The 230,686-nt window shown below is 62.8% G+C and carries 187 protein-coding genes, 1 tRNA gene, 2 pseudogenes and 3 CRISPR repeat arrays (1 of these 193 cut by a window edge); of the genes and pseudogenes, 91 read left to right on the forward strand and 99 right to left on the reverse strand.

Features of this window, described 5'->3' with window-relative positions; genetic code table 11:
• Nucleotides 1-499: 499 nt before the first annotated feature.
• The 3 genes from EB812_RS01235 to mtnA are packed head-to-tail and all read right to left on the reverse strand — an operon-like array spanning nt 500 to nt 4,053.
• Complete coding sequence (locus tag EB812_RS01235; protein ID WP_130957740.1) at nt 500-937, reverse strand: C-GCAxxG-C-C family (seleno)protein; 438 nt, start codon at nt 935-937, stop codon at nt 500-502.
• Entirely contained in the window at nt 934-2,958 is a 2,025-nt protein-coding gene (locus EB812_RS01240; RefSeq protein WP_130957741.1) for a TIGR04326 family surface carbohydrate biosynthesis protein, read from the reverse strand. Before EB812_RS01240 ends, EB812_RS01235 begins: the two co-directional genes overlap by 4 nt.
• A 9-nt stretch (nt 2,959-2,967) precedes the next feature.
• A complete protein-coding gene (mtnA, locus tag EB812_RS01245; RefSeq protein WP_118230835.1) occupies nt 2,968-4,053 on the reverse strand; it encodes an S-methyl-5-thioribose-1-phosphate isomerase in 1,086 nt (361 codons plus the stop codon).
• Between the two features lie 218 nt (nt 4,054-4,271).
• On the opposite strand from mtnA, the gene EB812_RS01250 reads away from it, so the two are divergent.
• The 5 genes from EB812_RS01250 (at nt 4,272) to EB812_RS01270 (ending at nt 10,269) form a co-directional block, all read left to right on the forward strand.
• Entirely contained in the window at nt 4,272-5,453 is a 1,182-nt protein-coding gene (locus EB812_RS01250; RefSeq protein ID WP_118230834.1) for an aminotransferase class I/II-fold pyridoxal phosphate-dependent enzyme, read from the forward strand.
• A 46-nt stretch (nt 5,454-5,499) separates the two neighbouring features.
• Nucleotides 5,500-6,828: a homoserine dehydrogenase gene (locus EB812_RS01255; RefSeq protein WP_118230833.1), complete on the forward strand. Its 1,329-nt coding sequence runs from the start codon at nt 5,500-5,502 to the stop codon at nt 6,826-6,828.
• Nucleotides 6,829-6,849: 21 nt separating this feature from the next.
• The gene (locus EB812_RS01260; protein ID WP_118230832.1) at nt 6,850-7,266 is read left to right on the forward strand and encodes a secondary thiamine-phosphate synthase enzyme YjbQ; all 417 of its coding nucleotides are present in this window, start codon (nt 6,850-6,852) and stop codon (nt 7,264-7,266) included.
• 6 nt (nt 7,267-7,272) lie between these two features.
• A complete protein-coding gene (locus EB812_RS01265) occupies nt 7,273-8,961 on the forward strand; it encodes a cation:proton antiporter (RefSeq protein WP_118230831.1) in 1,689 nt (562 codons plus the stop codon).
• A gap of 102 nt (nt 8,962-9,063) precedes the next feature.
• Nucleotides 9,064-10,269, forward strand: coding sequence for a DNA polymerase IV (locus tag EB812_RS01270; protein WP_118230830.1), 1,206 nt, complete (start codon nt 9,064-9,066; stop codon nt 10,267-10,269).
• A 1,154-nt stretch (nt 10,270-11,423) separates the two neighbouring features.
• On the opposite strand, the gene EB812_RS01275 is transcribed toward EB812_RS01270, so the two are convergent.
• Nucleotides 11,424-12,197, reverse strand: a complete 774-nt coding sequence (locus EB812_RS01275; RefSeq protein ID WP_118230844.1) for a TlyA family RNA methyltransferase — start codon at nt 12,195-12,197, stop codon at nt 11,424-11,426.
• 181 nt (nt 12,198-12,378) lie between these two features.
• Between EB812_RS01275 and rpmE the strand changes: the two genes are divergently transcribed.
• The 3 genes from rpmE to prfA all read left to right on the forward strand — a co-directional run bounded on the left by rpmE (nt 12,379) and on the right by prfA (nt 14,754).
• Nucleotides 12,379-12,591 (forward strand): 50S ribosomal protein L31, encoded by a 213-nt coding sequence (gene rpmE / locus EB812_RS01280; protein WP_118230843.1) that lies wholly within the window; start codon nt 12,379-12,381, stop codon nt 12,589-12,591.
• Between the two features lie 157 nt (nt 12,592-12,748).
• Nucleotides 12,749-13,663 (forward strand): DUF1385 domain-containing protein, encoded by a 915-nt coding sequence (locus tag EB812_RS01285; RefSeq protein WP_118230845.1) that lies wholly within the window; start codon nt 12,749-12,751, stop codon nt 13,661-13,663.
• Between the two features lie 20 nt (nt 13,664-13,683).
• Nucleotides 13,684-14,754, forward strand: a complete 1,071-nt coding sequence (gene prfA / locus EB812_RS01290) for a peptide chain release factor 1 (RefSeq protein ID WP_118230842.1) — start codon at nt 13,684-13,686, stop codon at nt 14,752-14,754.
• A 181-nt stretch (nt 14,755-14,935) separates the two neighbouring features.
• Here the strand turns inward: prfA and EB812_RS01295 are convergent, their stop codons facing one another.
• Nucleotides 14,936-15,991: a sulfite exporter TauE/SafE family protein gene (locus EB812_RS01295; RefSeq protein ID WP_118230841.1), complete on the reverse strand. Its 1,056-nt coding sequence runs from the start codon at nt 15,989-15,991 to the stop codon at nt 14,936-14,938.
• Between the two features lie 171 nt (nt 15,992-16,162).
• A complete protein-coding gene (locus EB812_RS01300; protein WP_118230840.1) occupies nt 16,163-16,585 on the reverse strand; it encodes a hypothetical protein in 423 nt (140 codons plus the stop codon).
• Nucleotides 16,586-16,835: 250 nt separating this feature from the next.
• Between EB812_RS01300 and EB812_RS01305 the strand changes: the two genes are divergently transcribed.
• Both EB812_RS01305 and EB812_RS01310 read left to right on the forward strand, forming a co-directional pair.
• Entirely contained in the window at nt 16,836-18,290 is a 1,455-nt protein-coding gene (locus EB812_RS01305) for a sensor histidine kinase (protein WP_118230839.1), read from the forward strand.
• The gene (locus tag EB812_RS01310) at nt 18,287-19,828 is read left to right on the forward strand and encodes a sigma-54-dependent transcriptional regulator (protein WP_118230838.1); all 1,542 of its coding nucleotides are present in this window, start codon (nt 18,287-18,289) and stop codon (nt 19,826-19,828) included. The genes EB812_RS01305 and EB812_RS01310 overlap by 4 nt, the downstream gene beginning before the upstream one ends.
• 449 nt (nt 19,829-20,277) lie before the next feature.
• A CRISPR array of direct repeats spans nt 20,278-27,243; the repeat unit is 31 nt; unit sequence GTTTCAATCCACGCCCCCGTGAAGGGGCGAC.
• Nucleotides 27,244-27,327: 84 nt separating this feature from the next.
• Nucleotides 27,328-29,251: direct repeats of the CRISPR family, unit length 31 nt; unit sequence GTTTCAATCCACGCCCCCGTGAAGGGGCGAC.
• Between the two features lie 79 nt (nt 29,252-29,330).
• Nucleotides 29,331-37,588: a CRISPR direct-repeat array (repeat unit 31 nt; unit sequence GTTTCAATCCACGCCCCCGTGAAGGGGCGAC).
• 767 nt (nt 37,589-38,355) lie between these two features.
• Here EB812_RS01310 and cas2 read toward each other — a convergent pair.
• From cas2 to EB812_RS01350, 8 genes are all read right to left on the reverse strand, one after another.
• Entirely contained in the window at nt 38,356-38,649 is a 294-nt protein-coding gene (gene cas2 / locus EB812_RS01315; RefSeq protein WP_118230349.1) for a CRISPR-associated endonuclease Cas2, read from the reverse strand.
• 3 nt (nt 38,650-38,652) lie between these two features.
• Nucleotides 38,653-39,684, reverse strand: coding sequence for a type I-C CRISPR-associated endonuclease Cas1c (gene cas1c, locus EB812_RS01320; RefSeq protein ID WP_118230348.1), 1,032 nt, complete (start codon nt 39,682-39,684; stop codon nt 38,653-38,655).
• Complete coding sequence (cas4, locus tag EB812_RS01325) at nt 39,681-40,310, reverse strand: CRISPR-associated protein Cas4 (protein ID WP_118230347.1); 630 nt, start codon at nt 40,308-40,310, stop codon at nt 39,681-39,683. Before cas4 ends, cas1c begins: the two co-directional genes overlap by 4 nt.
• A 14-nt stretch (nt 40,311-40,324) precedes the next feature.
• A complete protein-coding gene (cas7c, locus tag EB812_RS01330) occupies nt 40,325-41,203 on the reverse strand; it encodes a type I-C CRISPR-associated protein Cas7/Csd2 (protein WP_118230346.1) in 879 nt (292 codons plus the stop codon).
• Nucleotides 41,204-41,206: 3 nt separating this feature from the next.
• A complete protein-coding gene (gene cas8c, locus EB812_RS01335) occupies nt 41,207-42,952 on the reverse strand; it encodes a type I-C CRISPR-associated protein Cas8c/Csd1 (RefSeq protein ID WP_118230345.1) in 1,746 nt (581 codons plus the stop codon).
• Nucleotides 42,949-43,593, reverse strand: coding sequence for a type I-C CRISPR-associated protein Cas5c (gene cas5c, locus EB812_RS01340; protein ID WP_118230344.1), 645 nt, complete (start codon nt 43,591-43,593; stop codon nt 42,949-42,951). The genes cas8c and cas5c overlap by 4 nt, the downstream gene beginning before the upstream one ends.
• A 30-nt stretch (nt 43,594-43,623) precedes the next feature.
• Complete coding sequence (gene cas3, locus EB812_RS01345) at nt 43,624-45,831, reverse strand: CRISPR-associated helicase Cas3' (RefSeq protein ID WP_118230343.1); 2,208 nt, start codon at nt 45,829-45,831, stop codon at nt 43,624-43,626.
• A 182-nt stretch (nt 45,832-46,013) separates the two neighbouring features.
• Nucleotides 46,014-46,682, reverse strand: a complete 669-nt coding sequence (locus tag EB812_RS01350) for a tetratricopeptide repeat protein (RefSeq protein WP_207287299.1) — start codon at nt 46,680-46,682, stop codon at nt 46,014-46,016.
• 249 nt (nt 46,683-46,931) lie between these two features.
• On the opposite strand from EB812_RS01350, the gene EB812_RS01355 reads away from it, so the two are divergent.
• The 23 genes from EB812_RS01355 (at nt 46,932) to EB812_RS01465 (ending at nt 67,750) form a co-directional block, all read left to right on the forward strand.
• Nucleotides 46,932-47,444 carry a hypothetical protein gene (locus EB812_RS01355; RefSeq protein WP_118230341.1) on the forward strand — a complete coding sequence of 171 codons (513 nt, stop codon included), beginning with the start codon at nt 46,932-46,934 and terminating at the stop codon, nt 47,442-47,444.
• A gap of 62 nt (nt 47,445-47,506) precedes the next feature.
• Complete coding sequence (locus EB812_RS01360; protein ID WP_118230352.1) at nt 47,507-47,785, forward strand: GIY-YIG nuclease family protein; 279 nt, start codon at nt 47,507-47,509, stop codon at nt 47,783-47,785.
• The gene (locus tag EB812_RS01365; RefSeq protein ID WP_118230340.1) at nt 47,779-48,417 is read left to right on the forward strand and encodes a LysE family translocator; all 639 of its coding nucleotides are present in this window, start codon (nt 47,779-47,781) and stop codon (nt 48,415-48,417) included. The genes EB812_RS01360 and EB812_RS01365 overlap by 7 nt, the downstream gene beginning before the upstream one ends.
• A 60-nt stretch (nt 48,418-48,477) precedes the next feature.
• Complete coding sequence (locus tag EB812_RS01370; RefSeq protein ID WP_130957742.1) at nt 48,478-49,038, forward strand: YceD family protein; 561 nt, start codon at nt 48,478-48,480, stop codon at nt 49,036-49,038.
• 107 nt (nt 49,039-49,145) lie between these two features.
• Entirely contained in the window at nt 49,146-49,328 is a 183-nt protein-coding gene (gene rpmF, locus EB812_RS01375; RefSeq protein WP_118230338.1) for a 50S ribosomal protein L32, read from the forward strand.
• Nucleotides 49,328-50,362, forward strand: a complete 1,035-nt coding sequence (plsX, locus tag EB812_RS01380) for a phosphate acyltransferase PlsX (RefSeq protein ID WP_118230337.1) — start codon at nt 49,328-49,330, stop codon at nt 50,360-50,362. Before rpmF ends, plsX begins: the two co-directional genes overlap by 1 nt.
• A gap of 15 nt (nt 50,363-50,377) precedes the next feature.
• Entirely contained in the window at nt 50,378-51,364 is a 987-nt protein-coding gene (locus tag EB812_RS01385) for a beta-ketoacyl-ACP synthase III (RefSeq protein ID WP_118230336.1), read from the forward strand.
• Between the two features lie 226 nt (nt 51,365-51,590).
• Nucleotides 51,591-52,355: a 3-oxoacyl-[acyl-carrier-protein] reductase gene (gene fabG / locus EB812_RS01390; RefSeq protein ID WP_130957743.1), complete on the forward strand. Its 765-nt coding sequence runs from the start codon at nt 51,591-51,593 to the stop codon at nt 52,353-52,355.
• 81 nt (nt 52,356-52,436) lie between these two features.
• Nucleotides 52,437-52,670, forward strand: a complete 234-nt coding sequence (gene acpP / locus EB812_RS01395) for an acyl carrier protein (protein WP_118230334.1) — start codon at nt 52,437-52,439, stop codon at nt 52,668-52,670.
• A gap of 243 nt (nt 52,671-52,913) precedes the next feature.
• On the forward strand, nt 52,914-54,161 hold the full coding sequence (gene fabF, locus EB812_RS01400) for a beta-ketoacyl-ACP synthase II (protein ID WP_118230333.1): 1,248 nt from the start codon (nt 52,914-52,916) through the stop codon (nt 54,159-54,161).
• A gap of 69 nt (nt 54,162-54,230) precedes the next feature.
• Nucleotides 54,231-55,469 carry a serine hydroxymethyltransferase gene (glyA, locus tag EB812_RS01405; RefSeq protein WP_118230332.1) on the forward strand — a complete coding sequence of 413 codons (1,239 nt, stop codon included), beginning with the start codon at nt 54,231-54,233 and terminating at the stop codon, nt 55,467-55,469.
• Between the two features lie 116 nt (nt 55,470-55,585).
• Nucleotides 55,586-56,077, forward strand: coding sequence for a deoxycytidylate deaminase (locus EB812_RS01410; RefSeq protein ID WP_118230331.1), 492 nt, complete (start codon nt 55,586-55,588; stop codon nt 56,075-56,077).
• On the forward strand, nt 56,070-57,218 hold the full coding sequence (gene ribD / locus EB812_RS01415) for a bifunctional diaminohydroxyphosphoribosylaminopyrimidine deaminase/5-amino-6-(5-phosphoribosylamino)uracil reductase RibD (protein ID WP_118230330.1): 1,149 nt from the start codon (nt 56,070-56,072) through the stop codon (nt 57,216-57,218). Before EB812_RS01410 ends, ribD begins: the two co-directional genes overlap by 8 nt.
• Nucleotides 57,219-57,379: 161 nt before the next feature.
• Nucleotides 57,380-58,084 (forward strand): riboflavin synthase, encoded by a 705-nt coding sequence (locus tag EB812_RS01420; protein WP_130957744.1) that lies wholly within the window; start codon nt 57,380-57,382, stop codon nt 58,082-58,084.
• 80 nt (nt 58,085-58,164) lie between these two features.
• Nucleotides 58,165-58,632 carry a 6,7-dimethyl-8-ribityllumazine synthase gene (gene ribH / locus EB812_RS01425; protein WP_165450861.1) on the forward strand — a complete coding sequence of 156 codons (468 nt, stop codon included), beginning with the start codon at nt 58,165-58,167 and terminating at the stop codon, nt 58,630-58,632.
• Nucleotides 58,633-58,635: 3 nt separating this feature from the next.
• A complete protein-coding gene (gene nusB / locus EB812_RS01430) occupies nt 58,636-59,121 on the forward strand; it encodes a transcription antitermination factor NusB (RefSeq protein WP_118230328.1) in 486 nt (161 codons plus the stop codon).
• A 14-nt stretch (nt 59,122-59,135) separates the two neighbouring features.
• Entirely contained in the window at nt 59,136-61,649 is a 2,514-nt protein-coding gene (leuS, locus tag EB812_RS01435; RefSeq protein WP_118230327.1) for a leucine--tRNA ligase, read from the forward strand.
• A gap of 768 nt (nt 61,650-62,417) precedes the next feature.
• Nucleotides 62,418-64,373: an NADH-quinone oxidoreductase subunit 5 family protein gene (locus EB812_RS01440; protein ID WP_118230326.1), complete on the forward strand. Its 1,956-nt coding sequence runs from the start codon at nt 62,418-62,420 to the stop codon at nt 64,371-64,373.
• Nucleotides 64,373-65,224 (forward strand): NADH-quinone oxidoreductase subunit H, encoded by an 852-nt coding sequence (locus EB812_RS01445; RefSeq protein WP_118230325.1) that lies wholly within the window; start codon nt 64,373-64,375, stop codon nt 65,222-65,224. The genes EB812_RS01440 and EB812_RS01445 overlap by 1 nt, the downstream gene beginning before the upstream one ends.
• Nucleotides 65,225-65,236: 12 nt before the next feature.
• Nucleotides 65,237-65,785 carry an NADH-quinone oxidoreductase subunit B family protein gene (locus tag EB812_RS01450; RefSeq protein WP_118230324.1) on the forward strand — a complete coding sequence of 183 codons (549 nt, stop codon included), beginning with the start codon at nt 65,237-65,239 and terminating at the stop codon, nt 65,783-65,785.
• 18 nt (nt 65,786-65,803) lie between these two features.
• On the forward strand, nt 65,804-66,280 hold the full coding sequence (locus tag EB812_RS01455; protein ID WP_118230323.1) for an NADH-quinone oxidoreductase subunit C: 477 nt from the start codon (nt 65,804-65,806) through the stop codon (nt 66,278-66,280).
• A complete protein-coding gene (locus EB812_RS01460; protein WP_130957745.1) occupies nt 66,277-67,359 on the forward strand; it encodes a hydrogenase large subunit in 1,083 nt (360 codons plus the stop codon). The genes EB812_RS01455 and EB812_RS01460 overlap by 4 nt, the downstream gene beginning before the upstream one ends.
• A gap of 4 nt (nt 67,360-67,363) precedes the next feature.
• On the forward strand, nt 67,364-67,750 hold the full coding sequence (locus EB812_RS01465; protein WP_118230321.1) for a 4Fe-4S binding protein: 387 nt from the start codon (nt 67,364-67,366) through the stop codon (nt 67,748-67,750).
• A 474-nt stretch (nt 67,751-68,224) separates the two neighbouring features.
• On the opposite strand, the gene rplQ is transcribed toward EB812_RS01465, so the two are convergent.
• From rplQ to rpsJ, 29 genes are all read right to left on the reverse strand, one after another.
• Nucleotides 68,225-68,650: a 50S ribosomal protein L17 gene (gene rplQ / locus EB812_RS01470; RefSeq protein ID WP_118230320.1), complete on the reverse strand. Its 426-nt coding sequence runs from the start codon at nt 68,648-68,650 to the stop codon at nt 68,225-68,227.
• Nucleotides 68,640-69,683 carry a DNA-directed RNA polymerase subunit alpha gene (locus EB812_RS01475; protein WP_130957746.1) on the reverse strand — a complete coding sequence of 348 codons (1,044 nt, stop codon included), beginning with the start codon at nt 69,681-69,683 and terminating at the stop codon, nt 68,640-68,642. Before EB812_RS01475 ends, rplQ begins: the two co-directional genes overlap by 11 nt.
• Before the next feature lie 12 nt (nt 69,684-69,695).
• Nucleotides 69,696-70,322, reverse strand: a complete 627-nt coding sequence (gene rpsD / locus EB812_RS01480) for a 30S ribosomal protein S4 (protein ID WP_118230318.1) — start codon at nt 70,320-70,322, stop codon at nt 69,696-69,698.
• Between the two features lie 45 nt (nt 70,323-70,367).
• The gene (gene rpsK, locus EB812_RS01485; RefSeq protein ID WP_092154033.1) at nt 70,368-70,757 is read right to left on the reverse strand and encodes a 30S ribosomal protein S11; all 390 of its coding nucleotides are present in this window, start codon (nt 70,755-70,757) and stop codon (nt 70,368-70,370) included.
• A 127-nt stretch (nt 70,758-70,884) separates the two neighbouring features.
• Complete coding sequence (rpsM, locus tag EB812_RS01490) at nt 70,885-71,253, reverse strand: 30S ribosomal protein S13 (protein ID WP_118230317.1); 369 nt, start codon at nt 71,251-71,253, stop codon at nt 70,885-70,887.
• Between the two features lie 15 nt (nt 71,254-71,268).
• Nucleotides 71,269-71,382, reverse strand: a complete 114-nt coding sequence (gene rpmJ / locus EB812_RS01495) for a 50S ribosomal protein L36 (protein WP_005027799.1) — start codon at nt 71,380-71,382, stop codon at nt 71,269-71,271.
• 146 nt (nt 71,383-71,528) lie between these two features.
• Nucleotides 71,529-72,320 (reverse strand): type I methionyl aminopeptidase, encoded by a 792-nt coding sequence (gene map, locus EB812_RS01500; protein WP_118230316.1) that lies wholly within the window; start codon nt 72,318-72,320, stop codon nt 71,529-71,531.
• Nucleotides 72,321-72,337: 17 nt separating this feature from the next.
• Nucleotides 72,338-73,651, reverse strand: a complete 1,314-nt coding sequence (gene secY, locus EB812_RS01505) for a preprotein translocase subunit SecY (protein ID WP_118230315.1) — start codon at nt 73,649-73,651, stop codon at nt 72,338-72,340.
• 138 nt (nt 73,652-73,789) lie between these two features.
• Nucleotides 73,790-74,251 (reverse strand): 50S ribosomal protein L15, encoded by a 462-nt coding sequence (rplO, locus tag EB812_RS01510; RefSeq protein ID WP_118230314.1) that lies wholly within the window; start codon nt 74,249-74,251, stop codon nt 73,790-73,792.
• A 19-nt stretch (nt 74,252-74,270) separates the two neighbouring features.
• On the reverse strand, nt 74,271-74,450 hold the full coding sequence (gene rpmD, locus EB812_RS01515; protein WP_092154043.1) for a 50S ribosomal protein L30: 180 nt from the start codon (nt 74,448-74,450) through the stop codon (nt 74,271-74,273).
• A 2-nt stretch (nt 74,451-74,452) separates the two neighbouring features.
• Complete coding sequence (gene rpsE, locus EB812_RS01520; RefSeq protein ID WP_118230313.1) at nt 74,453-74,965, reverse strand: 30S ribosomal protein S5; 513 nt, start codon at nt 74,963-74,965, stop codon at nt 74,453-74,455.
• Nucleotide 74,966: 1 nt separating this feature from the next.
• Nucleotides 74,967-75,326, reverse strand: coding sequence for a 50S ribosomal protein L18 (rplR, locus tag EB812_RS01525; protein WP_118230312.1), 360 nt, complete (start codon nt 75,324-75,326; stop codon nt 74,967-74,969).
• Between the two features lie 10 nt (nt 75,327-75,336).
• The gene (rplF, locus tag EB812_RS01530) at nt 75,337-75,876 is read right to left on the reverse strand and encodes a 50S ribosomal protein L6 (RefSeq protein WP_118230311.1); all 540 of its coding nucleotides are present in this window, start codon (nt 75,874-75,876) and stop codon (nt 75,337-75,339) included.
• A 10-nt stretch (nt 75,877-75,886) separates the two neighbouring features.
• Entirely contained in the window at nt 75,887-76,267 is a 381-nt protein-coding gene (rpsH, locus tag EB812_RS01535; protein ID WP_118230310.1) for a 30S ribosomal protein S8, read from the reverse strand.
• A gap of 110 nt (nt 76,268-76,377) precedes the next feature.
• Nucleotides 76,378-76,563 (reverse strand): type Z 30S ribosomal protein S14, encoded by a 186-nt coding sequence (locus EB812_RS01540; RefSeq protein WP_118230309.1) that lies wholly within the window; start codon nt 76,561-76,563, stop codon nt 76,378-76,380.
• A 10-nt stretch (nt 76,564-76,573) separates the two neighbouring features.
• Entirely contained in the window at nt 76,574-77,113 is a 540-nt protein-coding gene (rplE, locus tag EB812_RS01545) for a 50S ribosomal protein L5 (protein WP_130957747.1), read from the reverse strand.
• 9 nt (nt 77,114-77,122) lie between these two features.
• Nucleotides 77,123-77,455, reverse strand: a complete 333-nt coding sequence (rplX, locus tag EB812_RS01550) for a 50S ribosomal protein L24 (protein ID WP_118230307.1) — start codon at nt 77,453-77,455, stop codon at nt 77,123-77,125.
• A gap of 9 nt (nt 77,456-77,464) precedes the next feature.
• Nucleotides 77,465-77,833, reverse strand: a complete 369-nt coding sequence (gene rplN / locus EB812_RS01555) for a 50S ribosomal protein L14 (RefSeq protein ID WP_118230306.1) — start codon at nt 77,831-77,833, stop codon at nt 77,465-77,467.
• A gap of 9 nt (nt 77,834-77,842) precedes the next feature.
• A complete protein-coding gene (gene rpsQ, locus EB812_RS01560; protein WP_118230305.1) occupies nt 77,843-78,106 on the reverse strand; it encodes a 30S ribosomal protein S17 in 264 nt (87 codons plus the stop codon).
• Between the two features lies 1 nt (nt 78,107).
• On the reverse strand, nt 78,108-78,335 hold the full coding sequence (rpmC, locus tag EB812_RS01565; protein ID WP_118230304.1) for a 50S ribosomal protein L29: 228 nt from the start codon (nt 78,333-78,335) through the stop codon (nt 78,108-78,110).
• Between the two features lies 1 nt (nt 78,336).
• The gene (gene rplP, locus EB812_RS01570) at nt 78,337-78,750 is read right to left on the reverse strand and encodes a 50S ribosomal protein L16 (protein ID WP_118230303.1); all 414 of its coding nucleotides are present in this window, start codon (nt 78,748-78,750) and stop codon (nt 78,337-78,339) included.
• Between the two features lie 2 nt (nt 78,751-78,752).
• Nucleotides 78,753-79,391, reverse strand: a complete 639-nt coding sequence (gene rpsC / locus EB812_RS01575; protein WP_118230302.1) for a 30S ribosomal protein S3 — start codon at nt 79,389-79,391, stop codon at nt 78,753-78,755.
• Nucleotides 79,392-79,394: 3 nt separating this feature from the next.
• Nucleotides 79,395-79,733 carry a 50S ribosomal protein L22 gene (rplV, locus tag EB812_RS01580; RefSeq protein WP_092154068.1) on the reverse strand — a complete coding sequence of 113 codons (339 nt, stop codon included), beginning with the start codon at nt 79,731-79,733 and terminating at the stop codon, nt 79,395-79,397.
• A gap of 9 nt (nt 79,734-79,742) precedes the next feature.
• Nucleotides 79,743-80,027 carry a 30S ribosomal protein S19 gene (gene rpsS, locus EB812_RS01585; RefSeq protein ID WP_092154070.1) on the reverse strand — a complete coding sequence of 95 codons (285 nt, stop codon included), beginning with the start codon at nt 80,025-80,027 and terminating at the stop codon, nt 79,743-79,745.
• Between the two features lie 9 nt (nt 80,028-80,036).
• Nucleotides 80,037-80,885, reverse strand: coding sequence for a 50S ribosomal protein L2 (rplB, locus tag EB812_RS01590; protein WP_118230301.1), 849 nt, complete (start codon nt 80,883-80,885; stop codon nt 80,037-80,039).
• Nucleotides 80,886-80,887: 2 nt separating this feature from the next.
• A complete protein-coding gene (rplW, locus tag EB812_RS01595) occupies nt 80,888-81,178 on the reverse strand; it encodes a 50S ribosomal protein L23 (protein WP_092154074.1) in 291 nt (96 codons plus the stop codon).
• Between the two features lie 2 nt (nt 81,179-81,180).
• Nucleotides 81,181-81,813: a 50S ribosomal protein L4 gene (gene rplD, locus EB812_RS01600; protein WP_118230300.1), complete on the reverse strand. Its 633-nt coding sequence runs from the start codon at nt 81,811-81,813 to the stop codon at nt 81,181-81,183.
• Between the two features lie 11 nt (nt 81,814-81,824).
• Nucleotides 81,825-82,454, reverse strand: a complete 630-nt coding sequence (rplC, locus tag EB812_RS01605; RefSeq protein ID WP_118230299.1) for a 50S ribosomal protein L3 — start codon at nt 82,452-82,454, stop codon at nt 81,825-81,827.
• 12 nt (nt 82,455-82,466) lie between these two features.
• Nucleotides 82,467-82,784, reverse strand: coding sequence for a 30S ribosomal protein S10 (gene rpsJ / locus EB812_RS01610; protein ID WP_006008400.1), 318 nt, complete (start codon nt 82,782-82,784; stop codon nt 82,467-82,469).
• 742 nt (nt 82,785-83,526) lie between these two features.
• Between rpsJ and EB812_RS01615 the strand changes: the two genes are divergently transcribed.
• Entirely contained in the window at nt 83,527-84,888 is a 1,362-nt protein-coding gene (locus tag EB812_RS01615; protein ID WP_130957748.1) for a response regulator, read from the forward strand.
• 21 nt (nt 84,889-84,909) lie between these two features.
• On the opposite strand, the gene bioF is transcribed toward EB812_RS01615, so the two are convergent.
• Both bioF and EB812_RS01625 read right to left on the reverse strand, forming a co-directional pair.
• Nucleotides 84,910-86,064, reverse strand: a complete 1,155-nt coding sequence (bioF, locus tag EB812_RS01620) for an 8-amino-7-oxononanoate synthase (protein WP_130957749.1) — start codon at nt 86,062-86,064, stop codon at nt 84,910-84,912.
• Nucleotides 86,065-86,072: 8 nt separating this feature from the next.
• Nucleotides 86,073-86,771 carry a 6-carboxyhexanoate--CoA ligase gene (locus EB812_RS01625; RefSeq protein WP_165450862.1) on the reverse strand — a complete coding sequence of 233 codons (699 nt, stop codon included), beginning with the start codon at nt 86,769-86,771 and terminating at the stop codon, nt 86,073-86,075.
• Between the two features lie 314 nt (nt 86,772-87,085).
• On the opposite strand from EB812_RS01625, the gene rfbF reads away from it, so the two are divergent.
• The 5 genes from rfbF to EB812_RS01650 are packed head-to-tail and all read left to right on the forward strand — an operon-like array spanning nt 87,086 to nt 91,975.
• A complete protein-coding gene (rfbF, locus tag EB812_RS01630; RefSeq protein ID WP_118230295.1) occupies nt 87,086-87,850 on the forward strand; it encodes a glucose-1-phosphate cytidylyltransferase in 765 nt (254 codons plus the stop codon).
• A 19-nt stretch (nt 87,851-87,869) separates the two neighbouring features.
• Entirely contained in the window at nt 87,870-88,985 is a 1,116-nt protein-coding gene (gene rfbG, locus EB812_RS01635) for a CDP-glucose 4,6-dehydratase (protein ID WP_130957750.1), read from the forward strand.
• Between the two features lies 1 nt (nt 88,986).
• A complete protein-coding gene (locus EB812_RS01640) occupies nt 88,987-89,496 on the forward strand; it encodes a dTDP-4-dehydrorhamnose 3,5-epimerase (RefSeq protein ID WP_242621155.1) in 510 nt (169 codons plus the stop codon).
• A complete protein-coding gene (locus tag EB812_RS01645) occupies nt 89,493-90,473 on the forward strand; it encodes a prenyltransferase (protein WP_118230293.1) in 981 nt (326 codons plus the stop codon). Before EB812_RS01640 ends, EB812_RS01645 begins: the two co-directional genes overlap by 4 nt.
• A gap of 23 nt (nt 90,474-90,496) precedes the next feature.
• Nucleotides 90,497-91,975: an ATP-binding cassette domain-containing protein gene (locus tag EB812_RS01650; protein ID WP_118230292.1), complete on the forward strand. Its 1,479-nt coding sequence runs from the start codon at nt 90,497-90,499 to the stop codon at nt 91,973-91,975.
• A 413-nt stretch (nt 91,976-92,388) separates the two neighbouring features.
• Here EB812_RS01650 and EB812_RS01655 read toward each other — a convergent pair whose 3' ends face one another.
• On the reverse strand, nt 92,389-93,654 hold the full coding sequence (locus tag EB812_RS01655; protein WP_130957751.1) for an O-acetylhomoserine aminocarboxypropyltransferase/cysteine synthase family protein: 1,266 nt from the start codon (nt 93,652-93,654) through the stop codon (nt 92,389-92,391).
• 555 nt (nt 93,655-94,209) lie between these two features.
• Between EB812_RS01655 and EB812_RS01660 the strand changes: the two genes are divergently transcribed.
• The 3 genes from EB812_RS01660 (at nt 94,210) to EB812_RS01670 (ending at nt 97,444) form a co-directional block, all read left to right on the forward strand.
• A complete protein-coding gene (locus EB812_RS01660) occupies nt 94,210-95,157 on the forward strand; it encodes a hydrogenase small subunit (protein ID WP_118230290.1) in 948 nt (315 codons plus the stop codon).
• A 10-nt stretch (nt 95,158-95,167) separates the two neighbouring features.
• Nucleotides 95,168-96,847, forward strand: coding sequence for a nickel-dependent hydrogenase large subunit (locus EB812_RS01665; protein ID WP_118230289.1), 1,680 nt, complete (start codon nt 95,168-95,170; stop codon nt 96,845-96,847).
• 99 nt (nt 96,848-96,946) lie between these two features.
• Complete coding sequence (locus tag EB812_RS01670) at nt 96,947-97,444, forward strand: HyaD/HybD family hydrogenase maturation endopeptidase (protein WP_118230288.1); 498 nt, start codon at nt 96,947-96,949, stop codon at nt 97,442-97,444.
• Between the two features lie 374 nt (nt 97,445-97,818).
• Here the strand turns inward: EB812_RS01670 and thiF are convergent, their stop codons facing one another.
• Nucleotides 97,819-98,424, reverse strand: a complete 606-nt coding sequence (gene thiF, locus EB812_RS01675) for a sulfur carrier protein ThiS adenylyltransferase ThiF (RefSeq protein ID WP_118230287.1) — start codon at nt 98,422-98,424, stop codon at nt 97,819-97,821.
• Between the two features lie 9 nt (nt 98,425-98,433).
• Nucleotides 98,434-100,191 (reverse strand): methyl-accepting chemotaxis protein, encoded by a 1,758-nt coding sequence (locus tag EB812_RS01680; RefSeq protein ID WP_118230286.1) that lies wholly within the window; start codon nt 100,189-100,191, stop codon nt 98,434-98,436.
• A 456-nt stretch (nt 100,192-100,647) separates the two neighbouring features.
• Between EB812_RS01680 and EB812_RS01685 the strand changes: the two genes are divergently transcribed.
• Together EB812_RS01685 and EB812_RS01690 are read left to right on the forward strand one after the other, a co-directional pair.
• Nucleotides 100,648-102,693: a cache domain-containing protein gene (locus tag EB812_RS01685; RefSeq protein ID WP_118229580.1), complete on the forward strand. Its 2,046-nt coding sequence runs from the start codon at nt 100,648-100,650 to the stop codon at nt 102,691-102,693.
• Between the two features lie 355 nt (nt 102,694-103,048).
• The gene (locus EB812_RS01690; RefSeq protein WP_130957752.1) at nt 103,049-104,482 is read left to right on the forward strand and encodes a diguanylate cyclase; all 1,434 of its coding nucleotides are present in this window, start codon (nt 103,049-103,051) and stop codon (nt 104,480-104,482) included.
• Nucleotides 104,483-104,768: 286 nt separating this feature from the next.
• Here the strand turns inward: EB812_RS01690 and EB812_RS01695 are convergent, their stop codons facing one another.
• Nucleotides 104,769-109,277 carry a translocation/assembly module TamB domain-containing protein gene (locus EB812_RS01695; RefSeq protein ID WP_130957753.1) on the reverse strand — a complete coding sequence of 1,503 codons (4,509 nt, stop codon included), beginning with the start codon at nt 109,275-109,277 and terminating at the stop codon, nt 104,769-104,771.
• Nucleotides 109,277-111,262 carry an autotransporter assembly complex protein TamA gene (locus tag EB812_RS01700; RefSeq protein ID WP_242621156.1) on the reverse strand — a complete coding sequence of 662 codons (1,986 nt, stop codon included), beginning with the start codon at nt 111,260-111,262 and terminating at the stop codon, nt 109,277-109,279. The genes EB812_RS01695 and EB812_RS01700 overlap by 1 nt, the downstream gene beginning before the upstream one ends.
• A 268-nt stretch (nt 111,263-111,530) precedes the next feature.
• On the opposite strand from EB812_RS01700, the gene EB812_RS01705 reads away from it, so the two are divergent.
• From EB812_RS01705 to clpB, 12 genes are all read left to right on the forward strand, one after another.
• The gene (locus EB812_RS01705; protein WP_118229584.1) at nt 111,531-111,878 is read left to right on the forward strand and encodes a DsrE family protein; all 348 of its coding nucleotides are present in this window, start codon (nt 111,531-111,533) and stop codon (nt 111,876-111,878) included.
• Between the two features lie 117 nt (nt 111,879-111,995).
• The gene (gene thiM / locus EB812_RS01710) at nt 111,996-112,829 is read left to right on the forward strand and encodes a hydroxyethylthiazole kinase (protein WP_118229585.1); all 834 of its coding nucleotides are present in this window, start codon (nt 111,996-111,998) and stop codon (nt 112,827-112,829) included.
• 207 nt (nt 112,830-113,036) lie between these two features.
• Nucleotides 113,037-114,041, forward strand: a complete 1,005-nt coding sequence (locus EB812_RS01715; RefSeq protein WP_130957755.1) for a hypothetical protein — start codon at nt 113,037-113,039, stop codon at nt 114,039-114,041.
• Between the two features lie 189 nt (nt 114,042-114,230).
• Nucleotides 114,231-114,767 (forward strand): RsbRD N-terminal domain-containing protein, encoded by a 537-nt coding sequence (locus tag EB812_RS01720; RefSeq protein WP_118229587.1) that lies wholly within the window; start codon nt 114,231-114,233, stop codon nt 114,765-114,767.
• A gap of 277 nt (nt 114,768-115,044) precedes the next feature.
• Nucleotides 115,045-116,064, forward strand: coding sequence for a sulfate reduction electron transfer complex DsrMKJOP subunit DsrM (dsrM, locus tag EB812_RS01725; protein WP_118229588.1), 1,020 nt, complete (start codon nt 115,045-115,047; stop codon nt 116,062-116,064).
• A 12-nt stretch (nt 116,065-116,076) separates the two neighbouring features.
• Nucleotides 116,077-117,723, forward strand: coding sequence for a sulfate reduction electron transfer complex DsrMKJOP subunit DsrK (dsrK, locus tag EB812_RS01730; protein WP_118229589.1), 1,647 nt, complete (start codon nt 116,077-116,079; stop codon nt 117,721-117,723).
• Nucleotides 117,724-118,104 (forward strand): sulfate reduction electron transfer complex DsrMKJOP subunit DsrJ, encoded by a 381-nt coding sequence (gene dsrJ / locus EB812_RS01735; protein ID WP_118229590.1) that lies wholly within the window; start codon nt 117,724-117,726, stop codon nt 118,102-118,104. It begins immediately after the preceding gene.
• Nucleotides 118,104-118,895: a sulfate reduction electron transfer complex DsrMKJOP subunit DsrO gene (gene dsrO, locus EB812_RS01740; RefSeq protein WP_118229591.1), complete on the forward strand. Its 792-nt coding sequence runs from the start codon at nt 118,104-118,106 to the stop codon at nt 118,893-118,895. The genes dsrJ and dsrO overlap by 1 nt, the downstream gene beginning before the upstream one ends.
• 12 nt (nt 118,896-118,907) lie before the next feature.
• Nucleotides 118,908-120,080, forward strand: a complete 1,173-nt coding sequence (dsrP, locus tag EB812_RS01745; protein ID WP_118229592.1) for a sulfate reduction electron transfer complex DsrMKJOP subunit DsrP — start codon at nt 118,908-118,910, stop codon at nt 120,078-120,080.
• 262 nt (nt 120,081-120,342) lie between these two features.
• Nucleotides 120,343-121,293: a DnaJ C-terminal domain-containing protein gene (locus EB812_RS01750; protein WP_118229593.1), complete on the forward strand. Its 951-nt coding sequence runs from the start codon at nt 120,343-120,345 to the stop codon at nt 121,291-121,293.
• A 22-nt stretch (nt 121,294-121,315) separates the two neighbouring features.
• Entirely contained in the window at nt 121,316-121,630 is a 315-nt protein-coding gene (locus tag EB812_RS01755; RefSeq protein WP_118229594.1) for a chaperone modulator CbpM, read from the forward strand.
• Between the two features lie 84 nt (nt 121,631-121,714).
• On the forward strand, nt 121,715-124,315 hold the full coding sequence (gene clpB, locus EB812_RS01760; RefSeq protein WP_118229595.1) for an ATP-dependent chaperone ClpB: 2,601 nt from the start codon (nt 121,715-121,717) through the stop codon (nt 124,313-124,315).
• A 481-nt stretch (nt 124,316-124,796) separates the two neighbouring features.
• Here clpB and EB812_RS01765 read toward each other — a convergent pair whose 3' ends face one another.
• Complete coding sequence (locus tag EB812_RS01765; protein WP_118229596.1) at nt 124,797-125,183, reverse strand: cytochrome c3 family protein; 387 nt, start codon at nt 125,181-125,183, stop codon at nt 124,797-124,799.
• Between the two features lie 290 nt (nt 125,184-125,473).
• Between EB812_RS01765 and EB812_RS01770 the strand changes: the two genes are divergently transcribed.
• The gene (locus tag EB812_RS01770) at nt 125,474-126,268 is read left to right on the forward strand and encodes a DUF169 domain-containing protein (protein ID WP_118229597.1); all 795 of its coding nucleotides are present in this window, start codon (nt 125,474-125,476) and stop codon (nt 126,266-126,268) included.
• Nucleotides 126,269-126,384: 116 nt separating this feature from the next.
• On the opposite strand, the gene cobJ is transcribed toward EB812_RS01770, so the two are convergent.
• From cobJ to EB812_RS01805, 7 genes are all read right to left on the reverse strand, one after another.
• Nucleotides 126,385-127,176, reverse strand: a complete 792-nt coding sequence (gene cobJ, locus EB812_RS01775) for a precorrin-3B C(17)-methyltransferase (protein ID WP_118229598.1) — start codon at nt 127,174-127,176, stop codon at nt 126,385-126,387.
• Nucleotides 127,173-128,456, reverse strand: coding sequence for a cobalamin biosynthesis protein (locus EB812_RS01780; protein WP_242621157.1), 1,284 nt, complete (start codon nt 128,454-128,456; stop codon nt 127,173-127,175). Before EB812_RS01780 ends, cobJ begins: the two co-directional genes overlap by 4 nt.
• Nucleotides 128,457-128,505: 49 nt before the next feature.
• Nucleotides 128,506-129,216, reverse strand: coding sequence for an ABC transporter ATP-binding protein (locus EB812_RS01785; protein ID WP_118229599.1), 711 nt, complete (start codon nt 129,214-129,216; stop codon nt 128,506-128,508).
• 2 nt (nt 129,217-129,218) lie between these two features.
• Nucleotides 129,219-129,989, reverse strand: a complete 771-nt coding sequence (locus tag EB812_RS01790; protein WP_118229600.1) for an ABC transporter ATP-binding protein — start codon at nt 129,987-129,989, stop codon at nt 129,219-129,221.
• Nucleotides 129,986-130,972 (reverse strand): branched-chain amino acid ABC transporter permease, encoded by a 987-nt coding sequence (locus EB812_RS01795; RefSeq protein ID WP_118229601.1) that lies wholly within the window; start codon nt 130,970-130,972, stop codon nt 129,986-129,988. The genes EB812_RS01790 and EB812_RS01795 overlap by 4 nt, the downstream gene beginning before the upstream one ends.
• Nucleotides 130,969-131,874: a branched-chain amino acid ABC transporter permease gene (locus EB812_RS01800; protein WP_118229602.1), complete on the reverse strand. Its 906-nt coding sequence runs from the start codon at nt 131,872-131,874 to the stop codon at nt 130,969-130,971. Before EB812_RS01800 ends, EB812_RS01795 begins: the two co-directional genes overlap by 4 nt.
• Nucleotides 131,875-132,018: 144 nt before the next feature.
• A complete protein-coding gene (locus EB812_RS01805) occupies nt 132,019-133,140 on the reverse strand; it encodes a branched-chain amino acid ABC transporter substrate-binding protein (protein ID WP_118229603.1) in 1,122 nt (373 codons plus the stop codon).
• Between the two features lie 459 nt (nt 133,141-133,599).
• Between EB812_RS01805 and EB812_RS01810 the strand changes: the two genes are divergently transcribed.
• The 4 genes from EB812_RS01810 (at nt 133,600) to glgP (ending at nt 142,790) form a co-directional block, all read left to right on the forward strand.
• The gene (locus EB812_RS01810; RefSeq protein ID WP_130957756.1) at nt 133,600-135,816 is read left to right on the forward strand and encodes an amylo-alpha-1,6-glucosidase; all 2,217 of its coding nucleotides are present in this window, start codon (nt 133,600-133,602) and stop codon (nt 135,814-135,816) included.
• A gap of 10 nt (nt 135,817-135,826) precedes the next feature.
• Entirely contained in the window at nt 135,827-137,152 is a 1,326-nt protein-coding gene (locus tag EB812_RS01815; protein WP_118229605.1) for a glycosyltransferase family 4 protein, read from the forward strand.
• Nucleotides 137,152-138,456 (forward strand): glycoside hydrolase family 57 protein, encoded by a 1,305-nt coding sequence (locus EB812_RS01820; RefSeq protein WP_130957757.1) that lies wholly within the window; start codon nt 137,152-137,154, stop codon nt 138,454-138,456. The genes EB812_RS01815 and EB812_RS01820 overlap by 1 nt, the downstream gene beginning before the upstream one ends.
• Nucleotides 138,457-138,533: 77 nt before the next feature.
• A complete protein-coding gene (gene glgP / locus EB812_RS01825; protein ID WP_130957758.1) occupies nt 138,534-142,790 on the forward strand; it encodes an alpha-glucan family phosphorylase in 4,257 nt (1,418 codons plus the stop codon).
• A gap of 262 nt (nt 142,791-143,052) precedes the next feature.
• On the opposite strand, the gene EB812_RS01830 is transcribed toward glgP, so the two are convergent.
• From EB812_RS01830 to EB812_RS01855, 6 genes are all read right to left on the reverse strand, one after another.
• The gene (locus EB812_RS01830; RefSeq protein WP_118229608.1) at nt 143,053-143,850 is read right to left on the reverse strand and encodes an FCD domain-containing protein; all 798 of its coding nucleotides are present in this window, start codon (nt 143,848-143,850) and stop codon (nt 143,053-143,055) included.
• A 306-nt stretch (nt 143,851-144,156) separates the two neighbouring features.
• Entirely contained in the window at nt 144,157-145,536 is a 1,380-nt protein-coding gene (locus EB812_RS01835) for a sigma-54-dependent transcriptional regulator (RefSeq protein ID WP_118229609.1), read from the reverse strand.
• Nucleotides 145,536-147,035 carry a sensor histidine kinase gene (locus EB812_RS01840; protein WP_118229610.1) on the reverse strand — a complete coding sequence of 500 codons (1,500 nt, stop codon included), beginning with the start codon at nt 147,033-147,035 and terminating at the stop codon, nt 145,536-145,538. The genes EB812_RS01835 and EB812_RS01840 overlap by 1 nt, the downstream gene beginning before the upstream one ends.
• Nucleotides 147,036-147,272: 237 nt before the next feature.
• Complete coding sequence (locus tag EB812_RS01845; protein WP_118229611.1) at nt 147,273-148,613, reverse strand: glucose-6-phosphate isomerase; 1,341 nt, start codon at nt 148,611-148,613, stop codon at nt 147,273-147,275.
• Between the two features lie 50 nt (nt 148,614-148,663).
• Entirely contained in the window at nt 148,664-149,011 is a 348-nt protein-coding gene (locus EB812_RS01850; protein ID WP_242621158.1) for a hypothetical protein, read from the reverse strand.
• Nucleotides 149,008-149,520 carry a YchJ family protein gene (locus EB812_RS01855; RefSeq protein WP_118229613.1) on the reverse strand — a complete coding sequence of 171 codons (513 nt, stop codon included), beginning with the start codon at nt 149,518-149,520 and terminating at the stop codon, nt 149,008-149,010. The genes EB812_RS01850 and EB812_RS01855 overlap by 4 nt, the downstream gene beginning before the upstream one ends.
• 193 nt (nt 149,521-149,713) lie before the next feature.
• On the opposite strand from EB812_RS01855, the gene EB812_RS01860 reads away from it, so the two are divergent.
• Entirely contained in the window at nt 149,714-151,321 is a 1,608-nt protein-coding gene (locus tag EB812_RS01860) for an NADP-dependent glyceraldehyde-3-phosphate dehydrogenase (protein WP_118229614.1), read from the forward strand.
• Nucleotides 151,322-151,506: 185 nt separating this feature from the next.
• On the opposite strand, the gene EB812_RS01865 is transcribed toward EB812_RS01860, so the two are convergent.
• The 5 genes from EB812_RS01865 to EB812_RS01885 are packed head-to-tail and all read right to left on the reverse strand — an operon-like array spanning nt 151,507 to nt 155,661.
• Nucleotides 151,507-152,331, reverse strand: a complete 825-nt coding sequence (locus EB812_RS01865) for a DUF4198 domain-containing protein (RefSeq protein WP_118229615.1) — start codon at nt 152,329-152,331, stop codon at nt 151,507-151,509.
• Nucleotides 152,332-152,380: 49 nt separating this feature from the next.
• On the reverse strand, nt 152,381-152,698 hold the full coding sequence (locus EB812_RS01870) for a hypothetical protein (RefSeq protein WP_118229616.1): 318 nt from the start codon (nt 152,696-152,698) through the stop codon (nt 152,381-152,383).
• 19 nt (nt 152,699-152,717) lie between these two features.
• A complete protein-coding gene (feoB, locus tag EB812_RS01875) occupies nt 152,718-155,201 on the reverse strand; it encodes a ferrous iron transport protein B (RefSeq protein WP_118229617.1) in 2,484 nt (827 codons plus the stop codon).
• Nucleotides 155,198-155,422, reverse strand: coding sequence for a FeoA family protein (locus EB812_RS01880; protein WP_118229618.1), 225 nt, complete (start codon nt 155,420-155,422; stop codon nt 155,198-155,200). Before EB812_RS01880 ends, feoB (EB812_RS01875) begins: the two co-directional genes overlap by 4 nt.
• Before the next feature lie 14 nt (nt 155,423-155,436).
• On the reverse strand, nt 155,437-155,661 hold the full coding sequence (locus EB812_RS01885) for a FeoA family protein (protein WP_118229619.1): 225 nt from the start codon (nt 155,659-155,661) through the stop codon (nt 155,437-155,439).
• 340 nt (nt 155,662-156,001) lie between these two features.
• On the opposite strand from EB812_RS01885, the gene gdhA reads away from it, so the two are divergent.
• Nucleotides 156,002-157,351 (forward strand): NADP-specific glutamate dehydrogenase, encoded by a 1,350-nt coding sequence (gene gdhA, locus EB812_RS01890; protein WP_118229620.1) that lies wholly within the window; start codon nt 156,002-156,004, stop codon nt 157,349-157,351.
• A gap of 314 nt (nt 157,352-157,665) precedes the next feature.
• On the opposite strand, the gene EB812_RS01895 is transcribed toward gdhA, so the two are convergent.
• From EB812_RS01895 to wecB, 5 genes are all read right to left on the reverse strand, one after another.
• Nucleotides 157,666-159,765, reverse strand: coding sequence for a methyl-accepting chemotaxis protein (locus tag EB812_RS01895; RefSeq protein WP_118229621.1), 2,100 nt, complete (start codon nt 159,763-159,765; stop codon nt 157,666-157,668).
• A 647-nt stretch (nt 159,766-160,412) separates the two neighbouring features.
• Nucleotides 160,413-161,459, reverse strand: a complete 1,047-nt coding sequence (locus EB812_RS01900; RefSeq protein ID WP_118229622.1) for a DUF4434 domain-containing protein — start codon at nt 161,457-161,459, stop codon at nt 160,413-160,415.
• Between the two features lie 11 nt (nt 161,460-161,470).
• Complete coding sequence (locus tag EB812_RS01905) at nt 161,471-164,434, reverse strand: tetratricopeptide repeat protein (RefSeq protein ID WP_118229623.1); 2,964 nt, start codon at nt 164,432-164,434, stop codon at nt 161,471-161,473.
• Nucleotides 164,435-164,621: 187 nt separating this feature from the next.
• A complete protein-coding gene (locus tag EB812_RS01910) occupies nt 164,622-166,952 on the reverse strand; it encodes a glycosyl transferase family protein (protein ID WP_118229624.1) in 2,331 nt (776 codons plus the stop codon).
• Nucleotides 166,952-168,130: a non-hydrolyzing UDP-N-acetylglucosamine 2-epimerase gene (gene wecB, locus EB812_RS01915; RefSeq protein ID WP_118229625.1), complete on the reverse strand. Its 1,179-nt coding sequence runs from the start codon at nt 168,128-168,130 to the stop codon at nt 166,952-166,954. Before wecB ends, EB812_RS01910 begins: the two co-directional genes overlap by 1 nt.
• A 507-nt stretch (nt 168,131-168,637) precedes the next feature.
• Here wecB and EB812_RS01920 point away from each other — a divergent pair.
• Nucleotides 168,638-170,401 (forward strand): DEAD/DEAH box helicase, encoded by a 1,764-nt coding sequence (locus EB812_RS01920; RefSeq protein WP_118229626.1) that lies wholly within the window; start codon nt 168,638-168,640, stop codon nt 170,399-170,401.
• 576 nt (nt 170,402-170,977) lie between these two features.
• On the forward strand, nt 170,978-172,459 hold the full coding sequence (locus EB812_RS01925) for an aldehyde dehydrogenase family protein (protein ID WP_118229627.1): 1,482 nt from the start codon (nt 170,978-170,980) through the stop codon (nt 172,457-172,459).
• Between the two features lie 149 nt (nt 172,460-172,608).
• On the opposite strand, the gene EB812_RS01930 is transcribed toward EB812_RS01925, so the two are convergent.
• From EB812_RS01930 to EB812_RS01945, 4 genes are all read right to left on the reverse strand, one after another.
• Complete coding sequence (locus tag EB812_RS01930; RefSeq protein ID WP_130957759.1) at nt 172,609-173,226, reverse strand: nitroreductase family protein; 618 nt, start codon at nt 173,224-173,226, stop codon at nt 172,609-172,611.
• A 64-nt stretch (nt 173,227-173,290) separates the two neighbouring features.
• Nucleotides 173,291-176,032 (reverse strand): magnesium-translocating P-type ATPase, encoded by a 2,742-nt coding sequence (gene mgtA / locus EB812_RS01935; RefSeq protein WP_130957760.1) that lies wholly within the window; start codon nt 176,030-176,032, stop codon nt 173,291-173,293.
• Nucleotides 176,033-176,542: 510 nt separating this feature from the next.
• Nucleotides 176,543-179,119 carry a preprotein translocase subunit SecA gene (gene secA / locus EB812_RS01940; protein WP_118229630.1) on the reverse strand — a complete coding sequence of 859 codons (2,577 nt, stop codon included), beginning with the start codon at nt 179,117-179,119 and terminating at the stop codon, nt 176,543-176,545.
• A gap of 158 nt (nt 179,120-179,277) precedes the next feature.
• Nucleotides 179,278-179,895 carry a hypothetical protein gene (locus EB812_RS01945; protein ID WP_118229631.1) on the reverse strand — a complete coding sequence of 206 codons (618 nt, stop codon included), beginning with the start codon at nt 179,893-179,895 and terminating at the stop codon, nt 179,278-179,280.
• A gap of 394 nt (nt 179,896-180,289) precedes the next feature.
• On the opposite strand from EB812_RS01945, the gene EB812_RS01950 reads away from it, so the two are divergent.
• The 11 genes and pseudogenes from EB812_RS01950 to EB812_RS11790 all read left to right on the forward strand — a co-directional run.
• Complete coding sequence (locus EB812_RS01950) at nt 180,290-180,709, forward strand: ATP synthase F0 subunit B (RefSeq protein ID WP_118229632.1); 420 nt, start codon at nt 180,290-180,292, stop codon at nt 180,707-180,709.
• Between the two features lie 70 nt (nt 180,710-180,779).
• Complete coding sequence (locus EB812_RS01955) at nt 180,780-181,361, forward strand: ATP synthase F0 subunit B (RefSeq protein ID WP_118229633.1); 582 nt, start codon at nt 180,780-180,782, stop codon at nt 181,359-181,361.
• Entirely contained in the window at nt 181,358-181,909 is a 552-nt protein-coding gene (atpH, locus tag EB812_RS01960) for an ATP synthase F1 subunit delta (protein WP_118229634.1), read from the forward strand. The genes EB812_RS01955 and atpH overlap by 4 nt, the downstream gene beginning before the upstream one ends.
• A gap of 3 nt (nt 181,910-181,912) precedes the next feature.
• A complete protein-coding gene (gene atpA / locus EB812_RS01965) occupies nt 181,913-183,421 on the forward strand; it encodes a F0F1 ATP synthase subunit alpha (protein ID WP_118229635.1) in 1,509 nt (502 codons plus the stop codon).
• A 25-nt stretch (nt 183,422-183,446) separates the two neighbouring features.
• The gene (locus EB812_RS01970) at nt 183,447-184,331 is read left to right on the forward strand and encodes a F0F1 ATP synthase subunit gamma (RefSeq protein WP_118229636.1); all 885 of its coding nucleotides are present in this window, start codon (nt 183,447-183,449) and stop codon (nt 184,329-184,331) included.
• Between the two features lie 10 nt (nt 184,332-184,341).
• Nucleotides 184,342-185,763: a F0F1 ATP synthase subunit beta gene (gene atpD, locus EB812_RS01975; protein WP_118229637.1), complete on the forward strand. Its 1,422-nt coding sequence runs from the start codon at nt 184,342-184,344 to the stop codon at nt 185,761-185,763.
• Between the two features lie 75 nt (nt 185,764-185,838).
• On the forward strand, nt 185,839-186,240 hold the full coding sequence (locus tag EB812_RS01980) for a F0F1 ATP synthase subunit epsilon (protein WP_118229638.1): 402 nt from the start codon (nt 185,839-185,841) through the stop codon (nt 186,238-186,240).
• Nucleotides 186,241-186,467: 227 nt separating this feature from the next.
• Nucleotides 186,468-186,878, forward strand: coding sequence for a transposase (locus EB812_RS01985; RefSeq protein ID WP_165450863.1), 411 nt, complete (start codon nt 186,468-186,470; stop codon nt 186,876-186,878).
• 1,161 nt (nt 186,879-188,039) lie between these two features.
• On the forward strand, nt 188,040-188,333 hold the full coding sequence (locus EB812_RS01990; RefSeq protein ID WP_118229640.1) for a CopG family ribbon-helix-helix protein: 294 nt from the start codon (nt 188,040-188,042) through the stop codon (nt 188,331-188,333).
• Nucleotides 188,321-188,629 (forward strand): type II toxin-antitoxin system RelE/ParE family toxin, encoded by a 309-nt coding sequence (locus EB812_RS01995; protein WP_118229641.1) that lies wholly within the window; start codon nt 188,321-188,323, stop codon nt 188,627-188,629. The genes EB812_RS01990 and EB812_RS01995 overlap by 13 nt, the downstream gene beginning before the upstream one ends.
• 494 nt (nt 188,630-189,123) lie before the next feature.
• Nucleotides 189,124-189,288: pseudogene (locus EB812_RS11790) on the forward strand (integrase core domain-containing protein); the annotation flags it as partial.
• A 139-nt stretch (nt 189,289-189,427) separates the two neighbouring features.
• On the opposite strand, the gene EB812_RS02005 reads toward EB812_RS11790, so the two are convergent.
• The 5 genes from EB812_RS02005 to rplU all read right to left on the reverse strand — a co-directional run bounded on the left by EB812_RS02005 (nt 189,428) and on the right by rplU (nt 192,982).
• A tRNA-Ser gene (locus tag EB812_RS02005) sits at nt 189,428-189,521 on the reverse strand.
• An 89-nt stretch (nt 189,522-189,610) separates the two neighbouring features.
• On the reverse strand, nt 189,611-190,825 hold the full coding sequence (proB, locus tag EB812_RS02010; RefSeq protein WP_118229642.1) for a glutamate 5-kinase: 1,215 nt from the start codon (nt 190,823-190,825) through the stop codon (nt 189,611-189,613).
• A gap of 52 nt (nt 190,826-190,877) precedes the next feature.
• Nucleotides 190,878-191,978, reverse strand: coding sequence for a GTPase ObgE (obgE, locus tag EB812_RS02015; RefSeq protein WP_118229643.1), 1,101 nt, complete (start codon nt 191,976-191,978; stop codon nt 190,878-190,880).
• 306 nt (nt 191,979-192,284) lie between these two features.
• Nucleotides 192,285-192,554 (reverse strand): 50S ribosomal protein L27, encoded by a 270-nt coding sequence (gene rpmA, locus EB812_RS02020; protein ID WP_118229644.1) that lies wholly within the window; start codon nt 192,552-192,554, stop codon nt 192,285-192,287.
• Between the two features lie 119 nt (nt 192,555-192,673).
• On the reverse strand, nt 192,674-192,982 hold the full coding sequence (gene rplU, locus EB812_RS02025) for a 50S ribosomal protein L21 (RefSeq protein ID WP_118229645.1): 309 nt from the start codon (nt 192,980-192,982) through the stop codon (nt 192,674-192,676).
• A gap of 267 nt (nt 192,983-193,249) precedes the next feature.
• On the opposite strand from rplU, the gene EB812_RS02030 reads away from it, so the two are divergent.
• The 7 genes from EB812_RS02030 to EB812_RS02060 are packed head-to-tail and all read left to right on the forward strand — an operon-like array spanning nt 193,250 to nt 198,370.
• Nucleotides 193,250-194,404 carry an MFS transporter gene (locus tag EB812_RS02030; protein ID WP_118229646.1) on the forward strand — a complete coding sequence of 385 codons (1,155 nt, stop codon included), beginning with the start codon at nt 193,250-193,252 and terminating at the stop codon, nt 194,402-194,404.
• Nucleotides 194,401-194,889: a methylated-DNA--[protein]-cysteine S-methyltransferase gene (locus tag EB812_RS02035; protein ID WP_118229647.1), complete on the forward strand. Its 489-nt coding sequence runs from the start codon at nt 194,401-194,403 to the stop codon at nt 194,887-194,889. The genes EB812_RS02030 and EB812_RS02035 overlap by 4 nt, the downstream gene beginning before the upstream one ends.
• A gap of 53 nt (nt 194,890-194,942) precedes the next feature.
• On the forward strand, nt 194,943-195,617 hold the full coding sequence (locus EB812_RS02040; RefSeq protein ID WP_118229648.1) for a site-2 protease family protein: 675 nt from the start codon (nt 194,943-194,945) through the stop codon (nt 195,615-195,617).
• A gap of 16 nt (nt 195,618-195,633) precedes the next feature.
• Nucleotides 195,634-196,620, forward strand: a complete 987-nt coding sequence (gene trpS, locus EB812_RS02045) for a tryptophan--tRNA ligase (RefSeq protein ID WP_118229649.1) — start codon at nt 195,634-195,636, stop codon at nt 196,618-196,620.
• 1 nt (nt 196,621) lies between these two features.
• Nucleotides 196,622-197,059: a Holliday junction resolvase RuvX gene (gene ruvX / locus EB812_RS02050; protein ID WP_165450864.1), complete on the forward strand. Its 438-nt coding sequence runs from the start codon at nt 196,622-196,624 to the stop codon at nt 197,057-197,059.
• Nucleotides 197,056-198,093: an endolytic transglycosylase MltG gene (mltG, locus tag EB812_RS02055; protein WP_118229651.1), complete on the forward strand. Its 1,038-nt coding sequence runs from the start codon at nt 197,056-197,058 to the stop codon at nt 198,091-198,093. Before ruvX ends, mltG begins: the two co-directional genes overlap by 4 nt.
• A 40-nt stretch (nt 198,094-198,133) precedes the next feature.
• Nucleotides 198,134-198,370, forward strand: coding sequence for a hypothetical protein (locus tag EB812_RS02060; protein WP_118229652.1), 237 nt, complete (start codon nt 198,134-198,136; stop codon nt 198,368-198,370).
• A gap of 411 nt (nt 198,371-198,781) precedes the next feature.
• Here the strand turns inward: EB812_RS02060 and EB812_RS02065 are convergent, their stop codons facing one another.
• From EB812_RS02065 to EB812_RS02075, 3 genes are all read right to left on the reverse strand, one after another.
• Nucleotides 198,782-199,069, reverse strand: a complete 288-nt coding sequence (locus EB812_RS02065) for a hypothetical protein (protein WP_118229653.1) — start codon at nt 199,067-199,069, stop codon at nt 198,782-198,784.
• A 518-nt stretch (nt 199,070-199,587) separates the two neighbouring features.
• Complete coding sequence (gene cydB, locus EB812_RS02070) at nt 199,588-200,616, reverse strand: cytochrome d ubiquinol oxidase subunit II (RefSeq protein ID WP_118229655.1); 1,029 nt, start codon at nt 200,614-200,616, stop codon at nt 199,588-199,590.
• Between the two features lie 2 nt (nt 200,617-200,618).
• Complete coding sequence (locus EB812_RS02075) at nt 200,619-201,935, reverse strand: cytochrome ubiquinol oxidase subunit I (RefSeq protein WP_118229656.1); 1,317 nt, start codon at nt 201,933-201,935, stop codon at nt 200,619-200,621.
• 215 nt (nt 201,936-202,150) lie between these two features.
• On the opposite strand from EB812_RS02075, the gene htpG reads away from it, so the two are divergent.
• The 4 genes and pseudogenes from htpG to EB812_RS11795 form a co-directional block, all read left to right on the forward strand.
• Nucleotides 202,151-204,118, forward strand: coding sequence for a molecular chaperone HtpG (gene htpG / locus EB812_RS02080; RefSeq protein ID WP_118229657.1), 1,968 nt, complete (start codon nt 202,151-202,153; stop codon nt 204,116-204,118).
• Between the two features lie 391 nt (nt 204,119-204,509).
• Nucleotides 204,510-205,565, forward strand: coding sequence for an NAD(P)-dependent alcohol dehydrogenase (locus EB812_RS02085; RefSeq protein WP_130957761.1), 1,056 nt, complete (start codon nt 204,510-204,512; stop codon nt 205,563-205,565).
• A gap of 315 nt (nt 205,566-205,880) precedes the next feature.
• Nucleotides 205,881-208,169, forward strand: a complete 2,289-nt coding sequence (gene feoB / locus EB812_RS02090; RefSeq protein ID WP_130957762.1) for a ferrous iron transport protein B — start codon at nt 205,881-205,883, stop codon at nt 208,167-208,169.
• Between the two features lie 629 nt (nt 208,170-208,798).
• Nucleotides 208,799-209,461, forward strand: a pseudogene (locus tag EB812_RS11795) (GGDEF domain-containing protein); the annotation flags it as partial.
• Here EB812_RS11795 and EB812_RS11620 read toward each other — a convergent pair.
• The 8 genes from EB812_RS11620 to EB812_RS02130 all read right to left on the reverse strand — a co-directional run bounded on the left by EB812_RS11620 (nt 209,431) and on the right by EB812_RS02130 (nt 222,346).
• On the reverse strand, nt 209,431-209,616 hold the full coding sequence (locus EB812_RS11620) for a FeoA family protein (protein ID WP_165450874.1): 186 nt from the start codon (nt 209,614-209,616) through the stop codon (nt 209,431-209,433). The pseudogene EB812_RS11795 and the gene EB812_RS11620 sit on opposite strands and share 31 nt — an antisense overlap.
• A 378-nt stretch (nt 209,617-209,994) precedes the next feature.
• Nucleotides 209,995-210,258, reverse strand: a complete 264-nt coding sequence (locus EB812_RS02100) for a hypothetical protein (protein ID WP_118229661.1) — start codon at nt 210,256-210,258, stop codon at nt 209,995-209,997.
• 117 nt (nt 210,259-210,375) lie between these two features.
• Complete coding sequence (gene mobA / locus EB812_RS02105) at nt 210,376-210,996, reverse strand: molybdenum cofactor guanylyltransferase (RefSeq protein ID WP_130957764.1); 621 nt, start codon at nt 210,994-210,996, stop codon at nt 210,376-210,378.
• Between the two features lie 108 nt (nt 210,997-211,104).
• Nucleotides 211,105-211,329 carry a SlyX family protein gene (locus EB812_RS02110; protein WP_118229663.1) on the reverse strand — a complete coding sequence of 75 codons (225 nt, stop codon included), beginning with the start codon at nt 211,327-211,329 and terminating at the stop codon, nt 211,105-211,107.
• A 1-nt stretch (nt 211,330) separates the two neighbouring features.
• Nucleotides 211,331-211,705 (reverse strand): EF-hand domain-containing protein, encoded by a 375-nt coding sequence (locus EB812_RS02115; RefSeq protein WP_130957765.1) that lies wholly within the window; start codon nt 211,703-211,705, stop codon nt 211,331-211,333.
• Nucleotides 211,706-211,753: 48 nt separating this feature from the next.
• Nucleotides 211,754-212,143, reverse strand: coding sequence for a hypothetical protein (locus EB812_RS02120; RefSeq protein ID WP_118229665.1), 390 nt, complete (start codon nt 212,141-212,143; stop codon nt 211,754-211,756).
• Nucleotides 212,144-212,298: 155 nt separating this feature from the next.
• Entirely contained in the window at nt 212,299-213,828 is a 1,530-nt protein-coding gene (locus EB812_RS02125) for an outer membrane homotrimeric porin (RefSeq protein ID WP_130957766.1), read from the reverse strand.
• Nucleotides 213,829-214,063: 235 nt separating this feature from the next.
• Entirely contained in the window at nt 214,064-222,346 is an 8,283-nt protein-coding gene (locus EB812_RS02130) for a beta strand repeat-containing protein (RefSeq protein WP_130957767.1), read from the reverse strand.
• Between the two features lie 416 nt (nt 222,347-222,762).
• Here EB812_RS02130 and EB812_RS02135 point away from each other — a divergent pair, with 416 nt between their 5' ends.
• Nucleotides 222,763-223,278 carry a YceI family protein gene (locus EB812_RS02135; RefSeq protein ID WP_118230280.1) on the forward strand — a complete coding sequence of 172 codons (516 nt, stop codon included), beginning with the start codon at nt 222,763-222,765 and terminating at the stop codon, nt 223,276-223,278.
• 234 nt (nt 223,279-223,512) lie between these two features.
• Nucleotides 223,513-224,901, forward strand: coding sequence for a GNAT family N-acetyltransferase (locus EB812_RS02140; RefSeq protein WP_242621159.1), 1,389 nt, complete (start codon nt 223,513-223,515; stop codon nt 224,899-224,901).
• A 238-nt stretch (nt 224,902-225,139) separates the two neighbouring features.
• On the opposite strand, the gene EB812_RS02145 is transcribed toward EB812_RS02140, so the two are convergent.
• The 5 genes from EB812_RS02145 to queA all read right to left on the reverse strand — a co-directional run bounded on the left by EB812_RS02145 (nt 225,140) and on the right by queA (nt 228,996).
• A complete protein-coding gene (locus EB812_RS02145) occupies nt 225,140-225,682 on the reverse strand; it encodes a 2-oxoacid:acceptor oxidoreductase family protein (protein ID WP_118230279.1) in 543 nt (180 codons plus the stop codon).
• A complete protein-coding gene (locus EB812_RS02150; protein WP_118230278.1) occupies nt 225,675-226,478 on the reverse strand; it encodes a thiamine pyrophosphate-dependent enzyme in 804 nt (267 codons plus the stop codon). The genes EB812_RS02145 and EB812_RS02150 overlap by 8 nt, the downstream gene beginning before the upstream one ends.
• Nucleotides 226,478-227,581 carry a 3-methyl-2-oxobutanoate dehydrogenase subunit VorB gene (gene vorB, locus EB812_RS02155; protein WP_118230277.1) on the reverse strand — a complete coding sequence of 368 codons (1,104 nt, stop codon included), beginning with the start codon at nt 227,579-227,581 and terminating at the stop codon, nt 226,478-226,480. Before vorB ends, EB812_RS02150 begins: the two co-directional genes overlap by 1 nt.
• Complete coding sequence (locus tag EB812_RS02160; RefSeq protein WP_118230276.1) at nt 227,578-227,802, reverse strand: 4Fe-4S dicluster domain-containing protein; 225 nt, start codon at nt 227,800-227,802, stop codon at nt 227,578-227,580. Before EB812_RS02160 ends, vorB begins: the two co-directional genes overlap by 4 nt.
• Nucleotides 227,803-227,898: 96 nt before the next feature.
• On the reverse strand, nt 227,899-228,996 hold the full coding sequence (queA, locus tag EB812_RS02165; RefSeq protein ID WP_118230275.1) for a tRNA preQ1(34) S-adenosylmethionine ribosyltransferase-isomerase QueA: 1,098 nt from the start codon (nt 228,994-228,996) through the stop codon (nt 227,899-227,901).
• 216 nt (nt 228,997-229,212) lie between these two features.
• Between queA and EB812_RS02170 the strand changes: the two genes are divergently transcribed.
• Nucleotides 229,213-229,824: a hypothetical protein gene (locus EB812_RS02170; RefSeq protein WP_118230274.1), complete on the forward strand. Its 612-nt coding sequence runs from the start codon at nt 229,213-229,215 to the stop codon at nt 229,822-229,824.
• A protein-coding gene (gene coaBC / locus EB812_RS02175; RefSeq protein WP_242621160.1) for a bifunctional phosphopantothenoylcysteine decarboxylase/phosphopantothenate--cysteine ligase CoaBC crosses the window boundary here: on the forward strand, nt 229,821-230,686 show its 5' portion. 376 nt of this gene lie beyond the right edge of the window; only the first 866 of its 1,242 coding nucleotides appear in the window; it begins with the start codon at nt 229,821-229,823; the stop codon falls past the right edge of the window. Before EB812_RS02170 ends, coaBC begins: the two co-directional genes overlap by 4 nt.

The raw sequence follows: 230,686 nt of genomic DNA on the forward strand, positions 1-230,686 counted from the left end.
AAGTCCGTGAGCAGCAAGTCCGTGAGCAGCAAAAACCCGCCGTTGACGCCGTCGGCGCAAAAAAGGCTGTTTTTGTCCAAACGGTACGACAATCCCCTGTCTCGCCCTGCGGCTGCCTCTACGCCAGAACCCGCCGCCCTGCCGTTGCATCCTCGCCGTTGCATCCTCTCTGGCGCGCCTTTGCTATGAAGCGCCGCGCCCCCAGCTGTTGCGCGAAGCCACCTTGGACCGCCGAGCTTGCGAGGCGGGGGCTGGTGTCGTAAGGATTGGGGGAAAATAAGATTTTTTTGATGCCGACAAGGAAACGGCGGATTTTTGCGCGCAGCGGACTCAAAAGTCCGTGAGCAGCAAAAACCCGCCGTTGACGCCGTCGGCGCAAAAAAGGCTGTTTTTGTCCAAACGGTACGACAATCCCCTGTCTCGCCCTGCGGCTGCCTCTACGCCAGAACCCGCCGCCCTGCCGTTGCATCCTCGCCGTGTTGCATCCTCTCTGGCGCGCCTACTCCTCAGGCGGCAAGCCCGTAAGCGCGCGCACATAGTTATTCAGAAAACAAATGGCGTCCACGCTGAGAATCTCGCACAAATGGGGCGGATCCTTCTTGTGGAAGCCGCCGGGCCGCAGATCACTGCAGCCCAGACTGCCAAAACGCGCGGCAAACTCGCGGGCATAAGCGGCACAAATATCCACGGTTTCGTCCTCGCTCAGCCCCAGCCGCGCCCCGTACAGCCCAAGAAACAGCAGACCGCCTTCCACCAACCCGCACTGGGCGCCAATGCCCCCGGCCCCGTGGCAGCCCACCACGGCCTGATACAACTGTGGGTGCACCTCCTGCCCCGTCAGGCTTTCCATGCAGCGCAGGGTAGTACGCGCGCAGTTCATATCCCTGTCCCAGTAATAGTGGCGCACCAGGGCGGCCACGCGGTCGTGTACGGTCATGACGTCCTCACCAGGTTCAGAAGGTGTCGCCAACGCGGCAGAGCCAGATCCAGATCAAGATAGCCGGGAGGCAGGGCCAGCGGGGCCGCTGCGGCCAGGGCGGCCTTCACGTCCTCCAGAGTGCCCGTGCGGGGCAGGCCCGGCACATCCTGCAAGGGGCAGAGGTCAAAATCATTGGCCGGCAGCATGACCATGACCGGCAGCCCCTTGAGGGCCGCCTCCAGGGCCACGGTAGTGGAGTTGCTGGCCCAGACCAGCACGCCCGGCGCAAGCTGCGGTCCGATGGGGCCTTCCAGCACCCGCACCTCGCCCGCGCGACCGCCCAGCAGGATTTGCAGACGCTCGCTCACGGGCAGGTACGGGTGGGGCTTGACGCAGACTTCCCAACCCTCCAGCAGCCCGCCCAGCAGGGAGCGGGCCAGCAGCCGCAGGTGCGCGTCTGTTTCATCGGCAAAAAAACCCGTCACGGCCAGCAGTCGCCGGGGGGACGGCGGGGACAACGGCGCGGACAACGGGGGCACGCCATCCGCAAAAGAAGACGCAAAAGACGGCGCAGAGGCAGCAGCGGGAGAGCCGCCTGGCGCGGATGCGTCTGCAGGGGCATTCCCGTCAACGGTTCTGGCAAGATAAAGATAGCGCAAGGCTTCCACCAGGTCCAGCCTGTCGGCGGGCAAGCCCGCCTCCTGCCACTGCGCCAGGGCAGAGCCGCCATTGGCGCGCACCTGATCGGGCTGCAGAACGGCCAGGGGCGGCGCAAAGGTGCGAGGATCGTCAAAATAGCGGAAGTCTGTGGGCCGGATGGTGGAATGCTGGGCCCCCACCACCGGGCCGTTGCCCGCCCGGTGCGTGGCCGCTGTGAGCATACGCTCCCATGGGCAGTTTTCCAGAGGAAAGAGCGTCCAGCGCTGGGGCCCGGCGGCCGCGGCGTAACACTCGCAGGCGCGCAGCTGCAGGCAGCGCTCCAGGCCGCGCCAGCCCCGGAAGGATTCAGCCCAGTACGGCCCCAGGTATTCCCAGAAATTCAGCTGCGACCCCGGCAGCCGGAAGGCCGGACGCGCGGCCCGCTCCAGACGCAGGCTGGAAAAGCAGATGCGCATGTAGCGCCAAATGGCAACGGCCAGATCGCGGGGCCGCAGCAGCTCCTCCAGATAGTGGAAGCTGCAGCCGTCCGCGCCGTTCTGCCGAAAACGGTCGCGCAGAGCCAGACATTGGTCCAGGCTGAGCTGCGGCGCGGGAAAACGGATGAACAGCCAGCGCACAAAATGCCTGCCCTCGGCTTGGGCGGTGGCGTTGAGGGCGTCGTGCAGGCTCTCCCAATAGCGGGAGCGGAAGCGTCCCTGCCGGGCCGCGTCCATATCCACGTTGGGGAAGTAAGTAGCGATGGTGGCGGTTTGTCCGGTTGTGGGCGACAGCGGGCAGGCAGGCAAGCGCCGCCGCACGGTCCACCACCAGTGGGCGTAGCGGGCCAGGGCGCGCACAGGCGCCGGGCAGGCCGCGTAACAGCGCTGCAGCAGGCTTTGCCGCACCGGAAGGGCGGCGTCCGTATCCGGCCCCACGGCGGCAAAGGTGCGGCCTCCGGCACGACAAAAGGCTTCCAGTACGCGGCGTAGGCGCGCATCGCCGCCGTTCAGACGCAGGGACGTGACGCCCTTGGCGTCCATAAAGCGTTCCAGAGCGCGCAGTTTGTAAACTTCGTAGAGACCCGGCGTCATCTTGGGATGGCGTTCGTAAAGCAGGGAGCACCACCACAGGGACAGAGACGCTCCACCGGTAAGGCGATCCTGCAGTTCGCGCCCTCCTGCGTCCAGCCGACCCAGCTCATAGGCCCAAGCCGCGTGTTCCGCGCGGATGTCCGCAAGCTCCCGCCGCAGCAAGGCAGGCAGAGAGTACTCACCCTCCGGGGCCTCCCAACCCTCCCAATGGAGCACCAGGCGTTCCGGCCCGCAGTCCGTGCAGCAATCCCGTCCGCAGGGCTGCGGACGGGGCACCGCCACCGCCGCCACTACCAGTTCCAGTTCCATAGCCGCACCTCAATGGTCCGTTGCGGGGGCTGCGTCGCAGGCCCGACCCGCGTCGGCGTCGTTGCAGGCCGCCCAGATGGAAAGGCCGTAGGGCGGGCGCAGCACGCCTTTTTCTGTGATGATGCCCGTAATAAACGCGGCCGGGGTCACGTCAAAGGCAAAATTGTATACGGGTACGCCCTCTGGACACAGGCGGGTCGGGCCCATCTGGGTCACTTCCTCGGCCGGACGCTCTTCAATGGGGATGGCCGCGCCCGTAGGCGTGGCCGGATCAATGGTGGAAAGAGGCGCGGCCACATAAAAAGGGACGCCGAAGTGCCGGGCCAGCAGAGCCACACCCAGGGTGCCGATCTTGTTGGCCGTATCGCCGTTGGCGGCAATGCGGTCCGCGCCCACCACCACGCGCTGCACCAGCCCCTTGCTCATGAGCAGGGCGCAGGCATTGTCACAGGCCACAGTCACGGGGATGTCGTCCTTGTGCAGCTCCCAGGCGGTAAGCCGCGCGCCCTGCAGAAAAGGCCGTGTTTCGTCGGCGATGACCCGGATGCGCTTGCCGGACTCCACAGCGGCGCGCACCACGCCCAGAGCCGTGCCGTAGCCCGCTGTGGCCAGCGCCCCGGCATTGCAGTGGGTCAGCACGGTGTCGCCGTCCTCCAGCAGAGCCGCGCCGTGGTGGCCCAGGGCCCGACAGGCGGCCACGTCCTCTTCCTGCATGCGCCTGGCCTCTTCCATAAAGGCCGCCAGCAGGGCTTCCCGTCCCGTTTCCGGCCCCAGCCGCCGCCACAGGGCGCGCAGGCGCTCCACAGCCCAGCGCAGATTCACGGCCGTGGGTCTGGCCTGGGCCAGGGCTTCCAGGGCCGCGTCCAGCCGGGCGGGCCAGTCTGCGCCAGGCGGCAGGCCGTGCAGGGCCAGCACGCAGCCCCAGGCCGCGGTAACGCCGATGGCCGGCGCACCGCGCACCACCATACGGCGCAGAGCTTCGGCTACTTCCTGAGGCGTACGGCAGAGAACGTAGTCCTCCGCTGTCGGCAGCAGACGCTGGTCCAGCAGGCACAGTGCCGGAATGGCGGGGTCAAAGCGGATATGTTCTTCCATACCGTCCTCCTGGCGTAGCCCAGACTACACCAAGCGGCTTCCAAAGGCAAAAGCGCCTTTACAAAACGGCGGGCCGCTGGCTATGCTGCCTGTGCCGGAAACGCGGCCGATTGCGGGGCCGCGGCCCGGGCTGACGCGCTGCCCCGGACGGGCTTCCGCATGGTGCGGAGGTCACGCCGCGGGCGTCTGACGCGCCGAACCATTCAGGAGCCAGTGACATGGAAGATTTCTCGCGGATTCGCCGTCTGCCCCCCTATGTGTTTGCGCTGGTGGGCGACCTCAAAATGCGGCTGCGGCGGCAGAACATTGATATTGTGGACTTCAGCATGGGAAATCCGGATATTCCCACGCCGCCCCACATTGTGGAAAAACTTGTCGAGGCCGCCCAAAAGCCGGTAAACCACCGTTATTCCCTTTCCCGCGGCATTCCCAATCTGCGTAAGGCCATCTGCGACCGTTACGCCCGCAATTACGGCGTGCAGCTGGACCCGGACAGTGAAGCCATTGTCACCTTGGGCTGTAAAGAAGGTCTTGCCCACCTTTCTCTGGCCATGCTGGAACCGGGCGACGTGGTGCTGGCTCCCGACCCCACCTACCCCATCCACAAATACGCCTCGGTCATCGCCGGGGCGGACGTGCGCAGCGTGCCCATCGGCCACGGCCGCGATTTTTTTGAGGATCTGGAAACAGCCACCCGCCAGGCCTGGCCCAAGCCCAAGGTGCTCTTTCTCTGCTACCCGCATAACCCCACCACAGAAGTGACCGACCTGGAATTTTTCCAGAAGATTGCGGATTTTGCCAAAGAGAACAATATTTGGGTGGTGCACGATCTGGCCTACGCCGACCTGGTCTTTGACGGCTACAAGGCCCCCAGCTTTTTGCAGGCCAAGGGAGCCAAGGACGTGGGCGTGGAGTTTTACTCCATGTCCAAAAGCTATTCCATGCCCGGCTGGCGCGTGGGCTTCTGCGTGGGCAACCAGCACCTGATCCACTCTCTGGCGCGCATCAAGAGCTACCTTGACTACGGCATGTTCCAGCCCATCCAGATCGCCGCCACCGTAGCCCTCAACGGCCCGCAGGACTGCGTGCAGCACATCTGCGACGTGTACAAAGAACGGCGCGACTGGCTCATTGACGGGCTGAACCGCATCGGCTGGCAGACGCCTTCGCCGCGGGCCACCATGTTTGTCTGGGCGCACATCCCCGAACCCTTCCGCAAACTGGGCTCAGTGGAATTTTCCAAGCTGCTGTTACAGGAGGCCCATGTGGCCGTTTCACCGGGCCTGGGTTTCGGCTCCTACGGCGACGAATACGTACGCTTTGCCCTTATCGAAAACGACCAGCGTACCCGACAGGCCATGAGCAGCATGCGGCGTCTGCTTTCCGGCGTGGGCGACTAGCCCCAACCCTTTGGGCCGGACGTCCGGCGGCGGCAACGGAGCAACTATGACCAAGAACAGTGACAAACCCCTGGTGGCGGCACTGGCCGGCTACGGCACCGTGGGCGGCGGCCTGGTACGGCTGCTGCAGGAAAATGCGGAGATCATCCGCCACCGCACGGGGCGCGACATCATCCTCAAAAAAGTGCTGGTACGCGACGCCGCCAAGGCGCGCAGCGTGCCCCTGCCGCCGGACGCCGTCCTTACCACCGACCCGCGCGAACTCACGGACGACCCGGAAATCGACGTGCTGGTGGAGCTTATGGGCGGCATCGACCACGCCCGCGCCCTTATTGACCGCGCCTTGGACCAAGGTAAGCACATCGTCACGGCCAACAAAGCCCTGCTGGCCGAAGAAGGCCTGGCCCTTTTTCAGAAAGCCGACCGCAAAAAGCGCGTGCTGCGCTATGAGGCCAGCGTGGCAGGGGCCATCCCCATTGTAGAGACGCTCAAGGAAAGCCTGGCAGGCAACCGGGTGCTTTCGCTCATGGGCATTCTCAACGGCACCAGCAACTACATCCTCTCGGCCATGACCTCCGACGGGGTGGATTTTGACCTGGCCCTCAAGCAGGCCCAGGAACTGGGCTATGCCGAGGCCGACCCGACCCTGGACATCGACGGGCACGACGCGGCCCACAAGCTCATTCTGCTCATCCGTCTGGCCTTCGGTGCGCACTATCCGTATACGGCCCTCTCTGTGCGTGGCATCCGGGGGCTTTCCAGCATGGACATCCGCCTGGCGCGGGAATTCGGCTACCGCATCAAGCTCATCGGCCAGGCGCGCGAAGCCCTCCGTCCGGAGGGCGAGGAAGGCCCGGTGCGTCTGGAGGCCGGGGTCTTTCCCGCCCTGGTCTATCACAAGTATCTGCTGGCCAGGGTGGGCGGCGTGTACAACGCCATCCGTGTAGAAGGCAACGCCTCCGGCCCCCTCTTCTTCCATGGGCGCGGCGCGGGCGACCTGCCCACGGCCGGGGCCGTGCTGGCCGACCTCATGGCCGTGGCCAGAGAAGAACGCCCCAACAACACGGGCTTTGCCGGCAAGGAACTGCCCAAGGCCGCCATTGTGCCGCCGGAAGAATGGCGATCCTGCTACTATGTGCGCGTTATGGTAGAGGATACGCCCGGCGTGCTGCGCGATCTTTCGGGCTGCATGGCCGCCGAGGGCATCAGCCTGGCCCAGGTCATCCAGAAGTCTGACGAAGGCCACGGCGTGCCCCTGGTCTTCATGACCCATGAAACCACGGCCAAGGCCATGAGCGACGCCCTGCAGCGCACCATGGACGCCGGACTGCTGCGCGAGCCCGCCGTGTACTTCCGCGTGCTGGGCGGCGCGTAGCCACGCCCCCCGGAGACCGCCGTGTTCACCCTGGAATGCGCCACCCACAGCCGCTGCGAAATGCGCGACATCACCGCCGAGGTCCGTTCTTTTGTGCGGCGCATGGCCGTAGAGCGCGGCTGGCGCTACGGCGCGCTGACCCTCTTTTGCCCGCACACCACCTGCGGCCTGACCCTCAATGAAGGGGCGGACCCGGACGTGCGCCGCGACATGCTGGCCTTTTTCAGCCGCCTGGCGCCCGAAGCGGGAGACTACCGCCACGCCGAAGGCAACAGCGACGCCCACATCAAAACCACGCTGCACGGATCTTCACTGCTTTTGCTGGTGGAGGAAGGCGAACTCTGCCTGGGCACATGGCAGGCCGTTTATCTGTGCGAAGGCGACGGCCCGCGCCGCCGCAACCTCTGGCTGCAATGGTTGCCGGGGGCACGGGAGTAACCGCGCATGCCTCACGAAACAGTCCTTATCCTCACGCTGGCCGGCGGCCTGAGCGCCGCCCTGGTTCTGGGCATTATCACCCAGAAACTGCGCCTTTCCCCCCTGGTAGGCTATCTGCTGGCGGGTGTGCTGGTGGGGCCGTACTCGCCGGGCTTTGTGGCCGACGCGGCCACGGCTGCCCAGTTTGCTGAACTCGGCATAATCCTGCTCATGTTCGGCGTGGGCCTGCACTTTCACCTGCAGGATCTGCTGGCCGTAGGGGCCATTGCCGTGAGCGGCGCGATTATCCAGATCTCCGCCGCCACCCTTGCCAGCATGATCATTCTGCACTTTTTCGGCTTTTCCCTGCTGGCGGGCGCGGTGTTCGGCATGGCCATTTCTGTAGCCAGCACTGTGGTGCTTACCCGCGTCCTGGCCGACAACCACGTCCTGCACACCCACACCGGCCATGTGGCCCTGGGCTGGCTGGTGGTGGAGGACATCTTCACCATTCTTCTGCTGGTGCTGCTGCCCGCCGTGTTTGCCCCCGGCGGAGAGTTCTGGAGCGCCCTGGGGCTCACCCTGCTCAAACTGGGCGCCCTTACCCTGTTTACCCTGGTGGTGGGGCAAAAGCTCATCCCGCTTTTTCTGGGCTATGTGGCCCGCACAGGCACGCGCGACCTCTTTACCCTGACGGTCATTGCCCTGGCCCTGGGCATTGCCGTGGCCGCCGCCCACTTTTTTGACGCCAGCATGGCCCTGGGGGCGTTTCTTGCCGGTATGGTGGTGGGACAATCCGAATTCAGCGCCCGCGCCGCCGCCGAGGCTTTGCCCCTGCGCGACGCCTTTGCCGTGCTTTTCTTTGTTTCCGTGGGCATGCTTTTCAATCCGGCGGCTTTGCTGACGGACTGGCCCCTGATGCTGGCCACGCTTTTCATCATTTTGGTGGTCAAACCCCTTGGGGCCTTCATCACCACCAAGCTCTTCCGCAAGCCCCTGCGACTGTGTCTGGCCGTTTCGGCCTCACTTTCGCAGATCGGGGAATTTTCCTTCATCCTTGCCGGGCTGGGCATCAGCCTGGGGCTCTTTGATGAACGGGTCAACAACGCCATTATCCCGGCGGCCATGATCTCCATTACCCTCAACCCCATTATCTACCGCCGCCTGGAAGCCCTGGCCCGCTGGCTGGAATGCCGCCAACCGGGAAAAATCGCCCACAACGAACCCTGCCCAACCCTGCAGCACGAAGACGACGCCTCCCCCGTGGTGGTAGTGGGCTACGGCCCCGTGGGCCGCAGCTGCTGCCGCATCCTGCGGGACAGCGGCGTCCCGGTCATGGTTGTTGAGATGAATATCGACACCGTCCTCCACCTGCGCGACAAGGGACGGCCCGTAGTGCACGGTGATGCCCAGCAGGCTCAGGTGCTGCGCGAAGCCGGCCTGGAAAAGGCCGAAGCCCTGCTGCTCACCTCCACCAGCATACCGGCCAGGGAAGTGACCTCCATTGCCCGTGCCGTCAACCCGGACATACGCATTCTGGCCCATACGGCCTATGTGGGCGAAACCAGCGCACTAAAGGAGCTGGGCGTTACTGCCGTGTTCAGCGGCGAACGCGAGGTGGCCCTGGCCATGTCTGAATTTTTGCTGCGCTCTCAGGGCGCGCCCGAAGTCTATGTCCAGTCGGAACTGGAGCGCGTGCGGGAAAAACTGGCCTGAGGCGGCGCCAACGCGCATCAGCCCCTCCCCCGAACCATTTCCGCAGACCCCGACGCGCACCGTCCGGCGTCTGCCCTTGCCTCCTGCCGCACGGACCAGCCTATGATTCTGCATCTGGACATGGACGCCTTTTTCGCTTCCGTGGAGCAAAGGGACAATCCAGAGCTGCGCGGCCGCCCCGTCATTGTGGGCGGCGGCCAACGGGGCGTGGTTTCCACCTGCTCCTATGAGGCGCGGGCCTTTGGCGTGCGCTCCGCCATGCCCATGGGCACGGCCCGACGGCTCTGCCCCCAGGCTGTGGTTTTGCGTGGCCGACACAGCCGCTACGCCGAAGTTTCCCACACCGTCATGGCGGCCCTGGGCGAATTTTCCCCCCTGGTGGAACAGGCCAGCGTGGACGAGGCCTATATGGACGCCACCGGCCTGGAACGCCTGTTCGGCCCCCTGGAAGAACTCATCGCCCGCATGAAGGCCCGCGTCACCGCCGTCACCGGCGGGCTCACCTGCTCTGTGGGCGCGGCCCCGGTCAAATTCCTGGCCAAAATCTGCTCGGACATCAACAAACCCAACGGCGTCTGCATCCTCCACCCCGAAGAGGTGGACGCCTTTCTGGAAAACCTGCCCGTGGAAAAGCTCCCTGGCGTGGGCCAGCGCGGCGTGCAGCACCTGCACGGCCTGGGCATCCGCAGCGTGGGCCAGCTGCGCCGCTTCGGCCCGGATTTTCTGGAACGCCGCTTCGGCCAGTGGGGCCGCGTGCTGGGCGAACGCGCCCAGGGCCGCGACCCACGTCCTGTGGAACCCGTACGCGCGGCCAAAAGCGAAAGCGCGGAATGCACCTTTGCCCAAGATACCCGCGACCGCGAGCAACTGCGCCGCGCCCTGCTGGCCCACGCCGAGCGCGTGGGGGCCTCCCTGCGCCGCCACCATTGCAAGGGCCGCACCATTACCCTGAAGGTCAAATTCGCGGATTTTCGCCAGCTCACCCGCTCCCGCACGCTGCCTGAACCCGTCAACGCCACGGAAACCATCTTCACCGTGGGCGCGGCCCTGCTCCAGGCCCTGCCCTTGCCCCAACCCGTGCGCCTGGTGGGCCTGGGCGTCTCCGGCTTCGACCAGTCCCCCGCCGCACAGCTGGCCCTGCCCGGACTGACCGCCCCCACGCCCGGCGGCGTGGACCCCGCCCTGGAAGCCCGCCGCGAACGCCTGGACGCCGCCCTGGACTGCCTGCGCCATAAATTCGGCACCCAGGCCGTCCAACGCGGCCGCCTGTTCCACCCCCGCGCGCTCACGGATGAAGAGGAGAGGTAATTTTTTGTGGGGGGAAGGGAACTTTTGTGAACAAAAGTTCCCTTCCCCCCACACCCCCCATCCTTCAAAAAACTTTTTCTTCCCACAGAACCGCGTGGGGCATACCCAGACCGAGGAAACGGATTGGCCGCTTCTGTCTTCGCGGTCGGCGTCCCTGCGGGGCTTCTTCAAAACCGCGCTTCTGTAGAGTCCCGCCCCCAAAGACAGCCCTCCTGCACAGGCCGCCGCAAAAGAAAAATTTTTTGTGGAGAAAGGGAGAAAACCGCCCTGAACATCCTGACCTGCCGCCACATGCCCACTGCCTTTCTCAGGATGTTGCGTAGAGCATACCTGCCGCCACATGCCACTACCTTTCTCAGGATGTTGCGTAGGGCATAACCTGCCGCCACATGCCCACTGCCTTTCTCAGGATGTTGAGCGCGGCATAAAGGGGGGTGGTCGCACAGCGGCACACCCCAGCCGCGCCGAACATGGTCACGCGGACGCCCAACCAACAGAGGGCAAAAAATGACGGCAAACGCGATGAAGACCTGGAGGATACAAAAGCTGCGAAGCACGGGACAACGTAGCGGATGTTGGCTGTAGGGCCTGCGGTTGTTGCGCCCGGCATAAGGGGCGCGGTCGCGCAAGCGGCGCGTCCCAGCCGCGCCGAACATGGTGGGGCTGCCCTGAAAAGCGGGGGGTTATGGGGGGTGTGGGGGGCCTAAGGGGGGGCGCAGCCCCGCCCTTGGCCCCCTGCCCTCGCCGGAGGCGGCCCAAACGCCAGACAAAAACCAAGCCGCCGCGCCCGCAGGGCAACCAGCCCCCGGTCAAGGCAGCCTTTTACTCAATGCCTTTCGCGCAGCGCCCCCCCCGCCTTCCAGCGGAACTCCCAGCCGCGCAGCGGCCCCCTCGCCGGAGGCGGCCCCAATAGCGTGCAAAGGAAAAACCCGCCGCGCCCGCAGGGCAACCAGCCCCCGGTCAAGGCAGCCTTTTACTCAATGCCTTTCGCGCAGCGCCCCCCCGCCTTCCAGCGGAACTCCCAGCCGCGCAGCGGCCCCCTCGCCAGAGGCGGCCCAAATAGCGTGCAAAGGAAAAACCCGCCGCGCCCGCAGGGCAACAAAAAACCAAAATAAAAGCAGGCTTCCCTTCTGCGGTTACCGCATTGAAATGCCCTATCTCGCTCCTTCAGCCCGCTCCAGCAAAGCCATGAATTCCTGATTCCCCTTGGGCCCCTTAACTGCGGCAGGCAACACCCCCCGACAGTCCAACCCCAGCTGCGCCCCGGCAAAGGTCAGGATCTTGTCCACAGCCCGCTGTCGGGCCTCAGGGTCACGTACCACGCCTTTGACCGTTTCGCCCGGCCCCAGCTCAAACTGCGGCTTGATGAGCACGGCGGCCTTCCCGCCGGGCTTAAGCCAGGTCATGCAGGATGGCAGCACCAGAGTGAGAGAAATAAAAGAAACGTCCGCCACCACCAGATCCACGGTTTCGGGGATAAGGTCTGACGGCGCGTGCCGCAGATTTACCCCCTCCAGACTGACCACCCGTGGATCGGCGCGCAGTTTTTCATGCAGCTGATTTTTGCCCACATCCACGGCGTAAACCCGCGCGGCCCCGCGCTGGAGCAGACAATCCGTAAATCCGCCCGTGGAGGCACCAGCGTCAAGGCAGACCAGACCGACCACATCCAGGTGAAAATGCTCCAGGATGGTCAGAAGTTTGTAGGCCCCCCGGCTCACATAGCGCTCCGGCTCCAGAAGGGTAAAGGCCGTGTCCGCAGGATAGGGGTGGCCGGGCTTGGGCACCAGTGTGGGCGGCGCACCCGGCGGCGTGCCGGCCAGGGCAATGCGTCCCGCCATGATCAGACGGCGGGCCTGCTCCCGGCTTTCAGCCAGGCCCTGTTCAAAAGCCAGTTGGTCAGCGCGTTGGCGCAAGGTCTTGGACATGGCGGCTGTATAGCGCCTTCGGGCACGGCTGGCAATGCGCGGCACATTCCCCTTGCCAATCCGCGCGCGAGAGGCTATATATTTTCCCCTTGTGCGACACCATTGCCGCTCGGGGCAACAACGCGCGGGCGTCCGGCAGGCTGTGCGCCGGATTATGCCGCGTTTACAAGGAAAAAGAGTCATGAAAGAAAACATCCATCCCAAAGTGTACAACGCCACCATCACCTGCGCCTGCGGGCATGAAGAAAAAGTGCTCTCCACCAAGGGCGAGCAGGTGCATGTGGAAGTTTGCTCCCACTGCCATCCCTTTTTCACCGGCAAGCAGCGCTTTTTGGATACTGCGGGCCGTATTGACCGCTTCCGCAAAAAGTACGCCAAATTTGAACAAAAGTAAGCGCATGCGTGAGCTTGCGCCCCGTTGTGAAGGGCAGGCCTGCCCTTCCGGGGCAGGCGAACGCGGCGGCTTTGCCCGGCGTTGGCGGTTGTGGCCTTTGGCTGCGGCAGCCTTGCAGCTGGCCTCAGGTTGCCCCGTGGTGGGCGGTCAGGCGGTTATGGAGGGCGTGATGATGCGCAACGGCGCGGTGTACGGCTTGGCCGTGCGCCGGGCCGACGGCGGCATCTGCGCCCGACGTTACCCCTGGTACAGCCTGACCCGCACGTCCTGGCTGCAAAAGCCTTTTTTGCGCGGCTTCCCCGTGCTGCTGGAAACCCTGGTCAACGGGGTCAAAGCTCTCAACCGTTCGGTAGAGGTGGCGGCTCAGGGCGAAGGGGAAGAACTTTCGGGCTGGCAGCTCACCTTGACGCTGGCAGCGGCTCTGCTCATGGCCGTGGGCCTGTTTGTGCTGGCGCCGCACCTGCTCTCCCTGCTCATGCTCTGGCTGGGTTTGGGCGGGGATGTGGAAGGGCTCTCCTTCCACATCTGGGACGGCTTTTTCAAGTGCTGCATTTTCATGGCTTATATCCGGGCCATTGCCTGCGTGCCGGACATCCGTCGGGTGTTCCAGTACCACGGGGCCGAGCACAAGACCATCCACGCCTTTGAGGCGGGGGGAGAAGTGGACGCCACGACGGCGGCGGGCATGAGCCGGCTGCATCCGCGTTGCGGCACTACCTTTCTTTTGTTTGTGATCTGCCTTTCCATAGTGCTGCACGCCGTGCTGGTGCCCCTGCTGCTGCACGTTTACACGCCGCAGAGCGAGGTGGCCAAACACGCCCTGACGGTTGCTTTTAAACTGCTGCTTATGGTTCCCATCAGCGCGTTGGCCTATGAGCTCATCCGCTATGCGGCCCGGCTGCGTCAGGGCTTCTGGGCGACGTTTTTGCGCGCCCCGGGCCTGGCCCTGCAGCGCCTGACCACGGACGAGCCCGACGCCGCGCAGCTGGAAGTGGCTGTGGTAGCCCTGCGCGAGGCCCTGGACCCGGAGGAGGCGCAGCGCGTGCGCGCCGTGCCCTACGCTGCGGACTGAGAATTTTTACCGGAGATCCCATGTTTGCCAAGCTGGAAGGTCTGGAAAAGAAGTATCTGGAATTGGAACACAGCCTGGCGCAGCCCGAGGTGTTCAACGATCAGGAGCACTACCGCAAACTGGCCAAAGCTCACGCGGATTTGCGCCCTGTGGTGGATTTGTTCCGCCAGTACCGCTCCCTTTCGCAGGAACTGGAGGAAAACAAGCAGCTGCTCCACGACGACGATGCGGACATCCACCAGCTTGCCCTGGAAGAAGTTCACCGTCTGGAAGCAGCCCTGCCGAACATCGAGCACAAACTCAAGGTGCAGCTGCTGCCTACCGATCCCCTGGACGAAAAGAACACCATTCTTGAAATCCGCGCCGGAACCGGCGGAGAGGAAGCCGCCCTGTTTGCGGCGGACCTTTTCCGCATGTATTCCCGCTATGCTGAGCTCAAAGGCTGGAAGGCGGAGATTATGAGTGAATCCCCTTCCGAATCCGGGGGATATAAAGAAATTATCTGCCTTATCACCGGCGACCGGGTATACAGCCGCCTCAAGTTTGAGGCCGGAGCCCACCGGGTGCAGCGCGTGCCCGCCACTGAGGCGCAGGGCCGCATCCACACCTCGGCGGCCACCGTGGCCGTCATGCCCGAAGCCGAAGAGGTGGACGTGGAAATCAAGCCCGACGACCTGCGCATAGATATTTACCGGGCGTCGGGCGCGGGCGGCCAGCATGTGAACAAGACGGAATCGGCCGTACGCATCACCCATATCCCCACGGGCACGGTGGTCACTTGCCAGGACGAACGCTCCCAGCACAAAAACAAGGCCCGCGCCATGAAGGTGCTGGCCTCGCGCATCCTGGCCGCCGAGCGCGCCCGCCAGAGCTCGGAGCTTTCCGCCGACCGCAAGGCGCAGGTGGGCAGCGGCGACCGCTCTGAGCGCATCCGCACCTACAACTTTCCGCAGGGGCGCTGCACAGACCACCGCATCAACCTGACCCTTTATTCTCTGGACCGCATCATGGAAGGCGAGCTGGACCCCTTGGTAGAGGCCCTGGTCACGGCGGCCCAGGCGGACGCCCTCAAGGCACAGGCTTCGGAATAGCCGCAGAGGCGTTACGGCTGACGGACAGCGCACGCCCTTGCAGGCGGGCGCACCGGAAAGCAAACGAAACGGCACCCGCACGACGGACAGGAGCGGCAGTTCGTTGCGACACAGTATTGGCAGACAGCAAAAGGCGCGGGGTTTTGCCCCGCGCCTTTTTGCACTGTTGGGCGGATTCCGGTCAGGCGGTCTGGCAGGCCGTGCGGCTTCGGCGCGCGCCGCGCCACATACCGCCCAAAATCATGCCCGCGCCCACCAGCAGCCCGGCGCACATGACCACAAAACTGATCGCCTTGAGCGCGCCCAGCAGTTCGGGGCTCAGATTCATCAGGCCCAGATCCTGCAGATAACCGGGCAAGGCAATGATCCGGCTCACGGCCACAATAAGCATAATGGCGGCCATGACAAATTTGACCATGATGGGCCGCACATAGGTGGTGCCGATGGCCCCCAGCTGTACGCCCAGGAGGGAACCGCCCAGAATGATGAAGACCAGGCGGATATCGATCATGCCGTGCAGGGCCCAGTTGACGGAGCCGCACAGTCCCATGACAAAAGCGGTAACCAGCTCCGTGCCTGAAGCCACCAGCCCAGGCACGCCCAGCACATAAATGAGGCCCGGCACGCCGATAAACCCGCCCACGGCAATGGTGGCGGCCAGCATACCCGTAGCGATGCCCACCGGCAGGGTAAACCACAGAGAAATGCGCAACCCAGAACGAGGAAAGGTAATCATGGGCGGCAGCTCAATGCGCTGCAGACGCGCGGCCAGGGGCGGCGTACCCTCAGGCGCGGCGGAATGGGAGGCCCGCAGCGCGTCCTTGAGTATATAACCGCCCACAATAACCAGCACAGCCACAAAAGAAAGGCTTACATACAGGTTGGAACCGGCCTGGCCCCAGCGCTCCAGAATGATGTTCTGGATGCGGATGCCGAATTGCACGCCCACCCCGGCAGAGGCGGCCACCACCAGACCGAGCTTGATGTCCACCTGCCCAAAGCGAAAGCGCCGGATGGCCCCCACCAGGGCTTTGGGAAACTTGTGGCACATGTTGCTGGCCACAGCCACGGTGCCGGGCACGCCCAGGCCCATCATACCCGGAGTGAGAATAAAGGCCCCGCCGGAACCGATAAAGCCGCTGACCAGCCCCCCCACAAAGCCCACGCCCAACAAAAAGGCGATGGACACCGGAGTCAGGGTAATGAACAGGTCGGGGTTGAGCGTGAACACGTCCATACGCTTTTCCTTTTAGAACAGATTACCTTTGAAATATGTATTCGCAACGTTTACGGCACGCTCGCTCCAGCGCTTGAGCGCAGAAATAAATAGCGCTTGCGCCTCCACGGCGGGCGTTTGCTTACGCAACCACCAGGGCATGTTAACGTTAAAATGCCCTAGCGAAAGCCGTTAACTGTGTGCGGCGGCCACATCCAGCCGCACAGGACGGCGAGACGCAGTGCCCCGCCGGTTCGTCGCCTCGGCGGCCTGGGGCGCGGCGGCCTCCTGCTTGCGCACGCCGGTAATGCCGCACAGTTCCCACAGGGCGGCGGCAAAGCTGCCGTGCACATATGAAAGCACCAGCACGGACACAATGGGCAGCACGCTCCACCAGCCGCCCCGCGCGCACAAAGACGCAAAGGCCGTGGCATGGCTGAAGGCCAGCACATAAATGAGCACACTGCCGCAGCCAAAGAGCAGCAACCGCGCAAGGGGCGTGCTCGCATGCTTTCCGTCAACGCTCCAGACGTCTTCCACCCAGCCGGGCTGGCCCGCATCGGCATACGCCACGGCCGTGAAACAATCTTCCATGTGTTCTTGCAAGCTGTTCATGGCTACCTCCTGCTTTTCCCTTTTCAACTTTTGTGCCATAAATCCCAATCACACATCTTCATTATTTTATTACTTATTTTTTTCAGCTGTTACATTCTGGAGGCCATATCGTTGCATTGTGAAACAAATTTTTTCGGCCAAAACTCCACAGGCGGTCGCAAACCCCGCACGCAGGCTCTTGCAGCCACTGTTTCATTCCGCTACGCTGTTTCAAAGTTAAACAGATACCAGCCCAGCGTCCGGAGGCCGCATGTCCCTGCTTTCACTTCGCCAGACCCTGCGCGGCAAAATCATCATGGGTATGGGGCTTTTTTTGGCCCTGCTGCTGCTGTTGGGCGGCATTGCCAGGTATGACCTGGGCCGCATAGAACGGGCCGCCAGGCTTATCGATATGGTGGACGACCTGCGCAATGATGTGCTGGAAATGCGGCGCTATGAAAAAAATCTCCAGATTTTTCCCGGCCGCGAAGGCGATTTGGCGGCTTTGCGCCATTTTGTGGACAATGCCCGCGCCAGAGCCGCCGCTATCCTGGAAGCGCACACCACCGCCCTGGGGCACCGCCCCGGCGACGGCACGCACCACAACCTGGGCCAGCTTCTGGAAGGGATGGAAAAATACGCCCGTCTGCTCACCCACCCGGATGAAAACCTGTCGGCTCTGAGCAGCCTGGGCACCGGCCTGAGTAATCTGGCAGACGCCGTGGTGCGCCAGATGCGCCAGGGCATTTTCAAAACCGTACGGGATCTGCGCCTTCAGTTGCTGGCCGCAGTGGTCACCCTGCTGGCCTTGGGCGTGGTCTTTGCCTGGCAGCTGGTCCGCCGCGTGCTGCTGGCCCTGGGGGCTATAGAAAGCGCCGCGCTGGAGGTGGGCGCGGGCCGCCCCTTGCCCCGGCCGCCTGCGCAACTGGAAAAAGAAGCCCGCCATGTGCTCCACACTCTGGAGCAAATGACCGCTGAGCTGGAAAACCGCCATGCCCTGCTGCTGCAGGAAAAAAAACTGGCTTCTCTGGGCGTGCTCACCGCTGGGGTGGCCCACCAGCTCAACAATCCGCTCAACAATATTTATGTGGGCTGCGGCCTGCTGCGCGAAGATCTGGAGGACGGCAGGCAGGGCCGCCGCCCCCCGCCTGCGCCCGACGACGTCCTGGCCCAGCTGGACGCCATCAGCGCGGAGACCCTGCGTGCCCGCGACATTGTACGCGGTCTGCTCGATTTCGCCCGTAACACGCCTTTTACGGCTACCTTCCAACCCCTGGCCCAGGCGGCGGCCCAGGCCCTTGCCCTGGTGCGTCACGACCTGGGGCCCGGAGTACAGGTAAGCGTCCACATCCCCCAAGACCTTGTCCTGCCCCTGGACGGCCGACATATGCAAGAGGCCCTCATCAACCTGCTGCTCAATGCTGCCCAGGCCATGCACGGCCAAGGGCACATCCGCATCACAGCCGTCGCCGACACTGACGCCGACCAGGCCGTACTGCGCGTGGAAGACTCCGGCCCCGGCATCCCGCCGCAGTACCTGAACCGTATTTTTGACCCCTTCTTCACCCTTAAGCCCGTGGGCGAGGGTACGGGCCTGGGGCTTTCTATCGCTTTCGGCATCGTGCGCCGCCACCACGGACGCATCGACGCAACCAACCTCCCCGAAGGCGGCGCGTGCTTCACCCTGCGGCTGCCTCTCACACCCCACAAGGACGGTACGGCATGACCACCCTTCCCCCGGCCAGAATTCTGGTGGTGGACGATGAACGCCTGGCGCGCGCCAACCTGGCGCGGGTGCTGGAACGTGAAGGCCACTTGCTGCGCCAGGCGGCCAGCGGCGAAGAGGCCCTTGCCCTGCTGCGCGACGAACCCGCCGACCTGGTCATCACAGATCTGGCCATGCCCGGTATGGACGGCATGGCCCTGCTGCGCGCCGTGCGCGCTGAGCACCCGCAGACAGAAATCATTATGGTCACGGGCTATCCCATGATCGAAAGCGCCGTGGAGGCCATGCGCCAGGGGGCCTTTCACTACCTGGCCAAACCCTATTCCCTGGACGAAGCCCGCCTGCTGGTGCGCCGCGCCCTGGAAAAATGCCGCCTGCGCCAACAGGTGGAACAGATGCGCGCGCAACTGGAAGCCGAAGGCCACATGCCCCCCATGGTGGGCAATTCTCCGGCCATGCGCGGCCTGCGTCAGGCCCTGCAACGCCTGGCCCCCACGGATGTGGCCGTGCTGCTGCAGGGCGAAACAGGCACCGGCAAAGAACTGGCCGCGCGCACCATGCACGCTCAAAGCCAGCGGGCCCGACGACGCTTCCTGGCCGTTAACTGCGGGGCGCTGGCCCCGGAACTGCTGGAAAGTGAACTCTTCGGCCACGAGCAAGGGGCTTTTTCCGGCGCGCTGCGCCGCAAGGAAGGCCTCTTTGAAGCCGCGGACGGCGGCACGCTCTTTTTGGACGAAATCGGCGAAATGCCCGTCCCCATGCAGGTCAAACTGCTGCGCGTTTTGCAGGAGCAATCCCTGCGCCGGGTGGGCGGCACTGCGGATATCCCTGTGGACGTACGCATCATCGCGGCCACCAACCGCAATCTCAAGGACGAAGTGGCCGCCGGGCGCTTTCGACGCGACCTCTACTACCGCGTGGCCGTGGTCACGCAGGAGGTGCCGCCCCTGCGCAGCCGCCCCGAAGACATCCCCCTTCTGGCCCGCTACTTCCTTGAAAAACTCGCCGCCGGCAAAAACGCCCCTCTCGAACTGGACGATGCAGCCCTGCAGGCCCTCTGCGCCTATCCTTTTCCCGGCAATGTGCGTGAACTGGGCAATATTTTGGAGCGTGCCGCCGTGTTTTGCCCCCAGGGCGGCCGCATAAGCCCAGCCAGCCTGCCTGCGGAAGTGCGCGGCGGCGCACCGGACCCGCAACCCGCGGATACGCCGTCCATGCCGGACGCTTCGCCAGCCACGCCAACCACGCCCACAAGTCTGCCTCCCCTTTCCCCGACGACGACGCCATTCGCGTCGGCCACGCCCCCGACCACGTCAATCCCCTTCCCGACAACGTCCCAAACGTTATCTTCCGCCGCCATCGTCGGCCCCAACCAGCCTGCGGGCACAGACACCTTGCCAACCTTGGCCGAACTGGAACAAAAATACATCCTCCAGACTCTGGAACGCGCCCAGGGCAACCGCACTTTGGCCGCCGACCTGCTCGGCATCAGCCGCTCATCCCTCTGGCGCAAACTGCGCCAGTACGGCGTGGAGTAAAACGAGAGGGTAAGACCGCAAACCTGAAGCTGTTGTCAGCTGTCAGGTCAGTATTTAGGGCAGGTTACCTTTGGAAATATGTATTCTCAAAGTTTACAGCACGCTCGCTCCGACGCTTAGCAGCGCAAATAAATTGTATTTGCGCAACCGCTAGGGCATTTTAAAATTGAAATGCCTGGGACGGCTCCGGACTGCCGACAGGCTTTCGGGGCTGACGCAAAAACGGCGCTTTATTTCCCTAATTCGCATCGCAAACCAATTTTTTCACAGTGGTGCAGCCATGCTCCGGTGCTCATCTTATTGAGAACGCCGGGGCGTGTTTCAATCCACGCCCCCGTGAAGGGGCGACTGCTGGATGAGTTCGCATTCCACGCGGACTCCCGCGTTTCAATCCACGCCCTGTGAAGGGGCGACACAGTAACGGCACGAGCGTGTTCTGTGTAACGGCAGTTTCAATCCACGCCCCCGTGAAGGGGCGACTGTTCTTGGCGCACTTGGTGGTTCGGAACTCGGCAAGTTTCAATCCACGCCCCCGTGAAGGGGCGACCATGCGATGGTTGTCTGGTACATCAGGCAGCTTGTTGCAATCCACGCCCCCGTGAAGGGGCGACAAAGTCAAAGCCCCGATTGACGGTACTCTGCCCTTGTTTCAATCCACGCCCCCGTGAAGGGGCGACCGTTCGGACACGGACTCTTCTACGCGCAAGCCTGTTTCAATCCACGCCCCCGTGAAGGGGCGACCTTCTTTGCTCTGTGGAATGGTCGTACTTGTGACCGTTTCAATCCACGCCCCCGTGAAGGGGCGACCCATTGAAAAGGCGCTGCGCGAAGTGGAGAAACAGTTTCAATCCACGCCCCCGTGAAGGGGCGACGCCCGACAATGTGCTGTTTACCATTTCCGAGCGTGTTTCAATCCACGCCCCCGTGAAGGGGCGACTCCTGAATCATGCCCTGCTCGGCGAGCCCGGTCAGTTTCAATCCACGCCCCCGTGAAGGGGCGACATGGACAACTTCGAACGGTTGATGGTCGTTGCCGGTTTCAATCCACGCCCCCGTGAAGGGGCGACACGACCATAGGATTCCAGCCCATAACGAGAGTACTTGTTTCAATCCACGCCCCCGTGAAGGGGCGACGAGTTTTCGGGGCCTATCCCCCGCTCGCAGATACAGTTTCAATCCACGCCCCCGTGAAGGGGCGACGTTGGAGCCGGAGAGAGATAACCCCCGGCTATCGTTTCAATCCACGCCCCCGTGAAGGGGCGACTGCCAACCGTGCCGCCAACTATCGCGGGGGCGTTAGTTTCAATCCACGCCCCCGTGAAGGGGCGACCTTGATCCAGCCGAGATCTCCCGACTTGAGAGGTTTCAATCCACGCCCCCGTGAAGGGGCGACCGGTTCGTTCCCTGGACTGCGTGTAGGTCAGGGTGTTTCAATCCACGCCCCCGTGAAGGGGCGACGTAGCTAGTGACGCGGCGCGGGGTCGTGTCATAGTTTCAATCCACGCCCCCGTGAAGGGGCGACACAACCGTAAATTTGTTGGTTGATTTGCTGGTTAGTTTCAATCCACGCCCCCGTGAAGGGGCGACCGACCAGTGCCGTTCTTTTTCCGAGACTTCAAAGAGTTTCAATCCACGCCCCCGTGAAGGGGCGACGGCTATCGAAAACCTCGCAGGTTGTAAGGCTATCGTTTCAATCCACGCCCCCGTGAAGGGGCGACCTTCAGTATTTATTAGCTGTTGCCTTGATCTTTTTGAGTTTCAATCCACGCCCCCGTGAAGGGGCGACGGCTTGCTGCTCACGGGATTCCGCACGATCGGGGGTTTCAATCCACGCCCCCGTGAAGGGGCGACGAGCGCGATTGTGACGGAAGACTTGTCTTGTGACGTTTCAATCCACGCCCCCGTGAAGGGGCGACCTGCCCGGTGTTGCTGTTGAGCCAACTCAACAGAGTTTCAATCCACGCCCCCGTGAAGGGGCGACGCCTCGCCACTGGTCCAATGCTTCCACCTTATCAAGTTTCAATCCACGCCCCCGTGAAGGGGCGACGCCCGTTGGGCGGCCACATCGGCGAAAAAGGCCTGTTTCAATCCACGCCCCCGTGAAGGGGCGACTTAACCAGCAGGCTGATATGGCAACCGCGGCACTGGTTTCAATCCACGCCCCCGTGAAGGGGCGACGGCCGTTGACGAGGCCGACCGCATCCGCGAGGACGTTTCAATCCACGCCCCCGTGAAGGGGCGACTATATGCAGCTGGCAAGCGTCGCGGGCTGACGGAGGTTTCAATCCACGCCCCCGTGAAGGGGCGACGCAGGATGTTGGGGGCATGTTCAATGCCCTGGCGGTTTCAATCCACGCCCCCGTGAAGGGGCGACCTGACGCTCATCCCTTATGCTGCGAAGGAGATTGTTTCAATCCACGCCCCCGTGAAGGGGCGACTCGCCCTTGCTGGCCTCGGCGCAAGACACCTTGCGTTTCAATCCACGCCCCCGTGAAGGGGCGACCTTGCCAAAACCGGCAATCGTGGACCGCAAGCTAGTTTCAATCCACGCCCCCGTGAAGGGGCGACGGCGGTGGCGTATCTTATGGATGATGACACACGCGTTTCAATCCACGCCCCCGTGAAGGGGCGACCTGAGCCTTTGGCCATGCCATTATGGGACATGGCAGTTTCAATCCACGCCCCCGTGAAGGGGCGACCCCCTGGTATCGAATCAATAAGAATTGAATATACTGTTTCAATCCACGCCCCCGTGAAGGGGCGACCCGTCTATATTGACGGCAACCCGGAAGCCGGGATTGTTTCAATCCACGCCCCCGTGAAGGGGCGACTTTTTGCATTGAACGGATATAGGCTGAAAGACAAAAGTTTCAATCCACGCCCCCGTGAAGGGGCGACAATTCCCATGAGACCTGGGATTCGTTTTCATCGGTTTCAATCCACGCCCCCGTGAAGGGGCGACAGGAAAAAACCGCCAAGGCACCAAAACCCAAGTCTGTTTCAATCCACGCCCCCGTGAAGGGGCGACTTCTATGGGTCTTCCATGGCGCCGTCTGTGGAACGTTTCAATCCACGCCCCCGTGAAGGGGCGACGCCTTGGATAAGCACGTTGACCAGCTTGTAGTCGTTTCAATCCACGCCCCCGTGAAGGGGCGACCTTGGGCCTATCATTTTGGCCTTGGATAGTAATAGGTTTCAATCCACGCCCCCGTGAAGGGGCGACCTGGCCCCGGTGGGACGTGGCGGCAAGGTGATAGCTGTTTCAATCCACGCCCCCGTGAAGGGGCGACTCTGATATTCATCACCGCGGATACAGCATTCAAAGAGTTTCAATCCACGCCCCCGTGAAGGGGCGACGCAGCATAAACTGCTCCGCTCATAGTGGTTCGAAAGTTTCAATCCACGCCCCCGTGAAGGGGCGACGTCGCACAATCGCTGACCGTGTCCAAATCGCTGCTGTTTCAATCCACGCCCCCGTGAAGGGGCGACGGGACGCGGGGCCGACCCCCGCACGATTTTGGGCAAGTTTCAATCCACGCCCCCGTGAAGGGGCGACCCGGGCCGGGAGGGCTGCCCTGGGGGGCTGCCGGGTTTCAATCCACGCCCCCGTGAAGGGGCGACCACAAATACGACGTGCGCGTCCGGGCCGTCAGCGGTTTCAATCCACGCCCCCGTGAAGGGGCGACATTATCCACATAACCGGACAACTGTTCGGTAGCCAGTTTCAATCCACGCCCCCGTGAAGGGGCGACTTGCCACACGTTCATTTCTGTATCGCAGATAAAGTTGTTTCAATCCACGCCCCCGTGAAGGGGCGACTCTCCCACGCCGAGAGGGGCGCAAAAATAAGGAGTGTTTCAATCCACGCCCCCGTGAAGGGGCGACCATGATTTCCACAATGCCCACCATGCGCTTGGTGTTTCAATCCACGCCCCCGTGAAGGGGCGACCGCTAACGGCTACCGCTCCAATGAGTATTGATGGTGTTTCAATCCACGCCCCCGTGAAGGGGCGACGCCCCGCTGGGGGACTGACCGTCGCCGGTTTTAAGTTTCAATCCACGCCCCCGTGAAGGGGCGACGCGGAAGTTGCCCGGCTGGATTCGCTGGCTTTGCGTTTCAATCCACGCCCCCGTGAAGGGGCGACATCGACGGGATTGAACAGGATGGCTGGCGGTCAGTTTCAATCCACGCCCCCGTGAAGGGGCGACTACCGCCGAGGCAGTTCGCCGCGCGGAGATAGAGGGTTTCAATCCACGCCCCCGTGAAGGGGCGACTGCGGCAGTCAAAGAAATGGCCGCCGTAGAAATGCGTTTCAATCCACGCCCCCGTGAAGGGGCGACCTAGCCATGGCTTCCCCCCCCCCTGTTTGAGAAGTTTCAATCCACGCCCCCGTGAAGGGGCGACCCAAGCTGCGGGCCGAGGGCGGATACAGCGACTGGTTTCAATCCACGCCCCCGTGAAGGGGCGACCCAGTACAATTGCAACTCGCCGTTTTCGTAGGCGGTTTCAATCCACGCCCCCGTGAAGGGGCGACAGACCCTTGCCGTAAGTACGGTGGCAACTGCGCGTGTTTCAATCCACGCCCCCGTGAAGGGGCGACGGATATGGCCCGGTCTGCCAGGGCGATATCCAGCGTTTCAATCCACGCCCCCGTGAAGGGGCGACGGGCCACGTGCCGCAGGGTTACCCGGTCGGGCATGTTTCAATCCACGCCCCCGTGAAGGGGCGACGCACTGTGGATTTTGCCGCGCCTGACGGCAAACACGTTTCAATCCACGCCCCCGTGAAGGGGCGACTTTTGGCAACCAGCTTATGTTATTGATAAAGGCCATGTTTCAATCCACGCCCCCGTGAAGGGGCGACGCGCAGCATTGGCCTGTACCGTGAGGCCCAGACAGTTTCAATCCACGCCCCCGTGAAGGGGCGACGATTTCCTGCTGGATAACATCTGGCGCCGGGGCCGTTTCAATCCACGCCCCCGTGAAGGGGCGACCTTGTTCACAAACTTGCCGCTGCCGGCATCCAACTGCTGTTTCAATCCACGCCCCCGTGAAGGGGCGACGCAGCAGGGCATGGATAGCGTGGCTGATCTGCAGGTTTCAATCCACGCCCCCGTGAAGGGGCGACATTGAAATCAGTTACAAGCCTGCGCATCACAGTTGTTTCAATCCACGCCCCCGTGAAGGGGCGACAGGACCTTGACGTGTCGTTGTGTGCAGTCTCTACGGTTTCAATCCACGCCCCCGTGAAGGGGCGACGCGCTGAATTAGGACGTCTGAGCGCAAGCTGGGTTTCAATCCACGCCCCCGTGAAGGGGCGACCCCATGTTCATGCGCCACGATTCGGCAACGTCCTTGTTTCAATCCACGCCCCCGTGAAGGGGCGACTAAGGGTGACGCTGTAGCCGCAAAGGTTGCAGCTGTTTCAATCCACGCCCCCGTGAAGGGGCGACTGGCGCAGCCCGCCCAGCCGAAAAAGGAGCAGCAGTTTCAATCCACGCCCCCGTGAAGGGGCGACCCATTCCGCTTCGGCCAGCAGCGCCGAAGAAACCGTTTCAATCCACGCCCCCGTGAAGGGGCGACTGTTGCGGCAGACGGTAGCGGGGGTCCCGGCAGATGTTTCAATCCACGCCCCCGTGAAGGGGCGACACGGTTATCAATCCACCAAGATGCCTTTGTCATTGTTTCAATCCACGCCCCCGTGAAGGGGCGACCGTTATGGCGGCCATAACCCGGCAGAGTCAGGGCGTTTCAATCCACGCCCCCGTGAAGGGGCGACCTCCTGTGCCGCAACAGCAGGTAACCCTGGATGGGGTTTCAATCCACGCCCCCGTGAAGGGGCGACGTACGTTGTTTTGGTTTACTCCCTGTGCGCTGAGGGTTTCAATCCACGCCCCCGTGAAGGGGCGACTGATCCGCGGGCCCTAGTCCACATTGTTGGGATAGTTTCAATCCACGCCCCCGTGAAGGGGCGACCAGCCCAAGGGCTTTGGCCATGCCGGTGTCTGATGTTTCAATCCACGCCCCCGTGAAGGGGCGACCCCAGCCCGCACCTGTACCGCCTTGGGTGTGGAGGTTTCAATCCACGCCCCCGTGAAGGGGCGACGTCTGCGCTGGCATGATACATATAAGCCGCCATTTTGTTTCAATCCACGCCCCCGTGAAGGGGCGACCTTGATATTTTCAGGGCGCACGGGGTCGCGGAGTAGTTTCAATCCACGCCCCCGTGAAGGGGCGACGATGGCGGTGTGGCGTCCGTGGGGGACGGACGAAGTTTCAATCCACGCCCCCGTGAAGGGGCGACACGCTATCAGCCGTGGCGATGGTAAGCACATCGTAGTTTCAATCCACGCCCCCGTGAAGGGGCGACGAGCCGGAGAGGAGAGATAACCCCCGGCTATCGAGTTTCAATCCACGCCCCCGTGAAGGGGCGACTGCACTTCGTCCGCCTTGCCGCCGGCATTGTCCTTGTTTCAATCCACGCCCCCGTGAAGGGGCGACCCAACCAAGGGGCTGAGCCGTTCCGAAAAATTGGGTTTCAATCCACGCCCCCGTGAAGGGGCGACGTGCCAGCCATGAGGGTCGCCAAAGCGAATGATTGGTTTCAATCCACGCCCCCGTGAAGGGGCGACTGCGGCAGAGGGCATGCGGACTGCGGCTGCGCGGTTTCAATCCACGCCCCCGTGAAGGGGCGACGCTGGCCAAATCGTAAAAAGCTCATGAGGGAACGGTTTCAATCCACGCCCCCGTGAAGGGGCGACTTCGAGGTGGCGCCAGAAATCGATGATGACCGGAGTTTCAATCCACGCCCCCGTGAAGGGGCGACCATTTCCCGGCAGGGGATAGCCGGGGGATTGGTAGTTTCAATCCACGCCCCCGTGAAGGGGCGACCTGGGGCGATGTGCCCTTGCAGGGCCTCCAACAAGTTTCAATCCACGCCCCCGTGAAGGGGCGACCTTTGTCGCGGCGTTCGGCGCGCCGGGGGAAGGGGTTTCAATCCACGCCCCCGTGAAGGGGCGACTTCGAAAGCCGCTTGGCGGGCATCCGTCATCCCGTGTTTCAATCCACGCCCCCGTGAAGGGGCGACGGCTGCGAGGCTAACCCCCGACGCGGGGGAGGAGGTTTCAATCCACGCCCCCGTGAAGGGGCGACGGGGGCCCAGAATCCGCCGCAGGTCCGCAGCATCAGTTTCAATCCACGCCCCCGTGAAGGGGCGACGGGCGAACTGCCCCCATTTCACCTATTGTTGCCCGTTTCAATCCACGCCCCCGTGAAGGGGCGACGGCCATTGCCTATGGCCTTTACGAGCAGGCCCGCGTTTCAATCCACGCCCCCGTGAAGGGGCGACAATTTCTGAATGAGCACCGTCCCAGGGGCCCGCGCGTTTCAATCCACGCCCCCGTGAAGGGGCGACTGGGACAAGCAAGCAGCACCATGGCATCACAAACGTTTCAATCCACGCCCCCGCAGGTAAGCACCAGCGTGTTGCCCACCCAGTTGTTTCAATCCACGCCCCCGTGAAGGGGCGACGATCATGCCCCTGCCAGCCGTTCAGCAGCGCAGGAGTTTCAATCCACGCCCCCGTGAAGGGGCGACCCCCCCTCTTTGTCTTTATGCGTAAGAGCAGGAGTTTCAATCCACGCCCCCGTGAAGGGGCGACTATATCGAGCGGGTCGCGGGCTATAGTTCCGCCTACGTTTCAATCCACGCCCCCGTGAAGGGGCGACGGGCAACAGCTTATTGGTCACAACCTTGGCCAGGGTTTCAATCCACGCCCCCGTGAAGGGGCGACGGTTGTCACCGGCTTTGTTGCCGCAATGTGGACAGTTTCAATCCACGCCCCCGTGAAGGGGCGACCCTTTAAAACCGTGATTAGCTCAAACTACGCACGTTTCAATCCACGCCCCCGTGAAGGGGCGACCCCATGGAGCGGGGCCGAGGCTTCCGCGGTAAAAGTTTCAATCCACGCCCCCGTGAAGGGGCGACCACGGAGGTTGTGGCGTCAAGCACCAAACAGCTTGTTTCAATCCACGCCCCCGTGAAGGGGCGACCGCCATTGTGCCGTCGGGCGCGTCTGTCATCCCTGTTTCAATCCACGCCCCCGTGAAGGGGCGACGAACATTTCCAGCGTCAGATCGAGGCGCTCAAGGCGTTTCAATCCACGCCCCCGTGAAGGGGCGACAGCGTCATATTGCAAGTCTCCTTGATATGGTTGATGTTTCAATCCACGCCCCCGTGAAGGGGCGACATAAAAGCGTCTTTAACCTCCTCTTTCTCCCTTAGTTTCAATCCACGCCCCCGTGAAGGGGCGACGTAACAAAGGCCCTGGCTGACCCCGAAACGCTGGTGTTTCAATCCACGCCCCCGTGAAGGGGCGACGTTTGTGCTGGCGGGTTTTGTTCAAATAGCCAGAGTTTCAATCCACGCCCCCGTGAAGGGGCGACGTGCGGGCCCTGGGGCGCTAGACAATTAGTCCGCCGTTTCAATCCACGCCCCCGTGAAGGGGCGACTACGGCCCCAACTGGTCCGCCAAGAACTGCACCGGTTTCAATCCACGCCCCCGTGAAGGGGCGACAGGATATGGCCCGGTCTGCCAGGGCGATATCCAAAGTTTCAATCCACGCCCCCGTGAAGGGGCGACCCGGCAGCGGCTGGAATCCGACGTGTCTACTCGTGTTTCAATCCACGCCCCCGTGAAGGGGCGACAAAGCATGGACGCCGTGCTCACCGTTGCCACGCGAGTTTCAATCCACGCCCCCGTGAAGGGGCGACTTTTGGTGCGCATCTAGGTCGTCAGGATACGCGAGTTTCAATCCACGCCCCCGTGAAGGGGCGACCCTTGGCGTTTTCGATGGGTATGACGGTGTCATGTTTCAATCCACGCCCCCGTGAAGGGGCGACATGGCGCGCGCTATTTCTGCCTGTGTTCCGGCAGTTTCAATCCACGCCCCCGTGAAGGGGCGACCAAGGTGTCTCCCAATGGAGAGATATCCGCAAGGGTTTCAATCCACGCCCCCGTGAAGGGGCGACTGCCAACACTGCGGGAGAGATACGGGGTATTAACGTTTCAATCCACGCCCCCGTGAAGGGGCGACGCAGGCCAGAGGTTAGAATAACTTTTAGGCATAAGTTTCAATCCACGCCCCCGTGAAGGGGCGACCGGCGAGGCCCATGCCGGCGGAACGCAGACTTTTGTTTCAATCCACGCCCCCGTGAAGGGGCGACCGGTTAAGGAGCGGGAGGCCGAGCAGCTCGGTCTTGTTTCAATCCACGCCCCCGTGAAGGGGCGACGCACGTCCTGACGGGGTGGGGGTGTGCCGTGGTTGTTTCAATCCACGCCCCCGTGAAGGGGCGACAATTTCTGAATGAGCACCGTCCCAGGGGCCCGCGCGTTTCAATCCACGCCCCCGTGAAGGGGCGACTGGGACAAGCAAGCAGCACCATGGCATCACAAACGTTTCAATCCACGCCCCAGCTGGTCCCGCGTTGTCCGGCTGGCCCGGTTTCAATCCACGCCCCCGTGAAGGGGCGACCAGGCGCTGCATGACCATGATGATTGGGGTATGCTCAGTTTCAATCCACGCCCCCGTGAAGGGGCGACGGGCCATATCCTTGGCCATGGAGGCGACAAGCCCAGTTTCAATCCACGCCCCCGTGAAGGGGCGACCTACTTTTGCGCAAAGTTGTCCTTTGAGATTGAGTTTCAATCCACGCCCCCGTGAAGGGGCGACAGGGACGGATAAAGAGCGCAGTTATTGGCAAGAGGTTTCAATCCACGCCCCCGTGAAGGGGCGACCCTCGTAATGCTAACCCAGCCGTCAGCACCCTTAGTTTCAATCCACGCCCCCGTGAAGGGGCGACCTGGCCCCATCGTGCATATCGGGGCATGGTCTGTGTTTCAATCCACGCCCCCGTGAAGGGGCGACATCAATGAGGGCCCAAATGCCCACAAACCCCAGGGTGTTTCAATCCACGCCCCCGTGAAGGGGCGACCAGCAGGCCGAGGATCGTATCCACCGTATCGGGCGTTTCAATCCACGCCCCCGTGAAGGGGCGACCGTCGCCCAGGCCGATGAAGTTTTTCAGTCCGCTGTTTCAATCCACGCCCCCGTGAAGGGGCGACTCCACGACGTTGTTACTTGTCTTAATTTCCGTAGTTTCAATCCACGCCCCCGTGAAGGGGCGACTTTATGAGACCTCGGAACGGTTTACCCTGGAGATAGTTTCAATCCACGCCCCCGTGAAGGGGCGACCACAGGCTAAGGAGTTTTTGCCGTAGTGCCACCGTTTCAATCCACGCCCCCGTGAAGGGGCGACCTACCAAGCTCTAGCCTGGGAGGTCGGGGCATATGTTTCAATCCACGCCCCCGTGAAGGGGCGACACACACGCGCTTATCTGCTCGACGACGCCAATGATGTTTCAATCCACGCCCCCGTGAAGGGGCGACGCTGCCATGTCCCATAATGGCATGGCCAAAGGCTCATGTTTCAATCCACGCCCCCGTGAAGGGGCGACTTGCGGGTGCGCGAATAGCTGCGCGTACGCTCAAGGTTTCAATCCACGCCCCCGTGAAGGGGCGACTGGAAGCCGTGATTGAGGAAGCCCAGGACGAAATGGTTTCAATCCACGCCCCCGTGAAGGGGCGACTTCAGGTTGCTGGCAAACAGTCAAGTCCATACCCAGTTTCAATCCACGCCCCCGTGAAGGGGCGACCACCACGCAAAAACTGCGCGTCGTCCGGGGAAGCGGTTTCAATCCACGCCCCCGTGAAGGGGCGACCTTATTTGGACGGGTTCGCGTTCCAGCCAGCATCGTTTCAATCCACGCCCCCGTGAAGGGGCGACCTATCCGCGAGGCTGACCGGCTGAGTGCCTTGTGCGTTTCAATCCACGCCCCCGTGAAGGGGCGACGGGCGGCCTTGAGCAATTCCGGCAGGTCTTCCACGTTTCAATCCACGCCCCCGTGAAGGGGCGACCCGACGAGTTGATGGCTGTGTACCGCGGCGAAACAGTTTCAATCCACGCCCCCGTGAAGGGGCGACTCAAAAATTTTGGAGAGTACGTGTCGGCGGCTGCCGTTTCAATCCACGCCCCCGTGAAGGGGCGACCCAAATCATGGCCAAGGCTGCGCAGCCAGCGCAGAGTTTCAATCCACGCCCCCGTGAAGGGGCGGCGAGGCCTTGGTTATCTCCGTCTACGAGGGGCTGACGTTTCAATCCACGCCCCCGTGAAGGGGCGACCCGCCGTTGCTGTTGCCATGCTTGTTGATGCACGGGTTTCAATCCACGCCCCCGTGAAGGGGCGACGGACAACCTTGGCGACCTGGCGCGGGCCTTTCCCGTTTCAATCCACGCCCCCGTGAAGGGGCGACCACGGCCTGGCACCAGGGCGGTGCCACACATGTGGTTTCAATCCACGCCCCCGTGAAGGGGCGACGCTTGGTCGCACATCGTCGATAGATCCAGCAGTGTTTCAATCCACGCCCCCGTGAAGGGGCGACGAGTTTTCGGGGCCTATCCCCCGCTCGCAGATACAGTTTCAATCCACGCCCCCGTGAAGGGGCGACTGTGAGCTTAATGCCGGATATTGGGCTGACGGTGTGTTTCAATCCACGCCCCCGTGAAGGGGCGACAAACCCTAAATATTTGCCTACATGGTCATTTTTTAGTTTCAATCCACGCCCCCGTGAAGGGGCGACAATAGGTCACAAATTCGCTCCAATTTTCCTCAAGGTTTCAATCCACGCCCCCGTGAAGGGGCGACCGTGCTACAGCACGTTCAGCCCACCATTCTGCGTTTCAATCCACGCCCCCGTGAAGGGGCGACGATGGCGGTGTGGCGTCCGTGGGGGACGGACGAAGTTTCAATCCACGCCCCCGTGAAGGGGCGACGATGGCGGTGTGGCGTCCGTGGGGGACGGACGAAGTTTCAATCCACGCCCCCGTGAAGGGGCGACCCCGTGTCGCGCTGCCGGTTGTGTGGGGCGGCCCGTTTCAATCCACGCCCCCGTGAAGGGGCGACTGCTGGCCCTGGGGCGCTAGGCAATCAGTCCGTCGTTTCAATCCACGCCCCCGTGAAGGGGCGACTGTTGCGGCGTTGACGGAGCAGCAAGACCATAAGTTTCAATCCACGCCCCCGTGAAGGGGCGACCGTGACCGCCAGCAGCTCCGGCTTGGTCCGCTCCTGTTTCAATCCACGCCCCCGTGAAGGGGCGACACCCATAGCGACATAGTCATGGGGGTCGCCGACGGCGTTTCAATCCACGCCCCCGTGAAGGGGCGACCGATGGCCAGATCGACTTCGGCCTGAGCAATATAGTTTCAATCCACGCCCCCGTGAAGGGGCGACTCTGCGTTCCAAGCAGGGGCGCGTCATTATCGACGTTTCAATCCACGCCCCCGTGAAGGGGCGACAACAGGCATATTCACAGCTTTTCCTCCAATTCTTGTTTCAATCCACGCCCCCGTGAAGGGGCGACGCCATCAAAGGACGTCTGTGCGGGACCGTTCCGCAGTTTCAATCCACGCCCCCGTGAAGGGGCGACCCCGTCGAAAACCCTGCAGGCTGCGGGGCCATCGGTTTCAATCCACGCCCCCGTGAAGGGGCGACCACGGTCGTGCCGTTGTTTTGGGCGTGGGCCTGGGTTTCAATCCACGCCCCCGTGAAGGGGCGACAGCGGCGTTGACGGTGCCGATGTCCGGTTGTCTGGTTTCAATCCACGCCCCCGTGAAGGGGCGACCAGACGCCGAAACGATAAGGGCGGACGCTATAGAAGTTTCAATCCACGCCCCCGTGAAGGGGCGACCTGACGGCCAGCGTGTCGTCAGTGGGGTCCCAGTAGTTTCAATCCACGCCCCCGTGAAGGGGCGACGGTTATCTGCAATTTGAATACAATGGTGTCCTGGATGTTTCAATCCACGCCCCCGTGAAGGGGCGACGCCCAGGCCGGTGATGGATTCCGTGAGGCACTCAGTTTCAATCCACGCCCCCGTGAAGGGGCGACTCTGCGCGGGCTGTTCCTGCGCGGCTTGGGGGGGTTTCAATCCACGCCCCCGTGAAGGGGCGACCAATGAGGACTTGGGCAAGTACATGACCCAGGATGTTTCAATCCACGCCCCCGTGAAGGGGCGACGACCCAGTGTCCATACTGGACCTGATAAGGTTGTTTGGTTTCAATCCACGCCCCCGTGAAGGGGCGACGGGTCACCCAGCCGGGGCGGGGCGTGTTGTCGTAGTTTCAATCCACGCCCCCGTGAAGGGGCGACAGGCCGGGCTTTGGCGCATCCCGGCAAAAAAGATGTTTCAATCCACGCCCCCGTGAAGGGGCGACCCCCCCCGCCGTGGGGGGTGTAAGCCATGTGGCGTGTTTCAATCCACGCCCCCGTGAAGGGGCGACCCTGATCCAGCGCGCGGCCAAGCTGTTTGCCAGTTGTTTCAATCCACGCCCCCGTGAAGGGGCGACCGCAGGCTCAGGCTGTGATTTTCTCCACCTGTTTTCAGTTTCAATCCACGCCCCCGTGAAGGGGCGACCGAGTACCCTTTTTTAAGGTATCATAACACGCAGTTTCAATCCACGCCCCCGTGAAGGGGCGACCTAGTTCACGAAAATAAAGATATGCGCTTAAATCGTTTCAATCCACGCCCCCGTGAAGGGGCGACGGAGATGCAGGGAAAATGCGGCGGGCTGATTGATGTTTCAATCCACACCCCCGTGAAGGGGCGACTCTTACGGTTTGGATGTCGCCCATCGGCATTTTTGTTTCAATCCACACCCCCGTGAAGGGGCGACGTTATCTAGGGAGGCCCTCAATGCTTCTGGATGCGTTTCAATCCACACCCCCGTGAAGGGGCGACTCATTTGTCATTATATCATACCTAGTTTAGTAAAGTTTCAATCCACACCCCCGTGAAGGGGCGACCGCATAACACAGACGGGAGAGATACACTACTATGGGTTTCAATCCACACCCCCGTGAAGGGGCGACTGACGGTCACCCCTGAAGAGCGCCTGGCGCGTATCGTTTCAATCCACACCCCCGTGAAGGGGCGACGTTTGGTACTCAAGGCGCTTACTGGCTTGGTCAAGTTTCAATCCACGCCCCCGTGAAGGGGCGACCTTCTTTTAACCAAGGCGAGGAATGCTATGTTCAAGTTTCAATCCACGCCCCCGTGAAGGGGCGACCGTCCCGCCCCGGCGACGTAACCGAGGTGGAAATTGGTTTCAATCCACGCCCCCGTGAAGGGGCGACCTGGGGCGGCGGTGGTGTAACCGTGCGCCCTATGAGTTTCAATCCACGCCCCCGTGAAGGGGCGACCTTTACTAAACTAGGTATGATATAATGACAAATGGTTTCAATCCACGCCCCCGTGAAGGGGCGACCCAAGATTGTTACCAAGGAGAGTGGGATTCAGAAGTTTCAATCCACGCCCCCGTGAAGGGGCGACCCAGTAAGGCGCTTGCTGCCGAGGCTGGTGAAGATGTTTCAATCCACGCCCCCGTGAAGGGGCGACCTTTCTTGGCTGGGTGCTGGCCCTGCTTTTTTGCTGGGTTTCAATCCACGCCCCCGTGAAGGGGCGACCCATCAGTCGGAAAGCCTACGGCATAGGCAAATGCGTTTCAATCCACGCCCCCGTGAAGGGGCGACTACATGGACTTGGGTAATACGCTTCATTTTCTTTGTTTCAATCCACGCCCCCGTGAAGGGGCGACCTGTCGGTGTCACACTGATAAACATCCCAATTAACGTTTCAATCCACGCCCCCGTGAAGGGGCGACCCCGGCACGGAAGGCCCCTGCGGCATCCGCGGTGGTTTCAATCCACGCCCCCGTGAAGGGGCGACCCTGCGCACCATGGTCCAGTCGGTTGTCCTGCCGGGTTTCAATCCACGCCCCCGTGAAGGGGCGACCCGAGGCCATGCACCGCTTTGACGCGGCGGTGGACGTTTCAATCCACGCCCCCGTGAAGGGGCGACCCATACATGGCGCAGGAAGTAGGAGGCCCGGCATGGTTTCAATCCACGCCCCCGTGAAGGGGCGACCCAATGAGGAGGCCGCCATTGAGGGCGTGTGGCATGTTTCAATCCACGCCCCCGTGAAGGGGCGACGCAGGAAAAGCACGCCCAGGTCGTGGACTACTACGAGTTTCAATCCACGCCCCCGTGAAGGGGCGACCGTCCTGGATCCAGGCAGGCACCTCGGTGTAGTTGCGTTTCAATCCACGCCCCCGTGAAGGGGCGACCGACGGACGGCCCCGCAGCCATTATCAGCGTGCTTGTTTCAATCCACGCCCCCGTGAAGGGGCGACCCAAAGCCCCGGCTTGAGTTCATAGCGCCGGAGTTGTTTCAATCCACGCCCCCGTGAAGGGGCGACCGCGAGCTGTACCGGCCAGGACAGCGCAATCACGGCAGTTTCAATCCACGCCCCCGTGAAGGGGCGACCTGCCTATGATGCACGATGACGTCCTCGGCTGGCACGTTTCAATCCACGCCCCCGTGAAGGGGCGACCCCGAACAAGAGAAACAGCCGCTCCGTTTTGACAAGTTTCAATCCACGCCCCCGTGAAGGGGCGACCGCTGGGCATTGTGGAAAGCTATGTATCCACCACAGTTTCAATCCACGCCCCCGTGAAGGGGCGACCATGAGCATGGACGCATTTTTGCCTTTGACAAAGGAGTTTCAATCCACGCCCCCGTGAAGGGGCGACTTTGTCGGGGTATCCGACAAAGAATCCCTGTCCAGTTTCAATCCACGCCCCCGTGAAGGGGCGACCCCATCTGTTCGTGAAGCCGGTGGACGCCGGGCTGGTTTCAATCCACGCCCCCGTGAAGGGGCGACCCATACTTTGAAGTACCTGACGCCATTAGCCAAGTTTCAATCCACGCCCCCGTGAAGGGGCGACCGTCGCCGGGGCCTATGTCCCTGTGCCGGACTTTTTGTTTCAATCCACGCCCCCGTGAAGGGGCGACCCTGCCACTGACAGAAGACGTAGGGCTCTGGTCAGTCAGTTTCAATCCACGCCCCCGTGAAGGGGCGACCTCTATAAGCTACTACCTTGAGACGCTAAAAAGCAGTTTCAATCCACGCCCCCGTGAAGGGGCGACCAGATGTAATTTACCTGAGCCTCGGACAGAAGTAAAGTTTCAATCCACGCCCCCGTGAAGGGGCGACCCGCTTTAGAGGTGCTTCATTGCGAGTAGAATACGTTTCAATCCACGCCCCCGTGAAGGGGCGACCGTTGTCTTGGCTGAAGTACGGGGCGATTGTAGTCGTTTCAATCCACGCCCCCGTGAAGGGGCGACCCTGTACATCCTCAAACGCTTGCCAAGTACATACGCGTTTCAATCCACGCCCCCGTGAAGGGGCGACCTTCGTACGAGTTCGATCTTTTGGGGTCGCATATCGTTTCAATCCACGCCCCCGTGAAGGGGCGACCTGCTGCAAGACACGCCGCTCCCTCAGGAAGTGAAGGTTTCAATCCACGCCCCCGTGAAGGGGCGACCTGTGGATACGGAGGTGCGAGTAGCGATGCACTCAAAAGTTTCAATCCACGCCCCCGTGAAGGGGCGACCCGTTGTGCGTTTACAGCCATCTCTTCGCACTCGTTTCAATCCACGCCCCCGTGAAGGGGCGACCTTCGTCAGGGGAAAGACGGCATAGAAGCGTTGAGTTTCAATCCACGCCCCCGTGAAGGGGCGACCTGTTCCTGCGGGCCTTATGGCAGGAGACCTTCGCCTGTTTCAATCCACGCCCCCGTGAAGGGGCGACCGGCGCCTCTATTGTATTCACATATGATGGCGGCGTTTCAATCCACGCCCCCGTGAAGGGGCGACCGCTGGCTGGGCTTGTTGTCGACGATGGTCTGGAAGTTTCAATCCACGCCCCCGTGAAGGGGCGACCGTGGACAAGCCCGCGACTGAAACCCCGGCCATATCGTTTCAATCCACGCCCCCGTGAAGGGGCGACCCCCGGACCGGGAAGGGGAGGCGATCGCCTGGCACCTGTTTCAATCCACGCCCCCGTGAAGGGGCGACCGCAGACAGCGCGCGCCAAAGCTCTTCCTGCAGCAAAGTTTCAATCCACGCCCCCGTGAAGGGGCGACCATTCGCTCCGGTTTTTTTGTTGTCAAAAGACTCAAATGTTTCAATCCACGCCCCCGTGAAGGGGCGACCGTGTTCAACGCACTGGTAATTTTTCCTACCTTGGTTTCAATCCACGCCCCCGTGAAGGGGCGACCGCGCGCTACGACCTGGCGCGCTACCGCAACTGCTTGTTTCAATCCACGCCCCCGTGAAGGGGCGACCCGGACTGCCGGAAGGCCGCGTTATCGACATCGTGTTTCAATCCACGCCCCCGTGAAGGGGCGACCCAAACAACGACATGCCCACGGTGACGGATACCCTGTTTCAATCCACGCCCCCGTGAAGGGGCGACCCGCTGCCCGGATCTCATTCTCAAGTCTGGAGACGTTTCAATCCACGCCCCCGTGAAGGGGCGACCTTGTCGTCAAAGATGGCCTGTCGTGCCGCAGGAGTTTCAATCCACGCCCCCGTGAAGGGGCGACCTCCAAAGTACCGACCAGGTATCCAGTGATCCGGCGTTTCAATCCACGCCCCCGTGAAGGGGCGACCAACAGCCTGTTCCGGGGCCGCCGTGACGGTCTGGGTTTCAATCCACGCCCCCGTGAAGGGGCGACCTAGAAATTTGCGCAAAACTTTATTTTTTGGCAAAGTTTCAATCCACGCCCCCGTGAAGGGGCGACCAGCGGCGTCCAGGCTCTGCACGCCGCGCGGGATACGGGGCGCATTTCCGCGAACGTACGTCCCGCAGCCTCCAGTTGTTCTTCTCAAGCTGAGGCGGTCCTCCTATTTCCGCCACAAGCGGGCCTTGGCGCCATTTGCGAACCCGCTGGGTTTCCGCCACAGCTTGGGGTTCGCGGCGCAGCCAGTTTCTTTATGAAATTTATAGTAAATTCATACCGCAGGGCGATGCTGATGGCAAGATTTTTGGAATCAGTCCGGGGTCTGCGGCGGGCTCGCGGGCACAGGCCACGCCGCAAGGGATGGTGGCAACCCCACAAGACACTTGAGCAGCGGAGGGATACCACTAGGCACACCATTTTGCGCCGAAAAAACGCGTCCGCGATCGTCCACGTAAAGAGCCGGCTTCGGCAAGGGGAAACAGCTTAAAAAACTCCCCCACGCCTTTGCGTCGGTCGCCCTTGCACCTGTGAAGCAGATTACCGCCAAGGGATATACCGCCCCCATGCATGAAAGGCAGGGAAGACGTCATTGGGGCGTAGTATTGCGCAGCCCGGCTTTACGTGCGCCTTTGCGGCAGGCGTCCTGCCCTCGCAGCCGCCAGAACAATTACAGACCAAGGCTGTCTTAAAGCAGACTAACTTATGAATATTTATAAATATTATAACACATTCATTCTTGCGCTTAACCGCGCAAATACATCGCGATTGCGCCTCAACGGCGGGCGCCTGCTGACGCAACCGCCAGGGCATTGCAACGTTGCAATGCCCTAAAAAATGAGCGCGTCGGTTTCCGGGTCATAGCTCTGGCCCGCGCCGTGCTGCTCCACGCGCCGCTGCCAGTTTTTGCCCAAAAAATAAAACCTCAGGCTGTCCTGCGCGGCGTCAAACGCTTCCAGCAATTGCGCACGCAGCGCCGCCCACTGGGCCGGGTCCACCACGCATTCAAACACGGAATACTGCACGCGCTGACCGTAATTGGTGCAGATGCGGGCAATGCGCCGCAACCGCCGTTTGCCGCCGGGGTCTTCAAAACTCACATCATAACTCACCAGCACCAGCATGACTTACTTCCAGAAAAAGGGCGGATACCCGTCCAGATCGCCCCGCAGATATCGCGCCAGCAATTGCGCCTGAATATGGAAGACCAGCCCCAAGGGGAGAGACTGGTTCAGAAAAGGATGGGTCACTTCCTGCTGCTTGCGTTTCTGCCAGGCGGTGAGCACACGCTTGCGCGCGTCGTCGTCCATAAGCACCGCCCCGCTCTCTTTGCGCGCAAAATCCCGGCCGCGCACCTCGCCCCGGTTGATGAGCGAAAGTACTAGCCGATCCGCCACCACAGCGCGGAATTCTTCCATCATATCCAGGGCAAGGCCGGGCCTGCCGGGCCTGTCCCGGTGCAGAAAACCCACCTGTGGATCCAGCCCCACACCCTCCAAAGCGGAACGCACGTCGTGCGCCAACAGGGTATAGACAAACGAGAGCAGACAATTGACCGCATCCAGCGGCGGGCGACGATTGCGCCCGGCAAAGGGGAATTCCTCCCGATTCTGCAGAATCAGACAGTCGAACACGCCAAAATAGGCGCTGGCCGCCTGCCCTTCCATCCCTCGGGCCTGATCCAGACCCAACGGACGGCGCAACTCCTGGGCACAGGCTTCCAACACCTGCAGAGCCTGCCCCACGCGCGCGGCGTCCACCCGCTCACCGTGGTCCCGCAGGCAGCGGCGCAGCACCGTCCGCGTATTGGCCACCTTGCCCGCCAGCACGGCCCGCGCCACCCCGGCCACGCCCGCCGCGTCGTCGGCCTGGCGGTACTGAGCCTTGCGCAGGCGCACATTGCCCTGCTGCGGCCCGCGCACCATGGCCAGAAAGCGGCCGTGCTCCGTCAAAAAAGAAACAGCCAGCCCCTGTTCAGCGCAATGCCCCAGCAAAAAAGGGCTGCACAGCACATTGCCAAAGCAGACAATGCCGTCCAGCACATGCAGAGGGAAGCGCCGCGAAGCCCCGTCCTCGCCCCGCACCAGCACACACTCCCCATCCTTGGAAAGATACGTGCCCTGAGCCGTGATATAGAGGGTATTGAGCAGCTTTTTCATGACAAAAGCCCCCGCAATAAATAGTCCTCCACCCCTTGTCGGGGGGCCTTGGGCATGCAGCGGGAGAGGAGCGAACAGCCCCGGCAGCGCGGGCCGTAGCGCCCCGGCGGCGTGCGGCCGCCCTCCAGCAGGGCGTGCAATCCGGCACAGGATTCCGTCACCACGGCCCGCAGGCGGGCATCAAAGAGCACCCGCTCCCGCCGTCGCGGCTGCCCATAAAAAATGGCCCCTTCAGGAATGTCCCGGCCCAGCATTTCCTCCAGACACATGGCCTGGGCGCAAAGCTGCGCGCGGTCCCAGTCCTCCACCTTGGGGCTGCCCCGCTTGTATTCCACGGGATAGACCATGTCGTCCGCCGATGCTGCGGCTGACGCGCCGTTCTCCCGCCGTTCCACCAGATCGGCAATGCCGTAGAGCCCCAGACGTTCGCTCCTGACCGGCACGCTGCGATCCTCTGCCACACCGCCGCGCGCGCCGGGAAGCCCGGCGTCCACACGGCGGTGCAGCAGACGGCCCTCGGCCGTAAAGCGGTTCTCCTCCCAGACGCCTTCCAGATGAATGAGCGCGCACTGGCGCGGGCAGTACAGATAGTGCTGCAGGGCGGAAAGGGGCAGAAGATCGTCCACGGCCAGTCTTCCTTTTACAACAGTTCTTCCACGCTGACGCCAGCGGGCACGGCGGCCGCATCCACGCTCACCGCATAGTCGCCAAAGGCCCTGGCCGGCGCGCTGCCGTCGCCCTGGCGGGCCACGCGCACGGCGTCAAACAAAACGTGCGCCGGGGCGTTGCCCAGGGCGTCCGCATGCTTGAAGACAATGAGCTTACGGGCGCTCATGAGGCCGCGCGCCGCCGAATGGTCCAGATCGAACATCTGCCGCAGGGCCTGCCAGAAAAGCTGCAGGTCGTCGTCGGAAAAGCCCGTGCCTTTGTCCCCTTGCGCCAGATGGGGAGAAATAAAGCCGTGGGCCAGGTACAGGGCATAGGGCAGGATGTGTTTGTTGCCCATGGTACGGTTGCCGCCGCCCTGTTTTTCAGCCTCCTTCTCCGTTTCCACGGCCATGCGGGTGATGCTCACCTCCACAGGCACCACAGCTTCCACGCTGCGGGCAAAGGTCAATTGCACGGGGCCGCGTACCTGGCCGCAGTTGTTGAGCTTGGTGGACATGACCGCCCCGAAAGCGCGCACGTCATAAAAATTGGCGCACATCCAGCGCCGGGCCGCGTCGATTCTTGCCGACTCGCCTTTGCAGGCCTTGGCTTCGACGCTTTCATAGGCGGGTTCACGGGACTGGGACAATACGGCCCGCTCCGCCACATAAATCTTGTAGCCCGGCTCTCCGGCCTTGGCGATTTCCACAAAATTGCGCACCTTGCGCTTAAGGCAGACGTCCGTCACCAGGCCGAAGCCCGTTTCCGGGTCCAGACGCGGGGTGTTGCCCGCATCCGGATCGCCGTTGGGGTTGCCGTTCTCCACGTCAAACAGGTAGACAAAATCGTAACGGTTGCTGATGGCGGCCATGGCTTAGTCCTCCCTTTGCGCTGCGGGCGCGACGGTTGCGCTTTCTGCGGTTTCTTTTTTGGTAAAAAAGGCCTGGCGCTGCTGATAGTAGCCCAGGATAAACATGCCCTGCTCTTCCAGCCGAAGGGCAGCGGGAAAGCCGCCGCGGGCGGCGTCCAGGCCGTTCAGGATTTCCTGCAGAGCTTTTTCCAGATTAATGGCCTTTCCCGGCTCCTCCTTGCGAATTTTTGCCAGCCCGTGCTGGGCGTTGCGCAATATTATGGGAAAAACGCGGGCCGGCGTGGCCGAAGCCGCGCCGAAAAAGCGGTCACGCACTGTGGCGTTGGCCCCGGGAACGGCATTTTCCTGAATGCGTTCCACCAGAGCAAACAGACGGCCCAGACGATAGGCCACATCCGTAATACCGATATCCAGGCTCATGGGAACCTCCTTCTGTGCGTTGCGGACCAGCCAGGCCTTGAGCATGGCCGCCCGAAGAGAGTTGACGCCCCTGTCCGCCCGGATGCGCTCCACGGCGGCAGTGAGCAGCGTACGGGGGTAGGGCAGTTTGCCCACAATGGCCCGCAGCAGTTGCCCGGCCAGCAGAGGGGAAATGTTTTTGGAATCCCGTCGGGAGGCCAGCTCCCGCAACAGCTGCCAGGGGCTGGGGAACTCCGGTTCGCTGTCAAAACTGCGGCGCAGGCGTAACGCCTGGTAGTGGGCCGCCAGGTTGGCGGCCATGCCGCCCACTGTGTCCCGCTGCCAGAAGCGTACGGCCACGCGGGCCGCATTGCCCGCCAGGCCCAGCACAAAAAAGCCTGTGGCCGGGTCGCCCAATTCCTCAGGATAGCGGCCTTGCGCCACGGCGGTAAGATAGCCCTGCAATTGCCGGGTCAGGCTGTCGTCTTCCGCCTTGCCGCCCATGCTCATGCCGAACAGCCCCTCCGCCGCCGGGGCCGCGGACCAGAACACCACTGTGGTTTCGCCGATGACGACTTTGCGCGGGCTGCCCTTGGCCAGCAAGTGGTTGAGGGCCGTGGTGTAGGCAAAGGCCGCGCCCTGCCCTACCGGGGCATTGTAGTTCTGTTCCTTGCCGAAAGATTTGAAGGACGCGATGTTAAACGAAACCAGGGCGGCCCCGGTGGGCTGCGCCCCGGCCACCCCTTTGAGGGCCGGATGGATGGCCGGAATGGGCGCGTTGTCTTCGCCGGTCACCAGGCACATACCCCTTTCTTCTACGGCGTTGGCGGCCAGATGCCCCAGCCATGCCTTCTGAAACGCCGGACAGTCGTGCAGAAAACGCCGTTCTCCGTCCAGACGGAAAACCAGATTCCAGCCTTCCATTTCTTTCCAGCACGGCAGTTCCGCAGCCTGTTCCGGGGTCCAGGCTTCCAGAAAACGCAGCAGGGCCAGGGCCCCGGCGTCGTCCAGGGGATCCAGCAACTCGTGGGCCAGGGCCTTGAAGGCGGCGTGGGCCTGCGCCGTGCGTTCGGGCTTGCCCTTGGCGTCCGCGCCCAACACATAGCCCGTATTGTCCCAGGCGAAATTGGCCAACACGTTGACGGACCGCTTCACCGGCCCCGGCACACGGAGTATCTTTGCCTTGCCCTTGGCGTCGCGCAGGTCTTCCGGCGGCCCGGCCAGGGTGCCGTCGGGCCGCAGCGCCAGACAGAACTGCACGCCCTGCATACCGAAGCCGTAGGGCGAGATGTCGGCTTCCGGGTCGGCGGCCAGACGTTGGTAATAGTCGTTGAGGGCTTGCAGAATCATGCGCTTTCCCTCCCTTCCCGGCAGTCCAGCACGCCGTTGCGCAGCCGCGCGCGAAAAAAGCGCGGGCTCATGTCCGCCGTGTAGTCCAGGTCATAAAGCATCCAGCCCAGATCCGCTTCGCCCTGCAGGGGAGAAGTGGGAATATCCCCCTCCACCGGACCGAAAAAGGCGGCAAACTCCCGGCAGCCCAGGTACGGCCGGTGAAAGCACTGGCCTTTGGCCGCCCTGCGGTTAAAGATGTCCAGATGTTTGCCGTCATTGCGGTCTTCTGTCGAAGTATAGCTGAAATGGGCTTCAATGACGTAGTCCACCTGGCGCAGCACCAGGGCGGCCCGCTGCTGACGGCTGTCCTCCACAAAAAGTCGCAGGGGCGTGGTCCCGTCCTTCATGGCGGAACTCACCGTGCCAGGAGGGATTTTGTCGGCCACCTCGTTACGTCGCACATTATCAAAAACAATGGGCCGCAGGACGTGGATTTTGTCCACCACCCAGCAAATGCTGGGCTTCCAATACACGGCCTCCAGCACGCCGCGCGCGGCGGAGGGCGTCATGACGTCGTAGCTCACGCGCTCCGCCTTCATTTCCGGGCGGGTAAAGCAGGCATACTCCCCCCAGACCCGCAATCGTACACCTTGAGACACGGGCAGACCTCCTTGGTAAAAAGGCCAGGATCAAAAAATAAAATCTTCCGCCGTGGGGGCCTGGCAGACCAGCCCCAGGCGCTCATCGTAAAAATCCATATCCGCAAGCACTGCGCAGCCGCCCGCCCCGTCTCCCTGCTCCGTTTCCGGCCATTCCAGCGCGCCGCGCAGATCCAGAGCCTGGAACTGGCCCTCGTAAACCTGCACCGTGTACTGTTGCAGTTGCCGTAAAATGCCGCGCGGATGTTCCGCAAACGGCAGGGCGGCCAGCAGCTCGCGCGCCGTGGCGTCGTAGGGGATGACAATGGGCAGCATGGCATTTTCAATGAAGTGGAAGGCCTGCGCCGCACTGCGGAAAAACCACTGTCCTTTGGGGTCGGAAAGCAGATCGAGAATGCCCTTGCTGTCCAGGCTGTCCTCTTTTTTCCAGTACACTGTGCGAAAATAACGGTGCAACGCCTCAGGGCTGAAGGGATCCGCCACATGGCGCAAGACTTCGCGGGCGCTGTCAGCCGCGTAGCGGAAGGCCCTGGGCACGCCGCCTTCCGGCGTGAATACGGTGACCGGCGCAAGGCCGTCACATTCGCCCTCGCGGTTGCAGCGCCCGGCCGCCTGCACCAGCGAATCCAGACCGGCCAGTTCGCGAAAAACGCGGGGAAAGGACACGTCCACACCGGCCTCTACCAGTTGCGTGGACACGGTCAGGCAGGGCGCGCCTTCCCGCAGCTGCCCACGGATGTCCTCCAGCACGCGGGAGCGGTGCGCCGGACACATGAGGGCGCTCAAATGGCGCGCGCCCGGCTGGTCCTGCAGCAGACGAAACAGCTCCGCCGCCCGCTGCCGGGTGTTGACGATGCACAGAACCTGCCCTTGCTGCCGCAGACGGCCAGCCAGATTTTCCAGGCCAAGGGGCTCGTCAAGCAGTTCCAGACGGGTACGGGCCAGATCGCGCTGCAGACGGGTGGGGTCCGGGGCCAGCTCCCGCACCGCGCCGCGCAGGCCCTTTTTGAACTCCGTGGGGTCGTACGCCAGAGCCGGCTGGGTGGCCGTACAAAAAACAATGCTGCAGCCATAATGGGCGGCGAGTTCTTCCAGGGCCCGCAGGCAGGGAAGGAGGTAGTCCGTGGGCAACATCTGCGCTTCGTCCAGCACAATGACCGAACGGGCCAGATTGTGCAGCTTGCGGCAGCGCGAAGGTTTAGCCGCAAACAAGGACTCAAAGAACTGCACGTTGGTGGTCACCACCACGGGCGCGTCCCAGTTTTCGCAGGCCAGGCGGTGGCGGCGCGCGGCCGGGCTTTCGCCCACCGTGTCCGTGTCCGCGCCGGGCGCAAGCACGCGCGGGTCAAAATTGCTGTGGTGCTCAATCACCGCGCCTTCAGGAAAGATCTCCCGAAAAACCCTGGCGTTCTGTTCAATAATGGAAGTGTAGGGGATGACGTAGACCACCCGCCGCAGGCCGTGGGCCAGGGCGTGCCGCAGGGCAAAGCTCATGGACGAAAGGGTTTTGCCGCCGCCCGTGGGCACGGTCAGGCTGAACAGACCGGGCGCGAGGGCCGCCCCCTTGCGGCAGCTTTCCAGCACGGCGGCCCGCAGGACGTTGACCCGCCCTGTGGGGCTGAAGCCCGCGCAGTGCGCGTCCAGGGCGGTGGCCAGGGCTTCCAGCGGCGGCGCGCCAGACGCGCCTTTTTGCCGCTCCGCCGCCTTTGCCGGTTGGGTAAAGGCTTCAGTATCCGTATAGTCCGCATCCACCAGGGCGGAAAACAGCAGCCGCGTAAAAAAACTCAGGCCAAACGGCGTGGGCGCAAAGGGCGGCTGCAGCACGCGCACAAGGTCCGCATCCGGAGTGGCGACCTCCGGCAAGGGTACGGCCCGGGCGCAAAGCTGCCGCAAGGAGGCCGCCCCGTCCCGGCCGCTGTTGTGAAAATCCGGCAGGCCGCCGTGGTGTCCGGCCACGCAGTAGGCCAGCAACAGGCCCGGCGCCTCGCCGTGCTCCAAGAGCCAGCGCGCGCCGGGGCCCTTGTGGTCCACCAGGCGGCGCAACGTGCCCAAAAGCCGCTGCTGAAAATCGGGCAGAGCCTTGCCCGCATCGTGTGACAGACCACATTGCCGGCCCCAGTCCGCCGCGCCGAAAACGGCAGCCCTGGACGACGCCCCGGCCGCCACCTTTTGTAAATGCTCGGCCAGGGGCTGCCATTGGTCGGGCGGGCGACCTTCCAACGTGTGCGCGTAGAGCATACACACCCCCAAAAAACCATCGCGTCCTGTGCAGACGAGGCATTTCGTTATTTTTATTCATTGGCTTATCAAAATGCGCTTGCCGCAGCAAGCGCGGCAGAACAAAAAATGCCCGGCAGACGCGAAGCCGGGTTGCGGCTACCGCGCCTGCCGGGCGACAGGCTGTACAAAAACGGACAGGGTTACGGCATGGTGTATTCGCGCTTGGTGGCAAAGATATTGCCTTCGCGCTCCAGCCCCTGGGCAGCGGCCTTGCTGTACCACTGGGCGGCTGTGGTCGCGTCCTGCGTCGTGCCCACGCCATACTCGTAGCAGGCCCCCACATAGCGCTGAGCCTGGGCAAAGCCCTGGTCCGCCGCCAGCTTGGCCCAACGGAAGCTCTCTTCCGGATTTTTGGGGAAGCCGTACTTGCCCTGGCTGTAGTAGAGGGCCAGGTTGAAGCGGGCTTCGGCATTGCCGCTGTCGGCCGCGCGACGCATAAGGTCCGCCACGGCGGCCTCGTTGCGGGGCAGGCCCACGCCCAGTTCGTACTGATAGGCCAGCAGCACCTGCGCTTCGCTGTCGTTTTGGTCCGCCGCCAGGCGGAACCACTTGGCCGCGGTGCTCAGGTCCTGGTTCACGCCCAGGCCGTTTTCATAGCAACGGCCCAGCAGCACCTGCGCCCGCGGGTTGCCGTCCGAGGCCAGGGGCTGCACCATCTGGATAACCTGCTTGTATTGCCCTATGTTATAGGCCGTCCAGGCTTTTTCCAGAGTCTGCGCCGCAGTGGCGGCCGGCGCGGCCACCGCCGTCCCTGCAAGGCCGCAGGACAGAACCAAGGCCGCCAAAAGCGCCGGGAGGGATCGTTTCATGACAAAACTCCTTAGTATGGCGGGGCGGAATGGCCCCTGCCCGTGCATAAGAATAGTGTGCCGTCCGCCCCTTGGCAAGGGTTCCGCACGACCGCGCCGCATCCGTCATGGAGAGGCCGGGGCCGGTCCATCACCCGGTCCGGCCCCGGCCGTCTTCTGCACCCTGTCTTGACGCCCCGGCCCGCGCAGGGCACAACCAAGTGACCACATTGCCAGCCGGGTTCCCGAACCCGCTTTGAGGAGAACGTCATGCCCCAGTCCGACCAGCAGCCCCCCCGCACGCCGGGCGCAAACCCCGGCCGCAAAGCCCTGCCCGCGGGCAACGGCAGCTCCGTCACGGACGGCCCCAAGGTGGTGGAGGCCGAAGTGCTGCACGGGGACGCGGACGCAGGCCATGAAAGGGAGGACGCCCGCCGCGACGGGACTGCGGGCTCCCGCCGGGAAGAACATTTTTATTATCGCGCCACCTACGGCAACCGCGGCGACGGCTTTGCCCGACTGTGGAGCTTTGGCCGAGAGGACGGCAATGCCTGTCTGGCCCCCTGCATCACCTTTACGCTGTTTCTGGTCTGTCTTGCGCAGTTTGGCTTTCTGGCGGGCCTGGGCTTCGTGTTTTTTCACACCGTAGGGGCTGTACTGGGAGCCCTGAGCGAAGTGCGCCGCCTGGCCGCCGGCCGCGTATCCAATCCCTGGCTCTGGCGACTGGGCAACTGGGCGGTTTCGTTCCTTATCACCGTCTGGCTGGCGGGCGGCTTTGATTGAACTTGCGGGACCGCCTGCGCCATCTTTGCCAGATGCGGCCTCCCCGCGCCTCTACTATGATTATGCTGCAAAAATCCTTACTGTGGCAGGTCTACCTGCTGGAATGCGCCGACGGCACCCTCTACTGCGGCGTCACCCGCGACCTGCGCCGCCGTCTGGACCAGCACAACGGCCTGTGCGCGGGCGGAGCGCGCTACACGCGGGGCCGCCGCCCCGTACGCCTGCTGGAACACCGCACCTGCCCCGACCAGGGTACGGCCCTGCGCCTGGAGCGGGCGGTCAAGGCCCGGCCGCGCGCACAAAAACGGATTTTTCTGCAAAAGGGGACGCTGCCGTGCTGACGCCCGAAACCGCTTTGGCCTTTTTTGCCGCAGCCCTGCTGCTGGCCGTGGCTCCGGGGCCGGACAACATCTTTGTGCTCACCCAGTCCGCCGTGTACGGCGCGGGCGCGGGCGTAGCCACCACCTTCGGGCTGGTCACAGGCCTCTGCGTGCACACCACGGCCGTGGCCTTGGGCGTGGCCGCCCTGTTCCAGAGTTCGGCCCTGGCCTTTACCCTGCTCAAGGCCGCGGGCGCGCTCTATCTGCTGCGCCTGGCCTGGCTTTCCTTTCGCGCGGGCGCGGCCCTGGCCCTGACCCCGGAGGCAAAGCCGCCCTTTCCCGGCTATCTGGCTCTGTACCGCCGGGGCATTGTGCTGAACGTGACCAACCCCAAGGTTTCCCTGTTTTTTCTGGCTTTTTTGCCCCAGTTTTGCGACCCGGCGCGGGGCAGTGTGGCCCTGCAGGTGCTTCAACTGGGCGGGCTGTTCATGCTGGCCACGGTGGTGGTGTTCTGCGCCGTGGCCGCCCTGGGGGGACGGCTGGCCCTCTGGTTCAACCGCTCGCCGCGCGGGCAGATGCTCATCCACCGGGCAGCCGGAACCGTTTTTGCCGGGCTGGCCCTGCTGCTGCTGTGCAGCGGCCGTGGCGCTTGAGCGCGACTGCTTGACATCCCCTGCCCCAGGGCGTATGGGAATCAACTTTCAGAGGACAGCATGCAAAACTACCGCATCGGACTCGGCGATCTGCCCCCGGAGGGCAAAGAATTTGTGCTGGATGACCCCGCCATCTGGCTGGAACCCCTCAAGGAGTTCCATATGGATTGCCGGGTGCGCAAACCCTTGCGCGCCACGATTTCCGTAACGCCCGTAGAGGACGGCTGGCTGGTGCGCGGCAGCCTGGAGGGCGAAGTGGCCCTGCCCTGCAGCCGCTGCGCGGAAGACGCCATTACCCCGCTGGCCGCGCGGTTTGAAGACTTTGAAAGCCTGCCGGAAGAGCCCGAACCCGAAGCGCCCAGGCGTCACGCCGCGCAGGAACCGACGCCGGYGGGCGAGCGACTGGTCTGGGAGCGCGGCGCGCTGCTGCTGGACCTGGCCGCCGTATGCTGGGAAGAATTTGTGCTGGCCCTGCCACCCACGCCCCTCTGCCAAGAGGGCTGCAAGGGCCTGTGCGCCCGCTGCGGGGCCAACCTTAATGCCGGACCCTGCGGCTGCCCGCCCGAAGAAGGCGACCCCCGCCTGGCAGTGCTGCGCGGGCTTGTCCGGCGCGGCAAGTAGACATCCGCCCGACTTTTGCGTAACCTGCTGTGTCTTGCGGGCGGGCCTTTCCCGCCCCTTTGCACAGCCAGCCCAAGCCTTCCGTCTATACGGAAAAGGAGACCGCCATGGCCGTTCAGCAGAATAAAAAATCCCGTTCCCGCAAAGGAATGCGCCGCTCTCACGACCGCGTGGCCGTGCCCGCCGTCATCTACTGCACCTGCGGCGAACCCACCCTGCCCCACAGCGTTTGCCCTAACTGCGGCGAATACAAAGGGCGCAAGGTGATTGCCGGCAACGACAACGCGTGATGAACGAGCGCCCCGTCATTGCCGTGGACGCCATGGGGGGAGATTTTGGCCCTTCCGTGGTGGTGCCTGGGGCCATTGAGGCCGCCAGGCTGTACGACCTGCACGTGCAGCTTGTGGGAGATACCCCCAAGCTGGAGGCCGAGCTGGACAAGCTCGACCTCGTCAACGTGCATTTTGACATCGTGCAGGCCGATGACGTGGTGCACATGAACGAACGCCCCTCGGACATCCTGCGGCGCAAAAAAAACGCCTCCATCCAGGTGGCCTGCCGCCTGGTCAAGGAGGGCGCGGCCGACGCCGTGGTCAGCGCCGGGCATTCCGGAGCCACGGTGGCCTGCGGCATGTTCATCATGGGGCGGCTCGCCGGGGTGGAACGTCCGGCCCTGGCGGCCCTGCTGCCCACAGAAAAAGACCCCGTCGTGGTGCTGGACGTGGGCGCCAATGTGGATTGCCGCCCCTACCACCTCTTTCAATTCGGCCTCATGGGCGACGCTTTTGCCCGCGACCTGCTGGGCTATGCAGCGCCGCGCGTGAGCCTTTTGAGCATCGGCGAGGAAGAAGGCAAAGGCAACAGCCAGGTCAAGGAAGCCTACGAACTGCTGAAAATGGCTCAGAACCTCAACTTCGCGGGCAACGCCGAAGGGCGGGACATTTTTACCGGCGACCTGGACGTGGTGGTCTGTGACGGTTTTGTGGGCAATGTGGTGGTCAAGATGAGCGAAGGGCTTGCCGCCTCGCTGGTGCGCATGCTCAAAAAAGTCTTCACATCCGGCCTGTTGCCGGCCCTGGGCGGCATGCTGGCCCGGGGGGCCTTCCGGCGCTTTGCGCGCACGGTGGACTACGCCGAATACGGCGGCGCGCCGCTTTTGGGCCTGCAGGGTCTGGCCATCGTCTGTCACGGGCGCTCCAGTGCGCGGGCCATGACCAACGCCGTGCGCATGAGCGGCACCTTTATACGTAAAGGCACCAATCTTCGCCTGGCCGAAACCATCCTGGCCAACGAGGAGCTTACCCGCTTCTCCCGCGCCATCTAACCCACGGTACCCCCAATGAAGCCTTTTTGCCATCTGCTTGCCCTGCACGCCTACGTTCCCGACACGGTGCTGACCAATGCCGACCTGGCCGCCGTGGTGGACACCAACGATGAATGGATCGTTTCCCGGACGGGCATCCGCCGCCGCCACAGGCTGGACGCGGCCGACAACGCTTCGGACATGGCCCTGCGCGCGGCGCGCGGCGCGCTGGACGATGCGGGGCTGCTGCCTGCCGAGCTCACCCACGTCATCACCGCTACCTGCACGCCGGACGTGCTCTCTCCTTCAGTGGCCTGCATTGTGGCCGGGCAATTGGACACAGGGCCGGTCATGGCCTTTGACTTCAGTGCCGCCTGTTCCGGTTTTTTGTACGGCCTTTCCCTCTGCCGTTCGCTGCTGGCCCAGGATCACGAGGCCAAGATTCTGTTTATCTGCGCCGAGGCCCTCAGCCGCCGGGTCAACTGGGCGGACCGTTCCACCTGCGTGCTCTTTGGCGACGCGGCCACGGCCTGCGTGGTCAGCGCGGGTTCGGCCAATGTGCTGGCCGGGCTGGAAGACGTGCTCTGCCTGAGCGACGGCCGCCAGCGCGACCTTATCGTCGTGGGCGGCGGCACCTCCAGCCGTTATGGCCTGGGCGACCCCGTGGGCGAAGATTTTTTCATCCGCATGCAAGGGCGTGAAACGTACAAGCATGCGGTGCGCAGCATGGTGCAGGTCTGCGAAGACGTGCTGGCCAAAAACGGCCTCACGGCTGCGGATGTGGACCTGCTGGTGCCCCACCAGGCCAACCTGCGCATTATAGAAGCCGTGGGCGGCCGCCTGGGCATCACGGGCGAGCGCGTGTTCGTCAATGTGGACCAGTACGGCAACACCTCTTCGGCCTCCATTCCCCTGGCCATTGCCGAAGCGCACGCGCAGGGGCGCATCAGGCCGGGCTGCCGGGTACTGGCTACGGCTTTCGGCGCAGGGCTTACCTGGGGCGCGGCCCTGCTGCGCTTTTAAGCCGATTTTTCTCCGGCCGCACACGGGGCCGGGGCGCACGCGGCGCACCGCGCGTGCAACAACATTTTTTACGGGCGTTTCTCCACGCAGGGGGCACGCCGGGCGCGCAGGACACGCCCAGAAAAACGGCGATGCTTCGCCCCTGCCGCGCGGCCGGCCCTGACGGCTTTTCCGCGCTTTTCGCTCCAACTGGCGTGCCGCACGCCGCAGACTAAAGGCAGGCAATATGACAACCGTGCAGTGCCCTTCCACCCAAGACGCGCCGACGGCCTTGGTAACCGGCGGATCACGCGGCATCGGCCGGGCCATTGCCCGCACCCTGGCACGGGAGGGCTTTCAGGTTTACCTTACCTACGTCAGCCGCCCGGAAGAGGCGGAAAAAACCGTAGAGGAAATCCGCTCCCAGGGCGGCCAGGCCAGGGCTTTTGGCCTGGACGTGAGCGACGGGGCCGCCGTGGCCGACTTTTTTGCCGCCGAGATCAAGGACCAGGTCAACCTGGCCGTGCTGGTCAACAACGCGGGCATCACCAGGGATGTTCTCTTACTGCGCATGAAGGACGAGGACTTTGACCGCGTGCTCACCGTCAACCTGCGCGGAGCCTTTTTGTGCTCGCGCGAGGCGGCCAAGATCATGAGCCGGGCCCGCTACGGCCGGATCGTCAATATTTCTTCCGTGGTGGGGCAGATGGGCAACGTCGGGCAGGTCAACTACGCCGCGGCCAAGGCAGCCCTGCTGGGACTCACCAAATCTTGCGCCAAAGAGCTGGCCGCCAGGCAGATCACGGTCAATGCCGTGGCCCCCGGCTTTATTGAAACGGACATGACCGCAGCCCTTACCGATGAAGTGCGCGCGGATTATGTGGCGGCCATACCCCTGCGGCGCATGGGCCGGGCCGAAGACGTGGCCGAAGCCGTGGCCTTTCTGGCCTCGGACAAGGCCGCCTACATCACCGGACAGGTGCTGGGCGTCAACGGCGGCATGTACTGCTGACCGCGCCCGCGCCACAAAGACCCCGCCCGGCCCCGACGCCGGGCCAACAGAGAGACCATTACTTTATTGCTGGAGGATACCATGTCTGATGTTTCTGAAAAGGTAAAAAAGATCATTGTGGATCAACTGGGCGTGAGCGCCGAAGAAGTGAAGCCCGAAGCCTCCTTTGTGGAGGACCTGGGCGCCGATTCTCTGGACCTGACCGAGCTGATCATGGCTATGGAAGAAGAGTTCGACATTGAAATTGCCGACGACGACGCCCAGAAGATCCTGAAAGTGCAAGACGCCATCAGCTACATCGAAAACAAGCAATAGTACCGGCGCACCAACGCCGGAGGGGCTTCCGGCTTTCCGGCCCGCAGCCTGTCGCCGGGCTTTGCCGCACGGGCGCGCCGTGCCCACCCGTCGCAAAAACGGCGCGGCGGCACAAACGCCCAACGAAACCGCGCTGTTGCCGCGACCGTGAGGCGTCCGCCGCTGCGGACGAAGGACGCTTTGAATTCCCATGACAGCCGCAGTGGGGGGACGCCGCGTCCCCCCGCCTTCAAAGGAGCATGCATGACCCGTCCCCGCGTAGTGATCACCGGCATTGGCGGCGTTACGCCCCTCGCCAATGATATGGAAAGCACCTGGAAAAAGCTGCTCGCCGGCGAGTCGGGCATTGCGCCCATCACCCTTTTTGACGCTTCGGCCTACGATGCCCGCATTGCCGGCGAAGTGAAAAATTTTGTGCCCGAAGACCACATCCCCATGAAGCAGGCCCGCCGCATGGACCGCTTCACCCAGTTTGCCGTGACTTCGGCCCAGATGCTCCTCAAAGACGCGGACTTTACCGTAACCGACGCTAACGCCTACGATACGGGCGTCATCCTCGGCATCGGTCTGGGCGGTCTGCACACCCTGGAGACCTACCACGCCAAGCTGCTGCAGTCCGGTCCCAACAAAATCTCGCCCTTCATGATCCCCATGCTCATTTCCAATATGGGTCCGGGGCAGATTTCCATTTTTACCGGCGCCAAAGGCCCCAACATCGTCACCACCACGGCCTGCGCCTCCGCCATCCACGCTCTGGGCACGGCTTTTGACAACATCCGCCTGGGGCGGGTCACTGCGGTTATTTCCGGCGGCGTGGAGGCCACGGTCACGCCCCTGGGCGTGGCGGGCTTTACGGCGCTCAAGGCGCTTTCCACCCAGTTTAACGACGAGCCCACCCGCGCCTCCCGCCCCTTTGACGCCAAGCGCGACGGCTTTGTCATCGGCGAGGGCGCCGGCCTGCTGCTGCTGGAATCGCTGGAATCGGCCCAGGCGCGCGGCGCCAAAATCTACGCTGAAATGGTGGGCTACGGCGCCACGGGCGACGCCTACCATATGACCGCTCCCTGTGAGGACGGCGTAGGCATGGCCCGCGCCATGCAAAACGCCCTCAAGGATGCGGGCATCCAGCCAGAGGCCGTGGAGCACATCAACGCCCACGCCACCTCCACCATGCTCAACGACAAGACCGAAACCCGCGCCATTAAACTGGTCTTTGGCGCGCATGCGCCCAAGCTCAAAATTTCCGCCACCAAATCCATGACCGGCCATTTGCTGGGCGCAGCCGGCGGCATCGAATCCGTATTCACGGCCCTGGCCCTGCGCGACGGCATGCTGCCTGGCACCATCAACCTGGAAAATCCCGATCCGGAATGCGATCTGGACTACCTGGCGAACGGCACGGTGCACCAGGCCTGCAGCTACGCCATGTGCAACTCTTTCGGCTTCGGCGGCACCAACGCCAGCGTCATTTTTAAAAAGTGGGAAGCCTAGGGCCCCACGCCCTTTGCCCCGCGGCCGGGGGGGGCATGGTCCGCCCCCGCCAACCATAAGGAAGCGCTCATGGACGAAATCCTGCTCCAAGACCCGGAACTGGCCCAGGCCATCATTCTGGAATCCAACCGTCAGGTCAGCAAACTGGAACTCATCGCCTCGGAAAACTTCGTTTCGCCGGCAGTGCGCGAGGCCCAGGGCAGCGTGCTGACCCACAAGTACGCCGAAGGCTACCCCGGCAAGCGCTATTACGGCGGCTGCGAATACGTGGATATAGCCGAGACCTTGGCCCAGGACCGCGCCAAGCAGCTTTTTGACTGCCAGTATGTCAACGTGCAGCCTCATTCCGGCTCACAGGCCAACATGGCCGCCTATCTGGCCTTCATGAAGCCCGGCGATACCATTTTGGGCATGAACCTTTCGCACGGCGGGCACCTGACCCACGGCAGCCCGGTGAACTTCTCCGGCCGCCTCTTCCACGTGGTTTCTTACGGCGTGGAGCGCGAAACAGGCCGCATTGACTACGATCAGGTGGCCACCCTGGCCCGTGAACACAAACCTCAGGCCATTGTGGCGGGCGCCAGCGCCTACCCCCGCGCCATTGATTTTGCGCGTTTTCGGCAGATTGCTGACGAAGTGGGCGCCACCCTGGTGGTGGACATGGCCCACATTGCCGGGCTGGTGGCCGCAGGCCTGCACCAGAGCCCCCTGCCCTACGCCCACATCACCACCACCACCACGCACAAGACATTGCGCGGTCCGCGCGGCGGCATGATCCTTTCCGGCGAAAGCATGGCCAAAACCCTCAACAGCCAGATTTTCCCCGGCATTCAGGGCGGGCCGCTCATGCACGTCATCGCGGCCAAAGCCGTGGCCTTTGGCGAGGCCCTGCGTCCTGCCTTCAAAAAATACCAGCTGCAGGTGGTGCAGAACGCCGCCACCCTGGCCGCCTGCCTCATGAAGGCGGGCTACGACCTGGTTTCCGGCGGCACGGACAACCACTTAATGCTGGTGGACCTGACCAGCAAGGACATTACGGGCAAGGACGCCGAACAGGCCCTGGACAAGGCGGGCATTACGGTAAACAAAAACACCGTGCCTTTTGAAACCCGTTCGCCCTTTGTTACTTCGGGCGTCCGCCTGGGCTCTGCGGCCCTGACCACGCGCGGCATGAAAGAAGACGATATGCGCCTGGTGGGCAGCTTTATTGTGGAAGCCCTGGAAAAACGCAACGAACCCGCCGCGCTGGAAAACATCCGTAAAAAGGTGGAGGAGTTCGCCCGGCAGTTCCCGCTGTTTGCCTGGTAAGCCGTTTATGGCGGTCCGGCTTACGTTTGGGCGTAAGCCGGACCGCGCTCAAGGCAGCGCACGCGGCGGCAGTCTGGCCGGGCTTGTCCCCGGCCGCAACTATTTCAGGTGGTCCTATGCAACGCATGCCTTGGCCCGAATACTTCATGAACATCACCTACCTGGTAAGCGGGCGCTCCACGTGCCTGCGCCGCCGGGTGGGCGCGGTGCTGGTGAAGAACAAACGCATCCTGGCCACGGGCTACAACGGCGCTCCGGCCGGGGTGCCCCACTGCCTGGAGGTGGGCTGCCTGCGCGAACAGCTGGGCATCCCTTCCGGCCAGCGGCACGAAATCTGCCGGGGGCTGCACGCGGAGCAAAACGTCATCATTCAGGCCGCGGTGCACGGCATCAATATCAGCGGCGCGGAGCTCTACTGCACCACCCATCCCTGCGTGCTCTGCAGCAAAATGCTTATCAACTGCGGCGTTCGCCATATCCTCTATGCAGAGGACTATCCAGACGAACTGGCCACGCAAATGCTGCGTGAAGCCGGGGTTCTTGTGGAACAGCTGCCCTTCGTCCCCCCCGTGGTCAGCGCTCAAACCGGAGAAGGCTCCCATGTCTGAACTGGATTACGCTCCCTTTATGCGCGAGGCCATAGCCCTTGCCGAGCGGGGTCGTTGGAAGACCTGTCCCAATCCCACGGTGGGGGCCGTACTGGTGCGCGACGGACACGTGGCGGCGCGCGGCTGGCACCATGCCGCCGGGGAAGACCACGCCGAGGTCGCCTGTATCAAGGACGCCCGCGCGCACGGGGTGGACCCGGCAGACTGCACCCTGGTGGTCACCCTGGAGCCTTGCTGCCATCAGGGCAAAACCCCACCCTGCACCGCGGCCGTGCGCGAGGCCGGCATCAAAAAGCTGGTGGTGGGTCTGGCCGACCCCAACCCCGTGGCCTGCGGCGGTGCGTGTCAGTTACGCGAAGCCGGGCTGGAGGTGGTGGAGGGCGTGTGCGCGCAGGAGTGCCGCGACCTGGTGGCGGATTTTCTGGTCTGGCAGACCCAAAACCGGCCTTACGTCATCCTCAAGATGGCCGCCACGCTGGACGGACGCATCGCCACGCGCAAGGGGCAATCCCAGTGGATCAGCTCCGAGCCTTCTCGGCAGGAAGTGCAGCGCCTGCGCGCAGGCATTGGCCTGTGCGGTGGAGCTGTGCTTATCGGCGGCGGCACCTTCAGGGCGGACGACCCGCGCCTGACGGTACACGAGGCCGGGGCAACGGCCCCACAACCCTTGGCCTGCGTGCTGACCTCGCGCCTGCCGCAGCCCGACGCGGATTTTCATTTGCTCAGGCACAGGCCGGAGCAGACCATTTTTATGGCCTCGCCAGCGGCGGCGGCCTCCACCACGGCCAAAGCCCTGCGCGAAATGGGCGTGCGCGTGCTGGCCCTGGGCCCGCGCGCGCGCGGAGGCGGCCCGGACTTTGTCGGCCTGCTGCAACTTTTGTGGCAAGAACTGCACTGCCCCTACGTACTCTGCGAAGGGGGCGGCAAGCTGGCGCTGAGCCTGCTGGAAGCCGGCATGGTGGACGACTTTCGCCTGCACCTGGCCCCTATAATTCTAGGCGACGCGGACGCCCATCCGCTGTTTTCCGGCCGTGCGCCCCTGAGCCTGGACGAGGCCCTGCGCCTGCGTGTAAGCCGCACGGACATTTGCGGCGGGGACGTGCACATCCGGCTGCATCCCCTGGACACGCTGCTCGCCTGAGCGCACGTGCCGCCTCCCTATGCCGGTGGGCTCACCGCGCACACGCTTACGCAAAAAAGGTTTTTGAAAGATAGAGGGCGTGGGGCGAAGGGAACTTTTGATCACAAAAGTTCCCTTCGCCCCACAAAAAACACAACTAAAACCATCCCAAGGGTACAAATATGTTCACGGGTCTGGTGCAAGGCGAGGGCGAGGTCGCGGACCTGCGTCGTTCAGGCGCGGAGTGCCGCCTGCGTCTGCGCCCGCTGTTTGCTCTTTCCGGGCTTGTAGCGGGCGAATCTATTGCCGTCAACGGCGCCTGCCTTTCAGTGGAAACCTTTGGGGACGCGGACTTTACAGCCTACGCTTCGGCGGAGACCCTGGCCCGGACTACCCTGGGCGCGCTGCGGCCTGGCGACCGCGTCAATCTGGAGCGCGCCCTGGCCCTGGGCGACCGTCTGGGCGGGCATCTGGTAAGCGGCCATGTGGACGGCATTGCCACGGTGCAGGAAGTGCGGGCCGTGGGGCAGTCCTTGCGCTGTCGGCTGCGCTTTCCTCCGGAGTTCGCGCCGGAAATCCTCCCCAAAGGGTCGGTGACTCTTGACGGCATCAGCTTAACAGTCAATGATTGCGGTCCGGATTTTCTTGAGGTCAACGTCATTCCCGACACCAGGCAACGCACGGGCATGCGCCGCTGGCGGCCCGGCGTGTCGGTGAATCTGGAAACGGACCTTATCGGCAAATATGTGCGGCGCGTACTGGACGCGCGCGCGGCAAGCAGCACGCCGCCGGGCGCGCAAACGGCGGCTGAAGACCCCGGCGCGCAGGACGCGGCCGGCGGCGCGGGCGTGACCCGTGAGCTGCTGCTGCGCAACGGTTTTATCTGATTATGGCGCGTTCCGGCTTTGGGCCGGGGCGCTTTGTCGTGAACAACGGCCTTGAGGAATATACCTTCCTGGGAGTGAACATGACCGTACAAACCATCGCCGGCCAGTTGGACGCCAAGGGCCTTAAAGTGGCCATGGTGGCCGCGCGTTTCAACGATTTTATCGTGGACAGGCTGATCAGCGGCGCGCTGGACTATCTGGAACGCCACGGCGCAAGCCAGGACGACATCACCCTGGTGCGCGTGCCCGGCGCTTTCGAGATGCCTCTGGTCTGCCAAAAGCTGGCCCAGAGCGGCCGTTTTGACGGCGTGCTGGCCCTGGGCGCGGTCATCCGCGGCGGTACGCCGCACTTTGACTATGTCTGCGCCGAGGCCACCAAGGGCATTGCCCAGGCCATGCTGCACGCGGGCACGCCCATCGGCTTCGGTCTGCTGACCTGCGACAACATTGAACAGGCCATTGAACGCGCCGGGGCCAAAGCTGGCAATAAAGGGGCCGAAGCCGCCGCCGCCATGCTGGAAACCGTCCGCGTGCTGGAGCAGCTCTAACCCATGGCCAAAGGAAAAAACGCCACCCGTCACGGCGAGCGGGCCCAGGCCTTTCAAGTGCTCTACGGCCTTTCTTTTACCTCGGCCACCAGCATGACGGACCTGCGCAGTCAGTTTTTGCGCACGCCCGCCGCCACGCCCGACCCCGCCAGGGAGCCGGGCGATATGCCGGTGGGCTTTGCCTGGGAACTGGTGGAAGGCGTCTGGCGGGAACGCGAACGCCTGGATCAGCTCATTGCCCGCCACGCCCGCAACTGGCGGCTGGACCGCATGGGCCGGGTAGAGCTGACCCTGCTGCGGCTGGCCGTCTACGAGCTGCTCTGCCGACCCGACGTGCCGCCCCGGGTAGCCATTAACGAGGCCCTGGAACTGAGCCGGGAATACGGCGCGGACACGGCCAAAAACTTTATCAACGGCATTCTGGACGCCGTAGCCAAGGCCCTGGAATCCCCCTCCGGGGAAAACCCTGCGCCCGTCCCGTCCGCCTAACCTCCTGGTACGCCATGACGCACGAACGCTACAATCCGCAAGCTATTGAAGAAAAATGGCAGGCCCGCTGGCAGGCGGAAAACGCCTTTGCCTGCAGCGACAAGAGCGACAAGCCCAAGTACTATGTGCTGGAGATGTTTCCCTACCCTTCGGGCAACATCCACATGGGCCATGTGCGCAACTACGCCATTGGCGACGTGGTGGCGCGCACCAGGCGCATGCTGGGCTACAACGTGCTGCACCCCATGGGCTGGGACGCCTTTGGCCTGCCGGCGGAAAACGCGGCCATCAAACACCACACCCATCCCGCCCGCTGGACTTACGACAACATCGCCAACATGCGCGCCCAGCTCCAACGCCTGGGCTATTCCTACGACTGGTCGAGAGAAGTCGCCACCTGCCGGCCGGAATACTACCGCTGGGAACAGATGTTCTTTCTGCGCCTGCTGGAAAAAGGTCTGGTCTACCGCAAGAAGGCCGCGCAGAACTGGTGCCCCTCCTGCCATACGGTACTGGCCAACGAGCAGGTCATTGACGGCCTGTGCTGGCGCTGTGACAGCCGCGTGATCCAGAAAGACCTGACCCAATGGTTCCTTAAAATCACGGCTTACGGCGACGAACTGCTGGAAGACCTGCAGAAGCTGGAGGGCGGCTGGCCCGAACGCGTGCTGGCCATGCAGCGCAACTGGATCGGCAAATCCACGGGCGCGGCCGTCACCTTTGCCCTGGAAAAACCCGTGGAGGGCGCGCAGAGCCTGGACGTTTTCACCACCCGTCCGGACACGCTCTTCGGCGTCACCTTCATGACGCTTGCGCCGGAACACCCCCTGGTGGAACAACTCATTGCCGGGCAGCCGCAGGCCGACCAGGTACGCGCCTTTGTGGAGCGCATCCGCAATATGGACCGCCTGGACCGGCAGTCCGAAAATTTGGAAAAAGAAGGTATCTTTACCGGAGCCTACGCCCTGCACCCCTTCACAGGGCAGCGCGTGCCCCTGTGGCTGGGCAACTTTGTGCTGGCGGACTACGGCACCGGCGCGGTCATGGGCGTGCCCGCCCACGACCAGCGCGACTTTGAGTTTGCCCGCAAGTACGGCTTGCCCGTCAAGGTGGTCATCTGCCCCAAGGGGGAGGAACTGCGGGCCGAAGAGCTTGCGGAGGCCTTTACCGCCGAGGGCGTCATGGTGGGCTCCGGCCCCTTTGACGGCCTGCCCAATGTGGAAGGCAAGGCCGCCGTGGCCGCAGCCTTGGAAAAAGAAGGCAAAGGCCGCGCCACTACCCAGTTTCGCCTGCGGGACTGGAACATCTCGCGCCAGCGCTACTGGGGCGCACCCATCCCCGTGATCTACTGCGAAAAATGCGGCGTGGTGCCGGAAAAGGAAGAAAACCTGCCCGTGCTCCTGCCCATGGACGTCAAAATCCGCGAGGACGGCCGTTCCCCCCTGCCGGAGACCCCGGCTTTTGCCCAATGCGTCTGCCCGCGTTGCGGAGGCCCGGCCCGGCGCGAAACCGACACTCTGGACACCTTTGTGGAGTCTTCCTGGTATTTCGCCCGCTACACCAGCGCCCGCAATACCCAGGCCCCCTTTGACCCCGCCGCCCTCAGCTACTGGCTGCCCGTGGACCAGTACATCGGCGGTGTGGAACACGCCATCCTGCACCTGCTCTATTCCCGCTTTTTCACTAAGGCACTGCGCGACCTGGGCTTTTTCCCCGCCGGGCTGGACGAGCCCTTCGCCAACCTGCTCACCCAGGGCATGGTGCTGAAGGACGGCGGCAAAATGTCAAAATCCAAGGGCAATGTGGTGGCCCCTGCAGAGATGATCGCCAAATACGGGGCAGACACGGTGCGGCTGTTCTGCCTCTTCGCCGCCCCGGCGGAACGGGACTTTGACTGGTCCGATTCAGGCATCGAAGGAGCCTCGCGCTTCATCGGCCGCGTCTGGCGGCTGTTTATGGAAGAACGGGAACGGCTCCTGCCCCTCAAGGCCTGCCAGGCCACGGACGCGGACGCCCAAACGGTCGAAGCCCGCGACCTGCGCCGCCGCGAACACCTGACGGTCAAAAAGGCCGGGGAGGACATGGGCGAACGCTTCCAGTGCAATACGGCCATTGCCGCCGTCATGGAGCTGGTCAACGCCATGTACCTGGCCCGGGAAAAAATGGGCAACAGCGAGAGCGAACGCCGCGTGTTCTCCTCTGCCATGGCCACGGTGCTGACCCTGCTCGCGCCCATTACCCCCCACGTCTGCGAAGAACTGTGGGAGCGCCTGGGCCACGTCGACACCCTGTCCGGCGAGGCCTGGCCCCGCTGGGAGGCCGCAGCCACCGCGCAGGACATGCTTACCGTGGCCCTGCAGGTCAACGGCAAACTGCGCGGCACCGTGCAGGTGCCGGCGGAAGCGGATAAGGTCGCGCTGGAGCAGGCCGCCTTGGCGGACCCCAACGTACAACGCCACACAGCCGGGCTTACCGTGCGCAAGGTGGTGGTAGTGCCGGGCAAGCTGGTCAACATCGTGGCCAACTGACGACAGCGCCGCCCGCTGCGGGCTGACCGGAGGAATCCGGAAAACGGGCGGCAAGGTCCGGCAACGAGAACTTGCCCCACTCTGAACAAAACCGCCCTTCTTTGCGCCCGCGGCGTTAACGGCCCGCCCGGCCGCTCGCGCCAATCTGACATCTGCCCCGCAAAAAAACGCCCCGGCAAGAGCCGGGGCGTTTTTTATGCGCCGCCCCAGAAACGCATACTCAGGAGGTAGGATTCTTACAAAACCTCAGGACGCACAGACCACCCCCAGTATGGCTGTTCTGCCTGCCTACTAGAGCATTTAACACTTGAAATGCTCGCTTACTGCAGGCAAAAGCCTGCCTTCTCGCATTTCGTGGCAAGGATTTTCAAGAAAATCCTTGCAGAGCAATTAACTCATTTCATTCGTAAACTGCTCTAGAGCATTTAACACTTGAAATGCTCGCTTACGGCAGGCAAAAGCCTGCCTTCTCGCATTTCGTGGCAAGGATTTTCAAGAAAATCCTTGCAGAGCCGTTAGCTCATTTCATTCGCTAACTGTTCCAGTAACACGTTTTTTGTAAATTTATTACAAGTAAACTACAACGATATTCATCAAGCAATCAATCTGTGAATTTTTTCTTGCCCATTGACGTAATACAACAGTTGCGATACTGGAATTATTACTCATATGCACCAATTTTTTTGAAGGAGGTCTTTGTTGCAGGTTGTGAGAAGGTCTGGATTTGGTGAATGTTTTCACAACTACTAGGGTAATGGGGCAACTATCATGAGCTTACTTGTTTTTTGTTGCGTTGTGCTGCCCTTTATTGTGGCCATTGCGCTTTATTTCACACAAAGCGACGGGTGTCGCAAACTGTTGGTGCCCACCGCCGTGGCGGTCATGGCGCTTTCTGCGGTCTTCCTGGGGGCCAACGGGGCCTTCCGGCTGGAAGCCGAAACCTTCCTTGGCATGCCGCTGGACACGCTTTTCAGCGTCCTGGACCTCCTGCTGCTGCTCTACATTCTGGGCATCGGCTGGAAGCTGGGCAGCAGACTGGTCATGGGCATGACCGTATTGCAGCTGGTCGGCCTGCTCTACCTCAAATTTGTGCTGGCCGAAGGGGACGCCCCCGCAGTAGCCTTTGCCCCCGATGGGCTTTCTCTCATCATGGTTATCATTATTTCCGTGGTGGGCGGGCTTATCACCATTTATGGTCTGGGCTACATGGATGTGCACGAAGAGCACCTGCATTTGCGCGTTTCCCGCAAGCCGCGCTTTTTTGCCATTATTTTCTGCTTCCTGGGGGCCATGAACGGCCTGGTGCTGTGCAACAATCTTTCCTGGATGTTTTTCTTCTGGGAAGTGACCACGTTGTGCTCCTTCCTGCTCATCGGGCACGACCAGACCGAAGAAGCCAAGGCCAACGCCTACCGCGCCCTGTGGATGAACGTGCTGGGCGGCCTGGCCTTTGTTTCGGCCATGCTGTTTATCCAGAAAAGTCTGGGCACCCTTTCCACCGAACTGGTGCTGCAGAAGATGACCGGCATGGATGTGAAGAGCACGGCCATGCTGCTGCCTTTTGCCTTCTTCTGCGTGGCGGCCTTTACCAAATCCGCCCAGGTGCCTTTTGAAAGCTGGCTGTGCGGGGCCATGGTGGCACCCACGCCCGTTTCCGCCCTGCTGCACTCGGCCACTATGGTCAAGGCCGGCACCTATTTACTGCTGCGCATGGCCCCGGCCTTTGCCGACACCACCATGTCCACCATCGTGGCCCTGTTCGGCGCTTTCACCTTTGTGGCCACCTGCATCCTGGCCGTAAGCCAGAGCAACGCCAAAAAAATTCTGGCCTACTCCACCATCGCCAACCTGGGCCTGATCATCGCCTGCGTGGGCATTAATACGGCAGCCTCCATGATGGCGGCCACCACCATCATCATCTACCACTCCGTTTCCAAGGGCCTGCTCTTCATGTGCGTGGGCACCATCGAACAGCGCATCGGCTCTCGCGATATTGAAGACATGCGCGGCCTGTACGGCAAAATGCCGCGCACGGCCGTCATCACGGTCATCGGCATCTTCACCATGATGCTGCCGCCCTTTGGCATGCTCATCGGCAAGTGGATGGCCATTGAAGCTATCGCCCGCGCCACCCAGGCCATGACGCCCATCGTCTTTTTCGTGGCCCTGGGCTCGGCCTTCACCGTGCTGTTCTGGGCGCGCTGGGCCGGCGTCATCGTGTCTTCGTCCAACTTGCACGAGCATCCGCGGCACGGCGACACCCGCCCGTCCATCATGTTTGCCCTGCGGTCGCTCTGCGGTCTGGCGCTGATCTTTTCCTTCATTGCGCCGCTGGTGCTCAAGACCTTTGTGGAGCCCTCCGTGGTCGGCGTTTACGCCCGCTTCAACCTGCACAGCGAAGGCTTCATCCCCGGCGCGTCCCTTACAGGCGCGGGGGGCTTCGGCTGGATGTACATTCTTTTCATCCTGCTGGCCGTGGGCGTCTGGCTGGCCTGGCGCGCGGCCCGCAAGGTGCCGGGCAAGGCCCATGCCGAACCCTACTTCTCCGGTCTGACCCAGGTAAAGGATGGCCAGGTGGGCTTCAAAGGCCCCATGAACGTCTTTGAACCAGCCCGTGTGGCCAACTTCTACCTGGCCCAGTACTTTGGCGAAGGCACCATCACCAGAGGCATAGACATCATTTCCACGGCATTCCTGATCGTTCTCATAGGAGGTCTGCTCTGATGCTCTCTATCCTCGGCGCTCTCGGCGGCCTGCTCTTGTCGCCCCTGGCGGGCGGACTGCTTAACGGTGTGGACAGACGCCTCACGGCGCGCATGCAGTCGCGCGTGGGGCCGCCCCTGTTGCAGCCTTTCTACGACATCCTCAAACTGGCGGGCAAAGAAGCCAAAGTAACTAACGCCTGGCTGGTCTTCTGCGCCTACATCACGCTCATTTCTTCGGCTCTGGCCCTGTTCATCTTCTTCATGGGCGGCGACTTGCTGCTGCTTTTCTTTGTACTTTCGGTGGGCGCGGTGTTTCAGGTGGTAGGCGCCATCTGCGTGCCCTCCCCCTACAGCAACGTGGGCGCCCAACGTGAACTGCTGCTCATGCTGGCCTACGAGCCCATCCTTATTCTGGTCTTTGTGGGTTTTGCCATGTGCACGGGCTCCTTCTCTCTGGCGGACGTGTTCAGCTTGAAGGAACCCCTGCTGCTCAAAATGCCCCTGCTTTTCCTGGCCCTGGGCTACGCCCTGACCATCAAGCTACGCAAATCGCCCTTTGACATCGCGGCCAGCCACCACGGCCATCAGGAACTGGTCCGCGGCGTGCAGACCGAATATTCCGGTCCTTTCCTGGCCATTATTGAAGTGGCCCACTGGCTGGACCTGGTGCTTATCCTGGGCCTGTGCGCCATGTTCTGGCACACCAGCGTGGTGGGTATGGCCATTCTGGTGGCCGCTTCGCTGTTTACGGAAATCGTCATCGACAACATCACGGCCCGGCTTACCTGGCAGTGGATGGTGCAGAAAAAGTCCCTGCTGCTCGGCATGGGGCTGGCCCTGGTAAACCTTTTGTGGCTGTACGTTGCGTAAGGAGGCGGGAAAATGGGATTTGTCGATAAAATGATCAAGCGGAGCCGGCTCAAGTCTCCGTGGATCGTGCACTTTGACTGCGGTTCCTGCAACGGCTGTGACATTGAGGTGCTGGCCTGTCTCACGCCCCTCTACGATGTGGAGCGCTTTGGCGTGGTCAACACGGGCAACCCCAAGCACGCGGACGTGCTGCTGGTCACCGGCACGGTGAACCACCGCAACCGCCATGTGCTCCAGCAGATCTATGAACAGATGCCCGAACCCAAGGCCGTGGTTTCCATCGGCGCGTGCAACCTTTCGGGCGGCGTGTTCAAAGACACCTATAATGTACTCAACGGCGCGCACACCATCATCCCTGTGGATGTCTTTGTGCCCGGCTGCCCGCCCAAACCCGAGGCTATCATCGACGGCGTGGTGCAGGCCCTGGGCGTGCTGCAGGCCAAGATGGGCCTGGGCCCGGAACCGGAACCCACCCGCATGCCCGGCGATGAGGACAATACCCCGCCCACGGAAGCGGCCGCCCCAAAAACCGACGACCAGCCACTGCAAAACGCGGGCTAGGACCCGAAGGATTGCGCCATGCTTTTTGAAGCCAAGGAAGTTACGCCGGAAACGCTGCTGGGCGAAGTGCAGCAGCTGGCCAACAAAAAATACCGTTTTGTGACCATGTCGCAGACCGTGGTGGACGAAAACACCCTGCGACTGTTTTACCACTTTGATGAAAACCTGACCATGACCGACCTGCGCAACAACGCCGATATGTGCGTGTGGGAACCGCAGGACGCCAAGGGCATGGTCCATTTGCGCATGGACGTAAACAAGGATGCCCCCATTCCCAGCATCACGCCCGTCTACTTCTGCGCCGTGCTTATTGAAAACGAAACCCAGGACCAGTTCGGCGTGCGTTTTGCGGGCCTGCCCCTGGACTACCAGGGCGGCATGTACCTGGAAGGCGAAGTCAGCCACGCCCCTTACTTCACCATGACCACCGTGCGGCGCGCCCCGGCGGCCAAGGCCGGCGCCGCGGACGCGGCCCCCAAAGGAGAGCAGGCATGAGCAACCGCACCACCGTCATCCCCTTCGGGCCGCAGCACCCTGTGCTGCCCGAACCGCTGCACATCAAGTTTGTGGTGGAGGACGAAACCGTGGTGGGGGCCGTGCCCCAACTCGGCTTTGTGCACCGTGGGCTGGAAAGCCTGGTCCGCGTCAAGGACTACAACCAGATGGTCTTTGTGGTGGAGCGCATCTGCGGCATCTGCTCCTGCATCCACGCCAACTGCTATTGCAATGCCATTGAAGACCTCATGGGCATCACGGCCCCGCCACGCGCCCAGTTTCTGCGCGTGGTCTGGTCAGAACTGCACCGCATGCACTCGCACCTGCTCTGGCTTGGCCTGTTTGCCGATGCTTTTGGCTTTGAAAGCGTCTTCCAGCAGTTCTGGCGCATTCGTGAACACGTCATGGACATCTGTGAAGCCACGGCCGGCAACCGCGTCATCCTCTCCGTCAATGTGGTGGGCGGCGTGCGCCGCGACCTCACCCCGGACCAGATCCGCTGGATGCTGGGCCGCCTGGACGAACTGGAAAACGGCATGCGCGAGCTGACCCGCACCATGCTGGACGACTATACCGTGCAGGAGCGCACCCGCGGCATCGGCTATCTGAGCAAAGAGGACGCCCGCCTGCTGGGCGCAGCCGGCCCCACCCTGCGCGGCAGCGGCTGGGAAATTGATGAGCGCATGCACGGCTATGCCGCCTACAAGGATCTCAACTTCATCCCCGTGGTGGAGCCGGACGGCGACTGCTACGCCCGCGCCAAGGTGCGTTTTTATGAAGTGCTGCACGCCATTGAGCTCGTCCGCGAAGCCCTGAACCGGCTGCCCGAAAGCGAACTCACCGTCAAGGTGCCCGGCAACCCGGAGGGCGAATCCGTCTTCCGTGTGGAGCAGCCCCGCGGTGAGCTGTTCTACTACATCCGCGCCAACGGCACCAAAAACCTGGAACGCATGCGCGTGCGCACGCCCACTTTTGCCAACATCCCCGCCCTGCTGCACATGCTGCCGGGCTGCAAACTGCCCGACGTGCCGGTGATCGTGCTGAGCATCGACCCGTGCATTTCCTGCACTGAGAGGTAGCGCCATGTATATGCTTCCCAACGTGTTGCGCAATCTGTCCGCCAAGCCGGCCACCAGGCTCTATCCCCTGGAGGAGCGCGAGCCCTTCGCCAGCTACCGCGGCGTCATCACCAACGACGTGGAGCACTGCATCTTCTGCAGCACCTGCGCCAGAGTCTGCCCCACCGGGGCCATTGTGGTGGATGCCAAGGGCGGCAAGTGGAACTACGATCCCTTCCTCTGCGTCTACTGCTCCGCCTGCGTGGAAAAATGCCCTACCAAGTGTTTGCTGCAGGAACCCATCCACCGCAAGCCTTCGGTGAGCAAATTTGTGGTCCACCGTTCCGGCACCCCCAGGACAAAGAAAACCAAACCCGCTCCGGCAGCCGCCAAGGCGGAAGAAAAACAGTAAAAGGCCTTGCGGGGGCCCTCTTTTGCTCTGCCGTCTATTTTCCCAGGCCGCGGCCTGACAAGCGTCCATCCGGGACGCCCTGTGGACGGCAGAAAAAGAGGGTCCCCTATCCTTCAGAACAGCTTGCTGTTGAGGATCTGTATTCTCGCAACGGCACGCCCGTTCCGGCGCGTAACCACGCCAATCCTTGCACTTGACCTGCATGCCGGGCGTCTCTTATGCAGCTGCCAAAGCAGTTTCAACGTAAATTTGCCACCATACCTTTATTCCGCAACCCAATCATAGCGGAAAATGCAGGGGCAAGACAGCAAGATAGCCAGTCCGCTTGCCCAGGCAGACAGTTTGCCGCTATGGCGGCCTGCCGGTGCTGAAAAGGCGTTGCACAAGCGCAAAGCGCCCCCTGCAAACACAGGGGGCGCTTTGTATCTGGACGGCGCTACGGCCGTTGAGGGCCGCTGCTGTAGCGGTTTGTTGTTACTTGTCGCCTTCGGGCGCCGTGGCTTCCTTGGCGGGGGCAGCTTCCTTAACGGGAGCGGCCTGCTGGCTGCGCGTCAGCTCAATGACGGCCATGGGGGCGTTGTCGCCCTTACGCGGCATGGCCAGTTTGATCACACGGGTGTAGCCGCCGGGCACGCCGGCAAACAGGGGCCCAATGTCGTCAAACAGACGCTTGACCAGGGCATGATCGTTAAGGGCCCGATACGCCAGCCTACGAGAGTGCAGGTCGTTGCGTTTAGCAAGGGTAATCAGGGGCTCCACCACCCGGCGCAGTTCCTTGGCCTTCATTTCCGTGGTGCGGATTTTGCCGTGGAGCAGCAGCGCCTTGGCGAGATTGTGCAACAGGGCCTTGCGGTGCGCAGGCGTGCGCGAAAGTTTCCTTCCGGAATTGCTATGCCTCATTTTGCTGCTTCCTTTTCCAGTCCTGATATTTCTTGTCGAAGTTGTCGACCTTCAAGCCAAAGTCGAGGCCCATATCCAGCAGCACGCTCTTGATTTCGTCCAGCGATTTGCGGCCGAAATTCTTGGTCTTGAGCATTTCGGCCTCGGTCCGCTGCACCAGTTCGCCCACCAGGGCAATGTTGGCGCTGCGCAGGCAGTTGGTCGCCCGCACGGAAAGCTCCAGGTCATCAATGCTTTTGAACAAGTGCTCATTGAGCTCACCGCTGTCGCCGTTGCCGTCGCGCATGTCGCCGGAAACCCGCTCATCAAAATTGATGAACACGGAAATCTGGTCTTTAATGATCTTGGCGCTGTAGGCAATGGCGTCTTCGGGCGTGAGGGAGCCGTCGKTCCATACTTCCAACAACAGGCGGTCGTAGTTGGTCATCTGGCCCACGCGGGCCTGCTCCACCGTATAGGCCACCTTGCGCACCGGAGAAAAGCTGGAGTCCAGGCGGATCAGCCCGATCTCGTCGTCCAGGCCCTCATGCATGTCGGCGGGCACATAGCCCTTGCCCATGCGGACCTCAAACTCCATCTCCAGGTCCACGTCCTCGGTAAGAGTGGCAATGTGCAGGTCGGGGTTGAGCACGCTCACATGCTGATTGGTCTCAATCTGCCCGGCCAGCACCGGCCCGCGAGAAGAAGCCCGCAGAGTCAGGCGCTGGGGTTCCTCCGTATCCAGGCGCAGGCGAACCTGCTTGATGTTCAGAATGACGTCGGTGACGTCCTCCAACACCCCATGGATCGTGGTGAACTCGTGCTGCACGCCGGCAATCTTGACGGACACAAAGGCCGCCCCCTGCAGAGAGGAGAGCAGCACTCGCCGCAAAGCGTTGCCGATGGTGGTGCCGTAGCCCCGCTCCAGCGGTTCACAGATGAACTTGCCGTGGGTGGGGCTGGCGGTTTCTTCTTCACGCGCGATCTGTTCCGGCTTGACCAGCTCGGACCAGTTGCGCGCGTTGATAAGGCGTTCGCCCTGTTTTATAAGCATGCGAACCCCCGGTTATTTCGAGTAAAGTTCGACGATCAGCTGCTCGTTGACGGGGAACTGAATTTCGTCGCGCTGCGGCAAGGCCTTGACCGAGCCCTTAAAGGCGGCGCCGTCCGCTTCCAGCCAGGGCGGGCAGCCGCGGCGGGCAATGGCCTCCTGAGCTTCGGCCAGAACGGGAATTTTACGGTTCTTTTCAGGAATCTCAATGGTATCGCCCACCCGCACCTGCAGGGAAGGGATATTCACCTTACGGCCGTTGAGCGTGAAAATGCCGTGACGCACCAGCTGACGGGCCTGGTTGCGCGAGTTGGCAAAACCCAGACGGTAAATCACGTTGTCCAGACGGCGCTCCAGCATAACCAGCAGGTTGGTGCCGGTAACGCCCTTCTGCATTTCGGCTTTTTCAAAATACAGGTGGAACTGACGTTCCAGCATGCCGTACGCGCGGCGGGTCTTTTGCTTCTCCCGCAGCTGCACCGCGTATTCGCTCACCTTCTTACGCGCACGGCCGTGCTGGCCGGGGGCGTAGGGGCGGCGGTCATAGGCGCATTTGTCGGTAAAGCAACGATCGCCCTTCAAAAAGAGCTTGCAGCCCTCGCGGCGGCACATGCGGCACTTGGCTTCGGTATATTTGGCCATGAATCTGATCCTCTTGCGGTTTTACGCTGTCCGCGCCAAGGCGGACTAGACGCGGCGGCGCTTGGGCGGCCGGCAGCCATTGTGCGGAATGGGCGTAACGTCACGGATAAAGGCCACCTTGAAGCCCACGGACGAAATGGCGCGCATGGCGGCCTCACGACCGGAKCCGGGCCCCTTCACATAAATGCCCACGGTGCGCATGCCGTTGTCCTGCGCCTTGCGAGCCGCCGTTTCGGCCGCCACCTGGGCGGCAAAAGGCGTAGATTTGCGCGAGCCCTTAAAGCCGCTCTGGCCCGAAGAGGCCCACGAAACGGCGTTGCCGCGCGTGTCCGTAAACGTGATGATGGTATTGTTGAACGAGGCCTGAATGTGGGCAATGCCCACAGGCACGTTCTTCTTTTCCTTCTTTTTGACCGCTTTCTTGGGTCTGGCCATACTGCAATCCCTCTGACTGGAGCTTTTCAGATTATGCTCCGCGCGGCGGCGGAAATTCCGTTCGTCCTCACGGCAGCCTTCTACGCTGCGTCCGCTTTACAAACTGCGTCCGACGCAACCGCCAAACTTACTTCTTTTTGCCCACGGCCCCACGGCGCGGCCCCTTGCGGGTGCGCGCGTTGGTGTGGGTACGCTGCCCACGGGAGGGCAGGCCGCGCCGATGACGCAGGCCGCGGTAGCAGCCGATGTCCATAAGGCGCTTGATATTGCCGGAGATGTCACGGCGGAGGTCGCCCTCCACCTTGTAGTGCTGCTCCAGCTCTTTACGAATTTCGTTCACCTCGTCGGCGGAGAGGTCGTCAATGTTCCGCTCCCAGTTGACGCCGGTGGTGTCCAGAATTTTCAGGGCCGTGGTGCGGCCAATGCCATAGATATAGGTGAGCGCAATGTCCACCCGTTTGCCGCGCGGCAAATCAACACCTGCTATTCTCGCCACTGTACGTCTCCTGCCCTAGCCCTGGCGCTGCTTGTGCCGGGGGTTTTCGCAGATAACTCGAAGCACTCCCTTGCGCCGGATAACCTTACACTTGGGGCATATTTTCTTGACGGAAGGTCTTACTTTCATTTTACATCTCCCAAATACGAGCCATTGCGTTGGCCGATAAAGCCGCCGGCACAACCCGGGCCGCCGCAGCCGCTGGCAACCCGCCGCCCCAAGAAGAAGGAGCGGGAACGGAAATCTTTATCCGGCTTTAGGTATTCTGTCAACCATCAAACAATGGTGTGCCGGTTCAGCCCCTTGTCCGAAACGCTGAGGATGCGCGGTCCGGCCGGAGTGATGGCCACACTGTGTTCAAAATGGGCCGCCCACTGGCCGTCGCGGGTCACGGCCGTCCACTGGTCGTCCAGGATGTCCACTTCATAGGTGCCCATGGTCACCATGGGCTCAATGGCGATGACCATGCCGTTCTGCAGGGTCAGGCCCTTCATACCGGGGCGAAAATTGGGCACCTCGGGCTTTTCGTGCATGCGCGAACCCACGCCGTGCCCCACAAAACGGCGCACCACGTTGAAGCCGGCGGCCTCCACATAGTCCTGCACGGCCCCGCCGATACTGTAGACGTCGTTGCCGGCCCTGGCCTGTTCAATGCCCACGTAGAGGCTCTCCTCCGTAACCTTGAGCAGTTTGTGCACGTCTTCGCTCACCGTGCCCACAGGAAAGGTCCGCGCCGCGTCGCCCACAAAACCTTCAAACACCACGCCCATGTCGGCGCTGACGATATCCCCTTCCTGCAAAACCCGGTCAGAAGGAAACCCATGCACCACCTGCTCGTTTACCGAGCAGCACAGGGCAAAAGGATAGCCGCAGTAGCCCAAAAAGGCGGGCTTGACCTTATAGTCGGCGCACATGTCGCGCGCCAGCTCTTCCAGACGCATGGTGGGCACACCCGGCACCGCCATTGCGCCCACGGCATCCAGAATGTTGGCCACCATGCGGTTGGCTTCCCGCAGGCAGGCCACTTCCCGCTCATTCTTGATGAATGCGCCGTGATACTTCTTCATGATTCACCGTCCCGCGCTTAGAGCCTGCCGCTCTTGCGCGCCTTGGCCATCAGGCCCTGGTACTGGCTGGAGATCATGTGGGATTCCACCTGATTCATGAAGTCCATGGCCACGCCCACGAGGATGAGGAGGCTGGTGCCGCCAAAGTAAAACGGCACGTTAAAGTTGCTGATGAGCAACATGGGCAGCAGGCAGACAATGGAAATGTAGATGCCCCCCGAAAGGGTCAGCCGCGAAAGCACCGTATCAATATATTCCTGTGTTCTGTCTCCGGGCCGGATGCCGGGGATGAAGCCGCCGTTCTTCTTCAAATTTTCGGCCATATCCTTGGGGTCAAAAATAATGGCCGTGTAAAAATAGCAGAAGAAGAACATCAGCGCCACATAAAGCACGTTGTAAGCCACACCGTGGGGCGAAAACCACTCCGCGGCCTGCTTCACATAGTGGTTGGTCGAAAACTGCCCGATAGTGGCCGGAAACAACAGCAGCGAAGAGGCAAAAATAGGAGGAATGACGCCCGCCGTATTCAGCCGCAGGGGCAAATGCGAGTTCTGCCCGCCATACATTTTACGCCCGATCTGGCGCTTGGCATAGCTGATGGGGATGCGCCGCTGGGCCCGCTCCACAAAGACAATGGCCACCAGCACCGCCGCCATAAAGGCCACAATGACCACGGCCATAAAAAGGCTCATGTCCCCGGCTTCAATAAGGGCCACAGACTGAATGATGCCACGCGGGATGCCCACCACGATGCCGCAGAAGATGATCAACGAAATGCCGTTGCCGATGCCCCGCTCGGTGATCTGTTCGCCCAGCCACATGACTAGCACAGAGCCGGCCGTAAAGGTGATCATGGTCACCAGCCGAAAATGCCAGCCCGGCGTCAGCACCACGGGCATGCCCGCAGGACTGGTCATATTTTCCAGGCCCACGGCAATGCCCAGGCCCTGCACCAAGGTGATGAGCACCGTCATATAGCGGGTGTACTGGGTTATCTTGCGCCGACCGGCCTGCCCTTCTTCGCGCGCCATACGCTTGACGTCCGGGCTGACCACCTGCAACAGCTGCATGATGATGCTGGCCGAAATGTAGGGCATGACGCCCAGGGCAAAGACCGAAACGTTGGAGAGCCCGCCGCCGGAAAACATGTCAAAAAGACTGAACAGCGTGCCGGACATACTTTCAAAAAAAGACGCCAGAGCCGAGGCGTTGACCCCCGGCACGGGCACATGCACGCCAATGCGGTAGCAGCACAGAATCAGGAAGGTCCAGCCCAGCTTTTTGGTCAGCGAAGCCTGTCCTGCCGTCACGTTTGCCGATCCTACTGCCATGTATCACCTGCCGTAAAAACCCTTTGTGGTGCTGCGCCGACGTAGGCACGCCGGCAAAAAACCGAACCCGGAACCACAACACGGCCGGGGCTTCGCCGCAAAGGACGCCGCCCCGGCTGTGTCGCAGCCTGAAACCGGCTATTCCGCCGGAACAGCCTCAAGCTCGTTGACGCTGCCGCCGGCCTGACGGATTTTGTCCGCCGCGGCCTTGCTGAACTTGTGGGCCTCCACCGTGAGGGCCGTCGACACGTCGCCGCGCGACAGCACTTTGACCGGTGCGCCCATACGGACCAGGCCACGGGCGTAGATGTCGTCCAGGGTGATGGAAGTCTGCTCGCCAAAGGCGGCAATAAGACTGTCCAGATTGATCACCGCGTAGGTCACCTTGAACAGATAGTTCTTGAAACCGTGCTTGGGCAGACGCCGCTGCAGGGGCATCTGGCCGCCCTCAAAACCGGGGCGCACGCCGCCGCCTGCACGGGCGTTCTGGCCCTTGTGGCCCTTGCCCGCCGTGCAGCCCAAACCGGATCCGGCGCCGCGGCCCACACGACGGCGGGTCTTGCGCTCTTCCGGAAAGGGAAAAAGATTGTGCAGTTGCATGGTCTATGTCCTCCGGCCGTTACTCAACAACGGCCACCATATGCGGAACTTTGGCGATGATGCCCCGAATGGCCGGGGTGTCCTTGAACGTCCTGACCTTTTCGCGGCGCTTGAGGCCCAGGGCATCCAGCAGCTTGCGTTGCGCGGGCGTAGCGCCGATGCGCGAGCGCACCAGTTTGACCTTGATTTCTGCTGCCATGACTACTTCCTTGGAGCTTCCAGCTTCTTGCCGCGCAGGGCCGAGACATCGGCCGCGCTGCGCAGGGCGCCCAGGCCCTGCAGTGTGGCGCGAAGCACGTTGTGCGGATTGTTGGTACCGATAGCCTTGGCCAGCACGTCGCGCACGCCCACGGCTTCCATCACCGCGCGCACGGCGCCGCCGGCGATGATGCCCGTGCCTTCAGAGGCGGGCTTAAGCATGACGCGCCCGGCGCCGAAACGCCCCAGCACCTCATAGGGCAAGGTGCCCTCCACCAGGGGAATCTGCACACGGTTCTTGCGGGCGCGTTCTGTGGCTTTGCGCAAGGCTTCGGGCACTTCCTGGGCTTTGCCCAGGCCAAAGCCCACGCCGCCCTTGCCGTCGCCCACCACCACAAGGGCGCTGAAGCTGAACCGGCGACCGCCCTTGACCACCTTGGCCACGCGGTTGAGGGAAACGATCTTCTCGATTTCGCCCAGTTCGTTCTGCTGGGTTTCGCTATTTTCCTGACGCATACTAGAACTCCAGGCCGCCTTCGCGGGCGCCGTCGGCCACGGCCTTGACGCGACCGTGATAAAGATACCCGTTGCGATCGAATACCACCAGGCTGATATTCTTCTCCTTGGCCAGGCGGGCAATTTCCTTGCCCACGCGTTGGGCGCCGCTCAGGTTGCAGTGCAGGCCCGGTTCCGTCTTGGCCAGCGTGAGGGTGGAGGCGCAGGCCAGGGTGGCCCCGTCCACGTCGTTCACGATCTGGGCATAGATGTGCAGGTTGGACCGGAAGACCACCAGACGCGGCCGTACCGCCGTGCCGTTGACCTTTTTGCGGATGCGAATCTTGCGGCGCTGCCGGGATGAGTTCTTGCTGTTAATCATGACGCACTCCCTACTTCTTGCCGCCGGACTTGCCCACCTTACGGCGGATGGTCTCGGTCACATACTTGATGCCCTTGCCCTTGTAAGGTTCGGGCTTGCGGATACGGCGGATCTTGGCGGCCATTTCGCCCACCAGCTCCTTGTCAATGCCGGAGAGGGTGAGCACCTGGCCCGCCACCGCCGCCGTAATGCCATCGGGCAGATCCACCACCACGGGGTGGGAATAGCCCACAGAAAGCTCAATCAAATTGCCCTTCACCGCCACGCGGTAGCCCACGCCAATGACTTCCAGGCCCTTGGAAAAGCCCTTGGTCACGCCTTCAATGCAGTTGGCCAGCAGCGTACGCCGCAGCCCATGCTGGGCGCGGGTGTGGCGCTCGTCGTCCACACGGGTGAGGGTCAGGTGGCCGTCGGCCAGTTCATACTTAAGCAGGGGGCAGACAGGGGTGCGCAACGTGCCCTTGGGGCCCTTCACTTCCACAACATCCGTTCCGATCTTGACGTCAACGCCATTAGGAACGGGAATGGGCAGTCTACCTATTCTCGACATGGTGCACCGCCTACCAGATTTCGCACAAAAGTTCGCCGCCCACTTTCTTTTCTTGGGCGGTCATACCGTCCAGCACACCGCTGGACGTGGACAATATGCAGATGCCGAGGCCGTTCTGCACCCTGGGGATCTGGTGCGCGCCCACATACACCCGGCGACCGGGCGTGCTCACGCGCTTGAGCCCGGTGATGACGGGCCGGCCCTTTTCGTAGCGCAGGGCTATGGTGATGTTTTTATCGGCCACAGCCACGTCTTCCACATAGCCTTCCTGCTTGAGGATGGCGGCCAGCGCTTCCTTCATTTTTGAGCGCGGCACTTGCACATCTTTATGCAGGGCCAGATGCGCGTTGCGGATGCGGGTGAGCATGTCCGCAATAGGGTCTGTCAACATGGAAAGCTCCTGAGAGGTTGGGGGGCGGGGTTGACGGCCCCATGCCGCCACTTCCCGCGGGCGTGCGGAGCACGCCCCGGACCGCCCTGGGGCGGCCCTGAAAAACTGTGCTACCAGCTGGACTTGCGCACGCCCGGCAGCTCGCCCTTGAGGGCGAGGCTGCGGAAGCAGATACGGCAAACGCCGAACTGGCGCAGAAAGGCACGCGACCGGCCGCAAATGGGGCAGCGGTTGTAGGCGCGGGCGCTGAACTTGGGCTTGCGCTTGGCCTTTACTTCCAGAGAAGTACGGGACATGGCTTGACTCCTACTTACGGAACGGCATGCCAAGCTGGTCCAGAAGGAATTTGCCCTCCTTGTCCGTGGCCGCCGTGGTGACGATGGTGATGTTCATGCCCTTGGGGTTTTCCACGCGGTCCACCTCAAGCTCGGGGAAAATGGTATGCTCTTTGATGCCCAGAGTGAAGTTGCCGCGCCCGTCAAAGCCACGGTCAGGAATGCCGCGAAAGTCGCGCACACGCGGCAGGGCGAAGTTCATGAGCTTGTCCAGAAAGTCCCACATGCGGTCCTTGCGCAGGGTCACGCGCGCGCCGATGGGCATCCCTTCGCGCAGTTTGAAGGCGGCGATGGACTTTTTGGCACGGGTCACCACAGCTTTCTGGCCGGCAATGGCGGTGAGCTCCGCCACAGCCTCTTCCATGAGCTTGTTGTTCTGGCTGGCCGCGCCCATGCCGATGTTCAGAGAGACTTTTTCAATCCCGGGCAGTTGCATGACAGAGGAGTAACTGAACTCCTTTTGCAGTACCGGAACCACCTTCTCTCTATAGATCTTTTCAAGGCGTGTCATCGTTTCACCTTATTCCATGACTTCGTTGCACTTTTTGCAAAAGCGCACTTTCTTTTCCTTGCCCTCGGACTCGATGGTCCTGTAGCCCACGCGCGTGGCTTTGCCGCAGGCGGAGCACACCACCATGACATTGGAGACATGGATGGGCATCTCTTTTTCCACGATGCCGCCGGGCTGTTGGGCATAGGGGTTGGGGCGCATGTGGCGCTTGACCATATTGGCCTTCTCTACCAGCACCTTGTCCTTCTTGCGCAGGATTTTGAGCACCTTGCCGATCTTGCCCGCGTCCTTGCCGGCGATTACCATCACCTTGTCGTCCTTGCGGATGCGATACGTTTTCATGACGGTCTCCTACAGCACTTCCGGGGCCAGCGAAATAATCTTCATAAAGTTCTGGGCGCGCAGCTCACGGGCCACGGGGCCGAAAATACGGGTGCCCACGGGTTCGCCCTGGCTGGACAAAAGCACAGCCGCATTGCCGTCAAACTTGATGTAGCTGCCGTCGGCCCGGCGCACTTCCTTGGCCGTGCGCACGATGACGGCCTTCATCACGTCGCCCTTTTTCACCTTACTGTGGGGCATGGCTTCCTTGACGGAAACCATGATGATATCGCCCACAGAGGCATAGCGACGGTGTGAACCGCCCAGCACCTTAATGCAGGCAACCTTTTTGGCGCCGGAATTATCGGCGACCTGAAGCGTGGATTCAACCTGAATCATGGCGCTACCCTACACGGCTTTTTCAATGACGGAGACCAGATGCCAACGCTTGTTGCGTGACAGGGGACGGTACTCCACAATCTTCACCTTGTCGCCCATACCGCATTCGTTCATGGGATCATGAGCCGTGAACTTCTTGCGGCGCCTCACATACTTTTTGAGCAGGGGGTGCTTGACCAGGGTTTCGACGCGCACGACAATGGTCTTGTCGTTTTTGTCGCTTACCACTACGCCGGTCAGCGTCCTGCCCTTGCGATCTTCCAGAGTGTGCATGTTACGCCCTCTGTTCCTTTTCGTTGAGAATGGTCTCCATACGCGCCACCTGGCGGCGCATGGCCTTAAGCTCGGAAGTCTTTTCGAGCTGCGCCATGGCGTGCTTGAAACGGGCGTGCATCATCTCCTGACGCTGTTCGGTCAGCTTGCCGCGCAGTTCTTCAGCGCTCATGGCGCGCAGGGCGGCAACGTCGGGCCTTGCGGCGTCGATCTTTTTTTTGGCAGCCATCTTACAGGCCCTCCCTCACCACAATAACGGTCTTCACAGGCAGCTTGTGCGCGGCGCGGGTCAGCGCCTCGCGAGCCAGGTCCAGGCTCACGCCGCGGATCTCATAGAGCACGCGGCCGGGTTTGACCGGCGCGCACCAGCCCACGGGTGCGCCCTTACCGGAACCCTGACGGGTTTCCAGAGGCTTGGCCGTCACGGGGCGGTCGGGGAAGATGCGGATCCAGACCTTGCCGCCGCGCTTGATGTGTCGCATCATGGCGATACGCGCGGCCTCAATCTGCTGGCTGGAAAGGTGCCCGTGCTGCACAGCCTTGAGGCCGATATCGCCGAAGGCAATGGTGGCGCCGCGGGTGGCCAGGCCGCGCAGGCGGCCTTTCTGCCACTTGCGGTATTTAACTTTTTTGGGCGCAAGCATTACTATTCAACCTCTTTGTCAAGGATTTCACCCTTGTAGATCCACACCTTGACGCCAATGATGCCGTAGGTGGTGCGCGCTTCGGCAAAGCCGTAGTCAATATCGGCGCGCAGGGTCTGCAGGGGCACGCGGCCGTCGCGGTACCATTCGGTGCGGGCGATTTCCGCGCCGGCCAGTCGTCCGGCGCAGGTCACCTTGATGCCTTCGCCGCCGAACTTGCGGGCCATGGAAACCGTGCGCTTCATGGCGCGGCGGAAGGCCACGCGGCGCTCCAGCTGCTGGGCGATGTTTTCGGCCACCAGCTGGGCGTCCACTTCGGGACGACGGATTTCATTCACTTCCAGCGAAAATTCGCGGCCGAATTTCTGGCGCAGGTCGGCGCGCAGTTTTTCAATTTCCACACCCTTGCGCCCGATGACGATGCCGGGACGGGCCGTGGACAGGATGAGCCGTACCTTGCCGCCGGCGCGCTCGATTTCGATTTTGGAAAGCCCCGCATGATAAAGGAGCTTTTTGACGAACACGCGGATTTTGCTGTCCTCGTAGACAAAGGCAGGGTATTCCTTCTTGCTGAACCAGCGGGACTGCCAGTTTTTGTTGTACCCAAGCCGGAACCCGAACGGATGTACTTTCTGACCCATAGCCTATTCCTGCCCTTCTGCGAGTATGACGGTGATGTGGCTCGTGCGCTTGCGGATCTTGGTGGCCCGGCCCTGAGCACGGGGCATGAAGCGCTTCCAGGAGGGGCCCTCGTTGACGACGATTTCCTTCACCACCATGGCGTCCACATCCACGCCGCCCAGCTGGGAGGCGTTGGCGAGCGCGCTTTTGACCACGCCGTAGAGCACGCCGGCGGGCTTGTTGGGCGTAAAGCGGAGGAGGTTCATGGCCTCTTCCACGCCCAGGCCCTGCACGTTGCGGGCCACCAGGCGGGTCTTGCGCGGCGAGACGCGCTGGAACTTGGCAATTGCTTTGGATTCCATATCCCTACCCTACTTCTTGGCGGCCTTGGCCTTTTTGTCGGCGGCGTGCCCATGAAAGGTGCGGGTGGGCGAAAACTCGCCCAGTTTGTGGCCCACCATGTTTTCGGTGACGAACACCGGCACGAACTTCTTGCCATTATGCACCGCAAAGGTCAGCCCCACCATTTCGGGCAGGATGGTCGAGCGGCGCGACCAGGTCTTGAGCACGCGGCGGTCACTGTTGGCCACGGCGCTGTCGACCTTCTTCATCAGATGGCCGTCCACAAACGGCCCTTTTTTCAGCGATCTCGGCATGAGCTACTCCTACTTCTGGCCGCGGCGTTTGATGATCAGCCGGGAAGAAGGCTTCTTCCTGTCACGGGTCTTGTAGCCCTTGGCGGGCATGCCCCACGGCGACACTGGGTGCCGGCCGCCGGAGCTGCGGCCTTCGCCGCCGCCCAAGGGGTGATCGATGGGGTTCATGGCCACGCCGCGCACCTTGGGGCGACGACCCAGCCAGCGGTTGCGGCCAGCCTTGCCCAGCGAGATGGTTTCGTGGTGCAGGTTGCCCACCTGACCCACCGTGGCCACGCACATGGCCAGCACCTTGCGCACTTCGCCGGAAGGCAGGCGCAGCAGGGCGTACTTGCCCTCCTTGGCCACCAGCTGGGCGTAAGCGCCGGCGGCGCGGCAGATCTGCCCGCCCTTGCCGGGATAGAGCTCCACATTGTGGAGCACCGTGCCCACGGGGATACGCTGCATGGGCAGAGCGTTGCCGGGCTTGATGTCGGCAGTTTCGCCGTTGCGGACGTTGACGCCGGCCATGACCGTATCGCCCTGCTTTAACCCCACGGGCGCGAGGATGTAGCGCTTTTCACCGTCTGCATAGTGCAGAAGGGCGATGCGCGCCGTGCGGTTGGGGTCATATTCAATATGGGCCACTGTGGCCGGAACGCCGGTTTTATCGCGCTTGAAGTCGATAATGCGGTACAACCGCTTGACCCCACCGCCGCGACGGCGGCTGGTAACGCGCCCCAGATTATTGCGACCGGCCTTTTTGGTCAGGCCCTCGGTGAGGGACTTTTCGGGCCGGGTCCGGGTGATTTCCTCAAAATCGGAAACCGTCTGGAAACGACGTCCCGCGGAGGTCGGTTTCAGCTTGCGGACAGCCATGATTACACTCCCTCAAAGAACTCGATTTTGTCGCCCTGGCGCAGCGTCACATACGCTTTCTTGAAGCCGGGCTTGCGGCCCACCACGCGGCCCTGCCGCTCCCGATTCCGGGGAGCGTGGCGCACCACGTTGACCGCTTCCACCTTTACGTCAAAGGCCTGCTCAACGGCCTTCTTGATTTCCATCTTGTTGGCCCCGGTGTGGACCAGAAAGGCCACCTGCCGCGCTTCGTCCTTGACCAGCGTGGTCTTTTCCGTCAGCAGGGGCTTGAGCAGAACAGAAGTGCTTTCCATGATTAGGCCCCCTTCCTGGCAAAACGCGCCTGCACGGATTCCACAGCGCCTTCCAGCAGCACCAGCTGCTTGTGCCGAAGGATCTCCAGCACGCTGAGGCTTTCTGCCGTAATCAGGGTGAGGCCCGGGATGTTGCGGACCGAGCGGCACAAGGCCTCGTCCGCGCCGGGCGCCACAATGAGGGCTTTGGAAAGGCCCAGGGCGTCGGCCACTTTGGCGAAATGCTTGGTCTTGGCTTCGGGCAGGGCGATCTCTTTGACCACCATCAGGCTGTCCTCGGCAAGACGGCTCGAAAGGGCCATCCTGAGCGCCAGGGCACGCACCTTGCTGTTGACCTTGAAGCTGTAGTCGCGCGGGCTGGGGCCAAAAATAATGGCGCCGCCCCGCCACACGGGCGAACGGTTGGAGCCCGCGCGAGCGCGGCCCGTGCCCTTCTGCTTCCAGGGCTTGACGCCGCCGCCGGAAACCAGGGCGCGGGTTTTGACCATGTGGGTGCCGGCGCGCTTGGCGGCCATCTGGGCACGCACCACAAGGTGGAGGATTTCCGGACGGACCTCCACTTCAAACACGTCGGAAGCCAGCGTCACTTCACCGCTTTCCTGTTTGTTTTGATCGTAAACTTTCACGGTAGCCATCGCTGCTTCCCCTACTGCTTGCGGATCAGCACCAGCCCGTTTTTGGGGCCGGGCACAGAGCCTTTGACCAGAATGACGTTGTCTTCGGGACGCACGTCAACGATGGTCAGGCCCAATTCCGTCACGGTTTCATTGCCCCAATGGCCGGCCATTTTCCGGCCCTTGAAGACGTGACCGGGAAAAGTGTTGTTACCGACGGAGCCGTTGTTGCGGTGCACCTTTTCGCAGCCGTGGGTGTCTTTAGAACCGGCGAAGTTCCAGCGGCGCATGCGCCCCTGATAGCCCTTGCCCACGCTGGTGCCCGTAACCTTGACCTTGTCGCCGGCGGCGAACATGCCCACGGTGAGCTCCTGCCCCAGCTCCTGATCCGGCGCGCCTTCCAGGCGGATTTCGCGCAGATGGCGGAAGAGCCCCTTGCCCGCCTTGGCCAGATGGCCGCGCAAGGGCTTGGAGACGTGCTTTTCCTTGGCGGCGGTCAGCGCGATCTGCACGGCGTTGTAGCCGTCCGTCGCCACAGACTTAACCTGGGTGACGGGGCACGGACCGGCCTCAATCACCGTGACAGGCACGGCGGCGCCGGCGCCGTCAAATATGCGGGTCATACCGAGTTTGCGACCCAAAATTCCCATTTTCTCAGCCATGACTGCCTCTCGCTAGAGCTTGATTTCCACGTCCACACCGGCGGGCAAAGAAAGCTTGCCCAGCGCGTCGACGGTCTGCTGCGTGGGTTCCAGAATGTCCATGAGCCGCTTGTGGATACGCATTTCAAACTGCTCACGCGACTTTTTGTCCACGTGCACGGAGCGCTGGATGGTGTACTTGTGAATGTTGGTGGGCAGGGGGATGGGTCCCGCCACACCGGCACCGGTATTGCGCGCCGTATCCACGATTTCCGCAACGGCCTTGTCCAGGATGCGGTAATCGTAGGCTTTGAGCTTGATCCGAATGCGATCGCTGCTAACTGTCGTCATTGTGCCTACTCCGTTTGCAAAAACATCCCACGCGGCCCCAGGGCGGCAACGCGGGCTCCTTCACAGCATACACGGGCCATGAAGCGTGGCTCAGAAGGCCGGCCTCACCCTCAAGGGACGATAACGGAGCAACGTAAGGGGCTGCGCTGTTGCGCGCATCACGCCTGAACGGATCAGGATATTCGGAAGATGTGGACGCCCGAGCGCGCCCTTTGTGCATCATCCGCGTGATGCTCCCCGGCGTCGCCCAGGCCAGGCCACCGCAGAAAAGCAGTGGCGCGGCGGTCCCGCAGGGTCACCAAATGGGGTTTTCCCCCAACCTTACAGCCCCGGGTCACACGCCGCCATAAGGCTGCGGTGGGGTCCGTCCTTGGGCTGGAACGGCTCGACATTGTTCGGCATTTGGCAACGCCTGCACATGTCAAAACCCGTAACGCGCGGTATTCCGCCGCCAAGGGTACAGCAGAACGGGCTCAACCCGTCCTTCCCTGCCGTCCAGGGAATGCCGCCACAGTCTGCAGCGGCACCGAATGGATTAGCCTACCTCTGCCGCGGCGTCAAGTTTTTTTCGCGATTTTGCCACAACCTTTTTCCGGCGGCCCTGGGCGCGGCCCTGTGGGTTGTGATCGTCTTCACGCTGCCGAGGATATTGACACCAACCCCTCAAAGCCGATAGCCTGATTAAATTCATACAGTTTCGCGCATCCCGTGCGCCGCAACCGCACCATCCCAAGGGGCTCTCATGGCTTTTGATCCATCACAACGCGCCCGCCAGACCGTTTATCAAGATACCGTCATCAATTACTTTACTAAGGAAAAGGGCCAAGCCCTGACCGTAAGTGACGACCAAGCCTTCTGCACCCAGCTGCGCCTGACCCTTTCCCGCGAACTGGGCGTTACCGAGGCGGGGGCCATCACCCAGTTCCCCAACCCCGCGCAGATGGTCCGCTGCCTGAACGAACTGCCCCCCGACCATTCCTCGCCCCTGCTTTTTCTGGAGCGCGTCCTCAACGGACAGGATCAGAGCCTACTGGTCAAAAAACTGCGCCAGACCTTTCCCAACATCAAAATCATCATCCTCACTACCGAGGTGCCGCGCGAACGCCTTTTACTGTTCCATGAGCTGGGCGCGGACAACGTCATTGCCAAACCCGTGTCGGCCAACACCCTTATCGAAAAAATGGCCTTCACCCTCAAACCGCAAAGCCGCATCGGGCAGGCCATTGACCTGGCCCGCAGCCTGCTGCAGCAAAAAAAATACGCCGCAGCCCAGGACGCCTGCGCCAAAATCCTGGCGCTCAAACCCGGCAGCGCCGCCGCCTACCTGCTCTTGGGCGATACCTACCGAGAAACGGGCGACTTTACCAAGGCCCGCACCGCCTACGAAACCGCCGCCAGCAGCGCCGAGCTCTACCTGGCCCCCCTGCAGCGTCTGGCCGAGCTCTACGAAGCTACGGGCGACAAAACCCGCCTCAAGGAATGCCTGGAACGCCTGGACGAGCTCTCCCCCCTCAACGTTGACCGCAAAGTCAGCCTGGGATCCGTTAACCTTGACCTTGGAAATACGGAAGAGGCTGAAGAATACTTCAGCAAAGCCATGGTACAGATGCAGCGCGACGCGTTAGAGGGGATCAGCGCTCTTTCCGGCCGCATTGCGGATATATACACAGAACGAGATCCAGAAAAGGCTGAGAAATATATTCGTACTAGTTTAGAAGTAAAAGAAAAATTTCTTTCGCGTGACGACATCGCCCTCTTCAACCGGCTGGGCCTCAGCCTGCGCCGCCAGGGCCGCTGGCAGGACGCCGTCACCGAATACCGCCGCGCCCTCAAGCTGGCCCCGGACGACGCCAACCTCTATTATAACCTCGCCATGGCCCTGGCCGAAGGCCGCGCTTTTCCGCAGGCCAAAGCCCACATGCTCAAGGCCCTGGAGTACAACCCCCAGCTTCCCCAAACCGGCGCCACCATAGCCTTTAACTGCGGCGCGGTCTTTTTGCAGAACGACGACCGCTCCCGCGCCGCCGCCTTTTTTCGGCAGGCCCTGGAACAGAACCCCGACCTGCGTTCCGCCCAGGAAGGGCTTGCCCGCGCCGCGGGGTAGCGGAAAGGCCGCCCCGCGCCCTCAGCGGCCCAGACGCAGCGCCTTTGCGATACAGGCGGCGGCGTAGTCCAGGTCCGCGTCCGTATGCCCGGCCATGACGGTAAGCCGCAGCCGGGCCGCGCCCCTGGCCACAGTGGGGTAACGAATGCAGGGGATGAAGACGCCCCTGCGCAGCAGTTCCTCGCCAGCGCGGCGGGCTTTCTCTTCATCGCCCACGATAATGGGAAAAATGGGCGTGGCGTCGGAGGCCGGCAGGCCCAAAACCGTAAGGTTGCGCGCAAGGCGGGCCGTGTTCTCCCGCAGGCGGCGCACCAGCTCCGGGTGCGCCATGATGTACGCCACGCCCGCGTGCGCGGCCGCCGCCGTGGCCGGAGAAAGGGCGGTGGTGAAGATAAAGGGCCGGGCCGTGTTGCGCACCAAGTCGCACATATCCCGCGAACCGCAGATGACGCCCCCTTCGCTGGGCACAGCCTTGCTCAGCGTGGTCATGACGATAGCCACATCCTGATGGCTGAGGCCGAAATGCTCCAGACTGCCGCGCCCCGTGGCCCCCAGCACGCCGGTGGCGTGCGCGTCGTCCACCATAAGCGGCAGGCCGTAGCGACGGCTGATGCGTGCCAGCTCCGGCAGGCGCGCCACATCGCCGTCCATGCTGAACACGGCATCGGTGACGATAAGCCCCTGGCGCGGACGTTCCCGCACAATCTTCGCCTCCAGGTCCGCGGGGTCGTTGTGGGCGTAAACTACTGTGCGCGCCCGCGCCAGGCGGCAGCCGTCAATGATGCTGGCGTGGTTGAGGGCGTCGCTGAAGATATGGCTTTCTGCGCCGCACAGAGCGCTGATGACGCCCACATTGGCCGTATAGCCGCTGTTGCACAACAGGGCGGCCTCGCTGCCCTTGAAGCGGGCCAGCAGGTTCTCCAGCCGCACATGGGGGCGCATGTTGCCCGAAACGAGGCGTGACCCTCCCGCGCCCACGCCGTAGGCATCCACGGCCCGAATGGCCGCGCGGAGAATTTCGGGACGGTTATTGAGGCCGAGATAACTGTTGGAGCAAAACAACAGCACGCGACGGCCGTCCATAACCACCTCGCGCCCCTGGGCCGATTCCATCAGATAGGGGGTCCTGTACAGGTGTGCGGCCTTGACGGCGGCCAGACGGGCGGCAAAATCCATGGGCGGCCTCAGCGCAGGTCCACCATGACCGGCTGACGCTCAAGATAGTCTATGCAGCGGGGCACATCCGCTTCCCCACCCCGAAAAAGGAACACGCGGCCGCCCAGTCCGCTCCCGCGCTCCTTGATATGGGGAATGCGCACATAGCCCCGCCCGCGCGCGGCAAAATACCCGGTGGTGTAGTCCGGGTCGTCGGATATGCACAACTCGCCGATAATCCAGGGGCAGTGCGCCACCTTGGTGGCCAGACACAGGGCTTCCTGCAGATGGCGTTTACCCCCGCCGTCATTGCCGGTGTAGTCCATGCAGGTAGCGCGCACGCCGCGCGCCTGATCCGGCTCCAGCCGTCGCAGACTGTCCGCATGCAGCAGCACGGCCCCACGCATGGGCCGAACGTCATAAAGCAGGGGCAAGATGCGCTCCGGCTCCAGGCCCAGCCATCGCAGCTCCGCGGCCAACACGGCGCGTGCCTCTGCCGCATTGTGCACCATGGGTTCCAGAACCGACAAAGGCGGCAGACTGACAACAGGGGCGGTAATGGCCCTTACCGTCAGGGTAACGGCGTCGGGCTCGCCGTTGGGGTGTTCCATCGCCCGCCGGGCCAGGGCCGCCAGGGCCGCTTCCACCTGCGGGCGCTCTACAATGCGCTCCGCCCCCGAAATATGCCGCGAGCCTTTTTCGGCCCGCATTTTGACGCTGAATGCCATTGCTGCGTACAACCTTTGTGCGGCCGGCGCGGCGCAAGGGGCCGCCGTGCACTTGCATTTGCGAAACAGGATAAAAACCCGCCCGCCCACGCCCCACGTTGTTTCGCGGCAAGGCCACATCCCGTTTCTGTGCGCGTGTGCGGGGCGACTATTAGGGTAGCGCCAACGCCGCCCGCTGACAATGCGCCGCCCGGCGCCCCCACGCCCCCAGAACCGCGCCGCCGGGCACACCTGCCGGGGCTTTTATTCCTGACGGGCATCTGCTACACAAAGGCCACGCGCCGCGCTGCACGCGGCCGGCCAAGGAGGCCTACATGAAAGTCGTCATTTTATGCGGCGGCAAGGGCACGCGCCTGCGCGAGGAAACCTCGGTCAAGCCCAAGCCCATGGTGGAGATCGGCGGGCGTCCCGTGCTCTGGCACATCATGTCCATTTACGCCCGCTTCGGCTTCAAGGACTTTATCCTGCCCCTGGGCTACAAGGGGGAGGTCATTAAACAGTATTTCCACGACTACAATATCCGCAATACGGATTTTACTGTGGACCTCAAAAGCGGCGCGCTCACGGTCTACCCCAACCATGCGGAAGACTGGCGGGTGACCCTCTGCGACACCGGGCAGGAAACCCTCAAGGGCGGCCGCCTCAAGCGGGTGGCCAAATATATTGACACGGACCGCTTTATGGTCACCTACGGCGACGGCGTGGCCGATATCGACCTGAACAAGCTCATTGCCTTTCACGAGCAGTCGGGCTGCATGGGCACTTTCACGGGCGTGCGCATGCCTTCGCGTTTCGGCTCCGTGCGCACGGACGCCGCAGGCAAGATCCTTTCCTGGGAAGAAAAGCCCCTGCTCAACGAGTATATCAACTGCGGCTTTTTCGTCTTCAAGCGGGAGTTTCTGGACTACCTGAGCGAAGACGAAAGCTGCGATCTGGAAAAAGAACCCCTGCAGCGCCTGGCCGCCGAGGGGCAGCTTTCCATGTATGCGCATCCCGGTCAGTGGCAGTGCATGGACACCCTGCGGGATTCGCTCTTCCTCAACGAACTGTGGGATTCGGGCCGCGCCTTCTGGGCCTGACGCGCGCAAGGAGCGGCATATGTTTGCAGACGCCTATAAAGGACGCCGGGTGCTGGTCACCGGGCACACGGGCTTCAAAGGTTCCTGGCTGGCGGCCTGGCTCACCCGCCTGGGCGCGGTGGTGGCGGGCTTTGCCGACGGCGTGCCCACCAGCCCCTCGCACTACGAGGCCATGGGCCTGGGCACGCATCTGGAGGCCGACCTGCGCGGCGACATCCGCGACCGCGAAGGCATGGTCCGCGCCCTGCGCCAATTCCGGCCCGAAGTGGTCTTTCACCTGGCGGCCCAGGCCCTGGTGCGCAAATCCTATGAGGATCCGGCGGCCACCTTCGAGGCCAACGCCCTGGGCACCCTCAACGTGCTGGAGGCCGTGCGCGCCTGCCCCGACGTGCGCGCCGTGGTCATGATCACCTCCGACAAGTGCTACCGCAACGACGAATGGGTCTGGGGCTACCGCGAAACCGACCACCTGGGCGGCAGCGACCCCTATTCCGCCTCCAAAGGCTGCGCGGAGATCATTGCCCATTCCTACTTCACCAGCTTTTTCAAGGACGGCCCGGCCTGCGCCACCGTGCGCGCGGGCAACGTCATTGGCGGCGGCGACTGGGCCCAGGACCGCATCGTGCCGGACTGCGCGCGCGCCTGGGCCGCCGGTGAGCCCGTACGCATCCGCAGCCCCTGGGCCACGCGGCCCTGGCAGCTGGTGCTGGAGCCCCTTTCAGGCTACCTCTGGCTGGGCGCGCGCCTGCTGACGGGCCAGAACAGCCCCTTTGACCTGCGCGGTCAGGCCTACAACTTCGGCCCGGCCGCGGATGTCAACAATACTGTGGCCGAAGTGGTGCAGGCCCTGGGCCGCCACTGGCCCCATTTCAAAAGCGAAATGGACGCCTCCGGCCAGGCGGGCATGAAGGAATGCACACTGCTCAAGCTCTGCTGCGACAAAGCCCTGGCCCATCTGGGCTGGAAGGCCACCCTGAATTTTGAGGAAACCATCCGCTACACGGCGGAGTGGTACCAGAGCTTCTACCACGGCGAAGGCGGCAAACAGCCCCAGCGCATGCTGGACTATACCCTGGGGCAGATAGCGGCCTACGTCAACGCCGCCGAGCAGCGCGGCCAGATCTGGATACGTTGACATGGCCGCGCACAGCGAGAATCCTGAAAGCCTGGCTCGCGACGCGGGCATAGCGGACGCCCTGCTCCAGCCCCTGGCCGCCATCCCCACGCCCGGAGGACCAGTGCTGCACATGCTGCGGCCGGGCTGCGCCCTCTGGCCCGAAGAAGGCCGCGTGGGCGAAGTCTATTTTTCCGAAACGCTGCCCGGCCACGTCAAGGCCTGGAAGCGCCATACCCGCCAGACCCAGCGCTTTGCCGTGCCCGTCGGGCTGCTCAGCATCGTGCTTTACGACGACCGGCCAGGCTCTCCCAGCCGGGGGGCCCTGCAGAAGCTGCTGCTGGGCAGGCCGGAGCACTACCAGTTGCTGTGCATTCCTCTGGGCGTGTGGTACGGCTTCACCGCCGTGGGGCCCGGCCCGGCCCTGATCTGCAACTGCCCGGACATCCCCCACGACCCCGCCGAAGGCGAGCGCCTGCCGTGGGATTCGGAGCGCATTCCCTACCGCTGGACAGAGGGGGCTGCGTCATGACCTGCCGCGCCCTGCTGCGCGCCGCCTGGCAGTCCCGCCCGGCCGACGCGCCGCCCCTTGCCCCGCGCCTGCGCCTGCGCGCCTGGTGGCAGGCCTGCCGCCCGCCCTTTTTCATCACCGCCGCCATTCCCGTAACCCTGGCCCTGGCTTTTGCCTTTCAGGTTCAGGGCGTTCTGTCCTCCCGCCAATGGGGCGTGTTCGCCCTGCTGCTGCTGGGCTGTTTCATGGGTCTGACCATCGCCAATTTTGCCAACGATCTGTTTGACCACATTCTGGGCGTGGACGGCGGCGACAATATCGGCGGTTCGCGGGTCATCCAGAGCGGGCTGATCAGCCCGCGCCAGCTCAGTGCGGCCTTGCTCCTGCTCACCCCGGCCACTCTGGCCGTGGGCGGCATCCTCATCTGCGGCGCGCCCGCCGCGCTGCGGCCCGGCCTGTGGGCCGTGAGCCTCTTTGCCGTGGCTTCAGCCGTCTTTTATGTGGCCCCGCCCATCCGCTACGGGCACCGTGCCTTGGGCGAAGTTTTTGTCTGTTGCAATATGGGCTTCATTATTGTGGGCGCCGGCGCAACGCTGCTGCTGGGGCGCTTTGACCCGCGCAGCCTGGCCCTGGCCCTGCCCGTGGGCCTCATGGTGGCGGGCGTGCTCTACTACCAGAGTCTGCCCGAAATCGACACAGATGCGGCCGTTGGCAAACGCACCCTGGCCAACAGCCTGGGTAAAACCCGCGCCGCCTTTTTGTTCACCCTCTGGTGGCCGGCGGTCTGGGCGCTGCTGGGCAACCTCTGGGCCGTGGGCCTGGCGGGCTGGCCCGTGCTCCTGGCTCTGGCTGCCCTGCCCCTCTACGCCAAGGCCCGCGCCCACATCGCCGCTGCCGGCCAGGGCGACTGGCTGCCCCTGGACAAGCACGGCGCGCTGGTGCGCCTGTGCTATCTGAGCAGCGGGCTCGCCCTTATCATTGGCGTGGCCCTGGCCTGAAAAACGCTTTCCGGGATTCTGCCATGTCCGCACCTCTGCTTACTCTTGAAGACGTCAGCCTGTTTCTGCCCGGCGACGCCAGTCAGACCCTCGTTCTGCACCATATCGCCTGGACTGTGGAGCAGGGCCGCCACTGCGCCCTCTTGGGGCCCAACGGTTCGGGCAAATCCACCTTGCTGCGGCTGTTGCGCGGCGAACTCTGGCCCGCTGCCGGCCACATTTTCTGGCACGGCCCCGAAGGCCCGGAGGAAGCCCCGCTGGCCGGCCGGGCCATGACCGCCCTGGTTTCCCCCGCCCAGCAGGAAAACTACCAACGGCAGGGCTGGGATCTCACGGGCCGCGACCTGCTGCTCACGGGCTTTGCCGACACGCCCCTGCTCTACACCGCACCCCAGCCCGCCCGGGAAGAAGCTGTGGAGGGCATGGCCCATCGCCTGCAGGCCCAGGGCCTGCTGGAACGGCGCATGCCCACCCTCTCACAAGGGCAATTGCGCCTGCTGCTGTTGGGCCGCGCCCTGCTGCGCGCGCCGGAACTGCTCTTACTGGACGAATGCGCCGAGGGCCTGGACTCCCGGCACAGACAAATCTTTTTTGACGTGCTGGAAGAACACGCCGCGCGCTGCACCGTGGTCATGAGCGCCCACCGGCCCAGCCAGATACCCGCTTGGTGCGCGGAACGCCGCTACCTGCGCCGAGGCCGCCTGCTTACGGCCCCGCCCGCCGAAGAATACGCTGCGGACAGCGTCGCCGCGATTGCGCCGGTGGCGCCCGCGCCCCCTACGGCTCCTGAGGCGCGGGGACATGTCCTTTTGGATCTGGAACAGGCCACGGTCTTCATTGACCGGCAGGAGACGCTCCACCAGATCACCTGGAGCCTGCACCGGGGCGAACACTGGCGCATCACCGGAGCCAACGGTTCCGGCAAATCCACCTTGCTGCGGCTGCTGGCCGGGGACGAATTTGTGGCCGCCGGAGGGCGGCTGGAATACTGGCTGCCCGGTCAGGGCGGCCCGGTAACCACCCTGGCCCAGGTGCGCCGGGGCGTACGCCTGGTTTCCGATCTCTCCCAGGCTCTGTACGGCTATACCCTTACGGCCGGGGACATGGTCTGCACCGGCTTTGACAACAGCATCGGCGTCTACCGCCGCTTTACCCCGGCCGAACGGGCCGAGGCGGCCAGCCACATGGCCTTCATGTTTCCCGAAGAAGACGCGGCGGGGCTGACGTGCCTGGCCGGCCGCTCCATCCGCCAGCTTTCCACCGGACAGCTGCGCCGCCTGTTCCTGGCCCGCGCTCTGGCCGGCGGGCCGGACATTCTGCTGCTGGACGAGCCCTGCTCCGGGCTGGACGCGCCAAGCCGCGCCCGCTATCTGCGCCTGCTGGACCAGCTGGCCGCCCGCGGCCTGCACCTGGTCTTTGTTTCCCACCACAGTGAAGATGCGCCTTTGTGCATCAACCGCGAAGCCCGCATGGAAGACGGCCGACTGCGCGTCCTGATCTAGCGCAGTTAGCGAATGAAATGAGCTAACTGCTCTGCAAGGATTTTCTTGAAAATCCTTGCCACAAAATGCGAGAAGGCAGGCTTTTGCCTGCCGTAAGCGAGCATTTCAAGTGTTGAATGCTCTAGCGGCGGCGCAACCGGCCGCCGGCAACGCCCTCAAGCATTGCAGCGCAGCACAACCCCGTGAATATACGCTTTTCACGACCTGTTGGAGAACGTTGCCACGGCAGGCCCCGGGTTTTATCTGCTGCGCTTTGACAGAAAGACGTCCGGACCGGAACGAGGCCAGTACGTACAGTACAACCCCGGACCGGACCGGACGTCTTTTACGGCCGCGTCAATGTCCTCGACGCCGCGGGCAGACGGCGGGCGTCTGCCTACGCAAGCGCCAGGGCCTTGCAACGCTGCAAAGGCCTACACTTGCGCCAGCGCCTGGCCCAAATCCTCCAGAATGTCGTCCAGATGCTCCGTACCCACAGAGAGCCGCACCATGCCGGGGGAGATACCCGCGTCCGCAAGCTGCTGGTCCGTGAGCTGGCGGTGGGTGGAGCTGGCCGGGTGCAGCACGCAGGTGCGGATGTCGGCCACGTGCACTTCCAGGGAAACCATTTTGAGGCTGTCGATAAAACGGGCCCCGGCTTCGCGGCCGCCTTTGAGGGTAAAGGCAATGACGCCGCTGCAGCCCTTGGGCAGGTATTTATCCGCCAGGGCCTTGTGCGGATGGCCGGGCAGACGCGGATAGTTGACCGCGTCCACGGCGGGCTGACCGCACAGCCATTGGGCCACGGCCTCGGCATTGCGGCAGTGGCGTTCCATACGCAGGGGCAGGGTTTCCAGCCCCAGGTTGATGTAAAACGCGCCCTGCGGGGTCTGGCAGCAGCCCATGTCGCGCATGAGCTGGGCGCGGGCCTTGACGATATAGGCGGCCTGGCCGAAGGCCTTGGTGTAGATCAGCCCGTGGTAGGAGGGGTCGGGCTCGGTAAATTCCGGAAACTTGCCGGAGGCCCAGTCAAAATTGCCGCTGTCCACAATGACGCCACCCACCTGCAGGGCGTGGCCGTCCATGTACTTGGTGGTGGAGTGCACCACGATATCCGCCCCGAATTCAAAGGGCCGACAGAGCACGGGCGTGGCAAAGGTATTGTCCACTATGAAGGGCAGCCGGTGACGGTGGGCCAGCTTGGCAAAACGCTCCAGGTCCAGCACGTCCATAGAAGGGTTGGACAGGGTTTCGCCGAACACGGCGCGGGTTTCCGGGCGGAAGGCCTTTTCCAGCTCGGCGTCCGTGGCGTTCTGGTCCACAAAGGTCACCTCAATGCCCATGCGCTTGAGGGTGACGGCAAACAGGTTGAACGTGCCGCCGTAGATGCTGGAGGCGCTGACCACATGATCGCCCGATCGGGCCACGTTAAGCACGGAAAGCATGCTGGCCGCCTGGCCGGAGGAGGTGCAGAGCGCGCCCACGCCCCCTTCCAGTGCGGCAATTTTGCGCTCCACGGCATCCACTGTGGGGTTGCCCAGCCGGGAATAAAAAAACCCCGCCTCGGCCAGATCAAAGAGCTTGGCCACCTCGGCGGTGGTGGCGTACCTGAAGGTGGTGCTCTGCGCAATGGGCAGCACGCGCGGTTCGCCGTTGCCGGGTTCGTAACCCGCGTGCAGACAAAGGGATTCGGTTTTCATTCCTTCCTCTATATCCTGTAAAAAATTCCGGATGTTTTTGGCCGATACTGCAGCCGGACAAGCCTAGCCCAAGGCCGCGCCGGAGGCAACCGCCCGTGCCTGCGGCGGCCTCCAACATACCGTGCGCGTAAGGCAGAACATCCCCGGCGCCCCCCGCGCCCCTGTCGCCGCAAAACACGCCGTGACGCCCTTGCCCGCCCTCCTTCCGCTTCAAGCCGCCCACTTGTCGTAACCAGCCGCTCGCCCCGCGCATTTCGCCCGCATTTTCCGCGTAACTGTATTGACCGCACTGCACCTGGGGTATATGGTTACGACAATGGCGGACGGCGCTGCCGTGGGGCACGGGGGCGCTGTCGTGTTGCGGCTCTGCAATGCCGCGCGCCGACCATTTCCGGGTTTATCTTGTTACAGGCAGCGCCGCCGGGGCGCCGGTTTGTGCCGGTCGGGCCACGGGCTGCCGCGACGTGGACGGCGTGAGGTTTTTTTCGCGCCGCACTAGGGCTCTGTGGCAGAGCCCGCATCGCAAGCCTTATTCACTTTTGCCAGGAGGCTATTATGCGTATTGCCGTGGGTCTGGGCAAAAAAGACGGGGACGAGCGTTTGGAACGCCAGGGCATCAGCCGCCGCGACTTCATGAAGTTCTGTACGGCTGTGGCTGTAACCATGGGGTTCGGGCCGTCCTTTGCTTCCGAAGTGGCCGCCGCCCTCACGGGCCGCCGTCCCTCGGTGGTCTACCTGCACTGCGCCGAGTGCACAGGCTGTTCCGAAGCGCTGCTGCGCACCTACAAGCCCTTTATTGACGCCGTCATTCTGGACACCATTTCTCTCGACTACCACGAAACCATCATGGCCGCCGCCGGCGACGCCGCCGAAGAAGCCCTGCAGGCCGCCGTGGCCAACCCCAACGGCTTTGTCTGCATGGTGGAAGGCGCCATCCCCACCGCGCAGGACAACAAGTTCGGCTACATCGCCGGGCACACCATGTACGATATCTGCAAGGGCATCCTGCCCAAGGCCAAGGCCGTGGTAAACATCGGCACCTGTGCCTGCTACGGCGGCGTACAGGCCGCCAAGCCCAATCCCACCGCCGCCAAGGGCGTCAATGAATGCTTTGCCGACCTGGGCGTCAAGGGCATCAACATCCCTGGCTGCCCCCCCAACCCCCTCAATATGGTAGGTGCGCTGGTGGCCTTCCTCCAGGGCCAGAAGATCGACCTGGACGAACTGGGTCGCCCCACCATGTTCTACGGCCAGAGCGTGCACGACCTTTGCGAACGCCGCAAACACTTCGACGCCGGCGAATTTGCGCCCTCCTTCAATTCCGAAGAAGCGCGCAAAGGCTGGTGCCTCTACGAAGTGGGCTGCAAAGGGCCGGAGACGTACAACAACTGTCCCAAGGTCCTCTTTAATGCGACCAACTGGCCTGTGGGCGCCGGGCATCCCTGCATCGGTTGCAGTGAGCCCAATTTCTGGGACGATATGACGCCGTTTTACCAGAACTAGGGGGTAAACCATGAGCCAAGTTAAAGCGACGCCCCAGAGCAGCTACACCGGTCCCATTGTGGTGGACCCGCTGACCCGCATTGAGGGGCATTTGCGTATTGAAGTGGAAGTGGAAGGCGGCAAGATCAAAAACGCCCGCAGCTGCGGCACCCTCTTCCGCGGGCTGGAACTCATCCTCAAGGGCCGCGACCCGCGCGACGCCCAGCACTTTACCCAGCGCACCTGCGGCGTCTGTACCTACACCCACGCCCTGGCCTCCACCCGCTGCCTTGAGGACGCCATCAACAAGCCCATACCGGCCAACGCCACCTATATCCGCAACCTGGTGCTGGCCATGCAGTTCATGCACGACCACATCGTGCACTTCTACCACCTGCACGCCCTGGACTTTGTGGATGTGGCCAACGCCCTGCAGGCCGACCCGGCCAAGGCCGCCAAGCTGGCCGAATCCGTTTCGCCCCGCAAGGTCAAGGCCGCCGACTTGGCCGCAGTGCAGGCCAAACTGAAGACTTTTGTGGAAAGCGGCCAGCTCGGCCCCTTTACCAACGCCTACTTCCTGGGCGGCCACCCCGCCTACTACCTGGAGCCCGAAGCCAACCTGGTGGCCACGGCCCACTACCTTGAAGCCCTGCGCGTGCAGGTGGATGTGGCCCGCGGCATGGCCGTGTTCGGCGCCAAAAACCCCCACACCCAGTTTACCGTGGGCGGCGGCGTGACCTGCTACGACGCCCTCAAGCCCGAACGTATCAAAGAATTCCGCGAACTGTACAAGAAGGCCCGCGCCTTTGTGGAACAGGTCTACATTCCCGACCTGCTCATGGTAGCCGGTGCGTACAAAGACTGGGCAGGCATCGGCGGCACCACCAACTTCATGGCCTTTGGCGAATTCCCCTTCGCCGGCGGCGAGCGCGACCTCAACAAGCGCTGGTACCGGCCCGGCATCATCTATGATCGCAAAATCGGTGACGTGCAGAGCTTCGACCCCTCCAAGATCGCCGAACACGTCCGCCACAGCTGGTACGAAGGCGAAACCGCCCGCACCCCCTATGAGGGCGAAACCAAGCCCGCCTTCACCAAGATGGGTGACACGGACCGCTACTCCTGGCTTAAGGCCCCGCGCTACGACGGCCATTCCATGGAAACCGGCCCTCTGGCCCAGATGCTGGTGGCCTACGGCCAGAACCACAAGGTCATCAAACCCATGGTGGACCATGTGCTCAAGACCCTGGGCGTGGGCCCCGAGGCCCTCTTCTCCACCCTGGGCCGCACCGCAGCCCGCGGCATCCAGACCCTGGCCATTGCCCAGCAGACCGGCGTATGGCTGGACGAGTACGAAAAAAACATCGCCAAAGACAAGCAGATTGTTGAAAACTACGAAGTGCCCGCCGACGCCAAGGGCGTGGGCTTTGTGGACGCGCCGCGCGGCGGCCTCTCCCACTGGATGCGCATTGAAGGCGGCAAGATCGGCAACTTCCAGCTGGTGGTGCCCTCCACCTGGAATCTTGGCCCCCGCGACGACAAAGGCGTGCTGGGCGCTGTGGAAGAAGCCCTCATCGGCACCCCTGTGGCCGACCCCAAACGCCCCGTGGAAATTCTGCGCACCGTGCACTCCTTTGACCCCTGCATGGCCTGCGCCGTGCACGTTATTGACGGAGAAACCAACGAGGTGCACAAGTTCCGCGTGCTGTAACTGACCACCGCATTCCCTCGAGCGGGGGCTCCGGCCCCCGCTCTTTTTTTACCGGCCAGGGCTTTGCGCCCCCAAAACATCCCTTTCCAAGGACAGCCCATGAACAACCAGCGCGTGCTCATCCTCGGCGTGGGCAACATTTTGATGACCGACGAAGGCTTTGGCGTGCGCGCCGTGGAATACCTGCAGCAGCACTACGCCTGGCCGGAACACGTCAGCCTGGAAGACGGCGGCACCATGGGCCTCAGGCTCATGAGCACTCTCATGGACTGTGACAAACTCGTGGTGCTGGACGTGGTGCTCGGCCCCGAAGCCCCCGGCGCCACCTACCTTCTTGAAGGCGAAGACCTGCGCAAAAGCCTCAGCTTCCGCGATTCCATGCACCAGACCGACCTGGTGGACACCCTCATTACCTGCCAAATGGCCGGGCACAAGGTGGACGCCATTGTCGTGGGGCTGCAGCCCTTTGACTACCACACCATGCAGCCGGAACTCACCCCGCAGGCCGCCGCCCTGCTGCCCCAATTCTGCCGGAAGGTCGTTACCCTGCTGCAGGAACGCGGCCTCGCCCAGGCCACACCGTTGCAGACAACATAACTTTTGTGGGGGAGGCCCTTTTTTGAAAAAAGGGGCCTCCCCCACGCCCCCGCCACCAAAAACTTTCATTCCTCCACAGCACTGCGCAGGACATACCCAGGCCAGGACAGCGCCCTGCCCTTGGGCCGACAGGACGCATCTGTGCCGTTACTTAGAGCAGTTTACGAATGAAATGAGTTAATTGCTCTGCAAGGATTTTCTTGAAAATCCTTGCCACGAAATGCGAGAAGGCAGGCTTTTGCCTGCCGTAAGCGAGCATTTCAAGTGTTAACTACTCTAAAAGAGAAAGTTTTTTTGAAGGATGGGGGCGTGGGGGGGAAGGGAACTTTTGTACACAAAAGTTCCCTTCCCCCCACAAAAAACCTTCCCTCTGCCTATTCTCCGTCCAGGATCATCTCAAGTACGGCGTCGGCCAGGAGGGCGGCGGCTTCGGTAACGCGGGGGGCCAGAGGCGGGGCCACAAGAATATCGGTAGTAAAATCGCCCACAAGAACAAGGTTGCCCAAGCTGCGGCGGCTCATGGGCGCGCCGCCGCAGCCGCCCATGCCGGAGGCGCTGGCCACGCGGCGGTCCAAGAGCAAAGCGTTTTCCACCAGCAGGCTTTTATCGTCCGGGCCGTCCAGGGCTTCCACCCAGATGGGGCAAACGGGCAGGATTGCGGGCAGGTTTTGGGGCGTAAGGCGTTCCTGGCGGGTCTGGACGTCCAGATCGGGGTTGAGTTCGCACAGTAATTCGGCCAGAGCCTCCACCTTAGGGCGGCCCACATGGCGGGGCCAGTACTGTTGGCGATTGAGGTTGGAAGCCTCCACCAGATCGTGATCCACCAGCAGCAGATGCCCCAGGCCACAGCGGGCCAGCATGAGGGCGGCGTTGGAGCCAAGGCCCCCGGCCCCGGCCACGCCCACCCGCGCGGCGCTAAGTCGGGCGCGCTGTTCCGGGGTGAAGTAACGTTCCAGACCGGTGTGCAGAAGATTGGGCATGGGATTTCCCTACTGGGCGCGCAGGCTGCCCATGAGGTCCATAAGGTTGCGGGTCTGGGCGGCCAGGTCGGCCACGGCCCGGGCGGCTTCGGTCATGGCCTGGGCGGTCTGGGCGGACATCTGGCTCACCTGACCCATGGTGCGGTTGATTTCCTCGCTGGCGGCGGACTGCTCTTCACTGGCCGCGGCAATGGCCCCCACCTGGTCAGCTGTGGTTTCCACCGTGCTGACGATAGCCTCCAACGCATCGCCGGACTGACGGGCAAAGTTTGTGGCCGCACCGATCTGCTCCACCGCCTTGTCAGCCGAAGCCGCACTCTGTGAAGCGCTGCCCTGGATGGCCTGAATAGCCGCGCCCACGTCATGGGTGGAGGCCATGGTCTTTTCAGCCAGCTTGCGCACTTCGTCGGCCACCACGGCAAAGCCGCGACCCGCCTCGCCGGCACGGGCGGCCTCGATGGCGGCGTTGAGGGCCAGCAGATTAGTCTGATCCGCAATATCTGAAATAACGCCCATAATGCGGCTGATGGCCTGGGTATGCTCCTCCAGTCGGGCCATATCTGCCTTGAGGTCCAAAGAAACGTGCTGCACGGCGTCGATGCTCTGCAGCGAACGGCGCACCACCGCAGCGCCGCTTTCGGCTTTTTCACGGGTTTCGGCAGAGGCTGCGGAGGCTGCGGCCGCGTTTCTGGCCACCTCCTGGACAGTGGCGTTCATCTGGGTCATGGCCGTGGCGGCCTCGGAAAGGCGCTGCGAGGTTTCCTGCGCGCCCCGGTCGGACTGCTCGATCTGCGCGGCCAGCACGGAAGAGGCCGAAGAAACCACCTGGGCCACTTCTTCCAGGCGCAGGGCAGCTTCGCGCATGGCCTGGGTCCGTTCCGCGGCCTGCTCCCCGGCTTCTTCGGCCTGCTGCAGAGCTGCCGTGGCCTTTTGGGATTGGGCTCGCGCGTTTTCCGATTCGCGGCGGGCCTGTTCCATATGTTTTTTCAGGGCCGCCACCATGGCCGTCATGTGGGCGTACACCCCGGTCTTGGGTCCGTCGTCGTTATAGCTGTAGTCTCCTTCGGCCACCCGCCGGGCAATGACGGCCAGCTCGCCGGGATCCTTACCCAACTGCAGCCCCACGGAACGCGTGATGCGCCAGGCAATGCCCAGGCTGATGAGCACGGCGGCCAGGGCCAGGGCCACCGTCATGCGGCGGGCGCGTTGGCCGATTTCCGCCGCCTGCCGCGCCACTTCGCGGCTGCCCGTGACGTTGAGCTCCACGGCCTGGGCGTAGGTTTTGCCCAGTTCGTCGAATACGGGCCGGTACTTGCTGTTGAACAGGGCGTTAGCCGGGCCGCGACGGCCGTCCAGCATATTTTTGACCAGTTTGGCGCGGATGGCGTCCTCTTCTTTGGACAAATCGGCAATGCGGGCCATGAGCGCCTTGTCGCGGCTGTCCGAAGCCGCCGGCTGCACATCAATAAGGGTGGCATAGAGGGCATAGTTCTTCTGGATGTCCGCCAGGGAAGCGGCCAGACTTTTTTCGTACTTGCGGATTTCATCCACATAGGTCTGCGAGAGGATAGAGGCCAGGTCGGCCCGCACGGCATTGAGGTCCACGTTCATAGACTGGATAGCAATGACCGAGGGCAGCCAGACGGCGTCCATTTCGTCGATGCGCTCGTTCATGGCGGCAATATTGCGCAACGCCGCCGCAGAAAGCACCAGAAGCACGGTGATGACGCAGCAAAACGATAAGGCCAGCTTGGTGCTCAATTTCATGGGCGTTCTCCAGCGCATATTTCAGGACGGCCGTCGGCAAAATCCGGGCCGCACCCGGCAGCGTAAAAAAAACGTTTGCGTGGATATTTTTTGCACTTTTCCTTTTCGGCTGCAATCACAATGCCATTACCCCCAGGGTGACGCCACACAGGCCGCAGCAGACGACATTTAGTAAAAATCTGCGCAAATCGCGTTGTTGCCCCTTATGCTTTGGCTCCCCCGGTCGATGAGAGGCTTCTATATCCGTACGCTGCACGGCCGCAGCCCACTGCGAAAACAATACAATTTTGTTTTTTCAGTACAAAATAATTGCAGCCCCACGCGCGGGCATGACGCGGCGAAGGCCGCTGCCGCGCCGACGGCGTATTGGCATGGCCTTTGCTGACAAACGGACGCAACGCTGAAAATGACAATCCCTCATGCGGCTCTACGGCCGCGCAAAAAAGTGAGTTCCCCATGTCGGACGCCGGAACGCGCACGCAGACCTCGCTGAAGACCCTCCTTCCCCTTATGCCGGAAATCCGGCGCTGCCAGGATGTTTTTGCCCAGCTGGAACGCAAGTGGACCTGGATTGCCCTGACAGGCAAGATCAACTGCAACGCCATTGCGGCCACCCTGTTCGACTTCATCTTCAAGACCAGAGACACCTTTGCCGCCCTGCGGCAAAACCTCTCCGCCATGCTGGCCGAAAAATCTTTGGACAGGGCTATCCGGGAAATGGCCCCCGTGGCCCAGGTGGCCATTGACATCATCAAGCGTAATCTCTACGAACGCACGGCGGACGTGAGTTTTTTGGCCACCGACGCGGATATTGTCCATTTTCTCTGTCATCCCCGGCCGGACGCGGCAGCCATGCGCGAGCGGCTGGCCGCCTATCGCGCCAACTACACGGTGTACCAGGATATTCTCATTCTGGACCCCAACGGTAATGTGCGCGTGCAGCTGGACACGCGCCGGCCCGTACGCCGTTCGTGCGACCCGCTTATCGCCCAGGCCCTGGCCTCGCATGAATATGTGGAAGCCTTCGGCCAGACGGATCTGGTTCTGGACGGCCGTGCGGCATTGGTCTACGCCCACGCCATCCGTGCGGAAGGCGAAAGCGCTCCTTTGGGCGTGCTTTGCCTGGTCTTTGATATGGACGGCGAGGTGGCGGATCTTTTCGCCGGGCTGTCCCGCTTTGCCGACGACATGGTCATTCTGCTGCTGGACGACCAGGGCACAGCCTTTGCCGGCAGCGACAAGGCCCTGGCCCCCTTGGGCCGCCGCTACCGCCCTTCGCCCCAGGACGGCTATGCCGTGACCCGCTTCGGCAACGAAACGGGGCTGGCGGTAACCCGAAGTTCAGCGGGCTATCAGGGTTATACGGGCCAGCACTGGCAGGCGCATGTGCTGCGCGGGGCCTACAGCGCCTTTGCCCGCCGCCGTGCGGAAACCGGCCTGGATACGGCCCTGGTGCGGCGCGAAGCCGAATTTTCCAGCCAGCTCATCAGCATTGAAGAACAGGCCGGGGATGTGCTGGGCGACCTGACTCTGGCCGCCCAGAATGGGCAGATCATGGCCGCCCGCCAAAGCTCCAACGCCAAGGAAGAAGAACGCGGCGCGGCCCAGGCCCTGCCGCCCATTCTGGACGCCGTACGCCAGATGGGCGGCCAGATGGAACGCGAATTCCACTATTTTACCGACGGGCTGCTCAATACGGTTACGGCCTCGCGCCTGCGCGACGCGGCCTTTCTGGCCTCCATCACCGTGGAAATCATGGACCGCAACCTTTACGAGCGCGCCAACGACTGCCGCTGGTGGGCCCTGACCCGCGACTTCCGCGCCGCTCTGGCCAAGCCCGCCCTGGACCCGCAGGATCTGCGGCAACTGGAAGGCATCCTCGCCTACATCAACAGCTACTACACGGTCTATGCCAACCTGTTTCTCTACAACGCCCAAGGGAACATCTTGGCCTGTTCGCAGGAGGCGGAACGCTTCCGCTACGGCAGCCAGGTGGCCGAAGACTACGCACGCCGAACCCTGAGCCTGGACCACCCGGAAGACTACGCCGTTTCCGCCTTTCGGCCCACCGATCTCTACCATCCTGCAGGCGAGCCGCAGCCGACCTACATCTACAGCGCGCCGGTCTTTCCTCTGCAGGGGGGCAGGCCCGTGGGCGGCATAGGCATTGTGTTCGACGCCCTGCCCCAGTTTGGCGGCATGCTGCAGGAAACCCTGCCCAAAGACGCGCAAGGCGTGGTGCGCAAGGGCGCTGCGGGCCTGTTTGTGGATGCCGGGGGCACCGTCATCGCCTCTTCTCTGCCGGACCTGCCTCCGGGCGCGGCCTATCGCCTCCACAAGGAATGGCTGACCCTGGACGAAGGCGAAAGCCGTTCCTATCTCGAATCGCAGGCGGGCGTGCTCTACGCCATGGGCTGTGCGCGTTCGCGCGGCTACCGCGAATACAAACGCGACAATCGCTACCGCAACGACATGTACTGCGTTATGCGGCTGCCCATCTGACCGCAGCGCTCTAAGGCAGCCGGCACATCCAGGGCATTGCAGCGCTGCAATGCCCTGGCGGTTGCGGAAGCAGACGCCCGCCATAGAGGCACAAACGCAGCTGCAGCTGTTGTGACGCGGGCGCTGCGGATGAGGACAGCAGCGCAATGTCTTTGCGCGGGTAAGCGCCGGAATGAGCGTGCCGTAAACTTTGAGAAGACATATTCTCAAAGGTAATCTGCTCCATGACTCGCCTTGACGCGCATCCGCCCGTTCCGCTCCTCCGTGCGGCGCTTCGGTCTTGACGGGTCGAATACTTCCTAGCTATCATTCTCAGTTCAAACGTTTTACACACCCGGCTTGCAGGAACCGCGCCATGAACCAGACTTTGTCCACAGAGCTTTTGCCGGAATGGCAGAGGATCGTCGACCTCATTGCCCATATCGCCAAGGTGCCCGTGGGCCTCATCATGGGTCTGCGGGACAACACCCTCACCGTGCTGGTTTCCAGCCGCACCAAGGGCAATCCCTACCGGGCGGGCGAAACGACCAGCCTGCCCGACTCCGGGCTCTACTGCGAGCACGTCATCCGGTCGCAGCAGGCTTTGCAGGTTCCGGACGCGCTGCAATCCCCCCAATGGGACCATAATCCCGACCTGGCTCGCCACATGGTGGCCTACCTGGGCTTTCCCGTGCGCTACCCGGACGGCACGCCCTTTGGCACCATTTGCCTGCTGGACAGCAAAGAACACCACTTTTCGCAAGAAGTCACTGAACTTATTGAACGAATGCGCGCCCTCATTGAGGGCAATCTCAAAATGCAGAACCTGCTCAATCAGAACGCCAAAAGGGTGTCTGAAATCCACGAAAAAAACCAGAGGCTGGAAAAGCTCCTCCAGGCCCTGGACGAAAGCGAAAAAAAATTCCGCTTTATTACCGAAAATACCGTGGACTTCATCTGGATGTACAATGTCAGCAAGAGACGATTTCTCTATGCAAGCCCAGGCCTCAAGCAGCTCACCGGGCAGGAGGCCGAAACTCTGCTCACCATGCCTCTTCATAATATTGTACTGCCGCAGTATCTGGACAACATTAAACGCAATATGCAGAATGCCGTGCGCAAGTTGCGGGAAAACCCCACTACAGAACCCGTTTCACAGAGTGAAATTCAGCAGTATCGCGTGGACGGCAGCGCCGTGTGGGTAGAATACAAAGTCAAATATCTGATCAATCAGGAAGGGGACGTGGAAGCGGTGGGCGTCAGCCGCAATATTGAAGAACGCAAACGCAGGGAACAGGAAATCAGATTCCTCAGCACCCACGACTATCTGACCAAGACGCACAACAGGCTGTACCTGTATGCCGAGGCTCGCAAAGAAATAGCCTTGACGGAACGGAGCGGCCGCCCCCTGGCCATGCTCTTTTTTGACCTGGACGGCTTCAAGGCCGTCAATGACCAGCACGGCCACGCCGTAGGCGACGCGGTGCTGCAGCGGACCACCCATGTGGTGATGCAAAACCTGCGCAAATCCGACGTGCTGGCCCGCTACGGCGGTGAAGAGTTTGTCGTCCTCATGCCGGACATGCCCCTGGAGGCGGCCCACAACGCGGCCGAACGCATCCGCCTGGCCGTGGAAGCCGAACCCATGCCCAAGGGCCTGACCATGACCGTCAGCATCGGCGTGGCCGTACGCGCCCCCCACGAAAGTCTGGAACAGTGGGTAGACCGGGCGGACAGGGCTATGTATGAGGCCAAGGACCAGGGCCGCAACTGCTGTATAGTCAGCTCTTCGGCCCCACCCGGCCCCTAGAGCATTTAACACTTGAAATGCTCGCTTACGGCAGGCAAAAGCCTGCCTTCTCGCATTTCGTGGCAAGGATTTTCAAGAAAATCCTTGCAGAGCCGTTAGCTCATTTCATTCGCTAACGGCTCTAGAGCAGCGCACCCTTGGGAATTGTCTTCTCAAAGTTTACGACACGCTCGTTAGCGCTTAACGACACAAAGACATTGCGCTTAACCTGCGTGACGGGCGCCTGCTTACACAACCGCCAAGGCCTTTCAAAGTTGAAAAGCCCCGAACCGCGCGGGCAACGCGCTCAGTAATTGTACTTCCAGCGAAAGCCGCCCCAGGTGCCGCCCTCTTCCGTGCGCAACTCCAGGTTGGCGCGCGAGGTCAGCTCCCATTGGATGATGAAGGCGGTACTGCCCTGCTTCATGCCCTGCTGTACGCCCACATAAAGCTCTTCTGTAAGGTATTTGCCCATTTCCACAGAAGCGCCGGCGGTCATATCCTCACTGTTCTCGCCGGACCCGCCGGACGTGCTCCGCCCGCTGTCCGTATTAAGGCGCAGCACATCCACGCCCAGCGTCTTGCGACCCAAATCTGAAAAGCTGCCCCCGCCGCCGCTGCCAAAACCGGCCAACTGGGCCACGGCTGCGGCCAGGCGCAGGTTTTCCAGCCGCCCCAGTTCACTGGTGCTCTTGCCAAACAAAATCTGGGCCAGGATCTCGTCCCTGGGCATTTCCGGCTCGCTACGCAGCGCCAGCTGCAGTTTGCGCGCGGTGCCAGTGAGGGCAATGTAGGCCGTAAGCTCCGGCGTTTCATTGCTCAGCAGCAGATCCAGCATGGGGTTGCCGGGCGAACCGCCGGCAAAGCCCACCCGGCCGCGCGACAACTTGAAATTTTTGCCCATGAAGTCCAGGCTGCCTCTGGCCGCCTCCACCTGACCGTCAATGATGGGCGCGGCGGGCGTACCGCCCACATGCATGTCAGCCCGCCAGACGCTCTTCAGCCCGTACCCTTCCACGGAAAACCGGCCGGGCATGACCAGGCGCAGGTCCAGCAGACCGGCGGGCTCTGTGGCTTTGGCCGGTGGCGCGCCCTTGGTTGAAGGCGGAGATGCGGCGGATTTGGCCGCCGCCGGGGCCGGAGCCTCGCTGAGGGGCAAGGTGGTCACCGTGCCCGTTACCGCCAGCTTGTTCAGCCAGACTTCGCCCTGATTCACGCGCACTTCACCGCGCACTTCCGGGGCCGCAGCCGTGCCCGTTACCGCGACTCGGCCAGAAAGGTCCACGCGCACGTCGCGCCGCCGCAAAGGCCGCAGCCGGTCCAGAACCGTCACAATATCCAGGCCCGCACCGTCCAGGCCGGCCTGGCCCGTGACCCGCAGGCTGCCGCCAAGGCCGTCGGCCGCGGCCAGACGCAGACGGGCCTTGCCCGGCTTCATGCCTTGCTGTTCCAGATCCACCCGCAGGTTGATGTCCTGCAGTTGCGCGCCCAGCTGCACATTTTCGTAGCGGCCGCCGTCCATCTGCACAAAACCCTTGACCGCCGGGGCTGCCGGACTGCCGCCCAAATCCAGAGAAAGATCCAGCTGTCCGCCCAGGCGCTGGTCCGCCACGGGCACCAGGCTCCAAAGCGGCCCCACCGCCCCCTTCCAACGCACCACCCCTCTCAGGGGGCCGTGCATATCTGGCGTAGGCAGACCGTCCGGCCCAAACCGCAGAGGCAAACGCGCCTCCAACCGACAAACGCTGCCGCCCAGAGCCCGCACGCTTTCCGGGTCCAACAGCAGACGCAGGGCCAGGGCATCCCCACCGCCGCGCTCTATCTTGCCTGTAAGGGTCAAATGCAGGGGCTTGAGCGGGCTGTTGGGCAGCCGCAGATCCCGCACCTCCAGGCGCAGGTCGCCGCCAGGGGCAGCGGCCTTGCCGCTGAACTGGACCTGCGCCGCCACCACGCCTTCGGGCACGGCCTCCGCCAGGGTTCGCCAGGGGGTCAAATCCAGATTTTCCAAAGAGAGCCGCGCCGTCATCCCCGTTGCGTCCTTGCTGCCCTGCGCCCGCAGCCGCCCCGAAGGGCTGAGCCGCAAGTCCAGGCCCTCCAGGCCGAAGCCGTCCTCGCCGTAGCGCAGCTGCAAACCGGGAGCCGCCGTGAAGCCCAGCTTTTTCTTCTCCAGGCGGGCCTCCAGGCGGTCCACCACAACGCTGCCGGGCTGCCAGCGCAAGGCCGTATGCGCGACCACAAAGCCGCTGGTCCGCAGTTCGGCGTTGAGGGGGCCGTGCAGTGAACCCTGGGCGCGCAGATGCGCCCCCAGCTGCAAGGCGGCCTGCCGCAACTCCGTCAGGTCCAGGCTGGCCTCGGCCAGGGCCTTGCCCCAGAGGTCCGCCAGCCGCACCGTGCCCGCAAGCCCACGCACCTGCAAAGGCTCCGCCCCCGCCGCCGTGTAGACAAGACGCGGCACGCGCCAGCCCAACGTCACCCCCTGCACTGCGGGCACGGGGGCGACGGGCGCGGTGGACGTCGACGGCAAGGAGGACGTCTGCAGCCCTGAAGGCTGCGGGGCGGGAGACGGTGGAACGGCCTGCGCCACCGCTGTGGCCGCAGACGGCTGCGCCGCCGGGGGGCGGAACGCATCCGTGGAAGAACCGGAGGAAGTAGCGGCCTGGGAACGCAGCTGCAGGGAAAGGGCCGCCTCGCCGGAAAGGCGTGCGCCGGGCAGCAGAGCGGCAAGGGCCTGCCAGTCGGCCACGCGCACGCTCAGCTCCCCGTCCAGCGCGGGGTAGGGGTTGCCCTGCGGCAGTACGGCGCACACAGCGCCCGTAGCCGCCACACCCGCCGTCAGGCTGGAAAGTTCACGCAGCCCCGCACGCAGGTCCGTGCCCGCGCGCGCAGCAAAAAGCACGGCATGGGTTTTGAGTGCCCGCCCGTCCAGCGCGCCGACAAGGTCCAGAGTCACGGTCAGCTCCGGAGCGGCGGCCGACGAAGAAGCCCCGGTCGCGACGGGCGCAACAACGGGTGCGGCATCGGGCTCATCCGGTCCGTTGCCCCGCTCCCCGGCCGCGGAGACAGGTTGCAAAACTGCGGCCGCCGTACTGCCGGAGGCACTGACCTGCGCACTTTCGGCGGGAGCCGCGACGTCGGCCGGCGTCGGCAGCAGCGCTGTCCAGCGCAGGGGCTCGGCCGCAAGCCGCAGGGTTGTGCCTGTCAGGCTGTGGCCCCCGGCGCGCACATTTGCACAGTCCAGCGTGAGCAGGGTGCGGGGCGCTGCCAGCGGCCCCTGGGCGGTCAGGTCCAGGCGCAGGGGCGCGCCCAGCATATCCAGGGGTGAGGCGACGCCCTGCGCGGCGGCAACGGCGGACGCCTCGCCCGAAGCTGGAGCGGATGCTGCCTGCGTGGTTGTGGTCGCCGGAGTTGCCGCGGCAGGCGGGGTCAGGCCCACGCCCAAGGCCAGATCCAGAGGGCCGCTCAGCCAGGAACCTGTGGCCGGGCTGGTCCAGACGGCGTGGCCGTCCACCTGCAGCGGCCCCGCAGTCAGGCGCAACGCTGTAAGCCCGGCGGAAAGCCCTGTGGCCGGACCCGCGTCCTCAGGTGCGGTGAGCCCACCCTCCAGGCCCAAGGTCAGGGCCGCGCCTTGGGCCAGCACAGCGGCGGGCAGGCCGGCGGCCTGCGACGCGGTTCCGGCGGGTGCCGGGGTCAGGGCGGCCGTAAGGGAGGCCGTGGCCTTGAGGGACGCGCGCCCCCCCTGCCGGACCGGGGTCAAAGCCGCTTCCGCCTGCAGTGACGCGGCGGCGCAGACGGCGCCGCTCAAAAAGAAGGCCGCGCCCGTGGTTGGGGCCAGCGTGGCCATGGCGCGCAGGTGCGCGCCTGCCGTCCCCGCCTGCGCCTGCAGTGTCAGATCCACGCGTAAAGTCTGCGGCGCGGCCGGGGCCGGATTTGCAAGGGCCGCCCCGTCGCCCACGGGTGTGGCCTGTGCTGCCGCGTTGTTTTCGGACGTCAGTTTTTCGGGCGCAACCTTCGCCGACGGGCTCTTTGCAGCCGCCCCTTGCTCCGATGAACTGTTCTCCGGCCCGGACAGCGCCGATGCAGACGGCCCGGGCGCGGGCGGCAGGCTTGCGCCCAGCAGGTCAGCGGGCAGACGCGCGTTTTCCAGGGCCACTTCCTCCAGGCGCACCTGGGGCAGCCAGCCGGGCAATTGCGCCGCTGCCCGCACCGCTTGCCCCAACAACTGCCGCAAGCCCGCTTCAGTGAGCGGAGGCGTAGGCTCCGGCGGCGGGCCGGGCGGCAGCTGTGGCCGCCGCAGCAATGTCGCATTCTGCACGCGCAGTTCCGCAATGCGCAAAGCCCCCGGCAGGGCCTGCCAGTCCCAGACAAAGCGCACGCTGGGCACCCGCAGCCAGAGGCCCTGGCCGTCGTACAGCTCCAGCCCCAGCTGTGCGCCGAAGGGCAGCGGGCCCGCAAGACTGGTGATGCGCACGCGCAGACCTTCCGGCGCGGCGGGCGCTTCCGCAGGCGCGCCGGGCGGCGGAACAGAACCGGCGTCCAGGGTGACAGGCCGGTCCAGGGCGGCATTGATCCGTTCCACCAGCCAGCCCTGCACCGCAGGGCTGCGCAGGGCCAGCACCGCGCCGACCGCAACCAGGGCGAGCAGCAGCACCAGGCCCGCCAGCACACGCCACAGGACGCGCCAGATCCGCCACCAGGCGCGGGGCCGGACAGGGGGCCGGGCCGGGCCGGAAGCCGGTGGGCCGACGGGAGCCGACGGCTGCGGGGGACGGACGTCGGGGCTGGCGTCCGGAAAGCGGGGAGGAGTGGGAGCCGCCATCAGAAAGACTGTCCTATACTTATGTAGACCTGTACGGGCGGGTCGCCGTCAACAGGCTGCAGGGGCACGCCCACGTCCAGGCGCAGGGGGCCTATGGGCGTGTAGTAGCGCAGGCCCAGACCCGTGCCCCAGTTCATGTCGCCCAAAATGCGCGGCAGTTCGTCCCTGTAGACCATGCCGCCGTCCAGAAAGGGCACCAGGCCGACGTTTTCCGCCACTTTAAAGCGGGCCTCCAGGTTGACCACCTGGTAGGAGCGGCCGCCCAGGGGGTCGCCCCCGCTGTCGCGCGGGCCCAGCGACTGGTAGGCGTAGCCCCGCACAGACCCCGCTCCGCCCGAATAGTAGCGCAGGCTGGCGGGGATGGTGCGCAGATCCGCGCCCGCAAGGCCCCCGGCCTCCACCCGGCCCGCCAGAACCAGAACATCGTCCGGCCGCCCCTTAGCCGTGCGAAAAGGCGCATAATAAGCGCTGCCGCCCACGCTGCCGCCCAGGGCGTTGAAAGATTCCTCATAAAAGCCTGTGTACGGCCGGAACTTGACAAAAAGTTCCGAACCACGCGTAGGATTGAGGATATTGTTGCGCGAATCGCGCCGCAGGCCTGCGCGCGGGCCAAAAAAACCGTAGCCCTGGGCGTCGCGCTCATTATCCTTGATGGAACCGCTCTCGCCGCCCAGCCCCAGACTGCCCCACCAGTGCCGGGAAAGACGGCGCTCCACATCCGCCCCGGCGTTGCCGGCGATCTTTTCGTAAGCCTGGGTGTTTTCGCGCAGGGCCGAGGCCGAACCCAGCAGGCGCTGCTCCCGGCCAAAAAAAGCAGGCTTCTCGAAAGCCGCTTTAAGGCCTTGGGTTTCGGTGGCTATGGGCGCGGTAAGAGTGAGCTTTTCGCCGTTGCCGAAGAGATTGCGGTGCTGCCAGAAGCCTTCCACGCCCAGGCCCGTATCTGTATCATAGCGGGCACTGCCGCCCACGGAGCGGAAGGGGGCCTCGGCCACCTCCACTTCCACGGGCAGCACGGCCAGGCCGTCGGCTCCGGACCGCGCCCCGCCATCCGCACCGGCGGCAAGGGCCGCTGTCTGCGGTCGGGCCTCCACTGTGCGAAAAATGCCCAGGGCGCGCAGTTGGTTGGCGTAGTCTTCCACCTTATCCGCGTTCCAGGGGTCTTCCCCCGGCTGCCAGGGGGCCAGACGCTGCACATAGGCCGCGCTGACGTCCTCATTGCCGCGCACCGTCACCCCGCCCATGAGTGCAGGGGGCCCGGTGCGGATCACAATGCGCGCCAGCAGCTGCCGTTTTTCCCTGTCCAGGCTGTAATGAGCGTCCGCCACTGCGGCCAGGGGGTAGCCCCGCTTTTGCAGCCTCTGGGGCAGGGCCTCCACCGCCGACAGCATGTCTGAAGCCGTCACCGGCTCCCCCACCAGGACGCCGGGCAGGGTGCGGGGAAATTTGGGCGGCGGCACGGGCTCCGTCTCCCACCCCCAGAAGCCCGTTTCACGCACGCGGTTACGAAAAGCCTCGGGCAGCACGGGTTCCGGCTCATAGATCACGTCCGCCGCGCCCAGCGTGTAGCGCGGCCCGGGCTGCAGGGACAGGGTCACCGTCACGGGCCTGGCTTCCTGGTCCAGACTGAAGGCGGCCGTGCCCTCGTAATAGCATTGGGACTGCAGGAGCTGCCCCGCCGTGTCCACATCCAGGCGGGCGCGCCGCTCCAGGGCCAACAGACTGTCCGGCGGCTCTTTGACGAGTTGCTCCAGCTGGCTCAGATCGCGCATTTTGTCGGCCAGTCCCCCAGCTTCCTTGTCAACGGGCTCCCGCACCACAATCCTGACCTTATAGGGGATGGGCTCGCCCTCCCAGGCGGCTTCGTCCCTGGCCGCGTCCCCACCGGGCTGCCCCGCTCCGGCAGCCGCGGGATCGGACGGCGCGGCGTCCTTGGCGGCAAGCAGGCCGCAGCCGCCCAGCACCGGCCAGAGCAAAAGCCACAGCAAAGCCCAGGTCCGCCGCGCCCGCGCCGACAAACCACCACAGCAGCGGCGGCGCGGCAGGAGGGCACAGAACCTATGATCGCTGCGGCACAAACTCATGCGATTACTATACGCAGCTCTTTGCCTGTAAGCAAGAAACATTCGCAACTCTATGCAGCCAGGCCACTTGGCAAGGCCGCACCGCTCTGGTACCACGACAAGAGGGGTGCGGAACCCCTTTTCGGGAAGGCTGTTCACCGTTCCGAACCCCCAAGCCCAGGGAGTATCCACAATGAACTATGACCTCTGTCTGCATATGGACGCCGACGACCCCGCCGCCCTGCGCCTGACGCTCAAAAACGCCTTCAATTATCTGAAGGCCCTGCCGGACCAGATTTTCCAGCTGGTGCTGGTGGTCAACGGTCCCGGGGTGCGCCAGTTTGTGCTGCACAACGCCGACGGCGCGGCTCTGGCCGCCCCCCTGCAGGCCAAGGGCCTGCACATCCGACTCTGCGCCAACGCCCTGGCCGACAACAACCTTACCCCGGACGACCTCTGGCCCGGCTGCCAGGTGGTGCCTGCCGGCCTGGTGGAAATTGTGCGCCTGCAGCGCAAAGGCTTTGCCTACATCAAGCCCTGATCTGCGCGCGACTGCCGCGCCGCCTTGGCAAACCTGCGGCGCGGCGCTATCTTGAGCGCCACAGTCGCCGGAAGAGCATGCCAGCACCCTGCGTCGATGGCCCGGGAGGAGAACAGCATGAACGGTTTTGCGCAGATTCTGGACGCCGCGCGCCGCACGACGCCCGTGGTGCACAGCATCACCAACTATGTGACGGTCAACGACTGCGCCAATATGATCCTGGCCTTGGGCGGTTCGCCCATCATGGCCGACGATCCCGACGAAGTGGAGCAGATCGTGGCCATAAGCGCGGCCCTTGTCATCAATATCGGCACCCTCAACCGGCACACAGTGCCGGCCATGCTGGCCGCCGGCAAGCGGGCCAACGCCCTGGGCAAACCCGTGGTGCTGGACCCCGTAGGCGCCGGCGCTTCGGATTTGCGCAACAACGCCCTGGCCCGCCTGCTGGGCGAGGTCCGTTTTGCGGCCATCAAGGGCAACAGCGCGGAAATTCGCTTTCTGGCCGGCAGTGCCGTGGCCGCCAGGGGCGTGGACGCCGGGGACGATACCCTGGTTACAGAAGCCAACCTGACGGCCAGCGCCCGCATGGCCGCCGGCCTGAGCGCCCGCACGGGCGCTGTGGTGGTGGCAAGCGGCCCCATCGACCTGGTGGCCTGCCCCACTGCGGTCTGGGCCGTACGCAACGGCAACGCGCGCCTGACGGGCATCACCGGCGCGGGATGCATGGCCGCCGCCGTCACGGGCTGTTGTCTGGGCGCCGCCCCGGACAAAGCCCCGGAGGCCTGCCTCTGCGCCATGACAATTATGGGCGTAGCCGGCGAAATAGCTGCGGCGCAATCTGCCCCCGATAAAGGCGGACCGGGCAGCTTCCGCATGTTTCTTCTAGACGCCGTGAGCAGCCTGAGCAGCCCCGCGCTGGCAGCGCGCGCCAGAGTGGAAGCCGTACTGTAAAGCGTCGGCCAAAGCAGTGAGAGTTACGACATTGGGCCGCCGCAGCTGGGATAAGGCGCATCCGGCCAACTATAACCGAAGTGGTTCCCGCCGTGACGGCGGCCTTGGTGCGCCCATCTTTACGCAAGGCACAAAACAGCCTATAGGGAGAGGGACATCCGTCATCCCGGCGCGTCCGCAGTCCACATTTCCAGCCACAGGTAGGTCATGAACCGCCCCCACGAAATTCTCATTGGTCCCTTGTGTCTTGCCCTGCTGGCCACGGCCTTCAGCGCCTGGAGCGCTCTGGGCAACGAAGTCAGCATCTGCGTTACGGCGGGCTGTTCTTTGTATCAGGACAGCGCCATCGCCGGCATCCCTCTGTGGTGGCTGGGCGCAGGCGTCTTCGCCGCCTTGGCGGGGCTGGCCTTGCTGGGGCAGGCCGCAGCCGGTCGCGCCCTGGCCGGGCTCGCCCTGCTGGGCGATGTGTTTCTGCTCGCCCTCATGGCCTTCACCGCCCCCTGCGTAAGCTGTCTGGTAGCCGCCGTATTTTTTGCCTTGCTCTACCTGGGTTTCAGGCAGGCGACGGCGACGCGCAACCGCGCTTCACGGCCGGGGCGCTCGGTGCTGCTGGCGGTCTGGCTGGTGCTGTTTATCGTCAACGTAGGCGCAGTGGCCCGCAGTTTGGCGCAGGTCTGGCCCCTGACCGACAACGGCGAGGAAGCCACGGTCCACATGTTCTTTTCCCCGTCCTGCCCCAGCTGCCGCGAGGGCATCCGCGTCCTTTCCGGCCATGTGGACGTAGCCTTCTACCCCGTGGCGGAAAACGAGGCTGACGTATACAAGACGGCCCGCATGATGGAGCTCCTGGACCAGGGCCAAAGCATGGCGCAGGCCCTGGAAGGCGCGCAGCAAGCCCAGCCGCCCACGGGGCTGGCGGCCTGGTGGCCCGACCACTTCTGGCTGCGCTTCCGTCTGTTGCGCAACAAGGCGCACATTTTTCTTTCCGGCGGCCAGGCTGTGCCTTTCTTTGAATACCACGGCCTGCCCAGCATGCTGACCCGGCAGGGAGGGAACGCGGCACGAAATCAGGGGCAAAGCCCGCCCTTGTCGTCCGCCGCGCCGCAAGGCCAGAACGGCTTTGTCCCCACAACGGACCCGGCCCTGCCCGCAGAGCTGGCCCCGACCCCCCAGATAGCGGGGCAGTGCTCCGGGCCTGTGCCTTGCCCGTAGCCCTGCGTCACATTGAAACGGCTTCAGGGACGGGGGAGCAGCGCACTGCCCCGGCCACGACAACGCTGGGGGAGGCACACGTTTTCTCCACCTCCCCAGACTTGTGCCAAACACGACAAGGGGCTTGACGCACTTTGCGCTTCCCATTTATATGAGAGAGCCTTGGCCGCAAGGCTCTGAAGGGGTGGCATGAAAGCAATCGACGTTTTTCGTCAGCATAAGGATGCCGTGACGGCTTTGTGGACGGAGACCGTGTTCAACACTTATCCGTTTGAAACGACAGGGTTTCTGCGTACCAAGCACGACCCCTTCGGCAACCCTGTGGCCCACATGACCAAGGAGGCCGCCGCAGCCCTTTACGACGCCGTTACCGGCGAACATGTAGCTGTGGAGCAGGTCCGCAAGGCGCTGGACCGCTTCATCAAGCTGCGGGCTGTGCAAAAATTCACGCCAAGCCAGGGTTTGGGGGTCTTCAGCGCGCTGAAGCCCATCCTGCGCGCGCAGGTCATGCCCGCCCTGCAGGCGGAAGGCCTTTTGGCGGAATATCTGGAGACCGAATCGCGCGTGGATACCCTGACCCTCCTGGCCTTTGATATGTATATGGAAGACCGGGAGATTCTGGCGCAATCGCGCATTACGGAAATACGCAACCAGTACGCCCAGTTGGCGCGCTGGGCGCAAAAGCTGGAGAGCGGCTCGCCGGACGGCCCGGCGAACGCGCGCTGACCCCCCTGCGCAGTGCAACCCTGATCCGCGTTGCGGCCGCATAGGCGGCGCATGCCCAAGCGGCGCGGCTGCGGCCGAAATCCGCGTTTTCCGGCTGCGCAAACCTTTGGGCGTTTCAAGGGGCTGCCCGCACCAGGGAAAGGCCTGCCGCGCCCGGGGCACGACAGGACGGCGCGGGATTCGGCAGGCAGTGAGAGGCCGCTCCGGGCCTGCTGCTCAAAAAGCGCCGGAAGCTCTTTTCCGGCGCCAAAATGCTCTAGTGGAAGTGAGGTAGGGAATGTTCAATTCATTACTGCTGGTGCTGCTCATAGGAGCCGTCGCCTGGGCGGGGTCGGCCATCGGGCTGGCGGGCCTGTTCGGCGTGGCGCTGCCCTATGTGGCGGTGGTCGTGTTCATCGGCGGCATGGTCTGGCGCATGGTCTACTGGGCCAAATCGCCCGTGCCCTTCTGCATCCCCACCACGGGCGGGCAGGAGCAGTCGCTGGACTTCATCAAACAAAACAAGATCGACTGTCCCAGCACCACCTGGGGCGTGGTCAAGCGCATGTTTTTTGAAGTCTTTCTTTTTCGGTCTTTGTTCCGCAACACCTATGCCGAAGTGCGCGAGTTTGACCCCGCCAACAAAGGCCCGCGCACCATCTACTATTCTTCCAAGTGGCTCTGGGCCTTCGCCCTGCTGTTCCATTACTGTTTTCTGCTCATTTTCATCCGGCATTTTCGCTTTTTTATGGACCCCGTGCCGTCCTGTATCCGCTTTCTGGAGAGCATCGACGGCATCATGCAGGTGGGTTCGCCGCGCTTTTTCATGACCGGCGGCCTGGTGCTGGCGGCCCTGCTCTTCTTGCTGGCGCGCCGCGTGTTCAACGAACGGCTGCGCTACCTTTCGCTTTTCAACGACTACTTTCCCCTCTGGCTGCTCATGGGCATCGTGGGCACGGGCATCTGCCTGCGCTACTTTGATAAGACCGAGATCGCCCAGGTCAAGATTTTCATCATGGGCCTCACGCACTTTACGCCCGTGACCACTGCGGGCATCAATGCCCTGTTCTTTACCCACCTTACTCTGGTCTGCGTGCTGCTGATCTACTTCCCCTTCTCCAAGCTGGCGCACATGCCGGGCGTGTTTTTCAGCCCCACGCGCAACCTGGCCAACAATTCGCGCCGGGTGCGGCACATCAACCCCTGGAATCCGCCCAAGCAATTCTTCACCTACGCCGAGTACGAGGATACCTATCGCGACGCCATGGCCGAGGCCGGGCTGCCGCTGGAAAAGCAACCCGACAAGGCCGCCGAGTAAGGAGTCTTCATCATGGCCAAATTACCTACGCCGCAAATGCTTGTCGCCAGCCGTCCGGCCTTTCCGGACGCCCAATGGCTTGACGTCAAGCCCGAATTTACGCCGGGCAGTTACTGCTACCCGGCAAAAAAAGAGACTATGGAACTGCTGCACATGCCGCACCCCCACGACTGGGATCCGTCCGCCGAGGACTGGAACCTGCCCGAGGACTGGGAGCAGATTCTGTGCGACGCCTTTGCCGAACGCCTCGAAAAACACCGCTCGCTCAAACTCTTTATGGATATCTGCGTGCGCTGCGGGGCCTGTGCGGACAAGTGCCACTTTTTCCTCGGTACCAATGACCCCAAAAACATGCCCGTGCTGCGCGCGGAGCTTTTGCGCTCCCTTTACCGGCGCGACTACACCATGCTCGGCAAACTGCTGGGCAAGAAGGTGGGCGCGCGCGGCTGGGACAAAAGCGTAGTGAAAGAGCTTTTCTACTACGCCTACCAGTGTACGGAATGCCGCCGCTGCTCCCTGTTCTGCCCCTACGGCATCGACACGGCGGAAATCACCGCCATCGTGCGCGAACTGCTGCACGAAGTGGGCCTGGGCATTCACTGGATCATGGACCCGGTGAAAAACTGCAGTTTTACCGGCAACCACTTGGGCATTCAGCCCCACTCCTTTGTGGAAATCGTGGAAATGCTGGCCGACGACTGCGAAACCGTCTGCGGCATCCGGCCCAAGACTCCCTTCAACGAAAAGGGCCACGAAATCCTTTTCATTACGCCCTCCGGCGACGTTTTTGCCGACCCCGGCATCTACACCTTCATGGGCTACCTCATGCTCTTCCATGAGCTGGACCTGGACTACACCCTGTCCACCTATGCCTCTGAAGGCGGCAACTTCGGTTCTTTCACCACCTTCAACATGGCCAAAAAGCTCAACGCCAAGATGTACGCCGAGGCCGAGCGCCTGGGCTCCAAGTGGATTCTGGGCGGCGAGTGCGGCCATATGTGGCGCGTGATCAATCAGTATATGGACACCTACAACGGCCCGGCCCCCGCCAGCATGGAGGTGCCCGTTTCGCCCATTACCGGCACGGTGTTCAAAAACGCGGCTTCCACCAAGATGGTCCATATTGCCGAATTCACGGCCGACCTTATCCACCACAACAAGCTCAAGCTGGACCCCAGCCGCAACGACCACCTCATCACCACCTTCCACGATTCGTGCAACCCGGCCAGGGCCATGGGCCTGCTGGAAGAGCCCCGCTACGTGCTCAAGGCCGTGTGCAACAACTTTGTGGAAATGCCCGAAAACACCATCCGCGAGCAGACCTTCTGCTGCGGCGCGGGTTCGGGCCTGAACACCGAAGAAATTATGGAACTGCGCATGCGCTCCGGCATGCCGCGCGGCAACGCCCTGCGCTATGTGCAGCAGAAGTACGGCGTCAACCACATGGCCTGCGTGTGCGCCATTGACCGCGCCACCCTGCCCCCCCTGGCCAACTACTGGGCGCCCGGCGTCTCCGTAAGCGGCCTGCACGAGCTGGTGGCCAACGCCCTGATCATGAAGGGCGAGCACAAGCGCACCATGGACTTGCGCCAGGAAGACCTGCCCAATGTGGCGGAGGACGAGGACGACGCGCCTGAGACGCAGGGGGAGGGCCAATAAATGTACAACGCCAAAGCTGTCATTGTGGGGATCATCATCTTCGTGGTCCTGTTCACCTCCCCTTTCTGGGTCAGCATGCTGGGCAGCAAATATTCCAGCACCGGCATTGTGTTGCCCAAGAATGAAAAAGAGTGCATTGAAAGCACCGCCTTCATGCGCGACCAGCACATGCGCCTGCTCAACGAATGGCGCGACGAGGCCCTGCGCAAGGAAAACCGCGTTTATGTGGCAACCAACGGCAAAAAATGGACCATCAGCCTGCAGAACACCTGTTTAAAGTGCCACAACAACTACAAGGAATTCTGCGAAAAGTGCCACGTGGCCAACAGCGTTGATCCTTACTGCTGGACCTGCCACATCATTCCTCAGGGGAGCAAGTAATGAACAAGAGCAGAAGAAGCTTTCTGAAAGTGGCGGGGCTTTCTGCCTTTGCCCTGAGCAGCGGGGTGGCGGCTCTGGACGCTCTGGCCGGCAATGCTCTGGCCCAGGTGGCCCCCGGCCGCTATGAACGCGCCGACCACGCCCTGCACGCCAAACGCTGGGCCATGGTCATTGACACGCGGCAGTTTGCCGGCCCTCAGGACTATGAACCCCTGATCGAGGCCTGCCACAAGGCGCACAACGTGCCGCACATTCCCGACAATCAGGATATCAAGTGGTTCTGGCTCGATTCTTTTGAGCACACCTTCCCCGATGAAATGAACGCCCACCTGGACACCAAACGGGCTACCGCCAGCTATCCCTTGCTCTGCAACCATTGCAGCAATCCGCCTTGCGTGCGGGTCTGCCCCACCCAGGCCACCTACAAGATGGAAGACGGCATCGTGGCCATGGACTACCACCGCTGCATCGGCTGCCGCTTCTGCATGGCGGGCTGTCCCTTTGGCGCGCGCTCTTTCAACTTCAAAGACCCGCGCAAATTCCTGCCCGACCCGGTGCCCAACCCCGCCTTCCCCACCCGCATGATCGGCGTGGTGGAAAAGTGCACCTTCTGCGCTGAGCGCCTGGCCGTGGGCCAGATGCCCGCCTGCGTGGAAGCCGCCAAGGGCAAAATCCTGTTCGGCGACCTGGAAGACCCCAATTCGTCGGTGCGTCAGGCCCTGGCCAACAACTACAGTATCCGCCGCAAGCCCAACCTGGGCACGCAGCCCGGCGTCTACTACCTTATCTAGGGGGAACAGGCCATGCTTGAAAAATTGCTCGACGGTCCCAAGACCTACTACGTGTGGCTGCTCTTTCTGCTCTGCGTCATCGCGGGCTGCGGCCTTGTCTACCTTGATCAGCTTAAAAACGGCCTCTCCGTCACGGGCATGAGCCGCGACGTTTCGTGGGGCCTCTACATCTCGCAGTTCACCTACTTTGTGGGCGTGGCGGCCTCGGCCGTCATGCTGGTGCTGCCCGCCTACTTCCACCACTACAAGAAATTCAAGCGCATGATCATCTTCGGCGAGTTCATGGCCGTGGCCGCCGTGTGCATGTGCGCCCTTTTCATCGTGGTGGACCTGGGCCAGCCCCAGCGCATGCTTAACGTCATGATCCACCCCACGCCCAACTCCGTCATGTTCTACGACATGCTGGTGCTCATCGGCTACCTGCTGCTGAACATCACCATCGGCTGGGTGACCCTGGAGGCCGAGCGCCATGAGATTGATCCGCCCAAGTGGATCAAGCCCCTCATCTACCTCTCCATCCTCTGGGCCTTCTCCATCCATACGGTCACGGCCTTCCTCTACGCGGGCATCCCCGGCCGCCACTACTGGCTCACGGCCATTATGGCCGCGCGCTTCCTTTCCTCGGCCTTCTGCTCCGGCCCCGCCATCCTGCTGCTGCTCATGCTGGTGCTGCGCAAGCTCACCGGCTTCGAGCCCGGCAAAGAGGCCACCAAAACCCTGGCCACCATCATCGTCTACGCCATGTGCGTCAACGTGTTCTTCTACCTGCTGGAGCTTTTCACCTCCTTCTACAGCGGCATTCCCGGCCACGCCGAGCCCATCCGCTACCTCTTCTCCGGCCATGACGGGCACCTGCCCTGGGTGAGCTACTGGATGTGGGCCGCGGTCATTATGGCCTTCGGCTGCCTGGTCATCCTCATCCCGCCGCAGTGGCGCACCCACCCCACCCTCATGCCCATCGCCCTGATCATGCTGGTGCTGGCGTCCTGGATCGACAAGGGCCTGGGTCTGCTGGTGGGCGGCTTCACCCCCAACATGTTTGAAGCCGTCACCCCCTACATGCCCACGGCCAAAGAAATCGCCGTGGCTCTGGGCGTCTACGCCATCGGCGCCCTGGTCCTTTCCCTACTCTGGAAAGTGGCTCTGGGCATTAAACGCGAAACAGGCCACTTCTGCGGCGACTAACACCGCCGTCTCGCTACAATAAAAAAATACTTTTGCGGGGGAAGGACGTTGCAACAAACGCCCTTCCCCCGCAAAAACGTTTATGCTCCCGGAATTTTGCGTCAGCCGCCCCCTTCCCGCTTTTCCCCTTTTCCGCTTTCGCCCGCTTGCCGCGCTTTTCCCCTTGACGCCACCGGCCGCGGCCTTACTCTTTTCCCAGACGCGCCGTTCCGGGTCTACACACCGGGGCGGCCTTGTCAGACCCGTACGGGGGAGCGCAAGCATGGCAGTATCGTACAAGGATTATTACAAACTTCTGGGCGTAGAGCGGGGATCCAAGGCCGAGGACATTTCCCGGGCCTACAAAAAGCTGGCCCGCAAATACCACCCGGACCTCAACCCCGGCGACAAGCAGGCCGAAGAAAAATTTAAGGAAATCAACGAAGCCTACGAAGTGCTGAAAGATCCGGAAAAACGGAAGCTCTACGACCAGCTGGGCCCCAACTGGCAGCACGGGCAGCAGTTTCAGGGCGAACCGGGCTTTGAAAACGTGCACTTTACCTTCAACGGCAAAAACTTTGACGGTTCGGGCTTTTCGGACTTTTTTGAGACCCTCTTCGGCGGCGGCGCGCGCAGCCAGTTTGGCGGAGGACGCCAGGCAGGCGGCTTCGGCCCGGACCCCTTTGGCGGCTTTTCCGCGCGGCAACGCCGGGGCCGCGACGTGGAGGCCGAGTTGCCCCTGAGCCTGGAGGAGGTCATGCGCGGCGGGCCGCGCACGGTCACCCTGCAGATGGCCCAGGGCCCCAAGACCCTGGAGGTCAACGTGCCTGCGGGCATCCGCGAAGGGGCCAAGCTGCGCCTGGCCGGCCAGGGCGACCCCGCCCCCGGCGGCACGCCCGGCGACCTTTTTTTACGGGTGCGCTATCTGCCCCACAACACCTTCAAGGTGGACGGCACAACCCTGCAGTGCGATGTGGCCCTGGCCCCGTGGGAAGCGGCCCTGGGCGCGCGCGTGCAGGTGCCTACCCTGGAAGGCGCGGTGGAAATGCAGATTCCCGCAGGCTCCAGTTCCGGGCGCAAGTTCCGTCTGCGCGGCAAGGGCCTCGGCGCGGCCGGCCAACGGGGCGACCTGCTGGCCAGAGTCATGATCAAGGCCCCAACTGCCCTGAGCGACGCGGAGCGCGAACTCTGGCAAAAGCTGGCGGAGACCTCGACCTTCAAGGCGCGGGCCTGACGGCCGGGTGGAGGGTAACATCATGAGCATGACGCCAAAAAAGCCGTCCTGGCCTGTCCCTTCTGCGGTCATGGCCTGGGAAGAATTTGTAGAGGCCACCGGCATCGCGCCGGAACGCCTGGAAGAACTGCTCAGCCTGGGCTGGATTGAAACGCGCACCAGCGCCGCCCGGCAGTACTTTTTCCGCGATGCGGACATTTACCGCGTGCGCAAGCTGGAGCGCATCTGCTGCGATTTTGAACTGCCCGTGCTGGGCGGTACTATTATTGTGGACCTGCTGGAGCGCATCGACGCTCTGGAACGCAGCGTGCGCAGCCTGCAGAAGTTTGAGGAATAACAGGGAGGCGGCTCCGGCCCCTGCGTAAAAAAGCCGGAAGACCGCGGCGCCCCCTTGGGGGCGTACAGCGTGTGGAGGAATGTTATGGACATCAACAAGTTTACCGACAAAGCCCGCGAAGCCGTCAGCGAAGCACAGACCCTTGCCGCCGGCATGGGCCATCAGGAAACTGACGCCGAACACCTGGCCCTGGCCTTGGTGCGGCAGGAAAACGGCATCGTGCCCCGCATTCTGGAGCAGATGGGCGTGCAGCCCAAGGCCCTGGCCGTGGGCCTGGAAGGCGCGCTGCGCAAGCGGCCCGCGGTTTCCGGCGGCGGCATGGACCCCACCAAGATCATGATCACCCAGCGCCTGGCCAAGGTGCTGGGCGACGCCCAGAATGAAGCCAAACGCATGAAGGACGAATACGTCAGCGTGGACCACCTTTTTGCCGCGCTTACCGACGTTGCCCCTGCTTCGCCTCTGGGCGAGGTTTTTAAGGAATACAAGCTCACCCGTGCCGCCTTTGTGGCCGCCATGGAAGAACTGCGCGGCGGCGCGCGCGTGACCAGCGCCAACCCCGAAGACACCTTCGAAGCCCTTTCCAAATACGCGCGCGACCTGGTGGAGGCCGCGCGCCAGGGCAAGATGGACCCCGTCATCGGCCGTGACGCCGAAATCCGCCGGGTGGTGCGCATCCTCTCCCGCCGCACCAAAAACAACCCTGTGCTCATCGGCGAGGCCGGTGTGGGCAAGACCGCCATTGTGGAGGGTCTGGCCTTCCGCATCGTCAAGGGCGACGTGCCCGAAGGCCTCAAGGGCCACAAGCTCTTTGCCCTGGATATGGGTTCGCTCATCGCCGGGGCCAAGTACCGCGGCGAATTTGAAGAGCGCCTCAAGGCCGTGCTCAACGAAGTGGAAAAAAGCGAAGGCCAGATCATCCTCTTTATTGATGAGCTGCACACCATTGTGGGCGCGGGCAAAACCGAAGGCGCCATGGACGCGGGCAACCTGCTCAAGCCCATGCTGGCCCGCGGCGAGCTGCACTGCATCGGCGCCACCACTGTGGACGAGTACCGCAAGTACATCGAAAAAGACCCGGCCCTGGAGCGCCGCTTCCAGCCCGTCATGGTGGACGAACCCACGGTGGAAGACGCCATCTCCATCCTGCGCGGTCTCAAAGAGCGCTTTGAAGTCCACCACGGCGTGCGCATCAGCGACTCGGCCATCGTGGAAGCCGTGGTGCTCTCCCACCGCTACATCACGGACCGCCAGCTGCCGGACAAGGCCATTGACCTTATTGACGAGGCCGCTGCCCTCATCCGCACCGAAATCGACTCCCTGCCTGCCGAACTGGACGAGGTGAACCGCAAGGTCATGCAGCTCGAAATCGAGCGCGAAGCCCTGCGCCGCGAAACCGACGCCGCCTCCCAGGACCGCCTGCAACGCCTGGAAAACGAACTGGCCGACCTGCGTACCCAGCAAGCCGCCATGCGCAAACAGTGGGAGAGCGAAAAAGGCTCCATCAACACCGTGCGCGAAATCAAAGGCGAAATCGAACAGACCAAGCTGGCCATCGAACAGGCCGAACGCGCCTACGACCTCAACAAGGCCGCAGAGCTCAAATACTCCAAGCTCCTTGAGCTGCAAAAAAAGCTGGCCGAAGCCTCCAAGGCCGGCAGCTCTGAAGGCCAGCGCCTCTTGCGGGAAGAAGTGGGCCCCGACGACGTGGCCGAAATCGTGGCCAAGTGGACGGGTATCCCGGTCACGCGTCTGCTGGAATCCGAACGCGAAAAACTCCTCAAACTGGCCGATCAGCTCCACGAGCGCGTGGTGGGCCAGGACGAGGCCGTGACCGCCGTGGCCGACGCCGTGCTGCGCGCCCGCGCCGGACTCTCCGATCCAGACCGGCCCACCGGCTCCTTCATCTTCCTCGGCCCCACCGGCGTGGGCAAGACCGAGCTTTCCAAAGCCCTGGCCGAAGCCCTGTTCGACACCGAAGACAATATGGTGCGTCTGGACATGAGCGAATACATGGAAAAATTCTCCGTGTCCCGCCTCATCGGCGCGCCCCCAGGATACGTGGGCTATGACGAAGGCGGCCAGCTTACTGAAGCCGTGCGCCGCAAGCCCTACTCCGTGGTGCTTTTTGACGAAATCGAAAAAGCCCACCCGGACGTGTTCAACACGCTGCTGCAGCTGCTGGACGACGGCCGCCTCACGGACAGCCAGGGCCGCACCGTGGACTTCCGCAACTGCATCATCATCATGACCTCCAACATCGGCTCCACCCACCTGCTGGACGGCATCTCTCCGGACGGAGCTCTCAAGGAAGGCGCACGCGAACAGGTCATGGAAGAACTGCGGGCCCACTTCCGGCCGGAATTCCTCAACCGCGTGGACGAAACCGTAGTCTTTCTGCCCCTGCGCCGCGACCAGATCGCCCGCATTGTGGACCTGCAGATGCAGCGCCTGCGCCAACGCCTGGAAGAACGCAAAATCAAACTGGACCTCACGGACGCCGCCCGCACCTTTATGGCCGACGCGGGCTACGACCCAGTCTACGGCGCGCGGCCCCTCAAACGCTACGTCCAGCAGGCGGTGGAAACGCCCCTGGCCCGCGAACTGGTCAGCGGCAAAATCCGCGACGGCCAGCACGTTACCGTGGACGTGCAGAACGACGCCCTGGTCTTCAACGCCAAATAAGGACTAAGGGGAGTTCTTTGTGGGGGGAAGGGAACCTTTTTGCAAAAAAGTTTCTTCCCCCCACGCCCCCCCATCCTTCAAAAAACTTTCCTCCCCTCACAGGGACCGCGCGGGCGGACCCTGACCGCCGCACCAACCTGGCGAAGGGCTGTCTTGTCGCCGGATTCTGCCCGCCACTGCTTCAAAAACGTCGCGCATTTCTTTACTGCCGCCCCACCGGCAACCGGAGAAAGGGGATGTTATTCCCCGACAAAAAAGAGGCTGATGCGGAAGGGGGAAAGTACGCCTTGGTACAGACCCGGTCCACAACAGCCTCTTAACGCAGTCAGGGAGGCAAAAGCCGCCCGCGCTGCGGGCTAGAGCAGTTAGCGAATGAAATGAGCTAACTGCTCTGCAAGGATTTTCTTGAAAATCCTTGCCACGAAGTGCGAGAAGGCAGGCTTTTGCCTGCCGTAAGCGAGCATTTCAAGTGTTAAATGCTCTACGGATGGCACTTGGACTTAGCGCAGCCCGTAAGATCCTTCTTAAGTTCGGGCTTTTCAGCCACGACCTTGGAGTGGCAACCCAGGCAGGTCATGTGCTTGAGTTCCGTGCGGGTGTGCACCACGGCGTAGAGGCTCTTTTCGCCCTTTTTAGCCTTCAGGTCGTCGTGGCAACCGGCGGAGCCGCACTTGGCGAAGCTCTCTTTGCCGTTTACCAGATGGTGACAGGTGACGCACTCCACCTTGGCGTGGGGGGCATGGGGGAACATGACAGTCTTTTGTGCGCCCTTGAACTCCAGCGGCTTGTCCGGAGCAGTGGGGGCGGCCAGCGCGGGCAGAGCCAGCGCCAGCACGAGGCTACAGGCCAGAACCAAAGTTTTTTTCACGGCGGACCTCCTTGTAAAATGCGGAAAATGGGAATTGTCCAGACCATACGGTCCTCTTGTCCCTCTGTCAATGTGGACCGGCTGCAGGGGATAGCCCTTGCGTGCACCTTTTTGCCGAGAAGGAAACAACTGGCTACAATAGCTTGTATTTTCAATTTTAATGAGTACGCCGTATTCTTAAAAAGAGTGACATATTTGACGCCCCCCTTGCAAGGGTCTATATCCTGCCGTATCATTACGCCCTATTGGCAGAAAGTTCACCCCAACATACTTGACTGAAAGGGAGGAATATGAACATCTTCGCACGGCTTCAAGAGGTTTTGATGCGTGAATTGCGGCTGATGCATTATCCCATAGCCGTAAAGTACTTTTTTGATAAAAAAGAATTGGAAGACTTCAAACGCGATCAGCCCCACTATGCGCCCGTAAAGGCCCTGACTTTCTGCCAGGCCGAAGTAGGCGCGCGCATGGAGGGCCTTACCGTGCTGCTGGAGCAGGATAAGCTGGGCTGTTCCAATGCCAAGTTCGTCTTCGGCTGGAAAGGCCTGGACGAAGGGGAAATAAAGAGCCACGCCAAGTACTGCGCGGACGAGGCCCATGCCCGCAGCGTACTGGAGGCCAAACCCCGTCTCAAGGAAAATGCCCTGCTGGCCGTGGCTGTGTCGCCGCTGGCTCTGGCCTCCGGCATGCCGGACGTGGTGCACTTTTACTGCGATTCCATGCAGGCCTACCACCTGGTGGACGACTGGATGGCATCGCAACGACGGGCGCGCTTCCAGCCTTCCATGAGCGTAAATTCCGCCGCCTGTTCCGGCAACGTTTACAGCTTCAACACCCAGGAGGCCAACCTCTACCTGGCCTGCAGCGGCAGCTACAATTCCGGCAAGACCGAACGGGGCGAAATCAACGTTTCCATTCCCGGTTCGCAGTTGGAAGGCGTGGTACAGCGCCTGGAAGACCGCATCAAGGCCAAGGGCGGGGCCGCTATCACCCGTCTGGGCAATCCCTTCCCAGGCGCGGCCATCTGTAAGAACTGCCCGCTCATCATCTTCAAAAAGGAGACGAGCGGGGCGGCGCAGGCCTGACCTTCACGGGGCTGCGTTAGCCCACCCCAAAAGGCCGACGCAGCCGCACGCACAGGTGGGGGCTGTGTCCGGTCTGGAGTCTTATTTCAGCTTCCGGGGTGCGGCCTCTGCCCGCCTTATGCGCCCCGCATCGGCGGTCTGGCGTCCGGCAAGGGCCGCCTTTTGCGCTCGTAGCCGCGCGGGGTGAGCATGTACGGGCCCAGGGCGCGGCTTGTGGCGTTGCCGATGATGCACAGGCTGAGCATGTCCACCTGCTCCGGGTCCACCGTATCCAGACGCAGCACGGCCGCGCTCTGCCCGGGGCGAAAGGCCTGGCGCACCACGCCCACGGGGCAGTGCGGCTCCCGATAGTTGCGCGCCAGGTCCAGGGCCGCAGCCAACTGCCCCTGCCGTCCGCGGGAACGCGGGTTGTAGAGCACGCAGACAAAATCCGCGGCCAAAGCCGCCTCCAGCCGGCGCACAATGGTTTCCCAGGGCGTAAGCAGATCGCTCAGGCTGATGCAGGCAAAGTCGTGCATCAGCGGTGCGCCCAACAGGGCCGCCGCCGCGCACACCGCGGGCACGCCCGGCACCACGGCAAAGGGCACCACACCCACCAGACCGCGCGCCTCCAGGGTTTCCAGGGCCAGACCGGCCAGGGCGTAAATGCCTGGGTCGCCGGAGCAGACCAGGGCCGTGGGCTCCCCGGCCAAGGCCGCGTCCACGGCGGCGGCGCAGCGCTCGGCCTCCTGGCGCATACCCGTACTGATGCGGGTTTTGCCTTCCAGCAGTTCCGGCGGCACCAAATCCATATAGAGATGGTATCCGGCCACGCAACGGGCTTCGTGCAGCACCTGCCGGGCCTGGGGCGTGAGGCATTGGGCGTCGCCGGGGCCAAGGCCCACCACATGCAAGGTCGCGGGATTCATTTTTTTTCCTCCATGCCTACGACGGCCGCGCAGGGCGGACACAGGGCTACGGCCAAGGTCAGGGCCGCGCAAAATATGGTCTTGGGCGTGAGCAGGCGCGCCTGCCCTCCGACAGCTTCAGCCGCCAGCAGGGCCGCCCCTTCGCACACGCTGAAGGGCGGCAGGCCAAAGCGCCGCCCCGCCGCCGCCGAAGGGTGCGGCACAGGGCAGCGGGCCAGATCTGCGGCGTCAAAACCGCGCAGGGGCACGCGCAGCAGGGCGGCCAGTTGTTGCAGGGCCGGTTCCTCCAGTTTTTCCCGCACGGTGGCCAGACCGGCCACGGCAGACAGCTCCAGCCCCTGCCGGGCGCAAAGGGAGCACAGGGCGTCTGCCGCCGACAGATCGGGAATACCCTTGCGGCAGCCCAAACCCACATATAGGCGCGGCACAGCCACCCGCAGCCTGCCGAACGCGGGGGGCAGCCGCCGATAGTGCGCGGCCAGCAGCAAGCCGCCTTCCGGCTGCCGGGGCGGCGCGACGTGCTCCGCCTGGGGGTCTGCCGCCGCCAGCCGGTCCGTTTGCGTGTCCACACGCTCCAGCCAGGGTCGGGACGGCACAGCACCGCAGGGATCCCAAAGCCGCACGGTCCGGCCTTCCAACAAGGCCGCCTGCAACCGGGGCAGCAGGGGCCAGTCTGCCAGGCGCAGGCCCGCATCCCGCAACAGCAGGTCCAGGGCTTCGGGCGGGCGGCCCGCCGTGCTGTCCTGTTCCGGCCCTGCCCCGCCCGTTGCTGTCCCTTGCTCCGCCGCGTCCGAAGCGGTGGTGATGACCGGCACGGCCCCCAGCAGAGCCGCCAGACGCCGGGCCAGGGCATTGCCGCCGCCCCAGTGGCCGGAAAGCAGGCTCACCACATGGCGGCCTGCCGGGTCCAGGACCAGCACGGGCGGGTCCACGCTTTTATGCGCCAGCAGGGGGGACAGGGCGCGCACGGCAATGCCCGCCGCACCCACAAAGATGTGCGCGTCAAAGCGGCGGTAGGTGTCGGCCAGCAGGGCGCTCAGGCTGTCAAAAGGGCTGGCGTCCGCCGGACAAAAGCGGCTGGGGGCATAAAGACGACAAAGAGCTTTATCAGAACCGAATGGAGAGGGGATGACGGCGTCAGCAGGTGTAACGGATGCCGCCGCAGGGCCGGATACAGCAGCAGGGGCGGGCCGGGGCGCGTTCGTGAGCGCCGCCGCCACCCGCCGGGCCAAGGCCAGGCCCCCGGAGCTGCAGACATAACAGGCCATGACGGCGGACATAGGCATCTCCAGGCAGTGCATCACGCCGCTGGGGAAAAAGGGGGTTCCCCTACCCTCCCAGATAGGCTTCGCGCACGGCGGGGTCGGCCAGCAGGTTGGCGGCGCTGTCTTCGCGCACCACCTTGCCTACTTCCAGCACATAACCGCGGGTGGCCAGGCGCAGGGCGGCGCGGGCGTTTTGCTCCACCAGCAGCACGGTAACGCCGCGTTTATTGATGGCCCGCACGGTTTCAAAGATGGAGCGCACCAGCAGGGGGGCCAGGCCCAAAGAGGGTTCGTCCAGCAGGAGCAGGCGCGGCTGGGCCATGAGGGCGCGACCGATGGCCAGCATCTGCTGTTCGCCGCCGGAGAGGGTGCCGGCCAGCTGGTCCTTGCGCTCCAGCAGGCGGGGGAAGAGGTCAAATATCCACTCCAGGGTCTTTTCGCTGCGGGCTTTGTCGCGCACGCAGAAAGCGCCCAAGCGCAGGTTTTCCAGCACGCTCATGACGCCAAAGACGCGGCGGCCTTCGGGGGACTGGGCAATGCCCAGGTCCACCACCTTGTGGCTGGGCAGGCGCAGGAGGTTTTGGCCCTCAAAAAGGATTTCGCCGGCAAAAGGGCGCACCAGACCGCTGATGGAAAGCAGGGTGGTGCTTTTGCCCGCGCCGTTGGCGCCCAGGATGGTGACGATTTCGCCTTCTTCCACGCGCAGGTTAACGCCGTGCAGCACTTCCACACTGCCGTAGCGTACCCGCACGTCGGCCAGTTGCAACAGGGCCATGCTTACCACTCTCCGTCGTCCGCGCCCAGATAGGCTTCAATGACCGCGGGATCCTGCCGCACGGTCTGGGGGCTGCCCTGGGCGATCATGGCGCCGTGTTCCAGCACCACCAGTTTTTCGCAGATCTGCATGACCAGGCGCATGTCGTGTTCGATGAGCAGCACAGTGATGCCCCGGTCGCGGATGGCGCGGATGGTTTCCACCAGGGCGGCGGTTTCCTGGTCGTTCATGCCGCCGGCGGGTTCGTCCAGAATGATCAGGCGCGGGTCCGAGGCCAGGGCGCGGGCGATCTCCAGCAGGCGCTGATTGCCATAAGAAAGCCCCCCGGCGGCCTCGGCGTAGTGGTCGGCCAGGCCCACAAAGCGCAGCTCCTCCATGCAACGGTCCACGGCGGCGCGTTCTTCGCGGCGCTGGGCCGCGGTGTGCAGCATACAGGAGAGCAGCCCGGCGCGCATGCGGCAGTGCCGTCCGGCCAGGACGTTTTCCAGGGCGGGCAGTTTGCCGAACAGCCGGATAGTCTGAAAGGTGCGGGCAATGCCCAGCTCCACCACCTTGTGGGGACGCAGCCCGGCGATGGACGCGCCGTCGAAAAAGACGCGACCCTGTTCCGGCGTGTAGTTGCCGGTAATGCAGTTGAAGACCGTGGTCTTGCCCGCGCCGTTGGGGCCGATGAGGCCCACGATGCTGTCGGCCTCCACGGTGAAGGTCAGATCGTTGACGGCCACCAGCCCGCCGAAGACCTTGGTCACCTGCTGCAAATGCAAGAGGCTCATACGGGCCTCCCGGCAGGGGCGACGGACGGTTCAGCGGGGCCGTCCGGGGGCGGCGTCACGCGGTAGCGCCGGGGCCGGGGGGGCAGCAGGCCCTGGGGCCGCCAGACCATCATGACCATCATGGCCAGACCAAAGATGAGCATGCGCGCGTTGGAAAATTCGCGCAGCAGTTCGGGCAGGCCGATGAAGAGAAAAGCGCTGATGAGCACGCCGATCTGGCTGCCGCCGGAAAGGATGACCACGGCAAAGATGATGACAGATTCCATAAAGTTGAAGGATTCCGGCGCGATGGTGGTCATTTTGGCGGCATAGAGCGTGCCGGCCATGCCGGCCCAGAAGGCCCCCAGCACAAAGGCGGCCAGCTTGTAGTGGGTGACGTTGACGCCGCAGCCTTCGGCGGCCACGTCGTCCTCCTTGATGTAGTTGAGGGCACGTCCGAAGCGGGAGTGCCACAGGCCGTAAAAGAGCAGCAGGCTCACGCCCACCATGCCCCAGACCAAATAATAGAAGTGCAGACTTTTGACGATTTTGAAGCCGAAAAAACGCGGCCGGGCAATGCCGAAAATGCCGTTGGAGCCGCCGGTGAGACCGAAAATATCGTTGATGAGCGCAATGCGCACTATCTCCACAATGCCTATGGTCACAATAAGCAGGTAGTCGCCCCGCAGATGAATGATGGGACGGGCCACCACCAGGGCCACCACAGCGGCGGCCGCGCCCGCCAGGGGCATGACCCAGAGCACGGGCCAATGGTAGACGGTATTGAGAATGGCCGTCGCATAGGCCCCCACGGCAAAGAACGCCGCGTGCCCCATGTGGAAGATGCCGGCCTGCCCCAGAATAACGTTGAGGGAAAGGGCCAGCAGGGCGTAGAGGCCGATGCTCACGCAGACGTCCAGCCAGTAGGCGTTGCAGACCAGGGGCAGAGCGCAGAGCAGGACGGCCGACAGAATATACAGCCAGGGAGAACGGCGCGCGCTCATAGCTTTTCCGCCGTGCGTTCGCCCAAAAGCCCCGTGGGCCGGACAATGAGAATGAGGATCAGCACCACAAAGGCTATGGCGTCCTTCCAGGCAATGGCAATATAGCCCGCGGCCAGGGCTTCCACCACGCCCAGCAGCAGGCCGCCCAGCATGGCGCCGGGAATGTTGCCGATGCCGCCCAGGATAGCGGCGGTAAAGGCCTTGAGCCCATAGGACCAACCCATGGTAAAATCGATCTGCCCGTAGTAGATGCCCACCATGAGGCCCGCCGCGCCGCCCAGGCCGGGGCCGATAAGAAAGACCAAGGAGATGACCCTGTCCACGTTGATGCCCATGAGCTGCGCCGCGCCGGGGTCAATGGCCACGGCGCGGATGGCCGCGCCCGTGCGGGTGCGCTGGATAAAGGCCGAAAGACCCAGCATGAGCAGCACGCAGGCGGCGATGACCAGGAGGCGCACGCCGGGCACGGCCAAGCCGAACAGGTGCACGGTGAAGTCCGGCCGCAGATAGTCCGGGTAGACGTAGAAGCGCGCCCCGTAGATGAGCATGATGGCGTTCTGAAAAAAGATGGACGCGCCCAGGGCCGAAACCACAGCGGAGAGCCGCCCGGCGTTGCGCAGGGGCCGGTAGGCCGTGCGCTCCAGCAGGTAGCCCACCAGGGCCACCAGCAGCGCCACCATCAGAAAAACCAGCCCTACGGCCAGAAAGGGCGGCAAAAGCCCGGCCAGGTTGCAGCTCACCAGCAAGGTCAGGCCCAGGTAGGCCCCCACGGTAAAAAGGTCGCCGTGGGCAAAGTTGATGAGCTTGAGCACGCCGTAGACCATGGTGTAGCCCAGGGCCACCAGCGCGTAGATGCCCCCCACGGCCAGGCCGTTCAAAAGCTGTTGTAAGAATTGTTCCATGTTTTTTGGGTGCGCCCGGCCGCACGGCGGACCGCCAGCGGGGCACGGGAAGGCGGCGTAGGGCCGGGGCCCGCGCTGGCAAGGCGAGGCCCCGGTGTACCGGGGCCTCGCACAACCGCGCCGACAGCGGACAGCCGCCGGTGGCTATTTGGGTTGCAGCACAAAGCGGCCTTTGTCGTCCACCTTGTACACACGGTAAAACTCGCCCACCCTGTCGCCCTTGGCGTTAAAGCCCAGCGCGCCGGAAAGGGCCGGCATGCCCTTGAGCTGCTTGAGCCATGCGGCCATGGCTTCCGGCTTGTCCTGGCCGGCATCCAGCGCACCCACAATGGCCCTGAAGGCGTCGCCCGCCAGCACGGCCCAGACGGACACGGGCACCGCGTGGTAGCGGGCCTTGAAGGCATCCAGAAAGGCCTTGGCTTCGGGCGTGTCCATATCCTGCGGCAGGGGCGGGCTCACAAAAAAGTAGCCTTCGGCGGCTTCGTTGCCGGCGATTTTGACCAAATCCTGATGGTTGGCGGCGTCGCCGCCCATCATGGGCACGTTCCAGCCCATTTCCCTCTTTTGCCGCAGCAGCATGCCCGTTTCAGGGTAGTAGCCGGTAAAGAAAATCAGGTCGGGTTTAGCCGCCTTGAGTTTGGTGAGGATGGCCGTGTAGTCGCGCTCTCCGGGGGTAAGAGCGTCGTAAAAGACCACCTTCACGCCCAGCTTGTCCAGCTGAGCCTTGGTTTCCTGGGCCAGGCCCTTGGCGTAGGAGGAATTGTCGTGCAGCAGGGCCACAGCCTTGTAGCCGCCCTTGATAATGGTCGTGGCGGCGGCATGTCCCTGAGCGTCGTCACGCGGGCAGGTGCGGAAAAAAAGCGGCAGGCCCTTTTCCGTCAGGCGCACGCTGGTGGAGCCCGTGCCGATCTGCACCAGACCCGCCTCGTCCAGAATGCTCTGACTGGCTTCGGTCACGGCCGAACCGTAGGTGCCGATAACCGCAACCACGCCGGAGGAGGCCAGCTTCTGCGCGGCCAGGGCGGCGGTGCGCGGGTCGCCCGCATCGTCTTCCACCACCAGCTCGATTTTGCGGCCCTTGACGCCGCCTTTGGCATTAACCTCGTCGGCCAGCAGGCTGACGATGTTTTTCATGTCCTGGCCTTCGGAGGCCCACTTGCCCGTAAGCGGACACATGAGCCCGATCTTGACGTCCGCCGCCAGCGCCACGGCCGGCAGCAGCAGGGTCAGGGCCAACGCCCCGAGCCAACGGCCACATCCTTTCATGTAACACCCCCGTCAGGTATGCGTGTTGCGAACAGACCCCCACCCTAACCCAAAACGGCAAAAAGCAAAAGCCCCTGCGGTCCGCGGCCTTTTTGCACCGCTTTTCCGCTTTTCCGTAGGGGGTAAACCTCGACAAGTAAAGAAAACTGCCGTAGAATACAAGTGAAAACAAGGGGAATTCTCACTGCGGACACGCTATCTGACGTCGGCAGTTTTTCCCCTCCCTCTCCGCCGTGCCGATTCCGGGCACGTCACGGCAGACACGCAGCCCGGTTATGACGCCGCGTTTCGCTGCGCCTCTTTCCCGCCTTACCGCAGCCACGCGGCCCGCCGCCAGAGCGGTCGCCAGCCTTCCTTCCGCTTCGGAGTGCCCCCCCGCGGGACGCCCCTGCGGTTGGTCGCGGCGACCGCCCCACCCTGGCGGCCGCCGGGCGCGCAAGCCCCGGCAAGGAGCGCCCCATGCGGTTCAGTTTCGACAAGGCCGCCTGCCAGAACACCCGACGGGCTCTGCGCAAGGAATGGCTGCTCACCAACGGCCGGGGCGATTACGCCGCCGGCAGCATTCTGGGCTGCAATACCCGCAAGTACCACGGCCTGCTGGTGGTCAATACCGCGCACGGCCGCCATGTGCTGCTCTCCGCCCTGGAGGAATCCGTACTGGGCGGCGGCAAAGAGTTTTTCTTCTCCACCCGCCAGCACCCCGGCCAGCTCTATCCCCACGGGCACGAGTATCAGGAGGCCTTCCGCCTGGACCAATGGCCCCAGTGGACCTACCGCGTGGGCGAAGTGCGTCTGGACCGGGAGCTTTTTCTCATCCGGGGCGCAAGCCGTCTGGTGTTGCGCTACAGCCTGCGCGGTCCGGCGGATTTGCCGCCCCTGCGTCTGCGCCTGCGGCCCCTGCTGGCCTGCCGCTCCATGCACGCCCTCACCAGAGCCAACCCCCAGGCGCGCTTTGCCGCCGTCCTTCTGCCGGGGGGCTTCAGCGTCCAGCCCTACGCCAGCCTGCCGCCGCTCTATTTTCAGGTTCAGGGGGCGTCCGCCCAAGGGCAAAGCAACGCGGACGGCCAGGGCGCCGGGGCAGGGTTCACCCCCTGGCCCGACTGGTACCGCGAGGTGGAATATTTTCAGGAGGCGGAACGCGGCTTCCCAGCCAGCGAAGATCTTCTCACGCCGGGATTTCTGGAAATTTCCCTGCCGGATCCGGCCGCCGGGGCCCAGGTCTACCTTTCGGTAGGCATTGCCCCCCACACGGACGATCTGGCCGCGCTCTGGACGACGGAAAGCCGCGCCCGCACCCTGGCCCACCGCGCAGGCGGCGGCCTGGCCGGGCACCTGACCCAGGCCGGACGGCAATTCTGCACCACCACGCCCCAGGGCGCGTCTGAGGTCGTGGCCGGCTATCCCTGGTTTGAAGCCTGGGGCAGGGATACCTGCATCAGCCTGCCGGGCCTGACCTTTGAAGCCGGCCGCACGGACTTCGGCCTGGCCGTGCTGACCCGGCTGGGCAAAAGCCTGCACCACGGCCTCTTGCCCAACATGTTCGCCGCCGACGGCAACCACGCTTACAACGCCGTGGACGCGGCCCTGTGGTATGGTTTTGCCGTGCAGAGCCTCTGCCGTACGGCCGGCGAGGCGGGCTTTGCCTGGGTGCGCGAAAACGCCTGGCCCGCCCTGCTGGCGATTATTGAGGGCTACCGCAAAGGCCCCGGTCAGGGCATTTATGTGGATGCCCAGGGCCTGCTGCACGCGGGCGACGCCCACACCCAGCTCACCTGGATGGACGCGCAGGTCAACGGCCGCCCGGTAACGCCGCGCCACGGCTTTCCCGTGGAGGTCAACGCCCTGTGGTACAATCTGCTGGCCTTTGCGGACTCCTTGGCCCGGCGCTTTCATGCATCGGAACCGGCCGGGGATGCACTGCTGCGCGACATGCGCCAGACCTTTTTGCAGCGCTTCTGGACGCCGGAAGGCGGCGGGCACCTGGGCGACGTCTGGCGCGGGGAAGGAGGCGAGAATGCCCCCGGCTGCGGCCCCGGCTGCGGCCCCGGCTGCGGCCCCGGCTGCGGACTGGACGCCAGCGTGCGCCCCAACCAGATCTTTGCCGTTTCCCTGCCCTATCCCATCCTGGCGGAAGACTTTCAGGCCCAAGTGGTGGAGTGCGTGCGCAACAAGCTGCTCACGCCCTACGGACTGCGCACCCTGGCCCCGGACGCTGCGGCTTACTGCGGGCGCTATGCGGGCGGCCCGGCGGAACGCGACGGGGCCTACCACCAGGGCACGGTCTGGCCCTGGCTGCTGGGGCATTACGGCGACGCCTTGCTGCGCACGGCCTGGGATGTGGAAGGCGCGGTGCAGGGTCTTTTGGAAACGCTCACCCCCCTCTACTGCGATCACCTTACCGACGCCGGTCTGGGCAGCATTTCAGAAGTTTTTGACGGTTCCCCGCCCTACGCGCCCAACGGCTGCATAGCCCAGGCCTGGAGCGTGGCCGAATGCCTGCGCCTGCTTTTGCGGCTGCGCGCGGCGGCCCCGGACGTGGTGGATCAGTGGGAACGCCGGGCGGCGCACCGCCTGGCCCACCCCACATCGGGCGATACGGCGGGCGTCTGCCGTGTGGTTATGAACCTGAGCGCGGCCCACGGCGGCACAGACGCCGCCCCGCGCTCGGCCCTGTGAGGACGTTGCCATGCGTGTGCTCATGTTCGGCTGGGAATTCCCCCCCCACATCAGCGGCGGTCTGGGCACAGCCTGCTACGGCATGACCCAGGCGCTGGCCAAAAAAGGCGTGGAAATCACTTTTGTGCTGCCCCACGCCAAAGAAGCGGCAAAACAAAACGGTTTTCTGCGGCTTGTGGAGGCCTCCGGCACGCCTATCAGCCCAGAGACGGAAGAACGCCTCACCTGGGCCGGACAAGAAATCTGGCGGCAAAGCATCCGCTACCTGCCCCTGGACAGCCCCCTCACCCCCTACCTCACGCCCGGCGGCTATGCCAAAGCGCTGGGGCAGCTGCGCCGCCAAAGCCGGGAAACGCTTACGGACGCGCCTGTCAAAAGCGGCAATCGAACCTACGCCCTGCGCGGCGGCTACGGCCCGGACCTCATGACCGAGGTGCGCCGCTACGCCCGCCTGGCCGCCACCCTGGCCCTGCGGGAGGATTTTGACGTCATCCACGCCCACGACTGGATGACCTACCCCGCCGGCATGCTGGCCAAGGCCCTTACGGGCAAGCCTCTGGTGGTCCACATCCACGCTACGGAATACGACCGCAGCGGCGAAAACATTAACGAACAGGTGGCCGGGCTGGAACGTGCGGGCATGCTGGCCGCCGACGTGGTGGTGGCCGTAAGCCGCCTGACCCGCAAAACAGTTGTGGAGCGCTACGGCATCCCGCCCGAAAAAATCGTGGTGGTGCACAATGCTGTGGCCCGGCACGAGGCGGAAAAGCACTACGCCATCCCGCCGCGCATCCGGCATGAAAAGCGGGTGCTCTTTCTGGGCCGGGTTACCTTTCAGAAGGGACCGGAATACTTTATGGAAGCAGCGCGTCTGGTGCTGCAGCAAATCCCCAACGTACGTTTTTTCATGGCCGGCAGCGGCGATCTGCTGCCCAGCCTCATCCGCCGTGCCGGGCAACTGCGCATAGGGCGGCGCTTTCATTTTGCGGGCTTTCTGCGCGGCGAAGATGTGGACCGCATGTTCGCCCTGAGCGACCTTTACGTCATGCCCTCGGTTTCCGAGCCCTTTGGTATCACCCCGCTGGAGGCCATGCTCTACGACGTACCCGTGCTGCTTTCACGCCAGTCCGGCGTGGCCGAGGTGCTGCAGCACGCTCTCAAGGCCGACTTCTGGGACACCCGCGACATGGCCGACAAAATCTGCGCCGTGCTGCGCTACCCCTGCCTGGCCGCCGAACTGGTCAAAAACTGCCGGGAAGAAATGAAATCCATCCGCTGGGAAAATGCCGCCGAACAACTCCTGGCCGTGTACCGCAATCTTTACGGAGGTCACTGATGCCAGCTCTCTGCCTGTGTTTTGAGGTTCACGAGCCTTATCAGCTGCGCCGCTACACCGTGTTCGACATGGGGCAGAACTCTTTGTACGAAGACGACGACCGCAACTGCGAAACCCTGCTGCGGGCAGCGCGCCTCTGCTATCTGCCCGCCAACGAGCTTATGCTCCGGCTCATCCGCCGCTACAAGGGCGCCTTCCGTCTGGCCTTTTCCATTTCCGGCACGGCCCTGGACCTTTTTGAGCAGTACGCGCCCGAAGTGCTGGACAGCTTCAAGGCCCTGGCCGCCACGGGCTGCGTGGAATTTTTGGGTGAAACCAGCGCCCATTCCCTGGCCTTCCTCTATTCTGGCAAGGAATTTGAGCATCAGGTCAGGGCCCAGGCCGCGCGCCTGCAAGAGCTGTTCGGCGCCAAACCCGTGAGCTTCAAGCATACGGAATGCATCTACAATAACGACTTGGCCGCAGCCTTGCCCCGTCTGGGCTTCAAAACCGTGCTGGCCGAAGGGGCGGATCATGTGCTGGGCTGGCGCAGCCCCAACTACCTTTATAGCCCGGCGGGCACGCCAAAAATGGCCCTGCTGCTGCGCAACGCGAGCCTTTCCGCCGATATGGGGCGACGCTTCGGCGACCGCGCCTGGAGCGGCTGGCCCCTCACGGCGGACAAGTTCGCCGCCTGGTGCCACGGGCTGGCAGGCTCGGCCCAGGTCATCACCCTCTGCAACGACTACCACCTGCTGGGCCTGCGTTTCAGCAAAGAAACGGGCATTTTTTACTTTATGGAAACCCTGCCCAAGGCCCTGCTGGCCGACCACGGCTTTACCTGGAGCACCCCGGCCGAAGTGAGCGCAACGCAACATCCCGTGGGCGAGGTGGATGCGCCCCAGTTTCTTTCCTGGGAGGACGAAGGGCGCGACCTCACCACCTGGCTGGGCAACGATATGCAAAAGGACGCCATCCACGCCCTCTACAGCCTGGCCCCCCGCGTGCGCCGCTACGCCGACCCGGAACTGGCCCACGATTTTGAACGTCTGCAGACTGCCGACCACTTCGCTCACATGTCCACCAAGTGGTTTGCCCACCCGCTGACGGACAGGCCCAATCCCTTCGGCAGTCCCTACGACGCCTATATCACTTACATGAATGTGCTGGCGGACTTTGAAATGCGCCTGGACGCCGCCGCCCGCGCCAAAGCGTCCCGCGCCCGGTCCGCCCGCGCCAAAGCCGGGCACGACAAACCCGCCCCCGGTGCGGACGCCGCCAGCGCCAAGGGACGGCGCAACGGCAAACCGGTCACCAGGCCCTGACGTGCGGCCCCGGAAGTTGAACATCCCCACTTTGAGCGGAAAAACATCGCGCATCGCTGTCTTGTAAAGGAGCTGTCATGAATTTCGACGCGTCCCAGGTCACCCTGTTTGAAACCAGTTGGGAAGTCTGCAACAAGGTGGGCGGCATCTATTCCGTAGTCAGCAGCAAGGCCCTGCAGGCCGTGGAGCACTTTGGCGAGGACTACTTTCTCCTGGGCCCCGCCCTGCAGCAGAACCCCGGCTTTGAAGAAACGGACGAGCATATCTGGGATTCCCTGCGCATGGCCCTGGCCACCAAAGACCTCAAATGCCGCCTGGGCCGCTGGAACATCCCCGGCCGCCCCAAGGTTATTCTGGTGGATTTTGCCAAGCGCTACGCCAGCAACCAGCTGCTCTACGAACTGTGGAAAAACTACGGCGTAGACTCCCTTTCCGGCGGCTGGGACTATATCGAACCCGTTATGTTCGCCACGGCCTGCGGCGAGGTGGTGGCCGCCATCCACGAAAACCACGTCAGCCCTATGGAAGGCCGCTCCGTGGCCCTGTTCCACGAATGGATGTGCGGCGCGGGCCTGCTCATGCTCAAGCGCCTGGCCCCGCAGGTAGGCACGGTCTTCACCACGCACGCCACCATGCTGGGCCGCGCCCTGGCCGGCACCGGCCGCGACATCTACAGCAACATGCGCACCATCAATCCCGCCAATGAGGCCGCCAGCCTGAACATCACGGCCAAGTGGTCCATGGAGAGCGCCAGCGCCCGCGAGGCCGACGCCTTCACCACAGTAAGCCCCATCACCGGCGAGGAATCCGTGGTCTTTCTGGGCCGCCAGCCCGACGTCATCACCACTAACGGCCTGGATTTGCGCGTCATTCCCGACTACTCCGAACAGCGCGACGCCCCGCAGGAAAAACGCGTCCGCGTACTGGCCGCCGCAGAACGATTTCTGCGCTGCAGCCTGCCGGAACACACCCGCATCTTCGTCATCTCCGGCCGCTACGAAATGCACAACAAGGGCGTAGACGTCTTTCTGGAAGCCCTGGCCCGCGCCGACAAAAACCTGGCCGGCACGGAGGCCTCCGTACTGGCCCTCTGCCTGGTCATGGGCGGGCACACGGGCGTGAACCCCGCCGCCGTTTCGGGCGACCCCCAGGCCAACGACAACGGCAAGCCTTTCCTCTGCACCCACTTTGTCTGGAACGCCCCGCAAGACCCCATCATCAATGCCTGCCGCCGCCTGGGCCTGGACAACGCCCCGGACCGGCGCGTCAAGGTCATCTTTGTGCCCGCCATGCTGGACGGCAGCGACGGCTTCCTCAACCTGCCCTACGAGCAGGTGCTGGCCGCCTGCGACACGGGCTTCTTCCCCTCCTGGTACGAACCCTGGGGCTACACCCCGCAGGAAAGCGCGGCCTGGTCCGTGCCCACCCTGACCACGGACCTTTCCGGCTTCGGCATGTGGGCGCGTGACCAGCTGCAGGAATCGGCGGAGCGTCACCCCGGCGTCTGCATCATGCCCCGTCGCGGCATGAACTTTGAGCAGAGCGTGGCCGTGCTGCACGAATACATGCTCAAGGCCGTCACCTGCCCGGCCGACGAGCGGCCCCAGTGGCGCCGGCAAGCCCGCCGCCTGGCCGAACTGAGCTCCTGGAACCACTTTTTTGCCAACTACCTTGAGGCCTTTACCCTGGCCCTCAAAAAAGCCGCCGTGCGGACGGACCACGATGCCGGGCACACGGCCCTGACCCGCGTACTCACGGCCTCTTGCTCGGCTACGCCCTTCCTGCGGCCCGTCATGGCCGTGGCCGAAGTGCCGGAGGAACTGACCCGCCTGCGCGACCTGGCCCGCAACCTCTGGTGGTGCTGGCACGACAAGGCCAAGGCCCTGTTCATGGCCCTGAACCCGCCCCTGTGGGAAGATTGCCGCAACCCGCTGCAAATGCTTGAGGAGGCCACGCCGGAGCGCTTCAAGGAGCTCTGCGCCAACCAGGAATATATGGACCTTTATGCCGAAGTGATCGCCGCCTTTGACGCCTATATGGCCGAACCCGTACGCAGCCCCGACCCCAACATCACGCCGGAGCGCCCCATTGTCTATTTTTCCACGGAATTCGGCCTCAACGAATCCATCCCCATCTATTCCGGTGGTCTGGGCGTACTTTCCGGCGACCACCTCAAGTCCGCCTCCGATCTGGCCCTGCCCCTGGTGGGCGTAGGCCTGCTGTTCAAAAACGGCTACTTCACCCAGGTGCTGGACGCCAACGGCCGTCAGGTGGCCCAGTACCCCGTCAACAACTTTGCCCGCCTGCCCATCACCCTGGTGCAGGACGCGGCGGGCGAACCCCTCTACGTCCATCTGGAACTGCCGGGGCGCATCCTCTTTGCCCACGTCTGGAAAATGCAGGTGGGCCGCGTGACCCTCTACCTCATGGATACGGACACCCGCCGCAATACCGACGAAGACCGCCATATTACCGACCGGCTCTACGAGGCCAACCGCGAGGTGCGCCTCCTGCAGGAAATGGTCCTGGGCATGGGCGGCATGCGTCTCTTGCGCATCCTGAACATCCTGCCCGGCGTGTACCACATGAACGAAGGGCACTCCGTCTTCATGGCTCTGGAGCGCCTCAGAGACAACATGGCGTCAGGCATGGCCTTTGCCGAGGCCCTGGAGCGCGTGCGATCCAACACCCTCTTCACCACCCACACCCCCGTGCCCGCAGGCAACGAAGCCTTCTCTCTGGAGCTCATGCAGCGCTACTTCAACGGCATGGCCGCCAGCTTGGGGCTCTCCTGGCCGCAGTTCGCGCAGCTGGGGCAGATAGAGGGCGGGGACAGCAGCGCCTTTGAAATGACCGTCCTGGCCCTGCGCCTCTCCGGCTGGGCCAACGGCGTGAGCCGCCTGCACGGCGTGGTTTCCCGCCACATGTGGAACAATCTCTGGAAAAGCCTGCCCCTGGCCGAAACCCCCATCGGCTACGTGACCAACGGCGTGCACACGCCCTCTTACGTGGGCAGCTGGATGCACGAGCTGCTGTTGCAGCACCTGGGCCCCAACTGGCTGCAGGCCCCGCCCGAAGACCCGGTCTGGGACCGCGTGGACCAGATACCCGACGACGTTTACTGGGCCGCGCGCATGCACCAGAAGGAAGCCCTGCTGGAAGCCCTGCGCAGCAGCATCCCCCACTTTGCTGAGCTCTTCCACCTCACCACGGCCCAGCGCAAAAGCATGGAGCACCTGCTTACCCCCGAAACCCTGGTTATCGGCTTTGCCCGGCGTTTTGCCCCCTACAAACGCGCCACACTCATCTTTGCAGACCTGGAACGTCTGCTCCGCATCATGGGCAAGGCCGACCGCCCCGTCATTCTGGTCTTTTCCGGCAAGGCCCACCCTGCGGACGAGGCCGGCATCAACCTCATTCAGGAGGTGCTGCACGTCTGCCGCGACGAACGCTTCCTGGGCCGCGTCTTCTTTATGGAAAATTACAGTCTGGCCGTTTCCCGCCTGCTCTCCCAAGGCTGCGACGTCTGGCTCAATACTCCCCGACGCCCCCACGAGGCTTCGGGCACCAGCGGCATGAAACTGCCCGTCAACGGCGGCGTGAACCTGAGCATATCCGACGGCTGGTGGTGCGAAGGCTACAACCGCCAGAACGGCTGGACCATCGGCCCCGTGGTCACCACAGAACTGCCCAGCAGCGAACAAAACGACTACGCCGACGCCGAAGCCCTCTACACCCTGCTGGAAAACGACGTCCTGCCCCTCTACTTCGAGCGTGACGCCACCGGTCTGCCCGCCCGCTGGATCGGCCTCTCCAAGCGTTCCCTCAAAAGCCTCACCCCCATGTACAGCACCAACCGCATGCTCAACGACTACCTGCGCCAGTACTACCTGCGCGCCGCCCGCCGCCGCAACATGCTGGCCGAAAACGACTGGGCCGCCTGCCGCGCCCTGGCCGCCTGGAAGGCCGACCTGGCCACCCGCTTCGGCACCGTCAAGGTGGAGGAAATCATCGTCAGCGGCCTGGAAAATAATACTATGCTCTGCGGCGAACCCGTCAGCGTGCGCCTGCACATGCACTTGGGCAGCATGAAACCCGAAGAAATTCTGGTCCAGCTGGTCATCGGCCAGGCCCTGCCCAACGGCAACTTTGTCAGCAAACCCGAAGTGCTGCGCCTGGAACAGCGCCACGCCGACCACGGCGAAGACGGCATGAACTACGCCGCCAGCTACATACCCGCCCACAGCGGGCACTACCGCTACGGCATCCGCATTCTGCCCGTGCATCCGGCCCTGGCCAACCCCCTGGAAACCGGCCTGATCCTCTGGGCGTAAGAAAACCTGCGGTTTGTGGGGGAAGGCGCTGCGCAAGACACAAAGCCGCCTTCGGAACCACAACCTCACTGAATAACAAAAGGCAGACGGGAAAACCCGTCTGCCTTTTGTCTGGAGCAGTTAGCGAATGAAATGAGCTAACTGCTCTGCAAGGATTTTCTTGAAAATCCTTGCCACGAAATGCGAGAAGGCAGGCTTTTACCTGCCGTAAGCGAGCATTTCAAGTGTTAAATGCTCTGGTCGGATGCGCCAAAAGCGCCCGCTATGCCTCTCCGTCGCCGGGGGCTGCCGGCTTTTCAGGCGCGGCCATAACGTCCACCTGATAAATATCGCGCATTTCCTCCAGATGGACGCGCAAGGCCGCCTCGGCCAAGTCGGAATCGCGCTTCTGCAAAGCCTCAAATACGGCCAGATGCGCCCGATAGGAGCGCTCGCTCTGCCGCCGCACCTGCATGGAGGCATAAAGCGGCGTGATGAGCCAGCCAGCAAAGCCATCGGCCAGCAAGCCCAGAAAACTGTTGCCCACACACTCCACCAGATAACGGTGAAAATCAATGTCCGCCTCGGCAAAGGCCCGGATTTCAGAGGCGTCCAGCAGGCGGCGCTGGTTCTGCAGCATCTCCTGCAGCACGGCCAGCTGCTGATCCGTCACCGTGCGGGCCATGTGCCGCACCACCGCCGCCTCAAAAAACAAGCGCACGTCGTGCAGTTGCCGCCAACCCTCGGCGGAATTGGAATAGATATCCAAAGTGGCACGCATTTCACGCAGCAGCGGCTGCAGGGTAAGCCGGCAGACCCGCGCCCGCAGGCCTGGCGACACCTCAATGAGCCCCATGCGCGCCAAGGCCGCCAGGGCCTCGCGCACGGCGGGCCGCCCCACGCCGAATTCATCCATGAGTTCCCGTTCCGAAGGCAGATTCTGCCCCACGGCATAAACTCCGGACTGAATGTCCTCCAAAAGGCAGGACAAAACTTCCGTATGCACGCGCGGTCGCTGGATGCTGCGTCTGCGGCCGCGTACGGCCGGAGCGCGGCCGCTCTTGCTGTTGGTGCTGACCATTGCGGATCCTCTTTTCTGCAATCTTCTGCCTGCCCACGGCCCCGGCACAACCGCAGTGGTCCGCCAAGGACAAAAACGCGGTTCGCGCCGGGATCAAAACAATCGTCAGGCGAACGCGCCCTGCCGGACAGACCAGCAAACTGGGATACCGCCTGCAGCGCAACGAAACAACCCACAAACGACAGAACAGAAGAATTAGATTGGTTGTTCAACCTATTCCAAAATTTTCAGCATGTAAAGAGCGCACGGGGGCCGCCCACCAAAGCCGGGTTGAGCCCCGCACCGCTCCTGCGCCAATTTTACAGTTTAATGGCCTGTAATGCCGTATTTTTTCAGCTTATACTGCAGCAGACTTTTAGAAATGCCCAAAAATTCTGCTGCCTTGACCTGCACCAGATCCGCCCGCACCAGGGCCCGGCGGATGAGCGCCGCTTCGATTTTTTCCAGAGTGTCGGCCAGATCCAGCTGCACGGGCAAAAGGTCTACGGCGCTTTTGAACTGGGATTCCTCGTCACGGATTTCCGCGGGCAGGCTGTCCACCGGGATGACATTGCCGGGCACCAGCACCAGACAACTTTCCACCACGTTTTCCAGCTGGCGGATATTGCCGGGCCACTCATAGCCGGTCATATAATTGAGGGCCTCGGTGCTGAAGGTTTTGGCCGTCATATTGTTTTCGCTGCAGACCTTTTCCACAAAATGGGCCACCAGCAGGGGGATGTCCTCCCGCCGTTCCCGCAGGGGCGGCAGAGGTATCTGCACTACATTGAGCCGGTAGTAGAGGTCGTCGCGAAAGGAGCCCTTCTCTACCAGGGAGGCCAGATCTTTGTTGGTGGCGGCCACCACGCGGATGTCCACCTCAATTTCCTCACCGCCGCCCACACGCTCGAAGCGCCGTTCCTGCAGCACGCGCAGCAGCTTGACCTGCAGGTCCGGGGTCAGTTCGGCTATTTCATCTAAAAAAAGCGTACCGCCGTCGGCCTGCTCAAAACGGCCCCGGCGTAGGGCCACCGCCCCGGTAAAAGAGCCTTTTTCGTGCCCGAAGAGCTCGCTTTCCAGCACGCCGGGGTTCAGGGCCATGCAGTTGACCGATATAAAAGGCTTGTCCTTGCGCGGGCTGGTATAGTGGATGGCGCGGGCCACCAGCTCCTTGCCCGTGCCCGACTCTCCGGTAATCAGCACCGTGGAGCGGCTGGGCGCGGCGCGCTCCACCATGAGCAGCACGTCGCGGATGGCCTTGCTGCGGCCCACAATCTTGTGCACACCATAGCGGTCCTCCATGACCTCCTGCAGCAGACGGTACTGGCGGTGGGCGCGCGAAAGCTCCACGGCATTGTGGATGGAAAGCAGCAGTTCGTCATTGGAGAAGGGCTTGGTGATGTAGTCAAAAGCACCGTACTTCATGACTTCCACGGCGCTCTCAATAGAACCGAAGGCCGTCATGATCAGCACCGGAATGTAAGGCCAGTTTTTCTTGACCCTTTCCAGCACCTGCCGCCCCGAAACCCTGGGCATCTTCATATCCGTGACCACGGCATCCACTTCGCTTTCTTCCAGAAAAGCCAGAGCTGTTTCCGGGTCGCTGATGGCGGTCACCGTATAGCCTTCGTCCTCCAGCAGGGTCTGAAGCACCAGCAGATAATTTTTTTCGTCGTCGATAACCAGAATATGCGCTTTTTCACTCATTACGTCTTCCCGTGCGCGGGTGTGGCCCTCGGCAACAGCACGCGCACCAGCGCACCGCCTTCGGGACCGTTCTCCAGCGCGATTGACCCGCCGTGGCTGGTGATAATGGACTGCACAATGGGCAGGCCCAGCCCGGTGCCGCCATCCTTGGTGGTAAAGAAGGGGTCCAGCAGATTGGGCAAAATGGCGGGGTCGAACCCTGGGCCGGAATCCAGAAATTCCAGGCAGACGCGGCCGTCCGGCTCCGCGCGGCTGACGATGCGCACCGTGCCGGGGCCCTCCATGGCCTGCTGCCCGTTGACCAGGATATTGTAAAATGCCCGATACAGCAAATCCTTATCGCCGTGCACAAACAGGCCCGGCGCGCACTGGCGCTGCACGCTCACGCCACACCGGCCCATTTCCCCTTCCAGGAAGGCCAGCACCTGGTCCAGCACCAGACCCACATCCACCAGATCCTGCTTGGGCTGACGGGGCCGGGCGTAGTCCAGAAAGTCATTGACGGTCTGGGAAAGGCGCACGGCCTCATCATAGATGGCCCCCAGAATGCGACGCGTGCCCGCATCGGCCTTGTCCGTGCGGCGCTGCAAAAGCTCCGCGCTGGAACGGATAATGCCCAGCGGATTGCGGATTTCGTGCGCAATGCTGGCCACCACCCGCCCCATACTCACCAGACGCTCGTTACTGTGGATTTCGTTCTCCAGCATGCGGTTTTTGTGCATGCGCGCGGCCAGCACCCGCTCGGAACGGTGGATGAGCATGAGCAGCAGCGCAAACATAACTACAGAGGAAAGCAGGCACATGACCACAATAATGCCCTGAAAGGTCAGCACCTGCTCATAGTCGCCCGTAATGTCCTGGGTCAGCTCCAGCGCGCCCATAACCGGGGCCGCCTCACCGGGGCGCAGGCTCTCGCCCCGCAGGGGATAGAGCACCCGCAGCACAAAGGCGCCTTCGCTCAAAGGCAGGCGGAAGGGGGCCTGCCAGGCCGGGATGGTGGAAATGATCTCCGAGCGCGGCGCGCCCCCCTGCAGGATATCGTCCAGATAGGGCGGCGAAAGCCCAGCCCGGCCCACATCCTCCTTGCTGGTGGAATAGGCCACCACCCGCGAAAAATCATAGATGCGCAGCCTCTCTACCGGCAGACCGTGGATTACGGACTGCACCACCTGATCCAGGCGTTCATACTGCTCCGGCTGGCGCAGAGCAATGCGCCCGTAGGCAAAGATAGTGGGCAGGGCAAACCTTCGAAAAATCTGACTGTTCAGATTCTGCCCCAACAGCCGGGCGAACTCCTGCTGGCGGGTGAGCAGGGTTTCCCGCGCGGAATTGGAAATAAAGAACGAAAGCCCCAGGCTGGTCAACAAAATGACAGCCAGCGACAGCCAGGACAGGGTGCGGGCATACCCCGGCAAGGCGCTTTCCGCATCGACCTGGGGTGCGCCGTCCCCGCCCTGTCGCGCCGCCTCCGGCGCTTTCGTTTTTTTAAATCTGAACATAACTCGTGGGGGGTTGCCGGTTGGTATATCGCTTTTGCGGGGGCCCTGCACGCCGCAGGAACCCCCGCCCAGACGTTTTTCCTTACGGATTACAACGCACGGCGCCGCGGGCTGCACGACCGGCCGGACGCCTTTCGGAAAGGATGCCGCGCCGGACGCCCTTTACCGGGACGCCTGTGCGGCAACGCCACCGCCCCGGCCGGGCCAGGCCGGGCCAGGTTGGGCCAGAGCGCCGCGTCAAAAAGGCTGTTCCTGCCGGGGAGCGGCCAAACAGGCCGCAAGGTCCGCTTCCTCTTCCGGATAGCCGGGCGCGCCAAGACGGGCGTTGGCCAGGCGCTTGCCCAGCTCCACGGCGGGCTGGTCCAGGGGGTTTACGCCCATGAGCCAGCCGGTAAGCAGGGTGGCGGCCTCCAGCAGCAGCATAAGCGAGCCGGCGGCGCGGGGGCTGGCGTCGTGCATGTCCACGTGCACCAGGGGCACGCCGCTCTGACAAAGGGCCATGCGCGTGCCCAGCCCCTCGGCTTCCAGAAGGCTGCCGAAAGGCTTGGCGCGCAGCCAGGCCCATTGCTCCGGCACGTCCATGCCGAAGGAGCGCCCCTGGGCCTGGTCCTGACAGGTCAGAAACAGGCAAGCCTTGTTGCGCGGACCGCTCAGAAACATCTGGTTGATGGAATGCTGGTCCGTGACGCCCGTGGCCGGCACCGGCTGACTGCCCTGCCCATCCTTGCCCAGGCTTTCGGCCCAGAGCTGTGCGAACCAGTCCCCATAGGCGGCCCACTGGGGAATATAGCAAAAAAAGATCAGCTGATCGTAGCCCGCGTCCTCCAGGGCCTTGGCCCAGCAGGCCAGGGCAAAGGAAGGGTGCGCCGCCAGGTCGGCCGGTTTTTCCAGCAGGGGAGCGGCCACAGCAGCCGCGCCGTCCAGCAGGCCCTGCCAGTCGATGCCCAGGAAAGCGGCGGGCAACAGCCCCACAGCCGAAAGGGCGGAATACCGCCCGCCCAGATAGTCCGGCACTTCCAGCGAAGCCAGCCCGTACTTCTGCACCTCTTGCCGCAGATAGCCCTTGCGCGCGTCCGTGACCAGGATCATCTGGTCCTTCCAGGCTGCGCCCAGGGCACTCTTGAGCCAGTCGCGGACCAGCAGGTACTGGGACACGGTTTCAATGGTGCCGCCGGACTTGCTTACGCAGACCACCACGGTTTCCTCAGGCCGCAAACTGTGCAGCAGGGCCTCAAAACGTTCGGCGCAGACATTGTCCGCTATCCAGAGCCAGGGGCCCGGATGGCCGGGGCCGTCCTGACCGGGGGCAAAGGCCTGCTGCATGGCGCGCGCGCCCAGGGCGGACCCGCCTATGCCCAACAGCAGCATGTGGCGGTAGCCCTTGATGCGCGGCAGAAGGGGGGCCATTTCCTTCTCCAGGGCTGCCCGGTAGGGCATGTTCAGAAAAGGCAGTCGGCCGGCGGCCGTTTCTTCGGCCAGACGCTGGGCCAGCTCCGGCGCACGGGCCGCAAAAGGCGCGGCGTCCACGGGGTTAAGCCGGTGGGTGTAAGCTCTGGACCATTCGAGCAGATGGGACATGGCAACCTCCTCCGGCGCAACGGGCGTCAGGCCCCGCGCCGTCCGGCTGGTCACAGCAGCCGCAAGGGTTTGGGAGCAAAAAACCGCCGCCGCACGGCCTTATAGGTTTGCGGCCGCACCCCGAAGCGCCAGCGCCACAGGGGGCAGCCTTCCCGCGCGGCGCAGCTGCGCACCTCGGCCCGGCTGCCGGCGCAGGCCAGACACTGCCGACGCACGGCCCGCAGCACGGCGCGGGCGGCCTCCGGCCCCTTGGGAGCCTCCGGCAAGCGCCAGGGCCACAGGGAGCAGGCTGTGTCGGCGCAGGCGCGCACGGCCGAAGGCGCGTCGCCCTGACAGGCCAGGCAAAAGCGCCGCACGGCCAGCAACGGGCTGCGCGGGCGGGCGTCGGCGGTGCTCAAGAGGCGGCCGCCCCACAGCATTTTTTGTACTTTTTGCCGCTGCCGCAGGGGCAAGGATCGTTGCGGCCCACCTTGGCCTCGGCCCGACGGTACCCCTCTGGCCGCAGGGGCACGCCGCCCACATAGTACAGTTTGCCGTCCTTGCGGCTGAAAGCGCTGCGCTCGGCCAGCTGGCGGGGCACGCCTTCCAGCTCATAATAGGCGTAAAAATCCACTTCGTCGTGGGGCTGCGCGCTGTCTTCGGAGGGCACGTCCGTGCGGGTGGCCGCAATGTCCAGACGCAGCCAGTGCACGCCTTCCGCCGAGCGGGCCAGCCGTTCCACCGTCACGTCCTCCCGGTGGTCCGGGTGAGTGCTTTCCACCAGCCAGTCAAACTGGCCCAAGCCGTAAGCCGTGTAGCGGGAGCGCATAAGGCTTGCCGCATCTTGGGGCCAGGCAGCGCCTTTCAGGTAAGGGCCGCAACACTGGGACAGGGCCTTGCCGCTGCCGCAGGGACATTCCTGAGTCATACATCCGCCTTGTTTTTCGCCCGTGGGCGTTGAGAAACCATAGCTCATGCGGCTTCGGGCGGCAAGCGGCCGCTGCAAAGCGGCCTGGGCCGCGCCCGGAAAAGGCCGCATTGACGCCCGCCGCGCGCCCTCGTATCCTGTGAAAAAATACGCGCGCAAGGACGGAGGCACGCCGCCCGCGCCAGGAGGGCCTATGCTCACGACCACGCTTCCCGGTCAGATCAGTCCCGATGCTCTGGATATCCCCGCGGACTGCCGCCAGCCCCGGCTGGACGAACGCCGCTACCTTGTGGGCGGCGAACTGCGTGAATGGAATGGCCCCACGCGAGAGGTGGTTTCGCCCCTCTATGTGGACGGCGAACCCTACGTCATCGGCAGCTGCCCCGCCCTGACCGAAGCCGAGTCCCTGGAGGCCGTGGCCGCCGTGGAACGGGCCTGGGACAACGGCCGGGGCGTCTGGCCCACCATGCGGGTAGAGGACCGCATCGCCCATGTGGAGGACTTTGCCCAACGCATGACGGCCGTGCGCGACCAGGTGGTGCGCCTCATGGTCTGGGAGATCTGCAAACCCCTGGAGGACTGCCGGGCCGAGTTTGACCGCACTGTGGCCTACTTGCGCGCTACGGTGGACGCCCTCAAGGATCTGGACCGGGCCTCGTCCCGCTTCGTCATTGAAAGCGGCATCTACGCCCAGATCCGCCGCGCGCCCCTGGGGCCGGTACTCTGCATGGGGCCTTTCAACTATCCGCTCAACGAAACCTTCACCACCCTCATTCCCGCCCTGATCATGGGCAACCCGGTCATCGTCAAAACGCCGCGCATCGGCAAGCTGCTCTATGCGCCCCTGCTGGAGGCCTTTGCCCAGGCATTCCCTCCCGGCGTGGTGAACATCCTTTTCGGTGACCGCCGGGTGGCCATCCCGGCCCTGTCTTCGGGGCGCATCAGCGTGCTGGCCTTTATCGGCTCCAGCCGCGCCGCAGACGCCCTGCGCCGCAACCACCCCCTGCCCCACCGGTTGCGCTGCGTGCTGGGCCTGGACGCCAAAAACGCGGCCATCGTCCTGCCCTGCGCCGATATGGAGCTGACCGTGGCCGAGGCCGTTACCGGCGCACTGACCTTTAACGGCCAGCGCTGCACGGCCCTCAAAATCTTTTATGTGCACGCCTCGCGCATGGAGGAGTTTCTTTCCCGCTGCGGCGAGGCCATCGCCGCCCTGCCTATGGGCGCGCCCTGGAAGCCCGGCGTCAAAATCACGCCCCTGCCCGTGCCCGGCAAGGTGGACGAACTGCGCGGTCTGGTGGACGACGCCCTGGCCCTGGGCGCGCGCGTGGCCAACCCCCACGGTGGCCAGGCCGAACGCACCCTCTACTATCCGGCCCTGGTGGCCGACGTCACGGCGCGTATGCGCCTGCACAACGTGGAGCAGTTCGGCCCGGTAATCCCCGTAGTGTCCTACACGGACGTGGCCGAGGCCACAGAAGCGGTCATCGCCTCGCCCTACGGCCAGCAGGCCAGCATTTTCGGCACGGACCCCGAAGCCGTGGCCGCCCTTATCGACCCCATGGTCAACCAGGTCTGCCGCGTAAACATCAACAGCCAGTGCCAGCGCGGGCCGGATACCTTCCCCTTCACCGGCCGCAAAGACTCGGCCGAGGGCACGCTTTCCGTAAGCGACGCCCTGCGGGCTTTTTCCATCCGCACGCTGGTGGCGGCCAAGGGCTCGACGCGCAATAAGGAGCTGCTGGCGGACATCCTCCGCCACCGGCGTTCGCACTTTCTTTCCACAGACTTCCTGTTTTAAGGCCGTCGGCCCCGGCGCGCGCCTCTGCGCCGGGGCCGACTGAGGGCCCGGCCTTTGCCGGCGGGTTTGCTGCGGCGCTGCGGCCGTACCAGCGTCAGGCGGCAGACGACAAAAGGCGCGGATGTCGCAAGACTGTCCGCGCCCTGTTTGTCGCCGGGTCTGCTGCGTTCAGGCCGAACGCGCGCTTACTTCATATCCACGGCTTTAACCCAGATAACGGCGTCCTGGGAAAGTTCCTTGCCCTTGTATTCCTTGTCCGGGCCCACGCCCAGAGCGGCAAAGCCCCACCAGCCGGCTTTGGGAATGCCGAAAGTCAGGTAGCCCTGGTCGTCGGTAAAAATGGTCTGGGTGACAAAGGCGTCATGCGGATACGTGACGCTGCCCTTTTTGGGCATGGCATTGGCCTTGAGGTCGGGCATGTGGCTCATGTACTCCACTTCCACCTCGGCGTTGGGCACGGGCTTGCCGCCGGAAAGCACGCGGGCCTTGAATACGTTGCCGGTCCAGAGGCCGTAGGGCTTGATGAGGGGCACTATTTCGCAGGGCAGACCCAGGGCGGCGTTCCAGTTGCCGGGGATGCCGCCCACGTTGACCACCAGCTTGGCGATCTGCTGCATGTAGACTTCTTCTTCCTTTTCATAATAATAGCCGGGCACCATCACAAAGGTGTAGTCGCCCATGGAGCGGATTTCTTTGCGGGGCACCCGCGCGGCAAAGGCCGGGCCGGAAGATTCGGGGTTTTTCCAGGTAATGGGCTTCAAGGTCTGCAAGAGGTCGATTTTCTTGGGTGCGTTGTCGCCCCGCTGGTACATGGCGTAGAACTCCTTCACCCCGCCCATGTCCATGGTGTGGCCGGCTTCGGCCGGATGGGTGAAGACAATGCGGAAGTCCAGGTCGCCGGCTTCGGACTTGGCAATTTCCGGCGTGTAGACCATCATGAAGTGCGCGTAGGCGGGCGCGGCCGCAAGGGACAAAAGTCCGGCCAGAATCAGGGTTTTGACGCTTTTCATGAAACCTCCGTTAGAAATTGGATTTCAATATCCGTTGTGACGCAAAAAATTACTGGACGATCTTGGCGCCGTCCACTTCCACCTTGTGGCCTTCACCGGCATCAAAAAGCACCTTGTAGGCCCCGGCGGGCTTTTTGAAGCTGTATTCGCCGTCCTTGTTCATCTTGCCCTCGATGAGGGTTTTGCCGCTGCCGTCCAGCACCAGCATCTTCACGCCCGCGGCCGAAGAGCCGTCGGAAAAGCCCCCCTCGCAGGTGACGGTGCCGTCGCCGTTGTCAAAGCAGCTGCACAGGGGGCTGTGGGCCAGGGCCGGACCGGCCAGCAGCAGGGGCAGGCCGAGCACGGCCGCAGCAAAAAGGTTTTTCATCATATCCTCCTTGAAGATGTTATGCCGCAACGGGCGTTTTGGGTTTTACGCCTGCCGCAGGAGCCGGGTCGGGGACCATGCCCATGACAATGGTCAGGGCCACGCACAGGCCGTAGAACAGCCACATGGCCTGCCAGCCGGTGAGCCCCAGCAGGCTTCCGCCGGTAAAGACCAGGGTGGCCACGGCCAGCCCCAGGCAGGTTTGGTAAAGGATGGAAAAGAGCATCCAGCCCGTGGAATTGGACTGCAGCCGCACCATGACCGAAGTGGGCACGCAGGGCGGGTACAGGGCCATGAAAAGCATGAGGGCCAGGGCGTGCAGAGGGCCAAAGCCCGCGGCGCCCGCGCGCAGGCTTTCCTCGGCCGGGACGTCGCCATCCAGGCCGTAGATGGCTCCCAGGGTGGCGGCACTGTTTTCCTTGGCGGCAAAGGCGGAAAGCAGGGCAATATTGATTTTCCAGTTAAAGCCCGCATATTGGGTCACGGGCTCCAGGGCCTTGCCCGCCAGGCCCAGGGCGCTGTGCTCAAAGGTGTCTTCGCGCAATTCACGGCGCAGCTGTTTGCGCTGGCTGATGAGTTTGCGCAGGGCCGGGCGCAGGGCTTTGCCGTCCTTGCCCACGGAACGCGCAATGGTGAAATAGACGGGGTTGCGGGCCTGAAAGACGGCGTCCACGGCTTTTGAAGCCTCCTGGTCCGTAACGCCGCGCTTGGCGTCTTTGAGGGCTTCTTCAAACAGCAGCAGGGGCGTCACATCCTCCACGGCAAACTGCCCGGCCAGTGCGGTCTTGTCCACGGCCCGCAGAAAGGTCTTCATGGCCTGGTCGGCCTTTTGGTTGTAGGCGGCCATGCGTTCTTCCCCAAGACCGGGGTAGTTGATGAGGGCAAAAATGACCACAGCCACGGCCAGGACCACGGTGAAGATTTTTTTGAGGAAGACCCAGACCCGTTCAATGGCCCGCGCCAGCACGCCGCGCAGGGTGGGCAGATGGTAGGGGGGCATTTCCATGATGAAGGGCGCGCTGGGCTTGCCCCGCAGCAGGGTGAGCGAAAGGGCCTTGGCCACGGGCAGGGCCATAAACAAGGTGACCGTGGCGATGAAAAACATGGCCATGCCGCTGTGGGCGGAAAAATAAGCGCTGATGAGGATGAGGTACAGGGGCACCTTGGCCAGGCAGTTCATCATGGGCGCAATGAGGATGGTGGCCAGCCGGGCCCTTTCGTCCGGGATGGCCCTGGTGGCCATGACGGCCGGGATGGCGCAGCCGCCCACGTACACGCCGCCCAGGATGAGCGGCAGGGTGGACTGCCCGTGCAGGCCGAAGCGGCGGAAAGCGCGGTCCAAAATAAAGGCCATGCGCGGCATGTAGCCGCTGTCTTCCATAATAGCGATAAGAGCAAAGAGCAGAAAAAAGATGGGCAGATAGTTGAGGATGGCCGTGACGCTCTTCATGGCCCACAGGCCCAGGGCGCGCAGCGGGGGATCCTCCAAAAAGCCCGGAGCGGGCAGGAAGCCGGCCAGAAAGTTCTGCGCGCCGTCCCACAGGGGCCAGATCATGGCCGCCAAATCGCCGCCGTAGACAATGGCCACCTCATACAGTACGAGCAGGATGGTCAGCAGAATGAGCGGGCCAAAAAACCTGTGGCAAACAAACCTGTCCGCCCTGTCCGAAAGGTTGGGCGCGCTCTTTTGGGGCAAACGCACGTGGCGGGCGGTCAGGGCCGCAGCCGCGCGGTGGCGGGCAAAGGCCACGTGGCGTTCGGCATCCACGCCCTGTTCGCCGGCAAAGTTCTCTCGCAGCATGTCCACGCTGGCCAGAATGTCCGTATGGTTGGCAACCCGCGCCCGCAGCGTTTCTCTGGCGGCCTGGTCGTTTTCCATGAGTTTGACGGCCAGCCAGCGCATGGGCAGACCATCCAGGGCGGCTTCCCTGGCCAGCAGATCCGTCAGGTCCGCCAGATAGGGTTCCAGAACCCCGTAGTCCACCACAAAGGACGGCCTCCGGCCGGCCTGGGCGGCAGCGGCCACAGCCGCGCGCAGGCCCTGCACGCCACTGCGTTTTTTGCCCACCGTGGGGATCACGGCCACGCCCAGCTCACGCGCCAGGCCCGCCGTATCAATCTGAATGTTGCGCCGTTCGGCAACGTCCATCATGTTGAGGGCCAGCACCAGGGGCGTTTCCATCTCCAGCAGTTGCAGGGTCAGGTAGAGGTTGCGTTTGAGGTTGGCGGCGTCGGCCACGTTGATGGTGACCTGGGGCGCGGCGTGCAGGATAAAGTCCCGCGCGGTTTTTTCCTCCAGGGAATAAGAGGTCAGGCTGTAGGTGCCCGGCAGGTCCACCAGCTCCACGCGGTGGTCTTCCAGAGTGAAAAAGCCGGTCTTTTTTTCTACTGTGACACCGGGGTAATTGGCCACGTGCTGGCGCGCCCCGGTAAGCATGTTGAACAGGGTAGACTTGCCGCAGTTGGGCTGTCCGGCCAGAGCCACAAGCAGGGGGGCGCTCATTGCCTGTCCACCTCCACCAGGTCGGCTTCTTCATGGCGCAGGCTGACGTGGCAGCCGTCCAGTTCGATTTCCACGGGGTCCACCAGAGGGGCGTTGCGCACCACGCGCACCCGCGCGCCGGGGTAAAACCCCAGGTCCATGAGGCGCTGCCCCAGCGCCCCTGTAGCGCTGAGATCCCGCACACTGCCGGTGTCGCCCGGAACCATTCCGCTGAGCGTCATTGTCAACTCCTTGCTTAGGCCACAATAACCGTGGCGGCCAGGGCACGTTCCACAGCCACCCGCGCCTGCCCCACGGCCACCAGAATGGGGCCGCCGTTGTCCGCCAGCACGTCCAGCTCCACGCCGGGCAACACGCCAATGGATTCAAGCCGTTGCCGCTGGGCCTCCGGCGCGTCCACGGCCAGCACAATCACCGTATGCCCGGCACCCACTGCCCGAAGGGTCTTGGCGTATGACATGTATAGTATCCCGGTCTGATATGAAATAAGAAATGAATTTCAATTTTTATATAACGGATACAAAAACAAGTCAACCGCAACGCGGCTGTTAAAACTGCGGGCCGCAATGCTCACCCCACTCGCTTGCCTGGAGAGAGAAAAAACAGCTTACTAAAAACTTTCTCCCATACGCCGTTCTGCCGGCAGAGGCCCGTACACAGCGGATGTTGTTCTGTTGCCACAGTCCCTGCGCACAGGAAAATTCTTGTCAGCCGCCCTGAACTTGGATAGAAAGTTACCCGCTTCAACATCAATAGTGGTGTTCTGTGCAATCCTTAATCCCCCCTGAAAGGAGAGCGAAATGACTTATGTGCAGCGCGTTATGCGTGGATTGGAGGAGAAATACGCCTACGAACCGGAATTTCTTCAGGCTGCTCACAATGTTCTTGAAACGTTGCAGCCCCTTCTGGACAGCGATGGGAAATACGAAAAGAATAAAATTCTGGAACGTATTGTTGAGCCGGAACGGACAATTTCTTTCAGGGTGCAGTGGGTTGACGACAAGGGAGAGGTACAGGTCAACAAGGGCTATCGTATCCAGTTCAATTCCGCTATCGGTCCGTTCAAGGGCGGTCTGCGTTTCCACCCCAGCGTGAACCAGGGCATTCTCAAATTCCTGGGTTTCGAACAGATCCTTAAAAATTCCCTCACCGGGCTGGCCATCGGCGGCGCCAAGGGCGGTTCGGATTTCGACCCCAAGGGCCGCTCCGAAATGGAATCCATGCGCTTCTGTCAAGCCTTTATGACCGAGCTCTACCGCCATATCGGCCCCACGGTGGACGTGCCCGCCGGGGACATCGGCGTGGGCGGCCGCGAAATAGGCTATCTGTTTGGGCAGTACAAGCGCCTGACCCGGCGCTACGAAGGCGTGCTCACGGGCAAGAATCTGCTTTTCGGCGGTTCCCTGGCCCGCGTGGAGGCCACCGGCTACGGGGCCGTCTACTTTGCCCAAAGCATGCTCAGCACCACGGGCGAAAGCCTGGAAGGCAAAACCTGCGCTGTTTCCGGGGCCGGCAACGTGGCCACCTACTGCTGCGAAAAACTGCGGCAAGTGGGGGCCAAGCCCGTCACCGTGTCCGACTCGCGCGGAATGATTTATGATCCCGAAGGCATTGACGTGGCCCTGCTCAAGCAGGTCAAAGAAGTGGAGCGCGCGCCCCTGACCCGTTACGCGGAGCTTAAGCCCGGCGCGCAGCATACCCCGACGAGCGCCTACCCCAAGGGCCGCAATGCCGTCTGGTCCGTGCCCTGCGACGCAGCCTTCCCCAGCGCCACACAAAACGAGCTGAACCTCGCCGACGCGCAGGCCCTGCTGGCCAACGGCTGCCGCTGTGTGGTGGAAGGGGCCAATATGCCCTCCACCATCGACGCCGCGCACGCCTTCGTTAAGGCCGGCATCCACTACGGCCCGGCCAAGGCCGCCAACGCCGGCGGCGTGGCCATCAGCCAGCTGGAAATGGCGCAGAACGCCAGCATGCAGAGCTGGAGCTTTGAAACAGTGGACGGCAAGCTGCTCAAGATCATGCAGGGCATCCACAACTCCGCCGCCGAAACCGCCAAGGAGTTCGGCGCTCCCGGCAATCTGGTGCTGGGCGCCAATATTGCCGGCTTCCGCAAGGTGGCCGACGCCATGATCGCTCAAGGGATTTAAGCGCCAGGCAATAAAGCGCACGCGGCGCTGCTGCGTGCTGCAAAAGCCGCCGGACGTTACAACGTCCGGCGGCTTTTGCACTGATGGCCTTCTGCTGCGCGTCAGAACAGAGTCCCGTTGCGAACATGTATGCTCAAAATTTACGGTACACGCATTCCGGCCTTAACCGCGCAACTGCATAGCGCTGCTGGCTTTGCCCGTACCTTCCTTCGTCGCGGGCCAAGTTCCTGCGTCGCAACGGCCAAAGCTACACTTGCGCCTCCACGGTGAGCGGCTGCTTACGCAACCGCAGGAGCTTTCAGAATTGCAATGCCCTAGTTGTCCTGCTTTTCCAGGTCGGCGATGAGCGTTTGCAGCACCAGAGCCTGCTGGGTCAGTCCTTCCACGGCGTGCGTGGCCTGCTCCATGGCCTGGACGGTTTCCGTAGAGGCTGCGGCCACCTGCTCTACAGAACGGTTCACCTCTTCGCTGGTGGCCGACTGCTGCTCACTGGCGGCGGCTATGGACTGGATTCTGTCGTTAACCTGGGCCACCAGAGCCAGAATTTGCTGCAGCGACTGGCCAGAGTGGGCGGAAAGATCCGCCGCGCTTTCAATGGCTGCGGCCACAGACTCCACATTGGCGATGTTTTTGCGCGTGCCATCCTGAATGCCGCCAATGGCCCGCCCCACCTCCTGCGTGGCGGTCATGGTTTTTTCCGCCAGTTTGCGCACTTCGTCGGCCACCACGGCAAAGCCGCGTCCGGCCTCGCCCGCCCGCGCCGCCTCAATGGCCGCGTTGAGGGCCAACAGGTTGGTCTGGTCCGCAATGTCGGCAATAACCTGCAGCACCTTGCCGATGGCGTCGGCCTGCCGGCCGAGCAGGTCCATATCCTCCCGAATGGCCTGAGACCGGCTGCGCACCGACTCGATGCCGTCTACAGCTTGGGTGACGATATCCGCGCCCTCCAGAGCCTGTGTTTTGGTGGCGTCAGAAGCGGCCGCGGCCTCCTGGGCGTTGTGGGCCACCTCGCGCACCGTGGCGTTCACCTCCTCCATGGCGGCGGCAGCCTGGTGCAGGCGTTGGGCGGCCTCGGCGGCGCTGCGGTTGGAAAGGCCTATGCGCGAAGAGAGATCCGCCGAAGCGGAGGATATGACATTGACCACTTCTTCCAGATGGCGGGCCGCGTCCAGCATACCTTCCCGCTTGGCCGCAGCGGCTTGGCAGGCGGCCGCTTCGGCCCTGGCGGTGGCCTGCTCCGCCTGGGCTGTAGCCTGCTCGGCGGCGCGGGTTTTCTGTTCGCTCTCGCGCAGCAGAGCCTTGATATCGCCGATCATTTTTTCCATGCCCTGGGCCAGAACGCCGCATTCGTCCTGACGCCTGCCGGCGGCGCGCAGCAAGGCAAGCTCCGCGGGGTCGGGCTCCAGACGTCCGGAGGAAACAGCATCTGTAATGCCCGAAAGCCCGGCCAGAACCCGCGCCGTGCCGCGGGCCACCACCGTGATCATGACGCCCACGACCAGCACGCAGCCCAGGGTCACCAGGGCTATGCTCCAGAGCATATTCCGGACAGGCGCGAGGATTTCCGCCCGGTCCACCTCCACGCAGAGCCGCCAGCCCACCTCTGGCATGGGCGTGTGAAAGACGACCCGCTCCGCCCCCTGCTCCGTGGTGTAGGTGAGGCGGCCTTCCCCGGACTGCAGCACGCGCTGCACCTGGGGGAGCTTGCTTTCATCGCGGCCGATGGCCTTGCCGTCCGGATGCAGCACCAGCTTGCCCTTGTCTTCATAGGCATACACAAAGCCTTTGCCGCCCATTTTGACCTGACTGGTTATCTCGTCGGCCATATTGCGGCTGTCCACACCGATGAGCAGCACAGCCGCCACCTTGCCGTTCTGCTTTATGGGCATGCTGAGGATGAGCATCATGCCGCCCGTGGTGTGGCTGAACAGATTTTCAAAGGCGGTTTCGCCCTGCAGCCCCTTACGGAAGTAGGCGCGGGCGGAATAGTCGGCCCCCACGGTCTTGCTGGGCTCTGTGCGGCCGGAAAGGTGGTGCGCTATGACCTTGCCGTCGGCAGCCACCAGACCGGCCAAAGCCACATTCTGGTTGACCGTGACAAAGGTGCTGAGCGCCGCATCCGCCGCCTCAAAAAGTGCGCCGCGCATAACTGCGGGCCCCAGGCTGCCATAGGCGGCCAGGTAGTCTTGCAGACGACGGTTGCTGCCCAGGGCCTCCAGCCCGCCGCGCAAGCCCTTGATCACGGCGGCCAGGGCCACGCGCTGGCTCTGCAGCAAGGCCGCGCCGTCCTGCCAGACCTGTTCCCGCAACGTTTCTTGCGAGACTCTGTAACTGACTGCCGCTACAAGCAACTGCCCGACAATGGCAGGGATGAGAATAAACAACAGCATCTTGGTTTGCAGGCGCATTTTCATGGCAGATTCCTTTGTGCTGTGTGCCCGCGCCTGTGCTGCACAGCTGACGCGGACAGTCTGTGGCGAAAAAACTGAAACATCTCGCTCTTAGATCAGATTAATTTTGAGAAGATACATTCTCAACGTTTAAAAAGCACGCGTTCCGGCGCTTAAGCGCACAAAAACAAGCAGTGCTGTCGTCATCCGTAACTTATTACGTCGCAACGGCTGCAGCTGCGCTTGCGCCTCCCCGGCGGGCGTCTGCTTACGCAACCGCAGGGCATTGCAACGTTGCACTGCCCTAAAACCAACCACCAACAAATATATTAAACGTTATAAGCAACAATCGGATAAAACAATACCTTCTTAAGACCTGTGCATTTTTTTACAAACCGGCGAGGATATAAAGAACCAACGGACATGGCGAGGAGCCAGGCCCGTACCGTTGCCGCCAGGCGGCAGGATGTGCAGGGAACAACGCGAAACTATACGCTGTTTTTCTGGAGCTGGAAATAAAAAGAGCCCGCCGGACCGGCCAGATCCGGGCATTGTCAAACAACCGCCTGACCGGAATGGGAGCTGCTCTGGAGAGGGTTTCTGCGCCATGGCGCGCGCACCGGCAAGCCACTCTTGCCTGTGGCGCAGATAAAGGCCACCTTCAGAAGGTGCTACTTGCCGTCCGGACCAGGGGGAACAGTTGCCGCCGGGCGGTAATAGTCTTTATATGCCGCGTAGAGGGCTTTTGCCTGTTCTCCCCCCATCGGCGAGCAGTATTCCGGCAGGCTGAACGCCACTATGCCCGCATGCGGCGCGGCTCCGGCGCTGGCCAACTGCCGCTGCAGCCTTGCCAGCTGTGCGGGAACTGCGCGAAAAGGCTTCTGATTTAACGGCTCGCCGTCCACTTGCGTAAAGGTTTCCACTACCGGAGTAAACAGACGTCCGGCACTTGCGGCGGCCCGCGCCACCGCGTGAAAAAACAGACCCACCTCCTGCTCCCGCAGCTTGTGCACGCCAACGCCGTCCTGAAAAAGAACCCGGTCAATGCCGCTCTGCATCAGAATATGTCGCCACAGCCCTTCCAGCGCTTCAGGCGCCGCATAGCCATTGGAAAATCCGGAAACGGCAACCGGCAAATCCGGGGCCAGGGTTCGCAGTCCCGCACGCAGATTTTTCAGAAAAAGCAGCAGCTCTGCCTGGCGGGCAGGTTCAAGCCAGCTCTGGTCGTCAATTTCTTGCGGAATATACAGGCCGGACAAGGCCGCCCTGTCGGGATCCAGCCGCGCCACGTCCGCGGCCGTCGCCAGGCTGACCCGGCACAACTGATGAAAGTACCGGCGTACAGCCTCAGGATCTCCCTTGATTTTTTCCCAGTACTCGCGGTCGTGCACAAGCCCCAGCGTCACCCGCATATGTTGGTCGTGCGCCGCGCGCAGCACCTTTTCCAGGGCTGGCCGCAAGGGGCCGACGCGCTGCGCGTCGTCGTGGACCGGCGCAATGCCGTCAACAGACCACTGCACCACTATTTCAGTAACGCCTATGGCGCGCATGGACGCAAGCAGATCCTGCCACTGCTGCCCGCTCCAGCCCGCGTGCGCATTCCACAACTGAAGAAACGTGCCGGAAAACGTCGGGCCGGCGGCGCGCCCCCAGGCGCTGGGGGCCGCAGGAGCCCAAAAAAGGCCGAGCAGCACGAAAAAATGCACAATGCGTTTCATGACTGAACCTGCTAAAAAGTAATGCTGGTGGTGAGAAACAGGGAATCTATCAGACTGTTTTTGTCGTCCCCCTGCACATGAAAGAGCGTCCCTCTTTTATATTGCAAAAGGACTTCCACAGATGAACGCGGAACTTCATAGTTAAATGCCGGGAGGAAAAAGCGCAAGGAAAGCCCGGCCCCAAATTCAACCAGTGAAGTCTGGTCGCGGTCTGGTTCTGTAATCCGGCTATCCGCCACCACATGCGGCGTCACAAGGAATCTGTCATAGACGTTGAAAGTCATGCCTTGACGAACTTCACCATAGACAACGCTTCGCGCATTTTCAGAGGTGTAATAATCGTACTCGCCAAAGAAAAAGGTATAATTCCAGTACGGGACGCCGGGGCTAAGGTCATACCCATCTGTCCAGGAATACATGGCCCGCAGCAGCCAGGTGTCCTCGGCCTTGTCGCCCAGATGAAAAAGGCGCTCCGCCCCCACATTAAAATTCTGGCTTTTGAACGGCTTGTAACGCAATCCCACAGCGCCCTGCCAGGAATCTTCGTCAAAAGAAAAACTGTCGTCCTCGTTAAGGTTGGCGCTTACCCGCCCAATAACCTGAAGGAGGCGGTCATCACGCAGCCCCAGGACAGGGGGCGTCCAGGCGACCTCGGCGCCGCCGCCGGATCGGATGGTGCGTGCGGTGTCTCCCCCGGCCCAGCGGGAAGGGCCTGCGCCGTCCGGCAGATACGACAGATAGGCCGTGGCAGAAAGATTTGTCTGTAGTTTGGTGACCTCACGCCGCAACCTGAATATCTTTTTGTCTATTTCGACCTGTTCGGCCCCGGTTTCCGCCCCTTGCGCTACGGCGGCATCAATGGCCTTTTTGAACGCCGCAACACTTTGCGCATTGCGGACCTCGTGCATAGAGGCATAACCAAGGTCTTCCCACAGGTGTGCAGCGTCCGGATCGGCGGCGAGCGCCTGCTCAAACGCGTCGGCTGCCGCCGCATACTGCCCGGCATCGCTCAAAGCGTAGCCCAAAGCGGCCTGACCGGCCGCAGTATTGTCCATACGCAGGGCCTCCCTGTACGCCGCTATGGCCTCCGGCGTGCGCTGGAGACGGCGCAGCAGGTCGCCCTGCCGGGAAAAAAGCGCAGCGTCCTTTTTCAGGCGTAAGGAGGCGGCCACAAGAGCTTCCGCTTCTTCATACTGCCCGTTCGCGATGGCTATGGACGCCAGATCTGCAAGACGCTGCACCTGCACGCTGACGGGCAACCCTTTGTCCGGCATGGCCGCAAAGGTCTGCCGGGCGGCCTCCGTCTGCCCCGCCAGCAGTTCCGCATGCCCAAGACGCGCTGCCGTTGCGGGGTCATAGCCCAGCGTCAGCGCTTGCCCAAACGCCTCTGCCGCCGCGGCATAGTCGGCTTGCCCCATCTGCAGAAAACCCAACGAAAGATAAAACTTCCGCTGTTCTTCCTGGCTCATGGCGGCTATGCCCTGGGCCGCCTGCCTGTAATTGACAAGGGCCAGACCGGGCTTGCCGAGTTTTTCGTATGTACGCCCCAGCGCCAGAGACGTGTCCGTTGTCGGGTGCATGGCTGCGGCCTGGGCAAAGTGCTCCAGAGCTTTTTCATACAGCCCGGCAGCATAGGCCGCATGGGCTGCGGCAAGGACAATGCGCCGCCGGGGCCCCGCAGCCTCCAGGGCCCGCCCAAAAGCCCGCTCGGCGCCGACGTGGTCGCCCATGTCGGTGAGGGCATAGCCAAGGCTTTCTTCCGCAAGGGCCACATCCTCGCGTGCGGCCCCTGGGCAGGCGGCCGCCTGCCGCCACGCCTTTGCGGCTTTTGCCGTATCGCCCAATGCGGCATGGGCCTGCGCCAGTTGCATGAAAATACTTACTTTTTCTCCAGGATAAACCGCCAGGCGCAGCGCCGTCTGCAAAGGCGCCACTGCCTCCGCCGGTTTGCCGGAGCCCATGGCGGCAAAGGCCAGTCCGGCGGCCAGCTGCGCCTGAGCCTTTTGGGGCAGGGCCGCGGCCAAAGGCACGGCTTCATGAAAGGCCGCATACGCCTGCGGGGCATCGCCCTGAGTGGCGTAGATATTGCCGAGCGCCAGCAGGGTTTCCGCCTTGCGCAGCGGAGAAACGCCGGTGCGCAAAAAAGCCGTGAACATGTCGATGGCCTGCTGTTCCTGGTGCGCCGCGGCAAAGCTCTGCCCTGCCCTGTACAGCATTTGCGGCTCTTTTGCGGCAATCTTGGCATAGACGGCGGCCGCTTCCGCATAGCGGGACGCCAGAAACAGGCTGTTGGCCAGAACCGCGGCATTTTCCGGCCCAGGGTGCAGCTTTTCCAACCGGGCGCTTAACCGGACAGCCTCTTTATAATTGCCCTTATGTTCGTAAAACAGGGCCTGTTCACGCAAAAGATCTTCGTCGTCCGGCGCAAGCGCGCGGGCCTGGGTCAGATAGCGCGCGACGACCTCCTCATCTCCATCCTGTTTGCCGACCAAAACAAGGGCACGCAGGGCGGCGATCCTTTCCGCATCGGTTCCGGCCGCGTCCAGCGCAGTGGCAAAGGCGGCCAGGGCCTGGTCATTGTCGCCCAGCTTGACGAGAACCATGCCCCTGGTCTGCTGCAAGGCGAAAATTTTCTGCGTGTCGGGCTGCCCCTGCAGCAGGGCAAGCGCTGCGTCGTACTCCCCCATGCGATAGAGCAGGTTCATGAAATCCGCACGGGCCTTGGCGTCCTGAGGGATGATGGCCAGGTATTGCCTGAACTCTTCCGCCGCCGCGCTGTTTTCGCCTGCCCGCATTTTGCGGTAGGCCATGTCCAGATGCGGGTACCCTTTGAACTGACGCAGCTGATCGCCGAGCCCGCCATTGCCCGACGGAGCGCTTTGCGCGGCATGTGGCGCAGCATCTGCCCGGGCGCAGACAGGCAGCGGCGTGGTCGCCAGAACAAGCACAAACAAAAAAATGTATATTTTAAACATGTATTGACCATGATCTGCGTTGTATTTGCCACAGGGATATTAGGGTATTGCAATGTTGCACAATGCCCTGACAGCTGCGCAAGCAGACGCCCGCCGTGGAGGCGCAAGCGTAAGTTATTTGCACTGTTAAGTTCCTGAATAAATGTACAGCGCCATTGACGCTACTTATTCTTAAAATGAATCTTCCCTAGCTTTGAATCATCGACGCCTGCGCCTGCTGCGCTGCAACAATGTTTTTCGTTGCAGATTTTACATCTACTTTTATAGCTTCTTTTGTCGCAGTCAGCGTTTCTTTTGTTACAAAACCAAGCTGCACAACAATGCTTTCCAGCAATGGAACTGCTTTCTGCTGCGCATCCAACGCCTGCCGTAACTGGTCTGCAGTAATCACCCCTTCCGTAACAAGAAAGTCGCCGAACCTGCATCGGGCATTGTGCTGCGCAAAAAACCGGGCTTCGGCCTGTTGCAGCTGCAAATATCCCAAAGCCCGTTCCTCAACCAGCACATCGCCAAGCCTGGCATATTGTTGCCGCTGCAGGCTTCGGGCCTGGTCAAGCTGTTCCCTGGTCAGTTGCTTCCGCGCCACAAGAGCGGCGGCCAGGGCGGATTCTGGGATGGCACCCGGCGAGGAAAGGCGGTCAAAGCCGTACCGCAGGGCAAAGGCGAGATCGCTTCTGGCAACAAGATAAAGCACAATGGAACGCCCCGCGGCCTGCTCCATGGCGGCCAGAGCCTGTGCGGAAGGCGGCGTTTCCACTGCAACGGCAAGTTCGCCGGTGGGCCTGATTTCCAAGGGGAAAGCGCCGTTGGCCAGGGCCATGGACCGCGGCAGGGCGGCAAGGGCGTCCACCGGTGTTGTGAACGGGTCAATGGAGCGGGTTTCCAGGTGAAACTGCATGCCGAGAATCTGCACCAGCCTGCATTCCGTAGTCATCCCCATATCCAGCAGCACCCGCCCAAGGGGCAGGCCGGTTTCTTTCTGGCGTGCAAGGGCGGCATCCAGCTGGGCGGTGGTGATAAAACGCCTGTCCAGCATAAGGTCGCCCAGCCGCCTGCGGTAGGCCACCAATTCCGCCTCAGAGGGATACACGTGATCCGTTTTATCCCAGGCAATAACTTTGCCGGTAAGCAGATAGCGCGCATAAAGGCGAAAGGCCCGCATGGTGGCCGCAAAGTTGATGACGTTGGCCCACAGCAGCCGGGGCAGCGACAGCAAAGCCTGGCCAAACCCGTAGATCATATACACATAAAAGGCGCGCCACAATGACCGCCAGCAAAAGAAAAACAGATTGGCCAGCATAAGATACCAGATCCATGTGCCTGGAGCCACCGCCGGCGGGTAATGATACGCATCCGGCGTAAAAACCTGATACAGCCAGATGCAGAGAACAACCGGCACAATGGCGTTGGCGAGCATGCTTGCAACATTGGTGACCAGGCTTTTCCTATCCCGAAAAAGCATATAGCGCGTCAGAAGATTGCCCTGCCAGCCGAGATTGGCCCAGCCTTGAAGAGAAATGCCCATAATCCAGCGGGACTTCTGCTTCACAGCAGCGGTGAAGGTGCGGGGGAAAAATTCGCGAATGGCAATGTACTCACGCTTCACCTTCAACCGGGTCTTGCCCATAAAATTCTTCTCGGTGACGGTGTGGCGCAGCACCTGACGCACAAAAACCTGGCGCAGGCCAAACTTGTGCATGCGCAATCCGAAATCGTAGTCTTCCGTCAACGATTCAATATTAAAAAGCTGGTTATTGCTGTCTTCAGCCAGCAGTTCCAGCGCACGACGGCTGTAGCCGCTGCCGACGCCGGCAGAGGGCACGGACTTGCTCAAAATCTCGCGGGCCAGCATGTCGCGCGCGTGATTTTCGGCAAATTCATCGGCGTAGTGCCCGGCAGTGAAGTCCCACCAGCGCCGCATCATGGGAAAAACCGGCAGCTGGATCATATCCATGCGCGGGATGAGGTAGTTGAAGAGCTTGAGATACAGAGGATGGACGATATCTTCAGAATCGTTCATGACAAAAATTTCAAACCGTACCCCGTTTTCTTTTTCGTAATGCCGGATGCCCGCATAAATCCAGTTGAGGCAGTCTGCCTTATTGGTCGGCCCGTCCTTGGGACAGACAATGCGGTTGACGTTGCCGTATTCTTCTCTGACCAAAGCAACTTCGCGCTGGGTCTTGAGGTCATTGGGGTAGGTGCCGACAAAAATCTGATAATTTGTGTAGTTTATCACCTTTATTGTGTTATTCAACATGCGCCGAATAACGGCGGACTCATCCCAGCATGGAATCATGATCGCCACCGGCTTTTCCGGCGGCGCCAACAATTGCGCCTCACTCAGGGGAGGGAACTTGTGGCGGATAAATATCCAACGATAGACCTTGTCAATGATATATGTGCAATCAATGACAAGCTCGTCAATGCCGCTGATGACAAAGATAATCCCAAGCCCTGCCAGCAGAATATGAATGCCCAGCAACAGATAGGGCATAATCAGGTCTAGCGTGCCCATCAAAAACCTGTTGCTCTGGGGATAAACTGCTGTGCGACAGGCAGCACGGGTTTTTCTCCGGCAAAATAGCGGCGCAGGGCGCTTACTATTCGCTGTGCCGCCTTGCCGTCGCCATAAGGGTTGTTGCCCCGACACATTCTTTGCCGCGCCGCTTCGTCTGAAAGCAATTCCGAGGCCCGCGCCACAATTAAAGCACGATCCGTGCCCACAAGCTGCGCCATGCCCAGCCGCGAAGCCTCCGGACGTTCCGTCACCGTGCGCAACACCAGCACCGGCGTGTGAAAAGCAGGGGCCTCTTCCTGCCCGCCGCCGGAATCCGTCAGGAAAAGCGTGGCGTCGCGCATCAGGTTTACAAACGAGGGATAGTCCAGCGGCGGCGTGAGATGCACATTGGGCACCTGCCCCAAAGCAGGCAGAACCACTGCCTGCACATGCGGATTGCGGTGTACCGGATAAATAAAGGCAACATCGGGAAAAGCCCTGGCCAGGTCGGCCACCGCGCCGCAGATGTCTGCCAGGCCATGCTCCCAGCTTTCACGCCGGTGCGACGTCACCAGCACAAAGCGCGACGCGCCGCCAAGAAGCGGTGCAAGGTGCGGCGCCAGCCCCGGCCCAAGTTTGTCGGACAGTCTGGTCAGGGCATCAACCACCGTATTGCCGGTAACAACGATGTCGTCGGCATGGTACCCCTCCTGCAGCAGCGCTTCCTTTGCAGAAATGGTGGGCGCAAAATGCAGTGTTGTCAGCACGCTTGTAAGCCGTCTGTTGGCTTCCTCCGGAAAAGGATTGGCCATGTCGTGACTGCGCAGCCCGGCCTCCACATGGCCAACCTTTATTCCAAGGTAATACGCCGCCAGGGCGGCGGCCAGAACCGTAGTGGTATCCCCCTGCACCAACAGCATATCCGGCCGGGCCTGACTTAGATATTCGGTAAGCCCGTGCAGGGCCTTTTCCGTCAACGAGCTTAGCGTCTGGTCGGGCGCCATAAGGTGCAGGTCTATATGGGGCCTGAGCGCAAACAAGTGCAAAACCTGCTCCAGCATCTCACGGTGCTGCCCGGTGGAAATAATGCTGAGGCGCAGGTCATTGGCTGCGGACACTTCTTGAATGACGGGAATCATTTTTATGGCTTCCGGCCTGGTTCCAATAACAATGGCTATATGCGGAAGATGAGGCATATTTATTCCTTTGTCATAACAACTATTAAACACTTCAACAATGTTGGCTATAAAAGCGATGACGCACAAGTACACACATAGTCATTCTCTTTTCTGGCGCTTACACATCAATCAAAATAACACCTTCGCCAACTTCGTGCGAAGACATACCTCCCCACATGACCTTTTTGGCGCACCTGTTATAGTTCCACAGCAGCACAATGGCAACTATGCTGTATTTACTAGATTAACCTGGAACGCTGCGCTTGCTTCCTACGCCTCGCGCTGCCCCCGCTTGTATCCACAGGGGCGCTGTTTCCACTCCCGCCATGCGCCGCTTTTTATCCGCCCCAGACCTGGCAGGGAGGGCAGGGGTTGCGCGCAGCGGCCGGGCTGCCTTTTTCAGGGCCCGCCGCACGGCGCCGGGAAAAAGCCCCTGCGCCCGCACGTCAGCGAAGAATAATAGCCATTGCGCAGAATCAGAGACAAGGATACTATAATGAACTCACCTTTATTCACAGGAAACACATGACCGCATCATTTGAAGATTTGGGCTTGTCCCAGGACTTGCTCGACGCCGTGAAAGATTTGGGCTTTGAAGAGCCCTCTCCCATACAACTCCTGGCTGTCCCGGTCCTGCTTACCGGCTGCGATGCCGTGGGTCAGGCCCAGACCGGCACCGGAAAGACCGCCGCTTTCGGCCTGCCGCTTCTGGAAAGACTTGTCCCGGGGAAAAAGGTGCAGGCCCTGGTGCTCTGCCCCACCCGCGAGCTGGCCATTCAGGTAGCCACAGAGCTCAGCCGTCTGGCCGCAAAAAAACGTGGCATTGCCATTTTGCCCATTTATGGCGGCCAGCCCATTGAACGACAATTCCGTACGCTGGAAAAAGGCGTGCAGGTGGTTGTGGGCACCCCCGGCAGGCTCATCGACCACTTGCAGCGCGGTACGCTGCAATTGGACGCGACATCCTTGATCGTACTGGATGAAGCCGATGAAATGCTGGACATGGGCTTTCGCGAAGATATTGAAACCATCCTTGAGCAGGCCCCGACCGACTGCCAGCGCGTGCTGTTTTCCGCCACCATGCCGCCGCCCATACGCGAGCTGAGCAAACGGTTTCTGCGCGACCCGCAAATGCTGACCATCGCACACAAGATGCTGACCATCCCCGCCATTGCGCAGGTCTACTATGAAGTGCGCCCGTACCAGAAAATAGACGCGCTGTGCCGCGTTCTGGATGCGCAGGGCTTTCGCAAAGCGCTTGTTTTCTGTTCCACCAAACGCAGTGTGGACGAGGTGACCACCCACCTGCAACAGCGCGGCTACCAGGCCGACGCGCTGCACGGCGACCTGGCCCAGCCCCAGCGTGACCGGGTAATGCAGCGTTTTCGCACAGAAGGGGTGGATATTCTGATCGCCACCGATGTGGCCGCCCGTGGCCTAGACGTGGAAGCTGTGGACGCTGTGATCAACTACGACATGCCGCACGATGTGGAAAAATATGTGCACCGCATCGGCCGCACCGGCAGAGCGGGCAAGGACGGCAAGGCCTTTACCTTTGTGACCGCGCGCGACCACTTCAAACTGCGGGACATCATCCGCTGCACCAAGGCGCATATCACCCAGGGGCGACTGCCTACCCTGCAGGATGTGGACACTATCCGCATGGCGCGCCTGCTGGAAGAAGTGCGCCAAACCATTCAGGAAGACCCGCTGGAACGCTGGCTGACGGCGCTGGAAAATTTTGTATCCGAATATTTTCCCGAAGGAGAAATCGCCAGCCGGGACATTGCCGGCGCCCTGCTCAAGCTGCTGGCGCAGAAAACTTTTGGCACCCAGAACAATGCCGCCGGAGAAGACGTCTTTGCCGTTGCGCCGCGCAGCGCCGGACCCGGACAGACCGGAACGCCCGGCGATCGGGAAAGCAAAAATAAGCTCAGGCAGCAACGCGGCCCCAGAAATACCGGCCCCATGGTTACCCTGCAACTCAATGTAGGGCGTGCCCACAAGGTGACGCCCGGCCAGATGGTGGGCGCCATCGCAGGCGAATGCGGCATACCCAGCAGCCAGATAGGCGCCATCGGCATCCGGCAGCTCTTCAGCCTGGTCGACATCGCCGCCGACGTTGCCGACCAGGTGCTGGACGTGCTGCAGAGGGGCGTCTTTATCTGCGGTGTGCGGGTGACGGCCAAGGTGGACGCCGGCAAAGGCGGCAGCGCGCCCGCACGCAAATTTTTTGCCGGGACGCGCCGCCAGCACTCAGGAAAATTCGGCAAAAAAACTTTGCGATAGCATCTGGCATTCCCACAAGCCCGCACCGCCAGGGCATTCCAACATGGGAATGCCCTGGCGCCACCGCTTCACAGACCAAAGGCCCCGACCACGTCAGGGGCCTTTTTTTGCCTGCTGTTGCCGCCGCAATGGCGCGCCAGCACGAGGCACGGCAGTATAGGCCGTGCACGCTGCAGCCCATGACTTGCAAATGATAACTTAGTTTATTACTATGTTATCGTCGTGGCCGTCCCTCCAGAGGGCTGCGGCAGACCAGGCAAGATAACCGCTCTCTTTTGAAAAGCCATCCCTGCAGGATTGCATCATTTTTTTATAAAAACTGTCCTGATGTACGCACAGAGCGTGATGCGCTTGCAGTTTTTGCTTATTTTGCGTTTAGTACAAAACGTGAGTATAGCAGTATTGTCACTATTTTTACAAATATAGTGATAATTACAGTGATATTTTTTTCACAACCGTGTTCTTTTTCAGGATACTGTAGTTGTTATTAAAATATTTACCTGCCGACACACGACACATGAAATACGTCAGTGTCGTTTACATCTTATATACATCATTATAATAGAGGAGTAAAAGATGCAGAAACCTGAGTTGCTCTCCCAGTACGGCCTCTACATTAACGGCGAATGGCGCCCCGCCTCGGACGGCGGCACCTTTGAAACCTTCTGTCCGGCCAACGGTGAACGCCTGGCCGTCTGCGCCGAAGCCACCAGGGAAGACGTGGACAGCGCCGTCAAGGCCGCCACAGTCGCCTGGCAAAGCTGGAAAAAGGTCAACCCCATCGAGCGCGCCGACCTGCTGCTGCGCATAGCCGACGTCATTGACGCCCACAAGGAACATCTGGCCATGGTGGAAACCATGGACAACGGCAAGCCCATCCGCGAAACCCTTAACGTGGACATTCCCATGGCGGCGGATCACTTCCGCTACTTCGCCGGAGCAGTGCGCACGGAAGAAGGCAGCGCCAGCCTGCTGGACGGCAACACCCTTTCGCTGGTGCTGCGCGAACCCATCGGCGTGGTGGGCCAGATAGTGCCATGGAACTTCCCCTTCCTTATGGCCGCCTGGAAGCTGGCCCCGGTGCTGGCCTCAGGCTGCTGCACCGTTTTCAAACCCTCCAACCACACCTCCCTCTCCGTGCTGGAGCTGGCCCGCCTGCTGGGCGACATCCTGCCCAAGGGCGTGTTCAACGTGGTGACCGGGCGCGGTTCGCGCTCCGGCCAGTACATGCTGGAGCATCCCGGCTTCCGCAAGCTGGCCTTCACCGGCTCCACAGACGTGGGCCGTAACGTGGGCCTGGCCGCGGCCAAGCGCATTATCCCCTCCACCCTGGAGCTGGGCGGCAAGTCGGCCAACATCTTCTTCCCTGACTGCCAGTGGGACATGGCTATGGACGGCCTGCAGCTGGGCATTCTGTTCAACCAGGGTCAGGTCTGCTGCGCCGGGTCGCGCGTATTTGTGCATGAGGATATATACGACAAATTCGTGGCCGAGGCTGTGGAACGCTTCAACCGCGTAAACGTAGGCCTGCCCTGGGAACCGGACACGCAGATGGGCGCACAGATCTACGAATCCCATCTTAAGGCCATTCTCATGTGTGTGGAACAGGGCAAAGCCGAAGGCGCCGCCCTGCTCTGCGGCGGCGAGCGCCTCACCGACGGCCCCCTGGCCAAAGGCTGCTTTATGCGGCCCACCCTGCTCGGCAATGTCACCAATAAAATGCACGTGGCACAGAACGAAATTTTTGGTCCCGTGGCCGTGCTCATCAAATTCAAGAGTGAAGAAGAAGTCATTGCCATGGCCAACGACAGCGTCTACGGCCTGGGCGGCGCGGTCTGGACCCGCGACATCAACCGCGCCCTGCGCGTCTGCCGCGGCATTGAAACGGGCCGCATGTGGGTTAATACCTACAACAGCATCCCGGCTGGCGCGCCCTTTGGCGGCTACAAGGAATCGGGCCTCGGCCGCGAAACCCACAAGGTTATCCTGGAGCACTACACCCAGCAGAAAAACATTATGATCAATATGGCGGAAATGCCCACCGGCCTCTATCCGTAGGCCGCCCGGCGGGCCTGCCGCCCCAAATGGTGCGGGCGGACGCTTGCCGACCGCGTCCGCCCGCTCCCTCCGGACGGGCCCGCCTGCCAGCGCGGGCCGTCCCCTTCCCAAGCCCTTGCGTTCCCCACGCAAGGGCTTTTTTTACGACCCTACCGCGTCACGCCCACGGTCTGGACTATGAGCACGCGCCAGCCTTCGGGCAGGGGCAGTTGCCCCTCCAGGGCGCGCAGGCCGGAGGCGTGCACATAGCTGCCCAGCCCGGCCGAAGCGCAGTAAAGCCCGGCGTTCTGGTAGAGCGACCCCACATGCATGCCCGACCACGGGCTGGAGGCCGGCGCAGCGTAAAGCAGGGTCAGCGAACCGCCGCCCATGGCCGCGCGCCGGTCGCCCTCCAGCACCCGGACCAGAGCGTGGTCGGGCTCGTAGCGCCACACGCCGTCCGGCAGGGCTGCAAACACCAGCACCTCCTGCCGGTTCATGGCCGAGGGGGCCGTGCGGCGGCCGTCCGCCCGGTTGACGCCCCAAGTAGCCCAGAGCAGATCGCCCAACTGTTGGGGCGTCAAGGGTTCGCCGCTGAAGCCGCTCTTGGTGGAATGGCGCTGAGCCAGGGCCTGCATGAGCGGCAGGCCGCCGCTTTTGTCCGGCGCGGGCAATTCCAGACGCGGCGCAGCACCGGAGGAAGCGGCCTGGGCCGACACTGACGGCAGTACGGCCAGGGCTGCCAGAGACAACAGCAAGGAAAGGGTCTGACGCAGATGACGGATCATAACAATACTGCCTCCTTGAAGGATAAGGATGGTCGGCGGGAGCGCCGAAAAAAACGTACGCGGCTCACAGCCAGGCCTGATGCCGCCGCACAAAGCGGAGCTTCACCACACTGACCAGGCCAAGATAGCCTGTCAGCACGGCCAGCAGCCAGGGGAAAAATCCGACAGGCAGCGCGCCCATTTCCAGCCAGCGCCCCAAAGGGGCAAAAGGAATGGCCGTACCCACGGCCACGCCCAGAAAGGTCAGCATAGTCACCTGCCAGGCGGCGCGGCTCTGCAGCAGAGGAACCCGCGGCGTACGCAGCATGTGCAGCACCAGGGTCTGGGTCCAGATGGATTCCACAAACCAGCCCGCCTGAAACAGGGCCACAAAGGCCGCGCGCCCGGCCGGGTCCAGTCCGGCCCAGCCTCCCGCCGCCAGGGCTGCCGGGCAGATCACAAAAAACAGCAGCGCATAGGTAAGCAGGTCAAACAGAGAACTGACCGGTCCGAACCAGAGCATGAACCGCTGGATGCCTCCACTGTTCCAGACGCTGGGCCGCGCCAGCATGTCCGCGTCTACGTTATCCCAGGGCATGGCCGTGCAGGAGAGGTCGTACAGCAGGTTGAGAATCAGGATCTGCAGCGGCGTCATGGGCAAAAAGGGCAACAACAGGCTGGCCGTGAGTACAGAAAGCATGTTGCCGAAATTGGAACTTACAGTAATTTTTATGTATTTCAATATGTTGGAGTAGGTGCGGCGGCCCTCCATCACCCCGGCTTCCAGCACAGTGAGGTCTTTCTCCAGCAGGATAACGCCCGCCGATTCCCGCGCCACGTCCACGGCCGTATCCACGGAAACGGCCACGTCGGCGTTTTTCATGGCCGGCGCATCGTTGATGCCGTCCCCCATGAAGCCCACTACATGGCCGTTGCTCCGCAGGCTGGTAACGATACGGGCCTTCTGCAGCGGATTCAGCTTGGCAAAAACGTCGGCCCGCTCCACCGCCCGCCCCAGGGCGGCGGCGTCCATGCCCTCCAGGTCCGCGCCCAGCAGCACCCGCCGGCCGCGCAACCCCACCTGACGGCAAACGCTGCGGGTGACGGCGTCGTTGTCGCCCGTAAGCACCTTGACGCGCACGCCGTGCCCTTCCAGCGCGGCCACGGCTCTGGCGGCCGATTCTTTGGGCGGGTCCAGGAAGGCCAGAAAGCCCAGCAGCGTCATATCCCGCTCATCGTCCACGACATAGGCGCGGGGCGCGGCGTCCACGGCCCGGACGGCCACGGCCACCACGCGCAGGCCGTCAGCGTTGTAGCGGTGCACATGCGCCGTAATGTCCTGGCGCAGCTCCGGGGTCAGGGGCACATCCACGCCATTGTCCCGCGCTGCCGTGCAGATGCCCAACATCTCTTCCAGCGCGCCCTTGGTGATGATCTGCCTCTTGCCGTCCCCGCCCTCCACCACCACGCTCATGCGTCGACGGCTGAAATCAAAGGGCATTTCATCCACCAGCCGGTACCCTTGCCGCAGATCCTGCATGCGTTTTTCATCGGCGTGGCTGACCACGGCCGCATCCAGCAGATTTTTGAGGCCCGTCTGCAGCCAGCTGTTCAAAAAAGCGTGGCGCAGTACATCGTCGTCGTCCTTGCCGTGGATATCACGGGAATATTCCAGAATAATCCTGTCCTGGGTCAGCGTGCCGGTCTTGTCCGTACAGAGCACGTCCATGGCTCCCAGGTTCTGGATGGCGTTGAGCCGACGGACAATGACCCTCTTGCGAGCCATAAACACGGCCCCGCGCACCAGATTGGCCGAAACCACCGTGGGCAGCATCTCCGGCGTCAGCCCTACGGCCACGGAAAGGGCGAAGATGGCGGCCTCCACCCAATCCCCTTTGGTCAGGCCATTAATAAAAAAGACCACCGGGGCCATGCAGGCCATGAGCCGCAGCAGCAGCCAGGAAACGGCGTTAACCCCTTTGTCAAAGCTGGTGGGCGCGGCCGTGACGGAAAGCTGCCGCGCCAAAGAGCCGAACAGCGTGGCCCCGCCCACGGCCAGCACCACCCCGTGCGCCGCGCCGCTCAGCACGTTGCTGCCAAAAAAAACAAGATTGTTGCAGTCCAGGGGGCTTTGGCGCGCGGCCTCAGCAGGCAAAGCGCGGGCAAACTTTTCCACCGGCGCGCTTTCGCCCGTCAGCGAGGACTGGCTCACAAAAAGATCCTTGGCCCGGATCACACGCATGTCCGCCGGGATCATGTCGCCCGCGGCCAGCCGCACCACATCGCCCACTACCAGGTCAGTTATGGGCAGTTCCCGCTCCCGGCCGTCGCGCAGCACGGCGATGGTGGTCTTGACCATGCCCTCCAGCCGGGCCAGGGCGTTGCCCGATCGCGCCTCCTGCACAAAATGCAACGTGCCGCTCACCAGCACCATGCCCGCCACGATGAGCACGGCAGTGAGGTCTTTGTCCCCGGCGGCGGCCAGAAGATAGTCCGTGATAAAGGACACGCAGGCCAGCACCAGCAGAACCACGCTGAAGGGATTAACAAAGGAACGGCACAAGCGCCGGGCCAGGCTGTCCCGGTTTTTCACGGCCAGGACATTGGCCCCGTAGCGCTGGCGCAGGGCGGAAACCTGTGCCGCGCCAAGGCCTGCAGCAGCCGAACCCAGACGTTGCAGCACCGCATCCGGCGCGGCGGTTGCGGCGGCGGCAAGCCGCGCCGCAGCCTCACCGGCCTGACGGGACGGGGCGGCGGGAACAGAGCGACGGCCCACACGCGGCAGGCCGCAAAGACGGGCCAGAACTGAGGGGAGACGCAGGAGCATGGGGGCCTCCGTGCTGACGACACAGGCCAGTGGGGGGATAGTGGGAATACGGACGGGCAGAAGGAAAACGGACGACGGTACGGAAAAACGTCCTCAGCGAGTGTGGGAAAGGGATGAAACGCCGCGACGGCCGCGCGGTGCAAGGGCCGTGCGGCCGCCCTTGCGCGGGGGTTCTTCATCCCCACAAAGGCTGGCCGCAGAGGCGTCCCGCTGCTGGGCCGGACTGAAGCCAGCGAGAGAAAACCTGTATCCACAACAGGCCGTCGTGGCCGGAGCCCAAGCTCGGATGCCACGCCCGCTGCCCGCGGGGCAGGGACGGCATGTAGCGACATGCCGCAACGGACGCTTCACAACGTGCCGTGGGGCAGCCGCACCGCGCTCCCGCATCGCCGCACCGCGGCTACAGCCCACTCCTGCCGACCGAGGATGTCCTGGCAGCATAGCCGCCTGTTTCTCCATACCCACAGTCCCGGCAGGACGGCTGCGGGCCGACGCACGGCGGAAAAACCACTATTTGCCCCGGCCGCAGCATTTTTTGTATTTTTTGCCGCTGCCGCAGGGGCAAAGATCATTGCGGCCCACTCGCGGCGCGGCCTTGGCGGGCTTGTGCGCGGCCTCGGCCTCTTCGCCGCCGCCGGAATAGGAAAGGCCTGAGTCTTCCTTGTGCCGGTACTGCCGGGCCAGAGGCGTGCCTTCCGGTTCGGATGCTTCCACCGCATTGGCCGCAGCCGCCGCATTCTGGGCGGCCGCTTCCTCCAGCCGCACGTGCACGCGGGTCAGGGTGCGGAACACGCTCTCACGGATCTGGAAGAGCATGGCCTGAAACATCTCAAAGCCCTCGCGCTTGTACTCCAGCTTGGGGTCGCGCTGACCGTAGCCGCGCAGACCGATGCCGTCGCGCAGGGCGTCCATGTTGCGCAGGTGCTCCTTCCAGCAGCGGTCCAGCTCCTCCAGCAGGAAGAAGCGCAAAATATCCTGATAACCGGTCCCGGCCTCTTCCCGCAGGCGGTCGAACTGGCTGCGGACCAGCGCGTCGCATTCCTCGCGTTCAGGCAGGCGGGCCCCTTCGGGCAGAGCGCGTTCCAGGTTGAAGACGTCGCGCAGGCGGCCCAGAGCGGCTTCGCGCAGGTCCGTGTCGTCGGGGGCGGCGTGGTCCAGGGAGGAGTAGACGTCGTCCAGCACGTCGCCCATGAATTCGTCCAGCACAGGGGTGAGGTCCGCCTCCACCATGAGTTCACGACGCAGGGTGTAGATGACCTCGCGCTGCTGATTCATGACGTTGTCGTAATCCAGCAGCGTCTTGCGGATTTCAAAGTGGTGGGCCTCCACCCGCTTCTGCGCGCCTTCCACCGCACGGGTGACCATGGCGTTCTCAATGGCTTCGCCGTCCTTGAGGCCCAGCTTTTCCATAAGGCCCTTGATGCGGTCGGAACCGAACAGACGCATGAGGTCGTCTTCCAGCGAAAGGTAGAAGCGCGAGGAACCGGGGTCGCCCTGACGGCCGGAACGCCCGCGCAGCTGGTTATCAATGCGGCGGCTCTCGTGCCGCTCCGTGCCCAGAATGTGCAGGCCGCCCAGATCCACCACGCCCTCGCCCAGCACGATATCCGTGCCGCGGCCGGCCATGTTGGTGGCAATGGTCACCTTGCCCTTCTGCCCGGCCTGGGCCACGATTTCCGCTTCCTTCTCGTGCTGTTTGGCGTTGAGCACACTGTGCGGGATGCCCAGCTTGGTCAGGCGCTGCGAGAGCATTTCAGACGTTTCAATGGAAATGGTGCCCACCAGCACGGGCTGTTCGCGCTGGTGCAGTTCCACAATGGCGTCCACAATGGCGTCAAATTTTTCCTGTCGGCTGCGGTAGATAAGGTCCGGGTAGTCCTTGCGGATCATGGGCCGGTTGGGCGGGATGGAAACCACCTCCAGATTGTAAATCTGGTGGAATTCCACGGCCTCGGTGTCGGCCGTGCCGGTCATGCCCGAAAGTTTGTCATACAGGCGGAAGTAGTTCTGGAAGGTGATGGAGGCCAAAGTCTGATTTTCAGCGGCCACGGTAACGTGTTCCTTGGCCTCCAGCGCCTGGTGCAGGCCATCGGAATAGCGGCGTCCGGCCATAAGGCGGCCCGTGAACTCGTCCACAATGACCACCTGGTCGTTCTGCACAATATAGTCCACGTCACGCTTGAAAACCAGATGCGCCTTGAGGGACTGCATAACGTGGTGCTGGGCCGTGATGTTGGCCGGATCAAAAAGGTTGTCCACGTTGAGCAGTTCTTCGCAACGGGCCACGCCCGCGTCTGTAAGCATGGCCGTGCGGGCTTTTTCGTCAATGGTATAGTGCTCCGGCGTCAGCCGGCAGACCACGGCGTCCACCGTGCGGTACATGTCCACGGATTCGTCCGCCGCGCCGGAAATGATCAGCGGCGTGCGGGCTTCGTCAATAAGAATAGAGTCCACTTCGTCCACAATGGCGAAGTTGTGCCCGCGCTGCACCAACTGACTGGCGTAGAATTTCATGTTGTCGCGCAAATAATCGAAGCCGAACTCATTGTTGGTGCCGTAAGTGATGTCGGCGTTATAGGCGGCCTTGCGCTCCTCATCGTCCATATCATGAATGATCACGCCCGTACTGAGCCCCAGAAAGCCGTAGAGCTGCCCCATCCACTGGGCGTCGCGCCGGGCCAGGTAATCGTTGACCGTCACCACGTGTACGCCTTTGCCCGTAAGGGCATTGAGCACCACGGGCAAGGTGGCCACCAGGGTCTTGCCTTCGCCGGTCTTCATCTCGGCAATTTTGCCCTTGTGCAGCACCATGCCGCCCACCAGCTGCACATCATAGTGCCGCATGCCCAGCACGCGGCGCGCAGCCTCGCGCACCAAGGCAAAAACTTCGGGCAGCAGGGCGTCCAGGCTCTGGCCCTGCTCCTGTACCGCTGTTTTGTATTGGACGATGCGGGCGGGCAGATCCGCGTCCTCCAGGGCGCGCATCTGCTCTTCCAAAGCGTTGATGCGCTGCACCTGAGGCCGCAGCCGACGCAGATATCTTTCGTTTTTGCTGCCGAATATCTTTTTGAAAAGAAAGCCGAACATGGGGTCTCCTCGAGATGGCGGGATGCGCAACGCCCTCGGCCAAAACCGGCGCGACGTCGCCCTGCCGCCCTGAAACCCGGCGGCAGCCCCCTTAAGTAAGACATCCTGGCCGCCTTGGCAATGCGCCCCCCACAGCTGCGGCCGCCCCGCCGTCCGATTTATTCGTCGGCCGGGGTCACCCGCTTTTCAAAAACCGCGCCGTTCCACTGATAACCCACGCTGTTGGCTACCGGCACATGCGCCATGCCCGTGCTGGTCCAGAACAGGGGCAGGGCCTTGAGCCCGCCCAGCCCCAGGCAAAGCATTACCGTGGCCCGCACGTCGGGCGGCAGCTTCTGCCCTTTGGCCAAAAACTCGCTCACGTCCGGCTCCGGCGGCGTGTCCGCCGGTACCGCCCGACCAGAGGCGTCCACCCGCCACAGTTCCAGCGTGCACACCGGGCCGCCCAGAGTGCCTACGGCCGCCTCCACGGCGCCGTCATCCAGATGCCGGAACAGCCGCAACGCCACAGCCGCATCCCTGAACGGCAGCGAGGCGAAAACCAGCACATCCTCAGTCTCGCCGGCGATTTCCCAAAATTCCGCATGGCCTTCCGCCAGCAAGCGCTGCTTTTCGGCAGCGCTCAAGCCCTCGGGCGTATTCTCAAAAATGCTGGCCGGCAGCAGGGCAAACACGCTGCGGGCCGTAATCCCGCCCCCTTCGCCCGCCCGCGCCGGATTCTGGGCCAGGCCCAGCAGCAGGACCCCCAGCAGGGCGAGTATCCGTAATTGCAACATATAAACTCCTTCCCAGCGCGACTGCGCGCGCATTGCGGATTCAGCTCGTTAAAAAAATTATACCGCCTTTTGCTGCCCTTGTCCATGTGCCCGCCGGGATGCGGCCGCACCTTTTGATACCGGCCCCTTAGCCCGCCCCAACCTCTGCGGGCAGGATAAAAACAGCAGAAAAACGACAATAATAACGGTTTGTGAAAAAGTGTGACAGACCGCTGCCCCGGAAAGCCGCTCGTAAAAGCGGGCGGTTGGAGCCCTTTTTTAGGGGCTGCAATTTTTTTTTGGGGAGTTTGCGAAATTTGTCACCAATACCCTTTGACAGAACAGGGGCGAGCGGATATGTTGCAAGGGCTTACACTTTTTTCCTTCAATCCGCATCGTTTGAGGAGGACGCGGCATGCTGGACCTGAACGTTACACTGGTGTTTCAGCTGGCGAACTTTTTTATCGCTGTGTATGTGCTTAATATCCTCCTTATCCGGCCGATCCGCGCCATTATCAAAAAACGCAACGGCATCCTGGAAGGTATGGAAGAAGAAGCCGGCTCCTTTGAGTATCAGGCTTCCGAGCGTCTTACCAACTATGAGGCCGAGCTGACCCGCGCCCGTCAGGACGCCGGGCTGCAGCGCGAGGAAGGCCGGGCGGCCGGCGTGACGGAGCAGCAGCAGATCGTGGGCGAAGCGCAAAAGGGCGCCCGCGACATTCTGACTGAAACGCGCGCCGCGCTGGAGGCTCAGGCCGCCGCAACCCTTGCGGAGCTGCGCGGGAAGGTGGACGGTCTTTCGGCGCGTCTGGCCGACAGGCTGCTCAAGGGCTAGGGGTGGTATGCCGGAGCGCAGGGAGCGTTTTGCCGGCGCATGGCTAACTGTTTGACCGAGGGGGTGGGCTTTGAGCAAATGGAAACACGCGGGGTTTATCCTGCCGCTTTTCTGCGTCGCTGCGGCGCTGGTGCTGCTGCCCCAGGCAGCCTGCGCCAGTGAAGGCCACGCGGCGCCGCGCTGGAGCGACTTCGGCTGGCGTGTGCTCAACTTCGTGATCTTTGCGGGTATCCTCTGGTACTTTGTGGGCGGGTTGGCCAAGCGCTATTTCAAAAACCGCCGGCAGGGCATCAAGGATTCTCTGGACGGTCTTGAGCAGCGCCGTGCGCAGGCCAAGACCCAACTGGCCGAGGTGGAAACGCGCATCGCCAACCTCAATGCGGAGCGGGAGGCCATTCTGGCCGAAAGCCGCACCCAGGCCGAAGCCCTGAAGCAGGGCATTGTGGAAGAGGCGCGGCGTCAGGCGGCCCAGATTGTGGAACAGGCGCGCCTTACCGCCGAAAACGAGGGCCGTGCCGTGTTCGCCCAGGTGCGCTCCGCCATCGCCGACGAGATCGTGGACGCCACGGCCAAAGCCCTGAGCGCACGCCTCACGGCGGAAGAACACGACAAGCTGATCGCCAACTCGCTTAACAAGGTGGTGCTCCATTGATCGACACTGTGGTTGCACGCAGATACGCCAACGCCATCTTCGCCCTGGGCAGGGAGGAAGGGGATCAAGCCCTGAGCGCGCACGGCGCGTGTCTTGCCTCTCTGGGCGAGATGCTTGCCGCCGCCCCGGACTTGGGCCAGACCCTCAAAAGCCCGGTCATCGGCGTAGAAGAAAAAAAGGCGGTGCTTGGCAAACTGCTGGACAAGCTCAAGGCCGACCAGACCATGCGCAATTTCTGCTTCCTGTTGGCGGACAAGGAACGGCTCGCCTTCCTTGACGAAATTGCGGCCTGGTACGGCAAAATGCTGGACGAGGCCAAGGGTATCCTCCGCGGACAGTGCATTACCGCGGTGAAACTTTCCAACGACAAAAAAGCCAACCTCAAGGACGCGCTGCAGAAAAAGGCTGGCGCGGACATTGAACTGACCTTTGCCGTGGATAAAGACATACTGGGGGGAATGGTGCTCAAGCTGGGGGATCGGGTGCTGGACGCAAGTCTGCGCGCGCAGTTGGGAATCCTTCGGGAGACATTCAAGAGGGGTGAATAGCACATGCAGATCAAAGCGGAAGAGATAAGCAAGATCATTGAGGATCAAATCAAAAACTACGAGCAGCGCGTAGAAATGAGCGAAACCGGCACCGTGCTCTACGTCGGTGACGGCATCGCCCGCGTGTACGGCGTACAGAACGCCATGTCCATGGAGTTGCTGGAGTTCCCCGGCGGCGTCATGGGCATGGTGCTCAACCTGGAAGCCGACAACGTGGGTGTGGCGCTGCTCGGACCGGACGTGGGCATCAAAGAAGGCGACCCGGTCAAACGTACGGGCAAGATTTTCTCCGTGCCCGTAGGCGACAAGGTCATGGGCCGCGTCCTCAACCCGTTGGGCGAACCCATCGACGGCCTCGGCCCCGTTGAGGCCGAACATGTCCGCCCGGTGGAAATCAAGGCCCCCGGCATCATCGCCCGTAAGAGCGTGCACGAACCCATGCCCACGGGCCTCAAGGCCATCGACGCCATGACGCCCATCGGCCGCGGTCAGCGCGAGCTGATCATCGGCGACCGCCAGACGGGCAAAACGGCCGTGTGTATCGACGCCATTCTGGCCCAGAAAGAGACGGACATTCACTGCTTCTACGTGGCCATCGGCCAAAAGAAGTCTTCCGTCGCCCTGGTGGCCGACACCCTGCGCCGCTACGGCGCCATGGAGTACACCACCATCATCTCGGCCACGGCCTCCGACCCCGCGCCTTTGCAGTACATTGCGGCCTACACCGGTTGCACCATGGCCGAGCACTACCGCAATAACGGCAAACACGCCCTGATCATTTACGACGACCTTTCCAAGCAGGCTGTGGCCTACCGCCAGATGTCCCTGCTGCTCCGTCGTCCTCCGGGACGTGAAGCCTTCCCCGGCGACGTCTTCTACCTGCACTCGCGCCTTCTGGAACGCGCGGCCAAGGTGAGCGACAAACTGGGCGCGGGTTCCATGACGGCGCTGCCCATCATCGAAACTCAGGCGGGCGACGTTTCGGCGTATATCCCCACCAACGTGATTTCCATCACCGACGGTCAGGTGTACCTGGAACCCAACCTGTTCAACGCCGGCGTGCGCCCGGCCATCAACGTGGGCCTTTCCGTGTCCCGCGTGGGCGGCGCAGCCCAGATCAAGGCCATGAAGCAGGTGGCCGGCACCATGCGTCTGGACCTGGCCCAGTACCGCGAACTGGCGGCCTTCGCTCAGTTTGGTTCGGACCTGGACAAGGGCACCAAGGCCAAGCTCGAGCGCGGCGCACGTCTGGTGGAGCTGCTCAAGCAGCCCCAGTACCAGCCCATGCCCGCCCATGAGCAGGTGGCCTCCATCTATGCCGCCACGCGCGGCTATATGGACGACGTGCCGGTGGAATCCGTGCGCAAGTTTGAAGCCGACATGCTCACCTTCCTGCGCGACACCAGGAAGGACGTGCTGGACGCCATCAAGGACAAAAAGGTCATTGACGAGGCAGTGGAGAAAGCGCTGACCGAAGCCATCACAGCCTTCAAACAGGGCTGGACGGCCTAGGGCCCCCTAACAACGGGAGAAAAGCATGGCTTCACTCAAAGACGTCAAAATGAAGATCGTGGGGGTCGGCAAGACCAAGCAGATAACCAAGGCCATGAACATGGTGGCCTCGGCTAGGCTGCGCGGCGCCCAGGCCCGCATTGAGCGCTTCAGGCCGTACGCGGAGAAATACCGCGACGTGCTGGCCGAACTGGCCCGCAAGGTGGAGGGCAACGCCCACCCCCTGTTGGCCGAGCATGAGGAAAAGAAGCACTGCGCCATTGTGCTGGTGACCTCCGACCGCGGCCTGTGCGGGAGCTTCAACGGCAATATCATTGCCATGGCTCTCAGACTGGCCAAGGAAAAAGCCGCAGAAGGCATGGAGGTGAGCTTCGTGTGCGTGGGCCGCAAGGGCCGCGACGCGGCCCGCACCGCCGGGCATGCCATCACCACGGCCTATGGCGACCGCATGGGCAGCATCGACTTTGCGCTGGCAAGTTCCGTAGCTCAGGAAGTCATCCACGGCTACGAAACCCTGGCCCTTGACGAGGTGTGGCTGGTACACGGCGAGTTTATGTCCATGGGGCATCAACCGCCGAAGAGCCTGCGCCTGCTGCCCCTGCAGACCCCGCAGGCCGCTGAGGACGAGGAGCAGGCCGGTGAAGCCCGCTGCGAATATGTGTACGAACCGCAGGAAGAGCAGTTGTTGGCGGAGCTTTTGCCCCGCTATGTGAAGGTGCAGGTTTACCGTGGCCTGCTGGACACGTCGGCCAGCGAGCACGCCGCCCGCATGGCCGCCATGGACAACGCCACGCGCAACTGCAACGAACTGATCAACTCCCTTACCCTGCTCTACAACAAGACGCGGCAGGCTTCCATCACCAGCGAACTCATCGACATCGTCGGCGGCGCTGAAGCGCTGAATGGTTAAGGAGCCAGACATGAGCAAAAATATCGGTAAAATCGTTCAGGTTATCGGCGCCGTCGTGGACGTGGAGTTCAGCGACGGGAACCTGCCGAATATCTTCACCGCCCTGGAGATACAAAACCCGAACAACAGCGACGCCCCCGACCTCATCTGTGAGGTGGCGCAGCACCTGGGCGACAACGTGGTCCGCACCATTGCCATGGACGCCACCGAAGGTCTGGTGCGCGGCATGGACGTGGTGGACACGGGCAAGCCCATCATGGTGCCCGTGGGCAAGGCCTCTGTGGGGCGCATCCTCAACGTCATCGGCCGTCCGGTGGACGAGCTGGGCCCCATTAATGCTGAAAAATACTACCCCATCCACCGGGCCGCGCCGGCCTTCACCGACCAGAACACCAAGGTAGAGCTGCTCGAAACGGGCATCAAGGTGGTGGATCTGCTGGTGCCCTTCCCCAAGGGCGGCAAGATGGGTCTCTTCGGTGGCGCAGGCGTGGGCAAGACCGTTATCCTTATGGAGATGATCAACAACATCGCCAAGCAGCACGGCGGTTCGTCGGTGTTTGCCGGTGTGGGCGAGCGTACCCGTGAGGGCAACGACCTGTACAACGAGCTGCAGGAAGCCGGCGTGCTGGAACGCGCCACCTTGGTCTACGGGCAGATGAACGAGCCTCCGGGAGCCCGCGCCCGTGTGGCCCTGACCGCCCTGGCCTGCGCGGAATACTTCCGCGATGAGGAACACCAGGACGTGCTCCTGTTCATTGACAACATCTTCCGCTTCACCCAGGCCGGTTCGGAAGTGTCCGCTCTGCTGGGCCGCATGCCTTCGGCCGTGGGCTATCAGCCGACCCTGGGCACGGACCTTGGTTCTCTGCAGGAGCGCATCACCTCCACCAATGAAGGGTCCATCACCTCGGTGCAGGCCGTGTACGTGCCCGCCGACGACCTGACTGACCCGGCCCCGGCCACCACGTTTTCGCACCTGGACGGCACCCTTGTGCTCTCGCGCCAGATTGCGGAACTGGGCATCTACCCCGCGGTGGACCCGCTGGACTCCACCTCGCGCATCCTCGCCCCCGACGTCGTGGGCGAAGAGCACTACAGCGTGGCCCGGCGCGTGCAGATGGTGCTGCAGAAGTATAAAGAACTGCAGGATATCATCGCCATCCTGGGTATGGACGAGCTTTCTGATGAAGACAAGCTCACCGTGTCCCGCGCCCGGCGCATCCAGCGCTTCCTCTCCCAGCCCTTCCATGTGGCCGAAACCTTTACGGGTACGCCCGGCCAGTATGTAAAGCTGGAAGACACCATCAAGGGCTTCAAGGGCATTCTGGACGGCGACTACGACCACCTGGCTGAAGGCGACTTCTACATGCTGGGCAGTATTGACCAGGCAGTGGCCAAGTACGAAAAGCGCAAGCAGGAAGAAAGCAACTAACCGTTCTGTCCCGCCGCCGGTCCGGTGCCGCAAGGCTCCGGACCGGGCAGGACCGGCGGCAGCGAAGGAGTGCGTATGGGTACGCTGCAACTGGAAGTGGTAACGCCGGACAAAACCGTAGTGAGCTGCCCGGTAGAGATGGCTGTGTGCCCCGGCGTGCAGGGCGAATTCGGCGTGTTGCCCAAGCACGTCTCTCTGCTTTCGGCCCTGAAAATCGGGGGCCTGCGCTACAAGAGCGAAGGCAAGGAGGAGCATGTCTTTATTTCCGGCGGCTTTGCCGATGTAAACAACGACGTGCTCACCGTGCTGGCCGAATCCGCAGAACTGGCCGCGAATATTGATGCAGCCAGGGCCATGGCCGCCAAAGAACGAGCTGAAAAACGCCTGAGCAGCCATGACGAGGCTGTGGACACGGTGCGGGCCGAAGCGGCCCTGCAACGGGCCGTTACCCGTCTGCATCTGACGCAGGTGCGGTAATATTTTGGCGGACGTTGGCTGAAAGTGCGATTCATGCCGCACTGACGGACGCGGACGCATCAGGACTGCGCAAAAGCCACCGATACCGGTGGCTTTTGCATTTTTGTATGGTCTTGTCCTCTCAGCGGGTGGAGGCCAAGATTCGGATAACGTGAGGTAGTTCCCAGAGGTACTCCCCAAAATTCGGACAGATGTGTAAGCTACACCTGAACGCAAGGAGAGTGCGAATGAACAAGCGTAAAAATCACGCCCCAGCCTTTAAGGCGAAGGTGGCCTTGGCAGCTCTTTCCGGTGAAAGGACCATCACGGAATTGAGTTCTGAGTCCGGCGTCCACCAGACGCAAATCCATCGGTGGGTCAAGCAACTCAAAGAATCGGCCCCGGGCATATTTGCTGGTGAAATCAAGACAGAAGAAGCCAAAAAAGAAAGAGAGCTGCACGAGTTGTATGCCAAAATTGGCCAACTCACCGTGGAGCGAGATTTTTTAGCACAAGCCTGGGGGAAGCGGGGAGCGTCTCCCGCAGGCAAGGCATGGTTCAGCATGACCATGCCACGCTCAGCATCGTCCGGCAGTGCGGTTTACTCTGTATTTCCCGCTCCGGCCTGTAGTATACGCCCAAGGGCGAACATGGCATAAACCATGTGCTGATGCGGGAGATCGATCAGGCCTTTACAGAGTGGTCTTTTCTCGGCGTACGCCAGATGCGGAACTATTTGCGATTGATGGGATACAGTACGGGCATAAAGGGATCCGCCGCCTTATGCGCCTGATGGGGCTGATGCCGATTTATCGGAAACCAAGAACCAGTATTCCCAACCCGGAGCACATCCGCTATCCGTATTTACTGCGCGACTTTGTCATTACACGGCCCAATCAGGTCTGGTGCGCTGATATCACTTACATCCCCATGCACAAGGGCTTTCTGTACCTGGTGGCCGTTATGGGGACTGGCACAGCAAAAAAGTGTTGTCCTGGAGACTTTCCAACACCATGGACGCTGATTTCTGCGTCGCGGCCCTGGAAGAAGCCTTGGCGAAAAACGGTAACCCCGCTATCTTCAACACTGATTAGGGCAGTCAGCTCACCAGTTTCGCGTTTACCAACGCCTTACGGGAGAACGGAATCCGTATTATCTCCACGGATGGCCGGGACCACCTCTCCAGCGCAAAGGTCAGGCAAATCTACGGGGCCAGGGGCGGAAAGGGGAATGACACCACTGCACTCTATGCACCTTTTGCAAATAATTGCAGGCTGATTGCACACATTCTTGCCAGATGATTAGGCATAATTTACCTAATTTTTTGACCTTTTTTAAAAAAACGTGAACGACTGAATCGTGTTGTGTCGTAAGCCCTGCGGACAGTATCACGAATGAAATCACGAATTGTCCCTAGGCACACCCAAAATCAGGGCATAAAAAAAGAGCTGGCTACGTTTGTAACAAGCTCAAATTATTTACTAATGGCGGAGAAGGTGGGATTCTAAATATAGATATAATACTTTGAAATAATTATTGAAAATATTTTTTATTTTCAAAATGCCATTTTTTATACCCCAAAGTATGCACAAAACTTTTGCGTGTGTGGATTCGAATCCCGCTACACAAGGATTTGCGGGTTTTTAAGTCGTCCAGAAAAATTTATTTCTGCCTAGTGAAGACCATTATGTCATGAGGCCTAAAAAGAGCATAAGCCTCTGCTTGGTAAAGATAAATACCTTTTTTATAGTCGTGCTGTGGACTCTCGGCATTGACTGGTAGTTAAAAGTAGTTAATAGTTCTACTCAGAGGGACAAGCCATGCAACAAAATATAGCAACAACGCCCGCTTCTGTAAAACTCCCCAATCCCCTGCGCGAGCGCATTAAAAGCCTTGCTGACGCCCGGAACCAATCCGCGCACGCCATTATGCTGCAAGCCATAGAGAACTATGTCGAGCGGGAAGAAAAACGGGAAGCTTTGCGCCAGGAAGCCAAAGCCGCACATGAGCATTATATGCAAACCGGCCTGCATCTGACAAACGCTGAAGTCGTCGAATGGATGGATAAGATTATTCAGGGCGAAAAGGTGCCCATGCCCAAATGTCATATCTAGTTCATTGGACGGATAACGCCACTGCCGGGCTGGAAAAGGCATATCTGTTCCTGGCAGACAAAAGCGAAGAGGCCGCCATCGGCGCAATCAAGGCCATTCGGGAAAAAGTGCTGCTTCTTGAGCAGTTTCCCAATGCTGGCCGTCCTGCCGATGACATGGAACCGGAATACCGGGAGTTACTCATCCCCTTTGGCGGTGCCGGATACGTACTGGTCTACGAAGTGCTGGGCAACTCGGTCTACATTCTGGCGCTAAAACATCAGAAAGAAGCCGGATATTACGAAGCCGGCAGCTGAAGAGATGCCATGAGCCGCAGTGTTCGAAAAAAGCCCATAATGGGCATTACTACCTAGCCGTAGCGAGCGGGGCGATAAACAGATCTGGCACCGCCGCTGGCGTGCTCATCAGCGCACAGCGTTGGCCTCCATTCCGTTGAATGATGAAGACAGTAATCTGACTGAATCTGTAAAACAGCTCAGTGATGTCTGGGCCATGGGCAAGGATGGTCGCCAATACTAGCCGCTCTCCAGTCAAGAAAGAACCGCCAAGCGTTTCGCCCGCAAAAAGGTCGTGGCCGCAAGGAGCGAAAAGCCCTGGAAGCTATAGGATGCTACACAAGTTTATGGGAAAATAGTCTATTGTTCGTAAGAAAACTGAACGCCCCAAGCTGGCAAATTACATAATAGAACTTGATCCAACTGTTTTTGAGATGCGCCTCAGCTTTCCATCAGAATACGAAGGCCCTGTCTCCAAACTTTTGCTCCCTTATGACCTTTACCACCTTACTACCGCACATGATGCCCGTCAAACAGTTGAAGCCTGGCGACAGGACTACAACCAGCGGCGCCCGCACAGCGCCTTGGGCTGGCTGACGCCAGAAGAATTTTGCCGACAGAACAGAATACATAACCCAACAGGAACCACTAACTTGCAAGTGGTATATGCAATGGGGTAAGGTCATTTTTGCAAAGTATGTATGACGGTATGTATGACGGTATGTATGATGGTCGCGCACTCAATAAAACATACCAATTTAAGACGCGAAAACGGCGTGTTGCTATCTAAAGCAACACGCCGTTTTTATTACGTATTAATGGCGGAGAGGGTGGGATTCGAACCCACGTAGGAGCTACTAACCCCTAACTCGATTTCGAGTCGAGCGCGTTACGGCCGCTTCGCTACCTCTCCGCAGGCTTGGCATATGCACAAGCCGGAGACGCTAGATACCTTATACGGCGTGAAAAAGCAATGGCGTGGACTTGGGGGCGTCGCCCGGTTCAGACCGCATCCAGCAGGAAGTTGTCACGGTGGATAACCTCCGGGTAATGGGCGTCGCCCAGAATAGCGGCCACCTCGTGACGTTTGAGGCCCATAATTTTTTTGAGCTCTGCAGCGCTGTAATTGCTCAGGCCCACGCCCAGGCTGCGTCCCTGGTGCAGCACGCGCACCAATGCCCCTTGCTGAAATGCGCCTTCTACCCCATGCACGCCGCCGGGCAGCAAGCTGCCGCCCTGCTGGCGCAGGGCCTTGGCCGCGCCCGCGTCCACCTGCACGCTGCCGGCGGGGTCGGACTGGTAGGCCAGCCAGAATTTGCGTCGGGGGATGGGCTGTTGCCCAGCCTGTACCCAGGTGCCGCCATCCAGCGGCCCGTAGCCCGCAGGCGTTGTGCAGACTCCGGCGGCCGCCAGGGCGCGGAGAATGACCTGGGGCTCGCGGCCGGGCAAAATATAGGTGGGCACGCCGATCTGTGCGGCGCGGCGCGCGCCCAGCAGTTTGGAATACATGCCGCCCGTGCCTACAGAAGTTTTGCCGCCGCAGAGCTGGGCCAGGTCCAGGGCGGCCACATCGTCAATGTGATCCAGCACAGGGGCCTGCGGGTTGTGCTCCGGATTGGCGGCCAGTACACCCGGCGAAGAAGTAAGGTTGATGCAGAGGTCCGCGCCAGTCAGATTGGCCAGCAGGCTGGACAGACAGTCGTTATCGCCGAATTTGAGTTCACTCACGGAAACCGTGTCGTTCTCATTGACTACGGGCAGCACGCCCCAGTGCAACAGTTCCGCAAAGGTGTTGCTGGCGTTGAGAAAGCGCTGTCGAGCGCGCAGATCGTCGCGGGTGAGCAGCACTTGCGCCGTAGGCACACCGTGGGCGTAAAAGGCCTTGTCCCAGGCGCGCACCAGTTGCCCCTGCCCCACAGCGGCGGCGGCCTGACGGGCGGCCAGGCCCGCGGTATCCACATGCTGCCCATGGGCGGCCAAGGCCGCGCGCCCCGCTGCCACCGCGCCGGAGGAAACCAGCACCACGCGCCGAGGTTCGGCCAACCCAGGCACGGACAAGGCCCGCAAAGCCGCCAGCTGCGCGGCCAAATCCGTAAGCACGGCGACGTTAAGCCCGTGAGCGTCAGCCAGTACGGCGCTGCCCACCTTGACCACCACAACCCGGGCCTGGGCCAGAGTGCGGGCGCGTTCTTCCCGCCAATCGGCAATCCGCGTCATAAAGCTGTCCTTTGCGGGTCTGGACCGCCTTGGGAGGCTGCCGCCCGAGCAGTTACTCTCTGGTGTAGATGACCTCAATTTCAGGAAATTCTTCATCCGCCACCTGCACGGACTCCTGCGGATGCACCAGGGGCGTATGGGGTTCCGCGCTGTCGCGCAGCCGCCACAGTTCGTCCACCAAAGGCTCCAGCCCCAGGCCGTCGCGGGCCGAAATGAAAAAAACCCGCCGCCCGTCGGCCGTGGCGCGGGCCTCCAGGGCCGCCAGTTGTTCCGGCGTCAGCAGGTCAATTTTGTTGACAACCTCCACCTGGCGACGTTGCGCCAGATCCGGATCAAAACGGCGCAGCTCTTCGTTGATGAGGGTGAAGCCGGCCCAAGGGTCGGCGTCGTCCATGTCCTCGGCGCTGAGAATGTGGACCAAAAAGCGCGTGCGCTCCACATGCTTGAGGAAGCGCAGCCCCAGCCCCTGCCCCTGATGCGCGCCCTCAATAAGGCCAGGGATGTCGGCCAGCACCAGGCGCTTGTCCGGATCCACATCATTGATCATAACGCCCAGGTTGGGGGTCAGAGTCGTAAAAGGGTAGGCGGCAATTTTGGGCCGGGCCGCCGAAACGCGGCTGATAAAGGTGGATTTGCCCGCATTGGGCAAACCGATGAGCCCGGCGTCGGCCAGAATTTTCAGCTCCAGCCGCAACTGGCGGATTTCGCCCGGTTCTCCGGGCTGGGCAAAGCGTGGCGCGCGCATGGTGGAAGATTTGAAGTGCTCGTTGCCCTTGCCGCCGCGCCCGCCTGCGGCCACGGTCACCAGGGCTTCGGGGTCGCTGAGGTCGGCCAGCAGGCGTTCGCCTGCCTGGTCCTCCAGATAGACCAGCGTGCCCACGGGCAGATGCAGCACCAAATCCTCGCCTTTTTTGCCGTCGCACTGGCTGCCCTGTCCAGGACGGCCGCTCTGGGCTTCATACAGGCGCTTGAGACGGAAATCATAGAGAGAAAGCAGACGTCCGTCGGCCTTGAGCAGCACGCTGCCACCGTCGCCGCCATTGCCGCCGTCCGGGCCGCCGCGGGGCACGAATTTTTCGCGCCGGAAGGAGATGCAGCCGTGGCCGCCCTTGCCCGCGCGCACTTCAATGCGCGCTTCATCAACAAAACGCATACAACCATCCTTCCGCCGGGACGCGGGGGCAGCCGCACCGGACAACCTGTGCCCGCGTCTCAGGCCGGGACCGTTGCGGATTTTTCGGCAGGCTTGCGCCTTTACCGCGGACGTCCGGCGGGCAACCGCCAGACCGAAGCGCAAACAGCACGGCTGCGGAACCTGCCGCACCGGGCACTGGCCCATGTCCGGCCGCGGCCAGATTACTCAAAATCACAACAATAGTGCAAAAAACAAACACCGAAAGGGAAGAGGCTGTGCGGCCCCTTCCCTCAATCGGCGCGTAAAAGTGCTGCGCGGCGAAGGTTAGCCTTCGGGCGCTTCCACATGCACGCGGGTGAGCACGCGGCGCTTGCGCAGATATTTTTCAAAGCGCACCACACCGTCCACCTTGGCAAACAAGGTGAAATCCCTGCCCATACCCACATTGGCGCCGGGGTACACGGTGGTGCCCAGCTGCCGAACCAGGATGTTGCCGGCGAGCACGTTCTGACCGCCGAAACGCTTGACGCCGCGCCGTTGACCGGCGCTGTCGCGACCGTTGCGCGAAGAGCCGCCTGCTTTTTTATGAGCCATAAGAGCCTCCCAGAAAGGCCGACACCAGGTCGGCAAGGGGCGCGGCCATTGCCGCACCGGCCCAACGCGTGCCGCTGTGCAAAGCGCGCGCCACAGGACGGGCCGGTCAACCCCGAAAGTTAGCCGTTGATGCTTTTGACGCGCAGGGTGGTGCACTCCTGCCGGTGTCCGCGCATTTTGCGCGAATCATTGCGCCGCCAGCGCTTGAACACCTTGATCTTGGGGCCGCGCCCCTGGGCCACCACCTCGGCGGTGACGGCCGCGCCGTCCACATAGGGGGCGCCCACCTTGCAGGCATCGCCGCCCAGCAGCAGCACCTTGTCCAGGGAAATCTCGCTGCCGCTCTGAGCCGCGAGCTTTTCCACAACAATCTTGGAACCTTCTTCGACGCGGTACTGTTTGCCGCCGGTCTCGATAATCGCGTACATGGTCAACCTCCAAAACGGGAAAGGTTTATTTGCCCCAGCGCGGCCCAAAAGTCAAGCCCGTCGGGCCAATTTCCCACACGGTTTTTGATGCAGCCCCAAAGAGCCACGGCGGGCCCTGAACTTTGTCCGTTTTTTTTCACGGCTGCACGGCCAGCAGACGCTTTTGCGGCAGTGCGCAAAGGGAAAGGAGGAAGGCCTGTTCGGCGCAGACGCAAGACCAGACTTCTCTGGTATTGTTTTCCTGTCGGTTTCGTGTAGCCTGCGGCCATGGACAAAAAGAAGATACTTCTTGTTTCGCTGGGGCACCTTTCCTGTGATATCAACGGCGGCGCGCTGCCGGCGGTGCTGCCTTTTCTGCGTTCGGCCTATGGCCTGAGCTACCAAGCCACAGGCGGGCTCATGTTTGCCTATTCCTGCCTTTCTTCATTGATTCAACCAGTGTTCGGACTGTTGGCCGACCGGTTTTCCAAGCCCTGGTTCATCCCGTTGGGCGTGTTGCTGGCCGGCGGCGGTCTTGCCCTGGTGGGCTTTATGTCCAGCTACTGGGCCATTTTTCTGGCCATTGCCGTAAGCGGCGTGGGCGCGGCCCTGTTTCATCCCGAAGGCGCGCGCTTCGCCAATAAGGTTTCGGGTGAGCAGAAGGGGACGGGGCTGAGCATCTTTTCCATCGGCGGCAACAGCGGTTTTGTGCTGGGGCCGTTGCTGGCCACGGGCATTCTGAGCGTATTCGGCCTACGCGGCACCACGATTTTTGCCGCCATTGCCGTGGTCATGGCTTCGGTGCTCCTGACGCTCATCTGGCGCATGCGCGTCCCGTCCGGCGGCGGGGCCATAATCACGGAGGCCCCAGGCGTCAACAACTGGCCGGAATTTTTCAAACTTACCGTGGCCATTGTGGCCCGCTCCATCCTGTTTGCCGGCTTCAATACCTTTGTACCCCTCTACTGGGTCAATGTGCTGGGGCAGTCGCGCACGGCCGGGGCTCTGGCCCTGACTTTTTTCTGCACCTGCGGCGTGGTCAGCAACTTTTTCGGCGGATTGCTTTCGGACAAATACGGCTACCGCACCATTATCCGGCTGTCCTATACCCTGGTGGCCCCCGTGGTGCTGGCCTTCAGCCTGACTGGCTCGGTCTGGGCCGCCTGGGCTTTGCTGCCTTTTCTGGGCTTTACGCTTTACGCTCCCTTCAGTTCTCTGGTGGTGCTGGGGCAGCAGTATCTGGCCAAGAACATCGGCTTTGCCTCCGGCGTCACTTTGGGCCTGGCCACCAGCCTGGGCGGGGTCATGGCCCCGCTGCTGGGGTGGATAGCCGACCATCAGGGCCTGCCCCGCGCTTTTCAGTTTCTGGCGGCAGTAGCCTTGCTGGGCGCAGTTTTCGCCTATACCCTCAAGCCTGTGGCCAAGAAGGAGCAGACTGCATGACCTACGCTCTTGTCCGCCGCCTGTTCCCTCTGGGGCGGGTGCGTTTTGTGGAAGAAGACGGTGCGCTGACCCGGCTGGAACTGGAAGGCGAGGGCAGCCTGCCGCCTCTGCCGGATGCAGAAGAACGCGCCACCCCTCTGCTGGAAGAGGCCTGTGCCCAGCTGATCGACTATCTGGCAGGCACGCGTCGTGAATTTGACCTGCCCCTGGCCCCCCACGGTACGGCATTCCAGCAAAAGGTCTGGCGGGCGCTGCAGGACATACCCTACGGCGCCACCCGCGCCTACAGGGAAATCGCTGCGGCCGTGGGCTCGCCGCGCGCCTGCCGGGCCGTGGGCCTGGCCAACAACCGCAATCCCATTGCCGTGGTCATCCCCTGCCACCGCGTCATCGGCGCGGACGGGCGCCTGGTGGGCTACGGCGGCGGCCTGGACATCAAAGAAGCCCTGCTGCAGCTGGAACGACGCATGGCGGACCGCGACTGAATGGGGCGCCGGGCCGCCCTTGCCGGGAAAGCGGGAACATGGTACCCGCATCTATGCTCAATTTTGACCTGACCCATGCGTTAAATCTGCTGGCCGTAGCCGCTGTGCCTGCCCTGCTGGGCATCATTCTGCACGAAGTGGCCCACGGCTGGGTGGCCTCCCGTTGCGGCGACCCCACGGCGCGCATGCTGGGGCGGCTCACGCTCAACCCCCTGCCGCACATCGATCCCGTAGGCCTGCTGGTCTTCGGCCTGACCAGCCTCACGGGCAGCTTTGTCTTTGGCTGGGCCAAGCCCGTGCCCGTCAACCCGCGCTACTTTCACAAGCCCGCCCGCGACATGATGCTGGTGGCCCTGGCCGGGCCCCTGACCAATTTCCTGCTGGCCGGGCTTTGCGGGGGGCTGCTCTGGCTCACGCTGACCTTGCTGCCGCCCCTGCAGTGGCAGCACAGCACGGGCTACATCTTTGCTCTCAAGACCCTGCAGGCCGGGGTGATTATCAATTTTGGCCTGGCCTGGCTCAACCTGTTGCCCATTCCGCCGCTGGACGGCAGCAAGGTTGTGGCCTATTTTCTGCCCATGAACGCGGCCCTGCGCTATTTGAGCGTGGAGCGCTACGGCTTTGTGATCCTGCTGGCCCTGCTCTTTACCGGGCTGCTGGGCCAGGTGCTCGGCCCCCTGGTGAGCGGCAGCGCCGTGGGCCTGTTGTCCCTGTTGGGTATTCTGTAAGGAAAGGACTCTGTTGATGAACAGCAAACCGCGCACTGTTTCCGGCATGCGGCCCACGGGGCCCCTGCACCTTGGCCACTACTTCGGCGTGCTCAAAAACTGGGTGGAACTGCAGCACACGGAAGAAGCCTACTTTTTTGTGGCCGACTGGCACGCCCTGACCAGCGACTACGCCGACCCCTCCAAGGTCCGCCGCAACATCCACGAAATGGTCAAAGATTGGGTGGGCGCTGGCCTGAACCCGGAAAAGTGCGTCATCTTCCGCCAGTCCCACGTCAAGCAGCACGCGGAGCTTTCTCTCCTGCTGTCTATGATCACGCCCGTTTCCTGGCTGGAGCGCAACCCCACCTACAAGGAACAGCAGCAACAGATCAGCAACAAAGACCTGGGCAATGCGGGCTTCCTCTGCTATCCCGTGCTCATGGCGGCGGACATCCTTATGTACCGACCTCACGGCGTGCCTGTGGGCGAAGACCAGCTGCCCCACATGGAGCTGACCCGCGAAATCGCCCGGCGCTTCAACAATTTTTACGGCGAGCTCTTCCCCGAACCCCAGGCCATGCTCACCCCGGCGGCCAAGTGCCCCGGCCTGGACGGCCGCAAGATGTCCAAAAGCTACAATAACGGCATCTTCCTCTCGGACAGCATGGACGACATCACCGAAAAAGTGCGCGGCATGTTTACGGACAAGGCCCGACTGCGCCGCAGCGACCCCGGCAACCCCGACGTCTGCAACCTCTACCCCTACCATGTGCTCCTGAGCAGCCCCGAAGAGCAGGCCCAGATCCGTCAGGGCTGTACCTGCGCGCAGCTGGGCTGTGTGGACTGCAAAAAAATCTTCCTCAAAAATCTTGCCGCCTTCCTGGGGCCTTTGCAGGAACGCCGCAATGCTGTGGAAGCCAAACCCGGTGCGGTGGAAGAAATTTTGGAACGGGGCAACGAGCGCGCCCGCGCCTTTGCGGAACAGACCATGGAACTGGCGCGCGAAAAAATGGGGCTGTAATGTGAAGCTGGTGGCCGTGGACTACGGCCTGGCCCGCACGGGGCTGGCTGTGTCCGACCCGGAAGGGCGGCTGGCCTTCCCCCTACGCACCCTGCGCCTGGCCGACCACCCCGACCGCAAGGCGCTGCTGGACGCTCTGGCCCAGGCTATCCTGGCCGCCGGAGCCGAGGCCGTGGTCATGGGCCTGCCCCTGCTGGCCGACGGCGGGGAAAGCCTGACCACCCGCCAGGTGCGCAATGTGACCCGACGTCTGCAGCGCCGCATCCCCCTGCCGTTTTACTTTATGTCAGAGGAACTGAGTTCCGAAGAGGCCTGGGACGACCTGCGCGCAGCCGGGCTTGACGCGCGACGGCGCAGGACCGTACTGGACCAGCAGGCCGCCGTGCGCATTCTGGAATCTTTTCTGGCCCTTGCGCCGCAACAGCGGAGACCGGCATGAAAACCTTTCTGCGCCTTGTGGGGCTGCTTCTGCTGCTGACCGTGGCCGGCGGCGGCTGGCTGGCCTGGGAGGCCCACCACTTTCTGACCACCCCGCCTGCCGCATCCGGCGAGAACGTCTTTTTTGACGTGACCCCCGGCGCGCGCCTGGACCAGGTGGCCGCCCACCTAGCCCACCAGGGTCTGGTGACCGACGCCCGCCGCTTCGGTTACCTGGCCCGCTACAAGCATTGGGAAAACCGCCTCCAGGCCGGGCGTTTTGCCCTCAATACGGGCTGGACGCCCGACAAGGTGCTGGACACCCTGGTCAACGGGCAGCCCGTGCTTTTCCGCGTCACCGTGCCCGAAGGCCTTACCTGGTGGCAGACCGGCCGCCTGCTGGAAGACGCCGGGCTGGCGCGCTTTGAGGACTTTCGTCAGGTCATCATGGACCCGGATTTTCTACGGCACTACGGCATCCCCTTTGCCACGGCCGAGGGCTTTCTCATGCCCGATACCTACCTGCTGAAAAAAGCCGACGTGCTGGACCTGGCCCAGGCCCGGGCCGTAGCCGGCCGCATGGTGGACAATTTCTGGCGCAAGGCCGCCGGCCTCTGGCCGGACGGCAAAAAACCCGATGCCGCCACGCTCAAAACCTGGGTCATCCTGGCCTCGGTAGTGGAAAAGGAAACCGCAGTGGAGGACGAACGCCCCCGGGTTTCCGGCGTGTACCAAAACCGTTTGCAGAAAAACATGTTGCTCCAGGCCGACCCCACAGTCATCTACGGACTGGGGCCCGCCTTTGACGGCAACCTGCGCAAAAGCCAGCTGGACGACGCCGCCAACCCCTATAACACCTACCAGCGGCCCGGCCTGCCGCCGGGGCCCATCTGCTCCTTCGGCCTCACGGCCCTGGCCGCCGCCATCCACCCGGAAGCCCACAAGTATCTCTACTTCGTCGCCAAAACCGACGGCGGCGAACACGTCTTCAGCACCAACCTCAACGACCACAACAAGGCCGTACGCCAATATCTGCAAAACCGGCGCAAACGCTGATCCGCGTTGCGCCGCTCCAGATCCGCCACAGGAGGCCACCGTGAAGTACTTGATCGTCGAAGATTTCTCCGGCCAGGCCGTACCCTTCATCTTCCCCCGTCGCGTGGACCACGGCGACATGCGTGAGCAACTGCCTTACAGCCGCGTCATCGCCGCCGGCTTTGTGGAGCTGGGCCCTCAGGGCTTTGTCTGCTCCGGCGGCAACCCGGAGCTGGGCCTCAACGCCCGCCCCGGCGAAGATGCCGCCATCATCGCCGAAGCCCTGCGCCAACGCTGACGGCGAAACTGCAGAGCAAAAAGCCTCGTTGCGGGAGGGGACCTCTGTTCACAAAAGTTTCCTCACCTCCCCACGCCCCCATCGTTCACGTTCTGGTACGTGTACCGAGGACACGGAGAAACCAGACCATCCTGCCCGCAATAGAGCATTGAACACTTGAAATGCTCGCTTACGGCAGGCAAAAGCCTGCCTTCTCGCATTTTGTGGCAAGGATTTTCAAGAAAATCCTTGCAGAGCAGTTAGCTCATTTCATTCGCTAACTGCTCTAGCAGGCGCTGCTGTCTTTGCCCGTAACTTCCTTCGTCGTAATGGGCCAAGCTCCTGCGTCGTAACGGCTGCAGCTAGGCTTGCGCCTCCACGGCGGGCGTCTCTGCTTACGCAACCGCCAGGGCATTGCAAAGGTAACAGGCCCTAATACCAAAGCGTCTTCAGCTCCGCATCGGTCACTCCCAAGCGGTGCATGCACATCTCAAAATAGGCCCGCCAGGGAAAATAACGGCTGTTCCCCCGCCATTCCGGATTCATCTGGCTGGCCTCCTGGCGACATTGGGCCTCGGCCATGCGCACTTGTTGCTCTTCAAACGTCAGGGGGCGTTGTACGCCGCGCTGGGCGCAGCCCAAGGCCGCAGCCAGCGCCAGGGCGCAGAGCAGTACTGCGGCCCTGCGGCAAACATAGGTCCAAAGGCGGTGCCAGCTCATGATAAAGCCCCTCCAGGGCTGTATGCGGCAGGCGATAACTGCGCCCGCACGATGTTCGCCATAATGACCCGGCGGGACCGCGACAACGCAGGCGTCCACCACAAACGCACGGCAAGCGTAGGCTGGACAGAGGCTCCTGACAACTCCGCCCCGGACGCGCCCCGCCAGCCGCAGCCAGGGGCAGCCATGCCCAGCAACGCCCGACGCATCCCGGTGGACGCGGCGCTGCGCAGTTTGGTCCCTGACACGAAGACGGCCCCGCCCGGGCGGGAATAGTACTCTTACGGTACAGGCCCGCCCCGGACGCGCCCCGCCAGCCGCAGCCAGGGGCAGCCATGCCCAGCAACGCCCGMCGCATCCCGGTGGACGCGGCGCTGCGCAGTTTGGTCCCTGACACGAAGACGGCCCCGCCCGGGCGGGAATAGTACTCTTACGGTACAGGCCCGCCCCGGAAGGGGCCGTCGACACAGTCAGGGGGCAAAAGGCGCGCGCCCCGCCCACCGGGATATACTTATATGCTAGTAGGCGTGCTCATCCTCCTGCACATACTCCTTGGTAACCGGAGCGGAAAAGAGCCGGTAGGTCCAGAACTGGTAGGCCAGCACAATGGGCACCATGACGAGCGCCACGCCCAGCATGATCTTGAGGGTCAGCTGGCTGGAAGCGCCGTTGAAGGCGGTTATGGTGGCGGCCGGGTCAATAGAGGAGATGATCATGCCGGGGAACATGCCCATGACCCCGAAGAAGGTCACGCCCAGAATGAACACGGCGCTGCAGCCCCAGGCCAGCCACAGCTTGCCCGCACGCAGCATGACCCGCACGCCCACAAGCCCGGCCAGGGCCAGCACGGGCAGCAGCCACAGGGCGGGCATGGCCAGATAGTTGTCAAAGAGCCTGGTGTACAGGGCGGAAAGCGCCAAAAAAGCCACCAGCAGCACCAGCATAACGGGCCAGGCAAAAGTGGCCGTGGCCAGGGCGCGGGTCTGCAGGTCGCCCCGGCTCTTGATGGACAGCCACAAAGCCCCGTGCAGCACGAACATGCAGAGGAAGAACACCCCACCGGCCAGGCCATAGAGGTTCAGCAGACCCAGCAAATTGCCGTGGTACACGCCCTGGGCGTCCACAGGAATGCCCATGAAAAGGTTGGCAAAGGCCACGCCCAGCAGCACGCAGGGGATGAGGTTGGCGATAAAGTGCACGCCGTCCCACAGGGCGCGCCAGCTGTCGTGCTCCACCTTGTTGCGGAATTCAAAGGAAACCGCGCGGAAGATGAGGGCAAAGAGCAGGAGCAGCAAGGGCGCGTACAGCGCGCTGAACATAACCGCATAGACCTTGGGAAAGGCCGCAAAGGTCACGCCGCCGGCGGAAATGAGCCAGACTTCGTTGCCGTCCCAGAAGGGTCCGGCGGCGTTGTACATGATGCGGCGCTCGGTTTCGTTTTTGCTCAGGAAAGGCAGCAGGCTGCCCACGCCCAGGTCAAAACCGTCCAGGATGAAGAACACGGCCCAGAGCAGCGCCCAAAGCACGAACCAGATGGTTTCCAACATGGCTACACCTCCTGGGCGTCGGGGCCCTTGATTGCGTATTTGCGCAGCAGGTAAATATCCAGAATGCCCAGCAAGGAATAGACGACGATGAAGGCCGCCAACGAAATCACCACGTTGTCCGCGGGCACGGGCGAAACAGCGTCGGAAGTGCGCATAAGATTATAGACGATCCAGGGTTGCCGGCCGATTTCAGCCACAGCCCAGCCGGCCATGATCCCGATATAGGGCAGCGGGATGCTCCAGACCAGAGCCTTGAGCAGACCGCTGCAGGGCATGTCGCGCTTGCGCTGCCAAAAAGCCGCGAAGGCCAGCAACACAAACAGGCCGCCCAGCCCCACCATGAGGCGGAAGGTAAGGAAGGTGGGCAGCACCGGCGGGCGGTCCTGCACGGCAAAGTCCTTGAGGCCCTTGACCTCGGCATTGGCGTCGCCGTAGGCAATCCAGCTCAGCAGGCCGGGAATGCCCAAAGCCTGCACCTTGTTGCCCTCGTTGGCCTCGTCAGGCCAGGCCAGCAGGTAGAAGGGCACGTTGCGGCCCGTTTCCCAGTGCGATTCCAGGGCCGCCAGCTTGGCGGGCTGGTAGTGGGCCACGGTCTTGCCCTGCTGGTCGCCGGAAAGGGCCAGCAGCAGCACCAGAATCAGGGTAAACGGGGCCGCCATGCGGAAGGAACGCTGAAAAAATTCCTTGTGGCTGCCGCGCAGCAGGTGCCAGGCAGATACGCCCAGGACAAAAAAGCCGCCCAAGGCCCATGAAGCGATGACGGTGTGGGCGTACATGCCCCAGGCGTAGCCATTGAAGACCACGTCCCAAAAGTTGGTGAGCTCGGCCCGGCCCATGCTCTCGTTGATGGCGTAGCCCACGGGATTCTGCATAAAGCCGTTGGCCAGGATGATCCACAAGGCAGACAGGTTGCCGGCAAAGGCCACAATGTAGATGGCCGCCAGGTGCATTTTTTTGCCCACGCGCTCCCAGCCGAAGTGCCACACGGCCAGAAAGGTGGATTCGAGAAAAAAGGCCACGGTGGCCTCAATGGCCAGCAGTGAGCCGAAAATATCGCCCACATACTCGGAATAACGCGACCAGTTGGTGCCGAACTGAAATTCCAGCGTGATGCCGGTCACCACGCCCAGAGTGAAGTTAATGAGAAACAACTTGCCCCAGAATTTGGCCTGATTTTTCCAGAAGACGTCCCCCGTACGAACGTACCGAGTTTCCATCCAGGCAAGGATTACAGAAAGCCCGAGCGTCAGGGGGACAAAGATGAAGTGGAAAAATACGGCCACGGCAAATTGCAGACGCGAAAGCATGACAACGTCCATTGGGCCCTCCTTGCTATATGCTTACTGCGCCATAGCTTTATTTTTCACAAAAAGCAAGTAATTATGAATAGCAACATGGCGGTTGCACGCGCCTGGCGCTGCGAATGGCAACGCGCGCTCTTCTGCAAAGATTTTTTGCGCTCCGCCCCGCCGCCCTCTTGAAAATTACAAAAGCGGCATTATGTTCCAGCATATCCATATTCAGGAGGTTTGTCATGGCTGAGGCAGGCAAAAAATCCCGCCAGTTCCGCGCAGAAGTGCGCAAAGTTCTTCACATTCTGACCAATTCGCTGTACACCAACCGCGAAATTTTTTTGCGGGAGCTCGTATCCAACGCCTCCGACGCGCTGGACAAATTGCGCTACCGCATGAACCGGGGCGAAAGCCCCCGCCTGCCCGATCTGCCGCTGGAAATACGGCTGACTCTGGACAAAGAGGCAAAAATCCTGACCATCGCCGACACGGGCGTGGGCATGACGGCGGAGGAACTGGCCGAAAACCTGGGCACCATCGCCAAATCCGGGTCGGAACAGTTTTTGGCCGATCTGGCGGCCCAGGCTCCCAAGGCAGGCGAAAAAACGGCGGACGACGACGCGGACGAAACTACGGCCGCTCCGGACGCGGCCAATATCATCGGCCGCTTTGGCGTGGGTTTTTATTCCGTTTTCATGGTGGCAAGCAAGGTGACGGTCACCTCCCGTCCCGCCTTTGGTGAGGCAGGCGATGCCCAGGTCTGGACCAGCGACGGCCTGGGCACCTACACTGTGGCCCCCAGCTCGGAGGCGGAACCGCAGCGCGGCACGGTCATCAAAATCTGGCTCAAGGACGACGCCACGGAGTTTGCGGAAAAATTCCGCGTGGAATCGGTCATCCGCAAGCATTCGGCCTTTGTGCCTTTCCCGGTCTTTGTGGACGGCGAGCAGGTCAACACGCAGCCCGCGCTCTGGCGCGAACCCAAGTTCTCCATCAAAAAGGAACAGTACGACGCCTTTTACAAGGCCATCACCTACGACGCCAAAGACCCTCTGGACGTGCTGCACTTTTCTGTGGACGCGCCCGTGCAGTTCAACGCCCTGCTCTTCATCCCCGACAGTCCGCAGGACTTTTTCGGCATGGACAAGGACTTCTGGGGGCTGGATCTCTACGCCCGGCGCGTGCTCATCCAGCACCGCAACCAGGAGCTCATCCCGGACTACCTGGCCTTCCTCAAGGGCGTGGTGGATACGGAAGACCTGCCCCTGAACATCTCGCGCGAAACCCTGCAGGAAAATGTCCTGCTGCGCAAAATGAACCAGGTTATCGTCAAACAGGCCCTGAACCATCTGGAAAAGCTGGCCAAGGACGATGCGGAAAAATACCTCCGGTTCTGGAACCTGCACGGCAAGATCCTCAAACTGGGCTACCGCGACTTTCCCAACCGCGAACGCCTGGCCGCTCTGCTGCGCTTCAACAGCTCCACCCTGCCCGAAGCCGCGGACCTGACCAGCCTGGACGAATACATGGGCCGCGCGCCAGAAGGACAAAAAACCTTCTGGTATGTGGCCGCGCCCAACCGCGAGGCCGCCCGCCTCAACCCGCACATGGAACGCTTCCGCCGCAAGGGCCTGGAAGTGCTCTGCCTCTATGAGCCCGTAGACGAATTCGTTATGGACGGTCTGGGCAAGTATAAGGACTGGGAATTCAAATCGGTGGAAACCGCTGCGGACGACGCCCTGGCCGCCTTTGCCGACAAAGAGGAAGCCCCGCACGAAACTGCGGCCCCACTCTCCGAGGACGACAGCACGAACTTTGACGCGCTGCTGACAAAAATGAAGGACATTCTGGGCGACAAGGTTACGGAGGTGCGCGTTTCCCACCGTCTCACGGACAGCGCCGCCATGCTTACGGCCCCGGACGGCGGCATTTCCTCCTCCATGGAAAAACTGCTCAAGGTCATGCAGCGCGACGACACCCTGCCCGTCAAAGTGCTGGAAGTGAACCGCGACCACCCCCTGCTGCGCAATATGCTGCGCATGTTCAAGGCCGACCGCGACGACGCCGTGCTGGCCGAGATGGTCCAAGGCCTCTTTGACGCCAGCCTGCTGCTGGACGGCTATATCAAAGAACCCCAGGCCCTGGCCGCCCGTAACGGCAAACTGCTGGAACAGGCCGCCGCCTGGTACGCCGAAGTGCGCAAGCTGTAACGGCGCTAGCCCCGGCGGGGCAGATTTTACTGCCGGTGGTAGGGAAGGGAACTCTTGTAAACAACAGTCCCCTTCCCTACCACATCCCCATCCTTCAAAAAACTTTCCTCCTCTCGACAGAAACGCACGTCGCGCCCTGACCGTAACGCCTTCGCCGCAGCCGCGTCACAGCACTACAGCGCCGTCCCTTTCCCAAAAGCCGCTCCCCGGCCGCAGAAAAACGCCAGGGCAGAGGCTTGCAGCACCTTTTCAAGGCTTACTAATTCTGTGATTTCATGCAAGTGAAAAAAATAACTTGAATCAAACCCCAACCTGACCTACCCTTCAAGCACGCACGGAAAACATCCACCGGCCCGCGCCAACCCGCGCCGGGCCACGCAAGGAGGCTTGCATGAAAGGTTTGGCCATGCTCCACCTGGAAGCAATCGGTTGGATTGAAAAAGAAGCGCCCGCCTGCGGGCCGCTTGACGCGCTTGTCCGGCCCCTGGCGGCAGCGCCCTGCTCCTCGGACGTGCATACCGTGTGGGAAGGCGCCATGGGCGACCGCCACAACCTTATCCTTGGGCACGAGGCTGTGGGCGAAGTGCTTGAAACAGGCGCGCTGGTGCGCGACTTCAAACCCGGCGACCGCGTTCTGGTGCCGGCCATCACGCCGGACTGGAATTCCCTGGAAGCGCAGGGGGGCTATGCCATGCACTCCGGGGGCATGCTGGCGGGCTGGAAGTTCTCCAACTTTAAGGACGGCGTGTTTGCCGAAGTTTTTCATGTTAACGATGCGGACGGCAATCTGGCCCATCTGCCCAAGGGCATGGATCTGGCCGCAGCCGTCATGCTCAGCGACATGGTGCCCACCGGCCTGCACGGGGCCGAACTGGCCGACGTGCAGTACGGCGATGCCGTTTTGGTGGTGGGCATCGGCCCGGTGGGACTCATGTCTGTGGCCGGAGCGGCCCTGCGCGGCGCGGGGGCCATCTACGCCGTGGGCTCCCGCCCCCTGTGCCAGGAGGCCGCCAAAGGCTACGGCGCCACGGAAATCATCGACTACCGCGACGGCTCGCTGGCGGAACAGGTCCTGGCCCTCACCAAGGGCCGCGGCGTGGACAAAGCCATCGTGGCCGGGGGCGATGTGGACACCTTTGCCGACGTGCTCAAAGTTCTCAAACCGGGCGGACGCATCGGCAACGTCAACTACCTCGGCTCCGGCGAAGCCGTGCGGCTGCCGCGTCTGGAATGGGGCTGCGGTATGGGCCATAAATTGCTGACAGGCGGGCTTATGCCCGGCGGACGCCTGCGCATGGAAAAGCTGGCCGCCCTGCTGACCCACGGCCGGCTGGATGTGCAGCCCCTGCTGACCCACCGCTTTACCGGCTTTGATAAATTGGAGGAAGCCCTGCTGCTGATGAAAGACAAGCCGCGCGACCTCATCAAGCCCGTGGTCATGATGTAAGCCGGGCAGAACAGGATGTTGGCGGGGCGCGGCGCAAAACTCCACGTGCGCCGCGCCCCGCCTGAAAGTCGGATTTTCACCCGTCGCACGCGGCCCCCCACCTGCGCATAACTGCAGCATGCCCTTCCTGCGGCCTGACGCACAGTTACGCAGAAAAAATAAGATTCTGCAACGGTCTCTTTCTGTTGTTTAAAAACTTAGGGATGTGCTGGGAAACGGCTTGACTTTTTTATTGATTGAAAATAAATTTCATTTTTAAAAATAAACAATGCTGTTTTCCGCCACCCTGAAGGTGACGCCACAGGAGCGCCCTGCATGTCGGAAACTCTTTCCGCCGTCGGCGCGGGTGCTGCGGTCCAGGCCCGCGCCTGCATCGGCGGACTTGTCTATTCTTTGCGTCTGGCCATCGCGGGCAACCCCAACTGCGGCAAGACCACCGTGTTCAACGCTCTTACAGGCGCGCACCAGCATGTGGGCAACTACAGCGGCGTGACCGTGGAAAAAAAGGAAGGCTACATCCGGTATGAAGGGCAGGAGGTCATCCTGGTGGATCTGCCCGGCGCCTACTCCCTCTCCGCTTATTCGCAGGAAGAAATCGTGGCCCGCGACGTGCTGCTGGACGGCACGGTACAGGCCGTCATCAACGTGGTGGACGCCGGCATTCTGGAACGCGGACTGCTGCTCACCGTGCAGCTGCGGGAAATGGGCCTGCCCGTGGTCATTGCCTGCAACATGATGGACGAAGCCGAAGCCGCGGGCATTTGCATTGATTTTTCCCGACTGGAAGCCATGCTGGGGGTGCGCGCGGTGCCCACCGTGGGCACCACGGGCAAAGGCCTGCGCGAGGCCCTGGCCGCCGCCCGGGAGCTGGTCCGGCAAAAAGAGCGGTCCGATGGCCCTGAAGCTCCGCAGCCGGCGGCCCGCGCCTTGTACCTTGGCTACGGCCCCCTGCTGGACCCTGTGCTGGAAGGCATGGAAAAGCGCATCGGCCAAAGCCGGGCCCTGGCCGCCTCGGCCTACGCCCACTGCGCCCCCCGCTGGCTGGCCCTGACCCTGCTGCAGGACGACGCTGCGGCCACCGCCACCGTACGCGCCGCCGACCCCGACGCGGCCGCGGACCTGGCCCGGATGGCCCGTCAGGCGCAGGAAGAGCTGCAGCGCAGCGGCGAAGACGCCGAAAGCCTTATCGCCGACGGGCACAGTCTGTTTGTCCGCCAGACAGCCGCGGCTTGCGTCCGCAAAACCGGCCACCGCCACCGCCTGGGCCTGAGCGACAGGCTGGACCGCATCCTGACCCACGCCGTATGGGGCGTGCCCATCATGCTGGCCGTGCTCTACGCCATGTTTCAGATTACCATCGGGCTCGGCGCCTACCCTCAGGGCTGGCTTGAAGAGGCCTTCTCCCAGCTGGGGGGCGCGGTGAGCGCCGCCCTGCCCGAAGGGCTGCTTGCCTCTTTGCTGGTGGACGGCATCATCGCTGGCGTGGGCGGCGTATTCAGCTTTGTGCCCCTGGTGCTGATCATGTTCGCCCTGGTCGCCATTGTGGAAGACAGCGGCTATATGGCCCGCATGGCCTATATCTCCGACCGGCTGTTCCAATCCTTCGGGCTGCACGGGGCTTCTGTCATGCCCTACATCATCTCCGGCGGCATTGCCGGCGGCTGCGCCATCCCCGGCGTCATGGCCACCCGTACCCTGCGCAGTCCCAAAGAAAAACTGGCCACCATGCTCACCCTGCCCTATATGGCCTGCGGCGCCAAACTGCCCGTCTACCTGCTGCTGGTGGGCGCCTTTTTCCCCAACAAGGCTGCGGACATGATGTTTGCCGTCATCCTTGCCTCCTGGCTGTTCGCCTTTGGCATGGCCTGGCTGCTGCGCAAAACCGTTTTGCGCGGCGAGGCCACCCCCCTGGTTATGGAGATGCCCCCCTACCGCCTGCCCACCCTGCGCGGCATCTGCACCCATTGCTGGGAACGCACCTGGATGTACCTGAAAAAAGCCGGCACCATTCTGGCGCCCATAGCCGTGCTGATCTGGGCGGGCATGACCTTTCCCGCTCTGGACCCGCAACACGCCCTGCCCTACGAAAATGAAATAGCCCGGCTTGCCGTGAACCTGGAAAACTCTGCCCTGGATCCCGGCCTACGCCAACAAGATGCGGCGCGCCTGACCAAGGTGCAGGAAGACCTGGACGCGGCGCGCCTGCGCTATTCCTTTGCCGGCAGACTGGGCGCGGGTCTGGAGGGCATTACCGCCTACGCGGGCTTTAACTGGCGCACCGATGTGGCCCTGATCGGCGGCATCGCCGCCAAGGAAGCCATCATCTCCACCCTGGGCACGGCCTACGCCCTGGGCGAGCAAAATCCGGAACAGGCCGTTTCCCTTTCGGAACTGCTGCGCAAAGACCCCTCGTGGAATCAGGGCACGGCCCTGGCGCTGCTGGTCTTTGTCATGCTCTACGCCCCCTGCTTTGTAACCCTGGTGGTCATCCGCCAGGAATCGGGCAGCTGGAAATGGGTAGGCTTCAGCCTTGTGGTCAACACGCTGCTGGCCTTTGTCATGGCCGTGGGCGTGTACCAGGCCTGTCAGCTGGTGCAGCCTTGAAAGCCGGACGCAACGCACAAGCACGGGGCATGGGCATAGACCGCTACCTGCGCCTGCTGCTGATTGGCCTGGCCCTGTTTTTTGCCGCCAGTTTCTTTTATTATATGAATCTGGCGCGCGAAATCAGCGTGGCGGGCACGCGCATCTATGGGGCCTACCTGCCGCTTGTGGCCGGCCTGCAGCAGCAGGAAACCCTGCGCGGGCAATTCTGGCGCGCCCTGGAAGCGACCTTGCGCAGCGGCGACGCCACAGCCCTGAACGCGGCCATGGCAGACATCAACGCCGGCCTCGCCACTGAATCGCCCCCGCGCCGCCACCTCTGGAGTGCGGCCATGCAGGCCGGCCAAAAGCTGGCGGCACTGCGCCGCACGGCCCTGACAGAGCAGGCGGAGGGCCCGGAGCGGGTCCGGCAGATGGAAGACGCGCTGGACGATTTTTTGCTGTCCCTCGGCAAACTGGAACCTGTCGCCTCACCTACGGGGGACATGCGCGCCCAACTGCACCGCACAGCGACCCTGGCCCATGATTTTGAAAACCGCCTGCTGGTGGGTTTTATTCTGCTGGGCACAGGGTTGGCAGGCCTGTTTGGCCTGCTGCATTGGCACCTGGCCCGGCCCTTGCGGGGCATCATGACCTACCTGAATCAACTGGGCACGGGCGTCGGCAGCCAAAAGCCGCCCCCAAGCCGCATTGCGGAGCTGCGCAACATCACGGCCGCGCTGGAAAACCTGGGAACCTACCTTTCCAACGCCACTGTGCGCTCCCAGAAACTGGCCTTTGAACACGACCGTTTTCAAAAAATATCCATCACGGACGCCCTCACCGGCATCTGCAACCGCCGGGCCTTTGACGACCGGCTGCGCCGCTGCTGGATTGAAGCCAGGGCAACCCAAACGCCCCTGGGTCTTATTATGTTGGATGTGGACAAGTTCAAGGCTTACAACGACGGCTACGGCCACCAGGCGGGCGACGTCTGCCTGGTGCGGGTGGCCGCCGCCATGGCCAGAACAGCCCGCGCCACGGACCTGTGCGCCCGCTACGGCGGCGAAGAATTTGCCCTGCTGCTGCCCGGCGCCAACGCGGCCACACTACGGTCCGTGAGCCGCCGCGTGCACGCCGAAGTGGCTGCGGAGGGCCTGCCCCACCCGGCCTCGCCCTGCGGCCCTCACGTTACGGTCAGCATGGGCGCGGCCAGCCTGATTCCTGGGCCGGACGCCCCGGACAACGGCGCGGAGCTGGTGCGCCTGGCGGACGCGGCCCTCTACCAGGCCAAGGAACAAGGCCGCAACGGCACGGTTGTGCACGAGGACGATCCGCCGGAAACCGTCATGCCAGAGCCCAGACCCATGTCGCGAATGCGCCGGGCCAGTTCGCCGCGGGCTTCAATGCGCACAATACGGGCCTGCTGCCCCACAGAAAGCGCCGTCAAAGGAAAAACCGTTTCCATGCTGTCCCCCGCCAGCGCATAATAAAAAGGAATTTCATTTCCACACAAAAGCGCAAGCGCCGCTTCCCAAATACCTTGTCGGCGTCAAGGCTTGAGCGCCTTCGTGCCTGCGGCTGGCGCGCGCAGGGCGCGCCGGGACAACGCCGCCAAACGCGGCCTGCAGAAAAACCGCGGCACAAAGTACCTCGGCCTTCCAAAGACACCGAAGGCAACGGACTTTGCTGCCCGCAACACAAGACGCAAGCGCCCGCCGCCCGCCGCAACAAAGTTACGGCCAAAGGCAAGAGCACTGCTTTCCGAAGCGGTGGAGCAGCGTTATATAAAAACGCAAGCGAACGCCCAGAAGGACGCTCCCCAAGGAAGAAGAAAACCGTGCGGTTATTCTTCCTCTTCCAGCCAGGAGTCGTCTTCCAGCACTTTATAGCCGCGCACGGTGAGGTAGTTTACGCCGTCCTGCTCTTCCAGCAGGCCGGTAACCTCCACGGGCACGCTCACTTCATCGTCCAGGTCCACACCCGCGCCGCGCGGCACGATGCGGTATTCCACATCGTCCTGCATGACGGCCACACGGGCCTGACGCGCGTCCACCAAACGCGGCACCGCCGCGACATATCCTTTGACGGTAACGGGGCTTTTGTTCATACGCTCTAGCATGACCTTTTAATGCCGGTTTTTCTCGCCTATAGCGCCTTTTATGGCGGGACGCAAGAAAAACCGACGACGGCGCGAACCGGAAAACACAATTTTTTCGCAACGGATTCAGTGACGGAAGGCGGCGGCGGTCAGCATGGCGCGAGCAGCGGCCAGGTCCTGCGGGCTGTTGAGATTGAAAAAAGGGCGGGCGGCCTCCGGCCCGTAAGGGAGGACATGGCGGCAATGGGCGGGAATGCGCCGGTGCAGAGCGCCGCCGGACACGGATCGGGCGGACAAAAAGGGCAATGCCGCAATTTCGTAAACTGCGGCCAGCGTCTCCAGCCGACCTGTGGCGGCCTGGGCATAGCAGGTCAGCACGGTCTGGGGCGGGGCGGCCTGCCGTGCGTCCAGCAGGGCGGTCAGGGTGGCGGCGTCCATAAAGGGCAGATCGCAGGAAAGGGCCAGGACGGCCGCAAAGCCCGCGTCCCTGGCCCTGGTCAGTGCGGCGGCCACGCCCCCCAGAGGCCCCTGGCCGGACACGGCGTCCCACACGCAATCATACCCAGGGCGGGGGCATTCCGCCCGGCAGGAAACCCAGCAGCACGGCAGCAGCGTGCACAGCAAGGCGTGGGTGCGGGCCAGCAGATCCGGAGCCTGAGGGGTCAGGCGCAGGGCGGCCTTGTCCTGCCCCAGACGGGTGGAAAGCCCCCCGGCCAGCACCACACCAGCCACTGGTCCTTTATTCATGCCCGGTCCTTGCGGCGGGGGCCCCCGCCGCGCGCGCCTGCCCCACGACAGCGCATTTCCGCCCGAACTCTGCCCAACCCCGGCGCGGCGAAAAAAACCGCCCCGCCCCTACCAGCGTTCGGGCATAAAATGGGGCGGCGGGGCGTTTTCCGGCCCCTGCTCCAGTTTGTCGCGCAGCAGACGCACCGCGGCCAGGGCGTCGGCCAGGTCGCGGGCCATCTGGTCCATCTGGCGTTGCTGGTCGGTGAGGGCCACATCCAGGGCGTTGAGGCGTTCTTCCTGAAAAAAAGCCTGCTCTTCCAGGCGGGCCAGGCGTTCTTCCGCGTCAGCCATGTTATTTGCCGGCGGGCGGCGTTACCAGGGGCATGCCGGCGGGGGCGTCGCCGCCCATCATGTTCTGGCTGCCGCCCATCATGCCCTGGCCGCCCTTGCCCTGCATCATGCCGGCGGCGTGGTTTTTGACAAAGGCGTCCCATTCGGCGCGGTCAATAACCTTGTCTTTGTTGGTATCAATGGCGGCAAAGGCCTCGTCGCGCATGTTGGGGAAGGCGGCTTTGAACTCCTGCAGGGAAATAACGCCGTTTTTATCCGTATCCATCCGGGTAAAGGTATCTTCTTGGGGCGCGTCGCCGCCAGCTCCGGGGAAGGCCCAGGCGGGCGCGGCACAGAGGGCGAGCAGGGTCAGGCTGCAGGCAAAAAACTGACGCATGGTGCAACTCCTTATAGCGTGGTCAATGATGCTGCTGGAGCGTGGCGCTCAGCAAAAATCCTCGCCTTGACGCGAGATGCGGTCAATGCAGAGGGTGAGGTTGTCCGGATCGCCGGATTTATGGTCGTCCGGGTAGAGCAAGGCGGACATATAGAACACGGAATTGAGCCGCAGGGCCGTACGCGCGCCGGCGGCGAAGTTTTCCAGGGCCAGGGCCAGGTTAAAACGCAGCTCACCGGGCAGCGGGGCCAGCAGGGGTTTGGCGTCTTCGGCCAGGGCGGCCAGACTTTCGGCCTTGCGGTGCATGCCTTGCGTATAGCCGGGCGTGTCGCCCGCGTTGAGGCAGGCCAGGGCCGCGGCTTCCAGTTCCATGACAACGTCGTGGCGCTGCCGCAGCCAGACGATGAGCGCTTTCAGGGCGGGAAGGTTGTGGCTCATGGGGCACCTCCTGTGCATGGGCGCAGTATACGGCATGGACCCGGCTCTGTACAGGACGTGGCGCGATCAACGGCGGGGCCCCGCGACCACGCAAAAAGGGGAGCCGAAGCCCCCCTTTGCGGTTCCCGCCGAGCGGGATTGGAATGCCGTGAAACCTAGAAGCTGTAGGCGAAGACCACCTGGGCCTTCCACATGTCCTGCTTCTCAAAGGAAGAGTTGCGGGAGCCGGCCTTCTTCCAGGTGTCGTTGTCCATGCAGTTGACCAGGTAGTCCAACTCCAGGTTCATTTCCAGGTTTTCGTAGATCTTGTAGCTGTTGACCAGGTTGAACTCCACCAGGCCGTCTTCGGTGGTCAGGTAAGGACCATCGTAGTTGCTGGTGCCGTCGTTCCAGTCGTAGGCGTTCTTCATGTACTTGACCATGCTGGTGCTGTTGGTGCCGCCCCAGTAGGCCACGCGGAAGGTGTGGCTGAGGTCTTCAAGGAAGCTCATGTCGCGCAGCTGCAGGCCCAGGCCCCAGGTGCCGGCGTAGCTCAGGTTGTAGTCCTGATTAACCCAGCCCAGGTTGCCGTCGCCCATGAAGGAGGTGAAGTTGCCGGTGGCCACCAGGCTGGGCATACGCTCGGAGCCGTTTTTCACGTTGCCGTCGTCGCCGCTGGCGTACCAGCCGAAGATGCCGGGGGTGCCCCAATCCATCTTGTATTCCACCAGGGCCTTGGCCAGCCAGCCCTGACGCTCGGTGCTGCCGCGCTTGGCGAACACGCCGTTTTTGTAGGCGTCGTAACGGCCCATGCTTTCCACATAGCCGTAGTTCAGGTCCACTTCGATATTCAAGGGATCGAACATGGTCACGGCAAAGGGCAGGCCGGCCCAGAACATGGAGCCGTAGGCCTTGCTGGTTTTGCCGAAGGCTTCACCGGTGGTGGCGGGGTAAGGACGCAGGCTGTAGTTCAGCACGCCATCGCTGGTGCTCCATTTGTCGCCATAGCCGGTAAGGGCGTTCTTGCCGGCCACGCCGTACATGACCCAGGGGGTGGCGTGGAAGCCGTCAAACTTCAAAGGCAGCAGCACGCTGAAGAGGTCGATATTGTCCAGGTAGTTGGCGTGCGAGGTGTCGCCGTTACGATAGTAACGGGGGTCCTTGCCGTCAAAATTGTCGTTGACCGGGCGCGCCCAGAAGGCGGTGAGGCCCACGTTTTCGTTAAACTGGTAGGAAGCCACCACCGCGGCCGCATCCGTATCCATGATGGCGGAACCGCCGGCATAGGTGTTGGGCAGGGCCAGGCCCTGGAGGCCCATGCGGAACTTGAGGTCGGTCTGCGGCACGGCCCAGTCGATGTAGGCGTTCTTCACCTTCACCTGCTTGCCGTCAGCGCCCAGCGCAGCGCCGCTGTCGTTCTGGCCCCAGGTCTGGGTGCCGATTTCAAAGTACACGGTGCCGGACAGGGCCTCGGAGGCCACGGCGTCCAACTGCAGGCGCACGCGCTGCTGCGCGTTGAACTGGTCGTTGCTGTCTTGCTTCTGCTTGGGGTCATTGCCGGTACGGGTCTTGTTGATCAGGCTGTCTTCGCCCACGCCGAAGCCCACCAACCACTGGCCCTTGGCTTTGAAATCGATGGCGCTGGCGCTGGTGGCCGCGCCGAACAGCAGGCCGGCGGCCAGAAGGAGCGTACAGATACGTTTCATAGTCCCTTCCTCTCTTGTTTTCCCACAGGGTATAAAAAGTTTGACCTGTCCCATACAGGCTATGGGACCGTTTACCTGCTTTTTATGCCGTTGGCAAGGCTTTTCGTCAAAAAATTTTTACCAGATTTTCACAAAAAGGAAGAAAAGGGCTGAAGCAAAGGACAAAAACGGCCGCCGGGCAAATGCCCGGCGGCCAGGGGTTGCGTCGTTGTGCGGAGGAGACGGGAAAGCGGATTTAGCCCTGACTGCCGGTATCGCTCTGCATAAGGTGGATGGCCGTCTGCACCTGCTCCTCCGCATCGTTGCTGACAATGGTGGAATGCTCCGCCGTCAGCGTCAAGGTGAGGTCTGCATCGGCGTTGGTAAAGGTGCCGTCGTGCCCGGCCCCTTGCGTCCACTGCTTGTCCAGGGTGATGGTCTGGTTGCCGTTGTCGTCCTGGCTCACGCTAATGCCCACCTTGGCCAGGTCGGCCATGCTGGTGAGGCTCAGGGTGGCGTCGCCTGCCTCCTTGCCCGCATCGGTAATGGCGGCCTCTACATGGCTCACCTTGCCGGCCTGAAGCAGGCTGTCCACAGTGCTGCTGTCCTTGGTCAGCAGGAAGTCCACGCCCGTGCCGCCGTCCAGCAGCTGATCGGCGGCGTCCGCGTGCAGCAGGTCGTTGCCTGCGCCGCCGTGGAGCTTGTCCGCCCCTGCGCCGCCCACGAGATTGTCGTTGCCGGCGCCGCCTTCAAGGTAGTCATTGCCGGAGTCGCCGTGGAGGTAGTCATGGCCGTCCTGGCCGTAGAGGCTGTCGTTGCCGCTGCCGCCGAAGATGAGGTCGTCGCCTGTGCCGCCGTCCAGGTAGTCGTCGCCGCCCAGACCAAACAGGGCATCTTTGCCCGTGCCGCCAAAGAGGCGGTCCTTGCCGTCGGCGGTGTTTTCAAGGTGCTGCTCGGTCCAGCCGGCCAGACTGTCCAGCCCCTGCGCGTCCAGCGTGTGCAGGGCTGCGGCAAGGTCGTCCGTGTTCGGGTCGGCCGGGTTCTGGGTGGAGACGCTTAGGTGCCCGGCCAGGCTGCTTAGCCCGTCCTGCGAACCGTCGCCCAGCAGCACGTCGTTGCCGTGCTGGCCGAAGAGCAGGTCGTTGCCGCCCTCGCCCAGGAGGGCATCGTTACCGCCCTGACCGGGCAGCGAATCCAGCGCGTCAGCCAAGGCTTGCGGGTCGGCCTGGGCGTACGCAAGGATGCCCGCCGGGGTTCCCATCTCCGTCAGCGAGGCCAGGTCGGCATGGTCGCCCAAAAGAAGGTCGTTGCCCGCGCCGCCCAGCAGCGTGTCGTGGCCGGATTCCTCAGCCGTGGCGTCGCCCTGCAGAATATCCGCCGTAGCTGCGCCCTGCAGAACGCCTGCGTTATCTGTGCCTTCCTGTGCGGCCACCACATTGTAGGTGACCGTGGCCGGTTCGGAAATATGGCCCGCGCCGTCGCGCACCGTGTAGGTGAACTGCGCCGAGGCCGCTTCCGCGTCGGACGTGGGCTGCAGGTGTATGGAAAGGCCGTCCACGTTTACCGGGCTTGCGGCATCGCCGGTGCCGGACAGTAACTCGCCGTCCGCACTGAAGGAATATTCGTCCGCCAGAGTTATGCCATTGGCCGTGATGTGGCCGACAATGTTGCCATCGGCATCCTGCAGCGTGGCCGTGAAGGCCGCAGCCGTGTCCACCGTAAGGTGCAGGGAATCCACATTAAGGTGGACGTCGTGGGTAGTTGCGTTGCCGTCGCCGTCATCGTCGTTGGTCAGCAGGTCGGCCAGGCGGACGGTGTAGGACGCGGCAGCCGCTTCGCCCGTGTCGCCGCCGCCGGTGGTTATGGAGAAGAAAACGGAATCGCCCTTGGCGGAAACGGCAAGAGCCCCCTCAACGGTCAGATTATTCCCCACTGCAACAACGCCCTGATAGTCATATGGGGAAACATTTTGACGTTGACCGTAGATGGCCACGGCACCCCCCACCACCGCACTGCCGCCGATGTAGACCAGATGGGCATTGGAGGTCAGAGACCCTGAAACATGCATATCCCCTGTTACAATCAGGTTGCAGTTGAGGGTTACGGAGCCACTACCAGTAAAGTCGCCGTCAATAATGACGGTTTTCCCGGCCACGTTATAGCCAGCCAGATCGGCGAAGGAGGCATCTCTGCCTATCTTAATGACATCATCACCGTTACCAACGGCACTTTTCAGTTGGGCAATGGAAACGGTGTTGCCCTCTGCATCTGTAAAAATGCCACCATTTACCGTGGCATAACTGCCCGCAACGGCACCATTGATTGTGGCTGTGCCACCCACCACCAGCCCGGCGCTGGCTGTGGCCGTAACGGAGAGGCTTTCCGGCCCGCCGGTCTCGCCGGGATTGTCGCCGGTCGCGGGCGCATCCGCATAGTACACATCGTCCACGGCCACGGGCGCGGAAACGTTGAGGCCCAGGCTGCTGCCCGCCACAGCGGTGGCGGCCGTATCGCCGTCGCCGTCCGTGACCACAAAGTTGAGCAGATTCTGGTCTTCGGCAAGCTGGAAAGGCTGCGTTTGGGTGACCTTCCACTGGGCTGTGCCGTCAGCAGTGTCCACATCGTTCAGGGTGGCGGTAAAATAGGTGGTGCCGTCTACTGTGCCGGTAAGGGTTTGGCCGTCATCCGTAGTGGCGAGGGTCATTGCTTTGCCGTCGGCCAGGGTGACGCTGGTAACGCTCTCGTCAAAAACGATGGAGGTTATGCCGTCCGCACTGACGCCCGTGACGTGCCCGGAAATAGCCGTAACGGTTTCCGCCGGGCTTTCCTGCTGCACGCCGCCAAAGGAAACGCTCTGGATGGTGAAGTCACTGTTGTCTTTGTCAACATAATACTCCCCATAGGTTGCGCCGTCATCAATGGCGGACACCACTACCTTGTCAAAGCCGCCGTCAACATCGGAAACTTCCACCTTAGAAATGGTGCTGTTGGCGGTTGCCGTAACTGATTTGCTGAGCACCAGCTTACCATCTTTGTAGAAGGAGAGCAGCGCCTCTTCCCCCCCATTCTCATAAGGGTTGAAGCCGCCCAGGGTAATGGAAAGCGACGTGGCGCTCTGCCCTTCCGGCAGGTCGAAGACTATAGCTTCAGAAACGCCGGTATTTTGGCCCGTTCTGGCAAAAGCAATCTCGCCCAACCGATCCGTTGTGCTGGCCCCTGCCGCGATATCAACGCCACTAGTGGCCTTGCTGCTGTTAACCCCCAGGCCATCGTAGCCGTCGCTCCAATCCTTGTTTTTAAAATACAGGTTGCCAGCCTCGGTCAGGTCGCTGACCTGAGGCGTGGCCAGATCCGTGTAGGTAACCTGGGCGGCGGTGATGGCCACTCCACTATAGTCGGCTGTGGCCGAGGGCACGTTGCCAACCGTCAGGTCTTCCGGCAGGCCGGTGGAGCTGGAGGTCAAATCGCCGTTGCTTATTGCTCCGGTTTTATTACCATATTGATCCGTTCCCATAAAATTAAGCGTAATTTCGTCCCCCGCCGTGCCGTCCCCGCTGCCGGTGGTGGTCGTGGTGGTGCTGTCCACCGTGACCGTGGCCGTGGGCGCGTCGTCCTGGATGGCGATGGTCAGGGTGTCGGAAACCGCCTGCGTGTTCGTGCCGCTGCCGCTGGCGATGCTGACGGTGATGGATTCCGTGGCGCTGTTCGCGCCTTCCACGTTGTCCACAGCCTTGTTCAACTCGTAGCTGTAGTGCACCGTGCCGCCTACAATGGACGTGACCGTCAAGGTGCCGTGCCCGGTATGAATGGCGGTACCATTCTCGCCCACCGTGGCGTTGCCGTTGGCATCCAGGGTGAAGGTCTGCCCCCCGATGGTCAGCGTGCCGCCCTCGCTGTAGGTGTTGACCGTGAACGTGCCGCTGGCAGTGGCGGAGGTTCCCTCCGTATGCTCCGTGCCGCCGGGCAGCAGGGCTTCGTCCACCGTGGGGGCGGATTCGCCCATGCTGAGGCTGGGGGCATCGTAAGCGCCCGTGATGGTGACGCCGATCATGTGGGTGCTTTGCAGGCCGGTATCGGCCTCCGTAGCCGTGGCCTGGAAGCTGAAGGAGAGCTTTTCGCCCGCGGCCAGGCTATTGACGTTGCTCGTAATGGTCTGCAGGGCGGCGCTGATGTCGGCGTCCGCGCCGTAGGCTTCATGCAGGGCCGTGGACAAGGCTTCGCTGTTTTCCGGCGTGCCCTTGGTAAAAGTATAGTGGCCGCTGGCGGTATTGAGGTCCAGCACGCCGTAGTTGGTGACCACGAGCTGGTGGCTGCCCTCGCTGCTGTCCGTATCGACAGTTGCAGTTTTAAGAATCTCGATAGATTCGGTGTGCGCAGTAGTCTGTCCGTCAACGGTCTTGCTGACAGCTACCTCCAGAGTCTTGCCGCCGTGCTCGCCCGTGTAGTCCAGCTTGCCCCGCGCCACACCCCAGGAATCCTTGCCGTCGCTGAGCCCGGCCACGCCATAGACGAGGGTATCGCCTTCGGCATCCACGGGGGAAGCTCCGGTATTCTTACCGGGGATAAAATTGGCGGCGGAGGTCGCGCCGTCCTCTTGGAGGGTGACGCTGCTCCAGCCCATGAGCGTGATGTCGTTGACGCCGTGGATGTTGACCGTCACCGGCTGTTCCACGGTGCCGCCCTGGCCGTCCGCCACACTGACGGTAAAGGTCAAGGTTTTGGTTTCCCCTTCGTCCAGGCTGTTGACGGCGGCGGAGGCATTGTCCAGATTAAAGTTATAGTTGTAGGTGACGCTGCCGTCATTGTTGGTTGTGGGCGTAAGCACCAGGTCGCCGTAAGCGGTGTGGTAGGTAGTTGCGCCGCCCGCATTCGTGCCGCCGATGACAAGGGCGGTTGCATCATCCGTGCCGTCCGTAAAGGTCAGGCCCGTCACGCTCAGGGCGTCGCCGTCCACATCGTGTACGGTAAAGCTGCCGGAATCCGTGGACGTGCCCTTGGCGTTGTCGCCGTTTCTGCCGTTGGCAAAGTCGGTGCCTATGTCGCCGCTCTTGCCCGATTCCGTCAGGTCAAGGGTGACGTCGGCCGTGGACTCCGCCACCGTGGGCGCGTCGTTGGCGCCGTTGATGGTGATGGTAGCCCGGAACTGCAACTTGCCGTCCGCAGTATTGGAATCATCCACCACAATGCCGAACTCTACCGTCCGGGTCTCGCCGTTTTTCAGCGCCTGCACCGCCTGGGCGTTATTGTCCAGCTCAAACGTGTACTCGCCGTTATCGGGGTTGAGGTAGAGCGTGCCGTATTGGGTATCTATGGCCGTCCAGCCCGCGTGCGCGCCATCTCCCGAAACTTCATAGGAAGTTTTTACCCAAGAGTCTGCGACAAGGTCATGGGCGTTGCTGATGGAGAAGGTCATGGCCTGGCCTTCGGGGTCGGCCACAGCGAATTGCCCGGAAACGGCGGTAGCGGCGCCTTCCGTGACAGCGTTCATGCTCAAGGATTTCGCGTCTAAAATGTAGGGCGCGTCGTTCACGCCATTGACGCGCACGGTGAAGCTCTGCTCCGTCACCGCACCGTTGCTGTCCTTGACCAGCAAGGTAAATGTGTCGTTACCCTGCTCTCCCTCGTTCAGTGCGTTGGCCTGGCTGTTCTTACTGTCATCCACCAGATAGCTGAGGGTGCCGTCGGCATTGAGCGTCAAGGTGCCATATGTGCCCTTGACGGAAACCGTGCCGCTGCCCGTGGCGTAAGGGTCCGCGCCCGCGCCCTGCAGCCCGAAGGTGACCGTATCGCCTTCCGCGTCCGTGGCCGAGAGCTTGGTGATCTCATGTGTAGATACGGTACTGGAAATTTTACCGGAATCGTCCACGGGCCTGCCATAGGCTTCATTATAGGCTTCCGTCACGTTGAAGCCGCCATCGGGCAGGCTGACCGTGGGCGCGTCGTTCTGGCCCTGCACGGTGATGTCGATGGGTTTGGCGGTCCAGGCGTCATATTGATCCTTGACCAGAATGGTAAAGCTGTCCACCGCGGATTTGCCCGCGCCCCAGGCATTGGTGTCGTCGTTCACCGTATAGCTGAGCGTGCCGTCTGCGGCCACCGTCAAGGTGCCGTATTTGCCTTCCAAAGATACCGCGCCCGTGTCTTCGGCAATAATTTCGCCGTAGGTGGCTTCAGGCGCGCGGGTTGCGTCGACTTCCGTATGGCCGGTGCGCAGGCCGTAATGGAGCTGCGCGCCATTGTCCACATCCGTCCCGGCCGCCTTCCCCAAGATGTAGGTGCTGCCCGCCGCGCCTTCGGATTCGCTCACCGTTACCGTAGCCGCGCCGTCATCGCTTGTGCCGAATTGGCTTTCCCCCAGCGGCGTAAGCGTCAGGATGGGGGCATCATTGGCCCCTTCAATGCACACGCCAAACTCATGCTGGTCGGTAGCGCCGGTGCTGTCTTTCACCTGGGTGGCAAATTTGAAATTGAAGCGCTCGCCCGCAGCCAGGTGATCGGCGGCCTCTTGATTCAATGTAAAGGTATAGTGCCCTGTGCTCTGATTCAGGACCAGCACGCCGTAGTTTGTGACAATAGTTTGTATGTGTTGGCCGTCAACATTTTTAGCCACGACCTCGCTGACAATGTTGACCGTTATGGCATTGCCTTCAACGTGATGGGCCTCGCTGTTGTTGAAGGTCGTGGTCGTGATGGGCGTATTCCAGTGCAGGAGATCGCTTCTTGCGCTGTTTGTAATGATGCTGAAGGTCAGGGTATCCCCACTATCGGCATCACTGGCGTTGAGGTTGCCCTCTATTGCTACGCGCTGCGCGTAAGGGGCGACATAGTCATTGGTATTGCCGTCCTCCACAGTGGAGCTGTTGCCGTAGCCCGACAACTTTCCGCCGACCCCTTGAGCCCCCACGCCGGCATCGCGCAGATGTATCTTGCTCCAGGTAATTTCCGGCGCATCGTTGGTGCCCCTGATGGTGATGGTCAGGTTGTTGGTAGCCGTGCCGCCGTGGCCGTCGCTCACCGTGTAGCTGAGGGTTTCCGTCAGGGTGTCGTTGACGCCCAGGGCCTGCACCGCAGCCAGATTGTTGTTCAGGGTGTAGGTGTAGGAGCCGTCGGCACTGAGGGTAAAGCTGCCGTACTGACCGGCGGTTCCCGTCTGCGCCACATAGGTCGGGRYGTCCGTGCTGTCCACATCCGTGGGCGCGGGCAGCGTGCCGGTGACCTGGGTCGTGTCTTCAGCCACGCTCGCCGTGGCCGCCGCCACCGTGGGCGCGTCGTTGGCGCCCGTGATGGTGATGGTCAGCGTGCCCGCGGCCGTATCGCCGTCATTGTCTGTATAGGCATAGGTGAAAGTCTGGTCCACCGACTGCCCCGCGCCCAAGGCCGCAGCCTTGTCGCCGCTCACCATAAAGCTGTAGCTGCCGTCGGCATTGAGGCTCACCGTGCCGTAGTCCGACTGTGCTTCCGACGTCCAGGCAAAGTGCGCGCCGTCCGCGCCGGCCACGGCTCCGGTCAGCACATTACCGTCGGCCGTGGGGTCGGTCTTGTCCGTAGCTGTGTCCGCCACACGCGCCGCAATGCTGGGCGCGTCGTCGTCCACGGTAAGCTGCAGGGTGGCCTGGGCGCTGTCGCCGTCACGGTCCGTCACCGTCACGGTCACTTCGTTGGTCAGACTGTCCGCCCCTTGCGGGTGCGTAAGGGCCTCCTGCAGCGTATAGGTATAGGTCAGCTGGCCGCTGCGCGGATCAAATCCCACGGAGAGCGTGCCGCCGGGCACGTCCACAGAATCCGCCACCAGCCGCCCGCCGGTCCAGACCGTAACATTGTTGACAACAATGCGGCCCACGCCGTCGGGCGCGGCCACGCGCAGGCCGCCGACAGCGGCAGCCTCTTGCGCATTACCGCCGCTGACCAGACCGGCCTCGCGCACTTCCAGGGTCTGCACCACGGGCCCAGGGCCGCCGTGACCAGGGCCGCCGTGACCAGGACCGCCCTGCTGCTCCAGCACCTCCAGGCGCACGCCGTGGTCGGGCGGCGGAGGGGGGGGCACGGCCCCCGGCCCCCCCTTGGGCGTGGGCGAAGGCGTGCCGGGGATGGCCGAACCGCCATCGCTGAAGCCGCGCTGGCCTCCGCCAGTTTCACCAAAACGGTTACTACTGAAATTGAGGCCCCCAAGGGTTTTCAAGCCCTCCAACAGGGTGAGAGACGCGTCATTAAATTCCAGCGCATCAAGTCCGCCCGTGTGGGGGGCATTCAAAAAACCCGCCGCAGGCATAAGATCCGGATTATTAAGGGCGGCAAAAAAGGCCTCGCCGGAGATCGCCACGCCGTCCACGGCAAATTCGGGCAAATGGTCGGCAGGCAGGTCATAAAAGCCCACCAGCACCACCGTGCCCCCGTCGGGGAAGGAAAAAACAAGATCCTCCCCCTGGCGGGCAATGGTGGCGTCCTGCGGTACGAAATCCAGAGCCAGACGCCCCTCGGCCGTGGGGGTGATCTCCACACGTTGTCCAGCCTGAGGGCGAAAAATTTTTATCTCACTCATGATGGCGCCTCATAGCGATCTTGACGTTTTCTCGGTATATAGTGGGCGATGCCGCTTTTCTGACGCAAAAGAGTCCCCTGCCGCGCCGGGGCGGTACGGGACTTTTATCAATGCAAAATATGGGCCAAAGCGTTTCAGACAACAGGCAAAAGGGCACGGTGTCCTCCAAAGTCCATACAATAAGAGCAACTTATGCCAAAACGTGACATAAGCCCGCCTCTTTGTACGCACCGGCGAATCTGTGCCGTGCCCTTTCTCTCGATCATGGAAAGAAGGCTACAAAGTAAGTTTGTTTCCTGACAAGTATTATTCTATAGTCAGAAAGTCAAGGGCTGCGGGGCATTTTTTTCCGCAAAAGGGCGCAGGCTTTGACGGGCGCGCCAAGCGTGGCTATAGTACATAAAAGGAGGTTCCTCATGAGCACATGGAAAAACGACCCCGCCCATTCCCGGCTCGGCTTTGTGGCTCGGCACCTCGCCATCACCGACATTTACGGCCGCTTTGCCGACGCGAGCCTGACGGTGGAAACAACCAAACCGGACCTGACGGACGCCGTGTTTACCCTCACGGCGCAGACTGCCGATATTGATACCCGCGTCCCCCCCAGGGACAACCACCTGCGCAGCGCGGATTTCTTTGGCGTGGCGCAGTTTCCCGAACTGCGCTTCACCAGCTCCGTGGTGCATCTGGGGCCCGACCGCACAGGCACGCTCACGGGCACCTTGAGCCTGCACGGCGTATCCAAAGAAGTAACCTTCAACCTCTGCGTAAGCGAGCAGGTAACCAACCCCATGAACCAAAAGCCCACCCTCTCCTTTCAGGTCAGCGGCGCCGTCAAACGCAGCGACTTCGGCGTGGGGCCGGGCATCCCCGTGTCCATTGTGGGCGACGTAATCCGCGTGGTGGCGGATATGGAGTGCGCCCCGGCTTAAAGCCCTTACCCCTTTAAACACGCATACGCGGACGCCCACCGCAAAAACGCAGGCAAGCGTTGTGCGGAGCAAGGCCGGGGTGGGCGTCCTGCTTTTGCGTCTGTGCGCCCGCAAGGGCAGCCCGCCAAAGACGCCAGAGCCCGCTGGCGGAAAGCGCCAAGACGGCCCGACGCCCCTTGCGCAAAGCGACGCGAAGGGGTACAGGCCACCCATAATCCTTACGGATGGAGCGGAATGCGTATCCTCCACAAGCAGCAGCACTTGTCCCCTCTGGAAGGCCCGCGCCTGGAGCCGCACCCCTTTCACGCCGCCGGCGCGCCGCCGGACGAGCGCGACGGCGCACCCCTGGTGCCCGTAGGCCGACCCGAGCGCGGCGACCGCCCGGTTGCCGCGCCGCACCCTTCCGTACCCCACGGCGAGGCCTTTGAATTTCGCCAGCTGGGCGAAGAAGACTTTGAAGAGTTTGAAGCCCTGCTGCGCTACGCCTTTCAGGTCAGCACATCCGAAATGGCCCGCATCGGCTGGTCAGACAAGGAGATGAAGCAGTCCAAACTGCCCATTTTCGAGGCCTCGCACGTCATGGGCTGGTTTTACAAAGGGCACCTCGCTTCCCAGATCGTCATCTACCCCATGGAAGTGAACATCCACGGCGCCATCTGCAAAATGGGCGGCATTACGGGCGTGGCCACCTACCCGGAATACACGGGCCGGGGGCTCATCCGCACACTCATCACCAAAAGCCTGGAGTATATGCGCGACCAGCAGCAGAGCATTTCCTACCTCTGCCCCTACTCCATCCCCCTCTACCGCAAGCACGGCTGGGAAATCATCTCGGACAAGATGACCTTTTCCATCAAAGATACCCAGCTGCCCCACCGCCACCCCGTGGACGGACAGATAGAGCGCGTGGATATTGAAAGCGAAGACCTGCACCGCGTCTACCGCTACTTTGCCCGACAGGAGCACGGCGCGCTCATCCGTGGCGCGCTGGAATGGGAAGAATACTGGCGCTGGGATTCGGACGACGTCATGGCCGCCGTATACTACAGCGCGGACGCCAAGCCTCTGGGCTACGTCATCTACTACATTGAAAACGAAATTTTCAGCATCAAGGAAATGGTCTACCTGAACCAGGAAGCCAAATACGGCATCTGGAACTACATCAGCGCGCATTTTTCCATGATCACAAAGGTAGAAGGCTGCAACTACAGCGGCGAATCCCTGGCTTTTCAGTTTGAAGACAGCGAAATCGACGAAACCATCCAGCCCTACGCCATGGCCCGCATTGTGGACGTGCAGAAATTTGTGGAAGCCTACGCCTTCCAGTTCACGGACCCGCGCCTGGTGCTGGAACTCAACGTGAGCGACCCCATGGCCCCCTGGAACAACGGCATCTTCCGCGTGGCCTGGAACGAAGGCCGCACCCAGTGCGAAAAGGTGGCCGCCTGGAGCACCGGGCACCGCATCTCGCTGGATATCCAGACCCTCACCACCATGCTCATGGGCTACAAGCGCCCCACCTACCTCTACAACAACGACCGCATCGACATGGACTACCATCTGCTCAGAAAGCTGGAGGGACTGATCCCTTCGGACAAGCCCTACTTTTCCGACTACTTTTAGAGCAGTTAGCGAATGAAATGAGCTAACTGCTCTGCAAGGATTTTCTTGAAAATCCTTGCCACAAAATGCGAGAAGGCAGGCTATTGCCTGCCGTAAGCGAGCATTTCAAGTGTTAAATGCTCTAGAGCAAGCTGCAATTGCAGCGCAAAACCAGCAGCCGCAGGTCGGAAGGCGCGCCTCCCGGCCTGCGGCTGCTGTGCTGCGGCGTATGGCGCGGGGGCTGGGGCCCCCGCTCTCTTTACTCCGCGAAGTTGTAGCCCGCCTCCAGGGCTTTGGCGTTGACGGGCACCAGGTGGGCGTAGTGGCTGCTGACCACGCGGCGCAGGGCCTCCTGCACGGCCGCAAGGGGCAGCGCGCCGGTAGCCTTGATCCAGGCGCCCAGAGCCACCATGTTGGCCAGCTTCACATTGCCCAGTTCATGGGCCATGTCGTTGACCGGGATGTAAATGCTGCGATGCTGTCCGTCCAGCAGGCCACGGTCAATGAGGGAGGCGTTGACAATCTGCACGCCCTCCTTGTGCAGGCGCGGCTGGAACTTGGTCAGGGAAGGTTCGTTAAGGATAATGGTGGAGCGCGGTTCGCGCACCAGAGGCGCGCCGATGGGGTGGGTATCCAGCACCACGGTGCAGTTGGCCGTGCCGCCGCGCATTTCCGCGCCGTACACGGGGATGAAGGTCACCTCCAGCCCGTGTTCCATCCCGGCCTGGGCCAGCAGATTGCCCGCCAGCATAACCCCCTGGCCGCCAAAGCCCGCAATGATTACGTCCTGATACTCACTCATGGCTGGCCTCCTGCGCGGCGGTCACGTCCTTGCAGACGCCCAGGGGGAACACGGGGATCATGGCTTCCGCAATGCGTTTGTTGGCCGTAATGGGGTCCATGTGCCAGTTGGTGGGGCAGCCCGAAAGCAGCTCCACAAAGCCGAAGCCCAGGCCGTTGATCTGCACCTCAAAGGCGCGGCGCAAGGCCTTTTTGGCCGCGCGCACATGGGCCACGCTGTCCAGGGCGCAGCGCGCGGCATAGGCCACGCCGCCCAGTTGGGCCATGAGCTCGGCCATATGGATGGGCCCGCCCTCGTTGGCGGCGTTGCGGCCGTGTACGGTGGTGGTGGTCTTCTGCCCCAGCAGGGTGGTGGGGGCCATCTGGCCGCCGGTCATGCCGTAGACCGTATTGTTGATGAACACGGCGGTGATGTGTTCGCCCCGGTTGGCCGCGTGCAGGGATTCGGCCATGCCGATGGCGGCCATATCGCCGTCGCCCTGATAGGTAAAGACCACGGCGTCGGGCCGGGCCCGGCGCACGCCCGTGGCCACGGCGCAGGCCCGGCCGTGGGGAGCCTCCAGGCCGTCCACGTTAAAGTAGTCGTAAGTAAAGGTGGCGCAGCCCACCGAGGCCACCAGGATGGTCCTCTCCGCCACGCCCAGCTCGTGAAGCACCTCGCTCACCAGACGGTGGGCAATGCCGTGGTGGCAGCCGGGGCAGTAGTGGGTTTCGCGCTCGTTGAGCACGGGGTTGGCGTCAAAGACCAGAGTTTCGCCCGGTTGGGGGCGCAATTGGTTTTGCAGAGCGGTATCCATCACTTTTCCTCCAGAGCCTGGAGCATGGGCTCGCGCAGGGCATCGGCCCCGATGAACAGACCGGGCATGACGCCATGCCAGCGCACGTCGGCGGCCGCTGCGCCGGGCTGCGCGCAAAGGGCCAGGCGCACGTCCTCCACCATCTGACCGGCGTTCTGCTCCAGCACCAGAAAGCGCCGGCCTGGGGCCAGGGCGCGCAGGGCTTCGTCCGGGAAAGGATAGAGCGTCACAGGGCGGAACAGGCCCACCCGACGGCCTTCCGCACGCAGGGCGCGCACGGCGCTGCGGGCGATACGGGCAATGGAGCCAAAGGCCACCACCACCAGATCCGCATCCTCGGTATCCACGCATTCAAACGCGCATTCGGCGCGCATGGCCGCGTACTTGCGCATGAGCATGCGGTTGCGCTCGGCCAGGGCCCCTTCAGCCAGATAAACGGACTTGAGCAGGCGCGGCGCGGCGTGTGCCCCGCGTTTGCCGTAGCCTTCCAGCCGCCAGTCAGCAGCCAGACGGGCCAGGTCTTCGGGGGGCACGGCGTCCTTGGGCGGCACGCGGCGCACGGGCTCTTTAATCTGGCCCACAATGGCGTCGCCCAGCACCAGCACGGGGTTGGCGTACTTGAAGGCCAGAGCAAAGGCGCGGAACATGAAATCGTAGCATTCCTGCGCCGTGGAAGGGGCCAGCACCAGATTGCGGTGGTCGCCGTGGCCGCCGCCCTTGACGGCCTGAAAATAATCGCCCTGTGAGGGGCCGATATCGCCCAGGCCAGGGCCGCCGCGCTGCATGTTGACCATGACGCCGGGAATCTGGCTGCCCGCCATGTAGGAAACGCCCTCCTGCATGAGCGAAATGCCGCAGCCGGAAGAAGACGTCATGGCCGGCACGCCGCAGGCCGCCGCGCCCAGCAGCATATTGACGGCCGCCACCTCACTTTCGGCCTGCACAAACTGGCCGCCCCCATCGGGCAGCAGCACGGAGAGCGTTTCGGGCACTTCGTTCTGCGGGGTGATGGGGTAACCGAAATAGCAGCGGCAGCCCGCGTCCACCGCACCATAGGCAATGGCTTCGTTACCTTTGATCAAAACACGTTCGGCGGCGCTCATGCGTCACCCCCTTTGGCCTTGGCGGTACGGAACACGCGGATGGCCACGTCCGGGCACATGACGGCGCAGGCGGTGCAGCCCGTACACGGGCCCTCCTGCTCCATGACTTCATAGCCCTGACGGTTATAGCGGCCCGATGGCCGTAAAACGTGCGCCGGGCAGGCGGCCACGCACAGGCGGCAGCCCTTGCAGCGTTCTTCCAGAAAAACTACTCGTGACATGGGTACTCCTTTGCGCCCGGCGACGGGGCGCGGTGGGGGGTTGCCGCGCGGGCCGGGGCACGCCCCGCCCCAAAACGGCCGTCGCCGCGGGACGCTTCAGCGTATGAGCATGGCATCCCCATAGGAAAAAAACCGGTAACCCTGCGCCTCGGCCTCGGCATAGGCCGCCAGCACGCGCTGGCGTCCCGCAAAAGCGGACACCAGCATGAGCAGGGAGGATTCCGGCAGATGGAAATTGGTCACCAGCCCGTCCACCACGCGGAAACGCCGGCCGGGATACAAAAAAATGTCCGTCCAGCCCGCAAAGGGCTGCACCCGGCCGCAAAGCTCGGCCACGCCCTCCAGGGCACGCACGCTGGTGGTGCCCACAGCCACCACCGGACGCTTTTCGGCCTTGGCCTTGGCCACGGCCTGAGCCGTTTCTTCCGGCACTTCAAAGTATTCGCGGTGCATGCGGTGGGCGCGGATGTTCTGGCTGCGCACGGGGCTGAAGGTGCCATACCCCACATACAAGGTGACCTCTGCCCACTGAAAGCCGCGGGCGGCCAGATCCGCGCGCAGGTCTTCAGTAAAATGCAGGCCCGCCGTGGGCGCAGCCACAGATCCGGTCTTGTCCTCGCGGGAGTAGACCGTCTGGTAGCGGCTTCTGTCCTCGTCGCCGTCCGGACGTTTGATGTAGGGCGGCAGAGGGATGTGCCCCGTGGCGGCAAAGGCCTTGGCCAGGTCACCCTCCCAATGCAGCCGCACCCGCCGGCGGCCAAAGGCGCCCGATTCCAGCACCGTCACCCGTATGCCCGCGCCGAAATCAAAGGTCTCACCGTCACGGACGCTCCCGCCGGAACGCACCAGGCCCTCTGCCTCGGCGACCAGGCCGCCGGTTTTGGCGGGCACGGCGCGCTCCAGCACCAGGGGCAGGGGGGTCAGCAGCAAAAATTCCACCTTGCCGCCCGTGGCCCGCGTGCCCAACAGCCGCGCCTGCAGCACGCGGGAATTGTTGGCCACCAGCAGAGCGCCGGGGGGCAACAAATCAGGCAGGTCCGCAAAGCGCGCGTGCGTCAGCTCCACTGCGCCCGTACGCGGCAGCACCATGAGCCGCGAGGTTCCCCGCTCTTCAGGGGGGAACTGGGCAATACGCTCCTGGGGCAGATCAAAATTATAACTTTCCAACCAGAAATCGGCTTCCTCAATGGGCATGTTCCGGGCCTCGTGGCTGTGCCTCCACCGGACTTGTCAGCGCCGGACGGAGAGGCTAGGGTATGACTTCCGCTCTTGGGGCCGCCTGCTCCGGGCGGAATCGCAGGAGGCGCGCTTGCGGTCCTGGCGGCCTGTGCGCCGCAGGGGCGGAGTCCGTTTACGCTGCGGCCAGAGATTTCACAAGTGAAATGCTCTTGGGAGGGAAGGAGTATAGCCATGCCGCGCCCGCTTGTCATCCTCACGCTGTGTTGCGCCCTCGGCCTGGTTTCGGGCTGCGCCGACGGCCTGCGCAATCCTTTTTCCAACGACCCCCTCACCGGCGGCGCGGACGTGAGCACCAGCCGTCTGCTGGGCGTGCCCACGCCCGCGGGCATGCAGCGCTTCACCTCCCACGGCTATGAAACCGCCGGAACCGCCGGCAGCGAGGGCCTGGAAGTGCTGCGCGGCGACGCGGACCCGGGCTTTGCCGCCCAGATCATGTACACCGGCCTACAGGGACAAGGCTGGCAACTGCGCCTGGCCCTGCGCAAAAGCGGCCGCGCGGTCTACGTCTACGAGCGGGGCCAGAGCTTGGCCGTGCTCACCCTGCACCGCGAAACCCTGGGCACCGTGCTGGAAATCTGGACCGGAGCCCGCCTGCCCGACGGCGCTGCCCTGCCCGCCCCGGCCGCGCCCGAAGCGGGCGCTTCCAACCCCGCCGCAGAGGACGCCGGCAGCTACACCCCCGGTGCGGGCGGCATGGACACCACGCCCAAGCCCGGCGCCACGGTGCGCACCTGGGGCGGCGGCAACAGCGGCTCCGGCGGGCTGGAGGAACGCAACCTGTGAGCGCGCTGCACACCCCCGTGGACCAGCTCACCCGCCTGGTCAACAAGCGCCTGCACCTGGGCGTCTGCGGCTCTGTGGCCTGCTGCCGGGCCGCGGACCTGCTGCGGGCCTGGCGCGCCCTGGATCTGCACGTTTCCGTAACCCTCACGCCCGGCGCGCGGCAGTTCGTCACGCCGCTGCTCTTTGCCGCTCTGGGGGCTGCGCCGGTCTATACGGACATGTTCACCCCCGGTGAAGACGTCTTCGCCCATCTGGAGCCGGGCCAGCACGCCCATGCCCTGGTGGTGGCCCCGGCCTCGGCGGACGCCCTTGCCCGGCTGGCCCACGGCGCGGCAAACGACATGCTGGCCGCCCAGGCCCTGGCCTTTGACGGCCCCCTGGTGCTGGCCCCGGCCATGAACCCGCGCATGTGGGCGCACCCGGCCACCCAGGCCAATGCGGCCCTGCTGCAGGAACGCGGGGCGCAGATTGTCCGACCCGGCTGCGGCGGCACAGCCTGCGGCGACCAGGGCGAAGGCCGCCTGGCCCCTCTGACGGACATTTTTCTGGCCGGGCTGCGCGCCCTGGCCCCACAGGACATGGCGGGCAAAAAAGTGCTGGTCACCCTGGGCCCCACCCGCGAAGCCTGGGACGGCGTGCGCTACTGGTCCAACCCCTCCACCGGGCTCATGGGCGCGGCCCTGGCCGTGTGCGCCTGGCTGCGCGGGGCCGCTGTTACGGCCGTGTGCGGTCCGGGCGTGAGTTATGCCCTGCCGCGCGATCTCGACCGCCGCGACGTGACCAACGCTCGCGAGATGCACGCCGTGGCCGCGGCACTGTGGCCGGGCATGGACATGGGCATATTCACTGCCGCTGTGGCGGA

This window comes from Desulfovibrio legallii, assembly GCF_004309735.1.
Classification (GTDB): domain Bacteria; phylum Desulfobacterota; class Desulfovibrionia; order Desulfovibrionales; family Desulfovibrionaceae; genus Desulfovibrio; species Desulfovibrio legallii.

Coding starts and splice junctions, on each gene's coding strand:
- EB812_RS01235 (WP_130957740.1), bottom strand. CDS start 937: ATGACCGTACACGACCGCGTGGCCGCCCTGGTGCGCCACTATTACTGG.
- EB812_RS01240 (WP_130957741.1), bottom strand. CDS start 2,958: ATGGAACTGGAACTGGTAGTGGCGGCGGTGGCGGTGCCCCGTCCGCAG.
- mtnA (WP_118230835.1), bottom strand. CDS start 4,053: ATGGAAGAACATATCCGCTTTGACCCCGCCATTCCGGCACTGTGCCTG.
- EB812_RS01250 (WP_118230834.1), top strand. CDS start 4,272: ATGGAAGATTTCTCGCGGATTCGCCGTCTGCCCCCCTATGTGTTTGCG.
- EB812_RS01255 (WP_118230833.1), top strand. CDS start 5,500: ATGACCAAGAACAGTGACAAACCCCTGGTGGCGGCACTGGCCGGCTAC.
- EB812_RS01265 (WP_118230831.1), top strand. CDS start 7,273: ATGCCTCACGAAACAGTCCTTATCCTCACGCTGGCCGGCGGCCTGAGC.
- EB812_RS01270 (WP_118230830.1), top strand. CDS start 9,064: ATGATTCTGCATCTGGACATGGACGCCTTTTTCGCTTCCGTGGAGCAA.
- EB812_RS01275 (WP_118230844.1), bottom strand. CDS start 12,197: ATGTCCAAGACCTTGCGCCAACGCGCTGACCAACTGGCTTTTGAACAG.
- rpmE (WP_118230843.1), top strand. CDS start 12,379: ATGAAAGAAAACATCCATCCCAAAGTGTACAACGCCACCATCACCTGC.
- EB812_RS01285 (WP_118230845.1), top strand. CDS start 12,749: ATGGAGGGCGTGATGATGCGCAACGGCGCGGTGTACGGCTTGGCCGTG.
- prfA (WP_118230842.1), top strand. CDS start 13,684: ATGTTTGCCAAGCTGGAAGGTCTGGAAAAGAAGTATCTGGAATTGGAA.
- EB812_RS01295 (WP_118230841.1), bottom strand. CDS start 15,991: ATGGACGTGTTCACGCTCAACCCCGACCTGTTCATTACCCTGACTCCG.
- EB812_RS01300 (WP_118230840.1), bottom strand. CDS start 16,585: ATGAACAGCTTGCAAGAACACATGGAAGATTGTTTCACGGCCGTGGCG.
- EB812_RS01305 (WP_118230839.1), top strand. CDS start 16,836: ATGTCCCTGCTTTCACTTCGCCAGACCCTGCGCGGCAAAATCATCATG.
- EB812_RS01310 (WP_118230838.1), top strand. CDS start 18,287: ATGACCACCCTTCCCCCGGCCAGAATTCTGGTGGTGGACGATGAACGC.
- cas2 (WP_118230349.1), bottom strand. CDS start 38,649: ATGCTGGTGCTGGTGAGTTATGATGTGAGTTTTGAAGACCCCGGCGGC.
- cas1c (WP_118230348.1), bottom strand. CDS start 39,684: ATGAAAAAGCTGCTCAATACCCTCTATATCACGGCTCAGGGCACGTAT.
- cas7c (WP_118230346.1), bottom strand. CDS start 41,203: ATGGCCGCCATCAGCAACCGTTACGATTTTGTCTACCTGTTTGACGTG.
- cas8c (WP_118230345.1), bottom strand. CDS start 42,952: ATGATTCTGCAAGCCCTCAACGACTATTACCAACGTCTGGCCGCCGAC.
- cas3 (WP_118230343.1), bottom strand. CDS start 45,831: ATGCTCTACGCGCACACGTTGGAAGGTCGCCCGCCCGACCAATGGCAG.
- EB812_RS01350 (WP_207287299.1), bottom strand. CDS start 46,682: ATGAAACGATCCCTCCCGGCGCTTTTGGCGGCCTTGGTTCTGTCCTGC.
- EB812_RS01355 (WP_118230341.1), top strand. CDS start 46,932: ATGCCCCAGTCCGACCAGCAGCCCCCCCGCACGCCGGGCGCAAACCCC.
- EB812_RS01360 (WP_118230352.1), top strand. CDS start 47,507: ATGCTGCAAAAATCCTTACTGTGGCAGGTCTACCTGCTGGAATGCGCC.
- rpmF (WP_118230338.1), top strand. CDS start 49,146: ATGGCCGTTCAGCAGAATAAAAAATCCCGTTCCCGCAAAGGAATGCGC.
- plsX (WP_118230337.1), top strand. CDS start 49,328: ATGAACGAGCGCCCCGTCATTGCCGTGGACGCCATGGGGGGAGATTTT.
- EB812_RS01385 (WP_118230336.1), top strand. CDS start 50,378: ATGAAGCCTTTTTGCCATCTGCTTGCCCTGCACGCCTACGTTCCCGAC.
- fabG (WP_130957743.1), top strand. CDS start 51,591: ATGACAACCGTGCAGTGCCCTTCCACCCAAGACGCGCCGACGGCCTTG.
- acpP (WP_118230334.1), top strand. CDS start 52,437: ATGTCTGATGTTTCTGAAAAGGTAAAAAAGATCATTGTGGATCAACTG.
- fabF (WP_118230333.1), top strand. CDS start 52,914: ATGACCCGTCCCCGCGTAGTGATCACCGGCATTGGCGGCGTTACGCCC.
- glyA (WP_118230332.1), top strand. CDS start 54,231: ATGGACGAAATCCTGCTCCAAGACCCGGAACTGGCCCAGGCCATCATT.
- EB812_RS01410 (WP_118230331.1), top strand. CDS start 55,586: ATGCAACGCATGCCTTGGCCCGAATACTTCATGAACATCACCTACCTG.
- ribD (WP_118230330.1), top strand. CDS start 56,070: ATGTCTGAACTGGATTACGCTCCCTTTATGCGCGAGGCCATAGCCCTT.
- EB812_RS01420 (WP_130957744.1), top strand. CDS start 57,380: ATGTTCACGGGTCTGGTGCAAGGCGAGGGCGAGGTCGCGGACCTGCGT.
- ribH (WP_165450861.1), top strand. CDS start 58,165: ATGACCGTACAAACCATCGCCGGCCAGTTGGACGCCAAGGGCCTTAAA.
- nusB (WP_118230328.1), top strand. CDS start 58,636: ATGGCCAAAGGAAAAAACGCCACCCGTCACGGCGAGCGGGCCCAGGCC.
- leuS (WP_118230327.1), top strand. CDS start 59,136: ATGACGCACGAACGCTACAATCCGCAAGCTATTGAAGAAAAATGGCAG.
- EB812_RS01440 (WP_118230326.1), top strand. CDS start 62,418: ATGAGCTTACTTGTTTTTTGTTGCGTTGTGCTGCCCTTTATTGTGGCC.
- EB812_RS01445 (WP_118230325.1), top strand. CDS start 64,373: ATGCTCTCTATCCTCGGCGCTCTCGGCGGCCTGCTCTTGTCGCCCCTG.
- EB812_RS01450 (WP_118230324.1), top strand. CDS start 65,237: ATGGGATTTGTCGATAAAATGATCAAGCGGAGCCGGCTCAAGTCTCCG.
- EB812_RS01455 (WP_118230323.1), top strand. CDS start 65,804: ATGCTTTTTGAAGCCAAGGAAGTTACGCCGGAAACGCTGCTGGGCGAA.
- EB812_RS01460 (WP_130957745.1), top strand. CDS start 66,277: ATGAGCAACCGCACCACCGTCATCCCCTTCGGGCCGCAGCACCCTGTG.
- EB812_RS01465 (WP_118230321.1), top strand. CDS start 67,364: ATGTATATGCTTCCCAACGTGTTGCGCAATCTGTCCGCCAAGCCGGCC.
- rplQ (WP_118230320.1), bottom strand. CDS start 68,650: ATGAGGCATAGCAATTCCGGAAGGAAACTTTCGCGCACGCCTGCGCAC.
- rpsD (WP_118230318.1), bottom strand. CDS start 70,322: ATGGCCAAATATACCGAAGCCAAGTGCCGCATGTGCCGCCGCGAGGGC.
- rpmJ (WP_005027799.1), bottom strand. CDS start 71,382: ATGAAAGTAAGACCTTCCGTCAAGAAAATATGCCCCAAGTGTAAGGTT.
- map (WP_118230316.1), bottom strand. CDS start 72,320: ATGAAGAAGTATCACGGCGCATTCATCAAGAATGAGCGGGAAGTGGCC.
- secY (WP_118230315.1), bottom strand. CDS start 73,651: ATGGCAGTAGGATCGGCAAACGTGACGGCAGGACAGGCTTCGCTGACC.
- rplO (WP_118230314.1), bottom strand. CDS start 74,251: ATGCAACTGCACAATCTTTTTCCCTTTCCGGAAGAGCGCAAGACCCGC.
- rpmD (WP_092154043.1), bottom strand. CDS start 74,450: ATGGCAGCAGAAATCAAGGTCAAACTGGTGCGCTCGCGCATCGGCGCT.
- rpsE (WP_118230313.1), bottom strand. CDS start 74,965: ATGCGTCAGGAAAATAGCGAAACCCAGCAGAACGAACTGGGCGAAATC.
- rplR (WP_118230312.1), bottom strand. CDS start 75,326: ATGATTAACAGCAAGAACTCATCCCGGCAGCGCCGCAAGATTCGCATC.
- rplF (WP_118230311.1), bottom strand. CDS start 75,876: ATGTCGAGAATAGGTAGACTGCCCATTCCCGTTCCTAATGGCGTTGAC.
- rpsH (WP_118230310.1), bottom strand. CDS start 76,267: ATGTTGACAGACCCTATTGCGGACATGCTCACCCGCATCCGCAACGCG.
- EB812_RS01540 (WP_118230309.1), bottom strand. CDS start 76,563: ATGTCCCGTACTTCTCTGGAAGTAAAGGCCAAGCGCAAGCCCAAGTTC.
- rplE (WP_130957747.1), bottom strand. CDS start 77,113: ATGACACGCCTTGAAAAGATCTATAGAGAGAAGGTGGTTCCGGTACTG.
- rplX (WP_118230307.1), bottom strand. CDS start 77,455: ATGAAAACGTATCGCATCCGCAAGGACGACAAGGTGATGGTAATCGCC.
- rplN (WP_118230306.1), bottom strand. CDS start 77,833: ATGATTCAGGTTGAATCCACGCTTCAGGTCGCCGATAATTCCGGCGCC.
- rpsQ (WP_118230305.1), bottom strand. CDS start 78,106: ATGCACACTCTGGAAGATCGCAAGGGCAGGACGCTGACCGGCGTAGTG.
- rpmC (WP_118230304.1), bottom strand. CDS start 78,335: ATGGCTGCCAAAAAAAAGATCGACGCCGCAAGGCCCGACGTTGCCGCC.
- rplP (WP_118230303.1), bottom strand. CDS start 78,750: ATGCTTGCGCCCAAAAAAGTTAAATACCGCAAGTGGCAGAAAGGCCGC.
- rpsC (WP_118230302.1), bottom strand. CDS start 79,391: ATGGGTCAGAAAGTACATCCGTTCGGGTTCCGGCTTGGGTACAACAAA.
- rplV (WP_092154068.1), bottom strand. CDS start 79,733: ATGGAATCCAAAGCAATTGCCAAGTTCCAGCGCGTCTCGCCGCGCAAG.
- rpsS (WP_092154070.1), bottom strand. CDS start 80,027: ATGCCGAGATCGCTGAAAAAAGGGCCGTTTGTGGACGGCCATCTGATG.
- rplB (WP_118230301.1), bottom strand. CDS start 80,885: ATGGCTGTCCGCAAGCTGAAACCGACCTCCGCGGGACGTCGTTTCCAG.
- rplW (WP_092154074.1), bottom strand. CDS start 81,178: ATGGAAAGCACTTCTGTTCTGCTCAAGCCCCTGCTGACGGAAAAGACC.
- rplD (WP_118230300.1), bottom strand. CDS start 81,813: ATGGCTACCGTGAAAGTTTACGATCAAAACAAACAGGAAAGCGGTGAA.
- rplC (WP_118230299.1), bottom strand. CDS start 82,454: ATGGCTGAGAAAATGGGAATTTTGGGTCGCAAACTCGGTATGACCCGC.
- rpsJ (WP_006008400.1), bottom strand. CDS start 82,784: ATGACGACAGTTAGCAGCGATCGCATTCGGATCAAGCTCAAAGCCTAC.
- EB812_RS01615 (WP_130957748.1), top strand. CDS start 83,527: ATGGCTTTTGATCCATCACAACGCGCCCGCCAGACCGTTTATCAAGAT.
- bioF (WP_130957749.1), bottom strand. CDS start 86,064: ATGGATTTTGCCGCCCGTCTGGCCGCCGTCAAGGCCGCACACCTGTAC.
- EB812_RS01625 (WP_165450862.1), bottom strand. CDS start 86,771: ATGGCATTCAGCGTCAAAATGCGGGCCGAAAAAGGCTCGCGGCATATT.
- rfbF (WP_118230295.1), top strand. CDS start 87,086: ATGAAAGTCGTCATTTTATGCGGCGGCAAGGGCACGCGCCTGCGCGAG.
- rfbG (WP_130957750.1), top strand. CDS start 87,870: ATGTTTGCAGACGCCTATAAAGGACGCCGGGTGCTGGTCACCGGGCAC.
- EB812_RS01640 (WP_242621155.1), top strand. CDS start 88,987: ATGGCCGCGCACAGCGAGAATCCTGAAAGCCTGGCTCGCGACGCGGGC.
- EB812_RS01645 (WP_118230293.1), top strand. CDS start 89,493: ATGACCTGCCGCGCCCTGCTGCGCGCCGCCTGGCAGTCCCGCCCGGCC.
- EB812_RS01650 (WP_118230292.1), top strand. CDS start 90,497: ATGTCCGCACCTCTGCTTACTCTTGAAGACGTCAGCCTGTTTCTGCCC.
- EB812_RS01655 (WP_130957751.1), bottom strand. CDS start 93,654: ATGAAAACCGAATCCCTTTGTCTGCACGCGGGTTACGAACCCGGCAAC.
- EB812_RS01660 (WP_118230290.1), top strand. CDS start 94,210: ATGCGTATTGCCGTGGGTCTGGGCAAAAAAGACGGGGACGAGCGTTTG.
- EB812_RS01665 (WP_118230289.1), top strand. CDS start 95,168: ATGAGCCAAGTTAAAGCGACGCCCCAGAGCAGCTACACCGGTCCCATT.
- EB812_RS01670 (WP_118230288.1), top strand. CDS start 96,947: ATGAACAACCAGCGCGTGCTCATCCTCGGCGTGGGCAACATTTTGATG.
- thiF (WP_118230287.1), bottom strand. CDS start 98,424: ATGCCCAATCTTCTGCACACCGGTCTGGAACGTTACTTCACCCCGGAA.
- EB812_RS01680 (WP_118230286.1), bottom strand. CDS start 100,191: ATGAAATTGAGCACCAAGCTGGCCTTATCGTTTTGCTGCGTCATCACC.
- EB812_RS01685 (WP_118229580.1), top strand. CDS start 100,648: ATGTCGGACGCCGGAACGCGCACGCAGACCTCGCTGAAGACCCTCCTT.
- EB812_RS01690 (WP_130957752.1), top strand. CDS start 103,049: ATGAACCAGACTTTGTCCACAGAGCTTTTGCCGGAATGGCAGAGGATC.
- EB812_RS01695 (WP_130957753.1), bottom strand. CDS start 109,277: ATGGCGGCTCCCACTCCTCCCCGCTTTCCGGACGCCAGCCCCGACGTC.
- EB812_RS01705 (WP_118229584.1), top strand. CDS start 111,531: ATGAACTATGACCTCTGTCTGCATATGGACGCCGACGACCCCGCCGCC.
- thiM (WP_118229585.1), top strand. CDS start 111,996: ATGAACGGTTTTGCGCAGATTCTGGACGCCGCGCGCCGCACGACGCCC.
- EB812_RS01715 (WP_130957755.1), top strand. CDS start 113,037: ATGAACCGCCCCCACGAAATTCTCATTGGTCCCTTGTGTCTTGCCCTG.
- EB812_RS01720 (WP_118229587.1), top strand. CDS start 114,231: ATGAAAGCAATCGACGTTTTTCGTCAGCATAAGGATGCCGTGACGGCT.
- dsrM (WP_118229588.1), top strand. CDS start 115,045: ATGTTCAATTCATTACTGCTGGTGCTGCTCATAGGAGCCGTCGCCTGG.
- dsrK (WP_118229589.1), top strand. CDS start 116,077: ATGGCCAAATTACCTACGCCGCAAATGCTTGTCGCCAGCCGTCCGGCC.
- dsrJ (WP_118229590.1), top strand. CDS start 117,724: ATGTACAACGCCAAAGCTGTCATTGTGGGGATCATCATCTTCGTGGTC.
- dsrO (WP_118229591.1), top strand. CDS start 118,104: ATGAACAAGAGCAGAAGAAGCTTTCTGAAAGTGGCGGGGCTTTCTGCC.
- dsrP (WP_118229592.1), top strand. CDS start 118,908: ATGCTTGAAAAATTGCTCGACGGTCCCAAGACCTACTACGTGTGGCTG.
- EB812_RS01750 (WP_118229593.1), top strand. CDS start 120,343: ATGGCAGTATCGTACAAGGATTATTACAAACTTCTGGGCGTAGAGCGG.
- EB812_RS01755 (WP_118229594.1), top strand. CDS start 121,316: ATGAGCATGACGCCAAAAAAGCCGTCCTGGCCTGTCCCTTCTGCGGTC.
- clpB (WP_118229595.1), top strand. CDS start 121,715: ATGGACATCAACAAGTTTACCGACAAAGCCCGCGAAGCCGTCAGCGAA.
- EB812_RS01770 (WP_118229597.1), top strand. CDS start 125,474: ATGAACATCTTCGCACGGCTTCAAGAGGTTTTGATGCGTGAATTGCGG.
- cobJ (WP_118229598.1), bottom strand. CDS start 127,176: ATGAATCCCGCGACCTTGCATGTGGTGGGCCTTGGCCCCGGCGACGCC.
- EB812_RS01780 (WP_242621157.1), bottom strand. CDS start 128,456: ATGTCCGCCGTCATGGCCTGTTATGTCTGCAGCTCCGGGGGCCTGGCC.
- EB812_RS01785 (WP_118229599.1), bottom strand. CDS start 129,216: ATGGCCCTGTTGCAACTGGCCGACGTGCGGGTACGCTACGGCAGTGTG.
- EB812_RS01790 (WP_118229600.1), bottom strand. CDS start 129,989: ATGAGCCTCTTGCATTTGCAGCAGGTGACCAAGGTCTTCGGCGGGCTG.
- EB812_RS01795 (WP_118229601.1), bottom strand. CDS start 130,972: ATGAGCGCGCGCCGTTCTCCCTGGCTGTATATTCTGTCGGCCGTCCTG.
- EB812_RS01800 (WP_118229602.1), bottom strand. CDS start 131,874: ATGGAACAATTCTTACAACAGCTTTTGAACGGCCTGGCCGTGGGGGGC.
- EB812_RS01805 (WP_118229603.1), bottom strand. CDS start 133,140: ATGAAAGGATGTGGCCGTTGGCTCGGGGCGTTGGCCCTGACCCTGCTG.
- EB812_RS01810 (WP_130957756.1), top strand. CDS start 133,600: ATGCGGTTCAGTTTCGACAAGGCCGCCTGCCAGAACACCCGACGGGCT.
- EB812_RS01815 (WP_118229605.1), top strand. CDS start 135,827: ATGCGTGTGCTCATGTTCGGCTGGGAATTCCCCCCCCACATCAGCGGC.
- EB812_RS01820 (WP_130957757.1), top strand. CDS start 137,152: ATGCCAGCTCTCTGCCTGTGTTTTGAGGTTCACGAGCCTTATCAGCTG.
- glgP (WP_130957758.1), top strand. CDS start 138,534: ATGAATTTCGACGCGTCCCAGGTCACCCTGTTTGAAACCAGTTGGGAA.
- EB812_RS01830 (WP_118229608.1), bottom strand. CDS start 143,850: ATGGTCAGCACCAACAGCAAGAGCGGCCGCGCTCCGGCCGTACGCGGC.
- EB812_RS01835 (WP_118229609.1), bottom strand. CDS start 145,536: ATGAGTGAAAAAGCGCATATTCTGGTTATCGACGACGAAAAAAATTAT.
- EB812_RS01840 (WP_118229610.1), bottom strand. CDS start 147,035: ATGTTCAGATTTAAAAAAACGAAAGCGCCGGAGGCGGCGCGACAGGGC.
- EB812_RS01845 (WP_118229611.1), bottom strand. CDS start 148,613: ATGTCCCATCTGCTCGAATGGTCCAGAGCTTACACCCACCGGCTTAAC.
- EB812_RS01855 (WP_118229613.1), bottom strand. CDS start 149,520: ATGACTCAGGAATGTCCCTGCGGCAGCGGCAAGGCCCTGTCCCAGTGT.
- EB812_RS01860 (WP_118229614.1), top strand. CDS start 149,714: ATGCTCACGACCACGCTTCCCGGTCAGATCAGTCCCGATGCTCTGGAT.
- EB812_RS01865 (WP_118229615.1), bottom strand. CDS start 152,331: ATGAAAAGCGTCAAAACCCTGATTCTGGCCGGACTTTTGTCCCTTGCG.
- EB812_RS01870 (WP_118229616.1), bottom strand. CDS start 152,698: ATGAAAAACCTTTTTGCTGCGGCCGTGCTCGGCCTGCCCCTGCTGCTG.
- feoB (WP_118229617.1), bottom strand. CDS start 155,201: ATGAGCGCCCCCCTGCTTGTGGCTCTGGCCGGACAGCCCAACTGCGGC.
- EB812_RS01880 (WP_118229618.1), bottom strand. CDS start 155,422: ATGACGCTCAGCGGAATGGTTCCGGGCGACACCGGCAGTGTGCGGGAT.
- EB812_RS01885 (WP_118229619.1), bottom strand. CDS start 155,661: ATGTCATACGCCAAGACCCTTCGGGCAGTGGGTGCCGGGCATACGGTG.
- gdhA (WP_118229620.1), top strand. CDS start 156,002: ATGACTTATGTGCAGCGCGTTATGCGTGGATTGGAGGAGAAATACGCC.
- EB812_RS01895 (WP_118229621.1), bottom strand. CDS start 159,765: ATGAAAATGCGCCTGCAAACCAAGATGCTGTTGTTTATTCTCATCCCT.
- EB812_RS01900 (WP_118229622.1), bottom strand. CDS start 161,459: ATGAAACGCATTGTGCATTTTTTCGTGCTGCTCGGCCTTTTTTGGGCT.
- EB812_RS01905 (WP_118229623.1), bottom strand. CDS start 164,434: ATGTTTAAAATATACATTTTTTTGTTTGTGCTTGTTCTGGCGACCACG.
- EB812_RS01910 (WP_118229624.1), bottom strand. CDS start 166,952: ATGGGCACGCTAGACCTGATTATGCCCTATCTGTTGCTGGGCATTCAT.
- wecB (WP_118229625.1), bottom strand. CDS start 168,130: ATGCCTCATCTTCCGCATATAGCCATTGTTATTGGAACCAGGCCGGAA.
- EB812_RS01920 (WP_118229626.1), top strand. CDS start 168,638: ATGACCGCATCATTTGAAGATTTGGGCTTGTCCCAGGACTTGCTCGAC.
- EB812_RS01925 (WP_118229627.1), top strand. CDS start 170,978: ATGCAGAAACCTGAGTTGCTCTCCCAGTACGGCCTCTACATTAACGGC.
- EB812_RS01930 (WP_130957759.1), bottom strand. CDS start 173,226: ATGATCCGTCATCTGCGTCAGACCCTTTCCTTGCTGTTGTCTCTGGCA.
- mgtA (WP_130957760.1), bottom strand. CDS start 176,032: ATGCTCCTGCGTCTCCCCTCAGTTCTGGCCCGTCTTTGCGGCCTGCCG.
- secA (WP_118229630.1), bottom strand. CDS start 179,119: ATGTTCGGCTTTCTTTTCAAAAAGATATTCGGCAGCAAAAACGAAAGA.
- EB812_RS01945 (WP_118229631.1), bottom strand. CDS start 179,895: ATGTTGCAATTACGGATACTCGCCCTGCTGGGGGTCCTGCTGCTGGGC.
- EB812_RS01950 (WP_118229632.1), top strand. CDS start 180,290: ATGCTGGACCTGAACGTTACACTGGTGTTTCAGCTGGCGAACTTTTTT.
- atpA (WP_118229635.1), top strand. CDS start 181,913: ATGCAGATCAAAGCGGAAGAGATAAGCAAGATCATTGAGGATCAAATC.
- EB812_RS01970 (WP_118229636.1), top strand. CDS start 183,447: ATGGCTTCACTCAAAGACGTCAAAATGAAGATCGTGGGGGTCGGCAAG.
- atpD (WP_118229637.1), top strand. CDS start 184,342: ATGAGCAAAAATATCGGTAAAATCGTTCAGGTTATCGGCGCCGTCGTG.
- EB812_RS01980 (WP_118229638.1), top strand. CDS start 185,839: ATGGGTACGCTGCAACTGGAAGTGGTAACGCCGGACAAAACCGTAGTG.
- EB812_RS01985 (WP_165450863.1), top strand. CDS start 186,468: ATGAACAAGCGTAAAAATCACGCCCCAGCCTTTAAGGCGAAGGTGGCC.
- EB812_RS01990 (WP_118229640.1), top strand. CDS start 188,040: ATGCAACAAAATATAGCAACAACGCCCGCTTCTGTAAAACTCCCCAAT.
- EB812_RS01995 (WP_118229641.1), top strand. CDS start 188,321: ATGTCATATCTAGTTCATTGGACGGATAACGCCACTGCCGGGCTGGAA.
- proB (WP_118229642.1), bottom strand. CDS start 190,825: ATGACGCGGATTGCCGATTGGCGGGAAGAACGCGCCCGCACTCTGGCC.
- obgE (WP_118229643.1), bottom strand. CDS start 191,978: ATGCGTTTTGTTGATGAAGCGCGCATTGAAGTGCGCGCGGGCAAGGGC.
- rpmA (WP_118229644.1), bottom strand. CDS start 192,554: ATGGCTCATAAAAAAGCAGGCGGCTCTTCGCGCAACGGTCGCGACAGC.
- rplU (WP_118229645.1), bottom strand. CDS start 192,982: ATGTACGCGATTATCGAGACCGGCGGCAAACAGTACCGCGTCGAAGAA.
- EB812_RS02030 (WP_118229646.1), top strand. CDS start 193,250: ATGGACAAAAAGAAGATACTTCTTGTTTCGCTGGGGCACCTTTCCTGT.
- EB812_RS02035 (WP_118229647.1), top strand. CDS start 194,401: ATGACCTACGCTCTTGTCCGCCGCCTGTTCCCTCTGGGGCGGGTGCGT.
- EB812_RS02040 (WP_118229648.1), top strand. CDS start 194,943: ATGCTCAATTTTGACCTGACCCATGCGTTAAATCTGCTGGCCGTAGCC.
- trpS (WP_118229649.1), top strand. CDS start 195,634: ATGAACAGCAAACCGCGCACTGTTTCCGGCATGCGGCCCACGGGGCCC.
- mltG (WP_118229651.1), top strand. CDS start 197,056: ATGAAAACCTTTCTGCGCCTTGTGGGGCTGCTTCTGCTGCTGACCGTG.
- EB812_RS02065 (WP_118229653.1), bottom strand. CDS start 199,069: ATGAGCTGGCACCGCCTTTGGACCTATGTTTGCCGCAGGGCCGCAGTA.
- cydB (WP_118229655.1), bottom strand. CDS start 200,616: ATGTTGGAAACCATCTGGTTCGTGCTTTGGGCGCTGCTCTGGGCCGTG.
- EB812_RS02075 (WP_118229656.1), bottom strand. CDS start 201,935: ATGGACGTTGTCATGCTTTCGCGTCTGCAATTTGCCGTGGCCGTATTT.
- htpG (WP_118229657.1), top strand. CDS start 202,151: ATGGCTGAGGCAGGCAAAAAATCCCGCCAGTTCCGCGCAGAAGTGCGC.
- EB812_RS02085 (WP_130957761.1), top strand. CDS start 204,510: ATGAAAGGTTTGGCCATGCTCCACCTGGAAGCAATCGGTTGGATTGAA.
- feoB (WP_130957762.1), top strand. CDS start 205,881: ATGTCGGAAACTCTTTCCGCCGTCGGCGCGGGTGCTGCGGTCCAGGCC.
- EB812_RS11620 (WP_165450874.1), bottom strand. CDS start 209,616: ATGGAAACGGTTTTTCCTTTGACGGCGCTTTCTGTGGGGCAGCAGGCC.
- EB812_RS02100 (WP_118229661.1), bottom strand. CDS start 210,258: ATGAACAAAAGCCCCGTTACCGTCAAAGGATATGTCGCGGCGGTGCCG.
- mobA (WP_130957764.1), bottom strand. CDS start 210,996: ATGAATAAAGGACCAGTGGCTGGTGTGGTGCTGGCCGGGGGGCTTTCC.
- EB812_RS02110 (WP_118229663.1), bottom strand. CDS start 211,329: ATGGCTGACGCGGAAGAACGCCTGGCCCGCCTGGAAGAGCAGGCTTTT.
- EB812_RS02115 (WP_130957765.1), bottom strand. CDS start 211,705: ATGCGTCAGTTTTTTGCCTGCAGCCTGACCCTGCTCGCCCTCTGTGCC.
- EB812_RS02120 (WP_118229665.1), bottom strand. CDS start 212,143: ATGAGCCACAACCTTCCCGCCCTGAAAGCGCTCATCGTCTGGCTGCGG.
- EB812_RS02125 (WP_130957766.1), bottom strand. CDS start 213,828: ATGAAACGTATCTGTACGCTCCTTCTGGCCGCCGGCCTGCTGTTCGGC.
- EB812_RS02135 (WP_118230280.1), top strand. CDS start 222,763: ATGAGCACATGGAAAAACGACCCCGCCCATTCCCGGCTCGGCTTTGTG.
- EB812_RS02140 (WP_242621159.1), top strand. CDS start 223,513: ATGCGTATCCTCCACAAGCAGCAGCACTTGTCCCCTCTGGAAGGCCCG.
- EB812_RS02145 (WP_118230279.1), bottom strand. CDS start 225,682: ATGAGTGAGTATCAGGACGTAATCATTGCGGGCTTTGGCGGCCAGGGG.
- EB812_RS02150 (WP_118230278.1), bottom strand. CDS start 226,478: ATGGATACCGCTCTGCAAAACCAATTGCGCCCCCAACCGGGCGAAACT.
- vorB (WP_118230277.1), bottom strand. CDS start 227,581: ATGAGCGCCGCCGAACGTGTTTTGATCAAAGGTAACGAAGCCATTGCC.
- EB812_RS02160 (WP_118230276.1), bottom strand. CDS start 227,802: ATGTCACGAGTAGTTTTTCTGGAAGAACGCTGCAAGGGCTGCCGCCTG.
- queA (WP_118230275.1), bottom strand. CDS start 228,996: ATGCCCATTGAGGAAGCCGATTTCTGGTTGGAAAGTTATAATTTTGAT.
- EB812_RS02170 (WP_118230274.1), top strand. CDS start 229,213: ATGCCGCGCCCGCTTGTCATCCTCACGCTGTGTTGCGCCCTCGGCCTG.